Origin of the sequence: Pseudomonas sp. S30_BP2TU TE3576, assembly GCF_050436025.1 — a bacterium.
Classification (GTDB): domain Bacteria; phylum Pseudomonadota; class Gammaproteobacteria; order Pseudomonadales; family Pseudomonadaceae; genus Aquipseudomonas.
On the sequence record NZ_JBNDLK010000001.1, the window covers coordinates 402,448 to 628,868 of the forward strand.

At 60.0% G+C, this 226,421-nt stretch carries 211 protein-coding genes, 1 tRNA gene and 7 pseudogenes (2 of these 219 only partly in view); 124 read left to right on the forward strand and 95 right to left on the reverse strand.

What is annotated here, in order from left to right:
* Positions 1-362: the 5' portion of a DUF4946 domain-containing protein gene (locus ABIA48_RS01675; protein WP_429486775.1), read on the reverse strand. 157 nt of this gene lie to the left of the window's left edge; 362 of the gene's 519 nt are visible here — the first part of the coding sequence; it begins with the start codon at positions 360-362; its stop codon lies off the left edge, out of view.
* A 144-nt stretch (positions 363-506) separates the two neighbouring features.
* Between ABIA48_RS01675 and gloA the strand changes: the two genes are divergently transcribed.
* The gene (gene gloA / locus ABIA48_RS01680) at positions 507-1,028 is read left to right on the forward strand and encodes a lactoylglutathione lyase (protein WP_007985492.1); all 522 of its coding nucleotides are present in this window, start codon (positions 507-509) and stop codon (positions 1,026-1,028) included.
* A 176-nt stretch (positions 1,029-1,204) separates the two neighbouring features.
* On the opposite strand, the gene ahpF is transcribed toward gloA, so the two are convergent.
* From ahpF to ABIA48_RS01695, 3 genes are all read right to left on the reverse strand, one after another.
* Entirely contained in the window at positions 1,205-2,767 is a 1,563-nt protein-coding gene (gene ahpF / locus ABIA48_RS01685) for an alkyl hydroperoxide reductase subunit F (protein ID WP_429486777.1), read from the reverse strand.
* Positions 2,768-2,906: 139 nt separating this feature from the next.
* Positions 2,907-3,470: an alkyl hydroperoxide reductase subunit C gene (gene ahpC / locus ABIA48_RS01690; RefSeq protein ID WP_007975937.1), complete on the reverse strand. Its 564-nt coding sequence runs from the start codon at positions 3,468-3,470 to the stop codon at positions 2,907-2,909.
* A 173-nt stretch (positions 3,471-3,643) separates the two neighbouring features.
* A complete protein-coding gene (locus tag ABIA48_RS01695; RefSeq protein WP_429486779.1) occupies positions 3,644-4,582 on the reverse strand; it encodes a site-specific integrase in 939 nt (312 codons plus the stop codon).
* Between the two features lie 178 nt (positions 4,583-4,760).
* Here ABIA48_RS01695 and ABIA48_RS01700 point away from each other — a divergent pair, with 178 nt between their 5' ends.
* The gene (locus tag ABIA48_RS01700; protein ID WP_429486781.1) at positions 4,761-5,771 is read left to right on the forward strand and encodes a DNA-binding protein; all 1,011 of its coding nucleotides are present in this window, start codon (positions 4,761-4,763) and stop codon (positions 5,769-5,771) included.
* Here ABIA48_RS01700 and gorA read toward each other — a convergent pair.
* The 3 genes from gorA to galU all read right to left on the reverse strand — a co-directional run bounded on the left by gorA (position 5,768) and on the right by galU (position 9,927).
* The gene (gene gorA / locus ABIA48_RS01705; protein ID WP_429486783.1) at positions 5,768-7,126 is read right to left on the reverse strand and encodes a glutathione-disulfide reductase; all 1,359 of its coding nucleotides are present in this window, start codon (positions 7,124-7,126) and stop codon (positions 5,768-5,770) included. The genes ABIA48_RS01700 and gorA overlap by 4 nt on opposite strands.
* Before the next feature lie 107 nt (positions 7,127-7,233).
* Entirely contained in the window at positions 7,234-8,748 is a 1,515-nt protein-coding gene (locus ABIA48_RS01710) for an MFS transporter (protein ID WP_429486785.1), read from the reverse strand.
* A gap of 339 nt (positions 8,749-9,087) precedes the next feature.
* The gene (gene galU, locus ABIA48_RS01715) at positions 9,088-9,927 is read right to left on the reverse strand and encodes a UTP--glucose-1-phosphate uridylyltransferase GalU (RefSeq protein ID WP_007985503.1); all 840 of its coding nucleotides are present in this window, start codon (positions 9,925-9,927) and stop codon (positions 9,088-9,090) included.
* A gap of 290 nt (positions 9,928-10,217) precedes the next feature.
* On the opposite strand from galU, the gene ABIA48_RS01720 reads away from it, so the two are divergent.
* Positions 10,218-10,406: a hypothetical protein gene (locus ABIA48_RS01720; protein ID WP_007985505.1), complete on the forward strand. Its 189-nt coding sequence runs from the start codon at positions 10,218-10,220 to the stop codon at positions 10,404-10,406.
* A 137-nt stretch (positions 10,407-10,543) separates the two neighbouring features.
* The gene (locus tag ABIA48_RS01725; RefSeq protein ID WP_429492769.1) at positions 10,544-10,825 is read left to right on the forward strand and encodes a hypothetical protein; all 282 of its coding nucleotides are present in this window, start codon (positions 10,544-10,546) and stop codon (positions 10,823-10,825) included.
* Between the two features lie 11 nt (positions 10,826-10,836).
* Here the strand turns inward: ABIA48_RS01725 and ABIA48_RS01730 are convergent, their stop codons facing one another.
* Positions 10,837-11,067, reverse strand: coding sequence for a hypothetical protein (locus tag ABIA48_RS01730; protein ID WP_429486787.1), 231 nt, complete (start codon positions 11,065-11,067; stop codon positions 10,837-10,839).
* 72 nt (positions 11,068-11,139) lie between these two features.
* Positions 11,140-11,496, reverse strand: a complete 357-nt coding sequence (locus tag ABIA48_RS01735) for a hypothetical protein (protein ID WP_277528951.1) — start codon at positions 11,494-11,496, stop codon at positions 11,140-11,142.
* Positions 11,497-11,697: 201 nt separating this feature from the next.
* Between ABIA48_RS01735 and ABIA48_RS01740 the strand changes: the two genes are divergently transcribed.
* From ABIA48_RS01740 to ada, 5 genes are all read left to right on the forward strand, one after another.
* Positions 11,698-12,000 carry a DUF1883 domain-containing protein gene (locus tag ABIA48_RS01740; protein ID WP_007912251.1) on the forward strand — a complete coding sequence of 101 codons (303 nt, stop codon included), beginning with the start codon at positions 11,698-11,700 and terminating at the stop codon, positions 11,998-12,000.
* Between the two features lie 37 nt (positions 12,001-12,037).
* On the forward strand, positions 12,038-12,205 hold the full coding sequence (locus tag ABIA48_RS01745; RefSeq protein WP_007985513.1) for a hypothetical protein: 168 nt from the start codon (positions 12,038-12,040) through the stop codon (positions 12,203-12,205).
* Between the two features lie 117 nt (positions 12,206-12,322).
* Positions 12,323-13,027, forward strand: coding sequence for a 2OG-Fe(II) oxygenase (locus ABIA48_RS01750; protein ID WP_429486790.1), 705 nt, complete (start codon positions 12,323-12,325; stop codon positions 13,025-13,027).
* Positions 13,017-13,697, forward strand: coding sequence for a DNA oxidative demethylase AlkB (gene alkB, locus ABIA48_RS01755; RefSeq protein WP_429486792.1), 681 nt, complete (start codon positions 13,017-13,019; stop codon positions 13,695-13,697). Before ABIA48_RS01750 ends, alkB begins: the two co-directional genes overlap by 11 nt.
* An 87-nt stretch (positions 13,698-13,784) precedes the next feature.
* Positions 13,785-14,849, forward strand: coding sequence for a bifunctional DNA-binding transcriptional regulator/O6-methylguanine-DNA methyltransferase Ada (gene ada / locus ABIA48_RS01760; RefSeq protein ID WP_429486793.1), 1,065 nt, complete (start codon positions 13,785-13,787; stop codon positions 14,847-14,849).
* Here ada and ABIA48_RS01765 read toward each other — a convergent pair whose 3' ends face one another.
* On the reverse strand, positions 14,850-15,833 hold the full coding sequence (locus ABIA48_RS01765; RefSeq protein ID WP_429486795.1) for an MDR family oxidoreductase: 984 nt from the start codon (positions 15,831-15,833) through the stop codon (positions 14,850-14,852).
* 213 nt (positions 15,834-16,046) lie between these two features.
* On the opposite strand from ABIA48_RS01765, the gene ABIA48_RS01770 reads away from it, so the two are divergent.
* The 7 genes from ABIA48_RS01770 to ABIA48_RS01800 all read left to right on the forward strand — a co-directional run bounded on the left by ABIA48_RS01770 (position 16,047) and on the right by ABIA48_RS01800 (position 20,945).
* The gene (locus tag ABIA48_RS01770; protein ID WP_429486797.1) at positions 16,047-17,114 is read left to right on the forward strand and encodes an NAD(P)H-dependent flavin oxidoreductase; all 1,068 of its coding nucleotides are present in this window, start codon (positions 16,047-16,049) and stop codon (positions 17,112-17,114) included.
* 125 nt (positions 17,115-17,239) lie between these two features.
* On the forward strand, positions 17,240-18,007 hold the full coding sequence (modA, locus tag ABIA48_RS01775) for a molybdate ABC transporter substrate-binding protein (RefSeq protein WP_429486799.1): 768 nt from the start codon (positions 17,240-17,242) through the stop codon (positions 18,005-18,007).
* Positions 18,008-18,688, forward strand: coding sequence for a molybdate ABC transporter permease subunit (modB, locus tag ABIA48_RS01780; RefSeq protein ID WP_429486801.1), 681 nt, complete (start codon positions 18,008-18,010; stop codon positions 18,686-18,688).
* Positions 18,689-18,691: 3 nt separating this feature from the next.
* Positions 18,692-19,771: a molybdenum ABC transporter ATP-binding protein gene (modC, locus tag ABIA48_RS01785; protein WP_429486803.1), complete on the forward strand. Its 1,080-nt coding sequence runs from the start codon at positions 18,692-18,694 to the stop codon at positions 19,769-19,771.
* A gap of 102 nt (positions 19,772-19,873) precedes the next feature.
* A complete protein-coding gene (locus tag ABIA48_RS01790) occupies positions 19,874-20,095 on the forward strand; it encodes a hypothetical protein (protein WP_204928807.1) in 222 nt (73 codons plus the stop codon).
* A 130-nt stretch (positions 20,096-20,225) separates the two neighbouring features.
* The gene (locus tag ABIA48_RS01795; protein ID WP_057714650.1) at positions 20,226-20,456 is read left to right on the forward strand and encodes a hypothetical protein; all 231 of its coding nucleotides are present in this window, start codon (positions 20,226-20,228) and stop codon (positions 20,454-20,456) included.
* A gap of 204 nt (positions 20,457-20,660) precedes the next feature.
* Entirely contained in the window at positions 20,661-20,945 is a 285-nt protein-coding gene (locus ABIA48_RS01800) for a hypothetical protein (RefSeq protein ID WP_429486805.1), read from the forward strand.
* A 37-nt stretch (positions 20,946-20,982) separates the two neighbouring features.
* Here ABIA48_RS01800 and ABIA48_RS01805 read toward each other — a convergent pair.
* Positions 20,983-21,144: pseudogene (locus ABIA48_RS01805) on the reverse strand (TetR/AcrR family transcriptional regulator); the annotation flags it as partial.
* A gap of 45 nt (positions 21,145-21,189) precedes the next feature.
* On the opposite strand from ABIA48_RS01805, the pseudogene ABIA48_RS01810 reads away from it, so the two are divergent.
* Positions 21,190-21,279: pseudogene (locus ABIA48_RS01810) on the forward strand (NmrA family transcriptional regulator); the annotation flags it as partial.
* A 90-nt stretch (positions 21,280-21,369) separates the two neighbouring features.
* Positions 21,370-21,564: a hypothetical protein gene (locus ABIA48_RS01815; protein WP_310058909.1), complete on the forward strand. Its 195-nt coding sequence runs from the start codon at positions 21,370-21,372 to the stop codon at positions 21,562-21,564.
* Positions 21,565-21,780: 216 nt separating this feature from the next.
* On the opposite strand, the gene ABIA48_RS01820 is transcribed toward ABIA48_RS01815, so the two are convergent.
* Complete coding sequence (locus ABIA48_RS01820) at positions 21,781-23,004, reverse strand: patatin-like phospholipase family protein (protein ID WP_429486807.1); 1,224 nt, start codon at positions 23,002-23,004, stop codon at positions 21,781-21,783.
* 246 nt (positions 23,005-23,250) lie between these two features.
* On the reverse strand, positions 23,251-23,892 hold the full coding sequence (locus tag ABIA48_RS01825; RefSeq protein WP_429486809.1) for a TolC family protein: 642 nt from the start codon (positions 23,890-23,892) through the stop codon (positions 23,251-23,253).
* A 313-nt stretch (positions 23,893-24,205) separates the two neighbouring features.
* Here ABIA48_RS01825 and ABIA48_RS01830 point away from each other — a divergent pair, with 313 nt between their 5' ends.
* From ABIA48_RS01830 to ABIA48_RS01855, 6 genes are all read left to right on the forward strand, one after another.
* The gene (locus ABIA48_RS01830) at positions 24,206-24,982 is read left to right on the forward strand and encodes an ABC transporter substrate-binding protein (RefSeq protein ID WP_429486811.1); all 777 of its coding nucleotides are present in this window, start codon (positions 24,206-24,208) and stop codon (positions 24,980-24,982) included.
* Between the two features lie 92 nt (positions 24,983-25,074).
* Positions 25,075-25,764 carry an ABC transporter permease gene (locus ABIA48_RS01835; protein WP_429486813.1) on the forward strand — a complete coding sequence of 230 codons (690 nt, stop codon included), beginning with the start codon at positions 25,075-25,077 and terminating at the stop codon, positions 25,762-25,764.
* Between the two features lie 14 nt (positions 25,765-25,778).
* Positions 25,779-26,477, forward strand: coding sequence for an ABC transporter permease (locus ABIA48_RS01840; RefSeq protein ID WP_277536668.1), 699 nt, complete (start codon positions 25,779-25,781; stop codon positions 26,475-26,477).
* A gap of 8 nt (positions 26,478-26,485) precedes the next feature.
* Positions 26,486-27,598 (forward strand): succinylglutamate desuccinylase/aspartoacylase family protein, encoded by a 1,113-nt coding sequence (locus ABIA48_RS01845; RefSeq protein WP_429486815.1) that lies wholly within the window; start codon positions 26,486-26,488, stop codon positions 27,596-27,598.
* A gap of 18 nt (positions 27,599-27,616) precedes the next feature.
* Entirely contained in the window at positions 27,617-28,381 is a 765-nt protein-coding gene (locus ABIA48_RS01850) for an ABC transporter ATP-binding protein (protein ID WP_429486817.1), read from the forward strand.
* 263 nt (positions 28,382-28,644) lie between these two features.
* Complete coding sequence (locus ABIA48_RS01855; RefSeq protein ID WP_204928816.1) at positions 28,645-29,553, forward strand: MurR/RpiR family transcriptional regulator; 909 nt, start codon at positions 28,645-28,647, stop codon at positions 29,551-29,553.
* A 42-nt stretch (positions 29,554-29,595) separates the two neighbouring features.
* Here the strand turns inward: ABIA48_RS01855 and ABIA48_RS01860 are convergent, their stop codons facing one another.
* Positions 29,596-30,456 (reverse strand): LysR family transcriptional regulator, encoded by an 861-nt coding sequence (locus ABIA48_RS01860; protein ID WP_429486818.1) that lies wholly within the window; start codon positions 30,454-30,456, stop codon positions 29,596-29,598.
* A gap of 113 nt (positions 30,457-30,569) precedes the next feature.
* Here ABIA48_RS01860 and ABIA48_RS01865 point away from each other — a divergent pair, with 113 nt between their 5' ends.
* Positions 30,570-30,995: a VOC family protein gene (locus tag ABIA48_RS01865; protein ID WP_429486819.1), complete on the forward strand. Its 426-nt coding sequence runs from the start codon at positions 30,570-30,572 to the stop codon at positions 30,993-30,995.
* 119 nt (positions 30,996-31,114) lie between these two features.
* On the opposite strand, the gene ABIA48_RS01870 is transcribed toward ABIA48_RS01865, so the two are convergent.
* The 4 genes from ABIA48_RS01870 to ABIA48_RS01885 all read right to left on the reverse strand — a co-directional run bounded on the left by ABIA48_RS01870 (position 31,115) and on the right by ABIA48_RS01885 (position 35,003).
* Positions 31,115-31,696, reverse strand: a complete 582-nt coding sequence (locus ABIA48_RS01870) for a GGDEF domain-containing protein (RefSeq protein ID WP_429486820.1) — start codon at positions 31,694-31,696, stop codon at positions 31,115-31,117.
* A 74-nt stretch (positions 31,697-31,770) separates the two neighbouring features.
* Entirely contained in the window at positions 31,771-32,352 is a 582-nt protein-coding gene (locus ABIA48_RS01875; protein WP_429486821.1) for a hypothetical protein, read from the reverse strand.
* Between the two features lies 1 nt (position 32,353).
* Positions 32,354-34,522 carry a molybdopterin cofactor-binding domain-containing protein gene (locus ABIA48_RS01880; protein WP_429486822.1) on the reverse strand — a complete coding sequence of 723 codons (2,169 nt, stop codon included), beginning with the start codon at positions 34,520-34,522 and terminating at the stop codon, positions 32,354-32,356.
* Between the two features lie 25 nt (positions 34,523-34,547).
* Positions 34,548-35,003: a (2Fe-2S)-binding protein gene (locus ABIA48_RS01885; protein WP_429486823.1), complete on the reverse strand. Its 456-nt coding sequence runs from the start codon at positions 35,001-35,003 to the stop codon at positions 34,548-34,550.
* A gap of 323 nt (positions 35,004-35,326) precedes the next feature.
* Here ABIA48_RS01885 and ABIA48_RS01890 point away from each other — a divergent pair, with 323 nt between their 5' ends.
* Both ABIA48_RS01890 and ABIA48_RS01895 read left to right on the forward strand, forming a co-directional pair.
* Positions 35,327-35,830: a VOC family protein gene (locus tag ABIA48_RS01890; protein WP_429486824.1), complete on the forward strand. Its 504-nt coding sequence runs from the start codon at positions 35,327-35,329 to the stop codon at positions 35,828-35,830.
* Between the two features lie 33 nt (positions 35,831-35,863).
* The gene (locus ABIA48_RS01895; protein ID WP_429486825.1) at positions 35,864-36,697 is read left to right on the forward strand and encodes a helix-turn-helix domain-containing protein; all 834 of its coding nucleotides are present in this window, start codon (positions 35,864-35,866) and stop codon (positions 36,695-36,697) included.
* 223 nt (positions 36,698-36,920) lie between these two features.
* Here the strand turns inward: ABIA48_RS01895 and ABIA48_RS01900 are convergent, their stop codons facing one another.
* Positions 36,921-37,508 carry a LysE family translocator gene (locus tag ABIA48_RS01900; RefSeq protein ID WP_429486826.1) on the reverse strand — a complete coding sequence of 196 codons (588 nt, stop codon included), beginning with the start codon at positions 37,506-37,508 and terminating at the stop codon, positions 36,921-36,923.
* Between the two features lie 91 nt (positions 37,509-37,599).
* A complete protein-coding gene (locus ABIA48_RS01905; protein ID WP_429486827.1) occupies positions 37,600-38,931 on the reverse strand; it encodes a PLP-dependent aminotransferase family protein in 1,332 nt (443 codons plus the stop codon).
* An 89-nt stretch (positions 38,932-39,020) separates the two neighbouring features.
* Here ABIA48_RS01905 and ABIA48_RS01910 point away from each other — a divergent pair, with 89 nt between their 5' ends.
* From ABIA48_RS01910 to ABIA48_RS01930, 5 genes are all read left to right on the forward strand, one after another.
* Positions 39,021-39,917 (forward strand): DMT family transporter, encoded by an 897-nt coding sequence (locus tag ABIA48_RS01910; protein WP_429486828.1) that lies wholly within the window; start codon positions 39,021-39,023, stop codon positions 39,915-39,917.
* Positions 39,918-40,008: 91 nt separating this feature from the next.
* Positions 40,009-40,629, forward strand: coding sequence for a LysE family translocator (locus ABIA48_RS01915; RefSeq protein WP_429486829.1), 621 nt, complete (start codon positions 40,009-40,011; stop codon positions 40,627-40,629).
* 188 nt (positions 40,630-40,817) lie between these two features.
* A complete protein-coding gene (locus ABIA48_RS01920) occupies positions 40,818-41,900 on the forward strand; it encodes a bifunctional transcriptional activator/DNA repair enzyme AdaA (RefSeq protein ID WP_429486830.1) in 1,083 nt (360 codons plus the stop codon).
* 36 nt (positions 41,901-41,936) lie between these two features.
* Complete coding sequence (locus ABIA48_RS01925; protein ID WP_429486831.1) at positions 41,937-42,749, forward strand: isocitrate lyase/PEP mutase family protein; 813 nt, start codon at positions 41,937-41,939, stop codon at positions 42,747-42,749.
* A 4-nt stretch (positions 42,750-42,753) separates the two neighbouring features.
* Positions 42,754-43,371 carry a DNA-3-methyladenine glycosylase family protein gene (locus ABIA48_RS01930; RefSeq protein WP_429486832.1) on the forward strand — a complete coding sequence of 206 codons (618 nt, stop codon included), beginning with the start codon at positions 42,754-42,756 and terminating at the stop codon, positions 43,369-43,371.
* 115 nt (positions 43,372-43,486) lie between these two features.
* On the opposite strand, the gene ABIA48_RS01935 is transcribed toward ABIA48_RS01930, so the two are convergent.
* The 3 genes from ABIA48_RS01935 to ABIA48_RS01945 all read right to left on the reverse strand — a co-directional run bounded on the left by ABIA48_RS01935 (position 43,487) and on the right by ABIA48_RS01945 (position 46,681).
* Positions 43,487-44,584 carry an extracellular solute-binding protein gene (locus ABIA48_RS01935; RefSeq protein ID WP_429486833.1) on the reverse strand — a complete coding sequence of 366 codons (1,098 nt, stop codon included), beginning with the start codon at positions 44,582-44,584 and terminating at the stop codon, positions 43,487-43,489.
* A 2-nt stretch (positions 44,585-44,586) separates the two neighbouring features.
* Positions 44,587-45,696 carry an agmatine deiminase gene (gene aguA / locus ABIA48_RS01940; protein ID WP_008004605.1) on the reverse strand — a complete coding sequence of 370 codons (1,110 nt, stop codon included), beginning with the start codon at positions 45,694-45,696 and terminating at the stop codon, positions 44,587-44,589.
* 100 nt (positions 45,697-45,796) lie between these two features.
* A complete protein-coding gene (locus tag ABIA48_RS01945; protein WP_007982455.1) occupies positions 45,797-46,681 on the reverse strand; it encodes a LysR substrate-binding domain-containing protein in 885 nt (294 codons plus the stop codon).
* 267 nt (positions 46,682-46,948) lie between these two features.
* Between ABIA48_RS01945 and ABIA48_RS01950 the strand changes: the two genes are divergently transcribed.
* Positions 46,949-47,437: a GFA family protein gene (locus tag ABIA48_RS01950; RefSeq protein ID WP_429486834.1), complete on the forward strand. Its 489-nt coding sequence runs from the start codon at positions 46,949-46,951 to the stop codon at positions 47,435-47,437.
* 114 nt (positions 47,438-47,551) lie between these two features.
* Here the strand turns inward: ABIA48_RS01950 and ABIA48_RS01955 are convergent, their stop codons facing one another.
* On the reverse strand, positions 47,552-48,160 hold the full coding sequence (locus ABIA48_RS01955; RefSeq protein ID WP_429486835.1) for a tRNA-(ms[2]io[6]A)-hydroxylase: 609 nt from the start codon (positions 48,158-48,160) through the stop codon (positions 47,552-47,554).
* 163 nt (positions 48,161-48,323) lie between these two features.
* Between ABIA48_RS01955 and ABIA48_RS01960 the strand changes: the two genes are divergently transcribed.
* The gene (locus tag ABIA48_RS01960) at positions 48,324-49,187 is read left to right on the forward strand and encodes a universal stress protein (RefSeq protein WP_429486836.1); all 864 of its coding nucleotides are present in this window, start codon (positions 48,324-48,326) and stop codon (positions 49,185-49,187) included.
* Positions 49,188-49,298: 111 nt separating this feature from the next.
* Here the strand turns inward: ABIA48_RS01960 and ABIA48_RS01965 are convergent, their stop codons facing one another.
* Entirely contained in the window at positions 49,299-49,769 is a 471-nt protein-coding gene (locus ABIA48_RS01965; RefSeq protein ID WP_204928837.1) for a DUF1289 domain-containing protein, read from the reverse strand.
* Positions 49,770-50,226: 457 nt separating this feature from the next.
* On the opposite strand from ABIA48_RS01965, the gene acnB reads away from it, so the two are divergent.
* Positions 50,227-52,827, forward strand: coding sequence for a bifunctional aconitate hydratase 2/2-methylisocitrate dehydratase (acnB, locus tag ABIA48_RS01970; RefSeq protein WP_310059319.1), 2,601 nt, complete (start codon positions 50,227-50,229; stop codon positions 52,825-52,827).
* Positions 52,828-53,000: 173 nt separating this feature from the next.
* Here the strand turns inward: acnB and ABIA48_RS01975 are convergent, their stop codons facing one another.
* Together ABIA48_RS01975 and ABIA48_RS01980 are read right to left on the reverse strand one after the other, a co-directional pair.
* Entirely contained in the window at positions 53,001-54,653 is a 1,653-nt protein-coding gene (locus tag ABIA48_RS01975) for a SulP family inorganic anion transporter (RefSeq protein WP_429486837.1), read from the reverse strand.
* A gap of 94 nt (positions 54,654-54,747) precedes the next feature.
* Positions 54,748-56,028: a serine/threonine transporter gene (locus ABIA48_RS01980; RefSeq protein ID WP_429486838.1), complete on the reverse strand. Its 1,281-nt coding sequence runs from the start codon at positions 56,026-56,028 to the stop codon at positions 54,748-54,750.
* A 368-nt stretch (positions 56,029-56,396) separates the two neighbouring features.
* Here ABIA48_RS01980 and ABIA48_RS01985 point away from each other — a divergent pair, with 368 nt between their 5' ends.
* The 5 genes from ABIA48_RS01985 to ABIA48_RS02005 all read left to right on the forward strand — a co-directional run bounded on the left by ABIA48_RS01985 (position 56,397) and on the right by ABIA48_RS02005 (position 60,605).
* Positions 56,397-56,780 carry a tautomerase family protein gene (locus ABIA48_RS01985; RefSeq protein ID WP_429486839.1) on the forward strand — a complete coding sequence of 128 codons (384 nt, stop codon included), beginning with the start codon at positions 56,397-56,399 and terminating at the stop codon, positions 56,778-56,780.
* A gap of 29 nt (positions 56,781-56,809) precedes the next feature.
* Positions 56,810-57,424, forward strand: a complete 615-nt coding sequence (locus tag ABIA48_RS01990) for a TetR/AcrR family transcriptional regulator (protein WP_429486840.1) — start codon at positions 56,810-56,812, stop codon at positions 57,422-57,424.
* Between the two features lie 98 nt (positions 57,425-57,522).
* Entirely contained in the window at positions 57,523-58,488 is a 966-nt protein-coding gene (locus ABIA48_RS01995) for a 2-hydroxyacid dehydrogenase (protein WP_429486841.1), read from the forward strand.
* 144 nt (positions 58,489-58,632) lie between these two features.
* Positions 58,633-59,700: a phosphotransferase family protein gene (locus ABIA48_RS02000; RefSeq protein ID WP_429486842.1), complete on the forward strand. Its 1,068-nt coding sequence runs from the start codon at positions 58,633-58,635 to the stop codon at positions 59,698-59,700.
* A 137-nt stretch (positions 59,701-59,837) separates the two neighbouring features.
* A complete protein-coding gene (locus ABIA48_RS02005; RefSeq protein WP_007982532.1) occupies positions 59,838-60,605 on the forward strand; it encodes an SDR family oxidoreductase in 768 nt (255 codons plus the stop codon).
* Positions 60,606-60,878: 273 nt separating this feature from the next.
* Here the strand turns inward: ABIA48_RS02005 and ABIA48_RS02010 are convergent, their stop codons facing one another.
* Positions 60,879-63,464, reverse strand: a complete 2,586-nt coding sequence (locus ABIA48_RS02010; RefSeq protein ID WP_429486843.1) for a hypothetical protein — start codon at positions 63,462-63,464, stop codon at positions 60,879-60,881.
* Positions 63,465-64,381: 917 nt separating this feature from the next.
* The gene (locus tag ABIA48_RS02015) at positions 64,382-65,398 is read right to left on the reverse strand and encodes a hypothetical protein (protein ID WP_429486844.1); all 1,017 of its coding nucleotides are present in this window, start codon (positions 65,396-65,398) and stop codon (positions 64,382-64,384) included.
* Between the two features lie 140 nt (positions 65,399-65,538).
* On the opposite strand from ABIA48_RS02015, the pseudogene ABIA48_RS02020 reads away from it, so the two are divergent.
* Positions 65,539-65,894 (forward strand): annotated as a pseudogene (locus ABIA48_RS02020) (SDR family NAD(P)-dependent oxidoreductase).
* A gap of 179 nt (positions 65,895-66,073) precedes the next feature.
* Here the strand turns inward: ABIA48_RS02020 and ABIA48_RS02025 are convergent.
* Positions 66,074-68,329, reverse strand: coding sequence for a hypothetical protein (locus ABIA48_RS02025; RefSeq protein WP_429486845.1), 2,256 nt, complete (start codon positions 68,327-68,329; stop codon positions 66,074-66,076).
* Positions 68,330-68,843: 514 nt separating this feature from the next.
* Here ABIA48_RS02025 and ABIA48_RS02030 point away from each other — a divergent pair.
* Positions 68,844-69,116, forward strand: a pseudogene (locus ABIA48_RS02030) (REP-associated tyrosine transposase); the annotation flags it as partial.
* A gap of 114 nt (positions 69,117-69,230) precedes the next feature.
* Here ABIA48_RS02030 and ABIA48_RS02035 read toward each other — a convergent pair.
* Positions 69,231-70,511, reverse strand: coding sequence for a Zn-dependent hydrolase (locus ABIA48_RS02035; protein WP_429486846.1), 1,281 nt, complete (start codon positions 70,509-70,511; stop codon positions 69,231-69,233).
* A 140-nt stretch (positions 70,512-70,651) separates the two neighbouring features.
* Positions 70,652-72,136, reverse strand: coding sequence for an NCS1 family nucleobase:cation symporter-1 (locus tag ABIA48_RS02040; protein ID WP_429486847.1), 1,485 nt, complete (start codon positions 72,134-72,136; stop codon positions 70,652-70,654).
* Positions 72,137-72,677: 541 nt separating this feature from the next.
* On the opposite strand from ABIA48_RS02040, the gene hydA reads away from it, so the two are divergent.
* The 3 genes from hydA to preA all read left to right on the forward strand — a co-directional run bounded on the left by hydA (position 72,678) and on the right by preA (position 76,918).
* Positions 72,678-74,117: a dihydropyrimidinase gene (gene hydA, locus ABIA48_RS02045; RefSeq protein ID WP_429486848.1), complete on the forward strand. Its 1,440-nt coding sequence runs from the start codon at positions 72,678-72,680 to the stop codon at positions 74,115-74,117.
* A gap of 158 nt (positions 74,118-74,275) precedes the next feature.
* Positions 74,276-75,643 (forward strand): NAD(P)-dependent oxidoreductase, encoded by a 1,368-nt coding sequence (locus ABIA48_RS02050; RefSeq protein ID WP_429492772.1) that lies wholly within the window; start codon positions 74,276-74,278, stop codon positions 75,641-75,643.
* Positions 75,644-76,918, forward strand: a complete 1,275-nt coding sequence (preA, locus tag ABIA48_RS02055) for an NAD-dependent dihydropyrimidine dehydrogenase subunit PreA (RefSeq protein ID WP_429486849.1) — start codon at positions 75,644-75,646, stop codon at positions 76,916-76,918. It abuts the gene before it with no gap.
* 115 nt (positions 76,919-77,033) lie between these two features.
* Here the strand turns inward: preA and ABIA48_RS02060 are convergent, their stop codons facing one another.
* Positions 77,034-77,654, reverse strand: coding sequence for a TetR/AcrR family transcriptional regulator (locus tag ABIA48_RS02060; RefSeq protein WP_007988213.1), 621 nt, complete (start codon positions 77,652-77,654; stop codon positions 77,034-77,036).
* 132 nt (positions 77,655-77,786) lie between these two features.
* On the opposite strand from ABIA48_RS02060, the gene copC reads away from it, so the two are divergent.
* Both copC and copD read left to right on the forward strand, forming a co-directional pair.
* A complete protein-coding gene (copC, locus tag ABIA48_RS02065; RefSeq protein WP_429486850.1) occupies positions 77,787-78,152 on the forward strand; it encodes a copper homeostasis periplasmic binding protein CopC in 366 nt (121 codons plus the stop codon).
* Between the two features lie 3 nt (positions 78,153-78,155).
* Positions 78,156-79,013, forward strand: coding sequence for a copper homeostasis membrane protein CopD (gene copD / locus ABIA48_RS02070; protein WP_429486851.1), 858 nt, complete (start codon positions 78,156-78,158; stop codon positions 79,011-79,013).
* Between the two features lie 76 nt (positions 79,014-79,089).
* Here the strand turns inward: copD and ABIA48_RS02075 are convergent.
* From ABIA48_RS02075 to ABIA48_RS02140, 14 genes and pseudogenes are all read right to left on the reverse strand, one after another.
* Positions 79,090-80,827 (reverse strand): annotated as a pseudogene (locus ABIA48_RS02075) (PAS domain-containing hybrid sensor histidine kinase/response regulator).
* Positions 80,811-81,974 (reverse strand): alcohol dehydrogenase-like regulatory protein ErcA, encoded by a 1,164-nt coding sequence (gene ercA, locus ABIA48_RS02080; RefSeq protein ID WP_008003527.1) that lies wholly within the window; start codon positions 81,972-81,974, stop codon positions 80,811-80,813. The pseudogene ABIA48_RS02075 and the gene ercA overlap by 17 nt, the downstream one beginning before the upstream one ends.
* A 234-nt stretch (positions 81,975-82,208) precedes the next feature.
* Positions 82,209-83,351, reverse strand: a complete 1,143-nt coding sequence (gene pqqE / locus ABIA48_RS02085; protein WP_429486852.1) for a pyrroloquinoline quinone biosynthesis protein PqqE — start codon at positions 83,349-83,351, stop codon at positions 82,209-82,211.
* On the reverse strand, positions 83,329-83,601 hold the full coding sequence (gene pqqD / locus ABIA48_RS02090) for a pyrroloquinoline quinone biosynthesis peptide chaperone PqqD (protein WP_103393708.1): 273 nt from the start codon (positions 83,599-83,601) through the stop codon (positions 83,329-83,331). Before pqqD ends, pqqE begins: the two co-directional genes overlap by 23 nt.
* Entirely contained in the window at positions 83,598-84,350 is a 753-nt protein-coding gene (pqqC, locus tag ABIA48_RS02095) for a pyrroloquinoline-quinone synthase PqqC (protein WP_429486853.1), read from the reverse strand. The genes pqqD and pqqC overlap by 4 nt, the downstream gene beginning before the upstream one ends.
* A 123-nt stretch (positions 84,351-84,473) precedes the next feature.
* Positions 84,474-85,388 carry a pyrroloquinoline quinone biosynthesis protein PqqB gene (gene pqqB, locus ABIA48_RS02100; protein WP_429486854.1) on the reverse strand — a complete coding sequence of 305 codons (915 nt, stop codon included), beginning with the start codon at positions 85,386-85,388 and terminating at the stop codon, positions 84,474-84,476.
* Positions 85,389-85,443: 55 nt separating this feature from the next.
* Entirely contained in the window at positions 85,444-85,515 is a 72-nt protein-coding gene (gene pqqA / locus ABIA48_RS02105) for a pyrroloquinoline quinone precursor peptide PqqA (RefSeq protein ID WP_003253598.1), read from the reverse strand.
* 257 nt (positions 85,516-85,772) lie between these two features.
* Positions 85,773-87,293 carry an acetaldehyde dehydrogenase ExaC gene (exaC, locus tag ABIA48_RS02110; RefSeq protein ID WP_429486855.1) on the reverse strand — a complete coding sequence of 507 codons (1,521 nt, stop codon included), beginning with the start codon at positions 87,291-87,293 and terminating at the stop codon, positions 85,773-85,775.
* Positions 87,294-87,524: 231 nt separating this feature from the next.
* The gene (locus tag ABIA48_RS02115; RefSeq protein WP_429486856.1) at positions 87,525-89,300 is read right to left on the reverse strand and encodes a PQQ-dependent methanol/ethanol family dehydrogenase; all 1,776 of its coding nucleotides are present in this window, start codon (positions 89,298-89,300) and stop codon (positions 87,525-87,527) included.
* 275 nt (positions 89,301-89,575) lie between these two features.
* Entirely contained in the window at positions 89,576-90,514 is a 939-nt protein-coding gene (locus ABIA48_RS02120) for a quinoprotein relay system zinc metallohydrolase 1 (RefSeq protein ID WP_429486857.1), read from the reverse strand.
* A 16-nt stretch (positions 90,515-90,530) separates the two neighbouring features.
* On the reverse strand, positions 90,531-91,292 hold the full coding sequence (locus ABIA48_RS02125) for a quinoprotein dehydrogenase-associated SoxYZ-like carrier (RefSeq protein WP_277537339.1): 762 nt from the start codon (positions 91,290-91,292) through the stop codon (positions 90,531-90,533).
* Between the two features lie 10 nt (positions 91,293-91,302).
* Entirely contained in the window at positions 91,303-92,178 is an 876-nt protein-coding gene (locus ABIA48_RS02130; RefSeq protein ID WP_429486858.1) for a substrate-binding periplasmic protein, read from the reverse strand.
* 3 nt (positions 92,179-92,181) lie between these two features.
* Positions 92,182-92,643: a cytochrome c-550 PedF gene (gene pedF / locus ABIA48_RS02135; RefSeq protein WP_277537335.1), complete on the reverse strand. Its 462-nt coding sequence runs from the start codon at positions 92,641-92,643 to the stop codon at positions 92,182-92,184.
* Positions 92,644-92,699: 56 nt separating this feature from the next.
* Positions 92,700-92,864: a hypothetical protein gene (locus ABIA48_RS02140; RefSeq protein WP_429492966.1), complete on the reverse strand. Its 165-nt coding sequence runs from the start codon at positions 92,862-92,864 to the stop codon at positions 92,700-92,702.
* Between the two features lie 157 nt (positions 92,865-93,021).
* On the opposite strand from ABIA48_RS02140, the gene ABIA48_RS02145 reads away from it, so the two are divergent.
* The 6 genes from ABIA48_RS02145 to ABIA48_RS02170 all read left to right on the forward strand — a co-directional run bounded on the left by ABIA48_RS02145 (position 93,022) and on the right by ABIA48_RS02170 (position 98,218).
* Positions 93,022-94,206 (forward strand): ABC transporter substrate-binding protein, encoded by a 1,185-nt coding sequence (locus tag ABIA48_RS02145; protein ID WP_429486859.1) that lies wholly within the window; start codon positions 93,022-93,024, stop codon positions 94,204-94,206.
* 30 nt (positions 94,207-94,236) lie between these two features.
* Positions 94,237-95,196, forward strand: coding sequence for a YVTN family beta-propeller repeat protein (locus ABIA48_RS02150; protein WP_429486860.1), 960 nt, complete (start codon positions 94,237-94,239; stop codon positions 95,194-95,196).
* Positions 95,193-95,924, forward strand: coding sequence for an ABC transporter ATP-binding protein (locus ABIA48_RS02155; RefSeq protein WP_429486861.1), 732 nt, complete (start codon positions 95,193-95,195; stop codon positions 95,922-95,924). Before ABIA48_RS02150 ends, ABIA48_RS02155 begins: the two co-directional genes overlap by 4 nt.
* Positions 95,921-96,712 (forward strand): ABC transporter permease, encoded by a 792-nt coding sequence (locus tag ABIA48_RS02160; RefSeq protein WP_429486862.1) that lies wholly within the window; start codon positions 95,921-95,923, stop codon positions 96,710-96,712. Before ABIA48_RS02155 ends, ABIA48_RS02160 begins: the two co-directional genes overlap by 4 nt.
* Before the next feature lie 226 nt (positions 96,713-96,938).
* Positions 96,939-97,496 carry a PQQ-dependent catabolism-associated CXXCW motif protein gene (locus ABIA48_RS02165; protein ID WP_429486863.1) on the forward strand — a complete coding sequence of 186 codons (558 nt, stop codon included), beginning with the start codon at positions 96,939-96,941 and terminating at the stop codon, positions 97,494-97,496.
* Positions 97,497-97,552: 56 nt separating this feature from the next.
* On the forward strand, positions 97,553-98,218 hold the full coding sequence (locus ABIA48_RS02170; protein ID WP_007976602.1) for a response regulator transcription factor: 666 nt from the start codon (positions 97,553-97,555) through the stop codon (positions 98,216-98,218).
* Between the two features lie 112 nt (positions 98,219-98,330).
* On the opposite strand, the gene nahK is transcribed toward ABIA48_RS02170, so the two are convergent.
* The 4 genes from nahK to ABIA48_RS02190 form a co-directional block, all read right to left on the reverse strand.
* Complete coding sequence (gene nahK / locus ABIA48_RS02175) at positions 98,331-100,964, reverse strand: hybrid sensor histidine kinase/response regulator NahK/ErcS' (RefSeq protein ID WP_429486864.1); 2,634 nt, start codon at positions 100,962-100,964, stop codon at positions 98,331-98,333.
* Positions 100,894-102,057 carry a nitric oxide-sensing protein NosP gene (nosP, locus tag ABIA48_RS02180; protein ID WP_429486865.1) on the reverse strand — a complete coding sequence of 388 codons (1,164 nt, stop codon included), beginning with the start codon at positions 102,055-102,057 and terminating at the stop codon, positions 100,894-100,896. The genes nahK and nosP overlap by 71 nt, the downstream gene beginning before the upstream one ends.
* Before the next feature lie 274 nt (positions 102,058-102,331).
* Entirely contained in the window at positions 102,332-103,516 is a 1,185-nt protein-coding gene (locus ABIA48_RS02185) for a porin (RefSeq protein ID WP_429486866.1), read from the reverse strand.
* 209 nt (positions 103,517-103,725) lie between these two features.
* Positions 103,726-104,532, reverse strand: coding sequence for a sulfite exporter TauE/SafE family protein (locus ABIA48_RS02190; protein ID WP_429486867.1), 807 nt, complete (start codon positions 104,530-104,532; stop codon positions 103,726-103,728).
* 162 nt (positions 104,533-104,694) lie between these two features.
* On the opposite strand from ABIA48_RS02190, the gene ABIA48_RS02195 reads away from it, so the two are divergent.
* Complete coding sequence (locus ABIA48_RS02195) at positions 104,695-105,558, forward strand: MBL fold metallo-hydrolase (protein ID WP_429486868.1); 864 nt, start codon at positions 104,695-104,697, stop codon at positions 105,556-105,558.
* A 162-nt stretch (positions 105,559-105,720) separates the two neighbouring features.
* Here the strand turns inward: ABIA48_RS02195 and bkdR are convergent, their stop codons facing one another.
* Positions 105,721-106,209 carry a Bkd operon transcriptional regulator BkdR gene (bkdR, locus tag ABIA48_RS02200; RefSeq protein WP_007976593.1) on the reverse strand — a complete coding sequence of 163 codons (489 nt, stop codon included), beginning with the start codon at positions 106,207-106,209 and terminating at the stop codon, positions 105,721-105,723.
* A 185-nt stretch (positions 106,210-106,394) separates the two neighbouring features.
* Here bkdR and ABIA48_RS02205 point away from each other — a divergent pair, with 185 nt between their 5' ends.
* The 5 genes from ABIA48_RS02205 to ABIA48_RS02225 all read left to right on the forward strand — a co-directional run bounded on the left by ABIA48_RS02205 (position 106,395) and on the right by ABIA48_RS02225 (position 112,624).
* Complete coding sequence (locus ABIA48_RS02205) at positions 106,395-107,630, forward strand: 3-methyl-2-oxobutanoate dehydrogenase (2-methylpropanoyl-transferring) subunit alpha (protein ID WP_429486869.1); 1,236 nt, start codon at positions 106,395-106,397, stop codon at positions 107,628-107,630.
* A gap of 1 nt (position 107,631) precedes the next feature.
* Complete coding sequence (locus tag ABIA48_RS02210; protein ID WP_429486870.1) at positions 107,632-108,690, forward strand: alpha-ketoacid dehydrogenase subunit beta; 1,059 nt, start codon at positions 107,632-107,634, stop codon at positions 108,688-108,690.
* A complete protein-coding gene (locus tag ABIA48_RS02215; RefSeq protein ID WP_429486871.1) occupies positions 108,691-109,962 on the forward strand; it encodes a dihydrolipoamide acetyltransferase family protein in 1,272 nt (423 codons plus the stop codon).
* 17 nt (positions 109,963-109,979) lie between these two features.
* Positions 109,980-111,362: a dihydrolipoyl dehydrogenase gene (gene lpdA / locus ABIA48_RS02220; RefSeq protein WP_429486872.1), complete on the forward strand. Its 1,383-nt coding sequence runs from the start codon at positions 109,980-109,982 to the stop codon at positions 111,360-111,362.
* A 242-nt stretch (positions 111,363-111,604) separates the two neighbouring features.
* Positions 111,605-112,624: a branched-chain amino acid aminotransferase gene (locus ABIA48_RS02225; protein WP_429486873.1), complete on the forward strand. Its 1,020-nt coding sequence runs from the start codon at positions 111,605-111,607 to the stop codon at positions 112,622-112,624.
* A 266-nt stretch (positions 112,625-112,890) separates the two neighbouring features.
* Here ABIA48_RS02225 and ABIA48_RS02230 read toward each other — a convergent pair whose 3' ends face one another.
* Entirely contained in the window at positions 112,891-113,664 is a 774-nt protein-coding gene (locus ABIA48_RS02230; RefSeq protein ID WP_429486874.1) for an ArsR/SmtB family transcription factor, read from the reverse strand.
* Between the two features lie 78 nt (positions 113,665-113,742).
* On the opposite strand from ABIA48_RS02230, the gene ABIA48_RS02235 reads away from it, so the two are divergent.
* Complete coding sequence (locus ABIA48_RS02235) at positions 113,743-114,852, forward strand: cytochrome P450 (RefSeq protein WP_429486875.1); 1,110 nt, start codon at positions 113,743-113,745, stop codon at positions 114,850-114,852.
* A gap of 25 nt (positions 114,853-114,877) precedes the next feature.
* Here ABIA48_RS02235 and dmeF read toward each other — a convergent pair whose 3' ends face one another.
* The 5 genes and pseudogenes from dmeF to ABIA48_RS02260 form a co-directional block, all read right to left on the reverse strand.
* Positions 114,878-115,804, reverse strand: coding sequence for a CDF family Co(II)/Ni(II) efflux transporter DmeF (gene dmeF, locus ABIA48_RS02240; protein WP_429486876.1), 927 nt, complete (start codon positions 115,802-115,804; stop codon positions 114,878-114,880).
* 13 nt (positions 115,805-115,817) lie between these two features.
* On the reverse strand, positions 115,818-116,093 hold the full coding sequence (locus tag ABIA48_RS02245; RefSeq protein ID WP_429486877.1) for a metal/formaldehyde-sensitive transcriptional repressor: 276 nt from the start codon (positions 116,091-116,093) through the stop codon (positions 115,818-115,820).
* Between the two features lie 136 nt (positions 116,094-116,229).
* Positions 116,230-116,508, reverse strand: a pseudogene (locus tag ABIA48_RS02250) (MEKHLA domain-containing protein); the annotation flags it as partial.
* A 262-nt stretch (positions 116,509-116,770) separates the two neighbouring features.
* A complete protein-coding gene (locus ABIA48_RS02255; protein ID WP_429486878.1) occupies positions 116,771-116,929 on the reverse strand; it encodes a hypothetical protein in 159 nt (52 codons plus the stop codon).
* Between the two features lie 22 nt (positions 116,930-116,951).
* Positions 116,952-117,290, reverse strand: coding sequence for an FKBP-type peptidyl-prolyl cis-trans isomerase (locus ABIA48_RS02260; protein WP_429486879.1), 339 nt, complete (start codon positions 117,288-117,290; stop codon positions 116,952-116,954).
* Between the two features lie 409 nt (positions 117,291-117,699).
* Between ABIA48_RS02260 and ABIA48_RS02265 the strand changes: the two genes are divergently transcribed.
* The 3 genes from ABIA48_RS02265 (at position 117,700) to ABIA48_RS02275 (ending at position 120,598) form a co-directional block, all read left to right on the forward strand.
* Entirely contained in the window at positions 117,700-118,305 is a 606-nt protein-coding gene (locus ABIA48_RS02265) for a DJ-1/PfpI family protein (protein WP_429486880.1), read from the forward strand.
* A 185-nt stretch (positions 118,306-118,490) separates the two neighbouring features.
* Positions 118,491-119,795, forward strand: coding sequence for an MFS transporter (locus ABIA48_RS02270; protein WP_429486881.1), 1,305 nt, complete (start codon positions 118,491-118,493; stop codon positions 119,793-119,795).
* 26 nt (positions 119,796-119,821) lie between these two features.
* On the forward strand, positions 119,822-120,598 hold the full coding sequence (locus tag ABIA48_RS02275) for a substrate-binding domain-containing protein (RefSeq protein WP_310059329.1): 777 nt from the start codon (positions 119,822-119,824) through the stop codon (positions 120,596-120,598).
* Here ABIA48_RS02275 and ABIA48_RS02280 read toward each other — a convergent pair.
* Positions 120,588-121,502 carry a LysR family transcriptional regulator gene (locus tag ABIA48_RS02280; protein WP_429486882.1) on the reverse strand — a complete coding sequence of 305 codons (915 nt, stop codon included), beginning with the start codon at positions 121,500-121,502 and terminating at the stop codon, positions 120,588-120,590. The two genes, ABIA48_RS02275 and ABIA48_RS02280, sit on opposite strands and share 11 nt — an antisense overlap.
* A gap of 159 nt (positions 121,503-121,661) precedes the next feature.
* Between ABIA48_RS02280 and ABIA48_RS02285 the strand changes: the two genes are divergently transcribed.
* Together ABIA48_RS02285 and ABIA48_RS02290 are read left to right on the forward strand one after the other, a co-directional pair.
* The gene (locus tag ABIA48_RS02285; protein WP_429486883.1) at positions 121,662-123,470 is read left to right on the forward strand and encodes a monovalent cation:proton antiporter-2 (CPA2) family protein; all 1,809 of its coding nucleotides are present in this window, start codon (positions 121,662-121,664) and stop codon (positions 123,468-123,470) included.
* Between the two features lie 143 nt (positions 123,471-123,613).
* On the forward strand, positions 123,614-124,711 hold the full coding sequence (locus tag ABIA48_RS02290; protein ID WP_429486884.1) for a DNA alkylation repair protein: 1,098 nt from the start codon (positions 123,614-123,616) through the stop codon (positions 124,709-124,711).
* Between the two features lie 105 nt (positions 124,712-124,816).
* Here ABIA48_RS02290 and ABIA48_RS02295 read toward each other — a convergent pair whose 3' ends face one another.
* On the reverse strand, positions 124,817-125,707 hold the full coding sequence (locus ABIA48_RS02295) for a LysR family transcriptional regulator (RefSeq protein ID WP_429486885.1): 891 nt from the start codon (positions 125,705-125,707) through the stop codon (positions 124,817-124,819).
* 131 nt (positions 125,708-125,838) lie between these two features.
* Between ABIA48_RS02295 and ABIA48_RS02300 the strand changes: the two genes are divergently transcribed.
* Entirely contained in the window at positions 125,839-127,557 is a 1,719-nt protein-coding gene (locus ABIA48_RS02300) for a GMC family oxidoreductase (RefSeq protein WP_429486886.1), read from the forward strand.
* A gap of 85 nt (positions 127,558-127,642) precedes the next feature.
* Positions 127,643-129,265 (forward strand): MFS transporter, encoded by a 1,623-nt coding sequence (locus ABIA48_RS02305; RefSeq protein ID WP_429486887.1) that lies wholly within the window; start codon positions 127,643-127,645, stop codon positions 129,263-129,265.
* Between the two features lie 54 nt (positions 129,266-129,319).
* On the opposite strand, the gene ABIA48_RS02310 is transcribed toward ABIA48_RS02305, so the two are convergent.
* A complete protein-coding gene (locus tag ABIA48_RS02310) occupies positions 129,320-129,688 on the reverse strand; it encodes a DUF427 domain-containing protein (RefSeq protein WP_007991704.1) in 369 nt (122 codons plus the stop codon).
* A gap of 256 nt (positions 129,689-129,944) precedes the next feature.
* Here ABIA48_RS02310 and ABIA48_RS02315 point away from each other — a divergent pair, with 256 nt between their 5' ends.
* From ABIA48_RS02315 to ABIA48_RS02325, 3 genes are all read left to right on the forward strand, one after another.
* Positions 129,945-131,891 carry a DNA topoisomerase III gene (locus ABIA48_RS02315; protein WP_429486888.1) on the forward strand — a complete coding sequence of 649 codons (1,947 nt, stop codon included), beginning with the start codon at positions 129,945-129,947 and terminating at the stop codon, positions 131,889-131,891.
* 69 nt (positions 131,892-131,960) lie between these two features.
* Positions 131,961-132,464 carry a GNAT family N-acetyltransferase gene (locus ABIA48_RS02320; RefSeq protein WP_429486889.1) on the forward strand — a complete coding sequence of 168 codons (504 nt, stop codon included), beginning with the start codon at positions 131,961-131,963 and terminating at the stop codon, positions 132,462-132,464.
* A gap of 524 nt (positions 132,465-132,988) precedes the next feature.
* Positions 132,989-133,318, forward strand: a complete 330-nt coding sequence (locus ABIA48_RS02325; RefSeq protein ID WP_429486890.1) for a hypothetical protein — start codon at positions 132,989-132,991, stop codon at positions 133,316-133,318.
* 102 nt (positions 133,319-133,420) lie between these two features.
* Here ABIA48_RS02325 and cynR read toward each other — a convergent pair whose 3' ends face one another.
* Positions 133,421-134,302 (reverse strand): transcriptional regulator CynR, encoded by an 882-nt coding sequence (gene cynR / locus ABIA48_RS02330; RefSeq protein WP_429486891.1) that lies wholly within the window; start codon positions 134,300-134,302, stop codon positions 133,421-133,423.
* Between the two features lie 123 nt (positions 134,303-134,425).
* Between cynR and cynS the strand changes: the two genes are divergently transcribed.
* Both cynS and ABIA48_RS02340 read left to right on the forward strand, forming a co-directional pair.
* Complete coding sequence (gene cynS, locus ABIA48_RS02335) at positions 134,426-134,893, forward strand: cyanase (protein WP_007997334.1); 468 nt, start codon at positions 134,426-134,428, stop codon at positions 134,891-134,893.
* A gap of 61 nt (positions 134,894-134,954) precedes the next feature.
* Positions 134,955-135,614 carry a carbonic anhydrase gene (locus ABIA48_RS02340; RefSeq protein ID WP_008046959.1) on the forward strand — a complete coding sequence of 220 codons (660 nt, stop codon included), beginning with the start codon at positions 134,955-134,957 and terminating at the stop codon, positions 135,612-135,614.
* 61 nt (positions 135,615-135,675) lie between these two features.
* Here the strand turns inward: ABIA48_RS02340 and ABIA48_RS02345 are convergent, their stop codons facing one another.
* A complete protein-coding gene (locus ABIA48_RS02345) occupies positions 135,676-137,178 on the reverse strand; it encodes an aldehyde dehydrogenase family protein (protein ID WP_429486892.1) in 1,503 nt (500 codons plus the stop codon).
* A 368-nt stretch (positions 137,179-137,546) separates the two neighbouring features.
* Here ABIA48_RS02345 and ABIA48_RS02350 point away from each other — a divergent pair, with 368 nt between their 5' ends.
* Both ABIA48_RS02350 and ABIA48_RS02355 read left to right on the forward strand, forming a co-directional pair.
* Positions 137,547-138,053: an HvfX family Cu-binding RiPP maturation protein gene (locus ABIA48_RS02350; RefSeq protein WP_007991688.1), complete on the forward strand. Its 507-nt coding sequence runs from the start codon at positions 137,547-137,549 to the stop codon at positions 138,051-138,053.
* An 87-nt stretch (positions 138,054-138,140) separates the two neighbouring features.
* Complete coding sequence (locus tag ABIA48_RS02355) at positions 138,141-138,803, forward strand: glutathione S-transferase family protein (RefSeq protein WP_429486893.1); 663 nt, start codon at positions 138,141-138,143, stop codon at positions 138,801-138,803.
* A gap of 96 nt (positions 138,804-138,899) precedes the next feature.
* Here the strand turns inward: ABIA48_RS02355 and ABIA48_RS02360 are convergent.
* Positions 138,900-138,974: transfer RNA gene (locus tag ABIA48_RS02360), tRNA-Gln, on the reverse strand.
* 320 nt (positions 138,975-139,294) lie between these two features.
* Between ABIA48_RS02360 and ABIA48_RS02365 the strand changes: the two genes are divergently transcribed.
* Positions 139,295-139,723 carry a hypothetical protein gene (locus ABIA48_RS02365; RefSeq protein WP_429492773.1) on the forward strand — a complete coding sequence of 143 codons (429 nt, stop codon included), beginning with the start codon at positions 139,295-139,297 and terminating at the stop codon, positions 139,721-139,723.
* A 105-nt stretch (positions 139,724-139,828) separates the two neighbouring features.
* Here ABIA48_RS02365 and ABIA48_RS02370 read toward each other — a convergent pair whose 3' ends face one another.
* From ABIA48_RS02370 to ABIA48_RS02380, 3 genes are all read right to left on the reverse strand, one after another.
* Positions 139,829-141,817, reverse strand: coding sequence for a peptidase U32 family protein (locus tag ABIA48_RS02370; protein WP_429486894.1), 1,989 nt, complete (start codon positions 141,815-141,817; stop codon positions 139,829-139,831).
* Between the two features lie 392 nt (positions 141,818-142,209).
* Positions 142,210-142,590 carry a RidA family protein gene (locus tag ABIA48_RS02375; protein ID WP_007990543.1) on the reverse strand — a complete coding sequence of 127 codons (381 nt, stop codon included), beginning with the start codon at positions 142,588-142,590 and terminating at the stop codon, positions 142,210-142,212.
* Positions 142,591-142,666: 76 nt separating this feature from the next.
* Positions 142,667-143,461: a helix-turn-helix domain-containing protein gene (locus ABIA48_RS02380; protein ID WP_429486895.1), complete on the reverse strand. Its 795-nt coding sequence runs from the start codon at positions 143,459-143,461 to the stop codon at positions 142,667-142,669.
* Between the two features lie 187 nt (positions 143,462-143,648).
* Here ABIA48_RS02380 and ABIA48_RS02385 point away from each other — a divergent pair, with 187 nt between their 5' ends.
* From ABIA48_RS02385 to ABIA48_RS02405, 5 genes are all read left to right on the forward strand, one after another.
* A complete protein-coding gene (locus ABIA48_RS02385) occupies positions 143,649-145,295 on the forward strand; it encodes an APC family permease (RefSeq protein WP_429486896.1) in 1,647 nt (548 codons plus the stop codon).
* A gap of 39 nt (positions 145,296-145,334) precedes the next feature.
* The gene (locus ABIA48_RS02390; protein WP_429486897.1) at positions 145,335-146,261 is read left to right on the forward strand and encodes a 4-hydroxyproline epimerase; all 927 of its coding nucleotides are present in this window, start codon (positions 145,335-145,337) and stop codon (positions 146,259-146,261) included.
* A gap of 57 nt (positions 146,262-146,318) precedes the next feature.
* On the forward strand, positions 146,319-147,266 hold the full coding sequence (locus ABIA48_RS02395; RefSeq protein ID WP_057715248.1) for a dihydrodipicolinate synthase family protein: 948 nt from the start codon (positions 146,319-146,321) through the stop codon (positions 147,264-147,266).
* A gap of 106 nt (positions 147,267-147,372) precedes the next feature.
* On the forward strand, positions 147,373-148,950 hold the full coding sequence (locus ABIA48_RS02400) for an aldehyde dehydrogenase (NADP(+)) (RefSeq protein WP_429486898.1): 1,578 nt from the start codon (positions 147,373-147,375) through the stop codon (positions 148,948-148,950).
* A gap of 3 nt (positions 148,951-148,953) precedes the next feature.
* Positions 148,954-150,240 (forward strand): NAD(P)/FAD-dependent oxidoreductase, encoded by a 1,287-nt coding sequence (locus ABIA48_RS02405; RefSeq protein WP_429486899.1) that lies wholly within the window; start codon positions 148,954-148,956, stop codon positions 150,238-150,240.
* Between the two features lie 196 nt (positions 150,241-150,436).
* On the opposite strand, the gene ABIA48_RS02410 is transcribed toward ABIA48_RS02405, so the two are convergent.
* Positions 150,437-151,210 (reverse strand): AraC family transcriptional regulator, encoded by a 774-nt coding sequence (locus ABIA48_RS02410; protein ID WP_429486900.1) that lies wholly within the window; start codon positions 151,208-151,210, stop codon positions 150,437-150,439.
* A 134-nt stretch (positions 151,211-151,344) separates the two neighbouring features.
* On the opposite strand from ABIA48_RS02410, the gene ABIA48_RS02415 reads away from it, so the two are divergent.
* Positions 151,345-152,565, forward strand: coding sequence for an MFS transporter (locus tag ABIA48_RS02415; RefSeq protein ID WP_429486901.1), 1,221 nt, complete (start codon positions 151,345-151,347; stop codon positions 152,563-152,565).
* Positions 152,566-152,736: 171 nt separating this feature from the next.
* A complete protein-coding gene (locus ABIA48_RS02420; protein WP_429486902.1) occupies positions 152,737-153,561 on the forward strand; it encodes a response regulator transcription factor in 825 nt (274 codons plus the stop codon).
* Between the two features lie 142 nt (positions 153,562-153,703).
* On the opposite strand, the gene ABIA48_RS02425 is transcribed toward ABIA48_RS02420, so the two are convergent.
* On the reverse strand, positions 153,704-154,054 hold the full coding sequence (locus ABIA48_RS02425) for a DUF6124 family protein (RefSeq protein WP_429486903.1): 351 nt from the start codon (positions 154,052-154,054) through the stop codon (positions 153,704-153,706).
* A gap of 618 nt (positions 154,055-154,672) precedes the next feature.
* Between ABIA48_RS02425 and ABIA48_RS02430 the strand changes: the two genes are divergently transcribed.
* From ABIA48_RS02430 to ABIA48_RS02465, 8 genes are all read left to right on the forward strand, one after another.
* On the forward strand, positions 154,673-155,158 hold the full coding sequence (locus tag ABIA48_RS02430) for an antitoxin Xre/MbcA/ParS toxin-binding domain-containing protein (RefSeq protein ID WP_429486904.1): 486 nt from the start codon (positions 154,673-154,675) through the stop codon (positions 155,156-155,158).
* Positions 155,155-155,643: an RES family NAD+ phosphorylase gene (locus ABIA48_RS02435; RefSeq protein WP_429486905.1), complete on the forward strand. Its 489-nt coding sequence runs from the start codon at positions 155,155-155,157 to the stop codon at positions 155,641-155,643. The genes ABIA48_RS02430 and ABIA48_RS02435 overlap by 4 nt, the downstream gene beginning before the upstream one ends.
* 165 nt (positions 155,644-155,808) lie before the next feature.
* Positions 155,809-156,936, forward strand: coding sequence for an ABC transporter ATP-binding protein (locus ABIA48_RS02440; RefSeq protein ID WP_429486906.1), 1,128 nt, complete (start codon positions 155,809-155,811; stop codon positions 156,934-156,936).
* A gap of 39 nt (positions 156,937-156,975) precedes the next feature.
* Complete coding sequence (locus ABIA48_RS02445; protein WP_429486907.1) at positions 156,976-158,118, forward strand: ABC transporter substrate-binding protein; 1,143 nt, start codon at positions 156,976-156,978, stop codon at positions 158,116-158,118.
* Positions 158,119-158,149: 31 nt separating this feature from the next.
* A complete protein-coding gene (locus ABIA48_RS02450) occupies positions 158,150-159,067 on the forward strand; it encodes an ABC transporter permease (protein WP_429486908.1) in 918 nt (305 codons plus the stop codon).
* Position 159,068: 1 nt separating this feature from the next.
* Complete coding sequence (locus tag ABIA48_RS02455) at positions 159,069-159,896, forward strand: ABC transporter permease (protein ID WP_007990502.1); 828 nt, start codon at positions 159,069-159,071, stop codon at positions 159,894-159,896.
* Complete coding sequence (locus ABIA48_RS02460) at positions 159,889-161,361, forward strand: aldehyde dehydrogenase family protein (protein WP_429486909.1); 1,473 nt, start codon at positions 159,889-159,891, stop codon at positions 161,359-161,361. Before ABIA48_RS02455 ends, ABIA48_RS02460 begins: the two co-directional genes overlap by 8 nt.
* 353 nt (positions 161,362-161,714) lie before the next feature.
* A complete protein-coding gene (locus ABIA48_RS02465) occupies positions 161,715-162,482 on the forward strand; it encodes a metallophosphoesterase (RefSeq protein WP_429486910.1) in 768 nt (255 codons plus the stop codon).
* 13 nt (positions 162,483-162,495) lie between these two features.
* Here ABIA48_RS02465 and ABIA48_RS02470 read toward each other — a convergent pair whose 3' ends face one another.
* Positions 162,496-162,696, reverse strand: coding sequence for a YbdD/YjiX family protein (locus ABIA48_RS02470; RefSeq protein WP_008001923.1), 201 nt, complete (start codon positions 162,694-162,696; stop codon positions 162,496-162,498).
* A 199-nt stretch (positions 162,697-162,895) separates the two neighbouring features.
* Here ABIA48_RS02470 and ahr point away from each other — a divergent pair, with 199 nt between their 5' ends.
* Positions 162,896-163,927, forward strand: a complete 1,032-nt coding sequence (gene ahr / locus ABIA48_RS02475) for an NADPH-dependent aldehyde reductase Ahr (protein WP_429486911.1) — start codon at positions 162,896-162,898, stop codon at positions 163,925-163,927.
* 54 nt (positions 163,928-163,981) lie between these two features.
* On the opposite strand, the gene ABIA48_RS02480 is transcribed toward ahr, so the two are convergent.
* From ABIA48_RS02480 to ABIA48_RS02500, 5 genes are all read right to left on the reverse strand, one after another.
* Positions 163,982-165,523 (reverse strand): ArnT family glycosyltransferase, encoded by a 1,542-nt coding sequence (locus tag ABIA48_RS02480; protein WP_429486912.1) that lies wholly within the window; start codon positions 165,521-165,523, stop codon positions 163,982-163,984.
* A gap of 3 nt (positions 165,524-165,526) precedes the next feature.
* Positions 165,527-165,805 (reverse strand): lipid-A-disaccharide synthase N-terminal domain-containing protein, encoded by a 279-nt coding sequence (locus ABIA48_RS02485; protein WP_277537214.1) that lies wholly within the window; start codon positions 165,803-165,805, stop codon positions 165,527-165,529.
* Positions 165,802-166,542, reverse strand: coding sequence for a glycosyltransferase family 2 protein (locus ABIA48_RS02490; protein WP_429486913.1), 741 nt, complete (start codon positions 166,540-166,542; stop codon positions 165,802-165,804). Before ABIA48_RS02490 ends, ABIA48_RS02485 begins: the two co-directional genes overlap by 4 nt.
* Positions 166,543-166,592: 50 nt before the next feature.
* Positions 166,593-167,570 carry an NAD-dependent epimerase gene (locus ABIA48_RS02495; RefSeq protein WP_429486914.1) on the reverse strand — a complete coding sequence of 326 codons (978 nt, stop codon included), beginning with the start codon at positions 167,568-167,570 and terminating at the stop codon, positions 166,593-166,595.
* Positions 167,571-167,770: 200 nt separating this feature from the next.
* The gene (locus ABIA48_RS02500) at positions 167,771-168,391 is read right to left on the reverse strand and encodes a cell wall hydrolase (protein WP_429486915.1); all 621 of its coding nucleotides are present in this window, start codon (positions 168,389-168,391) and stop codon (positions 167,771-167,773) included.
* Between the two features lie 142 nt (positions 168,392-168,533).
* On the opposite strand from ABIA48_RS02500, the gene ABIA48_RS02505 reads away from it, so the two are divergent.
* Entirely contained in the window at positions 168,534-169,385 is an 852-nt protein-coding gene (locus tag ABIA48_RS02505) for a CAP domain-containing protein (RefSeq protein WP_429486916.1), read from the forward strand.
* A gap of 793 nt (positions 169,386-170,178) precedes the next feature.
* Here ABIA48_RS02505 and ABIA48_RS02510 read toward each other — a convergent pair.
* The 4 genes from ABIA48_RS02510 to ABIA48_RS02525 form a co-directional block, all read right to left on the reverse strand.
* Entirely contained in the window at positions 170,179-170,334 is a 156-nt protein-coding gene (locus ABIA48_RS02510; protein WP_007992893.1) for a DUF2474 domain-containing protein, read from the reverse strand.
* Positions 170,321-171,337: a cytochrome d ubiquinol oxidase subunit II gene (gene cydB, locus ABIA48_RS02515; protein ID WP_429486917.1), complete on the reverse strand. Its 1,017-nt coding sequence runs from the start codon at positions 171,335-171,337 to the stop codon at positions 170,321-170,323. The genes ABIA48_RS02510 and cydB overlap by 14 nt, the downstream gene beginning before the upstream one ends.
* Before the next feature lie 17 nt (positions 171,338-171,354).
* Positions 171,355-172,776 carry a cytochrome ubiquinol oxidase subunit I gene (locus ABIA48_RS02520; protein WP_429486918.1) on the reverse strand — a complete coding sequence of 474 codons (1,422 nt, stop codon included), beginning with the start codon at positions 172,774-172,776 and terminating at the stop codon, positions 171,355-171,357.
* A 137-nt stretch (positions 172,777-172,913) separates the two neighbouring features.
* Entirely contained in the window at positions 172,914-175,238 is a 2,325-nt protein-coding gene (locus ABIA48_RS02525) for an FdhF/YdeP family oxidoreductase (RefSeq protein ID WP_429486919.1), read from the reverse strand.
* 314 nt (positions 175,239-175,552) lie between these two features.
* Here ABIA48_RS02525 and moaA point away from each other — a divergent pair, with 314 nt between their 5' ends.
* Both moaA and ABIA48_RS02535 read left to right on the forward strand, forming a co-directional pair.
* Positions 175,553-176,551, forward strand: coding sequence for a GTP 3',8-cyclase MoaA (gene moaA, locus ABIA48_RS02530; RefSeq protein WP_429486920.1), 999 nt, complete (start codon positions 175,553-175,555; stop codon positions 176,549-176,551).
* Between the two features lie 5 nt (positions 176,552-176,556).
* Positions 176,557-177,456, forward strand: coding sequence for a bestrophin family protein (locus ABIA48_RS02535; RefSeq protein ID WP_429486921.1), 900 nt, complete (start codon positions 176,557-176,559; stop codon positions 177,454-177,456).
* 943 nt (positions 177,457-178,399) lie between these two features.
* Here the strand turns inward: ABIA48_RS02535 and ABIA48_RS02540 are convergent.
* Both ABIA48_RS02540 and moaB read right to left on the reverse strand, forming a co-directional pair.
* Positions 178,400-179,605, reverse strand: coding sequence for a molybdopterin molybdotransferase MoeA (locus tag ABIA48_RS02540; protein ID WP_429486922.1), 1,206 nt, complete (start codon positions 179,603-179,605; stop codon positions 178,400-178,402).
* A complete protein-coding gene (moaB, locus tag ABIA48_RS02545) occupies positions 179,602-180,141 on the reverse strand; it encodes a molybdenum cofactor biosynthesis protein B (protein ID WP_429486923.1) in 540 nt (179 codons plus the stop codon). The genes ABIA48_RS02540 and moaB overlap by 4 nt, the downstream gene beginning before the upstream one ends.
* 299 nt (positions 180,142-180,440) lie before the next feature.
* On the opposite strand from moaB, the gene ABIA48_RS02550 reads away from it, so the two are divergent.
* From ABIA48_RS02550 to ABIA48_RS02580, 7 genes are all read left to right on the forward strand, one after another.
* Positions 180,441-181,331 (forward strand): LysR family transcriptional regulator, encoded by an 891-nt coding sequence (locus tag ABIA48_RS02550; protein WP_007982109.1) that lies wholly within the window; start codon positions 180,441-180,443, stop codon positions 181,329-181,331.
* A 146-nt stretch (positions 181,332-181,477) separates the two neighbouring features.
* Positions 181,478-182,305, forward strand: a complete 828-nt coding sequence (fdhD, locus tag ABIA48_RS02555) for a formate dehydrogenase accessory sulfurtransferase FdhD (RefSeq protein WP_429486924.1) — start codon at positions 181,478-181,480, stop codon at positions 182,303-182,305.
* Positions 182,306-182,348: 43 nt separating this feature from the next.
* Positions 182,349-182,855, forward strand: a complete 507-nt coding sequence (moaC, locus tag ABIA48_RS02560; RefSeq protein ID WP_429486925.1) for a cyclic pyranopterin monophosphate synthase MoaC — start codon at positions 182,349-182,351, stop codon at positions 182,853-182,855.
* Complete coding sequence (moaD, locus tag ABIA48_RS02565; protein WP_429486926.1) at positions 182,852-183,103, forward strand: molybdopterin converting factor subunit 1; 252 nt, start codon at positions 182,852-182,854, stop codon at positions 183,101-183,103. The genes moaC and moaD overlap by 4 nt, the downstream gene beginning before the upstream one ends.
* Positions 183,104-183,106: 3 nt before the next feature.
* On the forward strand, positions 183,107-183,595 hold the full coding sequence (gene moaE / locus ABIA48_RS02570; RefSeq protein ID WP_429486927.1) for a molybdopterin synthase catalytic subunit MoaE: 489 nt from the start codon (positions 183,107-183,109) through the stop codon (positions 183,593-183,595).
* Positions 183,596-183,639: 44 nt separating this feature from the next.
* Positions 183,640-184,998: a chromate efflux transporter gene (gene chrA, locus ABIA48_RS02575; protein WP_429486928.1), complete on the forward strand. Its 1,359-nt coding sequence runs from the start codon at positions 183,640-183,642 to the stop codon at positions 184,996-184,998.
* Between the two features lie 460 nt (positions 184,999-185,458).
* On the forward strand, positions 185,459-186,742 hold the full coding sequence (locus ABIA48_RS02580; protein ID WP_310064515.1) for an NAD(P)/FAD-dependent oxidoreductase: 1,284 nt from the start codon (positions 185,459-185,461) through the stop codon (positions 186,740-186,742).
* A gap of 212 nt (positions 186,743-186,954) precedes the next feature.
* Here ABIA48_RS02580 and ABIA48_RS02585 read toward each other — a convergent pair whose 3' ends face one another.
* A complete protein-coding gene (locus tag ABIA48_RS02585; protein WP_429486929.1) occupies positions 186,955-187,737 on the reverse strand; it encodes a DeoR/GlpR family DNA-binding transcription regulator in 783 nt (260 codons plus the stop codon).
* A 460-nt stretch (positions 187,738-188,197) separates the two neighbouring features.
* Between ABIA48_RS02585 and speF the strand changes: the two genes are divergently transcribed.
* The gene (gene speF / locus ABIA48_RS02590) at positions 188,198-190,381 is read left to right on the forward strand and encodes an ornithine decarboxylase SpeF (RefSeq protein WP_429486930.1); all 2,184 of its coding nucleotides are present in this window, start codon (positions 188,198-188,200) and stop codon (positions 190,379-190,381) included.
* Between the two features lie 49 nt (positions 190,382-190,430).
* Here speF and ppk2 read toward each other — a convergent pair whose 3' ends face one another.
* Positions 190,431-191,249, reverse strand: a complete 819-nt coding sequence (ppk2, locus tag ABIA48_RS02595) for a polyphosphate kinase 2 (RefSeq protein WP_310064509.1) — start codon at positions 191,247-191,249, stop codon at positions 190,431-190,433.
* Positions 191,250-191,307: 58 nt separating this feature from the next.
* Positions 191,308-193,029, reverse strand: a complete 1,722-nt coding sequence (locus tag ABIA48_RS02600) for a SulP family inorganic anion transporter (RefSeq protein WP_429486931.1) — start codon at positions 193,027-193,029, stop codon at positions 191,308-191,310.
* Between the two features lie 321 nt (positions 193,030-193,350).
* Here ABIA48_RS02600 and ABIA48_RS02605 point away from each other — a divergent pair, with 321 nt between their 5' ends.
* A complete protein-coding gene (locus tag ABIA48_RS02605; RefSeq protein ID WP_429486932.1) occupies positions 193,351-193,803 on the forward strand; it encodes a hypothetical protein in 453 nt (150 codons plus the stop codon).
* A 289-nt stretch (positions 193,804-194,092) separates the two neighbouring features.
* Positions 194,093-194,526: pseudogene (locus ABIA48_RS02610) on the forward strand (AraC family transcriptional regulator); the annotation flags it as partial.
* Between the two features lie 233 nt (positions 194,527-194,759).
* On the opposite strand, the gene ABIA48_RS02615 reads toward ABIA48_RS02610, so the two are convergent.
* Both ABIA48_RS02615 and ABIA48_RS02620 read right to left on the reverse strand, forming a co-directional pair.
* Positions 194,760-195,248: a hypothetical protein gene (locus tag ABIA48_RS02615; protein WP_429486933.1), complete on the reverse strand. Its 489-nt coding sequence runs from the start codon at positions 195,246-195,248 to the stop codon at positions 194,760-194,762.
* Between the two features lie 98 nt (positions 195,249-195,346).
* On the reverse strand, positions 195,347-195,793 hold the full coding sequence (locus ABIA48_RS02620; RefSeq protein WP_429486934.1) for an anti-virulence regulator CigR family protein: 447 nt from the start codon (positions 195,791-195,793) through the stop codon (positions 195,347-195,349).
* 310 nt (positions 195,794-196,103) lie between these two features.
* Here ABIA48_RS02620 and ABIA48_RS02625 point away from each other — a divergent pair, with 310 nt between their 5' ends.
* Positions 196,104-196,340 (forward strand): hypothetical protein, encoded by a 237-nt coding sequence (locus ABIA48_RS02625; protein WP_007982133.1) that lies wholly within the window; start codon positions 196,104-196,106, stop codon positions 196,338-196,340.
* A 190-nt stretch (positions 196,341-196,530) separates the two neighbouring features.
* The gene (locus ABIA48_RS02630) at positions 196,531-197,268 is read left to right on the forward strand and encodes a hypothetical protein (RefSeq protein WP_429486935.1); all 738 of its coding nucleotides are present in this window, start codon (positions 196,531-196,533) and stop codon (positions 197,266-197,268) included.
* Positions 197,269-197,301: 33 nt separating this feature from the next.
* On the opposite strand, the gene ABIA48_RS02635 is transcribed toward ABIA48_RS02630, so the two are convergent.
* Positions 197,302-198,105, reverse strand: coding sequence for a hypothetical protein (locus ABIA48_RS02635; RefSeq protein WP_429486936.1), 804 nt, complete (start codon positions 198,103-198,105; stop codon positions 197,302-197,304).
* Between the two features lie 219 nt (positions 198,106-198,324).
* On the opposite strand from ABIA48_RS02635, the gene ABIA48_RS02640 reads away from it, so the two are divergent.
* Both ABIA48_RS02640 and ABIA48_RS02645 read left to right on the forward strand, forming a co-directional pair.
* Positions 198,325-198,585, forward strand: coding sequence for a hypothetical protein (locus tag ABIA48_RS02640; RefSeq protein WP_429486937.1), 261 nt, complete (start codon positions 198,325-198,327; stop codon positions 198,583-198,585).
* 209 nt (positions 198,586-198,794) lie between these two features.
* On the forward strand, positions 198,795-199,502 hold the full coding sequence (locus tag ABIA48_RS02645; protein ID WP_429486938.1) for a CatB-related O-acetyltransferase: 708 nt from the start codon (positions 198,795-198,797) through the stop codon (positions 199,500-199,502).
* A 125-nt stretch (positions 199,503-199,627) separates the two neighbouring features.
* On the opposite strand, the gene ABIA48_RS02650 is transcribed toward ABIA48_RS02645, so the two are convergent.
* The 4 genes from ABIA48_RS02650 to ABIA48_RS02665 form a co-directional block, all read right to left on the reverse strand.
* Positions 199,628-200,176 (reverse strand): cupin domain-containing protein, encoded by a 549-nt coding sequence (locus ABIA48_RS02650; protein WP_007975263.1) that lies wholly within the window; start codon positions 200,174-200,176, stop codon positions 199,628-199,630.
* A 334-nt stretch (positions 200,177-200,510) separates the two neighbouring features.
* Complete coding sequence (locus ABIA48_RS02655; protein ID WP_007982142.1) at positions 200,511-201,809, reverse strand: NAD(P)/FAD-dependent oxidoreductase; 1,299 nt, start codon at positions 201,807-201,809, stop codon at positions 200,511-200,513.
* A gap of 53 nt (positions 201,810-201,862) precedes the next feature.
* Positions 201,863-203,353 carry an aldehyde dehydrogenase gene (locus tag ABIA48_RS02660; RefSeq protein WP_429486939.1) on the reverse strand — a complete coding sequence of 497 codons (1,491 nt, stop codon included), beginning with the start codon at positions 203,351-203,353 and terminating at the stop codon, positions 201,863-201,865.
* Positions 203,354-203,547: 194 nt separating this feature from the next.
* A complete protein-coding gene (locus ABIA48_RS02665; RefSeq protein ID WP_429486940.1) occupies positions 203,548-204,924 on the reverse strand; it encodes a glutamine synthetase family protein in 1,377 nt (458 codons plus the stop codon).
* Positions 204,925-205,207: 283 nt separating this feature from the next.
* Between ABIA48_RS02665 and ABIA48_RS02670 the strand changes: the two genes are divergently transcribed.
* The 5 genes from ABIA48_RS02670 to ABIA48_RS02690 all read left to right on the forward strand — a co-directional run bounded on the left by ABIA48_RS02670 (position 205,208) and on the right by ABIA48_RS02690 (position 210,564).
* A complete protein-coding gene (locus tag ABIA48_RS02670) occupies positions 205,208-205,969 on the forward strand; it encodes a gamma-glutamyl-gamma-aminobutyrate hydrolase family protein (RefSeq protein WP_429486941.1) in 762 nt (253 codons plus the stop codon).
* A gap of 373 nt (positions 205,970-206,342) precedes the next feature.
* Positions 206,343-207,485 (forward strand): polyamine ABC transporter ATP-binding protein, encoded by a 1,143-nt coding sequence (gene potA, locus ABIA48_RS02675; RefSeq protein WP_007982155.1) that lies wholly within the window; start codon positions 206,343-206,345, stop codon positions 207,483-207,485.
* Positions 207,482-208,396 (forward strand): ABC transporter permease subunit, encoded by a 915-nt coding sequence (locus tag ABIA48_RS02680; protein ID WP_007982156.1) that lies wholly within the window; start codon positions 207,482-207,484, stop codon positions 208,394-208,396. The genes potA and ABIA48_RS02680 overlap by 4 nt, the downstream gene beginning before the upstream one ends.
* The gene (locus ABIA48_RS02685; RefSeq protein ID WP_429486942.1) at positions 208,393-209,271 is read left to right on the forward strand and encodes an ABC transporter permease subunit; all 879 of its coding nucleotides are present in this window, start codon (positions 208,393-208,395) and stop codon (positions 209,269-209,271) included. Before ABIA48_RS02680 ends, ABIA48_RS02685 begins: the two co-directional genes overlap by 4 nt.
* Before the next feature lie 195 nt (positions 209,272-209,466).
* Positions 209,467-210,564 carry a polyamine ABC transporter substrate-binding protein gene (locus ABIA48_RS02690; protein ID WP_429486943.1) on the forward strand — a complete coding sequence of 366 codons (1,098 nt, stop codon included), beginning with the start codon at positions 209,467-209,469 and terminating at the stop codon, positions 210,562-210,564.
* 268 nt (positions 210,565-210,832) lie between these two features.
* On the opposite strand, the gene thpR is transcribed toward ABIA48_RS02690, so the two are convergent.
* Positions 210,833-211,375, reverse strand: coding sequence for an RNA 2',3'-cyclic phosphodiesterase (thpR, locus tag ABIA48_RS02695; RefSeq protein WP_429486944.1), 543 nt, complete (start codon positions 211,373-211,375; stop codon positions 210,833-210,835).
* A gap of 122 nt (positions 211,376-211,497) precedes the next feature.
* Here thpR and ABIA48_RS02700 point away from each other — a divergent pair, with 122 nt between their 5' ends.
* Entirely contained in the window at positions 211,498-211,692 is a 195-nt protein-coding gene (locus tag ABIA48_RS02700; protein ID WP_046042414.1) for a hypothetical protein, read from the forward strand.
* Positions 211,693-211,706: 14 nt separating this feature from the next.
* On the opposite strand, the gene ABIA48_RS02705 is transcribed toward ABIA48_RS02700, so the two are convergent.
* Together ABIA48_RS02705 and ABIA48_RS02710 are read right to left on the reverse strand one after the other, a co-directional pair.
* Positions 211,707-212,060: a DUF1428 domain-containing protein gene (locus ABIA48_RS02705; RefSeq protein ID WP_277537087.1), complete on the reverse strand. Its 354-nt coding sequence runs from the start codon at positions 212,058-212,060 to the stop codon at positions 211,707-211,709.
* Between the two features lie 17 nt (positions 212,061-212,077).
* On the reverse strand, positions 212,078-213,142 hold the full coding sequence (locus ABIA48_RS02710) for a hypothetical protein (protein WP_429486945.1): 1,065 nt from the start codon (positions 213,140-213,142) through the stop codon (positions 212,078-212,080).
* Between the two features lie 389 nt (positions 213,143-213,531).
* On the opposite strand from ABIA48_RS02710, the gene ABIA48_RS02715 reads away from it, so the two are divergent.
* The 4 genes from ABIA48_RS02715 to ABIA48_RS02730 all read left to right on the forward strand — a co-directional run bounded on the left by ABIA48_RS02715 (position 213,532) and on the right by ABIA48_RS02730 (position 218,849).
* Positions 213,532-213,792 (forward strand): hypothetical protein, encoded by a 261-nt coding sequence (locus ABIA48_RS02715; protein ID WP_223457620.1) that lies wholly within the window; start codon positions 213,532-213,534, stop codon positions 213,790-213,792.
* A 194-nt stretch (positions 213,793-213,986) separates the two neighbouring features.
* On the forward strand, positions 213,987-217,427 hold the full coding sequence (tssI, locus tag ABIA48_RS02720; RefSeq protein ID WP_429486946.1) for a type VI secretion system tip protein TssI/VgrG: 3,441 nt from the start codon (positions 213,987-213,989) through the stop codon (positions 217,425-217,427).
* Entirely contained in the window at positions 217,420-218,109 is a 690-nt protein-coding gene (locus tag ABIA48_RS02725; RefSeq protein ID WP_429486947.1) for a DUF2931 family protein, read from the forward strand. The genes tssI and ABIA48_RS02725 overlap by 8 nt, the downstream gene beginning before the upstream one ends.
* Positions 218,110-218,159: 50 nt before the next feature.
* On the forward strand, positions 218,160-218,849 hold the full coding sequence (locus ABIA48_RS02730) for a DUF2931 family protein (protein WP_429486948.1): 690 nt from the start codon (positions 218,160-218,162) through the stop codon (positions 218,847-218,849).
* Positions 218,850-218,884: 35 nt separating this feature from the next.
* Here ABIA48_RS02730 and ABIA48_RS02735 read toward each other — a convergent pair whose 3' ends face one another.
* Entirely contained in the window at positions 218,885-219,121 is a 237-nt protein-coding gene (locus ABIA48_RS02735) for a hypothetical protein (RefSeq protein ID WP_007986442.1), read from the reverse strand.
* A 180-nt stretch (positions 219,122-219,301) separates the two neighbouring features.
* Here ABIA48_RS02735 and ABIA48_RS02740 point away from each other — a divergent pair, with 180 nt between their 5' ends.
* The 6 genes from ABIA48_RS02740 to yghX all read left to right on the forward strand — a co-directional run.
* Positions 219,302-221,065: an L-lactate permease gene (locus ABIA48_RS02740; protein ID WP_429486949.1), complete on the forward strand. Its 1,764-nt coding sequence runs from the start codon at positions 219,302-219,304 to the stop codon at positions 221,063-221,065.
* A gap of 214 nt (positions 221,066-221,279) precedes the next feature.
* Positions 221,280-222,779: a glycolate oxidase subunit GlcD gene (glcD, locus tag ABIA48_RS02745; RefSeq protein ID WP_429486950.1), complete on the forward strand. Its 1,500-nt coding sequence runs from the start codon at positions 221,280-221,282 to the stop codon at positions 222,777-222,779.
* Complete coding sequence (glcE, locus tag ABIA48_RS02750) at positions 222,779-223,843, forward strand: glycolate oxidase subunit GlcE (RefSeq protein WP_429486951.1); 1,065 nt, start codon at positions 222,779-222,781, stop codon at positions 223,841-223,843. The genes glcD and glcE overlap by 1 nt, the downstream gene beginning before the upstream one ends.
* A gap of 3 nt (positions 223,844-223,846) precedes the next feature.
* Positions 223,847-225,064 (forward strand): glycolate oxidase subunit GlcF, encoded by a 1,218-nt coding sequence (gene glcF, locus ABIA48_RS02755; RefSeq protein WP_429486952.1) that lies wholly within the window; start codon positions 223,847-223,849, stop codon positions 225,062-225,064.
* Positions 225,065-225,083: 19 nt separating this feature from the next.
* Positions 225,084-225,485 carry a heme-binding protein gene (locus tag ABIA48_RS02760; RefSeq protein WP_429486953.1) on the forward strand — a complete coding sequence of 134 codons (402 nt, stop codon included), beginning with the start codon at positions 225,084-225,086 and terminating at the stop codon, positions 225,483-225,485.
* 148 nt (positions 225,486-225,633) lie between these two features.
* Positions 225,634-226,421: the 5' portion of a YghX family hydrolase gene (gene yghX / locus ABIA48_RS02765; protein ID WP_429486954.1), read on the forward strand. 100 nt of this gene lie beyond the right edge of the window; only the first 788 of its 888 coding nucleotides appear in the window; its start codon is at positions 225,634-225,636; the stop codon falls past the right edge of the window.

Below are 226,421 nucleotides of genomic sequence, written 5' to 3' on the forward strand. Positions count from 1 at the left end.
CAGGTTGTTTCCAGCGCAGCCAATCGACTCAACGTAGTCGAATGTATTCGCGTGCAGACACTTTGATAGCCGCCCTGAAAGAAGTCTTTTTGTACTGACTTGCGCATCTCCAGCAATACGCCTTCAAGATTTACCTGATGATCACTTTGCACCTGACTCACGGTCAGCTCCATCACCATGACTGGCGAACCATTCTGATCATTTTTCACCGCCCGCTGGCGACTGACCCCCGACGTCGATTCAGGCACGGCTTCGATCTGCCAGCCTTCCGGCCAGTTCACCACTGGCGCATCGGCATGAGCTACACCCACCACCGAAAGCACGCTTAGCAGGATAAACAGCAATTTACAGAATTGAATCATTGCAATGGGCACTCACGGATTAAGCCGTAAAGTCTGGGCCCAGGCCGGCTGTCAGGCAATAGCCGACTGTTTGGGTTTGGTGATGTCCGAGCCCTTGCGTATCATTGTCACCATTCGTTAGCCCACATATTTCCTGGAGGGCCCATGAGCCTGCACGAATTGAACACCTTCCCCGGCGTCACCGCCCAACCGGACGCTGCTACACAGAAATTTGTCTTCAACCACACCATGCTGCGCGTCAAGGACATCACCAAGTCCCTGGATTTCTACACACGCATTCTGGGCTTTACGCTGGTTGAAAAACGCGACTTCCCGGAAGCCGAGTTCAGCCTGTATTTCCTGGCGCTGGTCGACAAAAACCAGATCCCGGCCGATGCTGCCGCGCGCACCGAGTGGATGAAATCGATCCCCGGCATTCTGGAACTGACCCACAACCACGGCACCGAGAACGATGCGGATTTCGCCTACCACAATGGCAACACCGACCCGCGCGGTTTCGGCCACATCTGCATCTCGGTGCCGGATATCGTCGCCGCCTGCGCGCGCTTTGAAGCACTGGGCTGCGATTTCCAGAAGCGCTTGAGCGACGGCCGCATGAAGAGCCTGGCCTTCATCAAGGACCCGGACGCCTACTGGGTCGAGATCATCCAGCCAGCTCCGCTCTAAGCCACACCGCAAATCCCCTTGTGGGAGCGGGCTTGCTCGCGAAGGCGTCGTATCATTCGACATTGAAGTGACTGACACTACGCCTTCGCGAGCAAGCCCGCTCCCACATTGGTAATGTGCAGGACACAAAAAACCCCATGATCACTCATGGGGTTTTGTGTTTTCAGCGCCGGGACTTATGCCGGGGCGGAAGTCCGGATCAAGTGATCGAAGGCACTGAGAGAGGCTTTGGCGCCCTCGCCCACCGCGATCACGATCTGCTTGTATGGCACAGTGGTCACGTCGCCGGCGGCGAACACACCCGGCACCGACGTTTCACCACGAGCGTCGACGATAATCTCGCCACGCGGTGACAGCTCGATCGTGCCTTTGAGCCAATCGGTGTTCGGCAGCAGACCGATCTGCACAAAGATCCCTTCCAGCTCCACGCTGCGCAATTCGTCACTCTGACGATCCTTGTAGCGCAGGCCGTTGACCTTCTGACCGTCGCCGGTGACTTCAGTGGTTTGTGCACTGGTGATCACAGTGACGTTCGGCAGGCTGTGCAACTTGCGCTGCAATACCGCATCGGCACGCAACTGCACATCGAACTCCAGCAGCGTGACATGCGACACGATACCCGCCAGGTCGATGGCCGCTTCGACGCCGGAGTTACCGCCGCCAATCACCGCCACGCGCTTGCCCTTGAACAGTGGGCCGTCGCAGTGCGGGCAGTACGCCACGCCTTTGTTGCGGTATTCCTGCTCGCCCGGGACATTCATTTCACGCCACCGTGCACCGGTCGCCAGAATTACGGTTTTGGCTTTCAACGATGCACCGCTGGCGAAGTGAATCTGGTGCAGCTCGCCATTTTTGCCGGGCACCAGTTTGTCGGCACGTTGCAGGTTCATGATGTCCACGTCGTATTGCTTGACGTGCTCTTCCAGGGCCACGGCCAGTTTCGGCCCTTCGGTTTCCTGCACCGAGATGAAGTTTTCGATGGCCATGGTGTCCAGCACCTGACCACCAAAACGCTCGGCCGCGACACCGGTGCGAATGCCTTTACGGGCCGCATAAATTGCCGCCGAAGCACCGGCCGGGCCACCGCCGACCACCAGCACATCAAAGGCTTCCTTGGCGCTGATTTTCTCGGCCTGGCGTTCGATGCCACTGGTGTCGATTTTGGCGAGGATTTCTTCCAGGCCCATGCGGCCCTGGCCGAAATTCACGCCGTTCAGATAAATGCTTGGCACGGCCATGATCTGGCGATCATCGACTTCGGCCTGGAACAGCGCGCCGTCGATGGCGACGTGGCGAATGTTCGGGTTCAGTACCGCCATCAGGTTCAGTGCCTGGACCACGTCCGGGCAGTTCTGGCAGGACAGCGAGAAATAGGTCTCGAAGTTGAACTCGCCTTTGAGCGAGCGAATCTGTTCGATCACTTCGACACTGGCTTTGGACGGATGACCGCCGACTTGCAACAAGGCCAGCACCAGCGAAGTGAATTCATGGCCCATCGGGATGCCGGCGAATCGCAGGCTGATATCGGCTCCTGGGCGATTGATCGAGAACGACGGCTTGCGTACATCATCGCCGTTGTCGAGCAAAGTAATCTGGGTGGAAAGACCGGCAACGTCTTTCAAGAGTTCGAGCATTTCCTGGGATTTCGCACCGTCGTCGAGGGAAGCAACGATCTCGATCGGCTGAGTGACCCGTTCCAGGTACGATTTCAACTGGGCTTTAAGATTGGTGTCCAACATACGGGCGATTTCCTTTTTGCTGTTTCATATAAAGCAGGCATAAAAAAACGCCCGAGCGAATCTCGCCCGGGCGTTTTTATTGGGCGGTGCAGCTTACCGAACAGGTGCGGAGCTCCGCCCTGATGAAGCGATCACAGGCTTAGATCTTGCCGACCAGATCCAGGGACGGCGCCAGAGTGGCCTCGCCTTCTTTCCACTTGGCAGGGCAAACCTGGCCAGGGTGAGCAGCGACGTACTGGGCAGCCTTGATTTTGCGCAGCAGCTCGGAAGCGTCACGGCCCACACCGCCATCGTTCAGTTCAACGATCTTGATCTGGCCTTCCGGGTTGATTACGAAGGTGCCACGGTCAGCCAGACCGGCTTCTTCGATCAGCACATCGAAGTTGCGGGAGATGGCGTGGGTCGGGTCGCCGATCATGGTGTACTGGATTTTGCCGATGGCTGGCGAAGTGTTGTGCCAGGCAGCGTGGGCAAAGTGGGTGTCGGTGGAAACGCTGTAGATCTCGACGCCCAGTTTCTGGAAGGCGTCGTAGTTGTCAGCCAGGTCTTCCAGCTCGGTCGGGCAGACGAAGGTGAAGTCGGCCGGGTAGAAGAACACCACAGACCACTTGCCTTTCAGGTCAGCGTCCGAGACTTTTACGAAGTCGCCATTTTTGAATGCATCAGCTTTGAACGGTTTAACTTGGCTGTTGATGATAGGCATCGTTGACTCTCCGTCAGGGGTTAAGAAGTTGATGGAGAGAACTTTACTCACTCGACGGACGGTTGGCTCATTGGCAAACCTCATGCTGCTGATTGGCTTTCGCTATTAGCGGACTGTATTAATAGAAGAAAACGGTATCCAGTATTTTTTGTAGCAGCTGGCGAAGCCAGCTGCTACGGATCGCGTGGATCCAGGGCGATGTGAGTCATGCCGAGGAACGGGCTGGCTTCGATGTAACGCATGGCTGACTTCATGTCCTTCCAGCCCACATAACTCATCAGGGACTTCAAATCCCAGCCACTCTGATGCGCCCAGGTCGCAAAACCGCGACGCAAGGAGTGACTGGTGTAAAGCTCGCCGGCGATCCCCGCACGCGCCAACGCTTGGCGCAATAATGGAATCACGCTATTGGCATGCAAGCCCTCCTCACCCAGATGCCCCCAGCGATCAATGCCGCGAAAAACCGGCCCACGCACCAGAGCGGCTTCGCTGATCCAGTCAATATAAGCCTGCACCGGACACAAGCGTTGCAAGGCCGGCGTCTGATACGTCTTGCCGAGGTTATCGCGATCACTCTTGCTGCGCGGCAGATAGAGGCTGATGCCGAAACCGGCACTTGCCTGCACATGCTCAACCTGTAGCCGACACAATTCGTCACTGCGAAAGCCGCGCCAAAAGCCCAGCAGGATCAACGCCATGTCGCGCCTGGCCCGCAGCAATCCCGGTCGGTCACCTTCGGCCCTGGCGGTTTGCACTTCCAGCTCCAGACAACTGACCACCTGTTCCAGATGCTTAAGCTGCAAGGGTTCGGCTTGTTTTTCCTGGGCCGGGTGCAACGCGCGTATGCCCTTGAACACCTTGCGCACCACCGGCGCCTTGGTGGGATCGGCAAAGCCCTGGCTGTTGTGCCACTGCGCCAATGCCGACAAACGCAGTTTCAGCGTATTGATCGACAACACGCCGGCATGGGCCACCAGATAGCGCGCCACGCTGTCGCCGGTGGCCGGCAGAAAACCGCCCCACGTGACTTCGAAGTGTTCGATGGCTGCCCGATAGCTGCGACGGGTGTTGTCGCGAGTCGCGGCCTGCAGGTAACGATCCAGCTCATTCATGGGGTCAACTCTTGAATTCATACCGCTTTGACGGGTCAAAAACCGGTACTTGGCGTATCACACGGGGTAATACCAGTATATCCCGTGTTAACTACATTCAGTATTTAACTTTATTGGTTGAATGGTACAATGTGTATTTACGTGGTACGTACCACATCACAGAAACACGGGAGAACTCATGGCACGCGGCGGTGTAAATAAAGCGGTGGTGCAAGCCGCCCGGTTGGCGATCCTCGCCCGTGGCGAAAACCCCAGCATCGATGCCGTACGGATCGAGATGGGTAATACCGGCTCGAAAACCACGATTCATCGCTATCTCAAAGAGCTCGATGACCGGGTCGATCCTGTCGAAGCACCGACGGAACCGATTGACGACGAGCTGATGGCGCTGGTGGCGCGGCTCGCGCAGAGACTCAAGGAACAGGCACAAGAACCCATCGACCAGGCGCGTGCGCAATACGAAGAACAACGCAAAGCGCTGGACAGCCAACTCGCCGAAGCGCAGGAGGCCAACAGCGAACTGCACCAGCAATACGAATTTCAAAGCCTGGCGCTGACCCAGGAGTCCGAGACCCTGCAAGAAACCCGCGCCATGCTGCAAACGGAACAAACCCGTAACGCCGGGCTGAACCAGGCGCTGGCCGATTTCGAATTGCGCTTGAAAGACAAGGACGAGCAGATTCGCTCCCTGGAAGAAAAACACCTGCACACTCGCGACGCACTGGAGCACTACCGCAATGCGGTCAAGGAACAGCGCGAACAGGAATTGAGTCGCCATGAAGGCCAGGTGCAACAACTACAGATGGAATTGCGTCAGGCACAACAAAGCGCGCTGGTACGTCAGGATGAAATCACCCAATTGCACCGTGACAATGAACGCTTGCTGACTGAAAACCGCGGCACGCTGCGAGAACTGAGCCTGCTGCAAGAGCAACTCAAGCAAAGCAACACCCGTCAGGATCAGCTGCTGGAACAGGCCACTCGCGTTGACAGCGAACGCACCCTCCTCCAGGAGCGCCTGCGCGTCGCCCTGCTGGAAAGTCAGGCACTCAAACAGAACGTCGATGAGCAGTCGCAGATCAACAAGTCACTGGAAATTGATTTAGCCAAGACCCGGACGGATCTGGAAGAACGCGTACGCCTGGCCGCGACCATTGCGGCAGCGGCAGACGCAGCGAAGGACGATTAACCGGCGACCGGCGTACGCATGGTGACGAACTCTTCGGCGGCCGTCGGGTGTACGCCGATGGTTTCGTCGAAGTGGCGCTTGGTGGCGCCGGCCTTCAAGGCAATCGCCAGGCCCTGGACGATTTCACCGGCATCCGGGCCGACCATGTGACAACCCAGCACCTTGTCGGTCTGGGCATCCACCACCAGCTTCATCAGCGTACGCTCCTGGCATTCCGTCAGCGTCAACTTCATCGGCCGGAAGCGGCTTTCGTAGATCACCACCTCGTGCCCGGCATTGCGCGCCTCATCTTCGGTCAAACCGACGGTACCAATGTTGGGCAGGCTGAACACCGCCGTCGGGATCATCTTGTAATCCACCGGACGATACTGCTCTGGCTTGAACAGGCGTCGCGCCACTGCCATGCCTTCAGCCAGGGCCACCGGTGTCAGTTGCACGCGACCGATCACATCACCAAGAGCCAGGATCGACGGCTCGGCGGTCTGGTACCGCTCATCCACCTCAACGAAGCCTTTCTTGTCGAGCTTGACCCCGGTGTTTTCCAGCCCGAGGTTATCCAGCATCGGGCGGCGGCCGGTGGCGTAGAACACGCAATCGGCTTCCAACTGGCGACCATCCTTGAGCGTGACTTTCAGGCTGCCATCGGCCTGCTTGTCGATACGCTCGATGTCTGCGTTGAACTGCAGATCCATACCGCGCCTGGTCAACTCTTCCTGCAAATGTTTGCGCACCGAAACGTCAAAGCCGCGCAGGAACAGTTCGCCGCGGTACAGCAGCGTGGTCTCGGCGCCCAGACCGTGGAAGATCCCGGCGAACTCGACCGCGATGTAGCCGCCGCCGACAACCAGCACACGCTTGGGCAACTCTTTGAGGAAGAACGCCTGGTTGGAACTGATGGCGTGTTCATGCCCAGGAATATCCGGAATCTGCGGCCAGCCACCGGTAGCGATCAGGATATTTTTGGCAGTAAAACGCTCGCCATTGATCTCGACCTGATGCGGATCGACGATCTTCGCGTGCCCCTCATGCAAGGTCACGCCACTGTTGACCAGCAAGTTGCGATAAATGCCATTGAGGCGATTGATCTCGCGGTCCTTATTGGCGATCAATGTCGCCCAGTCGAACTGCGCCTCATCCAGGCTCCAGCCAAAGCCGGAAGCCTGCTCGAAGTCATCGGCGAAGTGCGCACCGTAGACCAGCAATTTTTTCGGCACACAGCCGACGTTCACACAAGTCCCACCCAGGTAGCGGCTCTCGGCCACGGCCACTTTCGCGCCGAATCCGGCGGCAAATCGAGCAGCCCGCACACCGCCAGAACCGGCGCCAATCACATAAAGGTCAAAATCGTAGGCCATTGTCTATCTCCTCGGCAGGCCACCAGCATACCTGCGGACGGCCGCTGAGCAAGCATTGTGCTGAAATGCTCGGGCCGTGCGATGCGCGGCCCAATCTTCGTTTTCGATCAATATCCCGCTGCGGATTGCGTTTTCGGTGTCCGCAGAGTGCGCCAAGCAATCAAAATCGCCATGAGTGCCAAGCCGAACGTCACCCACGAAACCAAACCGATTCCACCTTCGAATGCCCTTCCCGCCTGCGCCATCAATTCCCTGGCTTGATCACCCGACAAGTCTGCCGCCACATGATAGGCGCCAGACAGCGTTTCACTCGCCAGCATCACCTGCACTTCGTTCAAGAACCCCGGAAGCTGCAATGCACCGCGATAGTAGGCGGTGACGACACCGCCGAGCACTGTCGTCCCCAAAACTACGCCCACTTCATAGGCCGTTTCACTAATGGCCGACGCAGCGCCCGCCTTTGCCGGTGGTGCGGCTGACAAAATCACATCATTGGACACCGTCGCGATCGCGCCCACGCCAATGTTCAGCAAGGCAAAAGCCACCACTAGAACGGTCAGGCTACTGCCCATGCTGGCGACCAGCAAAAACGCCGCTCCAGCAAACGCCATCAAAATCGGTATCAGCACATGCACCTGTAATCTCTGTGCGACTGGCACGACCGCCATCCCCACTACAATCGCCATGATCTGACCAGGAATCAATGCGAGGCTAGCACTCAAGGGCGACATCTGAAGAACGATCTGCAAGAACTGAGTGGTAAAGAATACGAAGCCGACGAGAAACGCGAGACTCATCAAATTGATCGCGACAGAGCCGCTAAAGGTGCCACTGCGGAACAGACTCAGGTCCATCAGCGGCACTGGCAGACGTAACTGTCGACACACAAACATCCAGCCCGCAACTGCGCCTACTGCAAATGCTGCCAGCGCCATCCAGTCGATACTATTACTGGCGCTGTGTTTAATGCCATAAACAATGGCACCAAGAGCTACCATCGATTGCAGGATGCTTATCGGATCCAACGGTCCTGAAGCATCTCGCCCGGATTCGGGCAATAACAGTGGCCCCAATACCAGCAGTGGCACCAACACGGGCACCGCCAACAGGAAAATCGATCCCCAACTGAAGAATTCCAGCAACACCCCGCCCACCAAAGGACCGATTGCCGAACCGACCGTCAACGTCGTTGCCCAGATCGCGACTGCCAGTCTGCGTTCTTCTCGGTCCTCGAACACCGAACGTATCAACGCCAGCGTCGAGGGCATCAGCATTGCACCGAAAACGCCCATACAAGCTCGCCCGGCAATCAGTTGCGTGGCGGTATCGGAATACGCGGTTAGCACCGACACAATGGCAAAACCCAGGGATCCGGCCAGCAACAACTTACGATGGCCGACTCGATCTCCCAAACTACCCATCGACACCAGCAACCCCGCCAATACCAGCGAATAAGCATCGATCATCCACAACTGCTGGCTAGCGCTCGGACGCAGGGCCTCGGCAATTTTTGGCAACGCGAATCCAAGTACCGTATTGTCAATTGTTACCAGCAGTACCGGTAGCATCAGTACGCTTAGAGCCAACCACCGTTTTAGGGTCACGCATCCTGTTAACGCCATTCACGAAACTCCATTTCCTCATAAACCCCCTGCGACTTTAAGCACGTCCTTGACGTGACATTAGTTACGCCGAGCAAGCCGGCTCTGGTATATCCCATTTAATACAGAGGTTTTTAGCCGCAACAATCATCGTTTGCCCCCACAATTAACAAATCAGGATTTTCTTTCGCAACGCCTACCGATGGATGTCAGGCGATACCTACCTTCTCGCTCCCCTGCGCAGTTGAGCCAGCACAAAAGCAAACGCCCCGAACAAGTCGGGGCGTTTGCCTGGGCCTTCATCTGTTTGTTGTTACACAACCTGAGAAGGTGAATTCAATACAAGCAGCTCAAGCGCTATCAATAAGCCTTGCCCGTCTTGTAGAAGTTCTCGAAGCAGAAGTTGGTCGCTTCGATGTAGCCTTCGGCGCCACCGCAGTCAAAACGCTTGCCCTTGAACTTGTACGCCATGACGCAGCCGTTCTGGGCCTGCTTCATCAGGGCGTCGGTGATCTGGATTTCACCGCCCTTGCCTGGCTCGGTTTGTTCGATCAGGTCGAAGATGTCCGGGGTCAGGATGTAGCGGCCGATGATGGCCAGGTTCGACGGTGCGTCTTCCGGCTTTGGTTTTTCAACCATGCTGTGTACGCGGTAGATATCGTCGCGGATCATCTCGCCAGCGATTACGCCGTACTTGTTGGTCTCTGCCGGATCGACTTCCTGGATGGCCACGATCGAGCAGCGGAACTGCTTGTACAGTTTGACCATCTGGGTCAGTACGCCGTCGCCTTCGAGGTTGACGCACAGGTCGTCCGCCAGTACCACGGCGAACGGCTCGTCACCGATCAGTGGGCGGCCGGTGAGGATCGCGTGGCCCAGGCCTTTCATTTCGGTCTGACGGGTGTAGGAGAACGAGCACTCGTCGAGCAGCTTGCGGATGCCGACCAGGTATTTTTCCTTGTCGGTGCCCTTGATCTGGTTTTCCAGCTCGTAGCTGATGTCGAAATGGTCTTCCAGGGCGCGCTTGCCGCGACCGGTGACGATGGAGATTTCGGTCAAGCCGGCATCCAGTGCTTCTTCGACGCCGTACTGGATCAGTGGCTTGTTCACCACCGGCAGCATTTCTTTGGGCATGGCTTTAGTCGCTGGCAGGAAGCGAGTACCGTAACCGGCTGCTGGGAACAAGCATTTCTTGATCATATAAGTCCTTGAAAGGGCTGTGTGTACGAGTTTCGGCGCAGTCTAATCAGGCGGCGTGCACCTTACAATGCCCCGCGCTGGCTAACCGATGCCAACATAGAGAAATATTCTTGGCGATAGTTCCCTGCGCGAGTGCGCAGGTCACTGCGCAACCTCTTATGCATAGCAGAGACTTGCGCGGTTGCACGGTGTTCAATGGCCCGGAACGACCCACCATACGCCCATCGGCACCCGTTGAGTGCATTTGGCGGTATCATGGCGCGATTGAACCAGACCAACGAGGCAAATAGATGTCGGCAGTAAAAAGCGTCAATGGATTCCTGATCAATCAGGAAAAAGACGGTCAATGGTGGGTGGCCAGTGTCGCCGGTGAAAATATCGCCGGGCCTTTCCCTTCCGAAGCCCTGGCAATCGAAGTGGCTTCGGTGCTGGAACTTGAGCACCCGGAACCCAAGCGACGCGGCAAGGACAAGAGCTGATCGACGTCCGCTTCTAAAAGCCCTGCCATTGCGCAGGGTTTTTTATGAATAAATGCAAATACGTGGCCTTTGGCTATAACCTTTTACCAGCAACGCTGTCTCAGCATGAGCCCACCCCCCCTGTCGACGACCACGCCATGAAAAAACTTTTGCCTCTGATCGCAATACTGGCCCTGAGTGGCTGCGCAACGTCGGAAGAAACCTACCTGGGTAACGGAGAGCAAGCTCTATCCATTAACTGCTCCGGTGAAGCCAATTCCTGGGCTGCATGCTACGAAAAGGCCGATGCGTCCTGCGCAGGCACCGGCTACAGAATTGTCGGAACCGATGGCACGCCCTCGCTCAATGAGAGCGAAAAGACCCTCGGCGCCGACATTGGCAACTACAAGAGCCGCAGCGTCGTGGTGATCTGCAAGTAAGGCGCCGCGCCCTACATATGGATTTCGGCGAATTTGATTCCAAGCCCGCGCACGGTATCGATCAGATCATCAAGGCGACTGAAGGACTCGACTTCATCATTGTCATCCACCAGAAAAAAGCTGCGCCCGGCGCTTTTTTTGAAAAACACGATCCATTCCCCCCGCTCCGCCGGATTCTGAATCACGTGTGTGGCAGAGATGAGCCCCTCTGCATGGCGCTCCCGGACCTGCTCTCGCTTCATATTCGACTCCAGAAATAACGATGCCGCCAAAGCAAGGCTTTGGCGGCATCGGTGCTGATTGTCGATAGTCTATCAGCCGGAAATGCACTCGTTGGCAGCATTCTGTACGTCCATTGGACGCACCGGGACATTGGACATGCTCTCGTGCAGCTTGATGCTGCTGCCGCCCGAGCGTTCTTCGATGTCGAATACGGCAGACGGCCCCGAGGAATACTTGAGTGGCACGATCACACGCAATCCATCCTTGTGCGGCTCGATCTGCAAGGCGCCACGGCTTTCGGCGAGCTTTTCGCTCAGACATTGCGCGTACTCATGGGGCTTCTTGCCAGAAATCACGTTCATCGTCGGCAGGGACTCGTTGATTTCCGAGACGTTCGCACAACCACTCATCGTCAATGCCATCGGCAACAACCACAAACCCCACTTCATACAAATCCTCCGATAAAGAGGCTCGGACAGCGCAGATGCGTTTTTTCTCCGAGACAAACTGCTTTATCGCTCATCAAACGTGAAATTAGCGTTCTTAATTGTCAAAGCGGCCGGATAATAAGGCGTTCGGGCTGATAAACTGCGCCAATCGCCCATGCTATCGTTTTGATTTTGTAGAAAAAGCCCTTCTGGAGGCGCCTCATGAAATTTATCCATCAGCGCGAGCACCTCAATGAAGACGACATTGTCGTCATTCAATGCTCCCAAATGTGCAACATCCGTTTGATGAACGACGCCAACTTCCGCAGCTTTAAAAATGGCGGCCGTCACACCTATCACGGCGGTGCATTCGACACGTTTCCGGCCCGCATCACCGCCCCTAGCACCGGTTTCTGGAACATCACGATCGATACCGTCAACCGCCGCGCTATCAGCGTGACGCGCAAGCCCACCCTGACGCACTCGATCAAAATCATTCGCCGTTCCAGCACGAAACTGAGCTGATCAGCACACCCGAAACACAAGACAGGCAGATACGACCGTGGCCCAAACGACCAAGTATGTCATCAAATACAAACTCAATGGCGAGCGCCGCTTCGAGTTTGCCCAGCTTGAAAACGGTACCGCAGAAGAAGCCAAAGCGGCTCTGGATGCCATTCATGGACAGGACGACGTCATCAGCGAAATCAGCGTCAGCAAAGCGCTGTAACGCGATCCGGAGCGACAATGGACGTCGGCTCCCACTCGCAATTCGAGCGCAAGCGCCGGAGTGCCTGTTTTATCGTTGCCTTCCAGACTGGCCACCTCAATAACCAGAGGATCGGCAATGAGCGAGCAATATCTGGACAGGCTGGACTGGCCCTGGCTGGAACAGCAACTTGATCAGGATGGCTGCGCCGTCATCCCGTCGCTGTTGAGCCACAAGGCTTGTGAGCAAGTCAGCGCCTTGTACCCCCGCGCCGAGTCTTTTCGCTCCCACGTAGTGATGGCTCGCCACGGGTTCGGCCGAGGCGAGTACAAGTATTTCAGCTACCCATTGCCGGAACTGGTGGCCCGCTTGCGCAACGCGCTCTACCCACGGCTGGTGCCCATCGCCAATCGTTGGCATGAACAGATGGGGTTGCCCAGCCGTTTTCCTGAGTCTCATCAAGCCTTCCTCGAACGTTGCCATGCCGCTGGTCAGAACCGTCCGACACCGTTATTGCTGCAGTATGGTCCGCAGGACTACAACTGCTTGCATCAGGATCTGTACGGTGAGCACGTTTTCCCACTGCAAGTCGCGATTCTGCTGTCAGACCCGGATAAAGACTTCACGGGCGGCGAATTTGTCCTGACAGAACAGCGCCCGCGAATGCAGTCACGCCCGATGGTCATCGGCCTGAAGAAAGGTGACGGGTTGATCTTTGCGGTCAGCCAGCGTCCGGTCAAAGGGACTCGCGGTTACTACCGCGTGACCCTGCGTCACGGCGTGAGTCGCCTGCACAGCGGCAAACGGCATACCCTTGGAATCATCTTTCACGATGCGTTATGAGCCCATGAATCCGCTGACTTTCGATCTGTTTGCCGATGCGGAGCCCGAGCAACAGACCAGGCGCGAGCAGATCGGCGAACAGTCATACGTGCTGCGAGGCTTCGCCCTACCCTGGCTGGAGCGCTTGCTGCCCGCCCTGGAGGCGGTGCTGGCGGCCGCGCCGTTTCGGCAGATGATCACGCCCGGCGGCTTCACCATGTCGGTAGCCCTGAGCAGTTGTGGCACAGTCGGCTGGACCACGGACCGCAGCGGTTATCGATACACCCTCGATGATCCACAAACCGGTCAGCCCTGGCCAACGATGCCCGAGGTTTTTCGTCAACTGGCACAAGCGGCGGCACTGGCAGCGGGTTTCACCGATTTTGTGCCGGACTCCTGCCTGATCAACCGCTACATCCCCGGGGCAAAAATGTCATTGCATCAAGATAAAGACGAACATTCCTACGCCGCCCCTATCGTTTCGGTATCGCTGGGTTTGCCGGCTATGTTCCTGTTCGGCGGCTTTAAACGCAGCGACAAAAGTCAACGCGTTCCCCTGCTGCATGGCGATATCGTGGTCTGGGGTGGTGTGGATCGCCTGCGTTATCACGGCGTGTTGCCGATCAAGGAGGGCCATCACCCGAGACTCGGTGACCAACGCATCAATTTCACGTTCCGTACCGCCGGATAAAGGCTTCGAATTTGACCGCAAGCGCCGGAGTGCGAGGGTATTGCCCCGTGGTTAAGGTGTAGTCAACCACTCAAAGGACATGACGCCATGACAACCCAATCGACCAAGATCACCATTGAAAACGATCCGCGCTGGGCCGCCGTTGTCGCGCGTGATCCCAAGGCTGACGGGCAGTTTGTCTATGCCGTGAAGACGACAGGCATTTACTGCAACCCCAGCAGTCTTGCGCGCTTGCCCAAACCACACAATGTCGAATTCTTCGATAGCGCCGAACAGGCCCAGGCCGCGGGGTATCGTCCCAGCAAGCGCGCGACAAAAGATCAGAGCGAACTCGCCGCGCAACATGCCGCGACGGTGGCCGCCGCTTGCCGCCAGATCGAAACCGCGGAATCGCTGCCGGCCCTCGGCGAATTGGCCGAGGTGGCAGGGTTGAGCAGCTTCCACTTCCATCGCGTGTTCAAAGCCGTCACCGGCCTGACGCCCAAGGGTTACGCCGACGCTCACCGCTCACGCAAGGTTCGCGAACGGCTGGCAGACGGCGGCTCGGTGACCGATGCCTTGTACGACGCCGGCTTCAACTCCAATAGCCGCTTTTATGAAGCGGCAGACCAACTGCTCGGGATGAAACCCGGGGACTACCGGGCGGCCGGTCAAAATAACGACATTCGCTTTGCCGTCGGTCAGTGTTCTCTGGGGGCGATCCTGGTGGCGCAGAGTGAGCGCGGAGTTTGCGCGATCCTGCTGGGCGATGATCCGCACCAACTGGTCTGTGATCTGCAAGACAAGTTCCGGCGCGCCAATTTGATTGGCGCCGATCAGGAGTTCGAAGCGTTGATAGCCAGGGTCGTCGGCTTTATTGAAGCCCCGGCGATTGGCCTGGACCTGCCATTGGACGTGCGTGGCACCGCATTTCAGGAACGGGTCTGGCAAGCGTTGCGGGAGATTCCTGTCGGCAGCACGGCGAGCTACGCCGATGTCGCGCTACGCATCGGTTCGCCGAAAGCCGTTCGCGCCGTGGCTCAAGCCTGCGGCGCGAACAGCCTGGCAGTCGCGATCCCGTGCCATCGCGTGGTGCGCAGCGACGGCAATCTGTCGGGCTATCGCTGGGGTGTCGAGCGCAAACGCCAGTTGCTGGAGCGCGAGTCGCAGTAATCAGCGATTCACATCCACCACCACCCGCCCGCGCAACTGCCCGGCAAGCAAGCGCGGCGCGGCGTCGATGGCTTCGCTCAAGCCGATTTCGTGACTGATCAGCGGCAACAGGTTGAAGTCCAGATCCTTGGCCAGTCGACTCCAGGCCTCCACGCGTTTGGCTTTGGGCTGGGTCACGCTGTTGATGCCGGCCAGGGTCACACCGCGCAAGATGAACGGTGCAACGGACGCGGGAAAGTCCATGCCTTGCGCCAAACCGCATGCCGCGACGGTGCCATTGGCCTTGGTGCTGGCGCAAGCATTGGCCAGGGTGTGGCTGCCGACCGAATCGATGACTGCCGCCCAACGCTCCTTGGCCAATGGCTTGCCTGGCTCGGACAATGTGGCACGGTCGATGATTTCGCCAGCGCCCAGTTGCTTCAGGTAGTCGTGCTCCGACGTACGTCCGGTGGACGCGACCACCCGGTAGCCGAGCTTGCTTAGCAACGCGATGGCAAAACTGCCGACGCCACCGTTGGCGCCGGTGACCAGGATTTCGCCCTGCTCAGGCGTCACACCGTTATGCTCCAAAGCCAGGATGCACAGCATGGCCGTATAACCCGCCGTACCGATGGCCATCGCCTGGGCGGCGGTGAATGCCTTGGGTAATGGAATCAGCCAGTCGCCGTTCAGGCGAGCCTTCTGCGCCAATCCGCCCCAATGCCCTTCACCCACGCCCCAGCCATTGAGCAGGACCTGATCACCGACCTTGTAGTCCGGATGCCCGCTGACTTCGACGACACCGGCCAGGTCAATGCCCGGCACCATCGGGAATTTGCGCACCACCGGACTGCTGCCGGTGATTGCCAGGCCATCCTTGAAATTCAGCGTGCTGTAGGCAACACGCACCGTGACATCGCCCTCGGGTAACTGATCGTCCTGGATCTCTTGCAGTGTGGCCCGGTAACCGCTGTCGTCTTTGTCGATCAAAATACCTTTGAACATTACGGCCTCTCAATGGAATCAGTCTGGTGGTGGTGCATTTGAAATAACACATGGCAACCGATTGTCGTACTCGACTTTAAGCCAATCAGCCAACGCATGGGGCGCTGAAGAAAGCCTGGCGGACTGAAATGACGACTGGCCTTGCGCCAGTCGTTGCGTTACAAATCCTGTTCTAGCGTCCCTGCCCGGATTCAACGTCGGAGAACACAGCACATGAACCAATGGCCAGATACCCGCATTCTTGACCTGCTCGGGATCGAGCTGCCGATCATTCAGGGGCCGATGGCCGGTGCCACAAACTCGGCCATGGTGATTGCAGCCTGCAATGCGGGTGGCCTGGGCTCGATGCCAGCGGCGATGCTCAGCACGGATCAACTGCGCGAAGAGCTGAAAACGATCCGCCAACACACCCAACGCCCGATCAACATCAATTTTTTCTGTCATCAAACTCCAGCCCCTGATGAGCAACGCGCGCAGGACTGGAAAAACCTGCTGCAACCCTACTACCAGGAACTTGGCGCCGATTTCGATGCGCCAACACCGGTGTCCAATCGGGCACCGTTTGATAACGCGGCCTGTGAAGTGGTCGAAGCGTTTCGCCCTGAAGTGGTGAGCTTTCACTTCGGCCTGCCGGAAAAATCCCTGCTCGACCGGGTCAAAGCCACCGGTGCGAAGGTGCTGTCCTCGGCCACCACCGTCGAAGAAGCCGTGTGGCTGGAGCAGCATGGTTGCGATGCAATCATCGCCATGGGCTACGAAGCCGGAGGCCATCGCGGGATGTTTCTCAGCGAAGACTTGAGCACCCAGGTGGGCACTTTCGCCCTGGTGCCGCAAGTCGTCGATGCGGTGAAAGTGCCCGTGATTGCCGCCGGCGGCATCGCTGACGCACGTGGCGTCGCCGCCGCCTTCATGCTGGGCGCTTCGGCGGTACAGGTGGGAACGGCGTACCTGTTCACGCCAGAGGCCAGGGTCAGCCCGTCCCATCACAAAGCGTTGCGTACCGCCAAGGAAAGCGAGACGGCCGTCACCAACGTGTTCACCGGTCGCCCGGCCCGGGGCATCCTTAATCGGGTGATGCGTGAACTGGGGCCCATGAGCGCCAAAGCCCCGGCCTTCCCCCTTGCCGGTGGCGCGCTGATGCCGTTGCGGGCCAAAGGTGAAGCAGACTTCAGCAATCTCTGGGCCAGTCAGGCCTTTACCCTCGGGGTCGAATTGACCACCGAGGCACTGACTAAAAAACTGGCTGAAGAAGGATTAGCAAGGCTGCTGGGTCGCCGCTGAGCATCACCTTCGTAAAAATTGTATACAATTTTTCGGCAATAGATTCCGTTGAAAGGCAACTCGCTATATATTTATGTACATAACGATTCACCCCCTGCTGCAATTGCCTTTAACGGAGCCGTTTCATGACCATTCGTGCCTCACGTTTTGCCCCTGCCTGCCTGGCAAGCCTGCTCGCCATATTCACTTTCGGCCCAGCCCAGGCGGACGAAGTCCAGGTGGCTGTCGCTGCCAACTTCACCGCGCCCATCCAGGCCATTGCCGCTGATTTCGAAAAAGACACCGGGCATAAACTGGTCACCTCTTTTGGCGCCACCGGCCAGTTCTACACCCAGATCAAAAACGGCGCGCCGTTCGAAGTGTTCCTCTCGGCAGACGACAGCACTCCGAAAAAACTTGAAACCGAAGGCGACACCGTCAAGGGTTCACGCTTTACCTACGCAGTCGGCACCCTGGCGCTGTGGTCGGCCAAAGAAGGTTATGTCGATGCCAAGGGCGATGTACTGAAAAAGAACCAATACCAGCACCTGTCCATCGCCAATCCGAAGGCCGCTCCTTATGGCCTGGCAGCTACCCAGGTCTTGGCCAAGGAAGGTCTGGCCGACAAGGTCAAAGACAAGATTGTCGAAGGCCAGAACATTACCCAGGCCTACCAATTCGTCTCCACCGGCAACGCCGAGCTGGGTTTTGTCGCCCTGTCGCAGATCTACAAGAACGGCAAGATCACCAGCGGTTCAGCCTGGATCGTTCCGGCCAGCCTGCACGACCCGATCAAACAAGACGCTGTGATTCTCAACAAGGGCAAGGACAACCCGGCCGCCAAGGCACTGGTTGACTACCTCAAGGGGCCGAAAGCGGCAGCTGTCATCAAGTCCTACGGTTACGAAATCTAAATGTCGCTATCGAGTGCCGATTTTTCCGCCATCTGGCTGACCCTGAAACTGGCGTCCCTGACGACCGTCATCCTGCTGATTGTCGGCACTCCGATTGCGTTATGGCTCTCGCGCACCCGCTCCTGGTTGCGCGGCCCGGTCGGGGCGATTGTCGCCCTGCCCCTGGTGCTGCCACCGACGGTGATTGGTTTTTATCTATTGCTGGCGCTCGGCCCTCACGGGTACATCGGCCAGCTCAGCCAGTCACTCGGCCTTGGCACCCTCACTTTCAGTTTTGCCGGGCTGGTCATCGGCTCGGTGTTGTATTCGATGCCGTTTGTCGTGCAACCGCTGCAAAACGCCTTTTCCGCGATTGGCACGCGCCCGCTCGAAGTGGCCGCGACACTGCGCGCCAATCCCTGGGACAGCTTTTTCAGCGTGACGCTGCCCCTGGCCCGCCCCGGTTTCATTACCGCGGCCGTACTCGGCTTCGCCCACACCGTCGGTGAGTTCGGCGTGGTGCTGATGATCGGTGGCAACATTCCCGAGAAGACCCGTGTGGTCTCAGTGCAGATCTACGATCACGTCGAAGCCATGGAGTACGCCCAGGCCCATTGGCTGGCCGGGGCGATGCTGGTGTTCTCGTTTGCCGTCCTGCTGGCGCTGTATTCCAGCCGTAAAACCAAAGCGGGCTGGAGCTGACCGATGATTCGAATGCGTCTGAAACTGGGTTATTCGGGCTTCGCCCTGAACGTCGACCTGCAGCTGCCGGGCCGCGGCGTCACTGCGCTTTACGGCCACTCCGGCTCGGGCAAGACCACTTGTCTGCGCTGCATCGCCGGCCTGGAGCGGGCCGGTCAAGGCTTTATCCAGGTCAACGATGAAGTCTGGCAAGACAGCGAAAACAAGATTTTCGTCGCACCGCACAAACGTGCGCTGGGCTACGTGTTCCAGGAAGCCAGCCTGTTCCCCCATCTGTCGGTACTGGCCAACCTGGAGTTCGGCCTCAAGCGCATCCCGAAGCCGCAACGTCGGGTCGACATGGCCCACGCCACCGAATTGCTGGGCATTCGCCATTTGCTCGACCGGCACCCACAACACCTTTCGGGTGGCGAGCGGCAGCGTGTCGGCATTGCCCGCGCTTTGCTCACCAGCCCGAAACTGTTGTTGATGGACGAGCCACTGGCCGCGCTGGATGCCCAGCGCAAAAGTGAAATCCTGCCCTACTTGCAACGACTGCACGACGAACTCGACATCCCGGTGCTGTACGTCAGCCACTCCCAGGATGAGGTCGCGCGGTTGGCCGACCATATCGTTTTACTCAGCAACGGCAAGGCACTGGCCAGCGGCCCGATCGGCCAGACCCTGGCCCGCCTCGACTTGCCTCTGGCCATGGGCGATGACGCCGGTGTGGTCATCGAAGGTCGCGTCAGCGCCTATGATGCCGACTATCAACTGCTGAGCCTGCAATTGCCCGACACCACCCTCAACATTCGTGTGCCGCATACCCCCATGGATGCGGGCCAGGCACTGCGCTGCAAAGTCCAGGCACGGGATGTGAGCCTGAGCCTGCACAGTACTGAGCAAAGCAGCATTCTCAATCGCCTGCCGGTCACGGTGGTCAGTGAAATGAGCGCCGATAACGCCGCTCACGTGCTGATTCGCCTGGACGCCGCAGGCACGCCGCTGCTTGCGCGGATCACGCGGTACTCACGCGATCAACTGAACGTCCACCGTGGCCAGCAACTCTGGGCGCAAATAAAGGCAGTAGCGGTGCTGGCGTAAATCCGTCGGCACGATTGCACCGACGAATTAACTTGCCTATTTTTTGCACGATCGCCAATGGCTTCTATAGTTGAACTGAACACGAATCCGCTGCGAGACGCCATGGAAGACATTTTCGTCGTGAAGCGTTGCAACAAGATCATCATCCATGGCCGCCGTGCGGGTGAACATGACCACCTGCCACCGCAAGCCGCGGTCTGGTATCGCATCGCCGATACCCGCACGCAAGGCTTTATCGGCGATGGCTACGATGTTGAAGAAGACGCCGTGCGTGTTTGCCGCCAGTTGAACGTTAAATCACAAGTGACAGCCCGACAAAGTTGACGGCCCGTCACCATTTTTCAACGGGTCTATACTGAAATGGCTGAAGGATCAGTAACCCTTTCGGCAGAAAGCTCGCTCCAGGCGGGCTTTTTGCTGCCACGATCAGGTTTCTTGAACGGAGGTGTCTCCCATGTCCGAAAAAGAGTCCATCACCACCCTTCTCACCTTGCTGGACTCGCGTCAGGCCCGCTTGGCCGCAGCCTGCAAGGAAATCGCCGACTGGGTCGATCATCAAGGCGGGCACCCCACTGCCCTCAGAATTCGTGATCGCCTGAACGACATCGAGAAGGACACACCGCTGATTCGGCACACGCTGTCGTCACTCAAACCTGTCGACCGCCCTCTGCCTCGGTTCAGATGATCCGTCACGGGTTTTCGCTGCGAGGACAGGCCTGATTGGCCGCATGACCGGTGACGTTGATGTCACCGGGTGTCTGGCTGCCCGATTGATTTTCACCCTCTCCCACGACCCGGCCTGATGCTGGGTTTTTTGTTGCCCAAAACCAATCGAACGTCACTGCTCACGTGGGGTCAACCGATCACACGTCACGAAGGAGACGTTCCGATGGTCACTCATTTCAAAGTCAGCGGGCACCTGGCCTGCGGTCACAACGGCAACAACCTCGTCTCCACCCGCGAACTCAATCGCGTGAAATGCAGGAGTTGCCGAAACACTGACGCATACAAAGAAGCACGCAAGACCGAACGCAACGCTGTCCGCCGCGCAGCACGCAAGGCCAAAGCCGCGTACACCGCCATTAACTGGCGTTCAGCCTGGACCGAGCGACTGACCACGATGGCCGGCCTGCAACGACTGCCGCGTGGCTTTGCCGGCCAACCCTTCGTTTAGTGAACTGAAACAGCCGCACAGCTTTTACTTACTGCGATTAGATGTCCCTGCACGCTGGCTCCATGACTTCGCGCAGGGACAGGCGCTTGAACGCCTTGACCCGTGCGCGCCCTTCCTCTGGCCTGCAAGTGACAGCCAACCGCATGGTCGTCTCGCCCAGGTGCCAAATCAAAAACGCGGATTCCCGAACCTGTTGCTCACCCAACCCGGACACACTGACCGGCTCTATGAATTGACCGCCCCCCGGGCACTGGGTCGGCCAGCGCGGGACTTCAGCGACTACGTGAAGCGCACGGCGGCTGCGGGCGTCTGGAAAAATGGAAGTCCGACGTAAAGCATTGGCGAGAACAGACTTCGTCGACTAGGGTTTTTGCGTGTCGAACTGCGCGCCTTAATTGGCAGGAGCCTGATCAAGGAGGAACCCATGTCATCCAATCGTAGTGCCGAACAAACCTACCGCCAGTGGTCCAGCCCGATCCTGTTGGAGCTCAAGGAGCGAGAGCATCAACTGAATCCGTCAGACCGCCAGGCCCTGGAAAACGTATTGCTGGAAAGAAGACTGATCGACACCGGTAACCCAACCGGCAACGATCGCCGCAAGGCAGACCCGGCGTCCTGAAAGCATCAGGCAACCACGGTCAAGACAGAAGTAATGGAGCAGAAACACACAAGGGTTTGCATCAGCGCTCGCTCGCAAACCCTTGACCTTGTCATTTCACCAACCGGATACCATCCTCCATCGCGAACCCTGTTCCCTGGTTGGATGCTGGCGACTCCGGGCATTTGTGCAGTCACCTCCTCGACTTGCGCCGTTCCCAGGCCTTTGGTGCACTGCTCATAGGGGTACCAGAGGACCAGGTCTCTCTCGCGTACTCTCGTTCGGTGGCGATTTATGCCACGGATAGCCCTTCGCGCTGAGTTGAAAAGCGTAATCGAATAAACGCCTCATGTACTCGCCATCGAATTTCTGATTGTGCGGAAAGTAGAAGTCGGAGCCAATGTACGCAAGATTGAAATCCGCTCCGTCCTGCTGCGCCATACGGTAAATTCGCTCCAGGTCGCTGATCCCCTGAGTTTGAATCAATGCACTGATGGCTCGACCGCCGATGCTCAATGTACGGCGTTTCGTCCCGGACCACTGTGGCTCCAGTGTCCCATTACGAATGACATAGAAATGACGTTCGAGTCGCAAAGGTGCTCCAGTGGCCCTGTTCAGCGCCATCTTGGTGCCAGGTGGATAAAGGAACACCTGAGTGATTACCCCTCCGTCCACGTGCATTTCCTGAAACTGTTTGCCGTCAACGTCTACATCAATCATGACGGGTGAGACTGCGCCGGGAATACTCATCGACGCGATCATGATGTTGCGGAAAAGGTCGAGCGCTCCCGGTGCTTTGCTAGAGGCAATAGTGCCCATGTTCCAGGTGACTGGCCGCCCTGAATCAAGGTCGGTTGTGCCGATCAGCAGGATTCGTCCTTTGGCGTACTCCGCCGCAATCGCCGCAAGAATCTCCGTAGTGACGTACTTTGTAATGAGCCGCGCCAGTGGCTTGCTGTCCGCTATACCATCGCTGGCAAGACGGGTTAGCACGTTTCGCGAACGAAAAACGTCTTTTGGACCGATGGCGTTGGCGATATACCGAATGACTTCGTCGTACTCGGATCCCAGGTAGGCGAACGGGGCGACCAGGGCGCCCGCGCTAATGCCCGTGACGACCTTGAACATGGGGCGAGTCCCATGCTTGGTCCACCCCGTAATGAGTCCCGCTGCGAATGTGCCGGCGTCACCGCCTCCCGAAACGGCCAGCATACTTGCCAGCGGCAGGATGTTGTTCGGTTTCCCAGCCCTGTCGAGAGCCTCGCTCTCGCGTTTGTTGCCCTCAATTGCATCCTGAATGAACAGCGTCAGGTCGTTGTCCAGCCAGTAGCGAGCATTGGGAATGCCTGGAATGACCGCTTGTTCCGTTAACGTTTGCGGCACAGCGTCACGGCGTGGCAAGCCCCCTTGCAGGAACATGTTCAGAGTTGAGGCGCCTGGTCTGAGCGGGAATGGTTTCAAAACGCCTCCTCCGGCCCCTGCAGTCGACAGCAAGTGCGCTCATCGCACCCGGGAAAGTCCTTACCCATGGTGCCCGAGATGACTACACGCCAGCCGACTGCGACATGTCATTCGAACGCCAGGCAGTTCATATTGCGCCCCTTTACATGATAAAAAAACTCATTAGCCGCGTGCTTCAGGTTCAATACGAAAGCCCTTGAAATCTCCAGGTTAAGGGGTGATTCAATCCAGGGCTTCAAGCGAGGCTCAATCTTCCTGCAATGCAATTGTTTTGCTGGAGTGATAGCCACCACCCAGCGCCTTGATCAGGGCAACTTCGCTTTCCAGCCGCTGCCCCTGCAACAAGGCAAGGCCGCTGTGCTCGCCAAGCAGTGGCAGATTCGACTCAAGCGCTGTAACCCTGTCGAGCAGACCGCGCTGGTAATGCGCCGTGGCACTGTCGCGATTGAAACGCATATTGCCGATGCGCGTTTGTTGCAACTGCTCCTGCGTTTCCAATGCCTGCTGCTTGCTACCGGCCACCGCGACATCGCGCACGGCATCCAGTACGGCCTGGTTGTACTGATACACCAGGCCATTGCTCAAGTTGCGGGCATTGGCCAGTTCGGCATTGAGACGACCTCCGTCGAAAACAGGCAGGGTCAGCCCCGGTATCAGGTTGATCTGCCGGCTGCCATGGGCCCACAAATCGCCCATGTGCAGGGCGTCGGCGCCGAAGAAGGCTTTGATATCGAAACTTGGATAGAAGTCCGCCTTGGCCGCGTCTATGTTCGAATAGGAAGCTTGCACCAGCCATCGCAAGGCCTGCAGGTCCGGTCGCCTTGCCAACAGTTCGTAACCCAGGCTATCGGGTACCCCATAAACATGCTCCGGTAACGCGTACCGCAACGACTGATTTTACGACTGCTTCGCAGCCGAACGCAGCCTCGCGGGCTCGGCAGCTGCTACAGATCGCATTACCGCTTGTCTGACTGACATTTCGCCCGATTGGCGCCAGATTTTGTTAGTAAATTCAGTGATATGGCTGCGGTTACCGTCCATCAGTGCGGTCTCTTGCCGCCCCATATTGATATGTTTTTTTTCAGTTTGTTGATTTATGAATATTTGTATGCCAATCATAGCCTCGTGAATCGGTCCACTTCGCCAGATCGGTTGGCAGTTTCCCGTATCACCCAAACACCCCATCCAAGGAGTCAACAACTTGAACAAGACAGAACTTCTAGGTGCTCTGGCACTGTGCGCCGCAAGCTTCCTGGCACACGCCGACGACGACAGCCTGCGTATCGGTATCGAAGCCGCCTACCCGCCCTTCTCCTTCAAGACGCCAGAGGGCAGTGTCAGTGGTTTCGACTACGACATTGGCAACGCGCTGTGCGAAGAGATGAAGATCAAATGCGAGTGGGTCATCCAGGAATTCGACGGCATGATCCCGTCGCTGAAGGTGCGCAAGATCGATGCGGTACTGTCGTCGATGTCGATCACTGAAGACCGCATGAAGTCGGTCGACTTCAGCAAAAAGTACTACCACACGCCGGGCAAGTTCGCGATGAAGGCCGGCAACGTGATCAACGACCCGCTGGTCGACCTCAAAGGCAAGAAACTCGGCGTGCAACGCTCCTCGACCTATGACCGTTTCGCCACCGAGCAACTTGAGAAAGCCGGCGTCGAAGTGGTGCGCTACGGATCACAAAATGAAGCCTTCCTTGACCTGGCTGCGGGTCGCCTGGACGCCACGCTCGCCGACATCGTCAACACCGATGAGAGCTTTATCAAAACACCGGCCGGTAAAGGTTTCGCGCTGGCAGGGCCGGACATCAACGACCCGAAATATTTCGGCAGAGGCGCCGGGATCGCGGTGCGTAAAGGCGACAGTGCGAACGTTGCACGCCTGAGTGCAGCGATTGACGCCATCCGCGCCAATGGCAAGTACCAGCAAGTGATGGCCAAGTACTTCGCGTTCGATATCTACGGCGAATAAACGCAGACCCGCAACCCTGGCGCCGGCTCTCCGCAGGCGCCGCTTTGGACTTGTCCCGTGCGCCTCGCGGCGCTCGTTTGAGGAACTTCATCATGCTTCACGGCTACGGATCGAGCATTCTCGATGGCGCCTGGCTGACCATTAACCTGGCCCTGACCTCCATGACCATGGCGATTGCCCTGGGTCTGATCGGCGCCGCCTTTCGTTTGTCGCCGTTTAAATGGCTGGCGGTACTGGGCGAAGGTTATACAACCCTGATTCGCGGTATTCCCGATCTGGTGCTGATTCTGCTGATCTTCTATGGCGGCCAGGATCTGGTGAACCGAGTTGCGCTCGCACTCGGCTACACCCGCTACATCGACATCAATCCCTTTATCGCCGGCGTCTGCACCATGGGCTTCATTTTCGGCGCCTATCTCTCGGAAACCTTTCGTGGCGCCTTTATGGCAATCCCTAAAGGTCAGGCAGAGGCCGGCGCGGCTTATGGCATGGGTGGCGCGCAAGTGTTCTGGCGGATTCTGGTGCCACAGATGATTCGTTTCGCCATTCCCGGGTTCACCAACAACTGGTTGGTGCTGACCAAATCCACTGCGTTGATCTCGGTGATCGGCTTGCAGGACATGATGTTCAAAGCCAAGAACGCCGCGGACGCCACCCATGAGCCATTTACGTTTTTCCTCGCGGTAGCGGCGCTTTATCTGATGCTGACCAGCCTGTCTTTGCTGGTGCTGCGCTATCTGGAAAAACACTACTCGGTCGGCATCAAAGCCGCCGAACTGTGATTGGGAGCAACCCCATGATTCTCGACTACAACCTGATCTGGGAAAACCTGCCGCTGTATTTCAGTGGCGCATGGGTGACCCTCAAAGTCCTGCTGACTTCCCTGGCCTTCGGCCTGGTGCTGGCGATTCCATTGGCGCTGATGCGAGTGTCCCGCTCACCGCTGATCAACGCCCCCGCCTGGCTCTACACCTACGTGATTCGCGGCACGCCGATGCTGGTGCAATTGTTCTTGATCTATTACGGCCTCGCGCAGTTCGAAGCGGTACGTGCAAGCGCGCTCTGGCCCTACCTGTCCAGCGCCACCTTTTGTGCCTGCCTGGCCTTTGCGATCAATACCAGCGCCTATAGCGCCGAACTCCTGGCCGGCAGCTTGAAGGCCACGCCTCACGGCGAGATCGAAGCGGCCCGGGCCATGGGCATGTCGCGCTTGACCCTGTATCGCCGCATTCTCCTGCCGTCGGCCTTGCGCCGGGCGCTGCCGCAGTACAGCAACGAAGTGCTGATGATGCTGCAAACCACCAGCCTGGCCTCGATCGTCACGCTGGTGGATATCACCGGAGCCGCGCGAACGGTCAGTTCGCGGTTCTATCTGCCGTTCGAGGCGTTCATCACTGCCGGCCTCATCTACCTGGCCCTGACCTTCATCCTGGTTCGTCTGTTCAAGCTGGCCGAGCGCCGCTGGCTGGCGTATCTGGCACCGCGCAAGCACTAAGGAATTTTATGAAGCACATTCAATACCTCTTGCCGTGGAGTGCCTCGGGCACTGAACGACACCTGTCGCTGTTTCGTTTTGGCAGCGGACCGCGCAAGGCATATATCCAGGCCTCCCTGCATGCCGACGAGCTGCCGGGGATGCGTGTCGCGGTCGAACTCAAGCGCCGTCTGCAAGAACTGGAAGAGCAAGGTCGCCTGAGCGGAGTGATTGAGCTGGTGCCGATGGCCAATCCGATTGGTATCGCACAGATGTTCCAGGGCACCCATCAGGGGCGCTTCGAGTTCTCCAGCGGCAAGAACTTCAATCGCGACTTCCCGGAACTCGCCGAAGCGGTGGTGCCGATGCTGGAAGGTCAACTGGGCGACGACAGCAGCACCAACATCGCGCTGATCCGCCGCGCCATGAGCGATGCCCTCGCCAACATACCGGCGCCTGCATCAGAACTCGATGGCTTGCGGCGCCTGTTGATGCAACATGCCTGTGATGCCGATGTGGTGCTGGACCTGCACTGCGACTTCGAGTCGATCATGCTGCTGTATGCCATGCCGCAAAACTGGCCACGCTTGCGCTCATTGGCCGCCCGCCTCGGCGCTGGCGTGGCCCTGCTGGCCGAGGCTGCGGGAGGCAATGCCTTCGATGAAGCCTGCGCAATTCCCTGGCTGCACCTGGCCGGGCACTTTCCTCAAGCCAATATTCCGCTGGCTTGCGTAGCCACCACGATCGAGTTGCGCGGCATGGCTGACACCGAACGCGAGCAGTGCATCGACAGCGCCGACGCCATTCTCGGCTATCTCGCCGAGCAAGGGATGATCAGCGGTGACTGGCCTGACGCGCCACCGAGCCGTTGTGAAGCGACACCGTTCGCCGGGGCGCAGTACGCCTATGCGCCGCACCCGGGGGTGGTGAGTTATCTGCAACCGTTGGGTGCCCACGTCAAGGTCGGAGATCCGCTGTTCGAAGTGATGGATCCGCTGACCGATCACCACAGCGTGGTGCATGCCAACACCGACGGCATTCTGTATGCCCGCGAACGCCTGCGCTTCGCCCAGCCCGGTTTGTGGTTGGCCAAAGTGGCCGGCAGTACCCCTATTCGCCAAGGCCGCTTGCTCAGCGACTGATTCCAGAGAGTTGAAACCATGTACAAACTTGAAATTCAGGATCTTCACAAAAGCTACGGTGCCCACGAAGTACTCAGGGGTGTGTCCCTGGAGGCTAAGGCCGGTGATGTCATCAGCATCATCGGTTCCAGCGGTTCTGGTAAAAGCACCTTCCTGCGTTGCATCAACCTGCTGGAGCAACCCAACGCCGGCAATATTGTCCTCAATGGCGAACAGCTCAAGCTGGTGACCAATAAACTCGGCGGGCTCAAGGCTGCCGAACCCAAGCAGCTGCAACGCATGCGTTCGCGGCTATCGATGGTGTTTCAGCACTTCAACCTCTGGTCGCACATGAGTGCGCTTGAAAACGTCATGGAAGCTCCGGTGCATGTGCTGGGCATGAATAAAAAAGAAGCCCTGGAAAAAGCCGGGCACTACCTGAACAAAGTCGGCGTGGCGCACCGTAAGGATGCCTTTCCTGCCCATATGTCGGGCGGCGAGCAGCAGCGAGTGGCGATTGCCCGTGCACTGGCCATGGAGCCGGAAGTGATGCTGTTCGATGAGCCGACTTCGGCACTCGACCCCGAGCTGGTCGGCGAAGTGCTTAAAGTCATGCAGGATCTGGCACTCGAAGGACGCACCATGGTGGTCGTGACCCACGAAATGGGTTTTGCCCGCGAGGTTTCCAATCAACTGGTGTTCCTGCACAAAGGGCAGGTCGAAGAGCGCGGCAATCCACGTGAAGTGCTGGTCAATCCGCAGTCCGAGCGTCTTCAGCAGTTTCTGGCCGGCAGCTTGAAATAACCCGCTCCGCAACCCGGCCCGTAACCCGGTCCGTAGCAGCTGGCGAAGCCTGCGTCCGGCTGCGCAGCAGTCGTGAAACCTGAGCGCACGGTATATCTGGCGCACCGCATTGGCTGATTTCACGACTGCTGCGCAGCCGAACGCCGGCTTCGCCAGCTGCTACAAGGTATGCGTTGTGGTTGAAATTGCTTGAGTGACCGGCCCCCGGCTTCGGATACACTCCAGCCAGCCCTCTTTAACCCTCAGGAAATGTTGAGCCGGATATGCCGACCCCCTCGAAAAACACCACGGTCTATGCCGCGCCGGTGATGCGCAAACTGACGGAAATCGTTTCCGACTTACCGCCGTCATTGCGCAAGGTGGCGGATTTTATCCTGCGTCATCCGCTAAAGGCCGCGACGCTGACTATCGAAGAAATGGCTCATGAAACGTCCACCTCGCCTGCTGCGGTGAATCGTTTGGCCAAGGCCCTGAACCTGGGGGGCTACACCGGCATGAAAGCCGAGCTGGTCGCGACGTTGCAGCAGATGGTGTCGCCGGTCGACAAACTGCGCAACGAACTGGCGCATCGTCCCGGTGGTGCATTTGGCCTGCATGAGCAAATCCAGAGCGCCAGCAGCAACCTCGCCTCGGCTGCGACCAACAACCATGCAGACACCTTCGAAGCTTTCGTCACTTGCCTGACCAAAGCGCGCAAAATCTACATCCTGGGCTTTGGCAACAGTGTCTACTTCGCCGGCCTCGCCGCCTCGACCCTGATGCCCTTCTGTGCGGACGCCACCGCCATCAGCATGGAGGGCGGAAACGAAAACGCCGCTTACCGTCTGGCCGCAATCACCGACCAGGACGTACTGCTGGCGATCTCCCTGCCGCGCTATTCCCTCGACACCTTGCAACTCGCACGTTTTGCCAATGAGCGCGGCGCCTCGGTGCTGGCAATCACCGACTCCCCCGCGTCGCCTCTCACCGGCATTGCCGAACACGTACTCTTTGCCCCCGCCGACCATCCGGTATTGACCAGCTCCAACATCGCCGTGCTCGCATTGATCGAAGGATTGGTGGCGGGTGTGATGGCGCGCAATAAAGAAGCCGTCAAGCTGGCGACCGAACTGACCGAAAGCGTAATGTCTTACCTGCTTATCCCGCCCAGCAGCAAATCTGCGAAAAAGTGATATCTCTTGGGGGCAATCGCGAGCAGGCTCGCCCCCACAAGGTCATCGTGCATTCAGGCACTGCGCAAACAACTGCTGAATCGGCTGTGTCCGCTGGCTATAGCGCTGCAACAGCACAATCTCCCGATAGAACGTCAGTTCGCCCAGCGGGATGATCCGCACCCCGGCCCCATGCTCAAGCCATAACCCGGCCTCCGGCAACAGGGAAATCCCCAGGCCGCATTCAACCATTTTGACAATGGCCTCCAGTTCATCCAGCTCCAGTGCCACCTGCACTTCTATCTGCCGTTCACGCAGAAACCGCGTCACCAGTCGCCCGCCGAACGAGTTGCGGTCATAGCGCACATGCGGGTGCTCGGCGAGCAGTAGTAACGGATCATCGCCATCCAGGTCCGTGGGTACGATCAACACGAACGGCTCCCGGCGAATCACTTGCGCGAACAGCTCCTTGGGCAACTCAAACGGCGGCTTGATCAGGATCGCCAGGTCCACTTCACCGGTGTCCACCTGACTCAGCAGGTTCAGTGACACACCGGGCACCAGCTTGGCTTCCAGCAAGGGAGCCTGTTGGCGCAGTCGCAACAGCGCCTGGGGCAGCAGGCCGGTCTGCGCGGTCGCAACCGCGCCGATCTTCAGTTCGCTACGGTACTCACTGACGTCGTCACTGACGGCCATGCGGCTGAAAGTTTCGAGCATTTCCCTGGCCATCGGCAACGCACGCTGCCCCGCCGCATTGAGCAGTGCCTGACGGCCGGTGCGATCGAAAAGACGGATGCCAAGGGCTTGTTCCAGGTTGCGAATCTGTGCGCTGACCGCCGATTGCGTCAGGCCGATATGCATGCCGGCCGCGGCGAAGGTGCCGTGGCGCGCCACGGCGACAAAGGTTTTCAGTTCTCGCAGCATATCGGCCTCGATTGATCGAAATAATTTGAGCTCGATGCAAAAATTATCGTCTTTCAATCAAAAAGCACAGGGCTAAACTCAACACACTCCCACCCGCCACCGAGGTTCTCCCGATGCAATTGTGCCCTTTTCACTTGGCTATTCCGGTCTACGACTTGCCTGCCGCCCGGCACTTTTATGGCGCGGTGTTTGGCCTTGAAGAAGGTCGTTCAAGCGATCATTGGGTGGACTTCAATTTTTTCGGCCATCAATTGGTCATACACCTGGCACCGAAAAACCCTGCGCAAGAAGCCGCGCACACCAATGCCGTTGATGGTCACGATGTGCCGGTGCCGCATTTTGGTGTGGTGCTCGGGATGGCAGAGTGGGAGGCGCTGGCCGAGCGGTTGAAGGCACTGGACACTCGCTTCGTGATCGAACCGGGAATCCGTTTTCAGGGGCTGGTGGGTGAACAGGCAACGATGTTTCTGTTTGATCCTTGCGGTAATGCGCTGGAGTTCAAGGCGTTCAAGGATATCGGGCAGTTGTTTGCCAAATAGGTGTTGTCTGTCAGGACGCCATCGCGAGCAAGCTCGCTCCCACAATGGCCGGCGTTGTTCACACAAAACCCTGTGGGAGCGGGCTTGCCCGCGAAGGCGCCCGCCAATACAGCACCGCCCTAACAGCTCATCACACGCTCGGCCTCACCCAGCAGATCCTCGATTGAATCATGAATAATGGGGTCATATTCAACCTGGACAACACTGAACCGAATGTCATAGCTGCGACGCGCCGTAGCGTTGCGCTCATCGAGAATCTCATTGAGCCGGACCTTGATCGCCTCAATCTCCACGACGCTGGAACCGGTCAGCAACGCCACGAACCGGTCGCCTTCGAGTCGGCCGACCACGTCGTTTTCACGAAAGCCGATACGCAGGACATCGGCGAATGTCTTCAGCGCATCGTCACCTTTGGCCCGGCCATACAGATAGCAGATGTGCTTGAATTCATCGAGGGTGAAGTACAGCAGCGTCGCCGGCGTCTCCAGTTCCCGGCAGGCGTCCAGCCCAAGCCGGGCCAGCGCGGTGAAGCCATGACGATTGGACAACAGCGTCAACTCATCCATGCTCGCCATTTGCACGCCCGCCAACTCTCGTTCGGCCTGGCGAGCCAGATCGCGAAGCCGTTCACGTTCTTGCTGTGGCGTGAGCAACGGGTTGGCGGATTGGCCCGATTTGCCCGCTTTTCCTGAGATCAACATCGTTCACCCCCTTGCTGGGTATGCACGTTAGAGTCGCCCTTGCCCACATTGACTCCCGGTTAGCGTACCGCTGGTCAGCTACCCGACACCGGGCACGGCCCTCCTGCATCGGCCCAGCGTTTGAACCGGGTGACGAAGATATCGTGTGGCACCGGCACCGGCGCGCGATTGCCGCCCGGGTTCCAGCCCCACAGCACCAGTTTGTCGTCGCTGACGTGTTTGATCAGCGCGGCGAAATCCCGATCGCCATTGCTGGAGCGGTCCTTGATCATCGCGCACAGCCGGTCGGCTGGCAGGCCGATCCAGGCCATCCGCTGCGCCGCCGGCGGCAGGCTCCAGTGCGGCGCACCGGGTGGCGCATGCGGACCGTAACTGGCCGGCGGGTTGCTTTGCGCATGGCACGTTGCACAGGGCAACCCGGCCGCGCCCTTGCCGTCCATGCCACGCACGACATTCATGGCGTGAGGCACTCCGGCATCGAATTGCAGCGGCGAATCACCGGGAATGTGGCAGTTCTGGCAACGCGGGCTCTGGAAGACTTTTTGCACGGTGTCGAACGCCTGCAAGGCCTCGCGGTCATCGGCGAACACGTGCGACGCGTAGGCTATAAGACAGATCAGAATCACCGTTCCAAGCAACCAATGATGCCGTTTCATCTCACACCCCCGACAGCTGCAACGGCAGCTCCCGCAGGCGCTGCCCGGTCAGGGCAAACACCGCATTGGCCACCGCCGGCGCCGTGGGTGGCACACCGGCTTCGCCGATACCGCCGGGTTTATCGCTGCTGGGCACGATATGCACTTCGACCACCGGCATTTCGTTGAGCCGCAACACCTGATAGTCGTGATAGTTGGACTGCACCACCTGCCCGCCCTTGATCGTCAGTTTGCTGTGCAAGGCGAAGCTGAGGCCAAAGGTGATGCACGATTCCATCTGCGCCGCGATGCTTTGCGGGTTGACCGCAATGCCGCAATCCACCGCGCACACCACTCGGTGCACACGGATGGCGAGGTTGTCCTGGGACACCTCGGCCACCTGAGCCACATAACTGCCAAACGACTCATGCACCGCCACCCCCAGCGCATGGCCATCCGGCAGCGGCGCCTTCCAGTTGGCCTTCTCCACTGCGAGGTTCAGCACACCGAGGTGGCGCGGATGGTCCTTGAGCAAGGTGCGTCGATAGTCCACCGGATCCTTGCCGGTCGCCATGGCCAGTTCATCGATCAGCGACTCCATGACAAACGCGGTGTGGGTGTGCCCCACCGAACGCAGCCACAACACGCTGATGCCGGTTTTCGGTGAGTGCAGTTCGATCTGGTGATTGGCCAGCCCTTCGATGTAGGGGCTGTCGGCCACGCCTTCGACTGAGGTCTTGTCAATCCCGTCCTTGACCATGGTCGCTTCCAGCGAGGTCCCGGCCATGATCGACTGTCCGACCATCACATGCTTCCAGGCCAGCGGCAGGCCATCGCCGCCCAGCCCGACACGCGCATGGTGCAGGAACGCCGAGCGGTAATAGCCGCCCCGGATGTCATCCTCCCGCGCCCATACGGTTTTCACCGGTGCGCCTGCCGCCTTGGCGACATACACCGCTTCGCTGACGAAATCCGACGTCGGATTGGCCCGTCGCCCGAAGCCGCCACCGAGAAACTCGGTATGGATCTCGACCTGTTCCGGCTTGAGCCCGGTGATTGTCCCGGCGACCATTTGGTCCAGGGTCTGGAACTGGGTGCCGGTCCAGATTTCACATTTGTCCTTGGTAATGCTCACCGTGCAGTTCAGCGGTTCCATCGGTGCGTGGGCCAGATAAGGCACGCTGTATTCGGCATCGATCGTCTTTGCCGCTTTCGCCAGCGCAGCCTGGGTATCGCCCGACTTGCCGGCATTCATGCCGGGGGTGGTGGCGAGCTTGCGGAAGTTTTCCAGTAGCGCCTGGCTGTCGAGCCCGGCATTCGGCCCTGGGTTCCACTCGATTTTCAGCGCGTCGCGCCCCAGCTTCGCCGCCCAATAATGATCGGCAATCACCGCAATGCCTGTCGGCACTTGCACGACTTTGTGCACACCCGGAATCGCCAGCGCTTCGGCGCCTTCAAAGGATTTGACGCTGCCGCCGAACACCGGCGAACGCGCGACCATGGCGGTCATCAGGCCGTCGAACTGGACGTCCATGCCGAATTTCGCCCGGCCGGTGATTTTCTCCGGTGTGTCCAGGCGCTTGGTGGGTTTGCCGATCAGCCGCCAGTCTTTCGCGTCCTTGAGTTTGATCGAAGCCGGGTCCGGCCGTGGCAATTGCCCCGCGTCATCGGCCAATTCGCCGTAGGTGGCACGGTGTTCGCCTGCGATGACCACGCCCGACTCGGTTTGTATGTCGGACGGCGCGACGTTGAAACGCTTGGCTGCGGCATCAATCAACATCATGCGCGCCGCCGCGCCGGCCTGACGATAGCGATCGAATTCCATCCAGGTCGACGTCGAGCCACCGGTGATCTGCATCCCGCCAAACCCGGGCATGCCGTAATCGGCGGCCGATGCCGGGGAATGCTCGACGCGGATCTTCGACCAGTCGGCGTCCAGTTCTTCGGCGATCAGCATGGTCAGGCCGGTCCAGATGCCCTGGCCCATTTCCGAGTGCCCCAGTAACACGGTGACGCTGTTGTCATTGCCAATGCGCAGGAAGGCGTTTGGCGCAAACACGTTGCCCTGGTTCTCCGCGCCCATGGCGAAACGGTGGGCACCGGGAATGACAAACGCGACCACCAGTCCACCGCCCAACACGGCACTGCCCTTGAGAAAACCGCGGCGCGATAACGCATTGATGCTGTTCATGGCGCAAGCTCCCTTCCTCCCGGCCTCAACCCAGCCCAGCGGCGCGTTTGACCGCCGCGCGAATCCGCGGGTAAGTGCCGCAACGGCAGATGTTGCCGGACAGTGCCTGATCGATATCGCTGTCGGTCGGTTTCGGAATCTTCGCCAGCAACGCTGCCGCCGACATGATCTGCCCGGACTGGCAGTAGCCACACTGGACCACGTCAAGTTCCGCCCAGGCCTGTTGGACCGGGTGCGAACCATCTGCGGACAAGCCTTCGATGGTGAGTATCTTTTGTCCATCGGCCACGGCCGTGGCCGGCGTGATACAGGCGCGCCGCGGAGCGCCGTCGACATGCACGGTGCAGGCCCCGCATTGGGCTATGCCACAGCCGAATTTGGTGCCGGTGAGGTGAGCGACATCGCGCAAGACCCAGAGCAGCGGCATGTCGGCGGGGACATCCAGCTCCTGATCCTGGCCATTGATGTTCAGGGTCAGCATGGCGCAGTTCCTCAGACTCACGGTGACCTGAAGGGGCGTCGCTGCGGCCATCTAAAGCCTGCGCGCGCCTCGGGCTATCCCTTCAGCTAAGCGCAAATTTGCCGGCAGGCCGTGGTGCATCGACCACCGGTCATGAAAAAGCCGCCTCGATGGGCAGCCATGGAAACGTTCGCCAGCACCTCGGCCTCACCACACAGGCGGTCTTTTTGACTACGTTTACGCAACACTGGGGCAAATTTGTCGATCTACGGTACGGCCAGAAGACCAGAGGCTGACTACGCTGAAAGTCCGGAACATGCGCAATCTGCAGAGGAGTTGGCACCATGCAACGCGTACAAAAACTCACGCCCTGCCTGTGGTTCGACGATCAGGCCGAAGCGGCGGCGAAATTCTATTGTTCGATCTTCGATCATTCGAAAATCACTGCCGTCACCTATTACGGCCACGCCGGTTTCGAGTTCCACGGCCGACCCGAAGGTTCGGTCATGACCGTCAGTTTCGAGCTCGACGGGCAGAGTTTCACCGGCCTCAACGGCGGGCCGATGTTCAAGTTCAGTGAGGCGGTTTCATTTCAGGTCAATTGCCTGACCCAGGAAGAGGTCGACCATTACTGGGGCAACCTGTCGGCCGGTGGTGCGCCCGAGGCCCAACAATGCGGTTGGCTCAAGGACAAGTTCGGGCTGTCGTGGCAGATCGTCCCCGTCGCGATGATGGACATGCTCAAAGACCCCGACACGAAAAAATCCCAACGGGCCATGGAGGCGATGATGCAGATGAAAAAACTCGATATTGCGACGTTGCAACGCGCCTTTGACGGCGAGAGCTAATACACTCAGGAGCTGACCTGCCGAGGAGTGAGCATGAAGCACGCCGTTGCCAAAAACGCCGACAAGGCCCCGCGCTTCTGGCGCGATGAAGCCCTGCCCTTCATCGAAGCCCGTTCCATCGCCGACGGGCGCGAAGTCTGTTACACCCGGCACGCCCACGAGCACTTTTCCATCGGGGCAATCACTGCCGGGCGCAGCACCTATCTCCACGAGCAGTCGGCATTCGAGGTCAGCGTCGGCACGGTCGTGCTGATGAACCCCGGCGACGTCCACGCCTGCAACCCGATCGAAGACCAACCCTGGTCGTACCTGATGCTGTACGTCGATACGCCGTGGCTGACCGATTTGCAGCATCAGCTCGGGTTCAGCGATGACGCGGCGTTTCGCCGCTTTTCGCTGCCCCATACACGGGACGCCCACCTGTTTGCCGGCCTCGCGGGCTTGTATGAGGTGTTGGTCGACCCGCAGCAAGATGTCTTGCGCAAACACAGTGTGGCTGTGGAGTTCTTTACCGACGTTCAGCTACGACTCAACCCGGTCGATCAGCCGCTGCGCGAACCCAACTTCAAGCTGGAGCGTGCTGCCGATTACATCCGCGAGCACTGCACGCAAACCCTGAAGCTCGAAGACATTTGCGAAGCGGCGCAACTGTCGCCGTCCTACTTGATTCGCGCATTCAAACAGCATTACGGCATGACGCCCCACGCGTTCCTGGTGAACCGGCGCATCCAGTTCGCCCAGGATCAATTGCGCAGCGGCAAACTGATTGCGGACGTGGCACTGGAAGCGGGGTTCGCCGATCAGGCGCATTTTCAACGGGCATTCAAACAGCACCTGGCGGCGACACCAGGGCAGTATCGGGGGTGAGGCAACGCAGTACCTCCTGGCAAAGATGCTCTTGAATCTGACTCTCCCCTGTGGCGAGGGGGCTTGTCGGACCGCCGCACCGCCCCGTTCGGCGGCGCAGCCGTCGTAAATCCTGCATGCAGTGTATGTCTGAAAGAACGTCGGGGGCCGCTTCGCAGCCCAACGGGGGCAAGCCCCCTCGCCACAAAGTGCTCCCTCGCCACAAAACCTGTAGTGGCTGCCATTACGGCAGCAACAGATACACCGCACTCACCACCAGCAGCAACGCCATGGCGCGATTGAACAGACGCATGCCGGCCGGGTTGTTCAGAAAGCCGCGCAGAAATGTCCCGGCATAAGCCCAGCAACCGACCGACGCATAGCAGATCACCAGATAAATCGCGGCGAATTGCCAAACCAGGCGTGCCTCGCCATCGGCGACAAACGCGCCCATGCCGGCCACGCAGGCCAGCCAGGCCTTCGGGTTGAGCCATTGCATGATGGCGCCATACAGCATCGACGGTACCCGGGCCGATTCCCCGGCTTGCACTTGGCCGTTGTCGGCCGCCAGCTTGAAGGCCATGTACAGAAGAAAGGCCACGCCCGCCCATTGCACCCCCTGCGTCAGCGCCGGCCACCGTTGCAACAACTCATGCAGACCCAGCCCCATCAGCACCAACAGCAAGACAAACCCCAGCGTGGCCCCGGCCACGTGACGCTGGCTGGCCCTGAAGCCGAACCGCGCACCGGAGCTCAACGCCACAATGTTGACCGGCCCCGGCGTGATGGAGGCGACCAGCGCAAACGCCGCCATGGATATCATCAGACTCATTGCACACCTTCTTCCATCGAGTTGAACAAGGTCCTCAAGGTAAAGAGCCGACCGGCTCGCGTATTGAAGAAAACTGCCCTGTCCGGCCTCGCTATGAGTAATAGCTCACGACGTTTTTCACTTTGGTCAGGGCAATGCGCAGCGAATCCATGTCCACCGAGCCCAACGCCAGGCGTATCGCGTGCGGTACATGAGTCGAAATCGCAAAGGGCTCGGCCGGCGACACCGACACCTGTTCGCGCATCAACGCCATGGCGATCTGGTCGGCCCGGGCGTCTTCCGCCAACGGTAGCCAGATGAAGTAGGAATTCGGGTGACCGATGGTCCTGAGCCCCGCCAACACCTCGCTGGCCAGGGCTTGCCGGGCCCGGGCGTCTGCCCTTTTTTGCTCTTCCAGCTGGCTGACAGTGCCATCGTCGAGCCAGGCCGTGGCGATGGCGGTCATCACGCCAGGGGTGTTCCAGGTGGTCGCCATGATGGTGCGCTCGAAGGCGGCGATCCATTGCGCGGGCGCAGCAATGAACCCTACGCGAAAGCCTGTGGCGACATTCTTCGACAGGCCGGACACGTACACCGTTCTCTCAGGCGCCAGTTCGGCCAGCGGTGGCGGTACGTTTTCGGCCAGGAACGCATAGGCGGCGTCCTCGATGATCGTCAGGTCATGCTGGCGCGCTATCGCCACCAGTTGCTCGCGCTGATCGGCGTCCATCACCCAGCCCAGCGGGTTATGCAAGGTTGGCATCGAGTAAACGGCCCGCACCGATCGGCTGCGGCAGAGTTTTGCCAGGACGGGCAGATCAGGCCCGGTATCCGTGACCGGAATGGGCAAGACTTCCAGATGCAGGGTTTCGGCCAGCGTCTTGAAACCGGGGTAGGTCAGCGCATCAGCGGCGATTACATCGCCGGGCTTGAGCAGCGTCATCATCGTCACCGCCAGGCCATGCTGGGCGCCGCTGACGATCAACACCTGTTCGGCCGGCACGTTCAGCCCGCGCTCAGCCAGATGACGCGCGACCGAGGCCCGCTCATGCAGGCGTCCGGCGTGGGGCTGATAGCGCAGGAGGGATTCCAGATCACCGGACAGCGCCAGTTGACGCAAGGCATTGCGCAGCAGGTCGGCCTGACCGGGCAATGACGGGTAGTTGAAGTTCAGGTCAATCATCCCCGCCGCCACCACGTGCTGCGAAATACCCTGCCCCGGCGGCAGCGAGGTCTCCCTGACAAAGGTCCCGCGACCGGTTTCGCCACTGACCAGGCCCATGCCCTCCAGCTCGGCATACACCCGGCTGGCGGTGACCAGTGCCAAACCGTGCTCGGTGGCCAGTTGGCGGTGAGTCGGCAGGCGCGTGCCGGGCGGCAAATGCCCGGAACGGATGTCAGCGGCAAAGGCATCCACCAACGTTTTGTAGCGGGATCGAGGCATGTCGAGATGTATCCATGACAATTTTTTGATTGTATCGATAGTCGCTCATACGATGAGTTTCGTGCAATCAGACAATGAGCGTGAGCCAAATGGAACGGACTTCGAACCTGCAAACCCGGACACTGGAAAACAGCACCAGCGGCTGGATCAACGGCCTGATCGGCGTGGTGATTTTCAGCGGCTCGCTGCCGGCGACACGGGTGGCGGTGCTGGAGTTCGACCCGGTGTTCCTGACGGTGGCGCGCGCCACCATCGCGGCGGTCCTGGCGCTGTGCCTGCTGGGGTTATTCAAGGAAAAACGCCCGGCGCGCCAGCAACTGATACCGCTGATCATCGTGGCCATGGGCGTGGTCATCGGGTTCCCCCTGTTGACCGCACTGGCGCTGCAGTACGTGACGTCCGCGCACTCCATCGTCTTCGTCGGCCTGTTGCCCCTGGCGACTGCGGTGTTTGGCGTACTGCGCGGCGGCGAACGGCCACGGGCGGCATTCTGGATTTTCTCGGTGCTGGGCAGCCTGCTGGTGGTCGGGTTTGCCTTGTCGCAAGGGCTGACCGCCTCCCCCCAAGGCGACATTCTGATGCTGCTGGCCATCCTCGCCTGCGGCCTGGGTTATGCCGAAGGCGCGAAGCTGTCGCGCACGCTCGGTGGCTGGCAGGTGATTTGCTGGGCGCTGGTGCTGTCGCTACCGGTCGTGGCGGTGCTCAGCTGGATGCGCATGCCGATTTCGTTCACCGACATCAGCACGCCAGCCTGGTTTAGCCTGGCCTACGTCTCGCTGTTCAGCATGCTGATCGGTTTCGTGTTCTGGTATCGCGGGCTGGCCCAGGGGGGCATCGCCGCCGTTGGGCAATTGCAGCTGCTTCAGCCATTTTTCGGGCTGACCCTGGCCGCCACCCTGCTGCATGAGCACGTCAGTGTCGGCATGCTGGCTGTCACCGTTGCCGTGATCCTCTGCGTTGCCGGGGCGAAAAAGTTCGCCAAATAATCCCTGGTACGGTGGTTTAGACCCATGACTGTATGGGTCTGACCAGCGGTGAACCGTGATAAAAATAGTGCTCTTGCTACAGGAGCCCACCATGGACCTCGCCACCCTCACCCTGTTTCTGCCGGCCTGCTTCGCCCTCAACATGGCACCCGGCCCCAACAACCTGCTGTCGGTCAGCAACTCGACCCGCTATGGCTACCGCACCGCGTGCGTAGCCGGCATCGGCCGGTTGCTGGCGTTCGCCGGGATGATTGCCCTCGCGTCGGCGGGGTTGGCGGTGGTGTTGCAAACCTCTGAACTGCTGTTCTACGCCATCAAGATCCTCGGCGCGGCCTACCTGTTCTATCTCGCCTGGCAATTGTGGCGCGCCGATCCCGGCGTCGAAAATCTGGTCACCACAGCCCCCGTGGGCACGCTGGCACTGGCCCGGCAGGAATTCCTGGTAGCGGCCGGCAACCCCAAGGCGATTCTGATTTTCACCGCGTTCCTGCCACAGTTCGTCGACTCGACCCACGCCATTGCGCCGCAGTTCGTGGTGTTGGGCGCGCTGTTTCTGGTGCTGGAGTGGATCGCGATTGGTGCCTATGCCTACATGGGCCTGCACATGCGCCGCTGGTTCGCCAGGCCGTCGGGCAAGCGGCTATTCAACCGCTGCTGTGCCGGGTTGCTGTCGGTGGCGGCCTCGGTGTTGCTGATGGCCCGCCGCACCTGAGGGCTTTGCACTTACTTAATGTGGGAGCGGGCTTGCTCGCGAAGGCGTCGTGTCAGTCACCTCAATGTCGAATGACACTACGCCTTCGCGAGCAAGCCCGCTCCCACAGGGTGAAATCAATTTCCAGTCCGGAATTCGCTGTCGATTTTCCGGTGGAGGTCGCCCATGCCGCGATCTATGCTGCGCCCATGAACCTACAAAAAACGCTGCTTCCGCCCCGTGCCGAGATGGTTCGCGCCATGCTCGAGCGAGACACCTCCTACGAGGGGGTGTTTTTCACGGCGGTCAAGACCACCGGAATTTTCTGCCGCCCCGGTTGCACTGCCCGCAGCCCGAAGCCGGAAAATGTCGAGTTCTTTGCCAACGCCGAACAATGCCTGGCGGCGGGTTATCGTGCCTGCCTGCGTTGCAAGCCGCTGGACACCGCCGCCAGCGCGCCGGACTGGGTGCAGAAACTGTTCAAGTCGGTAGACGCCGACCCGGAGCAGCGCTGGACCGACGCCCAACTACTGGCCGAAGGCATCGAGCCACTGAAACTGCGTCGCTGGTTCAAGCAGCATTTCGGCATGACCTTCCACGCCTGGCTGCGCGCCCGGCGCCTGGGCATGGCATTGGGCGGGATCAAACAGGGCGACTCCATCGACGCCGCCGCCTTCGATTCCGGCTACGAGTCCCTGAGCGGATTTCGCGATGCCTTTCAGAAGTCGTTTCACATCACCCCGGGACGCGCAGCCAACAGCGAGCCGCTGCTGTTCACGCGCCTGACCACGCCGCTGGGACCGATGATCGCCATGGCCGAACGGCGTGGGCTGGTGCTGCTGGAGTTTCTCGATCAGGCATCGCTGAACCCGGCGGTCGAAGCGCTGCAAAACCGTTTTGGTTATGCCGTGGCGCCGGGGCACAACCGGCATTTGCAGCAGATCGAAGAGCAACTGACTGCGTATTTCGCCGGCACGCTCACTGAGTTCAGCGTGGCCCTGCACATGCCCGGTAGTGAGTTCTCCCGTCAGGTCTGGGCCGAATTGGCGAAAATCCCCTACGGCCGGACCACCACCTACGGCGCCATCGCGGCGATTCTGGGCAAGCCCGGTGCCAGCCGGGCGGTGGGCCTGGCCAACGGGCATAACCGCTTATCGATTGTCGTGCCGTGCCACCGCGTGATCGGCGCCGACGGTTCGTTGACCGGCTACGCTGGAGGCCAGCCGCGCAAGGCGTTTCTGCTCAGGCTGGAAAACGCAGCGGTACAGCTTACTGAGCAATTGGCGTTCTGATCCCACCCACAGTTTTTTCATAAGGAAGGAAACTCGATGGACAGGCTCGACAATCAACTGCACCAACTGCATCACGAGGGTTTGCTGATTCTCACCAACGTCGCCGATGCCGCCGGGGCGCGGCTGGTGGAGCAATTGGGCAACAAGGCCGTGGCCACCAGCAGCGCGGCGGTGGCCTGGGTGCATGGTTACCCCGATGGCAACACCCTGCCCCTTGAGCGCCTGGTCTCGACAGTCGAGTCGATTGCCCGGGTCATTTCGGTGCCGCTGACCGTGGACATCGAGGCCGGTTATTCCGATGACCTGGAGCGGGTGGCACAAGTGGTTGACGCCGTGGTCGCCGCAGGCGCTGTCGGGATCAATATCGAGGACGGCTCCTCGCCGCCGGAGCTGCTGGTACGCAAGATTGAAACCGCCCGACAGGTGGCCGATCGCCGAAACGTGAACCTGTTTATCAATGCACGCACCGATGTCTACCTGCGGGGCCTGGTGCCTGCCGAAGATCGCGTCGCCGAAACCCTCAGGCGCGCTGCGCTGTATCAGGCGGCCGGTGCCAATGGCCTGTTTGCCGCGGGCGTTACCGCGGAGTACGAGATCAAGGCGCTGTGCCTGGGCACCTCGCTGCCGCTGAATGTGCTCGGGTTCCCGGGCCTGCCGTCGCCCGAAGCGCTTGAAGCACTTGGCGTACGCCGTCTGACCGCCGGTTCGGGCATCGCCGAATTCCTCTACGGCGCCATGGCCGGCATTGCCCAAAGCTTTCTGCAAACCGGCAAGTTCGATACCCACAATCTGAAGGCTTTCACCTATGGCGAAATCAACGCCCTGTTGACACCGTCCGGGAAAGCCTGAACCCATGTCCGACGGCTATCTGGCGGCCAGTGAGTTCCTGGCCGCCCTCGATGACGACTGGCGCCGCCACATCGACGCCACCGGCCCGTGCCTGCACCAGCCGCATGCGGCGCGTGATCCGTATGAGTCGCTGGTGCGGGCGATTGCCTATCAGCAACTGCACGCCAAGGCCGGCGATGCGATTGTCGGTCGGCTGCTGGCGCTGTTCGGTTCCGGCTCGTTTCCCCGGCCTGAACAGATCGTCGCGACCGATTTCGACCAACTGCGCAGTTGCGGGTTTTCCGCGAGCAAAATCACCACCATTCAAGGCATCGCCCAGGCATCGCTGGACGGCGTGGTGCCGGATTACGCCACGGCGCTGGCCATGGACGATGAAGCGCTGATCGAGCGTTTGATCACCTTGCGCGGTGTGGGGCGCTGGACCGTGGAGATGCTGCTGATCTACAGCCTGGAGCGCCCGGATATCCTGCCGGCCGACGACTTTGGCGTGCGTGAAGGGTATCGACGGCTCAAGGGGCTCCAGGTGCAGCCGACGCGCAAGCAGATGATCGAGATCGGATCGGCGTGGAGCCCTTATCGGACGGCAGCGGCCTGGTATTTGTGGCGGGTGCCCAACAAATAAACCGCGTTATCGTTCTTCGCGAGCAAGCCCGCTCCCACATTTGAAATGCAATCCCCTGTGGGAGCGGGCTTGCTCGCGAAGACGTCAGTCCAGTCAACACATCATCAAGGGCCAATCACAACCCCGACTTCAACCGACTGAACGCCCGGATCAAAGCCCGGTTGAACGCCTTGCCATTGTCATTCTTGCTGTACAGCGAAGCCCTGACCGCAGCCGGCGGATACGTCCCCGGATCATTGCGAATCGCCGGGTCGATCAAGTCGTCCGCCGCCGTGATCGCATTGGCGTAATGGATGCTGTCGGTGATCGGCGCGATCACTTCCGGGGTCATCAGGTAGTCCATCAAAGCCAGGCCGGCCTTCGGATGTGGCGCATCCCTGGGAATGACCATGGCATCGAACCAGATCAACGTGCCTTCCTTCGGAATGCGATATTTCAGTGAGTACGGTTTGTTCGCTGCCTCTGCCTGGCCCGCCGCGATGCCGACGTTGCCGTTCCACGACATCGCCACGCAGGTATTGCCGTTGGCCAGGTCGCTGATGTTCAGGTCGTTGTCGAAGTAGCGAATGTACGGACGAATCTTCGCCAGTTGCTGCTCGGCCAGCTTCAGGTCATCGAGGTTCTGGCGGTTGATGTCCAGGCCCATGTACTTCATGACCGCCGCAAACACTTCGTTGGGATCGTTGAGCAGGCTGACCCCGCAATCGGCGAATTTCGAGACCACGGCCGGATCGAAAAGCATCGCCCAACTGTCTGTCGGCGCGTCCGGCAGGCGCTGTTTGACAGCCTGCTCCTGATAGCCCACACCGGTGGTGCCCCAGGCGTAGATCCCGGCATAGCGGTTGCCCGGGTCGAACACCGCCATGTGCTGGCGGAACTCCTCGCCGACGCCGGCAAAGTGCGGCAGTTGCTGCTTGTCGACCGTCTGCACCGCGCCACTCTCGATGGCTCGCGACAGATGCTGCCCCGCCGTCAACACCAGATCGTAACCACTGCGGCCGGTCAACAGTTTGGTCTCGACGGTTTCCAGCGAATCGAAGTGGTCGGCCACCACATGGATGCCGGTTTTCGCCTCGAAGTTCTTCAAGGTGTCCGGGGCCAGGTACTCGCCCCAGATGTACAGATTGACCACTGGTCTGGCGGTATCGGCGGCCTGCACACACAGGGGTGCAAGCACCAGCAGTATTGCTTGAGTCAGTTTGTGCAGGCCCATGATCACACTCCTTTGCCAGCGTACTGCGGCATGGTGATGCACGCGACGTTGCCGCCACCGAGGAGGATTTCCCGGGAGTTTTCGATGCCGACGATGTTGTGTTCAGGGAACAGCTCGGCCAGGGTTGCCTGCGCCACTTTGTCGTTACGATCACCAAACAGCGGCACCACGATGGTTCTGTTGCCGGCGTAGTAGTTGATGTACGAAGCGCAGATTTTCGTCCCGGCCTGACGGGTGTGAGTACTGTCCTGCTGGTCCAGGCCTTCGGCTTCTTCGGCCGTCCACTCCAGCACATCCGGTTGCGGCAACTTGTGCACGATCAACTCGCGGCCCCGACTGTCGCGGGTGCTGCGCAGGATGTCGTAGGCCTCCTGATAGATTTCCCACTGCGGGTCATCGCGATTGTCGGTCCATTGCAACACCACTTCGCCAGGACGTACGAAGCACGCGAGGTCGTCGACATGACCATCGGTTTCGTCGAACTTGCAGCCCCGTGGCAGCCAGATGACTTGCTCGGCGCCGAGGTAGTCGGTCAGGCGGCGGGTGACTTCGTCCTTGCCCAGATGCTGGTTGCGGTTGCGGTTGAGCAAACACTGTTCGGTGGTCAGGATGCTGCCCTGGCCATCGCTCTGGATGCCGCCCAGCTCGGCAATCAACGGCGCGCGATAGCGGTCGAAGCGTTCGATTTCGAGGATTTTGCTAGCGATCTGGTCGTCCTTGTCCCACGGGTAGTAGAGGCCACCGTCGAGCCCGCCGTAAGCGTTGAATTCGAAGTCGACGCCGCGCACTTCGCCGCTCCGATCGTTGACCACAAAACACGGGCCGCTGTCGCGGAACCAGGTGTCGTTGCAGGTCATTTCCACCACGCGCACCTGCGGCGGCAACTGGCGACGGGCGGTGGCAAACTGTGCCGCCGAAGCGCACACGGTGACCGGCTCGCTCATGGAAATGGCAGTGACGATCTGCACCCAGACTTTCTGCGCCGGCTTGGCACCGTTGCGCCAGACGTCGGTGCGCTCCGGCCAGCCGAGCCAGCAACCGGACTTGGCCTCGAATTCGCCGGGCAGACGGAAACCGTCCTGTTTGGGAGTGGTGTCGAGCAAACGCGCCATGGTCAAACCTCTTCAGCAGGGATTGGAATGACCACAGGCTAAGGGCGTTGGCGACTGGCCCGCCAACGATGATTATTGCGGGATACTTGAATTGAACTCATCAATCGAGCAACTGATCGTTAAACCATTCCAGCATCTGCGCCACCGCCGGACGTTCCAGCCGCACCCGTTCGCACACCAGCGCATATTGGCCCAAAGCGGTCATGCTCGACGTAAATGGCCGTACCAGCCGACCGCTGAGCAAATCTTCCTGGGCCGTCAGGTTGTCCCCCATGGCCACGCCCTGCCCTTGCGCGGCCGCTTCGAGTGCCAGTCCGGCATGAGCAAAATACAGCTGCCGGTCGGGGCGCTGATCGCCGGCATGGCTGGTGAGCCACGCGGTCCAGGTCTTGCCGTCCTGGTCGTCGTGCAGCAGGCAATGGCGGACCAGATCTTTCGGAGTTTTCAGGGCGCCCTGGTTGAACAGGCCGGGGCTGCACACCGGGAAGAACTGCAACGCCGGCAGCGGCCTGACGAAATACGCGGTGCTGTCCACCGGGCCGGTGCCGTAGGTGATCGCCAGGTCGATGTCTTCGCCGGGTGCCGTGGCATCGATCGGCTGTTCGTACAGGTGCAAGGTGATGTGCGGATAGCGCGCGTAGAAATCCGTGAGACGGCTCATCAGCCACTTTTGCGCCAGCTCGGCGGTCACCGCCAGACGCAACACCGCCAGGGATGACGGATCACGCAGTTCGTCGCAGGCATCGCCAATCAGTTCGAACGCCTGCTGCAAACTCTGCATCAGGCGCCCGGCGGCCAGCGTCGGGCGAATCTGCCGCCCCTCGCGCACGAACAGCGACACACCCAATTGCTCTTCGAGCTGGCGGATCTGGTGGCTGACTGCGCTGTCGGTGACACACAGCTCGGCCGCCGCCCGACCGAAATGGGCGTGGCGGGCAGCGCATTCGAAGGTTCGCAGGGCTGCCAGGGAAGGTAATCGTCGCATCAGGTCGTGTCCCGGTTTCGAGGTGGACATGCTGACTTGGCCGTTGGTGGGCGTCCAGTGGGACCGCGTTATCGTTCTTCGCGAGCAAGCCCGCTCCCACAGGGGATTGCATTCCAACTGTGGGAGCGGGCTTGCTCGCGAAAGGGCCGGCCCATTCACCCCCCCTCCAAAACCCGGCGCATGTTGAACACTCAAACTGAAACCGGTGGCAACCGGCACCGACGGTCTAGGCTGTCTTGGATACGCTCAAGACAGCCGGAGGCACTTATGCAACTCGAAGGTTCCTGCCATTGCGGCGCGGTGTCGTTCAGTTTGACTAGCGCCCACCCCTATCCTTACCAGCGTTGCTACTGCTCGATCTGTCGCAAGACCCAAGGGGGTGGCGGTTATGCGATCAACCTCGGTGGTGATGCCGCCAGCCTGAAGGTGCGCGGGCGCAAGCATATTGCGATCTACCACGCACGGCTCAAGGACGAAGGTGACAAACGCGCCCACAGCAGCACGGCCGAGCGGCATTTCTGCTCGGTCTGCGGCTCGGGTTTATGGCTGTTCAGCCCGCAGTGGCCGGAATTGATTCACCCGTTTGCCTCGGCCATCGACACGCCGCTGCCGGTGCCGCCGGAGCACACACACCTAATGCTGGGTTCGAAGGCGCCGTGGGTTGAGGTCCAGGCGCAGCCAAGGGATAAACAGTTTGATGTGTACCCCGAAGAGTCCATCGCACAATGGCATGAACGCCTGGGTTTGAGCCGTTAGCTTTTGTGTTGCTGATGGCCCCTTCGCGAGCAAGCCCGCTCCCACAGGGGATTGCATTCCAACTGTGGGAGCGGGCTTGCTCGCGAAGGCGTCCGCAAAAACAACACCGAATAATCAGGCCGCAGCAGGCACACCGCTGTGAAAACGGAATTCCACGTCCCGCGACTCGATCAGTTCCTGCTCGGCGGCGCGGACCTTGTCGATCACCTGGGCGATGTCCTTGGCGTCGCCGTACTGGTAGGCCAGTTTCAGATAACCCTGGAAATGCCGGGCCTCGCTTTTGAGCAGACCGAAATAGAACTTGCCCAGCTCTTCGTCCAGGTGCGGCACCAGCGCTTCGAAACGCTCGCAACTGCGGGCCTCGATGAACGCCCCCACCACCAATGTGTCCACCAGTTTCACCGGTTCGTGACTGCGCACCACTTTGCGCAACCCCGACGCGTAGCGCCCGGCGGACAGCTGGCGCAGTTCGATCTTGCGGCGTTTCATCAGGCGCATGACCTGTTCGTGGTGCACCAGTTCTTCCCGGGCCAGACGCGACATCATGTTGATCAGATCGACGTGCGAATGATACTTGGCGATCAGGCTCAACGCGGTGCTGGCGGCCTTGAATTCGCAGTTCTTGTGGTCGATCAGCAGGGTTTCCTGATCGGCCAGCGCGGCCTGGATCCAGCCGTCAGGGGTGCGGCAACCAAGGAACTCGTGAATTTCGGGAAGGATCATGGGGCTCACGGAAAAATAGGTTCAAAACGAAGGGCGCCGATTATACCGGCCTGCCCGCAGACCACCAGTCGCCAACCGTTGATATGCATCAAGTCCCCGAATCGCCGGCAGCAACTATAGTTGTGCAACGCCGTGGTTTTTTTATTTTCAGGAGATCCCGCTCATGCAAGCCGTACGCAGCATTCTGGTGGTCATCGACCCCGAACACTCCGAAAGCCTGGCGCTGAAACGGGCCAAACTGATTGCCGGCGTGACCCAGGCGCAGTTGCACCTGCTGGTGTGCGACCCCAAGCATGATCACAGTGCCATGCTGGGGGTACTCAAGGCCGCATTACTTGCCGACGGCTACACCGTCACCACCGAGCAGGCCTGGAATCATAGCCTTCACGAAACCATCGTCGATGTGCAGCAGGCGGAAGGTTGCGGTCTGGTGATCAAGCAACACTTTCCCGACAGCGCACTGAAAAAGGCCCTGCTGACACCCGAGGACTGGAAATTGCTGCGCGAGTGCCCTTCCCCGGTGCTGCTGGTGAAAACCGCAGGTTCCTGGAAGGGCAAGGTGATTCTGGCGGCCATCGATGTCGGCAACTCCGACGACGAACATCGCCACCTGCACAACACCATCATCGATCACGGCTATGACATCGCCAGCCTGGCCAAAGCCGATTTGCACGTAGTCAGCGCCCATCCTTCACCGATGCTGTCAGCCGCAGACCCGACTTTTCAGCTCAGCGAAACCATCGAGGCGCGCTATCGCGAACAGTGCAAGGCGTTCCAGGCGGAATTCGACATCGACGATGAACACCTGCACATCGAGGAAGGCCCGGCGGATGTGCTGATTCCGTTCATGGTGCACAAGCTGCAGGCGGCAGTGACGGTGATCGGTACCGTGGCCCGTAGCGGGTTGTCAGGGGCGTTGATCGGCAATACCGCGGAAGTGGTGCTCGATTCGGTCGAGAGCGATGTGCTGGTGCTCAAACCGCAAGAGATCGAGGATCATCTGGAGGAGATAGCCGTCAAGCATTGAGATTTGTGGTGATTGAAAGGCCGTCTTCGCGAGCAAGCCCGCTCCCACAGAGGATTTATGAACGACGCAAGTCCCCTGTGGGAGCGGGCTTGCTCGCGAAGCTTTTAAAACTCAGCCTTCAAACGCATCCTTGAGAAACCCCGGCGCTATGTAGCGCTGATAATGCGCCTCGGAGAGCAGGAAAAACTCCCGATCAATGGCATCGCGCAGTTCCGGCAGGTTCCAGTCGCGAAACTCCGGCAGCAACACCATTCCGTAGGCCTCCAGGTTGTTGATCACCCGCGCGCCCCGGGCGATCAACTGATAGGCCCAGCAATATTCCGACTGATGGGGCACGAAACGGATCTTGCGTTGCTCCAGCTGCATTCTCAGCAATGCCGGATCGAAAATTTCCACCTTGGCGGCCATCACCTGCGACAGCAACTGCTCAAGACGCAGCCATACCGCGCGCTTTTCTTCCTCGTTGTAACCGTTCCAGTGGATCACTTCGTGGTGGAAACGCTTGCAGCCACGGCACACCAAGTCACCGTAAACAGTGGAGCAAAGGCCGACGCAGGGCGTCTTGATGGTCTGATTGGGCATAAGTAGGCAAAACGCGAAAAAGCAAAACAGGTCGGCATGTTAGCCCTTTGTCCGCCATTGATCACCCCTCAAAGTTCAGGGCCTGGGGTGAATCGGGGTTTGGCGACTGCCTCCACCAAAGTCCAATAAACACTGACTTACCTTTAATTTTTTTTTGCCGTAGAATCAGCCTGCCTTTTTAGGCGCCAATGTCCGTTAGAAGCTGTTTTCAAAGCGTCACGAGCACAGTCGTTCCTTCAGAGCGGTGTTGGCGAGGGGTTTTTCCAGCGGGGAAAAGCCCAACGCCAACCCTCATCAGCTCCCGTTCTGCAGGCGTAAAACTTTGAAAGCAGCTTCTGTAAGGAATTGTCGGTAATTCTGGCTAAGTGGCTCACAACGCCATGCAGCGCATGAGTACGGCAATTTCGGGATGAGCGTCCCGGACACCCATTTGGGACCACTGATGAGGGTAATAACTGTGCTTGAAGCCTACCGCAAACATATCGAAGAGCGCGCAGCACTGGGTATCGTTCCCCAGCCGCTAAACGCCGAACAAACTGCAGGCCTGGTCGAGCTGCTGAAAAATCCCCCGGCTGGCGAAGAAGCATTCCTCGTTGACCTGATCACCAATCGCGTTCCGCCAGGCGTGGACGAAGCTGCCTATGTAAAGGCCGGTTTCCTGTCTGCCATCGCCAAAGGCGAAGCCAAATCCCCCCTGATCGACAAGAAGCGCGCTGTTGAACTGCTTGGCACCATGCAGGGCGGCTACAACATCGTGACACTGGTCAACCTGCTGGACGACGCCGAACTGGCTCCAGTAGCTGCCGAAGAACTCAAGCACACCCTGCTGATGTTCGATGCCTTCCACGACGTCGCTGAAAAAGCCAAGAACGGTAACGTTCACGCCAAAGGCGTGCTGCAATCCTGGGCTGACGGCGAGTGGTTCGTGAAGCGCCCGACCCTGGCCGACAAGATCAGCCTGCGCGTGTTCAAGGTCACCGGCGAAACCAACACCGACGACCTGTCCCCTGCTCCTGATGCCTGGTCCCGTCCAGACATCCCGCTGCACGCCCTGGCCATGCTGAAAATGGCTCGCGACGGCATCGTGCCTGACGCACAAGGCGTCACCGGTCCGATGAAGCAGATCGAAGAAATGCGCAACGCCGGCTTCCCGATTGCCTACGTCGGCGACGTGGTCGGTACCGGTTCTTCGCGTAAATCGGCGACCAACTCCGTACTGTGGTTCTTCGGCGACGACGTTCCTTTTGTACCGAACAAGCGTGCCGGCGGTTTCTGCTTCGGCAGCAAGATCGCTCCGATCTTCTACAACACCATGGAAGATGCTGGCGCACTGCCAATCGAATTCGACGTTTCCAACATGCACATGGGCGACGTGATCGACCTGTACCCGCATGCTGGCAAAGTCTGCAAGCACGGCACCGACGAAGTCCTGACCACCTTCGAAATGAAGACCCCGGTCCTGCTGGACGAAGTTCGTGCCGGCGGCCGTATTCCGCTGATCATCGGCCGTGGCCTGACCGAGAAGGCTCGCACCGAGCTGGGTCTGCCACCTTCGACCCTGTTCAAGAAGCCTGAAGCACCGGCTGAAAGCACCAAGGGCTTCACCCTGGCGCAGAAAATGGTCGGCAAGGCTTGCGGCGTGACCGGCGTTCGTCCGGGCACCTACTGCGAACCGAAGATGACCACCGTAGGTTCCCAGGACACCACAGGTCCAATGACCCGTGACGAACTGAAAGACCTGGCGTGCCTGGGCTTCTCGACCGATCTGGTGATGCAGTCCTTCTGCCACACCGCGGCTTACCCCAAGCCGATCGACGTGACCACCCACCACACCCTGCCTGACTTCATCATGACTCGCGGCGGCGTTTCCCTGCGTCCGGGCGACGGCATCATCCACTCGTGGCTGAACCGCATGCTGCTGCCAGACACCGTCGGTACCGGTGGTGACTCCCACACCCGTTTCCCGATCGGCATCTCGTTCCCGGCCGGTTCCGGTCTGGTTGCGTTCGCCGCAGCCACTGGCGTCATGCCGCTGGACATGCCTGAGTCGATCCTGGTTCGCTTCAAAGGCGAACTGCAGCCAGGCGTCACCCTGCGTGACCTGGTTCACGCCATTCCTTACTACGCGATCCAGGCTGGCCTGTTGACCGTAGAGAAGAAAGGCAAGAAGAACGCCTTCTCCGGTCGCATCCTGGAGATCGAAGGTCTGCCTAAGCTGACCGTCGAGCAAGCGTTCGAACTGTCTGACGCCTCGGCTGAACGCTCGGCTGCCGGTTGCACCATCCAGCTGTCCAAAGAGTCGATTGCCGAATACCTGCAGTCCAACATCACCCTGCTGCGCTGGATGATCGGCGAAGGCTACGGCGATGCACGTACTCTGGAACGTCGCGCTCAAGCGATGGAAGCCTGGCTGGCCAACCCTGAGCTGCTGGAAGCGGACAAAGACGCGGAATACGCCGAAGTCATCGAGATCGACCTGGCCGACATCAAGGAGCCTGTGCTCTGCGCGCCGAACGACCCGGACGACGCTCGCCTGCTCTCCAGCGTTGCTGGCGAGAAGATCGACGAAGTGTTCATCGGTTCGTGCATGACCAACATCGGTCACTTCCGCGCTGCCGGCAAGTTGCTGGAGCAGGTCAAGGGTCAGCTGCCAACCCGTCTGTGGCTGTCGCCGCCGACCAAGATGGACGCTCACCAGCTGACCGAAGAAGGCTACTACGGCATCTACGGCAAGGCCGGTGCACGCATGGAAATGCCAGGCTGCTCGCTGTGCATGGGTAACCAGGCACGTGTAGAGCCGAACTCGACTGTTGTGTCGACTTCGACCCGTAACTTCCCGAACCGTCTGGGTGACGGCGCGAACGTCTACCTGGCTTCGGCTGAGCTGGCGTCCGTTGCTTCCATCCTGGGTCGCCTGCCGACCGTCGAGGAGTACATGGAATACGCTGGCAAGATCGACAGCATGGCGGCCGATGTCTACCGCTACCTGTCCTTCGACCAGATCGCCGAGTTCCGTGAAGCTGCTGCGAACGCCAACATCCCGGTCGTTCAAGCCTAACGTTACAAAGCAATGAAGAACGCCGCCCATCGTGAGATGGGCGGCGTTTTTTTATGCCTTCTGCTTCAGCCCCCTACCCCTGTGGGAGCGGGCTTGCTCGCGAAAGCGGTGTGTCAGTCCATACAAATACCGACTGACACTCCCTCTTCGCGAGCAAGCCCGCTCCCACACGGTTATGCGTTCGGCTTCAGGGCCTGCTGCACTGCGCCATCAACACTTAGCCCGCTCAGGATCACCCCGTTAGCCTGTACCTGCGGCAACGTCGCCAACGCCGTTTGTGCGTCGTCCTTGAGACGCGCCAGAATCAGGCACTGGCCTTCCTGATGCACCCGCACAAAAAACTCCTGCAACGCCTCGATGCTGGTGCCATCCAGATCGGGCGATTCTTCAAGACTGAGAATCACCGTATGAATCGGCGTTTGCGAATGCCGGATCAGACGCAAGGCGCCGCCAAGAATCCGCTCGACGTTGGCAAAGAACAACGCTTCACCCGGTCGCACAATCAATACGCCTGGCACTGTTTGCGCCGCAGGATGGCGTTGCAGGTCGACAAAATCGTGACCGCCATCAATGCGCCCGAGAATCTGGATATCCGCCGCCGACATCTGTTTGAGCATCAGCAACACACTGATCGCCACCGCCACCAGCAAGCCGTCCAGCACGCCCAACACCAGCACCGCGCCCACGGCGCAGATCACCAGCAAACGGTCTCGGCGCCAGATGAAATACCGTCCCAACGGTTGCAGGCTCAAGCCGCGCCCCAAGGCATGAATGACGATGGCAGCGAGGATCGGCTCCGGGGTCAGGGCGATATACGGCAGCACCGTCAGGACAATGAGCAACACCACCAGCGCCGCCACGATTCCGGCCAGACGTGAAGTGGCACCGGCAGCCTCATTGGCCGACGTCGCCGAATACCCCGCGCCCGCCGGCATGCCGTGGAACAGACCGGACAGCAGGTTGGAAGCACCCAGCGCCAGCAGGTCTCGGTTCGAGGCAACCCGGTCACCGTGCTTGAGTGCATAGGCACTGATCGAGCCGTAGGACTCGGCATACAGAATCATCACCATGGCGAACGCCAGCTCACCCAAACGCAGCCAGTCGGCAAACGGCAGCACCGGCAGCTTCGGCACCTCCAGGCTCAGGTCGATCAAGCCGATCAGCTTCACGCCATGGGCCGGCAGGTCCAGCCACTGCCCCGCCGCGATGCCGATCACCACCACCAGCAAACCGCCCGGCAGGTGCCGAAACCGTGCGAACAGCCACAGCAAGGCCAATGCCACGGCGCCGACCGTCGCTGCGGCCCAGTTCCATTGCGGTAGTTGTTCCAGCAATTGCGGCAGAAAACGCACCAGGTTGGCATCGGTCAAATGCACACCAACCACGCTGGCGATCTGCTTGAGAATGATGGTCAGCGCCAGGCCAAAGGCAAAGCCGCGCAGCACCGGTTTAGCAATGAACGACGTCACGCTGCCGAGTTTGAACAGCCCCGCCAGCAAGAAGAAAACCCCGGTTACCAGCACCAGCCCGACGGCCAGGGTCGAGCGAAGCTCTGGGTCGCCATTGGCCAGGGTCGCGGTGGCAGCGGCCAGCACGGCGGCTGACGATGAAGTGGCCGAGACAATGGCAAAACGGCTGGTACCGAACAGGCCGTAACACAGCAATCCGGCGAACAAGGCGATCACCCCGGCCTGGGGCGCCAGCGCGGCGATGCTTGAATAGGCGACCGCTTCAGGCAGCAGCAGGCCGGCAATCGACAAACCTGCCAGCAGGTCCTGCCAGCGGTTGGGTCGCTCAACGGGGTTTGGCGGTGAGGCGCTCGACAATCCGGTGTCTCCAGGCGAAAAAAAACCGCTGCACGTATCACGTGCAGCGGCCACTGTAGCTGTCAATCCGGCACTGCGCGAGCAGGCCGGTCGATCACGCGGTCAAGGAGTAGATCAACGCGGTAATCGCCACCAGGCCCACCGCCGTCACGAAGACGTTGGACGCCTGACCGCGATAGCGCGCCATCGCCGGCACCTTGCGGATGGCGTACATCGGCATCAGGAACAGGATCGCCGCGATCACCGGGCCACCGAGGGTTTCGATCATGCCCAGGATGCTCGGGTTCAGCGTGGCGACGATCCAGCACACCACCAGCATGAACGCGGCAGTCATACGGTCCAGGGTCTTGGCGGACGGACGCTTGCCGCTTTTGACGATCAGGCCCTTGAGACCTTCGCTGGCGCCGATATAGTGCCCCAGGAACGACTTGGAAATGGCCACGAAGGCAATCAACGGCGCCGCAAAGGCGATGGTCGGGTTGCTGAAATGGTTGGCCAGGTACGACAGGATCGACAGGTTCTGCGCCTTGGCTTCAGCCAGTTGCGCTGGCGACAGGGTCAACACGCAACTGAAGACGAAGAACAGCACCATCACCACCATCAGCAGGTGGGCACGGGACAGGATCTGCGAGCTGCGCTCCTCGGCGTGCGCCCCGTAGCGACGCTTCTGGTCCACGGCAAACGCCGAGATGATCGGCGAGTGGTTGAACGAGAACACCATCACCGGAATCGCCAGCCACATTGTGTGCAGCAATGCCGATGGTGCCGGCACGCTGCTGGCGGTGGTCAGGATGCCACCGTTCCAGTGCGGAACCAGATACACCGCCAGAAACAGCAGCGCGACGATGAACGGATAGACCATCAGACTCATGGCCTTGACGATCAATTGCTCACCGCAACGCACCACCGCCAGCAGGCCAAGGATCAGCACCAGCGACAGCACGGCGCGCGGTGGCGGCGTGATGTGCAGTTGATGCTCGAGGAAACTGCCCACGGTGTTGGTCAGGGCCACGCTGTAGATCAGCAGGATCGGGAAAATGGCGAGGAAGTACAGCAAGGTGATCAGCGCACCGGCCTTGATGCCGAAATGCTCTTCCACCACTTCGGTAATGTCGGCGCCTTCGCGACCGGAAAGCACGAAACGGGTCAGCCCGCGGTGTGCATAGAACGTCATCGGAAACGCCAGCAACGCCAGGATCAGCAGCGGCCAGAAACCGCCCAGGCCTGCGTTGATCGGCAAAAACAGTGTTCCTGCACCAATCGCCGTGCCAAACAGGCCCAGCATCCAGGTGGTGTCTTGGCGATTCCAGCTCGAGAGCGTCGCTGGTGTCGCTTCTACATAGCGTTTGTTGACGCTATTGGCCTGATCATTCATCCGGTGGGATCTCCACATTCCGGTCACTTGCCACCCGGCCAGGACGCGTCGGAATACCCGACAGGCGGCGCCTTGGCCGAAACAGGGGCGCGATTGTCCGGGATTAGTGAGCAGAAGCAAAGACTTAGGTGAGGAACGGTGGTACCAGATTGACGAGAGGACCTCTGTGGGAGCGGGCTTGCTCGCGAAAGCGGTGTGTCAGACACATCAATGCTGAATGTGCCGCCGTCTTCGCGAGCAAGCCCACTCCCACAAGGATTTGTGCGGTTTTCAGATCCTGTGCTTCATCGCAAGATGGCGTTTGCTACTTGATAAAGGTCTAGCGTCATGTATTTTTAACCGACCTGCATTCCTTCTGGAGTCTTCCCATGCCATTGGTTCGCGTCGACATCAAAAAACATCAGGACCCCACCCGCGCCAAACGCATTGGCCAACTGATCTACGCCGCCATGCACGACACCATTGGTGTGCCGCAGAACGATAATTTCCAGATACTTGCCGAACACGATGAGCAGCATTTCATCTTTGACCCCGGTTACCTGGGCATCAGCCGCACGGACCAACTGGTGGTGATCCAGATCACCATGAGCGAAGGACGAACCGTCGAGCAGAAAAAGCTCCTCTACAAAACCATTGCCGAAAGCCTTCATGCAGAACTCGCGGTGCGCCTGGAGGATGTTTTCATCAATCTGGTGGAAGTCAAAAAAGAGAACTGGTCGTTCGGCAACGGGATTGCCCAGTACGCCCTCTGATGTTCAACCTGTAGACCTGAAAGTGACCCATGCCCCGAGTTTCCCGCAAACAAGCCGACCTCAACCGCGAGACCATCGTCGATGCCGCCACGCGACTGTTTCGTGAACGCGGCCTGCACGGGATCAGTGTTGTCGATGTGATGGCCGCCGCGGGACTGACCCACGGCGGTTTCTACGGACACTTCGAATCCAGGGAAGCCCTGGCGCAAGAGGCCAGTGGCCGGGCTTTCGAGCAGGCCGCGCAACGCTGGCAGGCGCGGGTGGCCGACCATGACAGCAAGGACGCCGCCCACCGAGCCATAGTCGAAACGTACCTGTCCAGCGAAAGCCGGGACAATCCGGGCGACAGCTGCCCGGTGGTGGCCTTTGCCGGGGACATGTGCCACGAGGCTGCCGAGAGCGGTTTGCGGCAAACGTATTTGCAGGGCCTGAACAACCTGCTCGATTCCCTGGGTACGCTGCTGGACACAGAGGACGAAGCCAGCAAACGCCAACAGGCGCTGGTGCAGTACTCGATGATGTTCGGTGCGCTGATGCTGTCCCGGGCCACTCGCGGCGATCCGTTGTCGGATGAGTTTCTCGAAGCCGCCCGGGCTGTTCTCACTCCCACCGAAGCAAGCAATCTCAAGCCGTGCAATAAATGATCGCAGGCTGCGATCGCTGGAGGTTGCCAAACTATCCTGAAATCAGCAGTCTCAAGTGACGTTCGAGCCGATCTTTCGTTGCCCACAGGGAGCCAAGCATGCCTGTAACTGTTCTGGTACTGGTTGAAACCATCAATGATTACCTGCCCATCCTCGAACATCAGGGCTTTCACCTGATTCTGGCCCCGACACCCGCCGAGCGCGCCGAAGCCATCGCCGGGCATGCCGGGCAGATCGACGCCGTCCTTACCCGTGGCCCATTGGGTTTGTATGCCGATGAAATCGCCGCGCTGCCCAACCTCAAGATTATCTGCGTGATCGGCGCCGGTTACGAACACGTCGATCTGCAAGCCGCTGCCGACCGTGGCATCACCGTCACCAATGGCGCCGGAGTCAACGCTTCGTCCGTCGCCGACCATGCCATGGCGCTGCTGCTGTCGCTGGTGCGCGACGTACCCCGCTGTGATGCTGCCGTACGGCGCGGCGAGTGGCCAAAAATCATGCGCCCTTCCCTCGCCGGCAAACGCCTGGGCATTCTCGGTCTCGGTGCGGTCGGCATGGCCATCGCCAAACGCGCCGCCAATGGCTTCGACATGACGGTGAGTTACCACAACCGCCAGCATCGCAGCGATGTGCCCTACACGTTCTGCTCGACGCCAACCGAATTGGCGCGCGCGTCGGACTTCCTGATCGTCGCCACGCCCGGCGGCCTGGGCACCAGGCACCTGATCAATCGCCACGTGCTCGACGCGCTGGGCCCCGGTGGGTTTATCGTCAACATCGCCCGGGCCAGCGTGATTGTCACCGCCGACCTGATCGCCGCCCTGGAGCAACGCCGGATCGCCGGTGCCGCGCTGGATGTGTTCGACGCCGAACCAAAGGTACCGGATGTGCTCAAGACCCTGAACAACGTGATCCTCACGCCCCATGTCGCCGGGCTGTCCCCGGAAGCCACCCAAGGCACCGTCGAACTGGTGGGCAAGAACCTCGTGGCGTTTTTCTCCGGCCAACCGGTGCTCACGCCGATTGCCTTGCCGCCGGCCATGAGCCGGGTCGCTCATTGATGGCAATTCAAACAGCTGTATCAAAAACAATGATTGGCCGGCAACACGCTCACCTATAAGAGCCGATCGCGGTTGTGGGTGCGGGGTGTGCGCATTAGATTAGCCAATAGTTTCAGGCCTCCAGAATAAGCAGAAGGGATAAGCATGGCGCTTACTGACCAGTCCACCCGTATCCGCACCGGCGAAGAGCTCGATGCCAGCCTGATCGATCCGTACCTCAAGGCCCATATTCCGGGGCTCAACGGTTTGCCGAAGATCAGCCAGTTTCCGGGCGGCGCTTCAAACCTCACCTACTTGCTGGAATACCCCGAACAGGAATTCGTCCTGCGTCGCCCGCCCTTCGGCCACAAAGCCAAATCCGCCCACGACATGGGCCGTGAATTCCGCATCCTCAATCAACTGCGCGACGGATTTCCGTACTGCCCGAAAGCCTACGTGCACTGCACCGACGAATCGGTGATCGGTGCCGAGTTCTATGTCATGGAGCGGGTCAACGGCATCATCCTGCGCTCGGAACTGCCACCGGAGCTGGGCCTGGATTCGGCGAAAACCGAAGCCCTGTGCAAGAGTTTCATCGACAAGTTCGTCGAACTGCACCAGGTCGATTACAAAGCTTACGGCCTGGGCGACCTCGGCAAACCCGAAGGTTACGTGGCGCGGCAAATCAAAGGCTGGAGCGATCGCTACGAAAAAGCCCTGACCCCCGATGCGCCACAATGGGCAACGGTGAAAGCCTGGCTCAACGACAAGATGCCGGCCGACCATCCCACCGCCAGCATCGTGCACAACGACTATCGCTTCGACAACGTGATCCTCGACCCGAACAACCCGATGCAGATCATCGGCGTGCTCGATTGGGAGCTGACCACCCTCGGCGACCCGCTGATGGATCTGGGCAACACCCTCGCCTACTGGATCGAAGCCGAGGATCCGGCACCGGTGCAGATGATGCGCCGCCAGCCAAGCCACGCGCCGGGCATGCTGACCCGCCGCGAGTTCGTCGATTACTACGCCGAACGCTCGGGCATCCGCATCGACAATTTCGACTTCTACTACACCTACGGCCTGTTCCGCCTGGCCGGCATCGTGCAGCAGATCTACTACCGCTTCTACCATGGCCAGACCCAGGACAAACGCTTCGCGCAGTTCATTCACATGAACAAGCTGCTGGAGCAGATGAGCTTGCAGGTCATCCAGAAATCCAGCCTGTGACCGTACGCGATCCCTGTAGAAGCGAGCCTGCTCGCGAAGACCGTGAACGATAACGCGCAATGACTGGCCTCAACTGAACAGCGTTGGCCGCAACCCGGCATTTGACTCGATAACAAGACTTTTTATAAGGGAATCCCATGTCCAAGACTCAGTTGTTCGACCTCGACGGCAAGATCGCTTTCGTCTCCGGCGCCAGCCGTGGCATCGGTGAAGCCATCGCCAAACTGCTGGCCCAGCAAGGCGCCCATGTCATCGTCTCGAGCCGCAAACTCGACGGTTGCCAACACGTCGCCGACGCCATCATCGCCGCCGGCGGCAAAGCCACCGCCATCGCTTGCCACATCGGCGAAATGGACCAGATCAGCCAGGTTTTCGCCGGCATCAAGGAACAGTTCGGCCGCCTCGACATCCTGGTCAACAACGCCGCAACCAACCCACAGTTCTGCAACGTGCTGGATACCGACCTCAGCGCCTTCCAGAAAACCGTCGACGTCAACATCCGCGGCTATTTCTTCATGTCGGTGGAAGCCGGCAAACTGATGCGCGAAAACGGCGGCGGCAGCATCATCAACGTCGCCTCGATCAACGGCGTTTCGCCGGGGGTGTTCCAGGGCATCTACTCGGTGACCAAGGCGGCCGTGATCAACATGACCAAAGTGTTCGCTAAGGAATGTGCGCAGTTCGGGATTCGTTGTAATGCGTTGCTGCCAGGGTTGACCGACACCAAGTTTGCTTCGGCGCTGGTGAAGAATGAGGCGATTTTGAACACCGCGCTGCAACAGATTCCGTTGAAGCGGGTGGCGGACCCGAGTGAGATGGCGGGGGCGGTGTTGTATTTGGCGAGTGATGCTTCGAGTTATACGACTGGGGTTTCGTTGAATGTGGATGGTGGGTTTTTGTCCTGATTGGGTGGTTTGAATGGAACAAGGCGGTTGCTTGATCAATGCCTGAAAACAGCCATGGGGCGAACACATTGCTCCCCCATGGCTATACCGCGAAATTCTGACAACAACCGCAGAATCTGAGGCTGATGCGCAGGTTAACGGGACTGAATTACCTCACCGCGAAAACTCAGAATGTTTTGAATACGATTATTACTAACCGACTGCCTAGCGTTTTAGTTTCCAAGTTAATCCTGGATATCGAAAGGTACGCAAGTTTCGCCTCCACTATGCCAATCACTCCTTAACATCCACCAATACTTTCACCGAGTGCTTTACTCCTTCAAGTAGGACCTCAGCAGAAACTTCACGAACCCCTACTGTATTGTAGGAAATAACTGACGTCCCCGCGATACCTGAAGCATCCGTTGTAACTGTGACATCTGGACGTTCAGGCACAATAAACGTTACTGCTTTACCTACCAATGGGGAACCTTCCCACGTGACAAGGCGCACCACACATACAAACGGAAAATCTTTAATTGCCGTAACCAAAGTCGGAGGAAGGGGGTGGTCGGTACTGGAGTCTCTTATGAACCTAAAATTGACTGGGAAAGGAAATAGTCTGATATCCGGAATGGCAAGTACTCCCTGCTCATCACCGAGACTCAGCTTTAGATCAAACACACCAGACTTCTCCCGAGCACAAACGATGCCCCAACTGTGGTTTGTGGTTTCCTGATTACGGTGAGGTTCAGAATACACATCATTTAGTTCAAGGCCGGATTTCGGCACCCAGTTCAAGCGCAAAGGGGCACCAGCCAAAAAACCACCGCCTTTATAGCCAAGAGTCAACGTTTGTTCTTCCCCCCCCGCAAACGTTGCGCCGGTATCTGAAATAACTTTCCCATTGAGTAAAGGTGTTGCCTCATCAGCCAGGTTGCTCGATACCAACTTGCTGATCGCCAAGTTGATTGGCGTGGTCATGCCCTTGCCCGCCAGCGATAGCTGGAAGGTACCGCTTTTGGTTTTTCCGGACACCGACCAACTGTAGGTTGTTTGTTCACTGCCAAACCCCGGCGCACTCACCACATTGTCGACATCGAGACCGTCTTTGATGGTACAGGCCAGCGTGACCGGCAGACCGGCCAGTGGGCTACCCGATTTAGGAGTCAGTGTGACCGTTTGCGACTTATCCCGGATAAACCAATTGCCTCCGGCGGGGACGGCAACACCGCCAATTTTGACCTCAACCTCATCGGCCAGGTTGCTCGATAGCAACTTGTTGGCTGTTACGTTAACCGTGGTCATGCCCTGAGCAGTTAGCTGCAATTGAAAGATGCCGCTTTTGTTGTTCGCTCCGGTGACACGCCAGTTATGGGTTGTTTGAGGTACCTCGAATGCCGGTTCACTGCTCAAATCAGTCGGCAAAAGAGGACTGGTGGCCGTACGTGCCAGCGCTATCGGGTAACCGGCGATTGGGCTACCGGATTTGGGGATCAACTCAACGTCCTTAGCCTGCCCCCTGAAAAACACGCTACCACCGGAAGGAACGCTTTGCCCTCCGATCTTGACCTCGACCTCATCAGCCAGGTTGCTCGATACCAACTTGCTGATCGCCAAGTTAATTGGCGTGGTCATGCCCTTGCCTGCCAGCGATAGCTGAAAAGTGCCGCTTTTGGTTTTCCCCGTGACCGCCCAGCTATAGCTTGTTTGCTCACTGTCAAAGTCCGGTGCACTCACCACGTCAGCAACATCGAGACCGCTTTTGATGGTGCAGGCCAGCGTGACCGGCAGACCGGCCAGTGGGCTACCCGATTTAGGAGTCAGTGTGACCGTTTGCAACTTATCTCGGATAAACCAATTGCCTCCGGCGGGGACGGCGACGCCGTCAATTTTCACGTCTGCCTCATCGGCAAGGTTGTCCGACATCACCCTGCAATCAAGTTCCAAGGTGGGTGTCACGACCGTGGTCAGAAACACCAGCTTGAGCTGGCCACTTTTGGCCTCATCTTGCGTCAGCGTCCATTCAGCAACGCCAGTAATATCGTCCAGCGGGACGTCCTGACCGAACGCAGGATTAGCCTCGATGTTCAAACCGTCGGAATCGACTGCATTGACCTGGACCGCTTTTCCGGCGAACAAGGGCGCAGTCAACTTCACTTTGTTATCGGATTTGCCTCGTGGCAGCCAAATTGGCTGGTCCACTGGCACCCGTTTTCCGTTGATCTCTACTGTGGCGTCTTTCCAGGGACTCTCGGAAATAACGTTGATTTTAAAGTCGTGTGTTGTCTTGCTGTCGTCGTATTCGCTGTAAACACTGGCGGTAATGGTGTGTTCGCCCAGCCCGATGCCGGAAATAGATACGGTGCTCTTGCCGGTGCCCTCGGTGGGAACCGTCTGTACGAGTTCGCCGTCAAGCAACCATTTAACATCGACTGCCGCCAGCAATTTTCCTGAAATGTAAAACGAGCCAACGGTGATTTCAGCAACCACGGGTTCCCCCAACTGCGGAAAACCAGCAGGGGGTTTGCTACCCGCAATTACACGCCGATAGTCCCCCAGATGCAGGTCAATCCCGTAAGGCACGGCGGTGAATTCACTGCGCAGCCATAATTTGAGGTCTGCATCGGTGCCACTAGCCGGGCAGTGAATCTTGAATTCGGCACCCTCCGGCAGGAATGTCTGATACTCATCAGCCGCAGGAACAACGTCGATCGGGAGCATTTGCTCACCGTCGTCGTAGCGACTCACCTGTTGATTGGCCCAGGGGCTGTCGTCGGCAGGCATAACCTTGAGGATATGGTGTTGGTCGCCTGTGGCGCCGTGGCAGATGTACACGGGGCCGGTTTCCGCTAATTCGGCTTTGATTTCGATGGTCATGAGGTTGCCTCGATAGTCGGCACGGGTTGAACAATCTGTCGCTTGACTATCGGGAAAAGCCATTATTTGAACAACTGTCATAAATGACAGTTCATACAGAACTAATCGCTATAAAAACTTCACAACCATGAACAAACGTTAGCGAGGTTCGCTTTCCTGACGGATACGTTGCAGTCTGGCTGGCTTCGCGCACCCTTCTGAATCACGAAGCCTGAAATTGGCTAAAATTTTTTAATTGGAGCCCCAAGCGGACGCTTGGAGCTCCATTAACGCTTTGCAACTTACAGCTGCGGCGGACGCTAGATAATTTGTATCAACAATCGCGCCCAGGACCGTCGGCCCAGCGGTTCAGTCGTCGTCGCGATGATTTCAACCAGCCTTCCTGATTGCGCATAACTGACCATGCGATTAGGGGGCGCTCTTCCGTACAGCCGGCAAACGAAGGCGCGGTGGCGCGATCAGACCAGCGCTGAGCCTGTGGCAAATCGCACACACGTGCTTCGACGATGGAGCTATCCCGGGCTACTGTGTCATGTAACGCGTTGTGGTGGCGGCGGAGCGGCGGAAGGCGGCGGACTGGTGCAGCCGGCGAGGATCACCGCGTAGAGTACGAGCGACAGCGGTGTGAATATGCGTTTCCCAAGAGTTTTCATCGGTTGACCCGCGATAAGTGATCGAGACATTTTTTGTGACAACAGAACCGCCATGGGGCGAACACATTGCTCCCCCCATGGCCGTACCGCGAAATTCTGACAACAACCGCAGAATCTGAGGCTGATGCGCAGGCTAACGGGACTGAGCTACCTCACCGCGCAAACTCAGAATGCTTTGAATACGATTATTACTAACCGACAGCCTAGCGTTTTAGTTTCCAAGTTAATCCTGGATATCGAAAGGTGCGCAAGTTTTCGCCTCCACTATGCCAACCACTCCTTAACATCCACCAATACTTTCACCGACTGTTTTACTCCTTGTTCAAGCAGGACCTCAGCAGAAATCTCACGAACCCCTACTGTATTGTAGGAAATAAGTGACGTCCCCGCGACACCTGAAGCATTCGTTGTAACTGTGACATCTGGACGTTCAGGTACAATAAACGTTACTGCTTTACCTACCAATGGGGAACCTTCCCACGTGACAAGGCGCACCACACATACAAACGGAAAATCTTTAATTGCAGTAACCAAAGCCGGAGGAAGGGGGTGGTCGGTATTGGAGTCTCTTATGAACCTAAAATTGACTGGGGAGGGAAATAGTCTGTTATCCGGCATGGCAAGTACTCCCTGCTCATCACCGATACTCAGCTTCAGATCAAACACACCAGACTTCTCCCGAGCACAAACGATGCCCCAACTGTGGTTTGTGGTTTCCTGATTACGGTGAGGCTCAGAATACACATCATCTAGTTCAAGGCCGGATTTCGGTACCCAGTTCAAGCGCAAAGGGGCACCAGCCAAAAAACCACCGCCTTTATAGTCAAGAGTCAACCTTTGTTCTTCCCCCCCCACAAACATTGCGCCGGTACCTGGAATAACTTTCCCATTGAGTAAAGGTGTTGCCTCATCGGCCAGATTGCGCGAAATCACCAGACTTCGGTGCTCCCACGGCAGCACCACTTCCCTACTGAAGAAAACCAGAGTGATACGACCGCTCTTGCCAGCGTCCGGCGTAATCTTCCAATTGAATTTGCCATTGACGGGAGCAACCCACTTGCCAAATTTCGGCGATGCATCGATGTTCAAACCACCATTCTCAGGCAGCGCCAGGTTGAGCGCCCTGGCAATCGCGGATGGGACCTCCACCGTCACATCGTTCTCCTGCCCACGGAGCAATACAAGTTCCGCCCCCCATTCCACTGGCTTATTGTTGATCCACAACGTGGCTTGTTCCCAAGGACTTGGTACAGCGGTTACAGCTTCTAGTTTGGTGGTCATGACGACATTTTCCTTCTCAGCAGTGGACTTAAAAACAGTCCGCTAACTATCAGGAAAAATCGATATATCGGGAACTATCACAACTGACAGGTCAGCTAGAACAATGTGCGATAAAAACACCAGCAATGCTGATCAAAATCATGTCTGGATTGAGCTCGACGCTCGACTTCGGTTACAAGAACGCCTTCGTCTCCGGCACCAGCCGTGGCATCGGTGAAGTCATCGCCAAACTGCTGGCCCAGCAAGGCGCCCACGTGATCGTCTCCAGCCGTAAACTCGACGGCTGCCAACACGTCGCCAACGTCAACATCCGCGGCTACTTCTTCATGTCGGTGGAGGCCGGCAAACTGATGTGCGAAAACGGCGGCGGTCATCAACATGACCAAGGTGGTCGCCAAGGAATGAGATGGCGGGGGCTGTGCTGTATTTGGCGAGTAATGCTTCCAGTTATACGACTGGGGTCTTGTTGAATGTGGATGGTGGGTTTTTGTCCTGATTGGGTGATTTGCCCGAGACAAGGCAGCGAGTTAATCAATACCTGAAACAGCCATGGGCGAACACGTCGCTCGCCCATGGCTGTACCGCGAAATTCTGACAACAACCGCAAAATCTGAGGCTGATGCGCAGGCTAACGGAACTGACCCCTACCAGTCGGCTTACACCAATCATGCAGAACTAAATACTGGCATAACCTCTCACCCACATCTCTGCCACCGGCTCCCCTTCTGGAAATTGCGCCACAGCTACAATCTTTACGAGAGTATCCTGGCCGTCGGATTCTTTCCGTTCAACGTAAAACCGTGCTTCACCGTTAAGTTCAGTTTCCACAGTTTGATCCTTGAAATAAGTTTGCGATATAGTTACAGAGATACCTCCAAGCGGCGAACCATCTGGATTTTTAAGAACAGCCTTAGCAGAAAACAGAATCGTATTAACATCCACCAAATATTCTCTCGGGGGAACCGGCACAGGCTTTTCTTTCACCTCAAAAGTAAAATTAATGTCCAGATTTTTTTTAATACGGATAACCGGAGTATACAGCACCGCCTGCTCTTCCTCAGTCAACAACTTCAGCTTGAATGTTCCTATCTTATTCTCAGCAGCTGTAATCATCCATTCGTGATTGACTGTTTGCTCGAGCAAAGGTGGCTGGCTAGTTAGGTCACCAGGCACTAAACCCTCTTCAAAAATTACGTCCATGGCCAATTTAAGACCACGTATCAAATCCGGACTCTTGTAATCAAGAGTCATTTTTACCGTCCCACCTATGGGGATCTCTGCTCCGGTTAAGGGGATCTCAACTCCACCGAGCAAAACCGTCACCTCATCGGCCAAATTACCCGATATCAATTTGCTGATCGCTACAGTAATTGGCGTGGTCATGCCCTTGCCCGCCAGTGATAGCTGAAAGGTGCCGCTTTTGGTTTTCCCCGTGACCGCCCAGCTGTAGCTTGTTTGCTCACTGCCAAACGCCGGTGCACTCACCACGTTAGCAACGTCGAGACCGCTTTTGATGGCACAACTCAGCGTGACCGGCAGTCCGGCCAGTGGGCTGCCCGATTTCGGGGTCAACGTGACAGTCTGTGCCTTGTCCCGGAAAAACCAATTGCCCTCGGTGGGCACGGCGACGCCGCCAATTTTGACCTCAGCCTCATCGGCCAGGTTGCTCGATATCAACTTGCTGATCGCCAAGTTAATTGGCGTGGTCATGCCCTTGCCTGCCAGCGATAGCTGGAAGGTGCCGCTTTTGGTTTTTCCGGTCACCGACCAACTGTAGGTTGTTTGTTCACTGTCAAACGCCGGCACACTCACCACGTCGGCAGGATCAAGGCCGGTTTTGATGGCGCAACTCAACGTTACAGGTAGACCGGCCAGTGGGCTGCCCGATTTTGGGGTGAGCGTGACGGTTTGCGCCTTATCCCTATAAAACCAGTTGCCCCCGGCGGGGACTGCAACACCGTCAATCTTGACGTCAGTCTCATCCGCCAAATTGGCTGACAACACTGCACAGGGGACTTCCCAGGGTTGGGCAACATTGTTGCTCATCAACTTCAAAGTGATACGGCCACTTTTTGTACCACTCGCCGTAAGCGCCCAGCTTGCCTTAGCATCGGGTGTCGGTACCCACTCATCAAATGTCGGAGAGGCCTCAATATCCAAGTCGTCCAGATTAATCAAACCAAGAGAGACCTCTTTCCCGCTCAGGAATGGCGCTTCGACCGTCACATCATTCGCCTGCCCGCGAAACAAAAAAACACTTGGTGAATTCCAGGCTACACGCTCACCGTTGACCAGCAGCGTTGCCTGCTTCCAGGGGCTTTCCAGATACACGTTGAGCGTGAAGGTATGCTCCGAAGTGGTGTCGTCATACGGGCTGTGCACCTTGGCCGTAATCGTATGTTGCCCTTCTGAGGTAACTGTGTGGTCGAACTTGCCCCACCCCACATCTGTCGTTAGTACGGTTTTCACTTTTTCCCCGTCGAAGTACCAATCGACATCAATACCCGCCAGTGCCTTCCTTGTATAAAACGAACCGACCTGAATTTCCGCTGACACTTCATCGCCCACCACCGGCGCGCTGATCGGATCACGCGTGTTCAATATTTCTCGCCGATAATCACCCAACTTGAAAGGAAGTGGATAAGGCGCTGCAGTAAATTCACTTTGCACCTGAAGATTGAAATCGATGTCGGTGCCCTCATCCGGGCACTTGAGTCTCCACTCAGTCCCATCCGCCAAAAGCTTCTGATACTTACCGAACTCGGGCTCAGTGCTGATCGACGCTGTCTCTCCAGAAACAGGATTCAAGCTCAGCCCCTGATTGATCCACGGGCTATCCACGACCGCCGCGAATTTGAAGTCATGTTCAGCGCCATGGCAGATGTACATCGGTGCAGCCCCCATCACCCCGGAATTGCGGTTACCAGCCATAACGACCTCTCCCGATCATTGGAACAGTTTGGAAAACCGTGTGTTTTCACTATCTGAGAAACGCCGGGGAGCGGCTACTGTCAGAAATGACAGAGCGAAAGATCGTTCGGCGATAAAAACCGTCGGCCTGATATCAACTTTGACTCGATAAAGCACCCTGCAAAGCCGCGCCGTTCACCAGCGCAGCCGTCGCACGGACTTACTGCGTGACGCAGCGAGTCGTGGTGGTTAATCGGGTCACCTGCCCGTTTTCGCCCCGTACATCGCCCAGGACATCGGTTTTATCCATGGCCTGGCAGGTGCGTTCAGGAGGGGGTGGCGTGACGGTTGGAGGGGGTGGCGGACTGGCACAGCCGCCGAGAATCGCCGCACAGAATGCCAGCGACAAGGGTGAGGCAACGCGTTTCCCAAGAGTTTTCATCGGTTGACCCGCGATAAGTGATCGACACATTTTTGTGACAACAGAACCGACACGCAAAATCCACACACCTGGCACAAAAATAAAATCTGCGAGGTTGTCATGTCGGATCATCTGCATTGGTTGATGGAATTGAAGCGTGGCACGTTGGCCGAGCTGATGTGCCGAATCAAATCCAGTAGCAGCCGTTCGATCAATCTCATGCGCAGCGATCACGCTCGTCTTTGGCAGCGAGGGTATTACGACCGGGCATTACGTCGTGATGAAGACATCAAGGATGCGGCTCGGTACATCGTCATGAAGCCTTTGCAGGCGGGATTGGTGAAACGGGTGGGTGATTATCCTTTGTGGGATGCCATTTGGATTTGATAGGTCAAGATCAAAAGATCGCAGGCTGCGCCAGCTCCTACATTGACCGAGTACACCCCTTGCGGATGTACGCGTTTCCCGTAGGAGCTGGCGCAGCCTGCGATCTTTTGACTTTCAGGCTGCCGATTGACTGGCCACCGCCGCCGAAGCCGCCAGCATCGCCCGCAACAGCACCGCACACCCGGCCGCCAGGTCATCCGGCGCGGCGTTTTCGATTTCGTTGTGGCTGATGCCGCCTTCGCACGGCACGAAGATCATCCCGGCCGGGCCGAGTTCCGCGAGGAAGATCGCGTCGTGCCCTGCTCCGCTGACGATGTCCATGTGCGACAGGCCCAGGCCTTGGGCAGCGCCGCGCACGGCTTCGACGCAGCCCTTGTCGAAGTACAGCGGCGGGAAGTCGGCGGTTGGGGTGAGTTCGAAGGTCAGGCCGTGTTCGTCGCAGGTGGTTTCGATGACTTCGCGCACTTCGGCGATCATCGAATCCAGGCGCTCCGGTTCCAGGTGCCGGAAGTCCAGGGTCATGCGCACTTCGCCGGGGATGACATTGCGCGAGCCGGGATAGGCTTGCAGGCAACCGACGGTGCCGCAGGCATGGGGTTGATGGCTGAGGGCGGCGCGGTTGAGCGCACCGACGATCACCGCAGCGCCGACCAGGGCGTCCTTGCGCAGGTGCATCGGGGTCGGGCCGGCGTGGGCTTCGACGCCGCGCAACTTGAGGTCAAACCATTTCTGCCCGAGGGCGCCCATCACTACGCCAATGGTCTTGCGTTCGTCTTCCAGGATCGGGCCTTGCTCGATGTGGGCTTCGAAGTAGGCACCGACTTTGTGGCCGCTGACTTTACGCGGGCCGGCATAGCCAATGGCATTCAGTGCTTCACCCACAGTCACGCCATCGGCATCGACCTTGGCCAGAGTTTCTTCGAGGGTGAATTTTTCGGCGAACACGCCGGAGCCCATCATGCACGGGGCGAAGCGCGAGCCTTCTTCGTTGGTCCAGACCACTACTTCCAGTGGCGCTTCGGTTTCGATGTTCAGGTCATTGAGGGTGCGCAACACTTCGACGCCGGCCAACACACCGAAGCAGCCATCGAACTTGCCGCCCGTGGGCTGGGTGTCGATGTGGCTGCCGGTCATCACCGGCGGCAGGTCGGGATTGCGCCCGGGGCGGCGGGCGAAGATATTACCGACGGCGTCGATGCTGACGGTGCAGCCGGCCTCCTGACACCAGTTGACGAAGATGTCCCGGGCCTGGCGATCGAGATCGGTCAGGGCCAGGCGACACACGCCGCCCTTGACCGTGGCACCGAGTTTTGCCAGTTCCATGAGCGATTGCCACAGGCGGTCGCGGTTGATGTGCTGATGGCTGGACTGCAGAACGTCTACGGCCGCGTTCATGATGATCTCCTCAGGTTGTTCTTATGGACTTCTTCATGCAATTCGTTGGTGTTTGTGCCACCGCCTTCGCGAGCAAGCCCGCTCCCACATTTGGAACACATTCCCTGTGGGAGCGGGCTTGCTCGCGAAAGGGTCATCTCTCACACCGGAGATTTCGCGACTGATGGACTCGGCCGCATCGCACTCAACCCGTAATAAATCAGCCCCCCGAGGGCCGAGCCGGTGAACCAGCCATAGCTGTAGAACCAGCTGAAGGCATCGCTGCCCAGGGACAGCAGGGTCAACGCCACCGGCACCCCAAAGGCAATGAAACCGCTCCAGTTCCACGCCGGATAGACGTCATCGCGGTACAGGCCAGCAAGGTCCAGTTGCTGTTTCTTGATCAGGAAATAGTCCACCACCATGATCCCGGCAATCGGGCCCAGCAGGCTGGAATAGCCGAGTAACCAGTTCGAATACACCGTTTCCAGGCTCACATCGGAGACAATCAGGCCAAGCTTTTTCAGCAGTTCATGGGCCATCAATGCCAGCCCCACCAGCCCGGTAAGGATCACCGCTTTGGTGCGGTTGATCGCCTTGGGCGCGATGTTCTGGAAGTCGTTGGTGGGCGACACGATATTGGCCGCCGTGTTGGTCGACAACGTGGCGATGATGATCAGTGCCATGGCAATGGCCACCCAGAACGGACTCTGGATATGACCGATCAGGGTCACCGGGTCCGAAACCGTCACACCCACCAGTTTCACCGACGCGGCGGTCATCACCACGCCGAGGGACGCGAACAGGAACATGGTCAGCGGCAATCCGATGATCTGCCCGACAATCTGGTCCTTCTGGCTTTTTGCGTAGCGGCTGAAATCGGGGATGTTCAGGGACAACGTCGCCCAGAAGCCGACCATCGCCGTCAGTCCGGCGGCAAAGTAACTGGCTACGCTGGCACCTTCGGGACGTTTGGCGGGGATCGCCAGCAATTCCGTCATTGAGACGTTGGGCATCGCCCACACCAGCAAACCGGCGCCCACCGCCACCAGGAGCGGAGCCGAGAGGGTTTCCAGCCATTTGATCGACTCGGCGCCGCGAATCACCACCCACAGGTTCAGCACCCAGAACACCATGAAGCCGATAACCTCGCCCGTGCCGCCCAGGGATTTCCAGCCCTCGAACACCGAACCGAGGAACAGGTGAATCGCCAGTCCGCCGAACATGGTCTGGATGCCGAACCAGCCACACGCCACCAGGGCACGAATCAGGCACGGGATGTTGGAACCGAGCACGCCGAAGGACGAGCGCAGCAGCACCGGAAAGGGAATGCCGTACTTGGTGCCGGGAAAGGCGTTAAGTGTCAGGGGAATCAGCACGATGATGTTGGCAAACAGAATCGCCAGCAACGCTTCGCCAACCGTCAGGCCAAAGTACGCGGTCAGCACGCCACCGAGGGTGTAGGTCGGCACGCAGATCGCCATGCCCACCCATAACGCAGTGATATGCCATTTGTTCCAGTTGCGTTCGCGCACCTTGGTCGGTGCAATGTCGTGGTTGTAACGGGGACTGTCGAGGACATCGCTGCCGGCTTCCAACTCAAACAAGCCGTCGCGCTCGGTCACTTGCGATCTGATCTGTTGCATGGCCGCTCCACTGTTCTTTGAATTATTTTTTGCTCATCGGGGGCTGGCGGCATCAATTAACGTGCCGGGTGCCCCGCTTACGCATCGGGCAGTTCCATAAACACATTGCAACCAACTGATGTTTATCAGCTTTATTCACTGACTCGACTATTTGTCAGGCCACTCAGGCCGAATGCCAGGCAAGTTGTCCGGACAGTCAGGACTCAAACTGGTGCGTTGATCTTTTTTCAATGGCTGCGCATCAACCATAGACCATACTCAAACAGCTGATTTCACATAAGAAATCTTGACTATTTTTCGATCCTGTCAAGTGCGTCAAAATGGTGAGGTCGCTCACCATTTTGGTGATTCTTCTATTTAATCGTTAAATATCAATAAGTTAATAAAAGAATAAGCTTATAAAAAATATTCTTGCCGATTCGGATAACTGCAGCTAGCGTTTAATCCTGACAGCACTGACAGGAATACACCTGTTGACGCTGGCGTCATATAAAACATCTAGAGCCGGCACAAGCCGGTCATTGCCTGCGAGGAACTCGGAATGTCTCTGTTGATCCGTGGCGCCACCGTTATTACCCATGATGAAAGTTATCGCGCCGATGTGTATTGCGCAGACGGCGTGATCAAGGCCATCGGCGACAACCTCGACGTTCCCGCAAGTACCGAAGTACTCGACGGCAGCGGCCAATACCTGATGCCCGGCGGCATCGATCCACACACGCACATGCAACTGCCTTTCATGGGCACGGTGGCCAGCGAAGACTTCTACAGTGGCACGGCGGCGGGACTGGCCGGCGGCACCACGTCGATCATCGACTTCGTGATTCCCAATCCGCAGCAATCCTTGCTCGAAGCCTTTCATCAGTGGCGCGGCTGGGCCGAAAAGTCGGCGTCGGACTACGGTTTTCACGTTGCCATCACCTGGTGGAGCGAACAGGTCCGCGAGGAAATGGCCGAACTGGTTAACCAGCACGGCGTGAACAGCTTCAAGCATTTCATGGCCTACAAGAACGCGATCATGGCCGCCGATGACACCCTGGTGGCGAGTTTCGAACGCTGCCTGGAACTGGGCGCGGTGCCGACCGTTCACGCGGAAAACGGAGAACTGGTCTATCACCTGCAACGCAAGCTGATGGCCCAGGGCATCACCGGGCCGGAAGCGCACCCGCTGTCGCGGCCTTCACAGGTTGAAGGCGAAGCGGCGAGCCGGGCGATCCGCATCGCCGAAACCCTGGGTACGCCGCTGTACCTGGTCCATGTCTCGACCAAGGAAGCGCTGGACGAAATCACCTATGCCCGGGGCAAGGGCCAACCGGTTTACGGCGAGGTGCTGGCCGGGCACCTGTTGCTGGACGACAGCGTCTACCGCCATCCCGACTGGCAAACGGCAGCCGGTTATGTGATGAGCCCGCCTTTCCGCCCTCGCGGCCATCAGGAGGCGCTCTGGCATGGCCTGCAATCGGGGAATTTGCACACCACCGCCACCGACCATTGCTGCTTCTGCGCCGAGCAAAAAGCCGCGGGCCGTGACGACTTCAGCAAGATTCCCAACGGCACCGCTGGCATCGAAGACCGCATGGCGGTGTTGTGGGATGAAGGCGTGAACAGCGGACGCTTTTCGATGCAGCAGTTCGTCGCCCTTACGTCCACCAACACGGCGAAGATCTTCAACCTCTACCCACGCAAAGGCGCGATCCGCGTCGGTGCCGATGCCGATCTGGTGCTGTGGGACCCGCAAGGCACGCGGACCATTTCCGCCAAGACCCACCATCAGCAGGTGGACTTCAACATCTTCGAAGGCAAGACCGTGCGCGGCGTACCGAGCCATACCATCAGCCAGGGCCGCGTGGTCTGGGCCGATGGGGATTTGCGGGCCGAGCGTGGCGCCGGGCGCTACATCGAACGGCCGGCGTACCCCGCGGTGTTTGATTTGCTGAGCAAGCGGGCCGAGTTGAATCAGCCGGTCGCTGTGAAACGCTGAAAGCGGCCTGCGGCCTATCGCGAGCAAGCTCGCTCCCACAGGTTTTGTGAACACCCGAGATCCTGTGGGAGCGGGCTTGCTCGCGAAGAGGCCCGCCCAGACAACAAAAGAACATGCCCATCAGAGGCAATACCTCAAATAACCGTGAGGCCAACACCGTGATCAAGACCCTGGACCACCTCCCGCATCCCCATGAGAATGCGGCCGCCCTCGCCGGCCATTTCACCGATCTGGCGCCGCCGCTCAACGAACGCCAGGCCCGGCTCGAAGCCTCGCGCTGTCTGTATTGCTACGACGCGCCCTGCGTGAATGCGTGTCCGAGCGAGATCGACATTCCTTCGTTCATCCGCAACATCCAGCAAGACAACGTGCAAGGCGCAGCGCAGAAAATCCTCTCGGCCAACATCCTTGGCGGCAGTTGCGCCAGGGTTTGCCCGACGGAAATTCTTTGCCAGCAAGCCTGCGTGCGCAACAACGCTCACGAATGCGCGCCGGTCATGATCGGCCTGTTGCAACGCTATGCCGTGGACAATGCACATTTCAGCACTCACCCGTTCCAGCGCGCTGCCGCCACCGGCAAACGCATCGCCGTGGTCGGCGCGGGCCCGGCCGGTTTGTCCTGCGCCCACCGCAGTGCCATGCACGGGCACGACGTGGTTATCTTCGAGGCGAGGGAAAAAGCTGGCGGCCTCAACGAGTACGGGATCGCCAAATACAAACTGGTGGATGACTATGCGCAAAAGGAGCTTGAGTTCCTGTTGGAGATCGGCGGGATCGAAATCCGCCACGGGCAGAAACTCGGGCAAAACCTGACCCTCAGCGAACTGCATCAACAGTTCGATGCGGTGTTCCTCGGCCTCGGACTCAACGCCAGCAAGCAATTGGGCCTGGCCCACGAAGACGCCCCCGGCCTGCTCGCCGCCACCGACTACATCCGCGAACTGCGCCAGGCCGATGACTTGTCGCAGTTGCCATTGGCCGATCATTGCATCGTGCTTGGCGCGGGCAACACCGCTATCGACATGGCCGTGCAAATGGCCCGCCTCGGTGCCCACGACGTGAATCTGGTGTACCGGCGCGGTGCCGAAGACATGGGCGCCACCCATCACGAACAGGAGATCGCCAAGGCCAACCAGGTGCGGCTGATGACCTGGGCGCAACCCGAAGAAGTGCTGCTCGATGACCACGGCCGCGTGCGCGGCATGCGTTTCGCCCGCACCCATCTGGTCGAAGGTCGTCTGCAAACCACTGGCGAAACCTTCGAGCTGGTCGCCGACGCGATCTTCAAAGCCATCGGCCAGGCCTTCGACAGCAACGCCCTCGCCGATCCGCTGGCGCGTGAGCTCAAGCGGATCGGGGAGCGCATCGAAGTCGATGAACAGCTGCGCACCAGCATCCCCGGCGTGTATGCCGGCGGCGATTGCACCAGCCTCGATCAAGACCTCACCGTGCAAGCGGTGCAACACGGCAAGCGCGCCGCCGAGGCGATCAACGCTCAACTGATGCTCAACGTGGAGGCTGCGTAAATGGCCGATCTGTCGATTGTCTTCGCCGGCATCAAAGCCCCCAATCCATTCTGGCTGGCCTCCGCGCCACCGACCGACAAGGCCTACAACGTGGTCCGCGCCTTTGAGGCGGGCTGGGGCGGCGTGGTCTGGAAAACCCTGGGGGAAGACCCGGCGGCGGTGAACGTGTCGTCGCGCTACTCGGCGCACTTCGGGGCGAACAGGGAGGTGCTTGGTTTTAACAACATCGAGCTGATTACCGACCGCTCGCTGGAGATCAACCTGCGGGAAATCACCCAGGTCAAAAAAGACTGGCCGGACCGTGCGCTGATTGTGTCCTTGATGGTGCCCTGCGTCGAAGAGTCCTGGAAACACATCCTGCCGCTGGTGGAAGCCACTGGCGCCGACGGTATCGAGCTGAACTTCGGTTGCCCCCACGGCATGCCAGAACGGGGCATGGGCGCGGCGGTCGGCCAGGTGCCGGAATACGTGGAACAGGTCACCCGCTGGTGCAAGACGTATTGCTCGCTGCCGGTGATTGTCAAGCTCACGCCAAACATTACCGACATCCGTGTCGCCGCCCGTGCGGCCCACCGGGGCGGTGCCGATGCGGTGTCGTTGATCAACACCATCAACTCGATCACCAGCGTCAACCTCGAACGCATGGTCGCCAACCCCATGGTCGGCAGCCAGAGCACCCACGGCGGTTACTGCGGCTCGGCAGTCAAGCCGATTGCCTTGAACATGGTCGCCGAAATCGCCCGTGATCCGCAGACCCAGGGCCTGCCTATTAGCGGGATCGGCGGCATCGGCAACTGGCGCGACGCCGCGGAATTCATCGCCTTGGGCAGCGGCGCGGTGCAGGTGTGCACGGCGGCGATGCTGCATGGTTTCCGGATTGTCGAAGACATGAAGGACGGTTTGTCACGCTGGATGGACAGTCAGGGCTACGCCAGCGTCGCGGAATTTTCCGGGCGCGCGGTGGGCAACACCACGGACTGGAAGTACCTGGACATCAATTATCAGGTGATCGCGAAAATCGATCAGGAGGCCTGCATTGGCTGTGGTCGTTGCCATATCGCCTGCGAAGACACCTCGCACCAGGCGATTGCCAGCCTGAAAAAAGCCGATGGCACCCATGCCTATGAAGTGATCGACGAGGAATGCGTGGGCTGCAATTTGTGCCAGATCACCTGCCCGGTGCAGGACTGTATCGAGATGGTGCCGGTGGAGACTGGCAAGCCGTTCCTGGACTGGAATCATGATCCGAGGAATCCGTATCACGTCAGCCCTTGAAATCTGCGGCGCCTGATCTGGCGCCTTCGCGAGCAAGCCCGCTCCCACATTTGAAATGCATTCCAATGTGGGAGCGGGCTTGCTCGCGAAGAGGCCGGCACAGTCACCATAAACCTCAAGGCTCCAACCCGATCCCCCGCAAAATCACACTGGTCACCGTCTGCACCGCTCGCTCGAACTGCATGTCCGACAGCGGCTGATGGTCGTTGAGAATATTCACCTGGTGATCGAAGTCGGCGTAGTGCTGGGTCGAGGCCCAGATCATGTACAGCAGGCTCGAAGGCTCCACCGGCAGGATGCGTTTGTCGTCCACCCACTGGCGGATTTTCGCTTCCTTCATCTTGGCCCAGTCGTACAGGCTCGCGTCCAGCGCTGCGCCGAGGGTCGGTGCGCCGTGGATGATTTCGTTGGCCCAGACTTTCGAACCATACGGCCGGCTGCGGGAATGGTTCATCTTGGCGCGGATGTAGCTGCTGAGCACCACTCGCGGGTCATCGAACATCTCGAAACACAGCGCGTCCTGCTTCCAGACTTCCAGCAAGTCGAACAGCACGGCGCTGTACAGTTCGGTCTTGGTGCTGAAGTAGTAATGCAGATTGGAACGCGGCAGTTGCACTTCAGCGGCGATGTCGGCCATGGCGGTGCTGCCAAAACCCTTTTCAGCGAAGACCTTTTCCGCCCCCAGCAGAATTTTTTCGACGTTACTGCGACGAATCTCGATCTTGTGATTGCCCATGCCGATCCCCAACAACGTTGAGCAAGACTAGCATCCGCTCTGGACCGCGGCGACAGGGGAAAACGAAACTTCGTACAGCCGCTGTCGTAAAGCTAAACTCTGCGCACTTGGAAACGGCCTGAGGTGCCCACGATGCTGCTGAAGAAAACCCTGACCATCACCGCCCTGCTCGGCTCGCTGCTCGCCGCGTCTTCGGTGTTTGCCCACGCCCACCTGAAAAGTCAGACACCGGCCGCCAACAGCACCGTCACCACGGCAACGGAGTTGCGCCTGGAGTTCTCCGAAGGCGTCGAGGCCAGTTTCACCAAAGTCACGCTGACGAAGGATGGCGCACCGGTAGCGGTAAAAGCGCTGACCACCGAAGGCAGCGACAAAAAGACTCTGATCGTCACCCCGGCCGCGCCGTTGACGGCGGGTGCCTATAAAGTCGAGTGGCACGCTGTGTCGGTCGACACCCACAAAAGCGAAGGTGCCTACGCCTTCAAGGTTGGCCAGTAATTCATGGCGAGCGCCTTGGTGCTGTGCCGCTTCCTGCATTTCATCGTGGTGTTGATGCTGTTCGGGGCCTGGGTGTTCAGGCCTTGGCTTTCGAGTGGCGAAACTGCACTGGATCAGCGACTGGCACGGACTTCCCGTTGGCTGACCGTGCTGGCGCTGGCCAGCGGCGTGTGCTGGTTGCTGCTGATTACCGCGAGCATGGCCGGGGCCTGGGACGCGGCCTTCGATCCACCGACCCTGAACCTGGTACTGGGCAGTACCTTTTTCGGTCAGGTCTGGCGCTGGCATTTGCTGATCAACATGGTGTTGCTGGCGTTGCTGCTGACGCCCCTGCGCACCAGCCTTGTGCTGCGTCTGATCCTCAGCGGCCTGCTGGTGGCCACGCTGGCCCCGGTCGGCCACGGCGCGATGCTCGATGGCACCGCAGGACATCTGCTGATCCTCAATCAACTCATTCACTTGATCTGCGTGGGTGCCTGGCTCGGCGGCTTGATGCTGCTGGTGATGATTCTGCGAGAGCCCGCGGGGCATTCGATCCGCGTAATGTTGCGGCGTTTCAGTGGCGTCGGTTACGGGTTGGTCGCAGGGTTGCTGATCACGGGCCTGATCAATGTGCGGGTGCTCACCGGGGCATTCTGGCCAACGCCGCTGTTCACCGGCTTCGCCTTGATCCTGTTGATCAAGGCTGTGCTGGTGGCGGCGATGCTGGGCCTGGCGTTGTTCAATCGGCTGCGCATCGATGATTGCGAGCAGCGTCTGGCGACGTTGCGGGCCAGCGTGATGTTCGAATGGTTGTTGGGACTTGGCGCGGTGGCGGCGGTTTCATTGCTGGGCACCCTGCCGCCGATGATTTCCAGCTGACTCGCCCCATTCCCCTATGGGCGCGAGTCTTTGTGGCGAGGGGGCTTGTCGGAACCTGGCGCCAGCATCGGCCGCTTCAAGCAGAGGCCCCCAACAGTTGACTCAACACCGCTCGCAACTTGCCGGGTTTCACCGGTTTGTTCAGCAACGGTGCGTTGAGCCGCTGCAACGCACGCCGACAATGGTCGGTGCGGTCGGCAGTAATGATCACTGCGGGAATGTTCTGGTGGAAATGCTCGCGCAAATGTCGCACTACATCACAGCCAACCACCCCGTGATCGAGATGATAGTCCGCGAGAATCAGTTCCGGCGCCTGCCCGCGCAACGCCGCCAGTGCAGCCGCCTCATCGGTGGCGACCAGAACGTCGCAGCCCCACTGCCCGAGCAACGCGCTCATGCTTTCGAGAATGCTCACTTCGTTGTCGATCACCAGTAAACGGCGTCCCGGCAGCGGGTTGCCGGTGCCCGACTGTGGCACCGCCTGGCTCACGGGTAACGGTACCTCGTCGGATATCGGCACCTCGATGCTGAACATCGAACCCCCGCCCCGGCAACGAGTAAACGCCAATCTTGTAGCCCAGGATCTTGGCGATGCGCTCGACAATCGCCAGCCCCAGGCCCACGCCCTTGCGGTCGGCGGCGCGACCGACATCCAGTTGGTTGAACTCGAGAAAGATCGAATCGAGCCGGTCGGCGGCGATGCCACGCCCGGTGTCCCAGACCTCCAGACGCAACCTTTCGCCTCGACGCCTTGCCGCCAGCAGGATGCTGCCTTCATCGGTGTAGCGGCAGGCATTGCTGAGGAAATTGCGCAGGATCCGCGTCATCAGGCGCAAGTCGGTGCTGATGGCGTAATCGGCCATGTGCACCCGCAGGTTCAAGCCGGCCGCCTGCGCAACGGACTGGAACTCCGACACCAGTGGCCCCAGCAGTTCGTCGAGGCGGTACAGCGCGATGTCCGGCTTGACCGCGGCCTGATCGAGCCGGGAAATGTCGAGCAGATCCGTCAGCAGGTCTTCGGCCCCTTCCAGGGCCTGGTGAGTGCGCTCCACCAGTACCTGTTCGGTTTCCGGCAATTTGCGTTCGCGCAAGGTCGAAATCAGCAACCGCGCGGCGTTCAGCGGTTGCAGCAGGTCGTGGCTGGCGGCGGCGAGGTATTTGTCCTTGCTGTGATTGGCGGCCTCGGCGGCATCGCGGGCGTCGCGCAAGGCCTGGGCGATCTGTTTACGCTGGGTGATCTGCTGCTGAAGGTTGCGGTTGGCTTCGAGCAATTCATTGGTGCGCGCGACGACGCGCTGCTCGAGTTCGTCATTGAGTTGCTGCAGGCGTTGCTGGGCCAGTTTGCGCTCGGTGATATCGGACACAAACCCTTCCACCAGCCCTTCCTGGCCGGGCTTGAGCAGCAGGTTCATCAACACATCGAGGTGACTGCCGTCCTTGCGGCGCAAGCGGGTTTCATAGCCGTGCAGGCTGCGCTGGTGCCTGAGGATTTCGCCGATGTTTTCCAGCTCCTGCGCGCCGTCGACAAACAGGGTGCTGCCCAGATCGGTCAGGGAGAACAGCACCTCTTGCGGGTCCTGGTAGCCGAGCATGCGTGCCAGTGCCGGGTTGGCGGCGCGCATGCCATCGTGCAGGCTGGCCTGGAAGATTCCGTGAACCGCGTTTTCGAACAACCATTTGTAGCGGTTACGCTCGGCTTCCAGATCATCCAGGCGCGCGGCCAGTTCCGGATAATGACTCTTGCGGGCCGAATGGCTGCCTAATCCCAGCAGCCCGGCCAGGGCACGTTGTTGCTCGTCAGAGGGCTTCGCCATAGACGACCTCGACATCACGCTGGCTGGATTCGCGCGGGTTGGTCAGGATGCATGGATCGTGCATCGCATGCTGCGACAGGAACGGAATGTCCGAGGTCCTGACGCCATGCAAACCGAGGGTTTCGTGAAAGCCAATGGCGTGTTTGAGGGCGATCAGGTGTTCGACCAGACGCCCGCAAATCTGCCGGTGATTCAGGCCTCGGCAGTCGATGCCAAAAGTCTCGGCGATCACCTTGAAGCGCTCCGGTGCCGAGTTGTAATTGAAGGCCACCACGTGCTCGACGAGCACCGCGTTGCACAGGCCGTGGGGCAGATCGAGAAAGCCGCCGAGGCTGTGGGACATGGCATGCACGGCGCCCAGGATGGCGTTGGAAAACGCCAGCCCGGCCTGCATGCTGCCGAGCATGATCTTCTCGCGCAGGGCAATGTCGGTCGGGTTGGCGATCATTTGCACCAGGTTGCCATTGATCAGGCGCATCGCCTCCAGTGCGTGGGGGTCGGTCAGCGGCCCGTGGCCGGTGGACACGAAGGCTTCAATGGCATGCACCAACGCGTCGATGCCGGTACAGGCCGACAGGAACGGATCCATGCTCAGGGTGGTTTCCGGGTCGATCAGCGAAACGTCCGGCACCACGGCCTTGCTGACGATGGAGAACTTCATGCGTTCCTGCTGGTTGGAAATGATCACGAATTGCGAAACGTCGGCCGAGGTGCCGGCAGTGGTCGGAATCAGGATCAGCGGCGGGCTGGGCACGCGGATGGTGTCCACGCCTTCGAAATCGAGAATGCTGCGGCCATGGGCGACGACGATGCCGATACCTTTGCCGCAGTCCATCGGGCTGCCGCCACCGACGGCGACGATCACGTCGCAGTGGTTTTCCCGGTACAGCTCGGCACCGAGCATCACTTCTTCGACCCGCGGGTTGGGCGAGACATCACTGTAAAGGCAGTATTCGATGCCCAGGGCTTGCAGGCTGGCTTCGACGTCGGCGACCCAACCGGCGGCAATCACGCCGGGATCGCTGACCACCAGGACCTTGCGCGCGCCAAAGGTCTTGGCATAGTTGCCGACATTGTGCCGGCTACCGGCACCGAAGATGATTTCAGGCGAAACGAATTTACGCAGCTGGTTGAGACTCTGGCTCATTGGAAAGCCTGTTTTTATTGTTTTGGAAGGTACAAGCCACACTAAACCATCCAGCTGTGAATGCAATCAGACCAATGGGTAGCACTGCCTGGGGTGTATTTACATTCAAATTCACCGCAGCCCCCTGTGGGAGCGGGCTTGCTCGCGAAGAGGCCTTAACATTCAACATTTATATTGCCTGACCCACCGCTTTCGCGAGCAAGCCCGCTCCCACAAGGGATCCGTATCGCCAGACTAGCCGCGATAGATCAGTTGCGAAGCCTTCTCGTTGCGCAGCGTCAGGTGTTCGATCCCCAACCCCGGCGCCTCCGCTTCCTCGCGGGCCTTGAGGATCACGCCGTGGTGCGGGGACTTGCTGCACACCGGGTCGGCATTGCCGGCATCGCCGGTCAGCATGAAGGCCTGGCAACGGCAGCCTCCCAGGTCCTTGTGCTTTTCGTCGCAGGAGCGGCACGGCTCCTTCATCCAGTCATCGCCGCGAAAACGATTGAAGCCGAACGAGTCGTTCCAGATGTGCTCGATGCTGTGCTCGCGCACGTTGGGAAACTGTACCGGCAACTGCCGGGCGCTGTGGCAAGGCAATGCCGTGCCATCGGGAGTGATGTCCAGAAACAGGTTGGCCCAGCCGTTCATGCAGGTTTTGGGACGTTCCTCGTAGTAATCCGGGGTGACGAAGATCAACTTGCACGGGTGGCCCTGGGCTTCAAGGCGTTCGCGGTATTCGTTAGTGATGCGCTCGGCACGCTGCAATTGTTCGCGGGTGGGCAACAGGCCGACGCGGTTGAGTTCGGCCCAGCCATAGAACTGGCAGGTAGCCAATTCGACAAAATCCGCTTCCAGCTCCAGGCACAATTCGATGATCTGCGCGATCCGGTCGATGTTGTGCCGATGGGTGACGAAGTTCAGCACCATCGGATAGCCCTGGGCTTTCACCGCACGGGCCATGGCGAGTTTCTGAGCAAACGCCTTGCGCGAGCCGGCGAGCATGTTGTTCACCGCTTCGTCGGCAGCCTGGAAGCTGATCTGGATATGGTCCAGCCCGGCCACCTTGAAGTCGCGCACCTTCTGCTCGGTCAAGCCGATGCCGGAGGTAATGAGGTTGGTGTAATAGCCCATGTCCCGGGCGGCCTTGATCAGCTCGGCGAGGTCCTGGCGAACCAATGGCTCGCCACCGGAAAACCCCAGTTGCGCCGCGCCCATTTCCCGCGCCTGCTGGAACACCCGGATCCATTCGGCGGTGCTCAGTTCCTCTCCATGGCGGGCAAAATCCAATGGATTGGAGCAATAGGGGCACTGCAGCGGACAGCGGTAAGTCAGCTCGGCGAGCAACCACAACGGTGGTCCGGGCAGCGTCTCACTCGATCCAGAATTGCGCATGGGCCACCTCCAGAAACGCCAGCACGTCTTCGTCGATCCCCGGTACGCCGGGGAAATTCGCGCTCAATCGATCAATGATCGCCGCCACGCTGCGCTGGCCATCCACCAGGTCGAGAATCTGTCCGGCACTGGCATTGAGCTTGATCATGCCTTCGGGGTACAGCAGCACATGACAGTCCTGACGGGGCTCCCATTGCAGACGAAAACCGCGACGCAAGGCCGGTGACTGCTGGCGATCGATCAGGCTCACAGGGCGATCCCCCGGTGCCAGACATTGTCGCCGGTGACCGTGTGATACGGCGGACGCGCAAGTTCGTAGGCCATGCTCATGGCATCGAGCATGCTCCACAGCACGTCGAGCTTGAATTGCAGGATCTCCAACATGCGTTGCTGCCCCTCGGCCGTCACGTAGTGCGCCAAGGTGATACGCAAGCCATGTTCGACATCGCGCCGCGCCTGGCTCAGGCGCGTGCGGAAATAGTCGTAGCCGGCGACGTCGATCCACGGGTAATGGGTCGGCCAGGCGTCAAGTCGCGATTGATGGATCTGCGGGGCAAAGAGTTCCGTCAGCGAACTGCTGGCCGCTTCCTGCCAACAGGCGCGACGAGCGAAATTGACATAGGCGTCCACCGCGAAACGCACGCCAGGCAGCACCAGTTCCTGGGACAGGATCTGCTCGCGATCCAGGCCCACCGCCTCGCCCAGGCGTAGCCAGGCTTCGATACCGCCTTCACTACCGGGAACGCCATCGTGGTCGAGAATCCGTTGCAGCCACTCCCGGCGCACGTCGCGGTCCGGGCAGTTGGCGAGAATTGCGGCGTCTTTCAGCGGAATGTTGATCTGATAGTAAAAGCGATTGGCGACCCAGCCCTGGATCTGCTCACGGCTGGCGCGCCCGGCATACATGGCTTGGTGGAAGGGGTGGTGGATGTGGTAGTAGGCGCCCTTGGCGCGCAGGGCGGCTTCGAATTCGCTGGGGGACATGGGTGTGTCGGTCATTGCGGGTCTCCGGGGAGTCTTCGGTGTCTGTTCCGGCCTCTTCGCGGGCAAGCCCGCTCCCACAGGTTTTGTGGACACTGCCGAACTCTGTGGGAGCGGGCTTGCCCGCGAAGGGGCCCTCGGCTACAGCTCAATACTCATGCCGTCGTATGCCACTTCGATCCCCCGCCGCTCCAGCAGCGCCCGCTCGGCCGAGTCTTCATCGAGAATGGGATTGGTGTTGTTGATGTGGATCAGCACCTTGCGCTGGTGGTTGAAACCTTCCAGCACCTCAAGCATCCCGCCGGGACCGCTTTGCGGGAGGTGCCCCATTTCGCTGCCCAGGCTCTGGCCGACTTCGCAAATACGCATTTCGTCGTCGCGCCACAGGGTGCCGTCCAGCAACAGGCAATCTGCACGTTGCATCCAGCCCAGCACCTCATCATCGATTTGCCCAAGCCCCGGCGCATAAAACAGCGAGGCACCGTTGCGCAGGTCTTCAATGAACAGGCCAATGGTGTCGCCCGGTTGCGGGTTGCCGCGATTGGGCGAATACGGCGGCGCGTTGCTCACCAGGGGGATCGCACGAAACTGCAAATGCTCGCAGGCCGGGATGTTGAACGGTTGACGCTCAAGACCGACCGGTTGCCAGTACAGTCCGCCGTTCCAGTGTCCGAGCATGTTGAACAGTGGGAAACCGCTGCTCAGGTCCTGATGCACGCGCTCGGTGCACCACACGTCATGCGGGCAACCTTCACGCAGGCTGAGCAAACCGGTGCAATGGTCGATCTGGCTGTCCAGCAGCACGATGCCGGCGATGGCGCTGTCACGCAGGCGCCGCGCCGGTTGCAGTGGCGCAAAACTCTCGAGTTGCGCGCGAATGTCCGGTGAAGCGTTGCATAGCACCCACGCTACACCGTCGTCACTCAGGGCAATCGACGACTGCGTACGGCGCTGGGCCCGCAGGCTGCCATTGCGCACACCGGCGCACTGGCGACAGTTGCAGTTCCACTGCGGGAAACCACCGCCAGCGGCGGAGCCGAGTACGCGGATGTGCATGGCAGATGCTCCAGAAGGCAGGCCCGGCCAACGCATCGGCTGGCCGGGTGATCAATCAACGGTTGGCGAAATACATCGTCACTTCGAAGCCAATGCGCAGATCGGTAAACGCGGGTTTAGTCCACATGGGTCATTCCTCTTCTTGTGCCGGGTGATTCCGGTAGTGCCATTAATGCACGGGGCATCGGGTGCCCGAATGCTACTTTCGAAGGAGTTAGCGGGGTGATTTGGTAGGGGGTCTTGCGCAATTTTCCAGAACCCCACATACCCATGTGGGAGCGGGCTTGCTCGCGAAAGCGGTGTGCCAGTCAACATCTCTGCTGAATGACACTTCGCCTTCGCGAGCAAGCCCGCTCCCACAGGATATGCGTCGTGTTTAAGGAATCAGAAGAACCCCAGCGGATTGATGTCGTAGCTCACCAGCAGGTTTTTGGTCTGTTGATAATGATCGAGCATCATCTTGTGATTCTCCCGGCCAACGCCGGACTTCTTGTAGCCACCGAACGCGGCGTGCGCCGGGTACAGGTGGTAGCAGTTGGTCCACACGCGCCCGGCCTTGATCGCCCGGCCCATCCGGTAGGCGCGATTGATGTCGCGGGTCCACAGGCCGGCGCCGAGGCCGAACTCGCTGTCGTTGGCAATCGCCAGGGCTTCGGCTTCGTCCTTGAAGGTGGTGACACCCACCACCGGGCCGAAGATTTCTTCCTGGAACACGCGCATTTTGTTGTGGCCCTTGAGCAGGGTCGGCTGGATGTAATAACCGCTGGACAGGTCGCCCTCCAGGCGTTCGGCCGCGCCGCCGGTGAGCAGCTCGGCGCCCTCCTCCTGGGCAATGGTCAGGTACGAGAGGATCTTGTCGTACTGCTGCTCGGACGCCTGGGCGCCGACCATGGTCTCGGTGTCCAGCGGGTTGCCGCGCTTGATTTTGACGATCTTCTTCATCACCTCGGCCATGAACGGCTCGTAGATCGACTCCTGTACCAGCGCCCGGGACGGGCAGGTGCAGACTTCGCCCTGATTGAAGAACGCCAGCACCAGGCCTTCGGCGGCTTTTTCGATGAACGCCGGTTCAGCGTTCATGATGTCTTCGAAGAAAATGTTCGGCGACTTGCCGCCCAGCTCGACGGTGGACGGAATGATGTTCTCGGCGGCGCAATGCATGATGTGCGCGCCCACCGGGGTCGAACCGGTGAAGGCGATCTTGGCGATGCGCTTGCTGGTGGCCAGGGCCTCGCCGGCTTCGCGACCGAAGCCCTGGACGATGTTCAGCACGCCCGCTGGCAACAGGTCAGCGATCAGCTCGGCGAAGACCATGATCGACAGTGGCGTTTGCTCGGCAGGCTTGAGCACGATGCAGTTGCCGGCGGCGAGCGCCGGGGCGAGTTTCCAGGCGGCCATCAGCAGCGGGAAGTTCCACGGAATGATCTGCCCGACCACGCCCAGGGGCTCATGGAAGTGATAGGCAGTGGTCAGTTCGTTGATCTCGGCGGCGCCGCCTTCCTGGGCACGGATGCAACCGGCGAAGTAACGGAAGTGGTCGGCCGCCAGCGGCACGTCGGCGTTCAGAGTTTCGCGCACGGCTTTGCCGTTGTCCCAGGTTTCGGTGACGGCCAGAATCTCAAGGTTCTGCTCGATTCGATCGGCGATTTTCAGCAGTACCAGGGAGCGGTCCTGGGCCGAGGTCTTGCCCCAGGCATCGGCAGCGGCATGGGCGGCGTCCAGAGCCTTGTCGATGTCAGCGGCGCTGGAGCGCGGGAATTCGGCGATCACTTCACCGTTGACCGGTGAGGTGTTGGTGAAGTACTCGCCATTGATTGGTGCGACAAACTCGCCACCGATGAAGTTGCCGTAGCGCGGCTTGAAGGTAATGACGGCGCCTGGGGTTCCGGGTTGTGCGTAGATCATGATGGGCCTCTGTCTGGGTCGATGCCTGTCCTGCTGACAGGCGATGAGCCGATACTAGAGAGCCCCGCGTGCCAGACGAATGCATCGTTGGCAGGAGGGGCTCTCGTTATTTGGTCGTAGGTTTCACACAAATTAATGTGGGAGCGGGCTTGCTCGCGAAGGCGGAGTGTCAGGCGACATCGATGTCGAATGTGCCGGCCCCTTCGCGAGCAAGCCCGCTCCCACGAGGGATCAGTGCTTGGCCACCAGATCCTTGGGCAACTTGAACGTCCAGAGCATGCCGCCCTGGTTGAAGTCCTTCACCCGTTTGGCCACTTCGCCGCCCCACAATGGTACGGCGCCGCCCCAGCCGGAGAGCACCGAGACGTACTGCTCGCCGTCCATTTCCCAGGTCACGGGCGAGCCGAGCACACCGGAACCGGTCTGGAATTCCCAGACCTTTTCGCCGGTCTTGGCGTTGAACGCCTGCAGGAAGCCTTCGGGCGTGCCGGTGAACACCAGGTTGCCCTTGGTGGTCAGCACCCCGCCCCACAGCGGCGCGTAGTTCTTGTGGCGCCAGACTTCCTTGCCGGTTTTCGGATCGATAGCCCGCAGCACGCCGATGTAGTCTTCGTTCAATGGCTTGATGGTGAAGCCGGCGCCGAGGAACGCCGCGCCCTTCTTGTAGGCGATGCCTTCGTTCCAGATGTCCATGCCCCATTCGTTGGACGGCACATAGAACAACCCGGTGTCCCGGTTGTAGGCCATTGGCATCCAGTTTTTCGCGCCGAGGAACGCCGGCGCGACGAAGACCGAACTGCCCTTGACTTCCGAACCCGGAGCGCCGGGACGGCTGGCCTCGTTGTAGATCGGCCGGCCGTCCTTATCCAGGCCGGTGGCCCAGGTGATCTTGTCCACGAACGGGAAACCACGGATGAATTTGCCGTTGGTACGATCCAGCACGTAGAAGAAACCGTTACGGTCGGCAGTGGCCGCCGCCTTGATCTCCTTGCCGCCTTCGCTGTAGTTGAACGACACCAGCTCGTTCACGCCGTCGTAGTCCCAACCGTCGTGGGGCGTGCTCTGGAAGTGCCATTTGATGGTGCCGTCGTCCGGGTTGAGCGCCAGGCGCGACGAGGAGTAAAGGTTGTCGCCAGGGCGCAGGTGCGAGTTCCACGGTGCCGGGTTGCCGGTGCCGAACAGCAGCAGATTGGTTTCCGGATCGTAATAGCCACCAAGCCAAGGGGCCGCGCCGCCGGTTTTCCAGAGATCGCCCGGCCAGGTCTTGCCCGCCTCGCCGCCGGAGATGCCGTTTTCCACCGCTTTGCCGTCCTTGTAGACGTAGCCCATGTGACCTTCGACCGTTGGCCGGGTCCACAGCAGATCACCGTTTTTCGGGTCGTAGGCCTCGATCTTGCCCACCACGCCGAATTCGCCACCGGCCACGCCGGTAATCAGCTTGCCGTTAATTACCAACGGTGCAGCGCTGATCGAGTAGCCTTCCTTGTGGTCGGCGACTTTCTTGCTCCACACCACCTTGCCGGTGTCCTTGTTCAGCGCCACGAGCTTGGCGTCGAGGGTGCCGAAGATCACCAGGTCGCCATACAGCGCAACGCCACGGTTGATCACGTCGCAGCAAGGGCGGATGTCATCGGGCAGGCGCGCATCGTATTGCCAAAGTTTCTTGCCGGTGCGCGCATCCACGGCGAAGACCCGCGAGTAGGAACCGGTCATGTACATCACACCGTCCTTGACCATTGGCTGCGCTTGCTGACCACGCTGTTTTTCACCGCCGAAGGAAAACGCCCAGGCCGGGCGCAGCTCCTTGACGTTGTCGACGTTGAGAATATCCAGCGGGCTGTAGCGCTGCCCTTGAACCCCGAGGCCGTTGGTCACGACCTGTTCCGGGTTCTTCGGGTCCTGGAGAATGTCCTGGTCGGAAACCCCGGCCAATGCCTGGCCGGACAACAGCATGGCACTGAGCAGCAGGCTCAAGACGAAGGGCTGGCGACGTGCGGGTTGGGTCATGACGGCTTCCTCTGCGGACTTTTGTTATTTCCGGGAGATTTTCCCGGTCTGGTGCAGATTCTTGAGCGCCGCCGCCCTGGCAACAATTGCCCGCAATGAGGAGATTGCTAGTTCCTTGGTACAGGTTCGCAGGAGATGAGTAGCGGATTTCGTGCCCGACACAGCCCCCCTGTGGGAGCGGGCTTGCTCGCGAAGAGGCCGGCACATTCGACATCGATGTCGCCCGACACTCCGCCTTCGCGAGCAAGCCCGCTCCCACATTTGATCGGGGTGGGTCAGTTACTTGCGTTGGAATCCATCCGCGTCATCCGCTCGCGCTCGTAACGTGGGTACAGATGACTGACGCTGCGGATCAGTTCATAACGGCTCAGGTTGATCCCGGCGAAGCGTTCGGGGATGGGGCTGCGGATCATCTCGGCCATGTCGCTGCCATTGGCCGCGCCGTCGCGCATGAGCTGATCGAGCCAGGTCAGGTAATCGCGCATCTGCTCGAAGGGTTGTGGATCGCTCGCCACCGGCCCATGGCCCGGCACGACCAGCGTCCAGGGTAAACCCTGAAGGGTGGCGATATCCGCCAGCCATACCGACAGCCCTGGACTGTTGGGCGTGGTCAGCGCCCGTTGATAAAACACCAGGTCCCCGGCAAACAGCACGCCGGTTTGCTGGTCGAGAATAGCCAGATCCGCGCCCGTATGCCCACCCAGGCTCAGCAGACGCAAATCGTGATTCCCAAAACTTTTCACGCCGGGTGTCAGCGCCTGAGTCGGCAGCACCACTTCGGTGCCACGCATCCAGTCGCCGACCATCCGGTACATATTCTCGGCCATGGCATCGCCTTGCCGGTGCAACAGTTCGGTGGTGCCGGCCAAGGCGCCGATTGGCACGTCGGTGAAGGCTTGATTGCCCAGCACATGGTCCGGGTGGTGATGGGTCAGCAAGACCTCGATCACCGGCTTGTCGGTAGTGGCGGCAATGGCTTTGCGCATCGCTTCGCCGTAACGCCTGGACGGGCCGGTGTCGATCACCACCACACCGCGTTCAGTGACGATGAACGCGGTGTTGACGATGTTGCCGCCGTTGGCCTGGGCGAAATTATCGGTGCTGCCTTCCAGCAGCCAGGTGTCCTGGGCGATCTGCCGGGGCTTGAGTGAGTAGTCGAGATCGGCCACGGCCGGCAGACTGACGCTCAGCACCATCAGCAGTATCCAGCGCATGCCACGCTCCTTAAGGTCAGGGGATTGATGCATCAAATTCATTGCCACTGTTGTCCCGTAACAACAGGCGCGTTTGCCCTGCCCCTTCGATGTCGAAGGCCAGGTTGGGGTTTTCGCTGACGGCGGGAAACAGCTCCAACCGGGCCAGCACTTGATCGCTGCGGTCGCGCAGCTCGGCATGGTTGATGAAGAATTCCGGAATGCCGCTGACCATGCCGTTGTCCATAGGATGGGCCACCTGCAAACGCAAACGGCTGAACTCGCCCCGGGGATAGCGGCCGCCGAGCACTTCGCCGATGTGCTCCTCCCAGCCCGGCTGGCTGCGTACCACGCTCGGTGCGGTGCAGCCGCCACCCGCCGCGTCAATCAGGGTCGAACCGACATGCCACAATCCGTCGCGGGTCAACACCGCCGCACGCAAGGGCGTGGCCTGCTCGATGCGGATGCGCAACGACAGCCAGGGCAAAACGGAACTCAGCGGCTGGAAGTCGACAATTTTCGGCAGAGGGTTCAGCTCTGCCCACGCGAGGATTTTTACCACCTCACCGCTGAACGCCCGGGCATCGATTTCCAGCGGCACCTGCCGGGCATCTTCGGCAAACGGCGGCGCCAGCAACTTGACCCGATCATCGAAAACGAACGGCGCATTGCCAAGAAACTGCTTGTGATAGAACGTCCACATCACCGATGGCACCGGGTCTTTGCCAGGATCGATTTCGCCAGCCTGTGCCGCCAGGCTTAACCAGCAGGCCAACAGGCAAATCCCTCGCCACTTCATCGCCTTGCTCCTATTGATACATCTCGGGCACGTCGTAACGCAGGCCGTAATGGCCGTAGATGGTCTTCACCGCGCCCTCGCGGATCAGGCCTTCGAGCGCCTCTTCCACGGCATAGGCCAGTTGACGGTTGCTTTCGTGCACCGCCATGCCGATTTCCCAGAGCTGCTTGCCCATGTTCGGGTAGGCATTCTCCGCCAGTGCCACTTGCGGGTCGGCCGCTTCATGGACCTGCCAGTCGATTTCGCCGCGCATGGCCATCACCGCGTCGACCTCACCGGCTTTCATCGCGGCAAACGCCTGGGGCACGCCGGGATAGTGATGGGTCTTGCCGGCAAGCATGCCGTTGAACACCGAGGTCAGGTAGAACGACGGCACGCTGTCGACCTCGACACCAATCGGGTGCTGCTCGAACACCGCGACGCTGGCGACCTTGTCCAGCCGTCGGCGGTCATAGGCCACCTGCCATTGTTCGTTCTGGTACGGACCGAACATCACCACTTGGCCGTTGACCAGTTCACCGAGTTCGTTGCGCTTCTGCGCGTAGTCATGGTCGTAGGGCACGCGCATCATCAGGTCGGCCAGTTGCTGGTTGTGCAAGGCACTGGCACGCCAGATGTAGTCGCGCAGGTCGTCATCGAGCTTTTCCCCGGCCGGCGCCCAGATCAACGTCAGGCGCACGCCGAGCGCCTTGGCCAAGGCCTCGGCCAGCTCGACATCGACACCCTGGGGCTTGCCGGCGCTTTCAAAACTGTAGGGGGCGAAGTCCTTGTAGACCGCCACTTTCAGCTCCCCGGCGGCGATCATTTCGTCGTAGTTGCGAACCTGCGCCTGCGCCGGCTGGCAGCACAACCACAGAACGCTGATCAACACCGCGAGCAGGCGCATGGGTCACTCCTCGACGTGCACGGTGTCCAGATAAGTGCGCACCGCCCACAGCGCTTCCTGGCTCAGGTAGTCGGCCATCTTCGGCATGTAAACCCGACCGTCGCGCACCGCGCCATGGCGCACCCGTTCGGCGAACCATTCATCGCCCGCCTCACCGACATCGAGCATGCGCAAGTCGGGGGCGATCCCGCCGGACTTGGCTTCCAGACCATGACAGGCCGCGCAGTTCTGGGTATAAGCCGAAGCGCCGATTTCCACTGCTTTGTCATGTTCCGGGGCGGTGCGATAAGGGTTTACCGCGGCCCAGCCGTCGGCATCGAGTTGCACACCAGCCTCCTTGATTGGCGTCAGCCCCTTGGTTTCCACGGCCTGGGGTACCACGTTGCCGTGGGCCCACACGGAACCTGCGCTGATTAGACCGGCCAGCAGCCCGGTCACGAGCAAGGCGTTGCGTTTTGTTTTCATTGTTATGCCCTCACGATTGCACGCAAAACCTCTTGGCAGAGGCTATGGCAGCCATCTTAGAAAGCCCTGCGCACAGACCCCATGCTGCTTTGGTGGTCGCCACCTACTCCCTTGGTCGTAAGGCGATCGGTGGACACGGGACGCGGGCCCTGGAGCCGGTCGACGCCGATCAGAGTCAGGATCAGCAGAAACGGCAGCAGCAGTGCTTTGACGATACGCATGGTCAATCCCCTCCAGATCAGTGGCCGTGGTTATCCATGCTAGAACCGCGCCGTGTGTGGCGGGCTACTACCTTGGTACTGGCCCTTCGGTACTTTCTGCATATTTCCACTGCACCACGGGCTTCCTATGCTGGCGCTGACGGTCATGGAGAGCCTTATGCGCCAGCTTGCCCCTTACGCCCTGATCTACCTGCTGGCGATTGCCTGCGCTGCCGGCCTGGCCACCCAGAGCCAGGCCGCCGATGCGCCCTTGCAGGTGCGCATCGGCTACCTGGGTTATCGCCCCGACCCAGGTCCGCTGCTGTCGAACGTCATTCCCGAACCCGCCGATGCCGGGCTGCGCGGCGCTGAATTGGCGATCACCGACAGCAACAGCACCGGGCGTTTTCTCAATCACAGCTACAGCCTGGTCAGCACCAGCGTCGACAGCCCCGAAGCCTTGATCGAAGCGGCGAAGGCTCAGCACGAACAAGGTCTGCGCCTGTTTGTGGTGAACGTTCCTGCAGACAGCCTGCGCCAACTCAGTGCCGCGCTGCCCGACAGCCTGCTGTTCAACGCCGGCAGCCCGGACAACAACCTGCGCACCACCGATTGCCTGCCGAACGTGCTGCACACCTTGCCAAGCCGCGCGATGCTCGCCGATGCACTGGCACAATTTCTGGTGCTGCGCAAATGGCAGCGGGCGCTGCTGATTGTCGGGCCGACGCCCGACGATCAGGCCTATGCCGCCGCCCTGCGCCGCGCCGCCAAGCGTTTCGGTTTGCAACTGGTGGCGGAAAAAACCTGGAGCTTTGATAACGACCAACGCCGCAGCGCCCAGGCGGACATGCCGCTGTTCACCCAGACCGCCGAGTACGACGTGGTACTGGTGGCCGATGAGCGCGGCGACTTCGGTGAATATGTGCCCTACCAGACCTGGTACCCGCGCCCGGTCGCCGGCACCCAGGGCCTGACCCCGGTGGGCTGGCACAAAACCGTGGAAACCTACGGTGCCGCGCAACTGCAAAAACGCTTTGAAGCCCTGACCGGGCGCTGGATGAATGACCGCGACTTCGCGGCCTGGATGGCCGTGCGCAGTATCGCCAGCGCCGTGAGCAAATTGCGCCAGGCCGAGCCGATGGCGATCCGGACGCTTGAAATCAGTGACCAGTTGCCCCTCGACGGTTTCAAGGGTCGCAAGCTCAGCTACCGGCCGTGGAACGGCCAGTTACGCCAGCCGATTCCCATTGTCCAGCCCCGGGCGTTGGTCAGCACGTCACCCCAGGACGGCTTTCTGCACCCGTTCAACGAAATGGACAGTCTGGGTTACGACAAATCCGAGGTCAGTTGCCGCTTTCCCTGATCCGAACATCACAACAACAAGGAATCCGCCATGCGCCGCACCCTGCTCTCGTGCACCTTGCTGCTCGCCGCTGGCCATGCCGTTGCCAGCACTGCCTGGGTCTCCAACGAAAAGGACAACAGCCTGAGCCTGATCGACATGCAGACCCTGCAAGTCACCGACACCCTGCCCGTTGGTCAGCGCCCCCGCGGCCTGCTGCTGTCCCATGACAACAAGCTGTTGTACATCTGCGCCAGTGACTCGGACCGGGTCCAGGTGATGGACGTGGCCACGCGCAAGATCATCAAGGAATTACCCTCGGGCAAAGACCCTGAACAATTCGCCCTGCACCCGAACAATCGCTGGTTGTACGTCTCCAACGAAGACGATGCACTGGTCACCGTGATCGACAGCGAGACCTCCAAAGTACTCGGCCAGATCGACGTCGGTGTCGAGCCAGAAGGCATGGCCGTCAGCCCTGATGGCAAGTGGGCAGTCAACACCAGCGAAACCACCAACATGCTGCACTGGATCGACACCGGCACCCAGACCCTGGCCGAGAGCACCCTGGTGGATCAGCGCCCGCGCTTTGTCGAATTCTCCCCGGATGGTGCGCAACTCTGGGCCTCGGCGGAAATCGGCGGCACGGTGACCATTCTCGATGTCGCCAGCCGAAACGTGCTCAAGACCCTGAACTTCCAGATCAAGGGCGTACACCCGGACAAGGTCCAGCCGGTCGGCATCAAGCTCAGCGCCGACGGTAAATACGGCTTCGTCGCCCTCGGCCCGGCCAACCATGTGGCGGTGATCGATGCCAGGACCTTCGAAATTCTCGATTACCTGCTGGTGGGTCGACGGGTCTGGCAGATGGCGTTCACCCCGGATCAGAAACAGTTGCTGGCCACCAACGGCGTCAGCGGCGATGTCTCGGTGATCGATGTCGACAGTCTCAAGGTCAGTAAGTCGGTGAAGGTCGGGCGCTATCCCTGGGGCGTGGTGGTGACGCCATGAGCGCTCTTGAAGTCAGCGACCTGAGCTTTGCCTACGGTGCGCGAGAGGCCTTGCGCAAGGTCAGTTTCAGCCTGGAGCCCGGGCGTTTCGCCGCGCTGCTGGGACCTAACGGCGCGGGGAAATCGACCCTGATTGCCCTGCTGACCCGGCTCTATGATCTGCAACAAGGCGAGATCCGCGTCGGTGGCTGCTCATTGCGTAACGCGGCACGCCCGGCACTCAGGCAATTGGGCGTGGTGTTCCAGCAAAGTACGCTGGACCTGGACCTCAGCGTCGAGCAGAACCTGTGTTATCACGCGGCATTGCATGGCCTGTCCCGGCGCCAGACCGCCCTTCGGGTCGACGCCGAACTGGCCCGCCAGGCCCTGACCGAGCGCCGCCGCGAACGGGTGCGTGAACTCAATGGCGGCCATCGTCGCCGGGTGGAAATTGCCCGCGCCCTGTTGCATGAGCCACGCCTGTTGCTGCTCGATGAAGCCAGTGTCGGCCTCGACCCGGCGAGTCGCCTGGCGCTCAATCAGCACATACGCAGCCTGTGTCGCGAGGAATGCATCAGCGTGCTCTGGACCACCCACCTGCTCGACGAAGTGCAGCCCAGTGACAACTTGCTGATTCTTCATCATGGCCGGCTGGTCGCCAGCGGACAGGCGCAAGCCCTGAGCCTGGAACACGGCGGTGACCTCGGTTCGGCATTCACCCGCCTGACGACCACAGGAGCCATGCAATGACCGCTTACTGGCAATGCTTGCGCGGTATCGTGCTGCGCGAATGGTTGCGCTTTGTGCTGCAACGCACGCGGTTTCTCAGCGCCCTGGTGCGGCCGTTGCTGTGGCTGTTGGTGTTCGCGGCCGGTTTTCGCGCAGCGCTGGGGATCGCGATCATCGAGCCCTATGACACCTACATTCCCTATGAGGTCTACATCATTCCCGGGCTGGCCTGCATGATCCTGCTGTTCAACGGCATGCAGGGATCACTGTCGATGGTCTACGACCGCGAGATGGGCAGCATGCGCGTACTGCTGACCAGCCCCCTGCCACGCACCTTCGTGCTGTGCAGCAAGCTGCTGGCCACGTCACTGATCTCGTTGTTGCAGGTGTATGCGTTTCTGGCGATAGCCTGGGTTTACGGCGTGCGGCCACCCGCCATGGGTCTGTTGCTGGCGTTACCGGCGCTGCTGCTGGTGGCGTTGATGCTCAGCGCACTGGGCCTGTTGCTGTCGAACGCAATCCGCCAGCTGGAGAACTTTGCCGGGGTGATGAATTTCGTGATCTTCCCGCTGTTTTTCCTGTCATCGGCGCTGTATCCGCTATGGAAGATGCGCGAGGCCAGCGAGTGGCTGTATTGGCTGTGCGCGGTCAATCCGTTCACCCATGCGGTGGAGCTGGTGCGTTTTGCCCTGTATGAACGCTTCAATCCGCTGGCACTGGCGGTGTGCACGGGGTTGACGCTGCTGTTTGCGTTGCTCGCCGTACTGACCTTCAACCCGCAGCACGCGGCCTTGCGCAAAACCAACTGACAACGCAGGTCAACTGTGGGAGCGGGCTTGCTCGCGAAAGCGTTGTGTCAGTCAACTCATTTATTGAATGTGACGCCGCCTTCGCGAGCAAGCCCGCTCCCACAGGGGGATCTTCATTGAACAGGGTGAAATTACTACTTTAGTACTGGTTTCCCTGTCTATCGTCGCATTCCCAACGCCCCCCCGACTGGCATGTAATAGGTTCATAACTATAAGGACTGAACCCATGCCGCGTGCCCGACACTGTCTGCTGCGCCCTTCTTTCGCCGCCCTGTCGCTGTGCGTCGTACTCGGCGTTGCGCAGGCCGATTCCCCGCTCTTCTCAGTTGACGGCTATCGCATCGACCTGTATCGCAGCCCGACGCCGAAGCAGTTGCCGGGCGCGACCATCGTCGACACACCTGCCCTGCAATTACTGCTTGAGCAAAAGCCGCGTCCGCTGCTGATCGACGTCTACCGTCGCCAATGGCTGCAAGGGCAATTCATCGAAGACCAGCCCCATGAAAACCTGCCCGGAAGCCATTGGCTGGCCAATACCGGTGACGGTGAGCTGACGCCGCAATGGCAGGATTATTTCGCCGGCAACCTGAAAAAGCTGACCGCCGGTGACCCGATGCAACCGCTGGTCTTCTATTGCCGCGCCGACTGCTGGTTGAGCTGGAACGCGGTCAAACGCGCAGCCACCATGGGCTATAAGACCCTGTATTGGTATCGCGATGGCCTGGACGCCTGGCAAGCGGCCAGGCTGCCGGTTTCGCCGTCCAGACCCGAACCCTTTCCCTGAGCTTTACGCGTGCGTGTTGTTGCCACACCATAATCAAAATAATGAGGTGAAAGGCTATGTACAAAATTCTGATTGCCGACGATCACCCGCTGTTTCGCGAAGCCATTCACAACGTCATCAGCGACGGTTTTGCCGGCAGCGAAGTGATGGAAACCGCTGACCTGGACAGCGCCCTGGCGCTGACCCAGGAACACGATGACCTGGACCTGATCCTGCTCGACCTGAACATGCCCGGCATGCACGGGCTAAATGGCCTGATCAACCTGCGCAATGAAGCGCCGACCATTCCGGTGGTGATTGTCTCCGCCGAGCAGGACAAACAGATCGTGCTGCAAGCCATCACCTACGGCGCGGTGGGTTTCATCACCAAGTCTTCACCCCGTGCCCAGATGACCGATGCCATCCAACAGATTCTCAATGGCAATGTCTACCTGCCTCCGGACATCATCCGCACCGCCAAAAGCAGCACCCACCGGCGGATGAACGACACCCCGAGCTTCCCGCCCGAACTGCTCCAGGCCCTGACCCGCAAGCAACTGCAGGTGCTGGAACGCATGACCAAGGGCGAATCGAACAAGCAGATCGCCTACACCCTGGAAATCGCCGAGACCACGGTCAAGGCCCACGTCTCGGCGATCCTGCGCAAGCTCAACGTGCACAACCGGGTGCAGGCGATCCTGAGTGCCGGGGATATTGATTTCGGGTCTTATTTGCGGCGTTGAGCCAGCAAGACCGTGGCGCGCCCTTCGCGAGCAAGCCCGCTCCCACAGGTACATCGCTGTCCTTGTGGGAGCGGGCTTGCTCGCGAAGGGGCCGTCCCATGCTCCGAAGATTTCAAGGTCGGCCAAGCAAATGACTCATCGCCGTCTTCAGCTTCATCGGCCGCACCGGCTTGTGCATCAGGGTGTGGCCCAGTTCGCGGATCTGCTGCTTGAGTTCATTGCTGTAGTTGGCCGTGATCATCATCGCCGGGACCGGTGATGCGCGCCGGGCATTGATGCGCGCCACAGCGTCGACACCGTTCTGATCGTTGTCCAAGTGGTAATCGGCGATCAGCAAGTCGACCTCGGCGTGGTAGTTGTCCACTTGCCGCGCCAGGTCCTCCTCCGACAGCGCCGTCACCACCCGACACCCCCACCCTTCCAGCAAGGTGCGCATGCCGGCACAGATGGTCGCGTCGTTGTCCAGCACCCATATCCGTGCACCACGCAGACGCTCAAGCATCGGCTCGCTCATCTGCAATGTCGGCAGCGGTTTCGGCGCGGTGGTGCTCAACGGAACTTCGACCGAGAACATCGAGCCACGGCCCGGCCATGAACGCACATGAATACGATGCCCGAGGATGCCGGCAATTTTCTCGACAATCGCCAGGCCCAGGCCCAAACCGCGATCCTGATCCGGTCGCTGCACATCACCGCGCTTGAACTCCTGGAAAATCTCCTCCAGGCGATGCTCGGCAATGCCCATGCCGCTGTCCCAGACTTCGATCGTCAGGCACTGATGATGCCGCCGGCAACCGAGCACTACGCGACCACTGTAGGTATAGCGAATCGCATTGCTCAGCAGGTTGCGCAGAATCCGCGCCAGCAACTGGATGTCACTGCGCACCAGCGCCGAACAACCGATGAAGTGCAGTTGCAGGCCTTCACTGCGCGCCACCTGGGTGTATTCGGCGGCCAGGTTGTCCAGCAGTTCACTGAGGGCGAACGGTGCAATGTCGGCCTTGATCACCCCCGCATCGAGTTTGGAAATATCCACCAGGGTGCCCAGCAGGTTTTCTACGTCTTCCAGGGAATTGCTCACATTGCGCACCAGAATCTCGCTGGACATCGGCTCGCGCCGCTCCAGCAAGGCACTGGTAAACAGGCGCGCGGCATTCAACGGTTGCAGCAGGTCGTGGCTGACGGCGGCGAGGAACTTGGTTTTCGACAGGTTGGCCTGCTCGGCTTCCTGCTTGGCCTCGCGCAAGCGTGACTCGACCTGGCGACGCTCATCGATCTCACGCAGCAGTTGGTCGTTGAGGATGGTCAATTCCGCCGTGCGCTCGCGTACCCGCAACTCAAGGTTCTGATAAGCCTGATGCAGCGCCTCGGCGGTGCGGCGGCGTTCGGTGATGTCGCGGATCAGCACGAAGATCCCCACCACCTCGCCACTGGCCAGACGATTGGGCACATAGGAGCGCAACATGTAGCGTTCCTGGTTGTTGACGTTGGTTTCGGCAAACTCGAAGGTCACGCTCTCGCCGGCCAGTGCCCTGGCCACGTAGGACTCCAGCCGCTGGTAATGCTGTTCGCTGTGCACTTCGCGCAGACTCTGGCCAAGCATCACGCCCCGAGGCCAGCAGTACCACTCTTCGTAGACCTTGTTGGTGAACTCGTAGACCAGATCGGCATTGAGGTAGGCAATCAATGCCGGCACGTGATCGGTGATCAGACGAATCCAGTGTTCGCTTTCACTCAGCGCTTCGGCGTGCTGGTAGCGTTCGGTAATGTCGGTGAAGGTGTTGACGAAACCGCCGGTAGGCAACGGATGGGTGCGGATTTCCAGGACCCGGCCATCGTACAGGCGCTGCTCGCATTCCCTTACCGGTCGTCCGTTGCCATCGCGACTGGCCGGGGTCAGCAGGTTCAACTCGCTGTCGGCGATCACTTCGGCAAACGGGCGATGGGCCGCCACCGGCGCCAGACCGCTCAACTCAAGGAAGCGCCGGTTCCACAACTCCAGAATGCCCTCGGCGTTAACCATGGCCACCCCTTGGGACAAGTTGTCGACCGCCCGTTGCAACAGATGCGACTTTTGCGCCACCGCCTGCTCACGGCGTACGGTTTCGCTGACTTTGACGTCGGTAATGTCAGTGAACAGAATCACCCGCCCCCCTTCCTGGGTCGGCCGCTCGCTGACTTGCAACCAGCGCCCGTTCTGCAGGCGGTAAAGCAGGTTTTCGTCGGCATGCCCGCGTGGCTCCTCGGTGAACAGGCCGTTGTTCATCATCAGCCGCTTGACCTCGGTCAGGCGCATACCGGCGTTGATCCGCACCCGGCTGTTGCTCCAGAACGCCTTGAAGCGACTGTTGAACAGCACGATGCGCTGCTCGGCGTCGAACAGGACGAAGGCATCGGAAATGCTTTCGATGGCATCGATCAGGTGTTGATGCGCCGTTTCCGCGCGCAGGCGGGCTTCGCTGAGCAAATGATTACCGGCCTTGAGTTCGGCCATGGCCTGATTCAGGGCATCAGTGCGTTCGCGCACTTGCTCGGCCAGCACCACCGAATGCTGGAATGCCGCGTACGGATCGTTGCCGCGGGTCACCCCGGATTCGACCCGTTCGATCAGCGCGCCATTGATGCGCTGCAGTTTATGGTTTTCCAGGCGCAGGCTGACCAGTTCCGCCTGCAGCTCAGCGATGTCCGGGGGCACGACCACGGGCAATGGCAACGCCGGTGAAGGTCTGGTTGATGTGCATGCCATTGAACTGCTCTCCATAGGTGTTGAAACCCATCACCCGTTGCTCACGCAAAAACGTGCCGATCTGATCAAGACTGCCGTCGTCTTCGAGTTCCAGACGCCGCAGAAAACAGTCGCAACCGATGGTCAGCAGCAAATCCCCCAAACGCTCCTGCAAACCCTCGAACAGGCGCTGCAGGTTCGGCAGCATCGGGCCCGGAGTCATGGCGGTGAGGACGATGCCGTTTTCCACGGCGCAGTAGAAACTCAGGCTCAGGTCCGGATGCACCTGCTGGATGGCCCGCACGTAGTACTGCTGGTTGATCCGTACCGCCAACGGGTGCGCGGCAAAGACCCGGTGATCGAGCTCCGCCACCGGCACGCCGATGTGCCGGGCGTACTCGGCGGCGGCCGGCTCGGCGTTGAGTTCGAAGACCCGGCGCAAGGTGCTGTCGGCCCCGGTGACCACCAGCTTCTCGGTTCGGGGCAGCACGTGGTGAGTCGTGAACACTTCGAAATCCAGCCAGGTATTGACCAGCACCACCACGGCTGCGCCGCTGTGAAACTCGCCATCGAAGTACACATGGGTATGGGTCAGGTAGTTATCGTCGCCCGCCGAGCCGCCGAAATGCGGAATGTCGCCCAATGCCGCGCTCAAGGCCGCCAGGACCATTTCTTCGCGGCTGGACAGGCCATCGAGCAGGGTCAGGGCAAAGCTGTTGCCCTTGATCGGGGCCAGGGTGTTGCTGCGACAGCCACTGACCAGGCGCTCGACCATCTGCTGGGCGTCGATCAGGCTGAAGTGCTCCATTTCGTCGATCAACTCGATCGCGATGGAAAAGTGCCGATGATCGAAGCCCACCGCAGTGACGCAATTGCGCCCGTAGCCCAGCGGAGTGATTTCCCCGGCACTGGTGCAGCCCACCAGGCGAATGCCGCCGAAGCTTTGCTGCAAGGCCTGGCCCAGCGCCTGCAAGTCGTACTCGGCGGAACAGAAGAACAACACGAACCCCAGGTGTGGGTGCAACAACTGTCGTGCCAGTTCCTGCGCGACCTGCCAGGCATCGGTGGCCTGGGACATGGCACTGACGATACCTTCGTTCTGGACCGGCTGCATCGTCACCTCCCACAGGTGCGTGTGTATGAGGTACGAGTGTACGAAGCCTGCGAGGTGCGACGAATGCTACTTGGGTAGCGGGTAGCCGCTTCGATGGGATGAGACAGATAAAGCTCCCACACTAGTTTTGGTTATCCGCAGGTGTTGCGTACACCCGGTAACCCTGTGGGAGCGAGCTTGCTCGCGATGGGGCCATCACAGCCAACATCCATGTCGCCTGACACTCAGCCATCGCGAGCAAGCTCGCTCCCACAATTATCTGTATTCCAGCCTGCTACCAGGTCAGCACCGCACCCACTGCAAAGGTGTCGGTGTCTTCGTTCTGCTCGTCGGTGTCGTGGCCGTTGATTTCGAACTGGTTGTACTCGGCCACCAGCTTGAGGTTGTCGTTCACGTCATGGAACAGCGCGATGCCGCGGGTCTCGTAGTCCGCGCCGCTGCCGACCACGCCGTTGCCATCATCATTGGTCTTGCCGTAGGACAAGGCGAGACGGTTCTTGCCCAGTTTGTAGGAGCCCTGCAACAGATATCCGTCGCTGTCGACGTTACGCAGTGTCGGCTCGCCGGCATTGTTGGTGAAAAACGGGTTGATGCCCTTCGCCTGGAAACCGGACCCGGTGAGGGACAAACCGCCCATCTTCGCCTGCACACCGTAACCGACACCCTTGGAGGTGACGGTCTCAACCGTGGAGTCGGTGTTGTCCGAGGTCTGGTAGCTGCCGTTGACCCAGCTGTAGATTTTTGCCCCGGCCAGGTCGAACTGATAGGTGATTTCGCTCTCGGTACGCGGGTTTTCCTGATAAGCCTTACCCGTTGGGCTGCTGTCGTTGGTGTCCACCGGGTCCATGATGCCTACTGCCACGCGCAGACCGTCCAATACAGGGGTGCGATAGGTTATCTGCGAGGTCGGGAACGGGTACGGGTAACCGGTGCCGATGTTGCCGAACGACACCCCGCCGCCATCCACCAGCCCCAACGTATCGCTGACCTGACCGTAACCGGCGAGCATTTCGTCGAGCAGGATGTTGGAACGGGCGAACAGCCCGAAGTCTTTGCCGATCAGCACTTCGCCCCATTCCGGGTTGGCCACGGTGCCGAAGAACTGCCGCACATCGATGGCGGTGTCGGTGCCATTGGTTTGGCTGTCGTTGATGGTGACCCAGAACGAAGCGCGGGCACCGAGCTTGAGATCGTCTACCTGCTTGCCCATGTTGAACCCCAGGTAGTTGGGCAAAAAGCCCATCTTCACCCGTGACTGCCGACGGTCGAACTGTTCGCCGGCACGATCGACATCGCTGTTCACATAAAAGGCGTTGATGTAGCCGTCGGTGGAGAACGTGGTCTGGTCCTTGTCGTACAGCATGATATCCGCCTCGGCCACCGGGCTCAGGCCAAGGGCAGACAGGCTGGCGATGAAGACCGGCAGAAAACGATGCGTGAAGTTCTTATTGTTGTGCATGGCGCGCTCCGAAACGGGGGACTAAGTGTCGGAGGCGATTATCGAAACCTGACCGGCGGCGCCATACGCTGCCTTGGGGGTGGTTTTCAGGCGATTTGGAATGGCTGGCAGTGCATGACCACTACGGCGTAAGACCGCTTGTCGGCGAGGTTCGCAACTTAGGGTGTAGACCTGCGGACCCGACTGGCATCCACAGGACCCGGAACCGGCTAGGCATTGGCTTTGAACAGCATGTAAGCGGCGACCACGACGCAGACACTGGCAAACCCGACCTGCAACGCCCGCGCCGGCACCCGGGTGCAGAGCTTGCGGCCGATGATCATGCCGGCGATGCTGGCGCCAATAAAGGTGGCGCCAACACTGTCGATGCGCACGCCGGCATGGAGCGCGCCGATCACGCCGATGGCCGAAATCAGGCAGATCACCATCAGCGAGGTGGCGACGATTGCGCGCATCTGCACATCGGTCAATTGCTTGAAGGCCGGGACGATCAGGAAGCCGCCACCGACACCCAGCAACCCCGACACCACACCGGTCACTGCACCGAGGGCCGCGAGGGTCGCAGTGCATTTGGCGGTCCAGGAAAAGCGTCCAGTCTGTTGATCGAGCATGCAGTTTTTCTGGCCCCAGTTGGCATGGCCGTGATCGCTGGGCCCCTCATTCTTGCGCTCGCGGCGCAACATCCGCCCGGCCACCATGACCATCAGCAGGCTGAACAGGATCATCAGGATTTTTTCCGGCAACTGATGGGCGAAGTAGATACCCACCGGCGAAAACACCGCGCCGAGCGCTGCGATCAACAACGCCGCGCGGTAACGCACCAGGCCATGACGCAAACCATTGATGGCGCCGACCGCCGCCGCACTGCCCACCGCAAACAACGCCACCGGAGCGGCCTGAGTCATGCTCCAGCCCAACCCCAACACCAGGGCCGGCACCGCGAGAATTCCGCCACCCGCACCGGTCAGCCCCAACACCAACCCCATCACCACGCCAAACAGACTTGCCAGCAACATAAAACACTCGTGATCCGCGACTGAACTCCGGGAACGCCCGGTATCGATGGATGACAGGATAGAGCCCGCGCAGGATTTTTCATTAACTGAATGCAGGCGAAACTGGTCAGCGCAGGGAAAATGAATCTACCCTCAACGCTTATCCCGAAAGAATTGGCCACCATGCCTGCCCTGATTGAAGCTTTTTTTGACGACGCCTCGTCGACCTACAGTTACGTGATCTACGAAGACGATGACGGACAATGCGCGATTGTCGACGCGGTGCTTGATTACAATCCCGCTGCCGGCCGCACGGCCACCTCCCAGGCCGACAGGATCATTGCCTTTGTGCGCGAACACCGGTTGCAGGTGCAATGGCTGCTGGAAACCCATGCCCACGCCGATCATCTGTCCGCCGCGCCTTATCTGCGGCGCGAGCTGGGCGGCAAGATCGCTATCGGTCAGTCAATCTGCAAGGTCCAGGATGTGTTCAAGACCCTGTTCAACCTTGAGCCGCAGTTTCGCAGCGATGGCTCGCAGTTCGATCACCTGTTCGCCCCGGATGAATCCTTCAGCATCGGCAACCTCAAGGCCACCGCACTGCACGTACCCGGCCATACTCCGGCGGACATGGCGTACCTGATCGACGGCGATGTGATTCTGGTGGGCGATACGCTGTTCATGCCCGACGTCGGCACTGCGCGCTGCGACTTCCCCGGCGGCAATGCCAACCAGATGTTCGCCTCGATCCACAAACTGCTGGCCTTCCCCGCCAGCGTGCGCCTGTATGTCTGCCACGACTACCCGCCCGAGGGCCGCGAACCGCACTGCATGACCACCGTCGGTGAACAGCGCAAAGGCAACATCCACGTGCGCGACGGCATCGACGAAAATGCCTTCGTTGAAATGCGCACCAAGCGCGATGCCGGACTGGGCATGCCGACGCTGTTGCTGCCGGCAATTCAAGTGAATGTACGGGCGGGGAATTTGCCGCCGGCCGAGGACAATGGCGTGACTTACCTGAAAATCCCCCTGAACAAATTCTGACCCCGTAGCAGCTGTCGAGCACCGCGAGGCAGCGTTCGGCGACGAAGTCGACGCAAAACCTGCACCCGTGCTCGTTCAGGTAAACCGCGTTGGCTGGATGACGACGGCTTCGCCGCCGGACGCTGCCTCGCGGTGCTCGACAGCGGCTACAGGGGCTTGCGTTTAATTGCCCAGGGTCAGGCCATTGGCCGGCAATGGCAGCGCGGTTTTATAGCGGACTTGTTTAAGCGCGAAGCTCGAACGAATGTTCGCCACCCCCGGCACCTTGGTCAGAAAGTCCATCATGAAACGCTCCAGCGACTGGATGGTCGGCACCAGCACGCGGATCAGGTAGTCCGGATCGCCGGCCATCAGGTAGCACTCCATCACCTCGGGGCGATCGGAAATCGCCTCTTCGAAATGCTGCAACGCCTCCTCCACCTGCTTTTCCAGGCTGACGTGAATGAACACGTTCACATGCAGCCCCAGCAGGTCGGCGTCCAGCAGCGTCACTTGCTCGCGAATCACCCCCAATTCTTCCATGGCCTTGACCCGGTTGAAACACGGCGTCGGCGACAGGTTCACCGAGCGCGCCAGGTCGGCGTTAGTGATACGTGCATTCTCCTGAAGGCTGTTGAGAATGCCGATGTCAGTACGGTCCAGTTTGCGCATGAGACAAAACCACCAGTTTTTTATGTTTATGCAGATTTTTTATCTGCAAATGATCTTTAGCGCAACGAAACAGAGAGAAATATTCTTCTTGGGCGGGCCTATGATTGTTGTAGGACAAGATTTCATTTACCGAATGAAATCTGTCAGCTCACTACAAGAAATTCACAAGATCGAGCGTAGAAGCCATGACCCAAGCGTACGAACCGCTGCGCCTGCACGTCCCCGAACCCTCGGGCCGCCCAGGGTGCAAAACCGACTTCTCCTACCTGCACCTGACCGATGCCGGCACGGTGCGCAAACCTCCCATCGACGTTGAACCGGCCGACACGGCCGATCTGGCCCGTGGCCTGATCCGCGTGCTCGACGACCAGGGCAATGCCCTCGGCCCCTGGGCTGAAAACGTGCCGGTGGAGATCCTGCGCAAGGGCATGCGTGCCATGCTCAAGACCCGCATCTACGACAACCGCATGGTGGTCGCCCAGCGTCAGAAAAAAATGTCGTTCTACATGCAGAGCCTCGGCGAAGAAGCCATCGGCAGCGCCCAGGCCCTGGCCTTGAACATCGACGACATGTGCTTCCCGACCTACCGCCAGCAAAGCATCCTGATGGCCCGCGACGTACCGCTGGTCGACCTGATCTGCCAGTTGCTGTCCAATGAGCGCGATCCGCTCAAGGGCCGTCAGCTGCCAATCATGTACTCGGTCAAGGACGCCGGTTTCTTCACCATTTCCGGCAACCTCGCCACCCAGTTCATTCAGGGCGTGGGCTGGGGCATGGCCTCGGCAATCAAGGGCGACACCAAAATCGCCTCGGCCTGGATCGGCGACGGTGCCACCGCCGAGTCGGACTTCCACACGGCCCTGACGTTCGCCCACGTGTACCGTGCACCGGTGATCCTCAACGTGGTCAACAACCAGTGGGCTATTTCGACCTTCCAGGCGATTGCCGGTGGTGAAGCCACCACCTTCGCCGGTCGTGGCGTCGGTTGCGGCATTGCCTCCCTGCGGGTCGATGGCAACGACTTCGTCGCGGTCTATGCCGCCTCTGCCTGGGCCGCCGAACGTGCGCGCCGCGGCCTCGGCCCGACCATGATCGAATGGGTCACCTACCGCGCCGGCCCGCACTCGACCTCCGATGATCCATCGAAATACCGTCCTGCCGATGACTGGAGCCACTTCCCGTTGGGCGATCCGATCGCGCGCCTCAAGCAGCACCTGATCAAAACCGGTCACTGGTCCGAAGAGGAACACACCGCCGTCAGCGCCGAACTGGAAGCCGAAGTGATCGCCGCGCAAAAAGAAGCCGAACAGTACGGCACCCTCGCCGGCGGCCAGATTCCGAGCGCCGCGACCATGTTCGAAGACGTCTACAAAGAGATGCCGGAGCACTTGAAGCGCCAGCGTCAAGAGTTGGGGATCTGACATGAACGATCACAACAACAATATCGAGCTGGAAACCGCCATGACCACGACCACCATGACCATGATCCAGGCCCTGCGCTCGGCCATGGATGTGATGCTTGAACGCGATGACAACGTCGTGGTGTTCGGCCAGGACGTCGGCTACTTCGGCGGTGTGTTCCGCTGCACCGAAGGCCTGCAAGCCAAGTACGGCACCTCGCGGGTGTTCGACGCGCCGATCTCTGAAAGCGGTATCGTCGGCACCGCCGTGGGCATGGGCGCCTACGGTTTGCGCCCGGTGGTGGAGATCCAGTTCGCCGACTACGTCTACCCGGCCTACGATCAGATCATTTCCGAAGCCGCGCGCCTGCGTTACCGCTCGGCCGGCGAGTTCACCGCGCCGATGACCCTGCGCATGCCCTGCGGTGGCGGCATCTACGGCGGCCAGACCCACAGCCAAAGCATCGAGGCACTCTTCACTCAGGTATGCGGCCTGCGCACGGTCATGCCGTCCAACCCGTACGACGCCAAAGGCTTGCTGATCGCCTCCATCGAAAACGATGACCCGGTGATCTTCCTGGAGCCGAAACGCTTGTACAACGGCCCTTTCGACGGCCACCACGAGCGCCCGGTAACCCCTTGGTCGAAACACCCCGCCGCACAGGTTCCGGACGGTTACTACACCGTACCGCTGGACGTTGCCGCGATCGCCCGTCCGGGCAGGGACGTCACCGTGCTGACCTACGGCACCACCGTCTACGTGTCGCAAGTCGCCGCTGAAGAAACCGGCATCGATGCCGAAGTCATCGACCTGCGCAGCCTGTGGCCACTGGACCTGGAAACCATCACCAAGTCGGTGAAAAAGACCGGCCGCTGCGTGATCGTGCACGAAGCGACCCGTACCTGCGGTTTCGGCGCCGAACTGACGGCGCTGGTGCAGGAGCACTGCTTCCACTACCTGGAAGCGCCGATCGAACGCGTCACCGGTTGGGATACCCCTTATCCGCACGCGCAAGAGTGGGCGTATTTCCCAGGCCCGTCCCGAGTGGGCGCGGCGTTGAAACGGGTCATGGAGGTCTGAATGGGCACGCACGTTATTAAAATGCCGGACATTGGCGAAGGCATTGCAGAAGTTGAATTGTCGGTATGGCACGTCAAGGTCGGCGACATGGTCGTCGAGGATCAGGTGCTGGCCGATGTCATGACAGATAAAGCGATGGTGGATATTCCGTCGCCGGTGCATGGCAAGGTGATCGCTCTTGGCGGTCAGCCGGGCGAAGTCATGGCGGTCGGCAGCGTGCTGATCAGCATCGAAGTCGAAGGCGCGGGCAACGTTAAGGAATCGGCGCAACCGGCTCCCGTCAAAGAAGCCCCGGTGGCCGCACCCAAAGTTGAAACCGTGGTTGAAAGCAAACCGGTCGCAGCTCCGCGCCCGGCCGCCGTGTGCCAGGGCCCGTTGGTGGCCCGCGAAGCCGATGAACGCCCACTGGCCTCCCCGGCCGTGCGCAAGCATGCGCTGGACCTCGGCATTCAATTGCGTCTGGTGCGTGGCAGCGGCCCGGCCGGCCGCGTACTGCATGAAGATCTCGAGGCCTATCTGGCCCAGGGTCAGGCGAATGCTTCGGCGCCAGTCGCAGCCGCTTACGCTCAGCGCACTGATGAACAGCAGATCCCGGTGATCGGCATGCGCCGCAAGATTGCCCAGCGCATGCAGGACGCAACCCAGCGCGCCGCCCACTTCAGCTATGTCGAAGAAATCGACGTCACGGCTGTGGAAGAGCTGCGCGCGCACCTCAACGAAAAACACGGTGCGACCCGCGGCAAGCTGACGTTGTTGCCATTCCTGGTCCGTGCGCTGGTTGTCGCCCTGCGTGACTTCCCGCAGATCAACGCCCGTTATGACGACGAGGCACAGGTCATCACCCGCCTCGGCGCCGTGCATGTCGGTATTGCCACGCAAGCCGATATTGGCCTGATGGTGCCGGTGGTACGTCACGCCGAAGCCCGCAGCCTGTGGGACAGCGCGGCGGAAATTTCCCGTTTGGCCACCGCTGCACGCAACGGCAAGGCCAGCCGCGATGAACTGTCCGGGTCAAGCATCACCCTGACCAGCCTCGGCGCCTTGGGCGGCATCGTCAGCACGCCGGTGCTGAACCTGCCGGAAGTGGCGATTGTCGGCGTCAACAAGATCGTCGAGCGGCCAATGGTGATCAAAGGCCAGATCGTGATCCGCAAGATGATGAACCTCTCTAGCTCCTTCGATCACCGGGTGGTCGACGGCATGGACGCGGCGCAATTCATCCAGGCCCTTCGCGGCCTGCTCGAACAACCCGCAACGCTGTTTGTGGACTGATCTTTAGTGGAGCTTCGATGCAAACTTTGAACACTACGCTGCTGATCATCGGCGGCGGCCCTGGCGGCTATGTGACGGCGATCCGTGCCGGCCAGTTGGGCATCCCGAGCATTCTGGTGGAAGGCCAATCGCTGGGCGGTACCTGCCTGAACATTGGCTGCATTCCGTCCAAGGCACTGATCCATGTCGCCGAGCAATTCCACCAGACGCAACACCACAATCAGCATTCGGCCCTGGGCATCAGCGTTTCGGCGCCAACCCTGGACATCGGCAAGAGCGTGGAATGGAAGGACGGTATCGTCGATCGCCTGACCACCGGCGTCGCGGCGCTGCTGAAAAAGAACAAGGTTCAGGTCGTTCAGGGCTGGGCCAAGGTCATCGACGGCAAAACCGTGGAAGTCGGCGATACGCGCATCCAGTGCGAACACCTGGTGCTGGCCACCGGCTCCAAGAGCGTGAACCTGCCGATGCTGCCGATTGGCGGGCCGATCATTTCGTCCACCGAAGCCCTGGCACCGACTTCGGTACCGAAGCGCTTGATCGTGGTCGGCGGTGGTTACATCGGCCTGGAACTGGGTATTGCCTATCGCAAGCTCGGTGCCGAGGTCAGCGTGGTGGAAGCGCAGGAACGCATCCTGCCGGCCTACGACGCCGAACTGACCCAGCCTGTGCACGACGAATTGAAGAAACTCGGCGTGAAGCTTTACTTGAAACACAGCGTGCAAGGATTTGATTCGCAACAAAACACCTTGCAAGTTCTGGATCCGAACGGCGCGATTCTTGACCTGGAAACCGATCAAGTGCTGGTGGCCGTCGGTCGCAAGCCGAACACCCAGGGCTGGAACCTCGAAGCGCTGAACCTGGACATGAACGGTTCGTCGATCAAGATCGACAACCGCTGCCAAACCAGCATGCGCAACGTGTATGCCATCGGCGACCTGAGCGGCGAACCGATGCTCGCGCACCGGGCCATGGCCCAGGGCGAGATGGTTGCCGAACTGATCAGCGGTAAAACCCGTGAGTTCAACCCGACCGCCATCGCCGCCGTGTGCTTCACCGACCCGGAATTGGTGGTGGTCGGCAAGACCCCGGACGAAGCCAAGACCGCAGGTCTGGACTGCATCGTGTCGAGCTTCCCGTTCGCCGCCAATGGCCGGGCCATGACACTGGAGTCGAAAAGCGGCTTCGTGCGCGTGGTCGCCCGTCGCGACAATCATGTGATTGTCGGCTGGCAGGCGGTGGGCGTCGGCGTGTCGGAATTGTCCACGGCGTTTGCGCAGAGCCTGGAAATGGGCGCACGGCTGGAGGACATCGGCGGCACCATCCATGCGCATCCGACGCTGGGTGAGGCCGTGCAGGAAGCAGCGTTGCGTGCGCTGGGGCATGCGTTGCATCTGTGAGTCGGGGCGATTAATGGTGGCTGTAATGGCCTCTTCGCGAGCACGCCCGCTCCCACAGGGGAATGCATTCCAAATGTGGGAGCGGGCTTGCTCGCGAATTCTCAAGGTCAATGCGAATTATCTGCCGATCACCCGATAGTCTGGGCTGCGATTTAGCCCAAGAATGAAGTATTGTTGTCCCCATCCAAAAAACGTCAGAAGCCTTGAACCGTTTCGGCGGTTGTTAAGTGATAGAGGGTGTCATGGGTAACGAAAGCATTAATTGGGACAAGCTGGGTTTTGACTACATCAAGACCGACAAGCGCTATCTGTCGTACTGGCGCAATGGCGAGTGGGACAAAGGCACCCTGACCGAAGATAACGTGCTGCACATCAGCGAAGGCTCCACTGCTCTTCACTATGGCCAGCAATGCTTCGAAGGCATGAAGGCCTATCGCTGCAAGGACGGCTCGATCAACCTGTTCCGTCCGGACCAGAACGCCCTGCGCATGCAGCGCAGTTGCGCCCGCCTGCTGATGCCGCAGGTGGAAACCGAGCAGTTCATCGAAGCCTGTAAAGAAGTGGTCCGCGCCAACGAGCGTTTCATTCCGCCGTATGGCACTGGCGGCGCGCTTTACCTGCGCCCGTTCGTGATCGGCGTGGGTGACAACATCGGCGTGCGTACCGCTCCCGAGTTCATTTTCTCGATCTTTTGCATCCCGGTTGGCGCCTACTTCAAGGGCGGCCTGACCCCGCACAATTTCCTGATCTCCAGCTACGACCGCGCCGCGCCACAAGGCACCGGTGCCGCCAAGGTCGGTGGCAACTACGCCGCCAGCCTGATGCCGGGCTCCCAGGCCAAGAAGGCGCATTTCGCCGACTGCATCTACCTGGACCCATTGACCCATACCAAGATCGAGGAAGTCGGTTCGGCCAACTTCTTCGGGATCACCCACGACAACAAGTTCGTGACCCCGAACTCGCCATCGGTACTGCCGGGCATCACCCGTCTGTCGCTGATCGAACTGGCCAGGTCCCGCCTGGGTCTGGACGTGGTCGAAGGCGACGTGTTCATCGACAAGCTCGCCGACTTCAAGGAAGCCGGTGCTTGCGGTACTGCGGCGGTGATCACGCCGATTGGCGGCATCAACTACAACGACCACCTGCACGTGTTCCACAGCGAAACCGAAGTCGGCCCGATCACCCAGAAGCTCTACAAAGAGCTGACCGGCGTGCAAACCGGCGACATCGAAGCGCCAGCAGGCTGGATCGTCAAAGTCTGACCTGACGCCAGATACACAAAAGCCCCCCATCGGTCACCCTATGGGGGGCTTTTTTGTCTGGAACTCACCCTTGATAACACCAGCCCCCCTGTGGGAGTGGGCTTGCCCGCGAAGGGGCCGTCAGATTCCACATCATCATTGCCTGACACACCGCTTTCGCGAGCAAGCCCGCTCCCACAGGGGTTTTCAGTGTGCAATACCAGTGTGGGAGCGGGCTTGCTCGCGAAGGCAGTATGTCAGTCACCACAGAAACAACCGGAAAAATACTATTGATCGTTAACGGATACACCCGGCGTGGTCGAAGCTGCCGCAATTAGTGATCTTTTGCCGTTGCCTTCAACCAGCAGCGGCAACTCAACCCCGAACCGCCCCGCCATCTCCTTACGCCCCAACGCCGTCAGCCCCAACGCACGACTGTCCAGATCCTGCGTCACCCACTTGCGCTTGAGCGCCGTTTGCAACAACGCCGCCCCTAGCGATCCACCCAAGTGCGGCCGACGCATGCTCCAGTCCAGGCACGGGCAGGCAAAACGGCGGCGCAAGGTGCTCAAGTCCTGCACCTCGATCCCAAGCCCTTGAAACATTGCCGAACCACTGTCGCTCAAGCGATAGGCCTGTTCATCGGTTTCCTCAAGCCAGCCCGCTTCGAGCATCCGGTCATGCAACAGCACGGCCAGGGTTCCCGCCATGTGGTCGTAGCAGGTGCGGGCAAATTGCAGGCGATCCGGGGTACGCGACTGGAAGCTCGGCGCGCTGTTCTGGCCGATCACCATCAGCGCTTCCAGGGCCTGGGCCACACGTTTGTCCGCCAGGCTGTAATAGCGGTGACGTCCCTGGACGTGCAGCCGAATCAGCGCCAGCTCCTTGAGTTTGGCCAGATGGGCACTGGCGGTCGACGCGCTGACTTCGGCCACGGCCGCCAGTTCGGTGCTGGTGCGAGCGTGACCGTCCATCAGTGAGCAAAGGATTTTCGTCCGTGCAGGCTCCGCGATGGCTGCCGCCACTTGCGAGACACCGATGTCGTGTTGTTCTGCGCTCATATTTCGCTCCCGGACGAATCAACGCTCTTTCGGACTGGAGATAGTAGCAACACTTTCCAACAACAAAAGGCTGTGCCCATGGACCCGATCATCGCTGCGACCCATGCCGATCCTTATCCCTACTACGCACAACTGCGCGCCGAGGGCGGGCTGGTTTTCCATCCCGGGCTGAACATGTGGGTGGCCAGCAACGCCCATGCGGTGGCCGCCGTGCTGGCGCATCCCGATTGCCACGTTCGCCCCGCGCAGGAGCCAGTCCCCAAGGCGATTGCCGATGGCATGGCCGGCCAGGTGTTCGGTCAACTGATGCGTATGAATGAAGGTGAGCGCCAGCGTTGTCCACGGTCGGCGATTGCGCCGGGGCTGGAGTTGATCGATAGGCGGGAAGTCGAGGCCCTGGTCAGCGCCCGATTGATGACCGCGGATGCCGCTGGCCTGTACAACGCCATGTTTCGTGGGCCGGTGTGCGTGGTGGCGGCGTTGTTGGGTTTCACCCCGGCTCAAGGCCGCGCCATCAGCGAGTTGACGGCAGATTTCGTGGCCTGCCTGTCGCCCCTGAGTCGTCCGGCGCAACTGACTGCGGCCCATGCCGCCGCCGAACAATTGAGCGGTTACTGTGTCGAGCTTCTGGCCGACTCGGACAACCACAGCCTTCTGCTTGCGGGCATCCGCCAGCGCTTCGCGTCCGGTGCGCCGCAAACCCTGATCGCCAACCTGATCGGCCTTTTCTCCCAGACCTTCGAGGCCACTGCCGGTCTGATCGGCAATGCCGTGCTGGCATTGATTCAACACCCGTCGCTGCACAGCGAATCAACCCCTATCGAAGACCTGCTGGCCGAAGTGCAGCGCTTCGACCCGCCGGTACAAAACACCCGCCGCTTCGTCGCCGCCCCTTGCGAGATTGACGGAGTGAGGCTGAATGCCGCAGACGTGATTCTGGTGCTGCTGGCCTCAGCCAATCGCGACCCGCAGCTCAACGACAACCCCGACACCTTCCTGCTCGACCGCCCGAACCGGCGCAGCTTCACCTTTGGTGCGGGGCGCCATCAATGTCCGGGGCGATTGCTGGCGTTGAGCATTGCTGGCGCGACGCTCAAGCAGCTCCTAGCAATGGAGCCGGCACTGGACCAGCTGAAACGGGAATACCGCCCCTCCGCGAATGGACGGATTCCACTGTTCAGTGATTGACCGAAGGTTCAGTCGTGAATGCCGCTCAAGCCGTGCGGTACTCGACGGTCAGGTGAGACAACTCATGAACCGGCGCCAGGCGTTCGCGAATGGTGTCGGCGCTGACATTGGCCGCCGCCACAACGCTGACAATCGCGGCCCGCGCCTGAGGGCCGACCTGCCAGACATGCAGATCGCTGATGCGCACATCGCCCGACGACTCGAGCAGTTCACGAATCTCGTCGGCGACGTGTGTATCCGTGACATCAAGCAACACGGCGGCGCTGTCACGCATCAATCCAACAGCCCATTTCGCGATCACGATGGCGCCGACGATGCCCATCACCGGATCCAGCCACACCCATCCCAGATAGCGCCCTGCCAGCAATGCGGCAATCGCCAGCACCGAAGTCAAGGCGTCGGCCAGCACATGGACATAGGCCGAGCGCAGGTTGTTGTCGTGATGGTGATGATGGCCGTGGTCATGGCTGTGATCATGACCATGATGACCGTGGTCGCCCGCCAGCAAAAAGGCACTGGCAATGTTCACCGCCAGCCCCACCACCGCAATCACTGTCGCTTCGGTGAATGCCACTGTAGTTGGCTGAAACAGGCGAAAAACCGATTCCCCGGCTATGCCGATCGCTACCAGCCCCAGCACCATGGCCGAGGCAAAACCGGCGAGATCCCCGACCTTGCCGGTGCCGAAGCTGTAACGCACGTTGTTGGCATTGCGCCGTGCGAATCCATAGGCCGCCGCAGCGATGCCCAAGGCCCCGGCATGGGTGGCCATGTGAAAACCATCGGCCAGCAGCGCCATGGAACCGGTGATGTAACCGGCGGCAATTTCGCCAATCATCATCACAAACGTCAGCGCCACTACCCATAAGGTGCGACGGGCGTTTTCATCATGGGAAGCGCCGAGAAATACATGGTCGTGAGAAAAACGCGAAGCCTGCGGTATCAGTGCCATGGGATTCGGGCCTCTATTTGGCATAACGACGGATGGCCAGCAACAAGTCTTCCACGCCCTGTGCGCGTTCTTCGTCGCTGAGATCTGGATGCGCCACATGCTCGCGGGCGTGGGCGTCGATGAACTGGTCCAGCAGGCCATTGACCGCGCCCCGGATGGCGGCCACCAGATGCAGGGTCTTGGCGCAATCGGCATCGGATTCAAGCGCTCGCTCGACGGCCTCCACCTGGCCGGCAATCCGCTTCACCCGTTTGATCAAGTCATCTTTGTGTTCGTGAATGTGCGACATACGTATACCCCCTACCCCTATATGACGCCTATGGTCGCCGATAGAGCGGAGGCAAGCAAGGCACAACCAGATGATTGGTTGGTTTGGCGTGAAATCGATTTTCGCCGACCAGTTGCCCGCTAAACGTTTGGGTGCATCACTCCAACTGCCCAACCCGCCCCACATCCGGCCAGAACAAAGCCGCCTGCCCCTGACGACCTCCCATCGAATCCACCAACGTCCACACCTTGCCTTCATGAATCATGAAGGCATTACCTTTCCGATCGACCCGATAGCCACTGTAATCGTGAGCAATGCCATTGGCCGAGACCCGCTCCAGCAGGGACTGGCGCAGGGCGCGGTCCAGTGGTGAGGCGCTGAAGCGCGAGGGCATGCCCAGAAATTCCGAGCGCGGGCACTTGAAGCAAGCCAGTGCCTAATGCCAGTCAGTTAAGCAATTTCAGCCGCGACACCCTTTGTAGCAGCTGCCGAGCCCGCGAGGCTGCGTTCGGCTGCGAAGCAGTCGTAAAATCAGTCATTGCGGTACGTCAGGCAGACCGCGTCAGCTGGACTCACGACTGCTACGCAGCCGAACGCAGCCTCGCGGGCTCGGCAGCTGCTACAGATCGCATTAGCGCTTAACTGATAGGCATTAGGCCAGTGCCTGTTCATTGGCGTAGAAGAACAGAGGATCGTCTTCAGTGCCGTGGGCCAGCAGACGGCGCGTGGGTGTGCAACCAGTGCAGGCGTTCAAGTCTGGTCAGCGATTCCGGGGCGGACAGGTGTTCGCCGGTCCAGTGCCGATAAGACTCGTCGATTAACCCAATCACCGCGTCGTATTCATCGATCAGCAACATGCGCTCTCCCAGGCATACGCGGTCAATCATCCCGCGTCAGCACTTCCAGCAATTCAATTTCGAAGATCAGGTTCGAATTCGGCATGATCTTGCCCATGGTGCGTTCGCCATAAGCCAGATGCGCCGGCACCAGCAACTTGCGCTTGCCACCGACCCGCATGCCCATGATCCCCTGGTCCCAGCCCTTGATGACCCGCCCGGTGCCGATCACGCACTGAAAGGGTTTGCCACGGCTGTAGGAAGAATCGAATTCGCTCCCGTCCTCCAGCCAGCCACGGTACTGGGTGGTGATCAGCGCGCCTTTTACGGCGGCTTTTCCGTCACCCAGTTGAAGATCGATTACCTGAAGCTCGTCATTCATTGATTTCACTCGTATGCTCACCCGCCCTCAAGGGCCTGTCGGGCGCCGTTTTCCCAGATTTGCCCTCGATTGGCAACCATTGCCGCCTCCGCACACGGCATTCGAAGCTGTTTGCTGAACTAAAATAATCAACAATTAACCGTACGGTTCACCGCCCTGATGGCCATCCCCGAATGATCTTGCTCTGGACCAGTGTCATCCTTGGTTCAACAACGCTCACCCTGATCGTCGCGCTGGTCTGTCCCGACGAAACGATCCGCTGGCTGCGGGAAACCGGTGCGGGCACACAGCGAATAGCGCTTCGTGCCGGGCCGTGATACATGACTGTTATCATAAGAATGTTTCGAACTGTACCGGCAACACCGGGTTGCACCCGAGTAGGCTGCTCAAAAACCTATCGGAATTCGCCATGCACATCGCCATTCTGACCTTTGACGGTTTCAACGAACTGGACTCGCTGATCGCCTACGGCATGCTCAGCCGGGTTTCACTACTCGGGGACAAGGATTGGCGCGTAAGCATCGCGTCGCCGACGCCGCGGGTCACGTCGATGAATGGCTTGACCATCGACGCGCACATCGATCTCGCCGAGGCCTGTCAGGCGGATGCGGTGCTGGTGGGCAGTGGTCGCAAGACCCGGGAAGTGGCCGCAACCCCCGGGATCATGGCGCAACTGCAATTCGATCCAGCACGCCAACTGCTGGCGGCCCAGTGTTCCGGCACTTTCCTGCTGGCCAGACTCGGCCTGCTCGGGGATGCCCCCGCCTGCACCGATGCCATCAGCAAACCCTGGGTGCTGGAAGCCGGGGTCAATGTCGTCAATCAGGCGTTCCATGCCAACGGCAACATTGCCACCGCGGGTGGCTGCCTGGCGTCGCCGTATCTCGCGGCCTGGATCCTGGCCCGGTTGAAAGGCCGTGAAACCGCCCGGGAAGTGCTGAACAATTTTGCCCCGGTGGGTGAGAAGGATGAGTATGTGACCCGGGGGATGGCACATATCGAGGCGTTTATCTGATCGTTCAGCCATCCAGCCTGACGCAGGTACAGCCCTCTCCCTGGATGCATTGATCCACTTTGCACATCAATGCATGCCAACAATGCAATTAACATATCGATGCCCCTGCTCCACTATCCACCCCAATAAGAACCGTGCGCCGCGTCCTGTCGGCGCACGTCATAAAAGCGGTGGAGTACACGTCAATGACAGCATCAATCCAACGGCCCGCGACTGCCGGTCGCTCCCGGGCCAGTGCGATTTTCCGGGTCACCTCGGGCAACTTCCTCGAGCAGTTCGACTTCTTCCTTTTTGGCTTCTATGCCACGCAGATCGCTGCCGTGTTCTTTCCGGCAAGCAGCGAATTCGCCTCGCTGATGATGACCTTCGCGGTGTTCGGCGCAGGCTTTCTGATGCGTCCGTTGGGCGCGGTGGTGCTGGGTGCCTACATCGATGATGTGGGCCGACGCAAAGGGTTGATCGTGACCCTGTCGATCATGGCCAGCGGCACGATCCTGATTGTGCTGGTACCCGGTTACGAAACCATCGGTTTGTTCGCCCCGGCCCTGGTGCTGATCGGGCGGCTGCTGCAGGGCTTTTCCGCCGGTGCGGAACTGGGTGGCGTGTCGGTGTATCTCGCCGAAATCGCCACACCCGGCCACAAGGGCTTTTTCACCAGTTGGCAGTCAGGCAGCCAGCAAGTGGCGATCATCGTCGCCGCCGCGCTGGGTTACGCCTTGAACCAGTGGATGGCACCGAGTGCGATTGCCGAGTGGGGCTGGCGGATTCCGTTCTTCGTCGGCTGCATGATCGTGCCATTCATCTTTCTGCTGCGCCGCAACCTGGAAGAAACCGAAGAGTTCGCCACCCGTAAACACCGCCCGAACATGGGTGAGGTGTTCCGCACCCTGGGGCAAAACTGGCTGATCGTGTTCGCGGGCATGATGATGGTCGCCCTGACCACCACCGCGTTCTACCTGATCACGGTGTACGCGCCGACCTTCGGTAAAACCGTGTTGCACCTGAGCACGTCCGATGCGCTGCTGGTGACATTGCTGGTCGGCGTCTCGAATTTCATCTGGCTGCCGATTGGCGGCGCACTTTCGGACCGTATCGGTCGACGCCCGGTGTTGATCGCCATGGCCTTGCTGGCCATCGCCACCACCTACCCGATGCTGACCTTTCTGGTCAATGCGCCGAGCTTCATCCATATGCTGCTGGTGCTGTTGTGGCTGTCGTTCATTTATGGCCTGTACAACGGCGCGATGATCCCGGCGCTGACGGAAATCATGCCAGTGGAGGTTCGGGTGGCCGGTTTCTCCCTCGCTTATAGCCTGGCCACGGCCGTGTTCGGTGGGTTCACCCCGGCGATGTCGACCTTGCTGATCCAGTACACCGGCGACAAGGCTGCACCCGGTTACTGGATGAGTTTCGCAGCACTGTGCGCGCTGTGCGCGACGCTCTTGCTCTATCGCCGAGCCTCGAATCATCTGCAGCCGGTGGCATCGTGAACCAGCCTTTTATCGAGAACATGACCATGAAAAAACAGTTTGGTTTTGCCGCCCTCACGCTGGTGGCCACCCTGGTTTTGAGCGGCATTGCCCAAGCGGAAGAGATCCGCGTGATGACCTCCGGCGGCTTCACTGCGGCCTACAAGATCCTCGGCCCGAAGTTCACCGCCGCCACCGGTAACACCCTCGACACCGCACTGGGTCCATCCATGGGCAAGGCGCCAGAGGCGATTCCCAATCGCCTGGCTCGTGGTGAGCAAGCCGACGTGGTGATCATGGTCGGCTACGCGCTGGACGATCTGATCAAACAGGGCAAAGTCGATCCGGCTTCAAGAGTTGAACTGGCGGATTCACGCATTGGTCTGGTGGTGCGCGAAGGTACGCCGAAGCCGGATATCAGCAATGTCGAGGGCCTGAAAAAGACCCTGCTCGACGCGAAATCGGTGGCCTACTCAGACAGCGCCAGCGGCGTGTACATCGAGCAGCAGCTGTACAAACGCCTGGGGATCGAAGACCAGCTCAAGCGCAAATCGACGATGGTGCCGAAAGTCCCGGTGGGCTCGGTGGTTGCCACTGGCGATTATCAACTGGGCTTCCAGCAAGTCAGCGAATTGTTGCCAGTGCCGGGGGTGAGCTTCGTGGCGAAGATTCCGGAGTCAGTGCAATCGGTGACCCGGTTTGCCGCCGGCATCCCGGTAGGTGCCCAGCACCCGGCCGAAGCCAAAGCCTTGCTGGAATATATGGCCTCGGCCCAGGCTCAACCGGACGTGAAAGCGACCGGACTGGACTCGGTCAGTCGCTGACTGACGGCTGCAGGACTTTCATCTCCACCACCAGCCGTTCCAGCTCCAGTGCCGCCGGGGTCAGGGTTCGACCCCGGCGCTTGATCAGACCGACGCTGCGCATTACCTGCGGATGGGTCAATGGCACCCGCGTCAGGATCGGATGATCCGCTGCCGGCATCGCCATCAGCGGCACTGCCGCTACGCCCAACCCAGCCTCCACCAGTCCGATCATGGTGGTTACGTGCCGGGTTTCGCAGATGCTCGGCCGCTGCGGCACCACGCCGGTCAACGCCTGGTCCAGCAGAAAACGGTTGCCCGAGGTTTTATCCAGCGAGATGTAATCCTGCTGATAGAACTCGTCCCAGGTGACACTGCTTCGCCCCGCCAGCGGATGATCGCGTCGGCACGCTACGACATACCCCTCTTGCACCAAGGGCTCGAAATCCACTTCGGCTTCCAGCGTGCCCATGAAGCTCAGGCCAAAATCCGCTTCACCGTTGACCACCGCGCTCAACACCTCATGGGCGCTGGAGTCCAGCACCTTGACCTTGATCCGCGGAAACTGGCGGTGATAGTGCGCGATCACCCGTGGCATGAAGTAGTAAGCCGCCGAGGGTACACAGGCGACCGTGACGTGGCCGAGCCGGGTCGAAGCGACTTCGCTGATGCCCAGCAATGCCACGTCCAGATCGTCCAGCAGGCGCTCGACGCTGGGCATGAAACCGCGGCCGGCCTGGGTCAGGCTGACCTTGCGCGTAGTGCGTTCGAACAGCCGCACACCAAGGGCGTCTTCGAGTTTTTCGATGCGCCGGCTCAAGGCGGGCTGGGAAATACGCACCGTATCGGCGGCCTTGCGAAAGCTGCCCTGCTCGACCACGGCACGGAAGGCTTGCAGGTCATTGAGGTCGAAGTTGATCGCCATGGGGATTACTCGAGAGGGACCGTTGGATTGATCAGCAAACGCTATGAATGTAACTAATTAATGCAAATTGTAACATCTAAGCCCGAGCGTTTTGCTGACGCCGAAGGGCCCAGCCTTTATCCTTGTCACCCCCGCAGTACCGAGTTCTGGAGTTTTCCCATGCCCCATGAAGGCAACCTGCTACAAGCCGCTGTCGTGTTTCTGATGGCGGCCGTGCTCATCGTTCCATTGGCCAAGCGCCTGCAACTGGGGGCGGTTCTGGGCTACCTGTTTGCCGGGGTGATCATCGGCCCGTCGGTGCTGGGCCTGATCGGCAACCCGCAAAGTGTCGCGAACATTTCCGAACTCGGCGTGGTGTTGCTGCTGTTCATCATTGGCCTGGAACTGTCGCCGCGACGCTTGTGGGTGATGCGCAAATCAGTGTTCGGCGTGGGCCTGGCGCAAGTGTTGCTGACCGGCACGGTGATTGGTGTGGTGGCGTTGTGGCTGTTTGGCCAGCCGTTGAACACCGCGATCGTCCTCGGCCTGGGCCTGGCGCTGTCGTCCACGGCATTCGGCCTGCAAAGTCTGGCTGAACGCAAGGAACTGACCAGCCCCCACGGGCGGCTGGCGTTCGCGATTCTGTTGTTTCAGGACATCGCCGCGATCCCCTTGATCGCCATGGTGCCGCTGCTTGCCGGTGGCGATCACAGCACCACCGCCAGCGAAGACCTGAACTACGGCCTGCAGGTGTTGTTCAGCATTGCAGTGGTGGTGATCGGCGGGCGTTATCTGCTGCGGCCGGTGTTTCGCGTGGTGACCAAAACCGGCTTGCCAGAGGTCTCCACCGCCACGGCGTTGCTGGTGGTGATCGGCACAGCATGGCTGATGGAGCTGGCCGGTATTTCCATGGCCCTGGGTGCCTTCCTCGCCGGCCTGCTGCTGGCGGATTCCGAGTATCGCCATGAACTGGAAGCTCAGATCGAACCGTTCAAGGGCCTGTTGCTCGGGCTGTTTTTCATCAGCGTCGGCATGGGCGCGAACCTGAGCCTGTTGCTGAGCATGCCGGTCGCGGTGCTGGGCCTGACCCTGTTGCTGATCGCGATCAAACTGCCACTGCTGTTCATTGTCGGTCGATTGGGTGGGGGCTTGAACAAGGTCAGTGCGATCCGCCTGGGTATCGTGTTGGCGGCCGGTGGTGAATTTGCCTTTGTGGTGTTCAAGATCGGTCGCGATCACGGGCTGTTCGCGGCAGAACTGTATGACTTGCTGGTGCTGACCATCACCCTGTCCATGGCCGTGACGCCGCTGTTGCTGCTGCTTTGCGCACGGTTGGTCAGCCCGAAAGTGCAACCGGTGGAAGTGCCGGAGAAGTTCCGCGAAATCGATGCCGACGCGCCTCGAGTGGTGATCGCCGGCATGGGCCGCATGGGTCAGATCGTTGCGCGGATTTTGCGCGCGCAGAACATCAAGTTCGTGGCGCTAGACACATCGGTGGAAACCATCGAGCTGTCCCGCAGTTTTGGTGGCGTGCCGGTGTTCTATGGCGACCCGATGCGCCCGGAAATCCTCAGCGCGGCCAAAGTCGGGGACGCCGAATATTTCGTGATCGCCACCGACGACCCGGACACCAACATCAAGACCGCCGAGTTGGTGCACAAGCTCTATCCGCATATGAAAATCATCGCCCGCGCCCGTAACCGTCAGCATGTGCACCGCCTGATGGACCTCGGCGCTCATGCCGTGCGCGAAACTTTTCATTCGAGCCTGGAAATGAGCCGGCAAACCCTGATCGGGTTGGGATTGACCCATGCCCAGGCGGATGCGCGGATCAAACGCTTCAAGCAGCACGACGAAGAGGTGCTTGAAGCCCAGCATTCGGTATATGACGACGCGGTGAAGGTGATGCAGACGGCGCAGGAAGCGCGGGTTGAACTGGCGAAGTTGTTTGAGTCGGATCAATTGCAGGAGCAAGCGGGCAAGCATTGAGGTGACTGGAATGGCCTCTTCGCGAGCAAGCCCGCTCCCACATTGGATCTTTGTCGCGCACAAGCTCTTCTGTGGGAGCGGGCTTGCTCGCGAAGAACGATAACGCGGTGTGATGGATCAACAACAATTGCCAAGGAGCCACCATGGCTGACCAACCTGCCCCAGCCCTGAAGGAAATCTTCAACACCGAGCGCCTCCAGCACATCGCGGGCGAAATGACCGCGGTCTATCCGCCGTTCGAGGCCGAGCGCTTCCTGAAACTGGCCCAATCCGGCCTCGCGGATCTCAGCGTCATGCAGCGCATGGCCCGGGTCAGCGAGTGCCTGCACGCCGTGCTGCCCCTGGACTATGAGGCGTCGCTGCAGGTGCTGCGCGCCCTCGCCCCGCGCCTGAACAGCGGCTTCGTCAGCATGTGCCTGCCGCATTACGTCGCCAGTTATGGCGCCCATGCGTTCGATGTCTCGATGGACGCCTTGAAGTACTTCACTGCCTTCGGTTCCTCGGAGTTCGCGATCCGCCATTTCCTGCGCCGCGAGCTCGATCGCTCGTTGAAGTTGATGCATGCCTGGTCCCTGGATGACGACGAACACGTGCGGCGCCTCGCCAGCGAAGGTTGCCGACCACGCCTGCCCTGGTCGTTTCGCCTGGAGCCGGTGCAGGCTGATCCGCGTCTGGCCGCTGGTATCCTCGACAACCTCAAGGCAGACAGCAGCCTGTACGTGCGCAAGTCCGTGGCCAACCACCTCAACGACATCACCAAGGATCATCCCGAATGGGTGCTGGACCTGATCGAAGGCTGGTCGCTGGACAACAAGCACACCGCATGGATCGCCAGGCACGCGCTACGCAGCCTGATCAAACAGGGCAACCAGCGGGCACTGGCGATCATCGGCGCGGGCGGCAAGCCTGAAGTCGAGATCGTCGGGGTGAAAGTCGAACCGCCAGTGATTGGCCTGGGAGAAAAAATCACCCTGTCGTTTGCCGTCAAATCCACGATAGAAAGCAGCCAGCGCCTGGTGATCGACTACGCCATCGATTACGTCAAGGCCAACGGCAGCACATCGGCGAAGGTGTTCAAACTCAAGGCGCTGACGCTGCCCGGCAACGCCATCGAAGTCGTCAGCCGTGGTCAGCAGATCAAGGAGCTCACCACCCGCCGGCATTATGCGGGGCGCCATGCCGTGCACATCATGGTCAATGGCGAACGGTTGGCCAGCACGGCGTTCGAGATTCTTGCTTAAACCTCAAGATGGATATTGGATGTACCGCCGCCTTCGCGAGCAAGCCCGCTCCCACAGGAAGCCGCGTTCCGATGTGGGAGCGGGCTTGCTCGCGAAGGCGCCAGTTCAGGCAACGCCCAACAACAACCCCTGCTCCCGCTCACACATCTGCACCACGTAATCCCACAACACCCGCAGCCGCACGGATTTGTGCAGTTCACGGCGGGTGCTGATCCAGTAGCTGCGCTGGATGCTTTCGTCCGGCAGCAGCGGCACCAGGCCCGGGTCGGCACTGGCCATGTAGCACGGCAGCACGGCAATCCCCAGACCTGAGCGCGCAGCCTGCTGCTGGGCGATCACGCTGGTGCTGTGAAACACCACCTGCGGGTTGCGGCAGAAGCTATTGAGGAACATCAGTTCCTGGCTGAACAGCAGGTCGTCGACATAGCCGATCCAGGCGTGACGCCCCAGGTCTTCGCGGCTGTGCAGCGGCGGTGAGCGGTCGAGGTAGTCCTGGCTGGCGTAGAGCGCCAGGCGATAATCGGTGAGCTTGCGGGTAACCAGCATGTCGGCGGCCGGGCGTTCCAGGTGGATGCTGATTTCCGCCTCGCGGTTGAGGATGCTGACAAAACGCGGCACCGCCACCAGTTCCACCTCCAGCCCCGGATAGCGTTCGAACAAGCCGTTCATGCGACTGGCGAGGAACATGATGCCCAACCCTTCCGTCACCCCGACACGGATCTTGCCCAGCGGCGCGATGGACTGGGTGATTTCTTCCTGGGCCAGCAACGCCACGTTCTCCATCGTTTCGGCGTGTTTAAGCAACGCCTCGCCAGCCGGGGTCATCTCGTAACCCTGGGCATGCTGGACGAACAACGCCGTACCGAGGCTCTTTTCGATCGCCTCGATGTGTCGCGCCACGGTGGCATGAGTGGTGTTCAAGCGACGTGCAGCCGTGAGTAAACGCCCGCTGCGCTGCAATTCGAGAAAAAACCGCAAGTCATTCCAGTCGAACATGAATCGTCCTTGTTCTTTGCCGTTCGGGATGCTGTTTAAAAACGCACAGCAGCTGCGCAAAAACTAACATTCTTTTGACGAAAGCTAACAACTAGGATGACAGACAACAAGAACAACAAACGAGGTCAGGGATGCAGCCTTCCCTTGATGAATACGATTACATCGTGGTCGGGGCCGGGCCGGCCGGTTGCCTGTTGGCCAATCGACTGTCGGCCAGCCCGCACCATCGCGTGTTGCTGCTCGAAGCCGGCGGCCGCGACAACTATGCGTGGATTCACATTCCCGTGGGTTACCTGTTCTGCATCGGCAACCCGCGCACCGACTGGTGCTTCAAGACCGAGGCGCAACCGGGGCTGCAAGGTCGCGCCCTGAGCTACCCGCGCGGCAAGGTATTGGGCGGCTGCTCCTCCATCAACGGCATGATCTACATGCGCGGCCAGGCCGGTGACTACGACCGCTGGGCCGCCGACGGCAATCCTGGCTGGAGCTGGCAGGACGTGTTGCCACTGTTCAAGCAGAGTGAAAACCACTTTGCCGGCGCCGCCGAATTTCACGGTGCTGCGGGCGAATGGCGAGTCGAACGCCAGCGTCTGTCATGGCCGATTCTCGACGCCTTCCGCAGTGCTGCCGAACAAAGCGGCATCGCCAGCATCGATGACTTCAACCAGGGCGACAACGAAGGTTGCGGCTATTTCCAGGTCAATCAAAAGGCCGGCATCCGCTGGAACGCAGCCAAGGCGTTTCTCAAACCGATTCGCCAGCGTCCCAATCTAACCGTGCTGACCGGTGTCGAAGTCGACCGCGTGCTTTTGGAGAATGGCCGCGCCTCAGCAGTCAGTGCCCGTTGGCAAGGCCAGGCGAAAACCTTCAAGGCGCGCAAGGAGATCGTCCTCTGTGCCGGCTCGGTCGGTTCGCCAGGCATCCTGCAACGCTCCGGCATCGGCCCGCGTCCGCTGCTGGAACGACTGGGCATTGGCGTCGCTCATGAGCTTCCCGGTGTTGGCGGCAATTTGCAGGATCACCTGCAATTGCGGCTGATCTACAAGCTGGAAAATGCCCGCACCCTTAACCAGATTGCCGGCAGCCTGTGGGGCAAGCTGGGCATGGGCCTGCGCTACCTGTATGACCGCAGCGGCCCGCTGTCCATGGCGCCGAGTCAGCTTGGCGCGTTTGCCCGCTCCGGGCCGGAACAGACATCAGCGAACCTTGAATACCACGTGCAACCGCTGTCGCTGGAGCGCTTTGGCGAACCGCTGCATGCGTTCCCGGCGTTTACCGCATCGGTCTGCGACTTGCGTCCACAAAGCCGTGGCCGGGTGGAAATCCGCTCCGCCAATCCGCAAGAAGCGCCGCTGATCCAACCCAATTACCTGAGCCATCCGGAGGACTTGCGCGTCGCCGCCGATGCCATCCGCCTGACCCGCCGCATCGTCTCCGCGCCGGCCCTGCGCGCCTTCAATCCAGTGGAGTACCTGCCCGGCGACAGCCTGCAAAGCGAAGAACAACTGCACGAAGCCGCCGCGCGCATCGGCACCACGATTTTCCATCCGGTGGGCACCTGCCGCATGGGCAATGACGCCGACGCCGTGGTCGATGCGCAACTCAAGGTCCATGGCATTCCCGGTTTGCGCATTGCCGATGCCTCGATCATGCCGCGCATCACCTCGGGCAACACCTGCTCACCGACACTGATGATTGCCGAGAAGGCGGCACAGATGATCCTTAACTCCGCTGCAACCCCCCCCCCCTGTGGGAGCGGGCTTGCTCGCGAAAGCGGTGGATCATTCACATTAACGTTGAATGACACGACGCCTTCGCGAGCAAGCCCGCTCCCACAAGGATCGCATTAGATTCACGGACATCGAGCATTACCCCTGAAATGGAACACGCAACACCAGTGGAACAACAAAAACAATCACTGAGAGGGATACTGGTATGTCAGAGCACGTTCAATCCCTGGAAGCCGTGCGCAGCGCGGGCACCAGTCAGGAAACCCAGAAAGTCATCTTCGCCTCGTCCCTCGGGACGGTCTTCGAGTGGTACGACTTTTTCCTCTATGGCGCCCTCGCGGCGGTGATCAGCAAGCAGTTTTTCGCCGGGGTCAACGACACCACGGCGTTTATCTTTGCGCTGATGGCCTTCGCCGCCGGCTTCATCGTCCGGCCGTTCGGCGCGCTGGTGTTCGGCCGGTTGGGGGACATGATCGGACGCAAATACACCTTCCTCGCCACCATCATCCTCATGGGCCTGGCGACCTTCTGTGTCGGGCTGCTGCCGACCTACGCCAGCATCGGCATCGCCGCGCCGATCATCCTGGTGATGCTGCGCATGCTCCAGGGCCTGGCCCTGGGCGGTGAATATGGCGGTGCCGCGACCTATGTCGCCGAGCACGCGCCCATCGGCAAGCGAGGCTTCCACACCAGCTGGATTCAATCCACCGCGACCCTTGGCCTGTTGCTGTCGCTGCTGGTGGTGCTGGGCTGCCGTTACTTCACCGGCGATCAGTTCGAAGTCTGGGGCTGGCGCATTCCGTTCCTGTTTTCCATCGTGCTGCTGGGCATCTCCACCTGGATTCGCCTGAGCCTGCACGAGTCGCCGGCCTTCGTGAAAATGAAAGAGGAAGGCAAGCTGTGCAAACAGCCGATTCGCGACTCCTTCGGCAAATGGGAAAACCTCAAGGTGGTGTTGATTGCGCTATTCAGCATCAATGCCGGACAAGCGGTGACCTTCTACGCCGCGCAATTCTATGTGCTGTTCTTCCTCACCCAGTTCCTGAAAATGGACCCGGCCGTAGCCAACGGTCTGCTGATTGTCAGCGTGACCATTGGCGCCCCTTTCTTCATTTTCTTTGGCTGGCTATCGGACAAGGTCGGGCGTAAACCGGTGTTGATGATCGGCCTGCTGCTGGCCACCGCGCTGTACTTCCCGATCTTCAAAACCCTGGCCCACTATGCCAACCCGGCCATCGACCTGGCCAGCCGCCAGGCACCGATCACCGTGATGGCCGACCCGGCCACTTGCACTTTCCAGTTCGACCCGGTGGGAAAGGCGAAATTCGACAGCCCGTGCGACAAGGTCAAGACCTTCCTGGTCAAGCAGGGTTTGCCCTACCAGAGTGCCGTCGCACCGACGGGTAGCGACGTGCAGGTGAGCGTCGGTGACGTGAAGATCGAGGGTTTCGACGAAGCCTCCTTGCGCGGTGCCGTAACTCTCGCCGGCTACCCGCAAAAGGCGGACATGCAGCAGATCAACAAGCCGATGATCGTGGCGCTGATCGTCGCGCTGATCATCATCTCGGCCATGTGTTACGGCCCGCTGGCGGCGTTGATGGTCGAACTGTTCCCGACCCGCATCCGCTATACCTCGATGTCCCTGCCCTACCACATCGGCAACGGCTGGTTCGGCGGCTTCCTGCCGACGGTGTCGTTCGCCCTGGTGGTGTACACCGGGGACATCTTCTACGGGTTGTGGTATCCGGTGGTGATTACCGGGGTGAGCCTGGTGGTGGGGATGCTGTGCTTGCGTGAGACCCGAAACGTCGATCTCGACAAAAACTGAGGTCGTACCTGGCGACGAGGGAGCTGGCTCCCTCGTCGCGTCGACCAACCCCGATCAAACTTCGGCATCGAGCAGTTCAAACTTCACTTGATCCGGATAGAACGCCACGTACCCACGAATCTGTTCGACAGACACCTTGGGGTTCTCGTAACTCCACACCGCGTTGACACCTTCATGCCCCGGCACCTGCAAACTGAAATAACTGGCATCGCCCTTGTACGGGCAATAGCTGGTGTGGTCGGTGCGGGCGAAATATTTCTCGTCGATATCCTCTCGCGGCACGTAGTACACCGGCGGGTAATTGGCCTCCAGCAACACCAGAGCCCGCGCCGAGGCGGCCACCTGAATACCGTGAAACTTCACCAGCAGACAGCCAGGCTGCTCGGCGATGGTGATGACAGGGCTAGGACCGGAGCTTTTCATGGAATACGTTCCTCATGACGGTGATGGACCTGCAAATCGATTGTGGGAGCGTGGCTTGCCCGCGATGGGCTGCGCAGCAGCCCTAAAACCTGAGACCATGGTTTATCAGGTATAAACCAAGTTTCACCCTCGCGAAGGCTTCGCAGCCGAACGGGAGCGACACAACTAGCTGTACATCCATACAGATAAAGATTGCTCCATCGCCCATCACCCGCCATTCTGTGCATCTCTCGCACATTGATCGACGATGGTGGTTATGCGGCTGTACCTCTGTGAAAAACCTTCCCAGGCCAAAGACATTGCAGCCGTACTCGGCGCCAGACGCCGGGGCGATGGCTGTTGGCTGGGAACAGACGTCACGGTGACCTGGTGCATCGGCCATCTGCTGGAAACCGCACCACCGGATGCCTACGACGCGCGCTATAAGCGCTGGGTGCTGGCAGACCTGCCGATCATTCCCGAAAAGTGGAAAATGACCGTCAAACCGCGCACCGCCAGCCAGTACAAAGCGGTCAAGCGCCTGCTCGACGAAGCCAGCGAACTGATCATTGCCACGGACGCCGACCGTGAAGGCGAGATGATCGCCCGGGAGCTGGTGGAGCATTGCCGATATCGCGGGCCGATCCGCCGCCTCTGGTTGTCGGCGCTGGACGATGCGTCAATCCGCAAGGCCCTCGCGGCACTCAAACCGGGGAACGAAACCTTCAGCCTCTATCACTCGGCGCTGGGTCGCTCCCGGGCCGACTGGCTGATCGGCATGAACATGAGTCGGCTGTTCACCTTGCTGGGGCGCCAGTCTGGCTATCAGGGCGTGTTGCCGGTCGGCCGGGTGCAAACGCCGACCTTGCGCCTGGTGGTGGATCGCGATCGCAGCATTGCCGACTTTGTGCCCGTCCCCTATTGGGCCATCGATGTGCAACTGCTGCACAACGGCACCGCGTTCACGGCGCAATGGCGCGCGGCATCCGACGCTTGCGACGATCAGGACCGTTGCCTGAATCAGGCGCTGGCACAACAAGCGGCGGCCGCCATGAGCGGCGCGGCCAGTGCGCGAGTGATCAAACTGCGCACCGAGCGGATGCGCGAAGTGGCGCCGCTGCCGTTCGATCTGGGCACTCTGCAGGAGGTCTGTTCAAAGAAACTCGGCCTCGGCGCCCAGGAAACCCTCGACATCGCCCAGGCGCTGTACGAAACCCACAAAGTCATTACCTATCCGCGCAGTGATTGCGGTTACTTGCCCCTCAGTCAGCACAGCGAGGCGCCGAGTATTCTGGCGGCGCTGCGCCAGGCCGATCCGGCGTTGAACGCCTTGCACGATCACCTTGATCCACAACGGCGTTCACGGGCCTGGAATGATGCCAAGGTCAGTGCGCACCACGGCATCATCCCCACGGCTGCCGCGAAGAATCTCGACCGACTGGTGGGCAAACAGCGTGCGGTCTACACCCTGATCCGCGCGCGATACCTGGCGCAGTTCCTGCCCAATCACGAATACGACCGCACCCAGGCCGACTTCGATTGCGCAGGCCTTGCCCTGCGCGCTGTCGGCAAGCAGATCATCGAGCCGGGCTGGAAACGCGCCCTGCCCGAAGCACTGGCTCCGACCAAGGGCCGCGAAGCCCCGGCGCCGCAGACACTGCCGAACCTGGCCGAAGGCATCGACTGCGCAGTGGCGGGTGTGCAACTCAAGGACCTCTGGACCCAACCGCCGAAGCCGTTCACTGAAGGCGATCTGATCAAGGCCATGAAGAATGTCGCCAAACTGGTGGAAGACCCTCTGCTCAAGCAAAAGCTCAAGGACACCACTGGCATCGGCACCGAAGCGACCCGCGCTTCGATCATCCAGGGCCTGCTCGACCGTGGTTATCTGGTCAAGAACGGCAAGGCCCTGGCCGCCACGCCGGCTGCATTCAGCCTGATCGACGCCGTGCCACGGGCCATCGCCGATCCGGGCACGACGGCGATCTGGGAACAGGCCCTGGACATGGTGCAAAGCGGGGAAATGAGTCTGGAAGAATTCGTCACCAAACAGGCGGCGTGGATGAGCAAGCAAGTCAGTCGTTGCGCCGGATTGAGCCTGAGCATCAGCGGTCCACCGCCCAGCGGATCTGCCGCAGCCCCCTGGAAGAAAAAGCGCAAAGGCGCTCCGCGCAAACCAGCGAGTGGTACCCGGCGCAGGTCAAAACCGGCCAGCAATACTTAAACCCGCCACAGATCGTGCGACGCCGACCATAATCAACTGTGTCCCTTGGCCTATCAGGAGCCACTACGTATGTCTTCGATAGAATTGCACGCTGCCCAACGCGATGAGCTGGAAACCATCGAAAACCTGATGCAGTTCTACACCTACGACTTCAGCGAATGGCTGCCGCTAAAGCTGGGTGAATCCGGATTCTTCAACATCCTGCCCATGCCGGAGTACTGGCGACACCCGGCCACCCGACCTTTCCTGATCAAGGTCGATGGGGAACTGGCCGGGTTCGTGACCGTGGATAACCGGACTCAGCTTCCCGGTGCCGACTACAACATCGGCTATCTGTTTGTCAGTCGACGCTTTCGTGGCCGGGGTGTCGCGCGATTTGTCGTTTCCACCCTCTTGAGTCAATTCCCCGGTCAATGGCAGATTTTCCACATCGAGGCGAATCAGCCGGCGCGCCTGTTCTGGGCCACCGTGATGCCGGGGCTCGGCGTTGGCGTGTTCACCCTGCATCAGCAGCGGGTAGACGGTCATCCCTGCACTTTTTACCGCTTTGAGTGTCCGCCTTTGCCGTCCTGACCGGCACGCCCTCGCCTCCCACCGCTAATTCCGAACAGCTTTGTCCGACAATATGTAGTGACTGAAAATAATCACTACAAAACCGTTGACGCCTCCGTTTTGCCCTTGCATGATGCAGACGTCTCCCCGATCGGGAGTACAGGCAACACGTTTGAGCAAGCTCGTCTGACCGCCGAGCTGTTTTTCCCGGATACACGCTGCCCACAAGGCAGATTGAAGAAGCTGACCTGGCCTGAACGTCCAGTACAAGGGCGAGAAGTCTTGGCGAGCAATCCTCATGAAGCTTGTGGCCGACCCTGAAAATGTCGGCAGTGGCCTTAAGGTTTTCGCCGCTTCTCTTCGTTGTGACGCTATTGCGTAGCAGTTATTCAACACGACTACATGCAACAGACGCAGGACCCCGCCCAAATAAGGCGGTCGAACGCTGACGTCCTGGTTTCGGTGCCAGGGATCAACTAACCGATGGGCTACCTGTATTAGCGAATCAACTTTGAAAGATCACCAATTGGTCAAGGGGCTTTATGATGAATCTGAACAATCAACCAACTATCGATGAACTGGCTCGTATGTTCGCTGCAAAGAAAGACAGCCACGACAGCCACATTCTCTGGATCAGCAAGTCTGGCCAGGTACATATCGACTGCCTGTCGCCTCATGCCCATGAAGCAGAGTTCGACCAGAACAACCAGAACCTGCTTGCCCGACTGAAGATGTACCGTCGCGGCCAGGGCTATGTCGGCAAGAAAGCCGCAGCCGACAAGGACTTCATCGGTAGTGTTCTGCAAACCCTGAAACAGGCTTGGGCCTCGATGCAGAACCAGAATGAAGTTCGGGTGATTGACCGGTTCTACTAATTAAATGAGTCATCACTGACCATTGATAAACAGGGCCTGCTCCCAATAAGGAGCAGGCCTTTTTTATTCCCGTACAAAGATCAAATGTGGGAGTTGTAGTAGTCAAGAAAACCCCATTCCCAACACCAGATCCACAAATGCCAGTGACGCCGCACTGTGATAGTTATTCTTGCGCCGAAGCAACGCGGCCCCGCGTTCAGGCGCCGCCCCCGGCATGGACAGTTTGCGCAATGCCCGATCCTGAGTGGCGATGGGTTCCGGCAGGATGGTGGCGATGGCGCAATGACGGATGACTTCCAGCAGCGTGTTGACCGAGTTCACTTCAATCACCACTTTGGGCGTGATACACGCCTGCGCGAAAAACTCATCGATGCACGTGCGGGTGATGTAGTCCGGGGTCAGTAGGGCAAATTCAAGTTCAGCCACCTCTTCCCCGGACAGCGCATCCTGGCTTTCGTACAACGGATGTTCGCGCCCAACCATCAACCCCAGGGTTTCGGTGAAGGCCGGGATCGATTCGATGTCGGCGCTTCTCACCTGATCAAACGCAATCGCGACATCCAGCGAATCATCCGCCAGCCCGGCCTCGATCTCATCCATCGACAACTCGAAAATCTCCAGATGGATGTTCGGGTAGCGCACCACGTAGTCGCGTACCAGCGGCCCTACCAGATAGGCCATGAAGGTCGGCGTCATGGCCAGGCGCAAGGTCCCGCGGGACAAATCCTTCACGTCATGCAACGCACGCCTGCCCGCTTCCAGCTCCACCAATACCCGCCGCGCACATTCAATGTAAGCCTCTCCGGCATCGGTGGGCTTGACCGTGCGCGAGGTGCGGTCGAACAGGCTCACACCCAGGGACTCTTCCAGTTGCCGGATCTGCTGCGACAAAGTCGGCTGGGACACGTGCAGCACTTCGGCGGCGCGCGTGAAACCACCGTGATCGGCGACCGCCAGCAGATAACGCAAATGGCGTAGCAACATGGGACTCTCCATCTATAGGCAGTGCTTATGACTCGCATTGTATATCGGTCTTGGACGCTATGGGTCGATCGGCAGAAGATGGCCTCACACCCAAGCAACACCCCGTCCGATAGGAGAATCACCATGCAACAGTCCCATGCCTACAACGACCCAAGCCTGGCCCTGACCACTTCTGTCCTTGATGCCAAGGCGCGCAAAAACCTGTCGTGGCAGGACCTCGCCGACGGCACCGGATTGAGCCTGGCCTACGTCACCGCTGCCCTGCTCGGTCAACATCCGCTGCCGGAAACCGCCGCCAAAGTAGTAGGCGACAAACTCGAACTGGACGCCGACGCCGTGGCCCGGCTACAGATCATCCCGCTGCGCGGCAGCCTCTCGGGTGTGCCGACCGACCCGACCATTTACCGCTTCTACGAAATGATCCAGATCTACGGCACCACCCTCAAAGCCCTGGTTCATGAGCAGTTCGGCGACGGCATCATCAGCGCGATCAACTTCAAGCTCGACATGAAGAAAGTCGAAGATCCGGAAGGCGGCTCCCGCGCAGTCATCACACTCGACGGCAAGTTCCTGCCGCTGCGCCCTTTCTAAGTTGATATCGGCCCGCACTGCCGGTGCGGGCCAAACCCTACTCACCCATGAGGAAGCAATCATGAAAGCGCTCATCGACGGTTTTTTGAAGTTCCAGAAAGAAGCCTTTCCACAACGCACCGACCTGTTCAAACACCTGGCCACCACCCAACATCCAGGCACGCTGTTCATCACCTGTTCCGACAGCCGTGTAGTGCCGGAACTGCTGACCCAACAAGAGCCCGGTGAGCTGTTCGTGATCCGTAACGCCGGCAACATCGTGCCGTCCTACAGCCCGCATCCGGGTGGTGTATCGGCCACTGTCGAATATGCCGTCGCTGTACTCGGCGTGACCGACATCGTGATCTGCGGCCATTCGGACTGCGGCGCCATGACGGCGGTAGCCAAGTGCACCTGCATGGATCATCTGCCCGCCGTCAGCGGCTGGCTGCAACACGCCGAATCGGCAAAAGTGATCAACGAAGGCCGGCCACATGCCAGCGAAGCGGCCAAGGTCAGTTCGATGGTTCGGGAGAATGTCATCGCCCAACTGGCCAACATCCAGACGCACCCGAGTGTGCGACTGGCCCAGGAAAAAGGCCTGTTGAATCTGCATGGCTGGGTGTACGACATCGAGACCGGCTCGATCGATGCGCTGGATGCCGACAGCCGAAGCTTCGTGTCGCTGGTCGAGCATCCGGGCACTTGTGCCGTATCGGCCAAGGCGATCAAAGCCGCTTGATCAGAACTGCCGTTTGTTCAAAAAAGTGACCGCCCTTGCAGCGGTCACCGGTTCCGCTATCTCAGCGTTTGACGCCCAGATCGACCTGGGTCATGCGGCTACGGATGGTGAACACGCCATCCCCCGAGAGAATCGCACTGCGAGCGAACAGGCGCCCGCTCTCCCAGTTCGAAAGCCCCAACTCCGGCTTGTTCAGCGCGTACTGGCCATCGACCCAACGGGTAATGCCATTGCCGACAAAAGGCGCGTTGACCGCGTTGTAGAAGCGCTCCTGAGCCTCGGCACTTTCACTGATCAATGACACGGTGAATTGCGGACTGTAGCGATTGAACAAGGCAATGGCGCTGTCCAGGTCATCGACGATTTTCAGGCTGACTTCCGGGGTTTCTTCCCACTCCCATTCGCGGCCCAATTGATCTTCCGGCAACGGCTCAGCCTGCGCTTCGGTCTGATAGCCTTCGGCGCGATACACCTCGACTGTTGCAGCCAGCCAGTCTTGCGGCAGGTGCGACTCGCTGCCTTCGACGATGTGCAACTTACAACCCTGCCCCCTTTCGGTGCCGGCCTGCTTGAGCGCGTCGAGGAACAGCGGCACCAGTTCAGCGGCGCGGTCGCGGTGAATCAGGCAGACATTCAGGGTGTTGCAGACTTTGCGGTCCAGGGAGTTGCGCACCACGGCGGCAAAGCGCCGGGCATCCGCATCGGCGTTGGCGATCAGCCAGGCGCCACCGGTGCCGTGCAGGCTGACCGCCGTGCCGGCCTGCTGCGCGATGCTACCCAGTTGACTGACGGCGCGCCCCGAACCACGGGCCACCGCCAATGACAGGCGCCGATCAGCGAACATCGCCCAACCGGCGGCGTGGTTGACGCTTTCCACCAGCGACACCGCGCCAGCTGGCAATCCGGCATCGTTCAGTGCGGGATTCAACGCATGGGCAACAATCGCCTGGGCGGTGCCCAACGCATCACTGCCGATGCGCAACACCGCAGTGTTGCCGGTGCGCAATACACCGGCCGCGTCAGCAAACACATTCGGCCGGCCTTCGAAGACGAAGGCGACGATGCCCAATGGCGAGACCACTTGCTCGACCTTCCAGCCATCGTGCTCGACGCAGCTGACCACTTTGCCACGGCTGGCCGCTGCATCACGCCATGCGCGCAGGCCGGCGATCATGTCGCGACGCATGCGCTCATCGGCCAGCAACCGGGTGGTCGAGCGACCGCGCGCCTTGGCCCGTTCGATATCGGCCAGGTTGGCAGCTTCGATCAAGGCCCAGCACTCCGGGGTTTCCAGGCGTTGGGCAAACAGGTCGAAGAAGGCGCTGATCGCTTGGTCAGACACCGCCGACAGCGCAGTAAATGCCGCTTGGGCACGCTCGATCGCGACGTTGGCCGCTTGCTGGTCCGCCACGGGGATCAACAACAACTCGCCGCTGACCTGCTCCACCAGCAGGTGGTCACCGGGCTGGAAGCGTTCCGCCAGTTCGGGGCTGACGACAGTGACACGATTACCGGCGAAAGGGATTGGCGTGCCAGCGACTAGACGTTCGAGCGCAAGAGACATGAAGCGGTTACACCATGCAGAGGGCGGTCGGAAAATGTATAGCAATTTCTCCGGAGCGTCACGTTTCACACCGTGATCCCCTGTGGGAGCGGGCTTGCTCGCGAAAGCGGTGTGTCAGCCAGATTGATGTTGCCTGACACGCCGCTTTCGCGAGCAAGCCCGCTCCCACATTGGTTGTGCACTTACGTATCTCAGTGTATACAGCCCCGCCCCTGACACACGCCACACTCAAAACCCCGCCACAACGACACACCGCAGATACACCCCATTGCTGAAATACGCCTGTCGATTGGCCAAGCCGATCAAAGCGCTCAACCCGCGGGGCATGCCGTTGCCCCGCTTCCCTGACCTGAGAGAGAACAACGCCCATGAGCACCTTCATTTCTTCGGCCGTCAAAGGCCTGCACCTGAACCTCGACCGTGCCGGCGACTGGGTTGCGCCTCTGGCGTTGCGAGTGTTCCTGGCCTGGGAATTCTTCGAGTCCGGCCTGGAAAAATTCAACGGCCAGAACTGGTTCGTCGATATCCAGGAGCGTTTTCCGTTTCCGTTCGACCACGTTTCAGCGACGCTGAACTGGGAACTGTCGATGTGGGCCGAACTGATCTTCGCCATGACCTTGCTGGTGGGCCTGGGCACACGTTTTTCGGCGTTGAGCCTGATGGTGGTAACCCTCGTTGCAACCGCCGCCGTCCATTGGCCCGCCGACTGGCACACCCTGAGTGAACTTGCCCGAGGCTATGCCATCAGCAACAAGGGTTATGGCAACTTCAAGCTGCCTTTGATCTACCTTGTGGCCCTCACACCGCTGCTGCTGTCCGGTGGTGGCAAGCTCAGCATCGATGCGCTGTTGGCTCGTTTCTGCTGGCGTCGCTGAAACGAAAGCACCAGGACGGAGTTCCTCGCGCATTGGCGGATGGCGACCGATAATGAAGGGGTTTGCATCTCACCGAGGAATTGAAGGATGCCACTGACTCTTTATTTCCATCCGCTCTCGTCGTTCTGCCACAAAGCGCTGATCGCCCTTTATGAACTGGGAATCGAGTTTGAAAAAAGGATCATCGACCTGGGCAACGATGCTGACCGCGCCGAGCTTCAGGCGCTGTGGCCAATCGGCAAGTTTCCGGTGCTTCGCGATCACGCCCGCCAAAAAGATGTGCCGGAGTCGAGTGTGATCATTGAGTACCTGGACCGGCTTCATGCCGGCCAGACGCACCTGATTCCGGACGATTGGGAAACCGCGCTGGAAGTACGCCTGTGGGACCGTTTTTTCGACCTTCACGTCCAGGTGCCCATGCAGAAGATCGTCAGTGACCGCCTGAACGCCGCCAATGGCGACCTGTCTCGCGAACGCGCCGCATTGTTGACGGCGTACGGCATGCTTGAACGCCAGTTGGCCGCAAACACCTGGGCAGCCAGCCCGGCGTTCAGCATGGCCGATTGCGCCGCCGCCCCGGCGCTGTTCTATGCCAGCACCCTCGTGCCGTTTCCCGACGATCATCGCCACTTGTGCGCTTATTTCGACAGGTTGACCCTAAGACCTTCGGTCGAGCGGGTCATCGACGAGGCTAGACCCTATTTTTCCTGGTATCCGTTTGCCGAGGCCATTCCAGAACGGTTTCGGTAGTGGCACCAGCGCGATAGAGGAACGGGAGGCAAAAACAGCAAAATCCGGCGAATAACAAGGGCCGATAAAGTGTTATCTAATTGCATAGGAAGAAAATGGCAGGGGCGGCTGGATTCGAACCAACGCATGGCAGGATCAAAACCTGCTGCCTTACCGCTTGGCGACGCCCCTGTATCTGTTGCGATGAGTGCGTGGCACTCACTTTGTTGGTGGCAACAGGACCTGTTGCCGGCTTGCGCGATAGGCGCCGTAAGGGCCTGTGCACGAGTGGGCGGCAATTTACCAACTTTTGCCTCGCCTGGGAAGCCCCAATTAAACAATTTGTTTTTTTAAAACAAATGCTTAGTGTTGAACCGAATCTCGGCGAGTTGTCGGCACACGCTCAGCTGGATCAAGTCTGCTACGCTTTTCTTTCTCGAATGGAATCGGGGAGCGTTTGCGCAACCCCTTTCCCTTGCCATTTGAGGGCGCCAAATGTGAAAGGCAAATTTTTGGCTACCGCGGCAACCCTCTTGGTAGTCGGGACCGCGATTTTTGGGTTGAACGCTTGGGAACACATCCAGAGCCAGCGCCAGGAAGCGGTCTGCAGGGCCGCCCGGGAGCATCTCAATGGCCTGGAAACCCAGGCGCGAGCCTTGGCCTCCGGATTGACGGTCGAAGCCTATGCCGAAGCTGAAAAAGCCGAGGCCGGCCAATTGGTCCAGGCGCTCGATACCGCCAAAAACGAAGCCGAGGTCGATGCCGTCATCGACAAGCACGCCGCTGCCATTGAAGCGCAGATAACCGCCGAGGACGCAGAGGTCCAGTCCCGAGGCGATCAACCCTTCCTCGGCCAAGAGCTGAAAAAGCAACGCATCCCCACCGACGTCAAACAGGAATTCAAACGAGCTGAAAAAGCCGTCGCCGACACCTGTGGATAGTGTCGACCGCCAACTCCGGATTTGTCGCCAGCATCCAGACTTCAGCAAAAGCAGGTTTCAAGCTGAAACAGGTGAGCACGCCGTTGCGGCGCACTCACCGGCCACTCAGTGCGGCGCGCGCGGGATGGTCTTGAGCAGGTCTTCGGGGCTGATGTGCCCCACCACGCTGCCTGGTTGCGGCAGATCGAGGATGTGCCCCTTCATCTTGCCGATCACGTGCATCTCGCAAGGTTTGCAATCGAACTTCAACGTCAGCACTTCATCGCCGTGGATCAACTGCATCGGCGCGACTTTGGTGCGCACGCCGGTCACGCCCTTGGCCTGTTTCGGGCACAGGTTGAAGGAGAAACGCAGGCAGTGCTTGGTGATCATCACCGGCACTTCGCCGGTTTCTTCGTGGGCCTCGTAAGCCGCGTCGATCAGTTTGACGCCATGGCGGTGATAGAAGTCGCGTGCCTTCTGGTTGTAGACGTTGGCCAGGAACGACAGGTGCGACTCCGGGTATACCGGCGGTGGAGTGGTCTCGGCCTTGCGGCTGCCCCGTGGATGGGCGGCGATCCGCGCTTCGGTCAAGGCCTCAATCACCTCACGGCGCAAGGCCTTGAGTTGCGAGTTCGGGATGAAGTACGCCTGCGGCGCGTCCAGCTTGATGTCGATGGCGTGGTACTGGGTGGTACCCAGTTGGCCGAGCAGATCCTGCAATTGCTCCAGCGCCTGTTCCGGTTTGTTGGCGGCGCCGAACGGACCAGCCAGAGTGACGCTGGCGTTGATGCCTTCTTCGCTGGTAGCGGTCAATTCAAGCTGATCTTCACGCAGGCGAGCGACCCAGCGCAGGGCCACGCGGCGCTCGGCAGAGGTCTTTTGCAGCGCCTGTTGCCAGTTGTGATCGAGATTACGATTCAGCGGATGGTTGGGGCGCAGCTTGTACATCCCCTCCGGCATCTCATTGGGCTCGACGCGATAGCGATAACGCTTCTCGCCATCCTCCTCGAATTCGCCTTTCGGTTCGGCGATGTTGGCGCGGAAACCCACTACTTCCCGCTTGACCAGCACGTTGAGGCCGTCGCCGTTGGACAGCGGCTCGTGAGTCACGACCTGCATGTCGCGCTTGGCGACTTTCTCGACGACACCCACCGGCAGACCGGTGAAGGTCGGCGAGTCAAAGGCGCCGATATCGATCTTGCGGTCAGAGACGAAGTAATCGGTACTGCCACGGTGGAAGGTTTTTTCCGGGTCGGGCAGGAAGAAGTGCGCGGTACGGCCGCTGGAGGCACGGGCCAGGTCCGGACGGTCTTCGAGCACGGCGTCGAGGCGCTGGCGGTAGTAGGCGGTGATGTTTTTCACATAGCCCATGTCCTTGTAGCGGCCCTCGATCTTGAACGAGCGCACGCCAGCCTCGACCAGGGCGCGGATGTTGGCGCTCTGGTTGTTGTCCTTCATCGACAGCAAATGCTTTTCGTAAGCAATCACGCCACCCTTTTCGTCCTTGAGGGTGTACGGCAAACGGCAGGCCTGGGAGCAATCGCCACGGTTGGCGCTGCGCCCGGTGTGCGCGTGGGAAATGTTGCACTGGCCTGAAAACGCCACGCACAGCGCGCCATGGATAAAGAACTCGATGGCCGCGTCGGTTTCGTTGGCGATGGCGCGGATCTCTTGGAGATTCAGCTCGCGGGCCAGCACCAGTTGCGAAAAACCGGCCTGATCGAGGAACTTGGCCCGCTCCAGGGTTCGGATGTCAGTCTGGGTACTGGCGTGCAATTCGATCGGCGGAATGTCCAGCTCCATCACCCCCAGATCCTGGACGATCAGCGCATCGACGCCGGCATCGTACAACTGGTGGATCAGCTTGCGGGCTGGCTCCAGTTCGTTGTCATGCAGGATGGTATTGATGGTGGTGAAGATCCGCGCGTGATAACGACGGGCGAATTCCACCAGTTCGGCAATCTCGCTCACCTCGTTGCAGGCATTGTGGCGGGCGCCGAAGCTCGGGCCACCGATGTACACGGCATCGGCACCATGCAGGATAGCCTCGCGGGCGATGGTCACGTCGCGGGCGGGGCTGAGCAATTCCAGGTGATGTTTTGGCAAAGACATAATTTTTTTAGTCAGGCTTGTCACGGTCGAGGCGTGCATTGTAGCGGCGAAACGCCTGAGCGGCACCTCGTGCTGCCAGGTGGTGTTTCGGGTAGGCCTGACCTGCCTCAACCCCTGTGGGAGCGGGCTTGCTCGCGAAAGCGGTGGGTCAGTCAACACTTGTGCAAGCTGACACTCCGCTTTCGCGAGCAAGCCCGCTCCCACATTTGAGCGGCGTCGACCACAAATTCAGCCCACGACCAACTTCCCCCTGTGGGAGCGAGCTTGCTCGCGATAGCGGTGGGTCAGTCAACGCTTGTGCAAGCTGACACTCCGCTTTCGCGAGCAAGCCCGCTCCCACATTTGAGCGGCGTCGACCTCAGATGCACACAGGGATTTTTGTATCGCAGCGATCAGGCCTTGGCGGCCATCGCGGTCACTTCAACGCGCATGCCTTCTACCGCCAGGGACGCCACGCCAACGGCTGCGCGCACCGGCCATGGCTTGGCGAAGAAACGCTTGTAGACCTCATTGAACGCGGCACGGTCGGCCATGTCGGTGAGGTAGATGGTCAGGTGCATCACGCGGTCCATGGAGCTGCCGGCACGTTCCAGCGCGACCTTCAGCGCTTGCAGGGTGCATTCGCTTTGCAGGGTGATGTCGCCCAATTCAAGGCTGCCATCGGCACGGGTGGGGATCTGGGTAGAGACCAGCACACCGCCGAAACCGACGACGTCGGAGGAAATCGAATCCGCATCGGGATCGGGCGTAAAGGTCAGGTCGTGGTTTGCCATGGGAGCTCTCTTGCTTGAAGTGGTAAGGCGGGCGCCTTTTGCGCGGCCAGTTTACAGGGCCATTTCCGGCTCGTCGCTAATCCAGAGCGGACGGCTGTTCGTGACCGGTAGCCTGGCGGTACTGGCGCGGAGTGAAGCCGGTCAACGCCTTGAACTGCCGGGTGAAGGCGCTGTGGTCGGTATAGCCACATTGCAGGGCGACTTCGGTGATCGGCAGGTCGGTGTGGAGCAGTCGATGCGCGTGCTCCAGGCGAACCTTCTGGATCATCTGCCGTGGCGTCAGGTGAAACACGCGCTTGCAGTAGCGTTCCAGTTGCGCCACGGAAATGCCGGCGATGCGCGTCAACTCGCCGAGGGTGACGCGTTGGTTGAAATGCGCACGAATGTATTCGTCCACCGCCGCCAGGCGCTGGTACGCCGGGTGTGTGTCACTGGCCGATTGCAGGTCAACCGAGATACCCGCCAAACCGATGATTTCATTGCGGCGGTTATACAACGGTCGTTTATGGGTCAGGCACCAGCCAGGCTCACGGCTGCCGTACAAGTGCAACTCCAGCTGGTCTTCCAGAACCAGACCTTGCTCCAGCACTCGCCGGTCCTGCTCGGTGTAACCCGGCCCCAATTGCTCGGGAAACACCTCGGCGCTGGTTTTCCCCAGTAACGGTTTGAGTTGCTTCAAACCGCAGCGTTGCACCAGCGTGCGGTTGGCCATGACATAGCGCGCCTGCACATCCTTGATGAAGATCGCGGCATTCGGAATGACGTCCAGCATGGGCAGCAGCAGTGCTACGCCTGCCAGTAGTTGCTCGATGGTTTCGGGGCGACTCGAGTCGTCGCCCTGGCACAACAGCGCAAACGCATCCTCAGTCATGAACCGGCCCCTCGCAAAAATCAGACATTTCCCATTGTGCTGATTTCGTCATCGACACCCAAGGAAAACATCAATCGCGAGCAAGCCGCCAAGTTCACTCTATGGCCACCGCCCTCCTCGGTAAAACCGTGAAGGGCGATTTGAAGTGCACACCTGCCTATCCAATAACTCACAAGAAGGCGATGCCATGTCAGGCCAAGGCAAGTTCAAAAAACAACTTTCGTTAATAGACCTTACGTTTATCGGACTAGGGGCGATCTTCGGCTCCGGCTGGCTGTTCGCAGCCAGTCACGTTTCTGCCATCGCGGGGCCGGCGGGGATTTTTTCCTGGCTGCTGGGCGGTTTTGCGGTGCTGCTGCTGGGCATCGTTTACTGCGAACTCGGCGCGGCGCTGCCCCGTGCCGGCGGTGTGATTCGCTACCCGGTTTACTCCCACGGCCCGCTACTGGGTTACCTGATGGGTTTCATCACGCTGATCGCGTTTTCCAGTCTGGTGGCCATCGAGGTAGTCGCTGCGCGCCAGTACGCCGCTGCATGGTTTCCCGCATTGACCCAGGCCGGTTCCAGCAATCCAACGGCGATTGGCTGGCTGGTTCAATTCGGCCTGCTGTGCTTGTTCTTCATGCTCAACTACTACAGCGTGAAGACGTTCGCCAAGGCCAACAACTTGATCAGCCTGTTCAAGTTCATCGTGCCATTGCTGGTGATCGGTGTGCTGTTCACCTTCTTCAAACCGCAGAACTTCCAGTCCCAGGGCTTCATGCCGTTCGGGCTGTCAGGTGTCGAGATGGCGGTGTCCGCCGGTGGCATTATCTTCGCCTACCTGGGGCTGACACCGATCATCTCGGTAGCCAGCGAAGTGAAGAATCCGCAACGCACCATCCCCATTGCACTGATCCTCTCCGTGCTGCTTTCCACCGCGATCTATGTGTTGTTGCAAGTGGCGTTCCTCGGCGGCGTGCCCACCGAAATGCTCGCCAACGGTTGGGCCGGCGTCGCCAAGGAACTGGCCCTGCCCTACCGCGACATTGCCCTGGCATTGGGTGTGGGTTGGCTGGCGTATCTGGTGGTGGCCGACGCGGTGATCTCCCCCAGCGGTTGCGGCAACATCTACATGAACGCGACCCCGCGGGTGATCTACGGCTGGGCGCAGACCGGCACCTTCTTCAAAGTCTTCACCCGTATTGACGAAAAGTCCGGCATCCCGCGTCCGGCGCTGTGGCTGACCTTTGCCCTATCGGTGTTCTGGACCCTGCCCTTCCCTTCGTGGGAAGCCCTGATCAACGTGGTCTCCGCCGCGCTGGTGCTGAGCTACGCCGTTGCCCCGGTGTCGGTGGCTGCACTGCGCCGCAATGCGCCGGACATGCCGCGGCCGTTCAAGGTCAAGCGCATGGGCGTGCTCGGTCCACTGTCATTCATCATCGCCGCGCTGATCGTCTACTGGTCCGGCTGGAGCACCGTGTCCTGGCTGCTCGGCCTGCAAATCCTGATGTTCGTGATTTACCTGCTGTGCGGTCGATTCGTACCGACCCAACACCTGAGCCTGGCTCAACAAGTGCGCTCTTCGGCATGGCTGATCGGCTTCTATGCCGTGACCATCGTGCTGTCCTGGCTCGGCAGCTTCGGCGGTATGGGTGTACTCACCCATCCTTTTGACACCGTGGTCGTAGCGGCCTGTGCGATGGGCATCTACTACTGGGGCGCAGCTACCGGCGTGCCGGCGCATCTGATTCGCCTCGACGACGAGGATGCGGAAAGCGAAACCGAACCAGCCTATACCAACACGCTCGGCGGCCAACGCCCGATCGGCGCGGCGACCCAGACTTCACGCTGAGATTCAGGCCATCAACGTCTTCTTCGAATGGATAGATTCATGAAAAAAGTACAGGTGATTGACTCACACACCGGCGGCGAGCCGACTCGCCTGGTGATGTCGGGTTTGCCCCAGCTGGCTGGCCGGACCATGGCCGAGAAGCGCGACACCTTTCGCGAGCAGCATGACCAATGGCGTCGCGCCTGCCTGCTGGAGCCCCGTGGCAACGATGTGCTGGTGGGTGCGCTATATTGCGAACCGGTGTCGCCGGATGCCACCTGCGGCGTGATTTTCTTCAACAATGCCGGCTACCTCGGCATGTGCGGTCACGGCACCATCGGCCTGGTCAACTCGCTGCAGCACCTGGGTCACATCCAGCCCGGCGAGCACAAGATCGATACACCGGTCGGCCCGGTCAGCGCCACGCTGCATGAGGACGGCAACGTCACCCTGCGCAACGTGCCCGCCTACCGCTACCGCCAACAGGTGCCGGTCGAAGTGCCGGGACATGGCCGCGTGTACGGCGACATCGCTTGGGGCGGCAACTGGTTTTTCCTGGTGTCCGACCACGGTCAGGCGTTGCAGATGGACAACGTCGAGTTCCTCACCGAGTACACCTGGGCCATGCTCAAGGCCCTTGAGGCCCAGGGCATCCACGGTGAAGACGGCGCGCTGATCGACCACATCGAACTGTTTGCCGACGACGAAGTGGCCGACAGCCGCAACTTCGTCATGTGCCCCGGCAAGGCCTACGACCGCTCGCCCTGCGGCACCGGCACCAGCGCAAAACTGGCGTGCCTGGCGGCGGACGGAAAACTGGCCGCCGGTGAACGCTGGGTCCAGGCCAGCATCACCGCCAGCCAGTTCGTCGGCCGTTTCGAATGGGAAGGCGAACGCATCATCCCTTTCATCACTGGCCGCGCCTACATGACCGCCGACAGCACCTTGCTGATCGACGAGCAGGATCCCTTTGCGTGGGGCATTTGAGCCCCTCGCCTTTTCCCTAACCAGATCTGAATGAACGCTTGAAGGAGTGACAACAAAATGAGCGACAACATTTTCACTGGCTGCATCCCTGCCCTGATGACCCCATGCACCGCCGAGCGCAAGCCGGACTTTGACGCGCTGGTGGCCAAGGGTCGCGAGCTGATCGACATCGGCATGAGCGCAGTGGTGTATTGCGGCTCCATGGGCGACTGGCCGCTGCTGACCGAAGCCGAGCGTCAGGAAGGCGTAGCACGGCTGGTCGCTGCCGGCGTTCCGACCATCGTTGGTACCGGTGCCGTCAACAGCCGCGAAGCGGTTTCCCATGCGGCACACGCAGCCAAAGTCGGCGCCCATGGCTTGATGGTCATTCCTCGCGTGCTGTCTCGCGGCGCTTCGGCCACTGCGCAAAAAGCCCACTTCGCCGCGATCCTCAAAGCTGCCCCGGGATTGCCGGCGGTGATCTACAACAGTCCTTACTACGGCTTCGCCACCCGCGCCGACCTGTTCTTCGAACTGCGTCGCGAATACCCGAACCTGATCGGCTTCAAGGAGTTCGGCGGTGCTGCCGACCTGCGCTACGCGGCCGAGCACATCACCTCCAAGGACGATGACGTCACCCTCATGGTCGGTGTCGACACCCAGGTGGTCCACGGTTTCGTCAACTGCAACGCCACTGGTGCCATAACCGGCATCGGCAACGCACTGCCACGCGAGGTCCTGCGACTGGTGGCCCTGAGCAAACAAGCGGCCAAGGGCGATGCCAAGGCACGTCGCCAGGCCCGGGAGCTGGAGTCCGCACTGGCCGTGTTGTCGTCCTTCGATGAAGGCTGCGACCTGGTGCTCTATTACAAGCACTTGATGGTGCTCAATGGCGACAAGGAATACACCCTGCACTTCAACGAAACCGATGCGCTCAGCGATGCCCAGCGTCGTTACGCCGAGAACCAGTACGCGCTGTTCCGCCAGTGGTACGAGCAGTGGTCCGCCGAGCAGAACTTCGCCTGACATCCGGCCTGTACAGCGGCGTGCCAAGGTGCGCCGCTTTTATTTTCGCCCACGGCGGTATGGCGTTTTTTGCAAACGCCCCACCCTCTTTTTTTCAGGAAAGACCATGACTCTGACAGGCAACATGTTGATCGGCCAACAGGCCGTCGCCGGCAACCGCGAAGCGATCCGCGGCATTGATCCGGCCACTGATCTCCCCCTCGAACCGACCTATCACGGTGGCAGCGGTGAGCACGTCGAACAGGCCTGCGCCCTGGCGTGGAGTGCCCTGGACAGTTATCGCGCAACGACCCTGGACGCACGCGCCGAATTCCTCGAAACCATCGCCAGCGAAATCGAAGCCCTCGGCGATGATCTGATCGACCGCGCCGTGGCCGAGACTGGTCTGCCACGCCCGCGTATCCAGGGTGAACGCGGCCGCACCTGTCAGCAGCTGCGCACCTTTGCCCGCACCGTGCGTGCAGGCGAATGGCTGGATGTGCGGGTCGACAGCGCACTGCCGGAGCGTCAGCCCCAGCCCCGCCCGGACCTGCGTCAGCGTCAGGTGCCGCTCGGCCCGGTGGCGGTGTTCGGCGCAAGCAACTTTCCCCTGGCCTTCTCGGTCGCCGGCGGCGACACCGCGTCGGCGCTGGCCGCCGGTTGCCCGGTGATCGTCAAGGCCCATGGCGCACATCCCGGCACCAGTGAACTGGTGGGCCGGGCGCTGGCCCGAGCCGTCAAACAATGCGGGCTGCACACAGGCGTGTTTTCGCTGTTGTTCGGCTCCGGCCGCGAAGTGGGCATCGCCCTGGTCAGCGATCCGCGCATCAAGGCCGTGGGTTTCACCGGCTCGCGCAGCGGTGGCATCGCCCTGTGCAACGCAGCCCAGGCGCGTCCCGAGCCGATCCCTGTGTATGCGGAAATGAGCTCGATCAATCCGGTACTGCTGTTCCCCGCCGCATTGCAGTCGCGAGCCGAGACACTGGCGCAAGGCTTCGTCGCCTCCCTCACCCAAGGCGCTGGCCAATTCTGCACCAACCCAGGCCTGGTGATTGCCCGCCAAGGCCCGGCCCTTGAACGATTCATCCAAGAGGCCGCGCAATGCGTCCAGCGCAGCCCGGCGCAGACCATGCTCACTCCCGGCATATTCAATGCTTACGAGGCCGGCGTCGGCGCGCTGGTCGAACATGCCCATGCACACACAGTGGCCGCTGGTCTGAAGGGTGATACCCCGAACCAATGCCAGGCCCGCCTGTTCGTCACCCAAGCCAATGAGTTTCTCGCCGATCCGGCCTTGCAGGCAGAAGTATTTGGCGCCGCGTCACTGATCGTGCAATGCGCCAACGACGAGGAAATCCGTCAGGTCATCGAACACCTGGAAGGCCAACTGACCGCCACCCTGCACCTGGACGATACCGATGTGGAAAGCGCCAGGGCCTTGCTGCCGACCCTGGAGCGCAAGGCCGGGCGCCTGTTGGTCAATGGCTGGCCGACCGGCGTCGAGGTGTGCGATGCCATGGTCCATGGTGGCCCGTTCCCGGCGACTTCCGATGCGCGCAGCACCTCGGTCGGCACCGCCGCCATCCTGCGTTTCCTGCGCCCGGTCTGCTATCAGGACTTCCCGGACGCCTTGCTGCCGGCCGCGCTCAAACACAGCAATCCGTTGCAGTTGCGCCGCCTTCTAGACGGCCGGAGAGAAGCCTAGGACATGGCCAACTATTCCCCTTCCAATAACCCGCCCGCGGCGGCGGACGTTGCCGTAGTCGGTGCCGGGATCATCGGCGTCGCCAGCGCCCTGCGCCTGGCACGCCTGGGTCTGCGGGTGGTGGTCATCGACCAGCAGGAACCCGGCCGGGGCGCTTCGTTTGGCAATGCCGGGCACCTGGCAACCGAACAGGTGTTCCCCATCGCCGACCTGTCCATCCTCAAACGCCTGCCCGCCATGCTCATGGACCCGATGGGCCCGCTGCGCCTGGACTGGAAATACATGCCCCGGGCCCTGCCCTGGTTCGCACGCCTGTTGCTCAACCTGCGTCCGGCCCCGTTCCAGCGCACCGTGGCCGGCATCCGTGCGCTCAATGAAAGCAGCCTGGGTGCCTGGCACCGCTTGCTGCAGGCCATCGACCGTCCCGAATTGCTGAAAGAAGACGGTTCGTTGCTGGTGTTCGAACGCCCCGACTCGCAGCAGGTGATCGAGGCATTGCAGGCACGCATGCGCCAGCAGCAAGTGCCGGTCGACTTCTGGCAGGCCAAGGCTGTACGCGCAGCGGCTCCGCAGCTCAGCGAGCAGATCCGCGGTGGGTTGTTCTTCCCGCGCACCGGGCATTTCCTCGACCCCTTCCGGGTAGTCGGCGAACTGGTACACGCGGCCAAAAGCACTGGCGTGCAGTTCCTCAAACAGCGGGTCGAGGGCGGGCAGTTGAATGAAACCGGCGTGTCGTTGATCACCGATCAAGGCCGATTCAACAGCCGCCAGGTATTGATTGCCTGTGGTGCCCATTCAGCCAGGCTCACCGCCGCGTTGACCGGCAAGAAAGTCCCGCTGGACACCGAGCGCGGCTATCACTTGATGCTACCCCACGAGCACGAACGCTTGCCGTTTGCCGTCACCTCACTGGAGCGCAAGTTCATCATGACGCCGATGGCAGATGGGCTGCGCCTGGCCGGCACCGTCGAATTCGCCGGTCTTGAAAGTCCACCGACCATGGAGCGCGCCTGGCAGTTGCACCGCCTGAGCAAAGGCCTGTTCAAGCGTGAGCTGAGTGTTGAAGCAGCGACGCCATGGATGGGTTTCCGGCCCTCCTTGCCCGACTCCCTGCCGATCATCGACCGGGTGTGCGACGGCAAGGTCCTGCTCGCCTTCGGCCATCAGCACCTGGGGTTGACCCAGGCGGCGGTCACGGCGGAACTGATCGCGCAAATGGCCTCGCCCTTGACCGGCATCCAGCCTCACAGCCTGCCGGCGACTGCGCCGTACCGGCTCGATCGTTTCTGAGGACAACGACAGCAGGCACCGCAGACGTGGCGATCCTGTCGGCGTCCAACCGCATGCGCTGTTGCCGTTCGCGCAGATCTCCACGCGCATTGGGGGGCTCGACGGTGATTCTGGCGACGATACTGTTGCGGATTTTTGTTTGAAGTTGTGCCGGTGACCGAAGGGTGTTCGCTTGTGCAAGAGAACACCCTTTCCATCACTTGAAAAAATCACTCGGCGTCTTGCCGAACTGCTTCTTGAACATGGTCGTGAACGCGCTCGGGCTGTCGTATCCCAACTCCCCGGCGATGTCGATGATCTTCTCCCCGACCGCTATCCGTTCCAGCGCCAGCAGCAGGCGCGCTTGCTGGCGCCATTGGCCGAAGGTCATGCCGGTTTCCTTGCGGAACCTTCGCTGGATGGTTTTGGCGTCGAGGCTCAGCCGGGCGCTCCAGTCCGACAACGTCGACCCATCCCCGGGGTCATGCTGCAACGCGCTACAAATCTGGTTGATACCTTGATCGGTGGGCTGTGGCAGGTTCAATGGCAAGGTTGGCAGGATCGTCAATTCATCCAGAATCAGGCGCAGCACCCGGGCTTCCCGTGAATCCGGATCGCAGGAAAAGTCGAAATCGACCGAGACCTTGATCAGCTCACTCAGCAATGCGGACACACTCACCGCCCGGGTTTCAGCGGGCAGATCCAGGCTCGCGTCAGGGCGCACAAAAACGCTGCGCATCTTGATCGCTCCCACGCAGCGAATCGAGTGCACTTCCCCACTCGGCATCCAGATGCCACGGCTGGGTGGCACTGTCCATTGGCTGGTGGCGGCGTGCACCACCATCACGCCTTCGATGGCATAGATCAGTTGATGCTTTTCATGGGAGTGCGGCGGGATGAACCAGTTTTCCGGGTAGTCGGTCGCACTGCTGCGAACACTCCAGCCGCCCTGGTCGATCTCCGTAAGAAATGTCTGCAATGGCTTGATCATGACGCCCTTTTTGCGATAGCCCGCGCCCGAGTTGCGCGAGACGGGCGACTTTGTGGGCCATAGGATAATGCCGAACCCTGAAATTGGCTGCGCCTTGCGTTCGCAGTTCGCGTTATTTATCCGGAAGATCGCCCATGTCGACCACCACCCTCAGTTCACCGTCATCCACCGCTTCGGCGGCCAGCCAGGCCAGCCCCCTGGTCATGCGCGTCATCGGCGCCTGTGCGCTGGCGCACCTCATCAACGACTTGATCCAGGCCGTGCTGCCGTCGATCTACCCGATGCTCAAGGCCAGTTATGGTTTGAGCTTTACCCAGGTCGGCCTGATCACCCTGACCTTTCAGCTCACCGCCTCACTGCTGCAACCGTGGATCGGCTTCTACACCGACCGTCATCCCAAACCGTGGCTGCTACCGGCCGGCATGGTCTGCACCCTGATCGGTATCCTGATGCTGTCGATGGTTGGCAGTTTCCCGGCGATTCTCGTGGCCTCGGCACTGGTGGGCGTCGGTTCGTCGACCTTTCACCCGGAGACCTCGCGGGTGGCACGCCTGGCCTCGGGCGGTCGCTACGGTTTGGCGCAGTCGACCTTTCAGGTCGGCGGCAACGCCGGCAGCGCCTTCGGCCCCTTGCTGGCCGCTGCGATCATCATTCCCTATGGCCAGGGCAATGTCGCCTGGTTTGGCTTGTTCGCGGTGTTTGCCATCCTCGTTCAGTACGGCCTGAGCCGCTGGTATCGCAATCACCTGAACCTGTTCAAGCTCAAGCAAGGCAGCAAGGCCACCCACGGCCTGTCGAAACGGCGGGTGACGTTTGCCCTGGTGGTGCTGGCGCTGCTGGTATTCTCCAAATACTTCTACATGGCCAGCTTCACCAGTTACTTCACCTTCTACCTGATCGAGAAGTTCGACCTGTCGGTGGCCAGTTCGCAGCTGTACCTGTTCCTGTTCCTCGGTGCTGTCGCGGCGGGCACATTCTTTGGTGGCCCGATCGGCGACCGGATTGGCCGCAAGCAGGTGATCTGGTTCTCGATCCTCGGCGCCGCCCCCTTCACCCTCGCCTTGCCCTATGTCGACCTGTTCTGGACAGGTGTGTTGAGCATGATCATCGGCTTCATCCTCGCCTCGGCGTTCTCGGCCATTGTGGTCTTCGCCCAGGAGCTGGTGCCCGGCAACGTCGGCATGATCGCCGGGGTGTTCTTCGGCCTGATGTTTGGTTTCGGCGGGATCGGTGCTGCGCTGCTCGGGCATCTGGCGGATATTCATGGCATCGAGTACGTGTACACGCTGTGCTCATACCTGCCGTTGCTGGGAATTCTGACGATCCTGTTGCCTTCGACCCGGAGTGCTCACTGACGGATTCAGCCGATCACTTTTGCTACCAACCTTGTAGCACTCGGTAACACCTGGCCCTGTGGAGGTGCGTCTTTTCCTCGACGTGCCGCCACCCACCCCTCTGCATACGGGCAAACCCGCCATGGCGTACTTTGTGCATCCAAAGGCCATCCTCTTCTGCCTGTAGCCGCCATGCGCCCCAAGGAACTGAAACTCTGGACCACCGGAGTCGCCCACCTGCTCGACCTGCCTGCCGGGCATGCGCGGCTGTCGGGGTTGAGCCATTGGCTTCGGCAAATCTGCCCGGTCGATCATTTCGTGCTGTTCGTCTACGAAGGCAATCACCGGCCACTGGCGTTGTTCGATACGTTTTCGGCGGACAAGCGCGCGGTGTATGTCGACGACTACCAGTGCGGGCCTTACCTGCTCGACCCGTTCTACCTGGCCTGCACCCGTGGCCAGGCACCGGGACTGTGGCGTCTGCGCCAGTTCGCCCCCGACCATTTCTACCTTGGTGAATACTTCCTGACCTATTACCAGCAAACGGGGCTGGCCGAGGAAGTGGCTTTTTTCGTCGACCTCGGCAACGGCGCCACGGCGGTATTGTCGCTGATGCGCTCCAGTGCCAGTTGCGCCTTCAGCCGGGACGAAATGCAGCTCGTCGAGTGCGCGCAAGCGGTGGTCGAACAGGTCATAAATGAAGCCTGGCGCTTGTGCCAGGCCCAGCAACCGCGCCCGGCGCAAGACCTGGACTTCAAGATCCGCGAAGCCTTCGACCACTTCGGCGCGCACATCCTCACCGGGCGCGAGCAGGAAATCGTTCAACTGTTGCTGCGCGGCCACTCCAGCGCCTCGGTGGCCGAACAACTGAACATCAGCCCCGGCACGGTGAAGATTCACCGCAAGAACATCTACGCCAAGCTGGGGATTGGCAGCCAGTCGGAGTTGCTGGGGTTGTTTATTCGGGAGCTGACGGAGGATCCGTTACAGGCGCCCGGCCTCAAGTTGCAAGCCTGATACCTGTCGGCCAGCACAACACCCTGTGGGAGCGGGCTTGCTCGCGAAAGCGATATTCCAGTTGCCGTATCAGTTGCCTGACACACCGCTTTCGCGAGCAAGCCCGCTCCCACAGGTCTTTGTGTTGCCTGGATAGGTGTGGTTATTCAGGTGGATCGAGTTGATCCAGTGCCCGGTTTACGGCCAGTTCGCCCAGCATGATCACTTGCGCAATGCCCAACAGCGCATTGCGACTCGTCCCCTCCAGATGATCCACCAGATCGTTGGCCATGACATTGGCCGACGCCAGCGACTCACACGCATGCACCAGCAAGGTTTCGGTATTGAGTTCGGGATTGACGATGAACATCGTGCTGGGTTTGTGAGGGGTGGCCATGATGTGGGGGCCTAGGTTGAGGGCGCGCTCGACGGCTTCGTGGAGCTTGTTTGAATCGAGGCTTTCGGACGGGGATGCCGGATCGGTGTCCGGCGGGTTGGGTGTGATTTTGAACATAGTGAAACTCCTAGTTAGAAAGAGGAGCCTTCACCTCGCTACCAAACGAGGGGGTGGCGACCATACGCGGGTTGGTAGACCGGTAACTAGGACCCGGCGCTCCCGAAGGAGCCCTGCGCATGGCCACCATAAAACAGACGCCTGAAAAGGCCTGTCGACGGCAAAACCAATACGCCTAGTTACCGGGCTACCAAACCCGATCACTGTTTTTCAGTGACCAGCAAACGATAAGACCCGACCCCAAGACGCACAAGCCGGCGGATTCTGGCGTAGCTGTAGGCAATGACGCAAGGTGTTGTAGCTTGCGGGAAGTAACGCTGACGGCGCTTAAACACCGCACTCAAACAATGAAATTACACACTTCGTTGACGTTGAAAAACTCATGAAAACACAGGAAATATCTGACACGTTTTTAGGGTTGGCCGTCGGAAGTGCAAGGGTTAACGTTGCAACTCTAGGCAGGTACGAGCGATTGGCTCGCCTGGTGCTAGCGGGCATAGCTTCATGCATTCAGCGTGAAACGATTGCAGGAGCAATGCGCTAGTCGAGAAACCCAATTGCTCGACCTGCGACATATGGCGCTATGCTCACGTCAAATGTCGCATGGAGGTAATCGGTATGCCCGCCATCAAATCCAAAGAAAAAGCAGTCGTCGCGACGAAGACAAAACCTGTCAGCCGAAAGCCGACTGAGGTGCTGTTACAAGGACGTAAAGGTGATACGCGCATGTTAATCATCAAATACACACAGGAAGGTTTTGATCTGAACGACGTGAGGGAGATGCTTTCTGCCTCCGAACTGTATATGGAACACGGCCTTGTTGAGCGCATCACAGGGAAGTCCGTCAGGACAGTACAACGCTTGGCAAAGGAGACAAAACCGGTGCGACTAAACCAGCAGCAAAGCACAATCGCCTTTCAATACGCTCAGTCCCTGGAGCACGCCATCAACGTGTTCGGCAATTTGCAGTTGGCTGAGAACTGGCTGAAGAAACCCTGCAAGTTCCTGGAAGGTCATATCCCACTGGAACTGATCGATAACTCGCTGGGTTTTCAGGTGGTAGAGGACTATTTGACCCGGATTGAACACGGGGTTTATCAATGAATCCTTTGCCCTGGGATGGGAAGTGGCACGCGTGGCGCCTTGACCGCGAGGTCTTCAAGGACACGTGGAACAGCGGAATAGGTGCTCAGCAATCCGGTGGCCGGTGGAACCCTCCCGGTCGCCGGGTCATTTACGCTTCGGCCGACCCCGCTACTGCCATTTTGGAGGTTGCAACCCACACAGGCTTCGATACGCTCGATGCGGTGCCCCACGTGCTGACGTGTTTCGAGGTTCTGGATTCCAATGTCATCAAGGTTGTTCAGCCCGAAGATGTGCCGAACCCGAACTGGCTCATCCCGTCTGAGCTCTCGCCCAATCAGCAACACTATGCTGATGAGTTACTTTCCGAACATCCTTTTGTGCTTATCCCTTCTGCAGTTACCCGTCATTCATGGAACCTGCTGGTGAGCTGTGACTTGGCTGTGGATCGATTCAAGCTTGTATCGCAGGAGCGTTTTGGGCTGGACACTCGGTTACTCAAATAAATGTGAAGGTGAAGGTCGCCAGTCGCATCTGATCACGACGCCTCACACCTACTGAACACTTGCTCCACTCTCCTCCTATCCCCCAAGGGATATATACACCGCAAAACCCCGATTGCTAGTTTGGCCCCCGACGCACTGATTCATCACTGCAAGGGAGCCCGCCTCGTGAACAACAGCGTGAACGACAACCCGCCAAGCGATATCGAATTCTGCAATGTGGTCAAACGCTATGGCGAGGTGCAGGCCGTCAGCGGTCTGAATTTCGCGGTGCGGCGTGGCTCGTTTCATTCCTTCCTCGGCGGCTCGGGCTGTGGCAAGACCACTACCCTGCGCATGATCGCCGGCTTCGAGCAGCCCACCAGCGGTGAAGTTCGTCTGGCCGGCAAGAGCGTGGCCGGTGTGCCAGCCTTCGAGCGGCCGGTGAACATGGTGTTCCAGCATTACGCACTGTTCCCGCACCTGACCGTGGCGCAGAACATTGCCTACGGCCTGCGCTATCGCACACCGCGCCCGGACAAGAAACAACAACTGCGCATGGCCGATGAGGCGCTGGAAATGGTGCGTCTGAGCGGCTTCGGCCAACGCAAGCCGAGTGAACTGTCCGGCGGCCAGCAACAGCGCGTCGCCCTCGCCCGCGCCTTGGTCAACAAGCCGACGGTGTTGCTGCTCGACGAGCCACTGGCTGCGTTGGACCGCAAGCTGCGCAAGGAGATGCAATCGGAATTGCTGCGTTTGCAGCGCGAAGTCGGCATCACTTTCGTGCTGGTCACCCACGACCAGGAAGAAGCCCTGTCGATGAGCGACAGCATCAGCGTGATGCACAACGGTTCGATCATCCAGACCGCCACCCCGGAACAACTCTATGAAGCCCCGGCCAGCCGTTATGTGGCGGATTTTATCGGTGAGTCCAACCTGTTCGACGGCACCGTGCGCCAGCTCAATGGCAACTCGGTGGTGCTGCGTACCGAGCAAGGGCTGGAACTGACCAGTCCGCTGACGCCTACCGGTAAAGCCCTGAGCGCCAATGCCGCAGGTTGCATTGCGGTGCGCCCGGAGCTGATCAGCATCGCCGGCGCCCATGCCGAGATGAGCCGCGAAGTGAAGCTGCCGGGCTGTGTCGAAGACCGCATTTACCTGGGCAATTCCACCGAATACCGCGTGCGCACCCAGGCCTTCGGCGTGGTCTGCGTGCGGGTACCGCGCCAGCAGGATCACGGCGCCAATGCATTCGAACACGGCGCAGCGGTTCGCGTCGGCTGGGATCACGCCAATGGCCTGGCCATGGCGTTGTAAATCATCGATTCGTTTCATCAACCGGATGTGGAGCGTGTTATGGACCAGAAGACCTTTATCAAAACCCTGCGCAGCTGGCAGAACGGCTCGATCAGCCGCCGCGAGTTCCTTGGCCGCACCGGCCTCGGCATTGCCGCCGCCGTGGTCGCCACCAACATGCCCGGCCTGCTGACCGCAAGCGCCGAGGCGGCCGAGCAGGCCAAACTCGGTGATCGCCTGTCGCTGGCGACTTGGCCGAACTACCACAGCCAGGAAAACCTCGACGCCTTCGGCAAGACCACCGGCGCCCGCGTGTCGATGAGCGTGTTCGGTTCCAACGAAGAAATGCTCGCCAAATTGCAGGCCGGTGGCAGTGGCTGGGACGTGCTGGTGCCGACCAACTACACCATCAGCACCTACGTCGGGCTGGGATTGATTGAGCCCCTGGACCTGTCACGCATTCCCAACTTCGATGCCTCGGCGTTCCAGCAGAAATTCATGGCCCAGGGCACGGTGGACGGCAAGGTCTACGCGGTGCCGAAAAACTGGGGCACCACCGGCATGCTCTACGACACCGGCAAACTGAAAAACGGCCCGACCAGCTGGAAAGAATTCTGGGTCGCCGCCCAAGGCCCGGCCAGTGGCCGGACGATGGTCCACGACTACCAGCTGACCGCCATCGGCAATGCCCTGAAGAGTTTCGGCTACAGCTTCAACTCCCTGGACCCGAAAGAACTGGCCGATGCGGAAAAACTGCTGATCGAGGTCAAGCCGCATTTGTTCGCGATCAACTCCGACATTCAGCCGTCGATGCGCAGCGGCGATGCCTGGCTGGCGATGTCCTGGACTGGCGATGCTTCGCAACTGCACCGCGACAACGCGCAAATGCAGTTCGAACTGGGCAAGGAAGGAGGCGAGTTGTGGAGCGACTTCTTTGCAATTCCGAAAAGCTCGGAGCACAAGGACGCCGCCTACGCGTTCATCAACTACCTGCTCGATCCGCAGCACAACAAACTCGAGGTACTGAGCCACGGTTACCCGAGCGGCGACAAACGTGTCGACGCGCTGCTGCCTGTGGCGATGCTCGACGATCCGATCATGTACCCGGCCGCCGAGGCCCTGAGCCCGCTGGAGTTCGGTGCCGCCGCGACGCTGACCAGCCCGGCCCGCGCCGAACTGATGGCGCGTTTCAAGTCCGCCTGATCGCTTGACCATGGCCAATGAGGAGTCATCCATGAATGCCGCCGCCCACCCGCAAACGGTGCAGCCGGGCCATGCCCTGGCGGTCGAGGTTCGCCAACGGCGCAGCCTCGGCCGACGCATCACCCTGCTGATGCTCTTGCCTTCGACCCTGTGGTTCCTGCTGCTGTTGTTGATGCCGCTGGTGATCATCCTGGTCTTCAGTTTCGGCGAGCGCAGCGCCGTAGGCGGTTACGCCGGTGGCTTCACCCTGGCCAACTACCTGAACCTCGGCTCTCGCGGCGCGGCGTTCAGCAACACGCTGATGCTCGCACCGCTGGGCACCTTGGTGTGCCTGGTGGCGGCCTATCCGCTGGCGTACTTTCTGGCGGTCAAGGTCACCAGAAACCGCTCGCTGTTGCTGACCCTGGTGATCGTGCCGTTCTGGACCAGTTTCCTGATCCGCACCTACGCGTGGATTTTCATCCTCAGCGGCAAGGGTATCCCGGCAATGCTGGCCAGCCTGGGTCTCGAGGATGTGCGGCTGATCAACACGCCGTGGGCGGTGCTGATCGGCATCGTCTACGGCTACCTGCCGCTGATGGTGTTCCCGATCTACGTCAGCCTGGAAAAACTCGACAAGCGCCTGCTCGAAGCCTCGGCGGATTTGGGTGCCAGCGCCTTCGAAAGCTTGCGCCGCATCACCCTGCCGCTGTCTGCACCGGGAATCATCACCGGGGTGATGCTGGTGTTCATCCTGTTGATGGGCGAGTTCCTGATCCCGGCCATTCTCGGCGGCGGCAAGGTGTTCTTTGTCGGCAACGCGCTGGTCGACCTGTTCCTGCAATCACGCAACTGGCCGTTCGGCAGTGCGCTGGCCATGACGTTGGTGGCGATGATGCTGCTGATCATCGGCGTGTATCTGAAACTGGTGGCGCGCTACGGTGGTCGCCCTGCCGACGGAGGTTTGTGACATGTGGCTGCGCAGCTATTCGACTTCGCTATACCTGTTCCTCTACGCGCCGATTGCCTTGATCGTGCTGTTCAGCTTCAACGCCGGGCGCAGTGGCCTGGCGTTCCAGTGCTGCTCGGTGCAATGGTTCGGCACCGCGTTCGGCAACCCGTTCATCATGGAAGCCCTGGGCAACAGCGCGCTGATCGCGTTCAGTTCGGCGGTGATTGCCACGCTGTTCGGCACCCTCGCGGTGTTCGGCCTGCAACGTACCGGGCCCAAGGTGCGAATGCTGTTCGATGCGCTGACCTATTGCGCGATCATCGTGCCCGGCATCGTCATCGGCATCTCGACGCTGATTGCCTTCATCAGCCTGTTCGACCTGATCAACCCACTGCTGGCGAGCTGGCTGCCGACGGTGCCGAAGTTGAACATGGGGTTCTTCACTGTGATCGCCGCGCACTCGTTGTTTACCATGGCCCTGGTGATGGTGATCGTGCGCAGTCGCGTCGATTCGCTGGACAAGGCCTTGCTGGAAGCGTCGGCGGACCTGTACGCACCACCGATGGATACTTTCTGGCGGGTGACCCTGCCGCAGATCAGCCCGGCGATCATGGCCGGGTTCCTGCTGGCGTTCACCTTCAGCTTCGACGATTTTATCATCGCGTTCTTCGTCGCCGGTTCCGAAACGACGCTGCCGATCTACATCTTTTCCTCCATCCGCCGCGGCGTGACGCCAGAGATCAACGCGATTTCCACGGTGATCATCTGCGTGTCGCTGGCCCTGCTGTTCACTTCCCGCCATCTGCAAAACCGCCGCACCGGCGTCCAGGAGTCGCACCATGCGTGATCAGCTTTACATCAACGGCGAATGGGTCAGCCCGGATCTGGGCGGCTATCTGGATGTTATCGATCCGGCCACCGAACAAGCCTTCCACCGCGTGGCGGCGGGGACTGAAGAAGACGTCGACCACGCCGTGCGCGCGGCCAGGCGCGCCTTCGACAATGGCTGGGGCCAGACCGGCGGCGCCGATCGTGCGCAATGGCTGGAGGCGCTGGCCGATGAACTGGAATCCGGTAAACAGGCACTGTCCGAACTGGAAGTGCGCGACAACGGCAAACCTTTGCCTGAAGCGCAGTGGGACATCGGCGATGCCATCGGTTGCTTTCGTTACTACGCCGGACTGGCGCGCAATCTGGACCAGCAACAGGATCAGCCACTGGCCTTGCCGGATGAGCGTTTCCGTTGCCGTATCCGCCACGAGCCGATTGGCGTGGCCGGGCAGATCATCCCGTGGAACTACCCGCTGCTGATGGCCGCGTGGAAGGTCGCTCCAGCCTTGGCCGCCGGGGCCACGGTGGTGTTGAAACCGTCCGAGCTGACGCCGCTGACCGCTCTGGAACTCGCAGCCGCCGCCGACCGCATCGGCTTGCCGGCCGGGGTGTTGAACGTGATCACCGGCCTCGGCGCCGACGCCGGCAGCCCACTCACCGAGCATCCGGGCGTGGACAAACTGGCGTTCACCGGCAGCGTGCCCACCGGGGCGAAAATCATGTCGGCGGCGGCGCGTGACATCAAGAACATCAGCCTGGAACTGGGCGGCAAGTCTGCGTTCATCGTGTTCGATGACGCCGATATCGAAGCCGCCGTGGAGTGGATACTATTCGGGATTTTCTGGAACCAGGGCCAGGTGTGCAGCGCCACTTCGCGCTTGCTGGTGCAGGAAACCATCGCCCCGCGTCTGATCGAACGCTTGGTGGAAGAAACCCGCAAGATCAGCATCGGCCCCGGTATGCAGCCCGGGGTTCTTCTGGGTCCGCTGATCAGCCAGGGCCAATACGACAAGGTGCTCGGTTTCATCGACCAAGGCCTGGCCAGCGGCGCCCGTTTGCTCACCGGCGGACGGCGACCGGCGCACTTGCGCGAAGGTTACTTTGTCGAACCGGCGATTTTCGACGAGCCTGGCCACAGCAGCATTTTGTGGCGCGAAGAAGTGTTCGGCCCGGTGCTGTGCATCAAGCGCTTCAAGACCGAAGAGCAAGCCGTGCAAATGGCCAACGCCAGCCGCTTCGGCCTGGCCGCCGCCGTGATGAGCGCCGACTTGCAGCGCACCGCCCGGGTCGCCAACCAGTTGCGCGCCGGAATCGTCTGGGTCAACTGCTCGCAACCGACCTTCGTCGAAGCACCCTGGGGTGGCATGAAACACAGCGGCATCGGCCGGGAACTGGGCCAATGGGGGCTGCACAATTACCTGGAGGTCAAGCAGGTGACTGAGTACGTCAGTGACCAGCCTTGGGGTTGGTATTTGAAGTAAACGGGTCAACTGTGGGAGCGAGCTTGCTCGCGATAGCGGTGGGTCAGTCGACATCTGTGTTGAATGTGCCGGCCTCTTCGCGAGCAAGCCCGCTCCCACAGTTTTGATCGTCAGTGCACGCCCATCCCACGGCTGGCCACAACCCCTGTGGGAGCGGGCTTGCCCGCGAAGAGGCCGGCACATCCAGAAAACATGGCACCTGACACGCCGCCTTCGCGGGCAAGCCCGCACAATTATCTCTGCACCACACAATGACTGCACGTGTAATACCCGGTGCCCGGCAGGCTTGTGGCGACGGGCTCACAACGCGTAACTTGATTGACCTGCCCTGCAAGACACGCCGGAGTTGATCAATGCGCATTGCTTTGCTGTCCGACATGCATCTGTCCGTCAATACGATCCCGTTTCCCGACGTGGATGCCGATATTGTCGTGCTCGCCGGGGACATTGCCCGGCCGGCCAAGGCCATCGAGTGGGCTAAAGCGTGTCCGGTTCCACTGCTGTACGTGGCAGGCAATCACGAGTTCTACGGCAGTGACCTGATCTCCACCTACGAGCAGTTGAACCGCTTGGCGCAAGGCACGCAGATTCACGTGCTGGAACGTTCGGAATACGTCCACGACGGCGTGCGCTTTCTCGGTTGCACGTTGTGGTCTGACTATCGTCTTCTCGATAGCCCTGAGGATCGAGCGCTGGGCATCGATCTGGCGACCCAACTGATGCGTGACTTCAGCCACATCAAAATTGCCCCCGACTTTCCGGACCTGTTCACACCGGCCATTTCCCAGCTGGTTTTTCTACAGACGGTCGCCTGGCTGGAAGACTGCTTCACCCGCGACAGCAGCACGCCCACGGTGGTGGTCTCTCATTTCGCCCCGACACGGTCGAGCATCAGCCCGACTTTTGCCGGTTCGCCGATCAACTCAAGCTTTGTCTCGGACCTCGAAGCGCGGATCAAAGACTGGCAACCGGCACTTTGGCTGCATGGCCATACCCATGGCAGCTTTGATTATCGGGTAGGTAACACCCGGGTGGTCTGCAACCCCAGGGGCTATGCCAGGAATGGCATCAATGAAAATCCTGATTTCGATGATGCCTTCGTGATCGATCTGGAGTTATGAAGTAACTCTCGGGTCAACAACACCGCGTATTGCACTTGCCCCGGCCAAAACGCGCTTCCTGGCGCTCACGGAAAAACATCTCATAGCTCATGACTGGCTCGCCCGGACGGTTGCGGGCCATTTGTGCCACGTAGTTGTCGTACTCGGGAACGCCGACCATCAAGCGGGCGCTCTGGCTGAACAATCTGACGAACTGCTGCAGTTTGCGGAACATGGCTGATCTCTCTGTGAGCGTGGGACCTGGCCCATGAAACCGCGCTCATGTATCTGCAATGTGTCCACATCGAGCACATTTGTAGTTTCAAGTATCCAGGTTCACGCCCCATGGAGCACCAGCAACCCGCTACACTTTCCTCGCTCCGCCGCTGCATCCAAGCGGCCAAGACCCCTGACTTCTGATCTGGAGGTATCCCATGAGCGACAGCAGCGAACTCACCACCTTTACCGGCTGGGCCGCCACGGCAGCGGGCGCGCCACTGGAGCGCTACAGCTACGAGCCCGGCCCGTTGGGAAACGATGAAGTGGAAGTCGCCGTGGAGTATTGCGGCGTCTGTCACTCCGACCAGTCGCTGATCGACAACGATTGGGGCATCAGCCACTACCCGTTTATCCCCGGCCATGAGGTGGTCGGCCGTATCGTTCGGGTCGGCGCCCAGGTCCGCGGCCTGGAAATGGGCCAACGGGTGGGCATCGGTTGGTACAAGGGCAGTTGCATGCATTGCTCGTCGTGCATCGAAGGCTCCCATAACCTGTGTCGCACCGTGCAACCGACCATCATCGGCAGCAATGGCGGCTTTGCCGACCGCATTCGCTCGCACTGGGCCTGGGCCCTGCCGATCCCGGACGGGCTCGATCCGGCGATGGCCGGGCCGTTGTTCTGTGCCGGTTCGACCGTGTTCAACCCGCTGGTGGAGTTCGGCATCAAGCCCACTGACCGGGTCGGCGTGGTGGGCATCGGCGGCCTCGGTCACCTGGCGCTGCGCTTCCTCAACGCCTGGGGCTGCGAAGTCACCGCCTTCACCTCATCGCTGAGCAAGCAGGACGAAGCCAAGCGCCTGGGCGCACACAAAGTGGTCGCCTCGACCGACACGGCTGCGCTCAACGCCATTGCCGGCACCCTGGATTTTCTGCTGGTCACCGCCAACGCCAACCTCGACTGGACGGCCATGCTCGCCACCCTGCGCGGCAAAGGTCGCCTGCACTTTGTCGGCGTCGTGCCCGACGCCATTCCAGTGCACGTGTTCAACCTGATTCCCCAGCAAAAAGTCTTGTCCGCCTCACCGGTCGGCTCACCCGCCAATACCGCGACCATGCTGGAATTCTGCGCACGCCATCAGATCCTGCCGCAGGTCGAAATGTTTCCCATGAGCCGGATCAACGAAGCCATCGATCATTTACGCAGCGGCAAAGCGCGCTACCGCGTGGTGCTGGATGCCAGTCAATGACAGGAGACGAACGAAGAGAAAGGGCCGCTTATTCAAGCGGCCCCTTTTTTGCCCTCAGGGATTAGCCGCCTGCACTGGCATGTGTGGGTCATTCCAGGTGAACCGATAGGCTTTGCCGGGCTCTTGCGGGAGGCATTTGCCGTTGTCGGCATCCGCGCCCACGATCGACCAGTTCGCCCGGGAGTTCTCACCCAATTCACGGGCCGCTTCGGGTTTGAAGCACTGGTTCAATACGTCATCCGGCACCAAAGCGTAGGCCTTGGGGTGTTCGCGCAGATACAGCGCGGCCTTCTCGATGGTCGAATAGTCCATGCCGAAATGCACAATCGGCTGACGGGCGAACAACCAGTGCCCCTCCTCCCAGTTGACCAGCACCAGATCGGCTCCTTGGGTCATGGTCGCCGCCTGCGCCATCAGCACCTGATCAATGTTGGTGCCTTCCTTGATCGGTTCGATGAAACCACGGGCGAACCACAGCACAAACCAGGTCGCGACCAGTGCCGGGAACACCCGACGCAAACGCGGGTGCTTTTTGAACCAGCGCTTGAGCATCCACGGAATCAACGGCGCGGCGACCAGCACCAGCCCAGGCAGCGCCGGGTAGATGTACAACTTGCGCTTGCCGCTACTGATGCAGAAAAACAGCACCACCAGCACCACCCAACCGAGCACTACCAACACTCGCCCGTCGCGTTTTTGCAACTGACGGCGCCAGGCCGGTACCAGCCATGGCAGCACCAGCACCAACGGTAGCCAGTACTGCGGAATCACGTTGGTGAAGAAATACCAGAATGGTTCGCGGTGATGCCACGCCGCGGCATAACGGCCTGCGGTCTGGTGCAGGAGGATCTCCCGCGCATAGGCAATTTCGTCTGCCGAACCATGGAATGCAATGGACAAGGCCAGGGGTAACAACCAGATCGCAATCGCCGCGAGCATCACGGCAAACCCCAGCAACCACTTGCGTGCCTCGCCGGGCATGGCCACCACACCAGGCCAGTCCTTGCGCACCGCATAGGCGTAAGGAATCAGCAACAACGCCGGCAGAAAACCCACGCCTTTGGTGATCACGCCAATGCCCATGGCCGCGCAGCCCGCGTAAAACCAGCGCCACGCCGGGCCGACCAGCAGGTGTCGCGCCAGACCGTACAAGCCCAGGGAGGTGAACAGAATCAACAGGCTGTCGATCTGACCGGTGCGCAAAATGCTGTAGGTCTGGTACGTCGCCAGGTACAGCAGCGCGGCGTTGCGACCGGTACGCTGGGTCCACAAGCGACGGCCCAGGTCATAGACCATCGCCGTGACCGTGACCGCCGAAAACAGCCCCGGTATATAGAGGGCGATATTCGGCTTGCCGGTCAGCCAGGTGAAGAACGCCACCGCCCACATGAAAATCGGCGGCTTGTCGCCGTAGATCTCGGCGGCACGGTGCGGGATCAGCCACGAGCCATTTTGCAGCATCTCCAGTGCGACACCGAGGAAGCGCTCTTCGTCCACATTCTGTGCCTGGCGCAACCCCAGCCCCGCACCGATCAACAACAGGGCAAGCAGCATCAGGCCCAGGCATTCGACCCGTGGCGATATCGATCTACGCATGGTTTATTCCTTTACGCTTCTGCTTTTGGCAATCAATTGCAGGTTGCGAAAATAGACGATGGAGCCAAATGCCTGCCCGGCGATGAACACCGGGTCCTGGCGGTAAATGGCATACGCGAGCAACAGGGTGCTGCCGACGATGCTCAGGTACCAGAAGTTGGTCGGAATCACGCTGCGTTTCTTGTACTCGCTGTACAACCACTGCAGGACAAACCGCCCGGTAAAGGCAACCTGCCCCGCAAAGCCGACCAGCAGCCACAGGGTTTCACGAGTCAACATCATCCTTCGATCTCCTGGGCAATGGTGTTCAGCCGCGTGCGCTTGATCAGCCACCAGACACCGAACAAATCAAGAATCCCCACCAGCGCACGGTCGATGTTGCCGTATTTCGACACCCCGGCCGTGCGTGGCCGGTGATTGACCGGGTGCACGATCATGCGGCCGTTATGGCGCTGGATCAGGGCTGGAATATAGCGATGCATGTGGTCGAAGTACGGCAGGCGCAAGAACGCCGCACGCTCGATCAGCTTCAGGCCGCAACCGGTGTCCGGGGTGGCGTCCTTGAGCAGGCGGCGGCGCAGGTTGTTGGCGAAGCGCGAGGCGTAGCGTTTGCTCGCCGTGTCGCGACGGTTGACCCGATGCCCGGCGACCAGTTGCACATCGACCTTGCCCGGCTCGCCGCGCACCAGCGCCAGCATGCCGGGGATGTCCGCCGGGTCGTTCTGGCCGTCGCCGTCGAGGGTCGCCAGCCACGTGCCCCGCGCCTCACGGGCGGCGTGGTAGAGCGAGGTGCTCTGCCCCAGCGAACGCTCATGATGGAGGATGCGCAAGGTGTTCAAGCCGTCGTGACGGATCTGCCGCAGTTCATGCAGGGTCGCGTCGGTGCTGCCATCGTCGACCACGATGATTTCGTAAGACTCATCGGCCAGCGCCACGCGGATTTCCTCAAGCAATGGCCTGAGGTTGTTCGCTTCGTTTTTCGCGGGAATCAGTACGGATACAAAAATGTCTTGGCTCATGGGGTCTCTCTCGCCTTTTTTTGATTTTTTCGAGATCAGAGGCGAACGCTTCAAATCTGATAGAACTGCCGATACCACTTCACAAACTCTCCGACGCCGGTTTCGAGCGTCACCTGCGGGCTGAAGCCCACCCACTCGGCCAGTGCCGAAACATCGGCCCAGGTCTTGACCACGTCACCGGCCTGCATCGGCATGTAGTTACGTCGGGCCTGCAAGCCCAAGGCTGATTCCAGGCACTCGACGAAATCCAGCAACGCCACCGGCATCCCGCGACCAATGTTGAAGAGCCGGTTTACCCCGGCGGCGGCGCCTTCCGGCACCGGAGGTTTTGGGCGCAGTTGGGCGATGCCTTCGACAATGTCATCGACGTAGGTAAAGTCGCGCGACATCTGCCCCTGGTTGTAAATGTCGATGGGCAGGTCTTTGAGGATGGCGTCGGTAAACTTGAACAGCGCCATGTCCGGGCGGCCCCATGGACCGTAGACAGTAAAAAAGCGCAGGCCACTGGCTTTCAAGCCATATAGATGGCAATAACTTTCGGCCAGCAGTTCATTGGCGCGCTTGCTGGCGGCGTACAGCGAAACGGGATGTTCGACAGGATCCTCGACACTGAACGGCATTTTGCTGTTGGTGCCGTACACCGAACTGCTCGAGGCGTAGATCAGATGCTCGGGGCGATGGTGCCGACAGGCTTCCAGCACATTGAGGAAACCCACCAGGTTCGACTGTGCATAGACATCCGGATTGTCCAGCGAGTAGCGCACCCCGGCTTGAGCCGCCAGGTGCACCACCTCGGTAAAACCGTGCTCCCGGAACAAGCTCATCAGGGCCGGTTTGTCGACAATGTCCATTTTCTGGAAGCGAAAACCCGGCAAAGTCTCCAGCACCTTGAGGCGTGCGTGTTTGAGCTCGACATCGTAGTAGTCGTTGAGGTTGTCGATACCGACGACCTCCTGACCCTCGCGGCACAAACGCTGGACCGTATGAAAACCGATGAAACCGGCTGCACCGGTGACCAGAACGGTCATACGACGCACACCGGTAATTGCGCCGTGATCGGCGCGAGATTACTGATCCAGACACTTGTCAGCTTCATGTGTAGTTCCTGCTTATGGCGGTATTCGCGCAAGGTAAAGTTATGAAGCTTATAAAACAGAAACATTTCAGTTTCGATAACGCCTCACGCAACCTGAGTAAAAAAAACAATATTTGGCCGAATCCACCTCTACTACTTGGCCGATCCGTCATGTGGCTTGTAAAACCGGAACAAGCCGATGTCCACGGTCTTGATGTATTCCTTGGCCCAATCCGGCTTGACGGTACGATCATGGAAATACAGGGCACCCTGGGTACGATCCGGAAGTTCCTTGTTCAGGGCCTTGCGCGCGATCTCCTTGGCCATCGTGTAAGGCACCTCCTCCTGGACCGAATCGGATTTGCCGTCACACCACCAGGAGAACTGGCAACTCTTGGTTTCCGATCCCTGCTTGACCACTTTGCACACCGTGTCGGGAAAGCCCTCGTGGCCCAGGCGATTCATCACCACATTGGCCACCGCTTCCATATCGGCAGAATCCTTGCCCTTGGCTTCCCAGTAAATGGAGCGGGCCAGGCACGTGATCGCGTCGTCCAGCGGCGCGACGCCCGCCGGGTCAACGGCCTGGACTTCGGACGGGGTAATCGCTTCAGCCTTGGGCGCCGGTGCGGGGCTGTTGTTCTCGGCGGCTTTCTGTTCCAGCACCTCAGCCTTGTTCTCGGCCGCTTGCTGTTTTTGCTGTTGATCCGTAGCGGATACCGGGTCGGCCAGCAAAGTGAGGGCGAGGCAGGTGGCGATCCAGTCGACGCGCATGATCGATGTCACTCGGTGAGTGGTTCGACTCAGTGTAGTAGTGAAATGATTTCTCCCACCCCACTACACTCTGGATAAATCCGTTGTCCGGGATGGGTCAACTTCGCGCATCATGGGCGCAATCTGCTCAAGGGGGATTTTCATGGGTTTCATCTCATCCGCAATGCGTTTTGCCGGTTTGTCACTGGGCCTGTTATTTGCCGCCAACGCCGTGGCAGCGGACGAAGCGCAATTGATCGAATCGATCAACGTCTACCGCAGCCAACTGCAGCGTTGTGCCGGCCAAGTCTCATCGGAGCTGCCGCCGCTGTCGGCCGACCCGCGCCTGGTGCTGAGCGCACCGAGCATCGGTGATCTGCAGCAGGCCATGGCCACTGCCGGTTATCCCATGAAGAATGTGCAGGTCATCAGCCTGTCCGGGCCTCGCGATGCAGCCTCGGCGATGAAAGCGATTCAGGAGAGTTTTTGCCAGATCGTCCTCGACCCGCAATTCGTCGATGTCGGCGTCAGCCGCCAGGACCGGCAATGGCGCATCGTGGTCGCACGTCCGTTGTTAAGCGCACGACTGGGCGACTGGCAGACCGAGGGCCAGAAGCTGCTAATCGAACTCAACGCCGCCCGGGCCAAGCCGCGTCAATGCGGCACCCAGTCTTTCAATGCAACCGCACCGCTGGCCTGGAACGCCACGCTGGCCACTGCCGCCGAAGGCAATTCCCGCTCCATGGCCAACAAAAACTACTTTGATCACAAGGACCGCGATGGCCGCACGCCAGGCGACCGCGCGGAACTGGCCGGCTACGACTTCCAGCAGATCGGCGAAAACATCGCCGCCGGGCAAGACAGCGTACGCAAGGTGGTCGATGGCTGGCTGGCCAGCCCAGGCCATTGCGCCAACCTGATGAACCCGCAGTTCCGCGAGCTGGGCGCGGCGTATGCGACCGATCCGAAGAGCGATGCGGGGATTTACTGGACGGCGATGTTTGGCGCTCAGTAAGAACTGAACCTGACACGAGCAATGTGGCGAGGGGGCTTGTCGGATCGCCGCACCGTCCTGCTGCGCTAATGCCGATCAATCAGGCGAACCCAGACTCTACGCCTTCCTTGTAGCAGCTGCCGAAGGCGGCGTCCGGCTGCGCAGCAGTCGTAAACCCGGCTTGCACGATCTCTCTGTGGTACCGCGAACGCTGATTTTACGACTGCTGCGCAGCCGGACGCAGGCTACGCCAGCTGCTACCGATTGCGTTGTGGCTTAACTGATCGGCATTACCGGCAGTGGCCTAATGCCGATCAACTAGGCGACCCCAGACTCTACGCCTTCCTTGTAGCAGCTGCCGAAGGCGGCGTCCGGCTGCGCAGCAGTCGTAAATCCGGCTTGCACGATCTCTCTGAGGTACCGCGAACTCTGATTTTACGACTGCTGCGCAGCCGGACGCAGGCTGCGCCAGCTGCTACAGATTGTGTTGTGGCTTGACTGATCGGCATTACCGGCAGTGGCCTAATGCCGATCAACTAGGCGAACCCAGACTCTACGCCTTCCTTGTAGCAGCTGCCGAAGGCGGCGTCCGGCTGCGCAGCAGTCGTAAACCCGGCTTGCACGATCTCTCTGTGGTACCGCGAACGCTGATTTTACGACTGCTGCGCAGCCGGACGCAGGCTACGCCAGCTGCTACCGATTGCGTTGTGGCTTAACTGATCGGTATCAGCCTGCTGTGCAGTCCGGCGGGAGCAAGCTTCCTCGCCACAGGTGATTCATCGCTCCTGTTATTTCCGTGTTTTTGCAAGGTGCGTCAGTGCGAACTCATGCCGGCCGCGTGCATCAACATCCGCAACGCCCCCGCCACCACTCCCAACGCAACCACACTGCCCAGCCAGATCAACACCAGCCACCCAAGGCGCTTGTACCAAGGCGCCGGTGCTGGTTCACGGGAATCAATGGTAGCCATCGCCAATCCTCACTTTGCCGCGGAACACGTAGTAGCTCCAGACTGTGTACATCAGGATGATCGGCAATATGAACAGCGCCCCGATCAGGATGAACAACTGGCTGGTCGCCGGTGACGCCGCGGCCCACAGGCTGATCGACGGCGGCACGATGTTCGGCCAGATGCTGAACGCCAGGCCGATGTAGCCAAGGAACACCAGCATCAGGGTGAAGGCGAACGGCCAATGGGTGTGGCGTTGGCGCAGGGTCTTGAGCAAGCCGAACATCGCCAGCAAGGCCAGCACCGCAAGGCCACCGAATACCGCCAGGTGCGCATGGGCAAACCAGCGCGTGGCGATGTCCGGATGCAGGATTGGCGTCCACACACAGATCACACCGATCACCGCCAACAACAGCCAGGCCAGCGGACGGGTGAACAGGCGCATCCGCGATTCCAGCATGCCTTCGGTCTTGACCAGCAACCAGGTGCTGCCCAACAGCGCGTAGGCGATGATCAGACCGAAACCGCAGAACAATGGAAACGGCGCCAGCCAGTCCAGCGAACCACCGGCGAACTGCCGGTCGACCACCGGGATACCGGCAATGTAAGTGCCAATCACCACGCCCTGGGAGAACGTCGCCAGCAGCGATCCGCCGATGAACGCCATGTCCCAGACATGCCGCTTTTCAGGACTGGCCTTGAAACGAAACTCGAACGCCACACCGCGAAAGATCAAGCCGCACAACATCAGGATCAACGGCAGGTACAGCGCTTCCAGAATCACCGAATAGGCCAGCGGAAACGCGCCATACAGCGCCGCGCCACCCAGCACCAGCCAGGTCTCGTTGCCGTCCCAGACCGGTGCCACAGTGTTCATCATCACATCGCGCTCCTTCGCATCCGGGATCAGCGGAAACAGAATGCCCAACCCCAGGTCGAAGCCGTCCATGATCACGTACATCATCACGCCGAAGGCGATGATCACGCCCCAGATCAGCGATAAATCGATACCTTGAATACCCATGACTCAACTCCCTTCCTTCAATTGACGCGGGCGTCGGTTTCGAGGATTTCGGCGTCGGCGGACAGCGGCCGGCGCGGTGTGATGACCTGATCGGCATGCCCCGCAGGCGCATGCTCGTGATGGGGTTTCGGCCCCTTGGCCACCAGTTTCATCATGTAGCCGATACCCACCGTGAACACCGAGAAATAGATCACCACGAACAGCGCCAACGAGATGCTCAACTGCGTGACGCTGTGATTGGACGCAGCATTCGCGGTACGTTGCAGGCCATACACCACCCATGGTTGGCGCCCCACCTCCGTGGTGATCCAGCCGGCAAGCATGGCGATCAGGCCGCTTGGGCCCATCCACAACATCAGGCGCAGGAACCAGCGGTTGCGGTAAATGGCACCACTGCGACGCAGGGCCAGGCCGAGCACGCCGGCCAGCACCATCAACATGCCCAGCCCGGCCATGACGCGGAAGCTCCAGAAAATAATCGTCGCGTTGGGGCGATCCTCTTTCGGGAAGCTCTTGAGCGCCGGGATCTGCTTGTCGAGGCTATGGGTCAGGATCAGGCTGCCCAGGTAGGGAATTTCGATGGCGTATTTGGTTTTCTCGGCCTGCATGTCGGGGATGCCGAACAGCACCAGCGGCGTCGCTTCGCTCCCGTTGTTTTCCCAGTGCCCTTCAATCGCGGCGATTTTCGCCGGTTGATGCTCCAGGGTGTTCAAGCCGTGGGCGTCACCGACCACGGCCTGGATCGGGCAGACGATCAACGCCATCCACAACGCCATCGACAGCATCTTGCGCACTTGCCGGGTGTCGTTGCCGCGCAGCAGGTGCCACGCCGCCGACGAGCCAACAAAGAACGCCGTGGCCACGAACGCGGCAATCGCCATGTGCGCCAGGCGGTACGGGAACGACGGGTTGAACACGATGGCCAGCCAGTCCAGTGGCATCACGCGACCGTCGACGATCTCGAAGCCCTGGGGTGTTTGCATCCAGCTGTTGGAGGCAAGAATCCAGAAGGTCGAAATCAAGGTGCCGATGGCGACCATGACCGTCGAGAAGAAGTGCAAGCCGCGCCCTACCCGGTTCCAGCCGAACAGCATGACCCCGAGGAAACCGGCTTCGAGGAAGAACGCCGTGAGCACTTCATAGGTCAGCAACGGTCCGGTGATGCTGCCGGCGAAGTCGGAGAAGCGGCTCCAGTTGGTGCCGAACTCGTAGGCCATGACCAGCCCCGAGACCACACCCATGCCGAAGTTGACGGCGAAGATTTTCGACCAGAAATGGTAGAGATCGCGGTAGGTGTCGTTGTGGGTCTTCAGCCAAAGCCCTTCGAGCACCGCCAGAAAACTGGCCAGCCCGATGGTGATGGCGGGAAAGATGATGTGGAACGAAACCGTGAACGCGAATTGCATCCGCGCCAGGTCCAGTGCCTCCAGGTTAAACATGTCGATATCCTCATCGCGGATTTAAAACTGTGGGAGCGAGCTTGCTCGCGATGAGGCCGGCACCTGCAACATCAATGGCGCCTGGCACCCTGCAATCGCGAGCAAGCTTGCTCCCACAAAGTCTTCAGTGATTGGCACTACGCAGCGGAAGTCGAAATCAGGCTGCTGGCCCTGGCCTGCTCCAGCCGGATGGCGACGAACTTGGAAGTCGGGGTGAAGGTACGGTCACCGTAACTTTCCAGCGGCACCAGCGGATTGGTCTCCGGGTAGTACGCCGCCGCCTGACCGGCCGGAATGTCATAGGCGATCAAGGTGAAACCGCTGACCCGACGCTCGCGCTCGTCATCCCACAGCGCCACCAGGTCGACCTTCTGCCCCGGTTCGAAACCCAGCCGACGAATGTCTTGCTCGTTGGCGAACACCACGTCGCGCATGCCGTAGACCCCGCGATAGCGGTCATCCAGGCCGTACAGCGTGGTGTTGTACTGATCGTGGGAGCGCATGGTCTGCAGGATCAGGTGCGGCTTGACCGCCAGGTTGCGCACACCTTCGCTGATCAGATGCTGCGGCAGCACGCTCGGGGTGAACTGGGCTTTACCGCTGGCGGTTTTCCAGATGCGTCTGGCCGCGTCGTTGGGCATGTGGAAACCGCCCGGGTGCAGCAAGCGTCGATTGAAATCTTCGAAGCCGGGAATGGTGTCGGCAATCATGTTGCGGATGCGGCCGTAGTCACCGATGGCCCAGTTCCAGTCGATCGGGTGCTTGCCCAGTGTCGCGGCGGCGATGCCGGCGATGATCGCCGGTTCCGACATCAGGTGTTTCGACTTGGGTTTCAGTTGGCCGTGGGAGATGTGGATCATGCTGAAAGTGTCTTCCACGGTGACGCCTTGCGGCCCTTCGGCCTGGATGTCAATGTCGGTGCGGCCCAGGCACGGCAGGATCAACGCTTCACGGCCGGTGACCAGATGGCTGCGGTTAAGCTTGGTGGCGATGTGCACAGTGAGGTCGCATTTACGCAACGCAGCGTGGGTGCGCGGGGTGTCGGGGGTGGCCTGGGCAAAGTTGCCGCCCAGGGCGATAAACACTTTCGAACGCCCCTGCTCCATCGCGCCGATCGCCATCACGGTATTGTGGCCATGCTCACGTGGCGGCTTGAAGGAAAAACGTTTTTCCAGGGCATCGAGCAACTCGGTGGGCGCCAGCTCGTTGATGCCCATAGTGCGGTCGCCCTGCACGTTACTGTGACCGCGAACCGGTGACAGGCCCGCACCCGGACGGCCGACATTGCCGCGCAGCAACATCAGGTTGATGACTTCCTGCAGCATCGGCACCGAGTGCGTGTGCTGGGTCAGGCCCATCGCCCAGCACATGATCACCCGTTTGGCCCGGGCGTACATACGGGCGGCGAGTTCGATATCAGCCAAAGACATGCCCGACTGCTGCTCGATGTGCTCCCAACTGGTGGCGTCGACTTCGCCCAGGTAGGCCCCCATTCCCGAGGTGTGTTCGGCGATGAACGCATGGTCGAACACCGGTTCACCGCCGCTGACCTGTGCTTCGCGCTCCCACTGCAACAGGAACTTGACCATGCCGCGCATGACCGCCATGTCACCGCCGAGTGCCGGGCGGAAGTACGCGGTGTTGGTCGGCTCGGAGCCGTTCATGAGCATTTCGATCGGGTGCTGTGGATGCTGGAAACGCTCCAGTCCGCGCTCCTTGAGTGGGTTGATGCAGATCACCTGGGCTCCGCGCTTGACCGCTTCACGCAACGGTTCGAGCATCCGCGGGTGGTTGGTGCCGGGGTTCTGGCCGATGACGAAGATCGCGTCGGCATGCTCCAGGTCGTCAAACACCACGGTGCCTTTGCCCACGCCGAGGCTTTCGATCATGCTCACCGCGCTGGCTTCGTGGCACATGTTCGAGCAGTCGGGAAAGTTGTTGGTACCGTAGGCCCGGACGAACAACTGATAGAGAAACGCCGCCTCGTTGCTGGCCCGGCCCGAGGTATAGAACTCGGCCTGGTCCGGCGATTCCAGCGCATTGAGATGCCGGGCGATCGTCGCGAATGCTTCGTCCCAGGTGGTTTCCACGTAGCGATCGGTGGCAGAGTCATAGCGCATCGGGTGAGTCAGGCGGCCCTGATACTCCAGCCAGTAATCGCTCTGTTCGGCCAGTGCCGAGACGCTGTATTTGTTGAAGAACGCCGGGTCGACCAAACGGCCCGTGGCTTCCCAGTTAACCGCCTTGGCGCCGTTTTCGCAGAACTTGACCATGCCGTTTTCCGGCGACTCGCCCCAGGCGCAACCGGGGCAGTCGAAGCCGCCGTTCTGGTTGGTCTTGAGCATGGCGCGAATATTCTTCAGCGCGTTTTCACTGCCCAGCCAGTTCCTGGTAACAGCAATCAGTGCACCCCAACCGGCGGCGGCACCTTTGTAGGGTTTGTAGCGGTCGACTTGAGACATGGTACTTCTCCGTGACCTGATTCAGGCCATTGATCGTTTGACGGAGAAAAGCATATGAACAGGGATTAATTATTGTCTAATCGCTATTTACGACCACATTATCGAAACGCTCTATCACTGGTTTTTATCTTTGATTTTCAATTACTTAAAATCACTTAAAGCCCTTTAAACCACAAAAAAAAGTTCATCATCGAGCCGGTCGATCATCCGGTTATTAATAGTGATTGGACGCCCGTTAAAGTTGCTCTTAGCCTGCGCTCAACAAATCCGTTAATGACGGAAATCTCATACAAGAAGCGTCAAGCGAGGGTGTCATGTCAGAACGAGTCTTGATCGATGGCTTCTCCCGGCGCGTGGACTATCTGCGGATGTCGGTCACCGACCGCTGCGATTTCCGTTGCGTGTATTGCATGGCCGAGGACATGCAGTTTCTACCCCGGCAACGGGTGCTGACCCTGGAAGAGATTTATCAACTGGCACAAAGCTTCGTGGCGCTGGGCACCCGCAAGATCCGCCTGACCGGGGGCGAGCCGCTGATCCGTCCGGGCGTGGTGCAACTGTGCGAGAAGATCGCCGCCCTGCCCGGCCTGCGTGAACTGTGCATGACCACCAACGGTTCGCAGTTGGCCAAACTGGCCGGGCCGTTGTTCGAGGCCGGAGTCAAGCGCCTCAATATCAGCCTCGACTGCCTGGACCCGCAACGTTTTCGCGAACTGACCCGCACCGGTGACCTGGCGCAGGTCATCAAAGGCATCGACGCGGCCAACCAGGCGGGATTTCGCAACACCAAGCTCAATTGCGTGGTGATGAAGGGTCGCAACGACCATGAGATCAATGATCTGGTGAGCTTCGCCATCGACCGCAACCTCGACATCTCCTTCATCGAGGAAATGCCGTTGGGCACCATCGACGAGCACAGCCGCGCCGAATCGTTTTTCGCAAGCGCCCAGGTCCGCGAACGCATCGCCGAACGCTACACTTTGATTGATTCCGCCGAGTCGACCCAGGGTCCGTCGCGCTACTGGCGCCTGGCCGAGGCGCCACAGATTCGCCTGGGGTTCATCTCACCCCACAGCCACAATTTTTGCGGCACCTGCAATCGGGTGCGGCTGACCGTGGAAGGACGCCTGCTGCTGTGCCTGGGCAATGAGCACTCGGCGGATCTCAAGGCAGTCTTGCGCAGCCACCCCGGACAGCCCGAGCGCCTGGAAAAAGCCATTATCGAGGCGATGAAACTCAAGCCTTATCGGCACAACTTCGAAGTGAACGACGATGTTCAGGTCGTTCGCTTCATGAACATGACGGGCGGCTGAAACCCATGATCGTGAGACCCAAACCCAACCTGATCGGCGTGCTGACGTCCCTCAAGGGTTCGATCGCCAAGCGTATTGCCTGGCGCAGCCTGATGGTGACGTTGCTCGCCTCGGCCATCGTGCTCATTGAAACCTTGCATCCCAGCTACTTTTCCAAGGTCAGTGCAACGCCCTTCACGCTGCTGGGTTTGTCGTTGTCGATCTTCATGAGCTTTCGCAACAACGCCTGCTACGACCGCTGGTATGAAGCGCGCAAGGCGTGGGGCGATGTGATCGTGGAAATCCGTTCGATGATTCGTGAAACCCTGGTAATCAAGGACACAGCTGAACGACACACGATCCTCAGCAACCTGTGCGGCTTCGCCCATGCCCTCAACGCGCGGCTGCGCCGGGAAAACGAAATCGCCGCCAGTGGCGACTGGCTGCACCCGATGCCCAAGGGCGACACCACGGACATCAGCGGGCAAATCCTGATGCAGGTCGGTCAGCAGTGCTCGGCACTCAATGAGTCCGGGGCGATCAACGACTGGCGCTACACGCTCATGGCCAACCATCTGGCCAGCCTGACCCACGCCCAAGCGGTCTGTGAACGGATCAAACACACTCCGCTACCCTTCCCCTACACCCTGTTGCTGCATCGCACCATCTACCTGTTCTGCATCCTTTTGCCGTTTGCCATGGCCGAACCCCTGGGCTGGCTGACACCGATTTTCACTGCGATTGTCAGCTACACCTTTTTCGGCCTGGATGCGATTGCCGACGAACTGGAAGACCCATTCGGCCGCGACGAAAACGACCTGCCCACCGACGCCATCGTGCGCAACATCGAACGCGATGTGCTGTCTGCCCTGGGCGTGACGGAACTGCCGCCACAACTGGAGCCGGTGGATTTCGTGCTGAACTGACACTAAAGAAACACACAGAACCTGTGGGAGCGGGCTTGCTCGCGAAAGCGGTGGGTCAGGCAATATCTTTGTTGGATGGGCCGGCCTCTTCGCGAGCAAGCCCGCTCCCACAAGGGATTGTGGCCGGCCGTGGGATTGGCGTTCACTGAAGATCAAAACGGTGGGAGCGGGCTTGCTCGCGAAAGCGGTGGGTCAGGCAACATCTCTGTTGGATGTGCCGGCCTCTTCGCGAGCAAGCCCGCTCCCACAAGGGATTGTGGTCGGCCGTGGGATTGGCGTTCACTGAAGATCAAAACTGTGGGAGCGGGCTTGCTCGCGAAGGCGTCAGGTCAATCGACATCTCTGTTGGATGTGCCGGCCTCTTCGCGGGCAAGCCCGCTCCCACAAGGGATTGTGGCCGGCCGTGGGATTGGCGCTCGCTGAAGATCAAAACGGTGGGAGCGGGCTTGCTCGCGAAGGCGTCAGGTCAATCGACATCTCTGTTGGATGTACCGGCCTCTTCGCGAGCAAGCCCGCTCCCACAAGGGATTGTGGCCGGCCGAGGGATTGGCGTTCACTGAAGATCAAAACGGTGGGAGCGGGCTTGCTCGCGAAGGCGTCAGGTCAATCGACATCTCTGTTGGATGTGCCGACCTCTTCGCGGGCAAGCCCGCTCCCACAAGGGATTGTGGCCGGCCGAGGGATTGGCGTTCACTGAAGATCAAAACGGTGGGAGCGGGCTTGCTCGCGAAGGCGTCAGGTCAATCGACATCTCGGTTGGATGTACCGGCCTCTTCGCGGGCAAGCCCGCTCCCACAAGGGATTGTGGCCGGCCGTGGGATTGGCGTTCACTGAAGATCAAAACGGTGGGAGCGGGCTTGCTCGCGAAGGCGTCAGGTCAATCGACATCTCTGTTGGATGTGCCGGCCTCTTCGCGAGCAAGCCCGCTCCCACAGAGTCAGTGTCAGAACAGTTCGCTGAAGGGTATGAACCGCGCCGTGTCGCCCACTTCCAGGGTGCAGCCTTCCGGCACTTCCACCAGCCCATCGGCCCAGGATGCGCCCAGCAACACGCCCGAGCTCTGGTTCGGATAGAGCACCGCCCGACCGGCTTGGAGTTTCGCCCGCAGGTACTCGCGGCGACTCCCGGGTTTGGGCCAGGCAAAGCCGAGCCTGACCGGGAAACTCAACGGCTCGACGTCTTCCACGCCCTGAATCCGCAACAGATAAACCCGGGCCAACAGGCCGAAAGTCACCAATGCCGATGTCGGATTACCCGGCAGGCCAATCACCGGCACGCGGCCGAAGTGGCCCACGGTCAATGGCTTTCCGGGTTTGATCGAGAGCTTCCACAGCAACGGTTTGCCGCACTCGCGCAGTACCTGGCCGAGGCAGTCGGCGTCACCGGCGGACACACCGCCAGTGGTGAGTATCAGGTCAGCCGCGTGTTGCAACTGTTCGAGTTCAAGCCGCGTCTGCCGTGGCTCATCGGGAAGAATGCCGGCATCGATGACCTCGCAACCCAACGCATTCAACCAATGGCTCAACAATGTACGGTTGCTGTTGTAGATGCTGCCGGGCTTGAGGGGATTGCCCGGCTCGACCAGTTCATCGCCGGTCGACAACAACGCCACACGTGGTCGCCGTACCACCTGCACATGGGTGCAGCCCTGCGCCGCCGCGACCGCCAATTCGAACGGACCGAGGCGCTTGCCGGCATGCAGCAGCACATCGCCGACGCGGTTTTCCTGGCCTTGCGGGCGGATGTTACTGCCGGCGCTCAGTGGCTGCTTGAAGCAGATACGTCCGTCATCCAGTACCTGCGTGTTCTCCTGCATCTCCACGCAGTCGGCACCCGGTGGAACAGGAGCGCCGGTGAAGATGCGCGCGCAGGTTCCCGGTGCCAGGGCTTCGGGGGCGTGACCGGCAAACACCTGTTGCGACACGGCCAGCGGTTCCCCGTCCCAACCCTCGACATTCAGGGCATAACCATCCATGGCGCTGTTCGGCCACGGCGGCAGATCGAGAGTCGCCACCAGGTCATTGGCCAGTACCCGTTGCCTGGCGGCACTGAGCGGCAGCGCTTCACTGTCTTCAATCCACCGCGCCTCGGCCATTGTCAGCAGACGGTCGATGGCCTCCTCCACCGGCATCAAGGGTGATCGACTCATCCCCGCGTCCCGCAGGCTTGCACAGGCTTGAGGTGCGGCACGAAATTGCAGGGCCGGTGGCGAGCGTCGAGTTGTTCGGCGAGGATGCCTTCCCATGCGGTGCGGCAGGCGCCCGTGGAACCCGGCAGGCAGCAGACCAGCGTGCCATTGGCCAGCCCGGCCAGTGCCCGGCTCTGCACCGTCGAGGTGCCTATGTCGAGGATCGAAATCGCCCGGAACAGTTCTCCGAAGCCATCGATCTGTTTGTCCAGCAAACTGGCGACTGCCTCGGGTGTGCTGTCGCGACCGGTAAACCCGGTACCGCCAGTGATCAGCACCACCTGAATGCCGTCGTCGGCAATCCAGTTCGCCACCTGCGCGCGGATCTTGTAGAGGTCATCCTTGAGCAGGTTGCGCTCGCTCAGGGTATGGCCGGCTTCCAGCAAACGACTGACGAGTAATTGGCCGGAGGTGTCATTGGCATATTCACGGGTATCGCTAACGGTCAGCACGGCAATATTCAAGGGTATAAACAACGCATCCGGTTTGACGCTCATGGGATTCTCCGGCAGGCATGAATTAAATAGCTAACTTAAATAACTTCCCGAGACTAAGGTGCGCCAACAATCGTTGTCTAATCACTCTAACCAACCAGACTATCGAGCCGCTCTATCAATATAAAAAGCCAGAATTTACTCTCGACGATAGAGCCCATCGATTACCCCTTAAACAACAGTGATTGGACGCACACCAAAGACAATGAGATCGTCCACACCTCACGTTTTCCGCCTCGCCTTGTGTCTTGCGCACCTGAGTCAATACTTAACCCTTCACTCCCTCGCCAGCAGGTGCCGTCATGGACATCAAACAACTCAAGTTCCTGATCGCCCTGGAACAGACCCGCCACTTTGGCCAGGCTGCCGCGCGCTGCCACATCACCCAGCCCACGCTGTCGATGCGCCTGCGCAACCTGGAGGATGAACTGGACCTGGTGCTGGTCACCCGGGGCCAGCGCTTCGAGGGTTTTACCCAGGCTGGCGAACGCGTACTGGCGTGGGCCAGAACCCTGCTGGCCGCCCACGACGGGCTCTTCGCCGAGGCCGCCGCGTGCCGGGGCCAGCTCGTCGGTAACTTGCGCCTGGGGCTGGTGCCGCTCAGCAGCTTCAACCCCGTCACCTACATTCAGGGCCTGTCCCGCAGCTTTCCCGAGCTCAAGTACAGCCTGTCTTCCTTGAGTTCCGACCAGATCATCGAAGGCCTTGGCAACAATCAACTGGATCTGGGCGTGTGCTACCTCGATCACGTCAACCCGAGCTATTTCGAGTTTTTCGAGATCGGCGAGACCCGCGTCGGCCTGCTGTACGACACCCGCCACTTCCATTTCGACGGCACGCAAATGAGCTGGGAGGACGCCGCCGAACTGCCGCTGGGGATGCTCAGCAACGGCATGCACTACCGCAAATCCATCGACCTGAGTTTTCGCAGCCGCGGACTGGACCCGCAGCCGATCCTGGAAAGCGATTCGACCTACCAGTTGCTGCAGGCCATCCACGAAGGTTTCTGCTGCGCGATCATGCCGCTCGACAGCGGCCTGGAAGAACCCATCGAACACCTGTCGTTTATCGAATTGCCGGATGCCAGCGTACTCGCGCCCCTGGGCCTGGTGATGCGCAAGACCGAACCGCGCTCGGCGATTGCCGAGAAGTGTTTCGCCGAAGCACGAACTTTATTCAGTCGGACTAACTGATCAGCTTTCGGTTTTATATAAAACCGATACGGACATGTTTGGCCAGCCTGATAGACATCACCAATCGGCATATCGGAACAAGCGATTGGACGCTCTGGAAAGTTACCCGTAGCCTGAACTCAATTCAGCGCTTCGAGGTTCTTTTCATGTTGTGCCAAGTTGATCAAGCCGATGTTCGAAGCGATACCAACGCCCCCGCACCCAAACCGCTGAGCGTGAACTTTCGCGAATACGACAACGCCGCGACAGTCTGTCAGGCAGCGCTGGCCGCCGAGATCGCACTGGCAATCACCTACAACGGCTTGAGTCAGGCCGTGATGATGGTCTCGCCGGGCAACCTGGAAGATTTCATCCGAGGCTTCAGCGTCAGCAACGACATCGTTGAGGACCAGAACGAAATCTACGACCTGCGCCTGACCCGCTTCGAGCAGGCCGTTCAAGCAGATGTGCAGATCTCCAGCCGCGCGTTCTGGGCACTGAAGAACCATCGTCGGCAGATGGCGGGTACCAGTGGCTGCGGCCTGTGCGGAGTGGAAGCGCTGGAACAGGCCCTGCCGAAACTGGACGTTCTCGACCCGGTTGCCCTGCCGTCCGCCGAGCATTTCATCGACATTCGCAGCCGCATCGAACAGGCACAACAAATGGCCCGCAGCAGCGGCGCCCTGCATGCAGCGCTGTACTTCGACAGCCAAGGCAACGCGCAGATCTGCCGCGAAGACATTGGCCGCCACAACGCGCTGGACAAGTTGATCGGCGCCCTGCAACACGCCGGCATCGACAGCCGCAGCGGCTTCACCGTAGTCACCAGCCGTTGCAGCCTGGAACTGATCCACAAAGCCGTCAGGGCCAGGCTCGGCACGCTGGTCAGCCTGTCGGCGCCCACCGCCCTGACCGTGCAATGGGCGATCAAGCATCGCCTCAACCTGATTCACGTCCCCCACCGTAACGCACCACGCATTTACAGCCCGGCATGATGCCTTCACCTGATCACCGCGCTGGCAAGCGCAGGAACTTCTCATGACAGACATTTCAAACGCATCGCCCAATGGCCTGACCCACCTCGACAGCCAGGGTCGCGCCAACATGGTCGATGTCAGCGAAAAACCCCCAACGCAGCGTGAAGCCCAAGCCCAGGCCTGGGTGCGGATGCGTCCGGAAACCCTGAAGCTGATTCAAAGCGACGGCCACCCCAAAGGCGACGTATTTGCCGTGGCGCGGATCGCTGGAATCATGGCGGCGAAAAAAGCCCATGAGCTGATCCCGCTGTGCCACACCCTGCTGCTCAGTTCGATCCACGTCGAACTCAAGGCCTGCACACCGGACAGCGTGAAAATCCTCGGCACCTGCCGCGTCGAGGGCCAGACCGGGGTCGAGCTCGAAGCCCTCACCGCCGTCAGTGTGGCGGCCTTGACCCTCTACGACATGTGCAAGGCCGTGGACCGCGGCATGGTCATCGATGACATCCGCCTGCTGAGCAAACAAGGTGGCCGCTCCGGTCATTTCAAGTTCGAGGACGCACAATGATCCTGATCAATTACTTCGCCCGTTACCGCGAGCAGCTCAACCTGGGCGGTGAAAAACTGCCCCTGACCGACAGCCTCAGGACCATCGAAGACGTGCGCCGCTTGCTGATGGCTCGCGGCGAGTTGTGGAGCCAGGTGCTCGGTGAAAAAAACCTGATGTGCGCGCTGAATCAGGAGCTGTGCCATCCGGACCGGGTGATCGAAGACTATGACGAGATCGCCTTTTTCCCACCGGTCACCGGGGGTTGAGGCATGACGGTTCGGGTCCAGCGTGAAGTGTTCGACGTCGGCCGGCTGATCGCCAGCCTGCGGGCGAACGATCCGGGCGTGGGTGCCGTGGTCAACTTCGTCGGCTACGTGCGCGACATCAATCAGGGTGAGACGGTCACCGGGTTGTTTCTGGAGCACTACCCGGGCATGACCGAACGCTCGCTGCAAACAATCATCGACAACGCCAAGGCCCGATGGCCACTGCGGGGCGTAGAGATCGTGCATCGGATCGGCCCGTTGTCGATCAGCGAGCCGATCGTGTTTGTCGGCGTCAGCAGCCAGCATCGTCAAGCCGCTTTCGAAGCCTGTGCGTTCATCATGGACTACCTGAAAACCAGCGCACCGTTCTGGAAGCGCGAAGACGGGGCGTCCGGCACACATTGGGTCGACGCCCGTGACAGCGACCGATCAGCCGTCGAGCGCTGGGCAGATACGCAGCCTCATGCGGCTATGCAACGCGCTCCGGCGTAGCTACAGTCATTGGCTCAAAGGTCCTCTGCACAAGGAATTTCCGCTTGAGCCCCACGCCCTCCCCGGTCACCGAACAGGTTGTGCCGCAGCCCCGGTCTATCAGTCTGCACGAAGCCTTTTTGTTCTGGCTCAAGCTTGGCTTCATCAGTTTTGGCGGGCCGGCGGGGCAGATTTCGATCATGCATCAGGAACTGGTCGAGCGCCGGCGCTGGATCTCCGAGCGGCGCTTTCTGCACGCCCTCAACTACTGCATGTTACTGCCCGGGCCTGAGGCTCAGCAGTTGGCGACTTACATCGGCTGGCTCATGCACCGGACCTGGGGCGGTGTGATCGCTGGCGGGCTGTTTGTATTGCCGTCGTTGTTCATCCTGATTGCGCTGTCGTGGGTTTACATCGCCTTTGGCGAAGTGCCTGTGGTCGCCGGACTGTTTTACGGGATCAAGCCTGCAGTCACGGCCATCGTGGTGCAGGCAGCTCACCGGATCGGCTCGCGGGCGCTGAAGAATGGCTGGTTATGGGGCATCGCCGCCGCGTCCTTCGTGGCCATCTTCGTGCTCAACATGCCGTTTCCGCTGATCGTGCTCGGCGCGGCGGTCATCGGATTTTTCGGCGGACGACTGGCGCCGGAAAAATTCAGGGCCGGTGGCCACAGCGCGGCGAAAAAATCCTTCGGCCCGGCAGTGATCGACGATGACACCCCAACCCCTGAACACGCCCGTTTCAGTGGCTTTAAACTGGCGCGTCTGGCCGTTATCGGCGCCATTTTGTGGGCACTGCCCATGGCCATGCTCGCCGCGTTGTTTGGCTGGGAAGGCACGCTGACCCAGATGGCCTGGTTCTTTACCAAGGCTGCGCTGCTGACCTTTGGCGGTGCCTATGCCGTGCTGCCGTATGTGTATCAAGGCGCGGTCGGCCATTTTGGATGGCTGACACCGACGCAGATGATCGACGGCCTGGCACTCGGTGAAACCACCCCCGGACCGTTGATCATGGTCGTCGCCTTCGTCGGTTTTATCGGTGCCTACGTGCATCAGGTCTTCGGCCCGGATCAGGCCTTTGTCGCCGGCGCCGTTGCCGCCACGCTGGTGACCTGGTTCACCTTCCTGCCTTCGTTCCTGTTCATCCTCGCCGGCGGACCGCTGGTGGAGTCGACGCACAACGAACTCACATTCACCGCACCGCTGACGGCCATTACGGCCGCCGTGGTTGGCGTGATTCTCAATCTGGCCTGTTTCTTTGGCTACCACGTGCTTTGGCCCAAAGGCTTCGAAGGACCACTGGACTGGCCGTCGCTGCTGATCGCCATGGCGGCGGGCATTGCCTTGCTGCGGTTCAAGCGCGGAGTGATCGAGGTCTTGACCGGCTGCGGATTGATCGGCCTGGTTGTGCACCTGATGTTCTGAATCAAACATTTACACGCGTCACAATCCTCCCTAGTATCCAGCCATCCCCGGATGGCTTGCCTTGCACGCCACCGACGATTTCCGCCGCTGGAAACCTGCGCCATGCGTACTTTGCCGTCAGAACAGCACCTGCTGAACCTCTCGATCCAGGCCACCGCGCTGCTGGCCGCGGACGGCATCGCATGAAGCGCATCGTCAACCTGCCCATGGCCCTGCGCCGTTCAAAATTGCGTCACTCCGCACGTCCGCCGGATAGCGCCCTGCTCGCCTGATTGGCGAGCCCCTTCCTTACACGCTCAGCCATACACAGAACCTGTGGGAGCGGGCTTGCTCGCGAAGAGGCCCGCATATTCAGCATTTGTGGTGACTGACACTCCGCTTTCGCGAGCAAGCCCGCTCCCACAATGACTGCGCTCGCCTGACCGGCATTGGATTCTCCCAATTTTGCCTGGACACTGACATGACTCAACGTTGCAATTCCTACTACACCGCTACCCTCAACCAGGACACCGATTACCCGACGCTGCAAGGCCGGCACAAGGTTGACGTGGTGATCATCGGCGGCGGCTTCACCGGCGTTGCCACAGCCGTCGAGCTGGCGGAAAAAGGCCTGAAGGTCGCCATCGTCGAAAGCCACAAGATCGGCTGGGGCGCCACTGGACGCAACGGCGGCCAGGTCACCGGCAGCCTGTCGGGCGATGAAGCCATGCGCAAACAGATGCGCCGCACCCTTGGCGACGAGGTCGACGACTTCATCTGGAACCTGCGCTGGCGCGGGCACCAGATCATCCGGCAGCGCGTGGAAAAGTACGGCATCGCCTGCGACCTCAAGCACGGTCACCTGCACGCCGCCTACAAACCCGCGCACATGGACGGCTTGCGCAAGGATTACGACGAGGCAGTACGCCGTGGCATGGGTGACGAGGTCAGCCTGCTCGACCGCAGCCAGGTACGCGACCTGCTGCAAAGCGACCTCTACCACGGCGCGATCAAGAACACCCGCAACATGCACCTGCACCCGCTCAACCTGTGCATCGGTGAGGCTCGCGCCGCCGAAAGCCTGGGTGCGTTGATCTTCGAAAACAGCGAAGTGCTGGAGATCATCCATGGAGACACGCCTGGAGTACGCACCGCCTACGGGCACATCGACGCCAATCAGGTGCTGCTGGCCGGCGACGTCTACCACAAGCTGGAACCGGGCAAACTCAAGGGCAAGATTTTCCCGGCCATGGGCGGCATCGTCACCACCGCGCCGCTGGGCGACCTGGCCAAACAGATCAACCCCGAAGACCTGGCGGTCTACGACTGCCGCTTCGTGCTCGACTACTACCGCCTCACCGCTGACGGTCGCCTGTTGTTCGGTGGCGGCGCCAACTACAGCGGCAAGGATTCGCGTGACATCGCCGCCGAACTGCGCCCCTGCATCGAGCAGACTTTCCCGGCACTCAAAGGCGTGGCCATCGATTACCAGTGGAGCTGCGCGATGGGTATCGTGATCAACCGCATCCCGCAACTGGGCAAGCTGTCGGACAACGTCTGGTATTGCCAGGGCTACTCCGGCCACGGCATCGCCACCACTCACATCATGGGCGAAATCATGGGCCGGGCGATCACAGGGCAGTTGGAGCAGTTCGACACCTTCGCCGCCTGCCAGCACATCCGTGTGCCGATGGGCGACCTGCTCGGCAACCCGATGCTCGCTGCCGGCATGTGGTATTACCAGATGCTTGAGCGCCTGCGCTGAGCCATTGGCTGCACATCCGGCATTGATGTTGTTTGTGCTGGCCTCTTCGCGGGCAAGCCCGCTCCCACAGGGATTGATGTCGACCACAAAAATCAAGACCGGCACACACCCCTTGTGGGAGCGGGCTTGCTCGCGAAAGCGGTGCGTCATTCAGCGGTGATGTCGGCTGAAAGTACGCTTTCGCGAGCAAGCCCGCTCCCACAAAGACCCACTCAGGCCTGCACCACTTCGATCCCCAACGACCGGTAGTCCTCGACATTGCCTGACGCTACATGCTGCTCGGTGATCAGCGTGTGCACACGGTTGCAAGGCGCGACGACAAAGGGTTCCACTGCGCCCAGTTTGTCCGCCGTGGTGACGGCAATCACGAGGGAGGCGCAGTCGAGCATCGCCTGTTTCACCGGCACTTCATCAAAATGCAGTGAGCTGAGTCCCACCTGCGGGTGAATCGCGCACACCCCGGTAAACAGCAGATCAGCCTTGATGCCCGCCAGCAGCCGCAGGGTTTCGTGGCCACTGGCCGACATTGTTGCCGGGTTGAGCTGACCGCCGGCGAGAATCACCTTGATGCCTTTGTACTCAGACAGGGTGATGGCGGTCATCGGCGACGCGGTGACCGCGGTAATGGCGATGTCCGCCGGCAGCGAACGAGCGATCTGCAAGGTGGTGGTACCGGAATCGAACACCACGATCTGACCGTCCTGCACCCGTCGCGCCGCCAGTTGCGCCAGGTGGGTTTTCACCTCGTCGGTTTCGCTGATCCGGGTGAAATAGTCCTTGCCCGTGTCTTTGGGCCGCGGCAATGCCCCGCCGTGAACTCGCTGCACCAAGCCGGCACTGGCCAGTTCCGCCAGGTCGCGACGGATGGTGTCTTCGGACACCGCGAAATGCTGGCTCAACTCCGAGGCCATGACCTTGCCGTCGCGTTCGAGGATCAACAATATTTTTTGCCGGCGGACAGACGGAAGTTCGGCAGCAGAATGGATGTCGTGCATGTTTTTGCTCGTTTGTGCGTGTCTTGTGCGAAAAGCTGCGTGTTTGTGCGAGGTTAGCCAAAGCACGGGGCAAACACAAACGGGCGGCCGGGCAAACGCCCCCAAGTATCATTTTTTTCGATCTTTCAAATCATTACGCCGAATTTTTTATTTTCCTGTGACCTGTTCAAGATGGCGCCGTCAATCATGTTTTGGATGGAAACCCTCATGAATATCAATTTTGCTTTTGCGTGCATGATCGTGGTCTCGTTTACGATCGCACTGGTTCACGCTTGATCCATGGGTCGTCAGGCACCTGGTGACAAGATGTGCAAGGTCGCAGCAAAAGGCCTGACAGATCAGGAATATGCTCTATAAACAGTGGTGACACGATTTCCGATCAGGAGAACTGGAAGGCTCCTTCGGAAGTTGATCTCTAAAAAGCCGTGGGCAATTGAGTGCCCGCCAGGAGACACCACCGATGAAAGCTCTGAAAATCGCCGCCAGTGATGGCACATCCGAATGTTTTCTGAACGCCCGTGAGGTGGTTCCACTCAGCCAAACCGACTTTACCGACGTCGCCGTGGCCGTGGTGTCGGTCAATGATGTGTTGGCCGGAGCCCTCGACGCCATTCAGCGCACCGGTTTTGATATTCCGATTTTCCTGGTGCCCTCCCCCGGCACCAGCACCCGCCCCCGAGAAGTCTACAAACACCTGAACGACGTGCTGCTGCAAGTGAACGGCATCTTCGACCTGTCGCCCAGCAACGTCGAATACCATGGCAACCAGCTGGAAACAGCCGCCAAAGCCTATGAAGAAAGCCTGTTGCCGCCGTTCTTCGATGCGCTCAAACACTACACCGAGTCAGCCAACGCGACCTTCGCCTGCCCGGGCCACCAGGGCGGCCAGTTCTTTCGCAAGCACCCGGCCGGCCGGCAGTTTTTCGATTTCTTCGGCGAGACGCTGTTTCGCGCCGACATGTGCAACGCCGACGTCAAACTCGGTGACCTGCTGATCCACGAAGGCCCGGCACTGCTGGCGCAAAAACACGCGGCGCAAGTGTTCAACGCCGACAAAACCTACTTCGTGCTCAACGGCACCTCGGCGTCGAACAAGGTGGTGACCAACGCCCTGTTAACCCCGGGCGACCTGGTGCTGTTCGACCGCAACAATCACAAGTCCAACCACCAGGGCGCACTCCTGCAGGCCGGGGCCACGCCGGTCTATCTGGAAACCGCGCGCAATCCCTATGGTTTCATCGGCGGCATCGACGCCCACTGTTTCGAAGAAGACTACCTGCGCGAACTGATTGCCGAAGTCGCCCCGGACAAGGCCCAGCTGCCACGCCCCTTTCGCCTGGCGATCATTCAACTGGGTACCTATGACGGCACCATCTACAACGCCCGGCAAGTGGTCGAGCGCATCGGCAAGCTGTGTGACTACATCCTGTTCGATTCGGCGTGGGTCGGTTACGAACAGTTCATCCCGATGATGAAGGACTGCTCGCCCATGTTACTGGACCTGGACGAGAACGACCCCGGGATCTTCGTCACCCAATCAGTACATAAACAGCAGGCCGGTTTTTCCCAGGCCTCCCAAGTGCACAAGAAAGACCGGCACATCAAAGGCCAGGCCCGCTATTGCAACCATCATCGGCTCAACAACGCGTTCATGGCCCAGGCCTCCACCAGCCCGTTCTACCCGCTGTTCGCCTCGCTGGATGTGAATGCGCGCATCCACTCAGGCCGCAGCGGCCTGCGTCTGTGGGAAGACTGCGTGAAGTTCGGGATTGAAGCGCGCAAGTTGATTCTCGAAGCCTGCACCATGATCCGCCCATTCGTGCCATACACCATTGAAGGGCGCGCGTGGGAAGACTATCCAACAGAAGAAATTGCCAATGACATCCGCTTCTTCGAGTTCCATCCGAAGGATCGCTGGCACGCCTTTGCCGGCTACGCCGAGAAGCAGTACTTCATCGACCCGTGCAAGTTGCTGTTCACCACGCCGGGCATCGATCCGGTCGATGGCAGCTACACCGATTTCGGCATTCATGCCGGCATCCTGGCCAATTTTCTGCGCGAGAACGGCATTGTTCCGGAAAAGTGTGACCTGAACTCCATCCTGTTCCTGCTCACCCCGGCCGAAGACTGGGCGAAGATGACCCACCTGGCCGCGCAAATCGCCCGTTTCGAACGCTTCATCAGCGATGACGCCCCCATGAGCCGGGTGCTGCCGGCCATCTACGCGCAACATCAGGAGCGCTACCGCAACTACACCATTCGCCAGCTCTGCCAGGAAATGCACGACCTTTACCGTCACCACAACGTGCAGCAATTGCAGAAGGACATGTTCCGCAAGGAACACTTCCCGAAAAAGGCCATGAACCCGCAACAGGCGCAAATCGAATACATCCGTGGCAACGTCGAACTGGTGGCGCTGGCCGACGCCGATGGTCGCATTGCGGCCGAAGGCGCGTTGCCCTATCCGCCGGGTGTGTTGTGCGTAGTACCGGGTGAAATCTGGGGTGGCGCGGTGTTGAAGTACTTCCTGGCGCTGGAAGAAGGCATCAACCGTTTGCCCGGCTTCACACCGGAACTGCAGGGCGTGTACCTGAAGCACGAAGGCGGTCGCACCCGGGCGTATGGGTACGTGATCAAGGCCTGATGACATGCAGCAGGAGCCGGCCCGGGCTGGCTCCTGCCCAAAGCCTCGATCAGAATTTTTCCGGAATGAACTTGAACGGATAGTTCGGATCCCGATAGTTACCGGGACTTTGGCGCTTGGGCAGTTTAACTTTTGCCCGCGGTACATCCTCGTAAGGAATGCTGTTCAGCACATCGCTGATGATGTTCAGACGTGCCCGGCGCTTGTCATTCGAGTTGGCGACCCGCCAAGGGGCGAATTCGGTGTCGGTGGCCTCGAACATATCGTCCCGGGCCCGGGAGTAGTCGTACCAGCGGTTATAGGACTTGAGGTCCATGGGCGACAGCTTCCAGATCTTGCGCCCGTCGGTGATACGCGCCTTGAGGCGTCGGGTCTGTTCCTCCGGGCTCACTTCAAGCCAGTACTTGATCAGGATGATTCCCGATTCGACCAGTGCATGCTCGACTCGCGGCACCACGGCGAGAAACGCGCGCACCTGCTCGTCGCTGCAAAACCCCATGACCCGCTCGACACCGGCGCGGTTGTACCAGCTGCGATCGAAGATCACCACTTCACCGGCCGCCGGCATGTGCGGCAGATAACGTTGCACATACATCTGGCTTTTTTCCCGCTCGGTCGGCGCCGGCAACGCTATCACCCGGAACACCCGCGGACTGACCCGTTCGGTCAGTGCCTTGATGGTCCCGCCCTTGCCGGCGCCATCACGGCCCTCAAAGACGATGCAGACCTTGGCGCCCGAGTGCTGCACCCACTCCTGCAGCTTGACCATCTCGACATGCAGCCGCGCCAGCTCCTCGAGATAAACCTTGTTCTTGAGCTTGCCGCTTTCAACCGGTTTGCTTTTCGTCGCAACCTTCTTCTTTGCCATGCCCGTTACCTCCTTCAATGCGTCACACAGCGTCCGGAGTGCTCCCGGCCGCGTTTATTCAGCGTCGACTTTGCTGGTAATGTTCCACCGCCAGTTCCAGGTTCAAGAACATCCGCGCCTCGCCCAACGTATGGCCCAATGGGGCCTTGATGACCATGTCCCATACGCCCGGGCTCATGCCTACCAGCCACAGCGAAATGCCTTTTTCCCGCAGCCGCTGTTCCGCCCCCGTGAGCATTTTCAGGGCGGTGTACTCCAGGTCGAACACGCTGCGCAGGTCCAGAATCACCACGGCGGGCCTTGCGTGCTCGATCAGGGGGTGCATCTTCATGCCGATGCGCTGGGCGTTGGCGAAAAAAATCCGGCCTTCAGGCCGAAGCAACAACAGCCCGTCAAATTGTTCGTCGTCGACGTGTTCGGCGGACTGCGGCCGGTACACATTGGTGCCAGGCTTGCGCCCGAGGATGTGCACCGGTGGGTCCGAGACTTGATAGGCCAGCGCCAGCAACGAAACCACGATCGCCACGACGATCCCCTGCAGCGTGCCCAACAGCATCACGCCGATCATGGCCACCACGGCCCAGGCAAATTCAGTGCGACGAACCGACAGGATCTCGCGAAATTCCGCCGGTTCGATCAGGCCCACCGAATACACAATCACCACGGCAGCGAGCGTGGCGTTGGGCATCAGGCCAATGAGCGGTGCCAACAGCAGGCAAGTGCCCAATGCCAATGCGGCGGTGACTAGTGCGGCCAGTTGCGAACGAGCGCCGGCCAGGCGGTTCACCGCCGTTTGGGTGGTCCCGCCACCCGCGACCATGGCCCCGAGAAACGCCCCGCCGATGTTGGCAACGCCTGTGGCCAGCAGCTCCCGATTCGGCTGTGGTACAGGCTCGTCACTGCGGGCGAAAGCGCGCCCCGCCGCGATGGTTTCGGTGAAACTCATCAGCGCGATGCCCATCGCCGAAGGCCACAGGGTTTCGGCCAGCGACCATAGCGGCAAGGTTAGTGCGGGCAATCCGACCGGCACCACGCCGACGGCGGACACACCAAAGCGTTCCAGGCCAAACAGGCTCATGCCGATGATGCCAAGCGCCACTGCAATCAACGGTGCGGGCAGTCGCGGTGTAAATCGCTTCATGCCGACCAGTAGCAAGACCATGAACACGCCGACCGCCACGGTCGGTAGCGAGGCGTGACCGATGCTCTGAAAGGTGGCCAGCAGATTGTGCAGGAAGCCGCCTTTGTCAATGTGAGTGCCCAACAGCTTGGGTAACTGGTCGAGCACGATGACCACGCCGATGCCGGCCTTGAAACCCACCAGCACCGGCTCGGAAATAAAGTTGGCGACGAAGCCCAGGCGCAGCAAACCCGCGACGATCAGGATCGCACCCACCATCAGGGCCAGCGTGGCGGAACCCGCCAGTAAAGTCGCCGCATCGCCATCGGGGCTGATCTGGCCCAACGCGGAGCCGGCGAGAATGGCCAGGGTGGTCGTGGTGCTGACACTGAGCGGGCGCGAGGTGCCGAGCACGGCGTAAATCACCATCGGCACCAGCACCGTGTACAGCCCGACCTGCACCGGCAAGCCGGCAATGGTGGCGTACGCCAGCGCCTTGGGAATGACCACGGCCGCTGCCGTCAGCCCGGCGACCACATCGCCTCGCAACCAGTCTGGCCGGTAACTGCCGAGCCATTGCGGGATCAACAGGCTGCGCACGTTACCCCGCTGCGGAGTACCTGGAATCCGCTCTTGCGGATGGCTGCCTTGTTGATTCATCAGTCACTCCAGTCGCCAATCGTCCATGCGGATGATGAGTGGGCTCAACTGACCGCACAATCCTTTAACTGCATGCGTAACCATAGCCAACCTTCATCGGCATCGAAGCACGTGTGCCCGCAGGCAATCCACGCCGCCGCGACCAGTTACAAATGTAGCCGGTTTACACAGCTACGCCGCCAAATGGCTGGCGAAAGAGACAGACGCCCCACCATCACCGCTCAAAAATAGAAAGCCTTATATGGACGACGTCACGAAGGCGATAAATGCGCTATACCCGCTAACTCCCCCATTGCAGTTCTTCAACTCAGGAGTTTGGCAATGAATCTCAAAATCTCAGTGGCAGCACTCATCGTGACGGCAAGCCTTTTCGGCTGCGCCACTTCATCGAACCACGGCGTGAACGTAACGTTGGTCGCCACCCGGCAAAACGCCGGTCAGATCGGCACCGTCACGTTGACAGGCTATGACCAGAAAACCGGGCTCAGTTTCTTCGTCAGCGGTGTTCCAACCGGGGTTATCCTGCCCTTGCGTCTTTACTCCTTCATCTATAAAGGCAGTTGCCAGCAACCCGGGGCAGTTGCCTACGCGATGAACGACACCGTCAACACCGAACGCCAACCCATACGCGGCTGGACGTTTTCCAGAACCGCACCTGTCCCGCTGCAAACTCTGCTTGCCGGCGAATATTCGGTGGTCGTGCGAACAGCTTCGACCGATGGCAACGTCGATATTTTTTGCGGGGATATCAAGCCAGGAGAGCCGGTGAAATAGCCACGGCCATTCCAGGTCAGCCCACGCTCCGGTACCGCTCGTGCCACCGGTTGTTCGTACGAGCGGTGGCGTCGGGTGAGTACAAATGGGTCCAGCGACGGCACTGGCAAAAGCCCCGGTCACAAACCTGTCATTACTCACTGATAACGTCCTGACGCTTTTGCGAACCGCACCCGCTCGATCTCCGATCGCCCGTTCCCTGTACCAGGGCTTTGCCCATCCGCTCAAGGTGACACTTCAGGTGTACTCAAGCACGACGCGCAAAAAAATCATCATCAGGTCCAACGACATGAGCTGCGACGACTTTGGCGCGTTGTTCTCAAACCTGTTCGGCAACCTCTATTCCGACTCTCCGCCTTCAACCACGTCACCGAGTCGGTCGGTTTCGCGCAGATCGGCCTGGCGATCGACAAGGCTGAGGTCCGTTCGGCGCGCTTTGTCGATAACCACGCACAGCACGGAATATCGATCAGCCGTCAGCTGATCACCGAGCGTCTGTCAATGCTGCCGGGCAAACCTATCTTGCGGAAGGTGCATTTCGAGCCGGTGGTGGATCTGAATGCATCGGCCTTGCAGGACATCCGGGCGTTGATTGAACTGGCCACGGGCAGCGAGTTCGACCTGCTGATCAACACCGGTTCGCTGATGCCTTCGCGGCTGCGCGAAATGCTGGTCGATGCGGTACTGGAAGCCTGGCCGCACAACTTCACCGAAGCCCTTCAGACGTGAAAAAGGGCCTGCGAACACGGCCAATTAAGGATCTGTGGGAGCGGGCTTGCTCGCGAAAGCTGAGGGTCAGCCACCCTCGTCGTCGGCTGTGAGTCCGTCTTCGCGAGCAAGCCCGCTCCCACCATTGACCGCTGTCGAACACCAATCCCGTGTACATTCCAGTTGCAAAAAACCCGCCTTTCAGCGGGTTTTTGGCTTTTCTGAAACTGATGTCTACAACCGCGAACTCAATGCGTTTTTTTCGAGGTCGACAGTCCGGCTTTACTCAAGCCCTTGGTGTTGTGATCACCTGGCGTCGAGGCCGAAATAGCCCTGGCCTTGGAGATGCCACGAGTATCCTTGGAATGGGCAATGCCTGAGGTCGTGGTGCCATGACCGTTATCATCATTGCGCTCACTACCGAAATGGTTCCCGCTGATGCCATGGTCGCGCACGGATTTGCCGGCATGGTCGCTGTCCAGCCCGTTGCCGCGGCCGTTACTGCCGGAGTGGCCTGTACCGGCGTGTCCGCCACCCATACCGCCGCCGTGGCCTGCGCCGTTTCCACCGCCATTGCCGCCACCGTTTCCACCGCCGCCGTTTCCGCCACCGCCACCGCCACCGTCCTTCGCGTATGCGGAACCCATGATCGACAGGCCATCAGGGAGTAACGGGGCGGCTGCAAGCATCATGGCGCATGACATTACAGCAACGAGACTCTTGTTTTTAAAAAGCATGATTGCTTCCATAGGTGGTTGATATCGCGTGACGTATGACGCGATATCCCCCGGACAGTTCACGCTCGACGACAGACGGCAAGGCTGCCATCCACACGTTAATCAAAAGCACCGTCAAGAATTTCATAAACGAGCCCGGTGGCCAGCGCAACCAGGATCAAATCCGTGCCGACTTGCTGCCATTCGTAGCCATCATAATGGGGCAGCCTGCCGACCAGTCGGCCATCGAGTTTTTTGGCGATGCCGGGTGGAAGCGGCTTGCCTCGGGCAAGGTTCTTTTGAATACCTGGTGGTAAAGCAGGCCCGGGGGTCCAGTAGCCCGTATTCACGCCAATGATCTCGAGCACGCTACCCCGGTTGATGCTCGGGCCATTGCTCCAGTCCCCGCCGCCGGAATTCTTGTTTTTGTTGCCATGACTACCCTGGTTGCCATGGTTGGCCTTCCCGTTGCCCTGGCCGTTACCTGGGTCAGCCAGCGCCGTCACCGAGCCGCTGATCAGGGTCAAACAGGTGATTGCTGCAATCAATGATCGAGGCTTGTACATGAGTCGTTCCTTCGTGGTGGGGGAGGTTCTCTGAAATTTAGACGCTATTGACGCGCCAACGCAGACCATTGCGGCGATTCGCGGGTTTATCGAGAAGTGACGCCGCAACCTTCTTCAATGTTAATCCACGTTTGATACGTCGCAGATACTTAAATGCGTGGTGCTGTTTCCCGGTTGTTACCTCAGCGCCGCAGTTGTCACTTCTGCGCCGCCGAACTGGCCAATAGAGTATGGCCGTCGGTGTGGAACAGGGTCGTCGACTTGTCGGCCCGCGCCGACACCGATCCCCCCATCACGGAAGAGGTGAATCATGAGTTTCGTCAAAGTTGAAAAAAACCAGAGCAGCGCCCCGTCGGAAGCCGACATGAAAAAAGCCATGGTCGAGTCGGGCGGCAAGCCGGGTGAGGTCACCGGGACCAATGCCGCCCGCACCCTGACCTACACCGGTGTGGTCAATCACACGGTGTACGAGAACAAGCTGATCGAGATCGCCAAGGGCAAACGCACCAGCTGGAACTTCGTCTGGGCCGATGCCAAGGCCGCCTGAGGTCAAGGCGGGGCGGCCGATCGGCTGCCCCGCTGACTCAACCCCTGATACACCCCCGATACCCGCTTGTAACACCAAGACACTTAGCCGCCCTGCCCCTCGCCCCTAGAGTGAAGCCGTCAATGGACTGCAGCGCCAGGCGCCAGCAGCCCTTTGTTTGCCCAACACACCACCAAGGAAGAGGGAAACCATGAGCAAATCAATCGCTGTCAGCCAAAAGAGCCTGCAGCTTCACAATGATGTGCAAGAAGCCGTCAAGTCGATCATGGGTGCAACGCAACTGAAGACAGCGGACTACAACAAGGTGTTGAGGTCCACCCTGGCGGCCGTACAAAAAGTCGTCACCATCGAAATCGCCCCCAGCGACCTGTCCACGCTGAAAAATTCCGGCTACAAGCTGTGCTTTGCCAAGAAAGTGGGCACCGAAGACTACAACGTAGTCTGGCAGTCCTACGATGCGTATTTGAGCAACAACGAATTCAGCTGGACCCCGCAATATCAGCTGTTCGCCTCCAACGTGTTCAAGGAAAACGTACAAGTCAAAGTCTCGACCAACATCGTCAACATTGGCTTGGGGCAAACCTCGACACTCGATAAAAACGGCCTGCTGAGCTCGGCGATCACGGGAGGTCCTGATGTTTCCTTCACCTTCGTGAACAACTACGCGCCGATCCACCCGGGGGTCAACCAGTTGTCCACCGGCATTGATGGCAATCAGGTCAGTACGCCAATCTACGTGGCCGTAAACCAGGTCGTCACCGGCAATACCGTGCTGACGCCGGTGGAAACCATCCTCGTGTGGTTCGAACAGAACGTACAGACCAGCACCATGTTCAGTACCTCACGCTCCAAGGCGATCGAAATCGACCTGACGTTCGATAACACCGCAGGTCGCCTTTACGAAGGCGGTCAGTGGAAAACCGTGTAACCGTCATGCCTGGGCAACCTTGCGGTTGCCCTTTCACTCCTCTTTGCCCGCCGTGGAGAAGTAACCCGTCAGCGAGCGACAGATCGACTGCGCGAGGTCCTCCTGGGTGGCGATGCCATAGGGTCGATCACGATCGAACTGCGCCGACCAGCGAATCCGCCCCTGCGCCACATCCACCAGGCGCAATGACGCTCGCACCCGCGAAGGCTCGACCCGCACGCTGCCCTCCAGGCAGTAGCTGTAACGCCCGCCACGCTTGAAGTCCGGTACCGGCTCGCTGTTGCGTGCCACCCGCATCAATACATGATTGGTCCCGGTCTGCGCCTGCTCGAACGAATCGAACAGTCGGCAGCTCAACTCCTCGCACAAGCCCCGGGTAAAGTCATCGCCATCGCGGGTGAGGCAGGTAAACGGCTGGATCTGGACCACGGGATGGCGAGTGCCAACGCCCTTGGGCCGCAGCCGCTGATAGGTCACGCGATAACACCCGGGTGGAATGCTCAAGCGCACCGGGTCCTGCTGGCCGTTGCCGGCGTAATGCGCTGCGAGCTTGCGCCGCAAGCGCCCCACCTGCACTCGCACCACAGGATCGTCGCCCGTGCAATACACTGTCGGGTCACGACGAAACACCGCGATGCCGATGGCGTGTTCGGTCAGCGGCGTATTACAAGCCTGAAGGTCGTGCTCGACCAGAAAGCGCAACAGACTGCCCATGCGCCTGGATTTGGCAAACAACGGGCTGGCCAGCAACAGCGCCAGCACCCGCTCGATTTCTTCCCGATCGAGCGGCACGGGAACCCCCGCCGCAGTCGAATCGGCCATGCTGTTGATCACCATCGCCTGCCTCCGTGCAGGTTGCCGACAGGAATGGATGTCGCACTCCGTGATTACCTTTGCAGCGTGAGCAGGAATGGAGCTCGGGCACTGCAACGACCAAGCGTAGCAGCCGTGTTGATATCGGCAGGCAATTGCGATGGTAGCAACCCGCCATCCGACGAACGTTCAATCTTGACGTCTGGAAAATTTGTAGGAATTGTCCCTTTGTGGCGAGGGAGCTTGCTCCCGCTAGGTTGCGAAGCGGCCCTAGTCCTTTGCACCCCGTTTCCTAAGACACACCGCAGTGCCCGGTTTTACGGCGGCAGAGCCGCCGAACGCCTCAACGCCGTCCTGCAATACCTCAACCTCATGGCCTGCACCAGCCTCCCCGACTACGCCGAAAACGACATCAACACCGTCACCAACATTTCGCGAATTCTGCTGCAGGATGTGTTTGGGCTGATTGAGCAACGGGGGATTGAGGTGCCGAAGAAGCAGTGACATTTTTCAAGCGCAAAAAACCTGCATTTCTGCGGGTTTTCAATGGCCACCGTTCAGTTGGCTACAGCAGCCATCAGCAGACTGAGATGCACAAAAGCGGTTTTTGAAAAACGTCTAAAAAATTCATCTCACCGGCCGATTCATTTAGACTCGGCCGTTGGCCCATGGGGCCAGGCCATGCCCTATAACGGATATCCAAGACGCTTTTCATGAAGAAAATAATCAGTTATTTGCGAAATAGTTACTGGAAAAGATGGATTCGCAAACACAAATGCAAAGTGGCGGGCGGTGTATTGTCACTGCACAAAAGATCGACACTGACCATTGAAGAAGGCGTGACGCTTGGGCATGTGGTCATAGAGTCAAAAAAGCTGGAAATCGGTGCGCATACTTATATCCGCAGTGACTGCGTCCTATCGGCGGTCTCCTCCATTGGCAGGTTTTGCTCCATTGGCAGCAGCTGCTTTATCGGTCAACAAAAGAGCTCGCATCCGTTGGACTGGCTCAGTTCACATCCCTTTCAATATACCGACACTGCGCTGGTTTACGACCCGGAGGTTGCGGATATCACGATTGGGCATGACGTCTGGATCGGCCATAGCGCGATGATCCTGGAAGGTGTGAGCATAGGCACCGGCGCTGTCATCGCCACCCGCGCCCTGGTTGCCCATGACGTGCCACCGTACGCCATTGTTGCCGGCACCCCGGCAAAAGTCGTCAAGTATCGGCACACACCCGAGTTGATTGAGGCGCTGATCAACAGCAAGTGGTGGGAGGTTGATATCGAGGTACTCAAGACATTACCGCTCAATGATCCGCAAGCCACTTTGTCTTTGTTGGCCACCCTGCAGAAACAAACGCGCGCCGACTACCAACAGATCGAGATAACCCGCAAAGGGTGCAGTGTTTCGTCTTGAGCAGCGGGAATGACCAACGCTGCACTTCAAGATGCCTGGCTGTAACCAGATTCGAATAAAAAAACCCGCATCAGATGCGGGTTTGAACGGCTGCTTCCTGATGAACCCTGCCCGCAAAGCGGTTATCAGAAGTTCGCCGGCGTGTTCGCGCTGATAATTTCCGCTTCATCCGCCCCGATATTGCGAAACCGGTGCGGCAAGGTCGTCGGGAAGTAATAGCCATCCCCGGCATTCAGCACACTCACTTGCCCATCCACGGTCAATTCAACCGTGCCACGGGTCACCAACCCGCACTCCTCGCCTTCGGAATGCACGATCGGCTCTTCTCCGGAACTGGCACCCGGCGCGTATTGTTCGCGCAGCAGGCGCATCTGCCGGCTTGGCACGGACGCACCGATCAGCAGCAGGCGCAAGCCATGGCGGCCGAGGTCGGGCTGTTCGTTGGCGCGGAAGACGTATTGGTGTTCGCGGGGTGGCTGATCGAAGGTGAAGAAGTCGGCCAGGGACATGGGGATGCCCTCCAGCAGCTTCTTCAGCGAACTGACGGAAGGACTGACTCGATTCTGTTCGATCAGGGAGATGGTGGCATTGGTGACGCCGCTACGCCGGGCCAGCTCGCGCTGGGACAGTTTGTAGCTTTCGCGTACTAATTTGAGTCGTGAGCCCGTGTCCATGACAGCCTTATGTGCGTACTACTTAAGGGTAATGGGGGTGGAGAGCAGGCGCGGATCACGCCGTTTTCCGGTCCCGGAAACGTGAAAGGCGGCTATTAAATCACGTTTGTTGGTAATGCTCAGCAGGTTCGATAAACGGCAGAAAAAATAGCCGTTTGCCATGAAGTCGCACAACCTGTGGGAGCGGGCTTGCTCGCGAAAGCGGTGTGTCAGGCGACATCTATTTTGGCTGATATGGCCTCTTCGCGAGCAAGCCCGCTCCCACAGGGGACAGCGGTGTTTCAGATAAAAAACCGGCGGCACCCTTTTGGAGATGCCGCCGGCGAGGTAAAGCTTAGATGCCGAAACGGTCGCGCAGCGAGTAGTACACGGCGCCCAGGGCGGTCAGCGGTGCCGAGAAGGTGCGCCCGCCGATCATTGGCATGTGCGGCAAGGAGGCAAATGCGTCGAAACGCTCGGCGTCGCCGCGGATCATTTCCGAGATCAGTTTGCCGGCCAGGTGCGAGCAGGTGACGCCGTGTCCGCTGTAGCCCTGCATGTAGTAGGCGTTTTTCTCGATACGGCCGAATTGCGGCATGCGCGACATGGTCAACAGGAAGTTGCCGGTCCAGCGGTAGTCAATCTTCACGTCCTTGAGTTGCGGGAAGGTCTTGAGGATTTTCGGGCGGATCAGTTGTTCGATGTCGTCCGGCTCGCGCGCGCCGTAGACCACGCCACCACCGTACAGCAGGCGGTTGTCGGCGGTCAGGCGGTAGTAGTCGAGCAGGTAGTTGCAGTCTTCGACGCAGTAGTTGTTCTTGATCAGGCTGCGGGCCTGTTTTTCCGACAACGGTTCGGTGACGACGATCTGCGAACCGCACGGCATGCTCTTGCTGGTCACGCGGTTGTCCAGGCCCTGCGGCAGGTAGGCGTTGCCGGCGATCAGCAGGTACTTGGCCTTCACCACGCCTTTTGCAGTGCGCACGGTGATTGGCTCGCCGTAGCTGATTTCCACTGCCGCCGATTGCTCGTAGATCTTGCCGCCCAGGCCGATGATCGCCGAAGCCTCACCGAGTGCCAGGTTCAGCGGGTGAATGTGGCCGCCCTGCATGTCCAGCAGGCCACCAACGTAGGCGTCGGAGCCCACCTCACGCTTGATGTCAGCTTCGCCGAGCAGTGTCAGGTTCTTGTTGCCGTAGCGCTCCCAGCTCTTCTTCTGCTCGGCCAGGCCTTTGAGTTGCTTCTTGTTCATCGCCGCGAAGATGCCGCCGGGACGGTAATCGCACTGGATGTCGTAGTGCTGTATGCGCTGACGGATGATGTCGGCGCCTTCGAAAATCATGCTGCCGAGGACTTCGGCGGTCTTGTCGCCATAGCGCTCTTCGATGACATCGACATCGCGGCTGTAGGAGTTGACCAGTTGGCCGCCGTTGCGACCGCTGGCACCGAAGCCGACTTTGGCCGCTTCGAGTACGGTCACGCTGTAGCCCGCTTCGGCGAGGAACAGGGCCGAGGACAGGCCGGTGTAGCCGGCGCCGATCACGCAGACGTCGCAGTCCACCGCCCCTTCCAGCACCGGGAAATCGCCGGTGAAGTTGCGGGTGGCGGCGTAGTAGCTGTTTACATGCGTTTGTTTCACAGAGCTTTGTTTCATAGGTTTCTCCGATGGCCACCGGCAACGTGCCGGCGACCGCCGTTTAAAAGGTGTTAGAGCTTGATCCAGGTCGCTTTGAGTTCGGTGTACTTGTCGAACGCGTGCAGCGATTTGTCCCGACCGTTACCCGACTGCTTGAACCCGCCGAACGGCGCGGTCATGTCGCCACCGTCGTACTGGTTGACCCAGACGCTGCCGGCACGCAAACCACGGGCGAAGGTGTGGGCCTTGCTCAGGTTGCTGGTCCACACGCCTGCGGCCAGGCCGAAGATGCTGTCGTTGGCAATCGCCAGAGCTTCATCGAAGGTGTCGAAGGTGATGACCGACAGCACCGGGCCGAAGATTTCTTCCCGGGCGATGGTCATGGCATTGGTCACGCCGTCGAAAATCGCCGGTTCCACGTACAGGCCACCGGTGTCTTCGAGGGTGCGAGTACCGCCCGCGATCAGTTCGGCGCCCTGCTCCTTACCGATGCCGATGTAGCGCAACACGTTGTCCAGTTGACGCTGGTCGACAACCGCGCCGACCGTCGTCGCAGGGTCGAGCGCGTGGCCCGGCTTCCAGGCTTGCAGGGCTTCCACCAACAATGGAATGAACTGCTCGCGGATCGAACGCTCCACCAGCAGACGCGAGCCGGCGGTGCAGACTTCGCCCTGGTTGAAGGCGATGCCACTGGCCGCTGCCTGCGCTGCCGCACGCAAATCCGGCGCGTCGGCGAACACCACGTTCGGGCTCTTGCCCCCCGCTTCGGCCCAAACGCGTTTCATGTTGCTTTGCCCGGCGTAGATCATCAGCTGCTTGGCAATCACCGTGGAGCCGGTGAAGGCCAGCACGTCGACGTCCATGTGCAGCGCCAGCGCCTTGCCGACGGTGTGACCGTAGCCCGGCAGGACGTTGAACACGCCTTTCGGGATGCCGGCGTCCAGTGCCAGCTGCGCGATGCGGATCGCGGTCAGCGGCGACTTTTCCGAAGGCTTGAGGATGAACGAGTTGCCCATTGCCAGGGCCGGGGCGAATTTCCAGCTGGCCATGATCAGTGGGAAGTTCCACGGCACGATGGCCGCGACCACGCCGGCCGCTTCGCGGGTCACCAGGCCCAGTTGATCGTGGGGCGTGGCGGCGACTTCGTCGTAGATCTTGTCGATGGCTTCGGCGGTCCAGCGGATCGCATTGGCGGTCGCCGGAATGTCGATGCTCATGGAGTCGCTGATCGGTTTGCCCATGTCGAGGGTTTCGAGCAGGGCCAGCTCTTCCTGGTTCGCCAGGATCAGGTCGGCGAAACGGATCAGGACGCGCTTGCGCTCAGCCGGGGCCAGGTTGGCCCAGACGCCGGATTCGAACGTGCGACGTGCGACGGCGACCGCTTCGTTGGCGTCAGCTTCGTCGGTGCTGGCGACGTTCGCCAGGAAACGACCATCCACGGGGCTTAAGCATTCGAACGTCGCGCCACTGGCGGCCGCGCAGTATTGGCCGTCAATGAATGCGCGACCTTCGATTGTTAGGGACTGGAAGCGTTGCTCCCAGTCGCTGCGAGAAATTGTCATGGTTGTGACTCGACGCAGGGGAATGAGTAGTCGTCGGACTGAATTGAAATGCAATCCCATGTGGGAGCGGGCTTGCTCGCGAAGGCGGAGTATCAGGCGACATCAGTGTTGACTGATCCACCGCTTTCGCGAGCAAGCCCGCTCCCACATTTAATTGGCGGTGTACTCAAGGAGTGCGCACACCGCTCTGGCCATCAAACGGTGTGCAAGTACCAGTTGTACTCAAGGTCGGAGATGGAGTTCTCGAACTCGGCCAGCTCGCTTTCCTTGCACGCCACGAACACGTCGATGTACATCGGGTCGATGTATTTGGCCATGACTTCGCTGTCGTCCAGCTCGCGCAGTGCATCGCGCAGGTTGTTCGGCAGGCTTTGCTCGTTCTGCTCGTAGCTGTTGCCTTCCACCGGGGCGCCCGGCTCGATCTGGTTGGTCAGACCGTGGTGAATACCGGCCAGTACCGACGCCATCAACAGGTACGGGTTGGCATCGGCGCCAGCCACGCGGTGTTCGATGCGCACGGCGTCTGGCGAACCGGTCGGAACACGTACCGCCACGGTGCGGTTGTCGATGCCCCAGCTCGGCGAGTTCGGCACATAGAACTGTGCACCGAAACGACGGTACGAGTTGACGTTCGGGCAGAGGAACGCCATCTGCGCCGGCAGGGTCTCGAGCACACCGCCGATCGCGTGTCGCAGCGCGGCGTTCTGCTCGGGATCCTCGCTGGCAAAGATGTTGTTGCCTTCCTTGTCGAGAATCGAAATGTGCACGTGCAGACCGTTGCCCGCCTGGCCCGGATACGGCTTGGCCATGAAGGTGGTGTCCATCTCGTGGTCGTAGGCGATGTTCTTCACCAGACGCTTGAGCAGAACGGCGTAGTCGCAGGCCTTGATCGGGTCAGCCACGTGATGCAGGTTGACTTCGAATTGTGCCGGGGCACTTTCCTTGACGATGGCGTCAGCCGGGATGCCCTGCTCCTTCGCGCCTTCGAGGATGTCTTGCAGGCAGTCGACGTATTCGTCGAGGTCGTCGATCAGGTACACCTGGGTCGACATCGGACGCTTGCCGGATACCGGCGAACGTGGCGATTGCGGACGACCGTTCACGTTGTCCTGGTCGATCAGGTAGAACTCCAGTTCGAACGCGGCGCAGATAGTCAGGCCCATGTCGTCGAACTTGCGCACAACATTAGCCAGCACTTCACGCGGGTCGGCGAAAAATGGCTCGCCTTCCAGTTCGTGCATGGTCATCAGCAGTTGCGCGGTCGGGCGCTTCTGCCAGGGTTCGATGCTCAGGGTACCCGGGATTGGGTAGCAGATCCGGTCGGAGTCGCCGATGTCCAGACCCAGGCCGGTGCTTTCCACCGTGGAGCCATTGATGTCCAGAGCAAACAGAGACGCCGGCAGGTTGATGCCTTTCTCGTAAACCTTATGAAGACTGGTGCGCTCGATGCGCTTGCCGCGCACCACACCGTTCATATCCGCAATCAGAAGGTCGACGTACAAAACCTCAGGATGTTTCTTAAGGAATGCGTTTGCTTCGTTGAGTTGAACGGCACGCAGAGGGACCGACATGATGCACCTATTTTTTACTGTTAATTATTATGTTCACCGCCCTTTCACGAGCCCAGTCAATCCGAAAGGCAAAGTGAAGTCAATAGCGAACACCTGGCCTTTCAACGTTTATTTTCGGGCCTCTCAGAAGGACAAGAGTGCCAGATACGCCCTCAAACACGCGTAAACCCTGAAGATCGGACGCGCGGCGTTTAGAATTTTTTACATGAGAGTTGTTAATTAAAATCAACAAGGCTAAGCTCCGGAAAAGCTCGTTCAAGTGTGAAACTTCGAGGTGATAAAAATGGCATTCAAGCCATTGATCGGCGTTACTGCGTGCGTCAAACAGATTGGCCTGCACCCCTACCACATCAGCGGTGACAAGTACTTGCGTGCTGTCAGTGTTGCGGCGTTGGGGCTGCCTGTCGTTATTCCTTCTTTGGCTGAACTGACCGAAATCGATGACCTGCTACCGCAGCTCGACGGTCTGTTGCTGACCGGCTCGCCGTCGAACGTGGAACCCTTCCACTATCAAGGCCCCGACAGCGCTCCCGGCACGGAACACGATCCCCAGCGGGATCGCACCACCCTTCCCCTGATCCGTGCTGCCATCGCGGCTGGCGTTCCGGTGCTCGGCATCTGCCGCGGTTTTCAGGAGATGAACGTGGCGTTCGGTGGCAGCCTGCATCAGAAAGTCCATGAACTGCCTGGCTTCCTTGATCACCGTGAAGCCAGCCACCCGGACCTGGCCGTGCAATATGCGCCGGCCCATGCGGTGAACGTGCAGCCTGGCGGTGTGTTCGAAGCGCTGGACCTGCCTGCGGTGTTCCAGGTCAATTCGATTCACAGCCAGGGCATCGACCGCCTCGCACCCGGCCTGCGCGCCGAAGCCGTCGCGCCCGATGGCCTGATCGAGGCGATCTCCGTCGAGCACAGCCCGGCATTTGCCCTCGGCGTGCAATGGCACCCGGAATGGCAGGTCCTGAACAACCCTCCCTATTTGAGTATTTTCCAGGCGTTCGGCGAAGCCTGCCGACAACGGGCGGCACTGCGTCACTCGCGCTGACGACCTGAAACCTGATTCGATCAATTAACGGCCCACCGCGAGCGGGCAGGTGCTTTTGCGTGCCCCGCTCGCGAAAACAACAAACTGCGATAACAACAAGTACGACCCAGGCAGCCAGGACGGCGGCGCCGAATTAACCCGAGCCAGAGTGCAATGCCGGTCAGCCAGATGCAGTCCCCCTGTGGGAGCGGGCTTGCTCGCGAAGGCGGCGACACAGTCAACACAGATGTCGCCTGACACACCGCTTTCGCGAGCAAGCCCGCTCCCACAGGGGCCTGCGTTGAACTGACGGAAATCATCTGATCCGGGTTTGCAATCCACTATTAAGCCGGGCCGTGTTGGCCTGGCGACTGAAACCTGTTGGGAGTTTCACATGGCAAACGCCTCCAGCATTTACAGGAAGGCTATTGAAGGTCACCAGGCACCGAAAAAGGTGTTGGTGAAAGTCGATCGCGTCACCAAGAAATTCGACGAAACCACAGCCGTGGACGATGTGTCCCTGGAAATCCACCAGGGCGAAATCTTTGCCCTGCTCGGTGGTTCCGGCTCCGGCAAATCGACCCTGCTGCGCATGCTCGCCGGTTTCGAGCGCCCGACCGAAGGCCGGATTCTGCTCGACGGTGTCGACATCACCGACATGCCGCCGTACGAACGACCGATCAACATGATGTTCCAGTCTTACGCGCTGTTCCCGCACATGACCGTGGCGCAGAACATCGCCTTCGGCCTCAAGCAGGACCGTTTGCCAGCCGCCGAAATCGAGGCCCGCGTGCAGGAAATGCTGCGCCTGGTGCACATGACTCAATACGCCAAGCGCAAGCCGCATCAATTGTCTGGCGGCCAGCGCCAGCGTGTGGCCCTGGCCCGCTCCCTGGCCAAGCGTCCGAAGCTGCTGCTGCTCGATGAACCGATGGGCGCACTGGATAAAAAGCTGCGCTCGCAAATGCAGCTTGAGTTGGTGGAAATCATCGAACGCGTTGGCGTGACCTGCGTGATGGTGACCCACGACCAGGAAGAGGCCATGACCATGGCCCAGCGCATTGCAATCATGCACCTGGGCTGGATTGCCCAGATCGGTAGCCCGGTCGACATCTATGAAGCACCGGTCAGCCGCATGGTCTGCGAATTCATCGGCAACGTGAACGCTTTCGACGGCACCGTGGTTGAAGACCTGGAAGGTCACGCGATCATCCACAGCCCGGACCTGGAGCAGAAGATCTACGTCGGTCACGGCGTCAGCACCTCGGTGCAGGACAAGTCGATCACCTACGCGATCCGTCCGGAAAAACTGTTGGTCAGCACCGTCAAGCCGGACAACCGCTACAACTGGTCCAGCGGCAAGGTGCATGACATTGCCTACCTCGGCGGTCACTCGGTGTTCTACGTCGAGCTGCCTGGCGGCAAGATCGTCCAGTCGTTCATGGCCAACGCCGAACGCCGTGGTGCGCGTCCGACCTGGGACGATCAGGTCTACGTGTGGTGGGAAGACGACAGCGGCGTGGTGCTGCGCGCATGAAAACCTTCAATCAGCAATTTCTGAGACTGGTCCCCAGCGGGCGCAAGTTCGTCATCGGGATTCCTTTCATCTGGCTGTTCCTGTTCTTCATGTTGCCGTTCTTCCTGGTGATGAAGATCAGCTTCTCGGAAGCAGCCCTGGCCATTCCGCCTTACTCGGAGATCTACACCTACGCCGAGCAGAAATTCCAACTGTTGCTGAACATCGGCAACTACACCTTGCTGGGCCAGGACGAGCTGTACCTCTCGGCCTATCTCGGTTCGTTGAAGGTCGCGCTGTTCAGCACCCTGATGTGCCTGGTGATCGGTTTTCCGATGGCCTACGCCATTACCAAGGCCAGCAAGGAAGCGCAGAACGTGCTGATGCTGCTGATCATGATGCCGACCTGGACCGCGATCCTGATCCGCGTTTACGCGTGGATGGGCATCCTCAGCAACAACGGTCTGCTCAACGCGTTCCTGATGTGGACCGGGCTGACGTCGGCACCGATCGAGATCCTCAACACCAACACCGCTGTTTATATCGGCGTGGTGTATGCGTACCTGCCGTTCATGGTGTTGCCGCTGTACGCCAATCTGGTCAAGCATGACCAGAGCCTGCTGGAAGCGGCGTCGGACCTGGGTTCGAGCACCTTCAACAGCTTCTGGAAAATCACCGTGCCTTTGGCCAAGAACGGCATCATCGCCGGCTGCATGCTGGTGTTCATTCCGGTGGTCGGTGAGTTCGTGATTCCGGAACTGCTGGGCGGCCCGGAAACCCTGATGATCGGCCGTGTGTTGTGGCAAGAGTTCTTCAACAACCGCGACTGGCCTGTGGCGTCTGCTCTGGCGGTGGTGATGCTGTTGATCCTGATTGTGCCGATTCTGCTGTTCAACCGCAGCCAGGCCAAAGAGATGGAGGCACGGGGATGAAACGCTTCGGATTTTCAAAGTTCATGCTGATTTTCGGCCTGTCGTTTATCTACCTGCCGATGCTGATCCTGGTGATCTACTCGTTCAACGCCTCGAAACTGGTAACGGTGTGGGGCGGCTGGTCGATCAAGTGGTACGTCGGCCTGCTCGACAACAGCCAACTGATGGGCTCGGTGGTGCGTTCGCTGGAAATCGCCTGCTACACGGCGGTGGCGGCGGTGGCACTGGGCACACTGGCGGCGTTCGTCCTGACGCGCATCACGCGCTTCAAGGGCCGCACGCTGTTCGGTGGCCTGGTCACCGCGCCGCTGGTGATGCCTGAGGTGATCACCGGTCTGTCGCTGTTGCTGCTGTTCGTGGCCATGGCGCAGATGATCGGCTGGCCGCAGGAACGCGGCATCGTCACCATCTGGATCGCCCACACCACGTTCTGTGCGGCCTATGTGGCGGTGGTGGTTTCGGCACGCTTGCGCGAGCTGGACCTGTCCATCGAAGAAGCAGCCATGGACCTCGGTGCGAAACCGTGGAAGGTGTTCTTCCTGATCACCATTCCGATGATCGCGCCGTCACTGGCGGCCGGCGGCATGATGTCGTTCGCCCTGTCGCTGGATGACCTGGTGCTGGCGAGCTTCGTGTCCGGTCCGGGGTCCACGACCCTGCCGATGGAAGTGTTCTCGGCGGTACGTCTGGGCGTGAAGCCCGAGATCAACGCCGTGGCCAGCCTGATCCTGCTCGCGGTGTCGATCGTGACCTTCATGGTCTGGTACTTCAGCCGCCGTGCCGAAGCCACCCGTAAACGCGCGATCCAGGAAGCCATGGACCAGACCGCCAGCGAATCCTGGCAGCAACCACAACGTGCGGCAGCCACTGCCTGATACTTTGTGGCGAGGGGGCTTGCCCCCGTTGGGTCGCGAAGCGGCCCAAAAACCTGCGATCGAGGCGTATCAGGTATACCGATTTCACAGGTTTTACGACTGCTGCGCAGCCGAACGGGGGCAAGCCCCCTCGCCACAAAAGCTCGCTCGCCACAGATTTTGTGTTTTGAATAAAAAAGAAATGGAGTTGTACCGATGAAAATGTTTGGCAGAACTCTGCTGACACTGTCCTTATTGGGCGCGATCGCCACTGGCGCCCAGGCCAATGACAAGGTTCTGCGCGTCTACAACTGGTCTGATTACATTGGCCCGGACACCGTCAAGAAGTTCGAAGACGAGACCGGCATCCAAGTGACCTACGATGTGTTCGACAGCAACGAAACCCTCGAGGCGCGCCTGCTGGCGGGTAAATCCGGCTACGACATCGTCGTGCCGTCCAACAGCTTCCTGGCCAAGCAGATCAAGGCCGGTGTCTACCAGACGCTGGACAAATCAAAGCTGACGAACTGGAAAAACCTCAACCCGGTGCTGCTGAAAAACGCCTCCGCGAGCGATCCCGATAACGCCCACGCCATCCCGTACATGTGGGGCTCGATCGGCATCGGTTTCAACCCGGCCAAGGTCAAGGAAGTGCTCGGCGCCAACGCCCCGACCAACTCCTGGGACCTGCTGTTCAAACTGGAAAACGCCGAGAAGCTCAAAGCCTGCGGCATCAGTTTCCTCGATTCGCCCACAGAAATGCTGCCGACCGCCCTGCACTACCTGGGCTACCCGGTGAACGATCAGGACAAACAGCACATCGCCGAAGCCGAGGCGCTGTTCATGAAGATTCGCCCGAACGTGGCGTACTTCCATTCGTCGAAATACATCTCGGACCTGGCCAACGGCAACATCTGCGTGGCCGTCGGTTACTCCGGCGACGTGCTGCAGGCCAAGGCCCGCGCCCAGGAAGCCGGGGACAAGGTGAGGATCGACTACAGCATTCCGAAAGAAGGCGCCGCCAGTTTCTACGACATGCTCGCGATACCGCGCGATGCCGCCAACGTCGAAAACGCTTACCTGTTCATGAACTTCCTGATGCGTCCGGACGTGATTGCCGACATCACCAACAACATCGGCTACAGCAACGCCAACGCGGCGGCCACGCCATTGGTCGATGAAGCGATCCGCAACGATCCGGGTTCCTACCCGTCGGAAGCGGTGATGGCGACGTTGTATGCCGTACCGGACCAGCCGATTGCCGTTCAGCGGATCATGACCCGTGGCTGGACCAAGGTGAAGTTGGGTCAGTAGTTCACTCAATTAATCTGCTGAGCCTGACATTGCCATCGCGAGCAAGCTCGCTCCCACAGTGGTTCGTGGTGAACCACTGATGTGTGAACGACGCGCCCCCCTTGTGGGAGCGAGCTTGCTCGCGATGAGGCCCTGACATCCAACACAAATTTCAGCTGTCCCTTTTTCCGTTCATGCAGCGCCTTACCACCGCTGCCTCTCCTGCAGTAGAACGGCCTCACCTGGCTCCCTCGGCTCAGGTGAAGTTTGGCGCCCTCGGGCGCCTTTTTTATTGGGGATCAATCAAAGGCCATTCAGCCAGCGCCCGATAGCGTCCCTTGTGGGATTCGAACAGGGTGAACCGGTCAGCCCGCAGGAAGAACCCGGGCGGCGTAGCGGACTCCGGCACCGGCGCCCGAAAATCCCGCGCCAGGGTCAGGTGCGGACGGTATTCCCTTGGTGCTTCCTGCGGACCAAACGGCAACATCGCCTGCTCCAGGTCATACACCAATCGCAGCAACACCGGGGGCGCCTGCTCCGGCGCGAGCACCAACACCCCTGCCCTGCGCCACACGTCCAGCCGGTCCAGCACCACCGTCAAGCGCTCGCCGGGTTTGCGAATGGATGCCGCAGCGGTGCAGATGTCGGCGATCTGCGCCACACCCACCGCCCCTAAAAACTTCAGCGTCAGGTGAAAGTTTTCCGCCGGCACCGGCCGTCCGTTGCGCAATTGCAGCGCACTGCGCCACTGGGCGATGTCCCGGCGCTGGGCCGGAGCGCAGTTCAGCGCAAAGAACAGGCGCTTGAACGGCTCGCGGGATTCGTCATTCATGCCGCACACCTCTTGGGAAGACTGCCTGAGTGTACTCAACACCCGCTTGCCGGCCAGCGCATTTCTGGCACTGTCCGGCATGCACGTTATAGTTTTAGCATCCCGAAAAACCGGAGGGGGCCATGCGACAGATCATCAGCAAAGAGCCATGGTGGGCCAGCCCGCCCGAGCCCGGCCAGGATGAACTCAAACTGGAATGGGGCTGGCTGGTGCATTACAGCGAAGGTGAGCCGCGCTTCGAGTTCATCCGCGAGCGGCCGACGGACGACGAGATCCGGCAGCGCAAGAGTTGCAGGATCACCCCGACGCCGGAGTGATCCCGCGTCCGGCGTCAGGCCTGGAGGAGTATTTCGAACCCGCCGTAGACCATGCGCTGGCCGTCGAAGGGCATCGGATTGACGTCCGGCTTCATGCGCGGGTCCTGCATCATCTTGTCCATTCCGGCATTGCGGGTGGCCTTGTCCGGCCAGACGATCCAGCCAAAGGCAACGGTTTCGCCCTCCTTGAGCTTCACCGACATTGGAAACGAGGTGACCTTGCCTTCCGGGACATCCTCGCCCCAGCATTCGACCACGCTCAAGGCACCGTTTTCCTTGAAGACCAAGGCAGCGACTTTGGCGTGCCTGATGTATTGCTCACGGTTGGCGGTGGGTACGGCAGCGATGAATCCATCGACGTAAGACATGCGTTTTTCTCCTTGGGTCATGGGGTGTGCTGCAGGTTAGTCGGTTGCGCTGGCGTCCGATCGACAGTGCCGGCGCTCAAACCGACCGGCGGTTGTGCGCTGCCGCCCAGGCTGCCTTCGATCTGCGCCGCCATGTACAGCGTGCAGGCCATGACGCCGCTGGTCGGGCTCTGCACCAGTTGGGTCCATGCCTTGTCGAAGGTATTGCCCAGGCTACGGCGAATCAGCGCCTCGCTATCGGGCCGGTCAAAGGCCTGGATGAATGCGCGAATGCCAGCCACCCCTAGCGTGATCAAGCCACCGGCCAGTTTCCCGGTCGCTGCGGCCACGGCGCTTGCGGCCCCGCGCGGGGCCATCTCGGCTTCCATTCGCCGGCTGGCGCGCCTGGCCACCGGCGCCATCGCGGTGTCGGTCGAGCCCACCCCCTTGTCGCCACCGGCCTTATGGACTTTATCGATCAGCGCGGCGAAAGCCGGCAAGGAGTTCAGCGGTTCGGTGTGCAGGACCTGGTACAACGAGGCGTCCCTCGTCGGCGGAGGCCCGAGGGCGATGGCCGGGACTTTCTGGATGCGCCCGTTGAGTTGGGCCATCGGCACGCCGTGGCGGTTGGAGATTTTCTGCAGCTCTTCCTTGAGGATGTCGACATAGAACGCCGCTGTCAGGCCGAGAATCGCATCGGGATCGACTTCCACGGCCGCCGGGGCCAGGACCTTCTCCTGATAGGCTTCGAGCAGGTACGCCGCCAGGCGTTTTTCCACGGCGTCCTGCTCACCCTTGGCGCTGATGGTGTACCAGCTGACCTTCATCGACAGCCATTCCTGGGTCCAGTAACTGCTGAACCACGGAATGAAATTCTGTTCGGTCAATTCATAGACCCGTGTGCGCCAGTAATCCATGGCACCGCGGGCGTAGATTCTGGCCTGCTCGGTGGCAGCCTGCGACGCGGTGACGATCTCCCGGTCCACTTGTTGCCAGGTGCTGGCAGGAATGATGACCGGTGCCACTTCCACCGGCGCGCGCACAGGCGTGGCACACCCCGCCAACACCACCAGCACGGCAATGATCAGCGAACGCAGATTCAAGATCGCGATTTCCTGCAGTGTGCACCGGGCGAAATGCCCAGCACTCGAAAACCATGATTCAAGTATAGGCCGCGGTGCCCCTGAGGCCGCCTTCGCGGGCAAGCCCGCTCCCACAGAAAACGCGGTTGGCCACGGAACTGTGGGAGCGGGCTTGCCCGCGAAGGGGCCAGAGCAGACAGCACAAAATCCACCATCACTGGCATCGATATTCACCATCGCCGCGATTGCCTTCCGCTTGATAGCCGTCAGCGTAGGATCAATCCCAAGCCAACACGAAACCCCGAATCGGAGGGGAGCATCATGCTGATCCATTTGCTGACCTGCCTGGCCCTGACGGCGTTCACATTGGGCGTGTTTGCCTGGTGTGTCTTGAGCGAGGAGCAAACATCATGATTCACACTGTCACCCTCGCCGTGCGTTTTCCGGTGTTCGGCAATAATTTCTACGCGCAGAAATTCGAGTCACGTAAAGAGTTGACTCTGCTGTTCGACGAGAAGTTCGAGGCGTTGTTGATCCCGGCAGCCGATCATCACTTCAGCAATGAAGTGGTCGGGCTCAATGATCAATTTCGCTTTTTGAACGACGTGCTGGTCGAGCATCTGCTGGATGTCGAACTGGCAAAAGGCTCGGCCCGTTCGTTCGGGTTTTGAGCCTTCGCCAGGGTCATGAGGTTTTGTAACTGCATTTTAGGAAGCGTCTGACATCAATTCATTGGCGGTCTTGTTAGCGTTGCACTGAACCCGGCTCCGGGGCGTTTGTTGTGATCGGGTCACGGATGACCTTTTTACAAGTCTTGCACCAACGTCCTGGAGCCTGTGCCACGTCTCAAGACAAGGAACACTGGATGTTCGACGCAAACGCCAATGCTCGATTCAACCTCACCATCGATCACTTCGAAAAAACGCTTCAGGTCCTCTCCTTCACCGGCGATGAATGCATCAGCCAACCCTATGCCTTTGACCTGGATCTCGTCAGCGACCGCCCCGTCCCTGACCTGGAAAGCCTGTTGCACCGACAGGCTTATCTCTCGTTCAGCGACAACGGCCAAGGCATTCACGGGCAGATCCAGCGTATTGAACAGAGTGCCCATGGCTGGCGCCTGAGCCGTTATCGCGTGACGCTGCGACCCCAGTTGTCTTATCTGGCGCACCGCATCAACCAGCGTATTTTCCAGCAACTGGCCGTCCCGCAGATCATCACGCAATTACTCAAAGAGCACGGCATTCTCGGCGACCGTTGCCAGTTCCAGCTCGGCCGTACCTATCCCAAGCGCGAGTATTGCGTGCAATACAAGGAATCCGACCTGCGGTTCATCCAGCGCCTGTGCCATGAAGAAGGCCTGCATTACCACTTCCGCCACAGCCGCGACCGCCATGTCCTGGTGTTCGGTGATGACCAGACCGTTTTCCCTCGACTCGAACAACCCATCCCCTACCACCCCGCCAGCGGCATGGTCGCCGAAGGACCGGTGATCAACCGCTTCGCCCTGTGTTTCGAGGCCCGGACCAGCCGCACCGCAAGGCGCGACTACGATTTTGAAAAATCCGGCATCCGGCTGGAGTCCGAGCATCGGCCGCCGGTCGAAAAGGCTCAACCGGACCTGGAGGATTACCAGTTCCCCGGCGATTTCAAACAGGGTGACCGAGGCACGATTCTGGCGCGACACGCGCTGGAACGACATCGGGTCGACTACTGCCAGGTCGAGGGCGACAGCGATCAGCCATCCCTGGTCAGCGGGCACTTTTTGACGATGTCCGAGCATCCGTGCCCGGAGTGGAACGATCTGTGGCTGTTGAACCGCATTCACCACCGGGGGTGGCAACCCCAGGTCCTTGAAGAACACGCCGGCCATGACGCCATTAAACCCCCGGATGGCTTCACCCAGGGTTATCGCAACACCTTTTGGGTAACCCCCTGGGATGTGTGTTACCGCTCGAAAGAGGTGTATGAAAAACCCGCGCTGGGCAGTCAGACCGCGGTGGTCACCGGTCCCAAAGGCGAAGAGATCTACTGCGACCGCCATGGCCGGGTCAAGGTCCAGTTCCATTGGGACCGCGAAGGTCGCCACGACGACAAAAGCAGCTGCTGGCTGCGTGTTGCCTCGAACAGTGCCGGCGACCGCCATGGCAGCGTGACCCTGCCCCGGGTGGGCATGGAGGTCAGGGTCAGCTTCCTCCACGGCGACCCCGACCAGCCGGTCATCAGCGGTTGCTTTGCCAACAGCGCCCACCCCACCCCCTACGAACTGCCCGAGCACAAGACCCGCAGCGTGTTTCGCTCACGCAGTTCGCCGGGCGGTCGCGGCTTCAACGAACTGCACCTGGAAGACCGTGCCGGCCAGGAGTTGATCTACCTGCGCGCCCAGCGCGACATGGAACACAAAGTCGAACACGACAGCCGCCTCGAAGTGGGCAACGAACGCCGGGAAACCATCAAGGGCGACAGCATCTCGGTGCTGGGCGCGGAAGAACATCGCACCGTCAGCGGCGACCGCAAGGTCCGGCTGGATGCCGGCGATTACCTCCACGTTGGTGAAAGCAGCCATACCCGTGTCGAGCAGACACTGGTACTCGACGCGCAGAACATTCACATCAAGGCCGGTGCGAACATAACGCTCGAGGCCGGCGCCAGCCTGACCTTGAAGGACGGCAATCATCACTTCGTGATCGGACCGGGTGGCCTCTTCAGCAGCACTGAGGTCGTGGTCGGTGGTGCGCCGGTGACAGGAGCAGCGGTCCGTACGCTGATGCCGGGACTGCTGCCGGGGTTGTTGACACCCACGGTTCCACCTGTGGACGAGTGCCCCGCTCCCCTGACGTCACAGGATGAGCTGGAGGAAGAGGAAGAAGAAGTCGAGATCGAGGGCATTACCCTGCGAATCGGCGTGTTTTTTGACGGCACCGGGAACAACCGCGCCAACAGCGAAAAAGTCGCGGGGTGTTATGCCAGGGATGTGGGGCTGGAGGATCAGGCTGAGGATATTCGCCAGTTCTGCGCGTATCACGGGTATGACGGCAAGGGTGGTGCGCCGGATAATAGTTATGGGAATGACAGTAGTAATGTGGCGCGGTTGTATGACCTTTATAAGGATGACAGCGACAGGCAGCTGGAGGCAGAAGAGACATTCGCGTCCCTCCGGATTTACCTGGAAGGTATTGGCACCAGCAGTGGTGAAAAGGACTCCCTTTACTCGCAAGCGACTGGGGTTGGGGCTTTCGGCGTGCTGGCTCGGGTTGAGCAAAGTCCTGCACTCATCTTTGAACGAATCGAGCGATTCGAACGGTTTAATCCGGACCGTAAAGTCGAGCGTATCGAATTCGATGTCTTCGGTTTCAGTCGGGGGGCTGCGGCCGCCCGGCACTTTGCAAATGAAGCTACAAAAGGTGAGCGGAGCCCGTTGGCGATGCTGTTGCCCGCTGAGTCACCTTTGTTTGAGGAGGAGTTTGACTGGCGTGCAAACACCGATGTCACTATCAATTTTATCGGCCTCTTCGACACTGTCGCCGGTGTGGCGGATATTGGTGCTGGTGACTTCAGCGTCCACGACGCCAACAACCCAGGCGTCAATTTGTACCTGGCGCCGACCCTAGCCAAAAAAATCGTCCACTTAGTGGCCAGCGATGAACTCCGCCACAACTTTTCCCTCAACAGCGCTGGCAAGGCAGACATCAAGTTGCCGGGGGTGCATTCGGACCTTGGCGGCGGCTATCTGCCACGTGCCACAGAAAAAGTGCTACTGAGTAAACCCCGGCGTAGCGAGGTGGGCCTTCATGTGCAAGCGACGCAAACCGCCAGTTACTTCACGACGCAGACGCAACTGGAACGAATCCATGGACTGACCTGGTACAGCCTGCCGCTACGGATACGCACCTGGGAGCGGGAATATGCGACCCGGGGAAAAGATAAATACGAGTGGAAACACGTGTACACCGCCGTCAGTTGTGAGCGCGAAGTGCGCAACGACCTGGCCTTGATTTACCTGCGCATCATGCGCGAATTGGCGGCCAAGCATGGTGTACCTTTCAGGCTGATTGACGAAGAAGATCGGAAGTATGCGCTGCCGGATGAACTGCAACCCATTGCCAAAAAGTTGATGGCTTATGCCCTCGGTGAAGCGCACACAACAGGCTTGAATACGGATGAATACGTTTTGCTTCATCAACGCTACATCCACCAGTCAGCTAACTGGAATGCAGCCAGAGGGTTTAACTCGAGCGATCTGAACATCGTGTTTATCAATCGCCCCACCGACGACCATAAGCGTGTGGTGCATCCGAATGCTTAAACCCTCAGTGATTCCTAGAACTGCGATGACGGGCTTACTCGTACTGCTGCTGACGAGCTGCGCGCTGGCCGAGCGTCGTTCATTCCCCTATGAGGCCTGGTCGCTTAACTTCTTTGGCCGTCCCTATATGGAAGCCTGGATCGAAACGGCCGACGTGGTCGATATTGACGGTTACGTATTCCGCGGTGCCGGCAGCGGCGGCGTTTCTACGGGGTATCCAACCGCTTTCAGTAAGGGAGTACCGACTGTGTTCAAAGGCAAGCCTAGCGGCTGGCCAAAGGACCCCGGGGGAAGTGGCAGGCGTGTTTTAGGGGCCGAGCTTCCCCGTCTGGTCTACGTTCGCTGGCAATCTATGGCCGAACCACAAACCTACGAGGCTTACATCGAAATTCCCGAGTCGGCTCGCACCATCATGCGCAAGGGAGAGCAAGGCTATTGTGGAGCATCCGGTAAATGGATCACGGACTATAGAAAACTTCTGGTAGTGGGTCTCGCCCCAGGTGGCATTGCCAAAGTGTGGGTGGCTGGCCCTTGCCTGCATGCAATAGAAGTCACCCGCGTACAAGGCACGATCAATCCCGAAGGCCCCTATGGCGGCCATTCAAGCGGAAAGCATCGCCCGCTGACTGAAGAGTCCAAAGCCTACATCGACAAATTCGGCATTCCCTATGGATCCTGGTAACCATGAGGAAACCCAATCCACCGATAACCATAAGCGGGTGGTGCATCCGAATGCTTAAACCTTCAGTGATGCCTAGAACTGCAATAACGGGCTTACTCGTACTGCTGCTGACGAGCTGCGCGTTGGCTGAACGACGTTCATTTCCCTATGAAGCCTGGTCCCTTAATTTCCTGGGCCGCCCCTATATGGAAATCTGGATCGAAACGGCAGATGTCGTCGATATTGACGACAACGTGTTCCGTGGTGCGGGTAGTGGAATAGTCTCTACTGGTTATCCCGGTGCGTTCAGTAAGGGCATACCAAAAGAATTCAAGGGCAAACCGAGAGGGTGGCCCGAAAATCCTGCGGGAAGTGGTCGGCGCGTTTGGGGGGCCGATCTTCCCCGGCTGGTCTACGTTCGCTGGCAATCCATGGCCGAACCACAAACCTACGAGGCCTACATCGAGATTCCCGAGTCGGCTCGCACGATGATGCGTAGCGGAGAACAGGCGTTCTGTCGTGCAGACAGTAAATGGATAACGGATTACCGAAACCTACTGGTCGTAGGGTTGGCTCCGGGAGGTATCGCAAAAGTATGGATCAGAGGGCCTTGCCTCTCGGCCATTGAACTCACCCGCGTGCAAGGCACGATCAATCCCGAAGGCCCCTATGGCGGCCATTCAAGTGGCAAGCATCGACCGCTGACAGAAGAGTCCAAAGCCTACATCGACAAATTCGGCATTCCCTACGGGTCCTGGTAACTCGCAACATCGCCGGGGCTTTTTCCCAACGCCGCTCATAACGATCGCTGGCTGTTGCCAATCCCCTTCGCAATATCGATCCCCCAATCCATTGCCGCTTCCATGTCCATCATGTGCGGCCGTGGATCATGGTTTTCATTGATGACGCTGCCGTCCGGACGATAGACACCGATGAACATGCCCAACGAACCGTCTTTCAATATCTCGGCTTTGACTTTGATATTGCATCCGTTCGATAGCGTTTCCTTGTGCTCCAGATGGCGCTCGGTCATGACTGCATTCCTCCCCTGACTGGATTCAAACCCTACTGGCCATGCTAGCTCAGCCCCCTGAAATGCGCTGGCCGGTTGGACCGAAGGCCTGGCCTGACAGCGGCGCAATGCCACCTATACTGAAAACCACCTCCCCAACAAGGGGTCTGCACGTCCAACAATAAAAAGCAGAGGTGGAACATGGTCTGGCAGCAAGTCTACGATCCGTTCGGTAATCCGGTGCTTTCAACCCTCATGGCTGCCGTACCGGTGGTGGTGATGCTGGCATCCCTGGCGTTCTTTCATGTCAAGGCGCATCTGGCGGCATTGCTCGCTCTCGCTTCGGCCTTGTTGATCGCCATTTTCGCCTTCGGCATGCCGGCGAACATGGCTGGTACGGCAGCGTTGTTCGGGGCGGCCAACGGCCTGCTGCCGATTGGCTGGATTGTGTTGAACATTATCTTCCTGCATCGCCTGACCACCGAGAACGGCTCGTTCAAGGTGTTGCAAGACTCCCTGGCGCGCATCACCGATGACCGGCGCCTGCAATTACTGCTGATCGCCTTCTGTTTCGGTGCGTTTTTCGAAGGCGCGGCCGGCTTCGGTACGCCGGTGGCGGTGACCGGGGCGATTCTGATCGGGCTGGGTTTTTCGCCGCTGGCCGCTTCGGGGCTGGCGCTGATTGCCAACACTGCCCCCGTGGCGTTCGGCGCCCTCGGCACGCCGATCATCACTCTGGCCAAGGTCACCGGGCTGGATGAAATGGAGCTGTCGATGATGGTCGGCCGGCAGTTGCCTTTCTTCTCGGTGCTGGTGCCGTTCTGGCTGATCTGGGCTTTTGCCGGCTGGCGCAAGATGCTGGAAATCTGGCCGGCGATCCTGGTGGCCGGGGTCAGTTTTGCCGTGCCGCAGTTCCTGGTGTCCAACTATCACGGGCCGATGCTGGTGGATGTGATCGCCGCGCTGATTTCCATGGCCTGCCTGACCGGTTTCCTCAGGGTGTGGAAACCGGCCACCGTGCACACTTCCGCCGCCCTGTCCGGCCGGGTCGACAACTCGAAGATCGACGCCGAGCACGACGAAAAGCCTGTACCGACTGCAACCTTCGCCAATGAGGCGAAACCGGCAGTGATGCGGGCGTGGATGCCGTGGATCATCCTCACGGTCTTCGTGTTCATCTGGGGCACCCAGGGCTTCAAAAACACTTTCGACACCCGCCCTGCCATCGACCCGCAAACCAGTGCAGCCAAGCTCGATCCCCAGGGCAAACCGCTGCGCGAGGCGAACCCGCTGTTCGCGCCGGTCCTGATCTTTACCACGCTGCATTTGCAAGTCGAGAAAGTCCCGCCCGTGGTGCCGGCGCCGAAAACCGAAGAAGCGGTGTACAAGTTCACCTGGTTCACCGCCACCGGCAGCGGCATTTTGCTGGCGGCGATTGTCGGCGGCTTGCTGATGGGCTACTCGATCCCGCAATTGATTCGCCAGTACCTGCGAACCCTGTGGGTGGTGCGCTACTCGCTGATCACCATTGCGGCGATGCTCGCGTTGGGCTTCCTCACGCGCTATTCGGGGCTGGACGCCACCATGGGCCTGGCCTTCGCCGCGACGGGTATTTTCTATCCGATGTTCGGTACCCTGCTCGGCTGGCTCGGCGTGGCGTTGACCGGTTCGGACACAGCGTCCAACGTGCTGTTCGGTGGCCTGCAACGGGTGACATCCGAGCAGTTGGGCATGAGTCCGGTATTGATGGCTGCGGCCAACAGCTCCGGCGGGGTCATGGGCAAAATGGTCGACGCCCAGTCGATCGTGGTCGCGTCCACCGCCACCCGCTGGTACGGCCATGAAGGGGAAATCCTGCGTTACGTGTTCTTCCACTCGGTTGTGCTGGCGATTCTGGTCGGTGGCCTGGTGACGTTGCAGGCCTATGTCGCGCCGTTCAGCCACATGGTGGTGGGCGGACATTAAATCGAACTGTGGGAGCGGGCTTGCTCGCGAAGGCGGTGTGTCAGACGGCAATGTCTTCGACTGACACGCCCTCTTCGCGAGCAAGCCCGCTCCCACATTGGCGAGTGTTTTTTATTGAATGAATGGTACGTCGAGCAGACAACGATCCCATGGACAGCTGAGCCTGACGGGCTAATGATGAAGGTCAGTGGCCTCCAGCGAGAATCGTGATCCCATGAACATTCTCTACGATGAACGCGTTGACGGCGCCTTGCCCGATGTCGACAAACTGGCGCTGTTGCACGCCCTGCAAAGCCGGTTGCCGGACCTGGAAATCCTGCATCAGCAGGAGGAGCTCAGGCCCTACGAATGCGATGGACTGTCGGCCTATCGCACCACCCCGATGCTGGTGGTGCTGCCCCGGCACGTTGACGAAGTGCAAGGCGTGCTGCGCCTCTGTCATGAGTTGCGCGTTCCCGTTGTGGCCCGAGGCGCGGGCACCGGGTTGTCCGGCGGTGCGCTGCCCCTGGAGAAAGGCGTGTTGCTGGTGATGGCGCGCTTCAATAACATCCTGAATATCGACCCCGCCGCCCGTACTGCACGGGTTCAGCCCGGTGTGCGCAATCTGGCGATTTCCCAGGCGGCGGCACCGTTCGGCCTGTACTACGCGCCGGATCCGTCCTCGCAAATCGCCTGTTCCATCGGTGGCAACGTCGCGGAAAATGCCGGTGGCGTGCACTGCCTGAAGTACGGCCTGACCGTACACAACGTGCTGAAGGTCGACATCCTCACTGTCGACGGCGAGCATTTGAGCCTGGGTTCCAACGCCCTCGACGCCCCCGGTTTCGACCTGCTGGCGCTGTTCACCGGCTCCGAAGGCCTGCTCGGGGTGATCACCGAGGTCACGGTCAAGCTGCTGCCCAAGCCCCAGACCGCCAAAGTGTTGCTGGCGGCGTTCGATTCCGTGGAGAAAGCCGGGCGCGCCGTCGGCGACATCATTGCCGCCGGCATCATCCCCGGTGGCCTGGAGATGATGGACAACCTGGCCATCCGCGCCGCCGAGGACTTCATCCACGCCGGTTATCCGGTGGATGCGCAAGCCATTCTGCTGTGTGAACTCGATGGTGTCGAAGCCGATGTCGTTGATGACTGCGACCGGGTGCGCCAGGTGCTGCAACAGGCCGGCGCGATTGAATTGCGTCAGGCGAAGGACGAAGCCGAACGCGTGCTTTTCTGGGCCGGGCGCAAGAATGCCTTCCCGGCGGTGGGCCGCCTCTCGCCGGACTACTACTGCATGGACGGCACCATCCCCCGGCGTCAACTGCCCGGCGTACTGCACGCCATCGCCGAGCTCTCTAACGAATATGGCCTGCGGGTGGCCAACGTGTTCCACGCCGGCGACGGCAACATGCATCCACTGATTCTGTTCGATGCCAATCAACCCGGTGAACTCGATCGCGCCGAAGCCCTGGGTGGCAAGATTCTGGAGTTGTGCGTGAAAGTCGGCGGCAGCATCACCGGTGAACATGGTGTGGGCCGCGAGAAGATCAACCAGATGTGCGCGCAGTTCAACAGCGATGAGCTGACCCTGTTCCACGCGATCAAAGCCGCCTTCGACCCGAGCGGCCTGCTCAACCCCGGCAAGAACATTCCGACCCTGCACCGCTGCGCCGAGTTCGGTGCCATGCACATACATGGCGGTCAATTGCCCTTCCCTGAGCTGGAGCGTTTCTGATGCGCAGCCCTGAAGATTTCGATGACAGCCAGTCACTGCTGGAACAAGTCAATCAGGCGCTGGAAAACGCCACGCCGTTGCGCATCCAGGGTTCCAACAGCAAAGCCTTTCTCGGCCGCACCACGGCCGGGGAAATTCTCGACACCCGCTCGCACCGCGGCATCGTCAGTTACGACCCGACCGAACTGGTGGTCACCGCCCGTTGCGGCACGCTGTTGTCGCAGCTGGCGCAGGTGCTGGACGCCGCGCAACAGATGCTGCCCTGCGAGCCACCGTCCTTTGGCGACGGCGCTACCGTCGGCGGCATGATTGCCTGCGGGTTGTCCGGGCCTCGGCGCCCGTGGGCCGGGTCGGTGCGCGATTTCGTTCTCGGCACGCGGGTCATCACAGGGCAAGGCAAGCTGTTGCGCTTCGGTGGCGAGGTGATGAAAAACGTCGCCGGCTACGACCTGTCGCGTCTGATGACCGGCAGTTATGGCTGCCTTGGGCTGATCACCGAAGTCTCCCTCAAAGTACTGCCAAAACCCCGAAAGGCCTTGAGCATCAGCCTGGAAATGGACCCTGAACGCGCCTTGCAGCACCTGGCGGAGTGGGGCCAGCAGCCGCTGCCGATCAGCGCGGCCTGCCACAACGGCACACGCCTGCACCTGCGCCTTGAAGGCGGTGAAGGCTCGGTGGCGGCGGCCCATGAGCGCCTCGGTGGCGAACGGCTGGACGCTTCCTGGTGGGACGATCTCAACGAACAACGCTTGAGTTTCTTCGATGAAGACCAGCCGCTTTGGCGCCTGTCACTGCCGCACAACACGCCGTCCCTGTCGCTGCCGGGTCGCCAGTTGATTGACTGGGGTGGCGCCCAGCGCTGGTTGAAATCCGATGCCGACGCGGCGTTCATCCGCAAGGTCGTCGACGAGGTCGGCGGCCATGTCACCTGCTTCAGCCACGGCTTGACCGACACCCCTTTCCAGCCATTGCCTGCGGCCCTGATGCGTTATCACTGCAACCTGAAACAACAACTCGATCCACGGGGCATCTTCAACCCTGGACGCCTGTACGCGGAGCTTTGAACCATGCAGACGACCTTGAGCGAAAGCGCCAGCCAATTGCCTCGTGCCGCAGAAGCCGAAAGCATTCTGCGCACCTGCGTGCACTGCGGGTTCTGCAACGCCACATGCCCGACCTACCAATTGCTCGGCGATGAACTGGACGGACCACGGGGCCGCATCTATCTGATCAAGCAAGTGCTGGAAGGCAACGAAGTCACGCAAAAAACCCAACAGCACCTGGACCGCTGCCTGTCATGCCGCAACTGTGAAACCACCTGCCCGTCGGGCGTCGATTACCACAACCTGCTGGACATCGGTCGGGCGGTGGTCGATGCGGCGGTGCCGCGCCCGCTCGGGCAGCGCCTGTTGCGCGAGGGGTTGCGTCAGACCGTGCCGCATCCCGAGGTGTTCAAGGGCTTGATCAATAGCGGTCAGGTGTTCCGCGCCCTGCTGCCCGACACCCTGCAAAGCAAATTGCCGCGCAGTGCACTCCCGGCCAAGCCGCGGCCCATGGTCCACCGTGAGCGACAGGTACTGATGCTCGAAGGTTGCGTGCAACCAAGCCTGTCACCCAACACCAATGCCGCTGCGGCGCGGGTGCTGGACCGACTGGGGATCAGCGTCATCGCGACCCGCGAAGCCGGTTGCTGCGGCGCCGTGGACTACCACCTGGACGCCCAGGCCGTCGGCCTCGATCGTGCCCGACGCAACATCGACGCGTGGTGGCCGGGCATCGAAAAAGGCGCCGAAGCGATTGTGCAGACTGCCAGTGGTTGCGGCGCCTTCATCAAGGACTACGGCCATCTGCTCGCCAGCGACCCGGTCTATGCCGACAAAGCGAAAAAGGTCAGTGCGCTGGCCCGGGATCTGGTGGAAGTGTTGCGCGATGAACCGCTGGAAAAGCTCGGCATCCATGCCTCGCAGCGCGTGGCATTCCATTGTCCCTGCACCTTGCAACACGGACAGAAACTCGGCGGTGCCGTGGAAGCGCTGCTGACCAGGTTCGGTTTCACCCTGACGTCCGTACCCGATGGGCACCTGTGCTGCGGTTCGGCGGGCACCTATTCGCTGACTCAACCCGAACTGTCGCGGCAACTGCGAGACAACAAGCTCAACGCCCTGGAAAGTGGCCATCCCGAGGTCATTGTCACGGCCAACATCGGCTGCCAGTCACACCTCGACGGCGCAGGCCGAACCCCGGTGCGGCACTGGATCGAACTGGTCGAAGCCGCCTTGCCTTAATTGAACGCTGGAGACGCCCATGAACCGCAAAGCCGTCCTGAGCCAGACCGAAGTCGGCCAGATCCTCACCGCCGCCCGCGCCGAAGCACAGGCCAACCAATGGGCCGTGACCATCGTGGTAGTCGATGACGGCGGCCACCCGCTGGCCCTCGAACGCCTCGACGGCTGCGCGCCCGGCAGTGCGTATATCGCCACCGAAAAGGCGCGCACCTCGGCCCTCGGGCGGCGCGATTCGAAAAGCTATGAGGACATGGTCAATGGTGGGCGCTACGCTTTTCTGTCAGCACCGTTGCTGACCTCGCTGGAGGGTGGCGTGCCGATCATTGTCGATGGCCAGGTGATCGGCGCTGTCGGCGTGTCGGGTGTCAAGGCCGAGCAGGATGCGCAGGTGGCCAAGGCCGGGGCGCAGTGCCTGAAATAAGCTTTTGGCATCACCTTTCCCCCTGTGGGAGCGGGATTGCTCGCGAAGACGGCGGCACATCCGACATCCATGTATCTGACACACCGCATTCGCGAGCAAGCCCGCTCCCACAGGGTCAGTGTTAGACCCGCCGAGAGGAGTTGCACCCATGACCCGCTTAACTGCCAAAGACTTCGCCCCGGAACTGCTGGAGCTGTACGACTACTACGCCCACGGCAAAATTGATCGCCGGGAGTTTCTCGATCGTGCAGCGTTGTTTACCTTCGCAGGATTGACAGCTGGCGCCCTGCTCGCGGCGCTAAGCCCCAACTATGCGCTGGCCGAGCAGGTCGAGTTCACCGATCCGGACATTGTTCCCGAGTACATCACCTACCCGTCGCCCAAGGGCCATGGCCAGGTTCGTGGTTATCTGGTGCGCCCGGCCAAGGCCACCGGCAAGGTGCCGGCGGTGGTGGTCGTGCACGAGAACCGCGGACTCAACCCGTACATCGAAGACGTGGCCCGGCGTTTGGCCAAGGCCGGTTTCATCGCCCTCGCCCCGGATGGCCTGACCTCTGTCGGCGGTTACCCCGGCAATGACGACAAGGGCCGCGAGCTTCAGGCCACGGTCGACCCGGAAAAGCTGATGAACGATTTTTTCGCCGCTGTCGAGTGGATGATGAAATACCCAGCCGCCACTGGAAAAGTCGGCATCACCGGGTTCTGCTACGGCGGTGGCGTGACCAATGCAGCCGCCGTGGCCTATCCAGAACTGGGTGCCGCCGTGTCGTTTTATGGCCGTCAGCCAACGGCCGAGGAAGTGCCGCGGATCAAGGCACCGGTGATGCTGCACTACGGCGAACTGGATACGCGGATCAACGAAGGCTGGCCGGCCTACGAGAAAGCGTTGAAGGCCGCGGGCAAGACGTATGAGGCCTACATTTATCCGGGCTGCAA

Bases quoted from the DNA above. Each gene is read 5' to 3' on its own strand.
- gloA (WP_007985492.1), top strand. From the start codon at position 507: ATGAGCCTGCACGAATTGAACACCTTCCCCGGCGTCACCGCCCAACCG.
- ahpF (WP_429486777.1), bottom strand. From the start codon at position 2,767: ATGTTGGACACCAATCTTAAAGCCCAGTTGAAATCGTACCTGGAACGG.
- ahpC (WP_007975937.1), bottom strand. From the start codon at position 3,470: ATGCCTATCATCAACAGCCAAGTTAAACCGTTCAAAGCTGATGCATTC.
- ABIA48_RS01695 (WP_429486779.1), bottom strand. From the start codon at position 4,582: ATGAATGAGCTGGATCGTTACCTGCAGGCCGCGACTCGCGACAACACC.
- ABIA48_RS01700 (WP_429486781.1), top strand. From the start codon at position 4,761: ATGGCACGCGGCGGTGTAAATAAAGCGGTGGTGCAAGCCGCCCGGTTG.
- gorA (WP_429486783.1), bottom strand. From the start codon at position 7,126: ATGGCCTACGATTTTGACCTTTATGTGATTGGCGCCGGTTCTGGCGGT.
- ABIA48_RS01710 (WP_429486785.1), bottom strand. From the start codon at position 8,748: ATGGCGTTAACAGGATGCGTGACCCTAAAACGGTGGTTGGCTCTAAGC.
- galU (WP_007985503.1), bottom strand. From the start codon at position 9,927: ATGATCAAGAAATGCTTGTTCCCAGCAGCCGGTTACGGTACTCGCTTC.
- ABIA48_RS01720 (WP_007985505.1), top strand. From the start codon at position 10,218: ATGTCGGCAGTAAAAAGCGTCAATGGATTCCTGATCAATCAGGAAAAA.
- ABIA48_RS01725 (WP_429492769.1), top strand. From the start codon at position 10,544: ATGAAAAAACTTTTGCCTCTGATCGCAATACTGGCCCTGAGTGGCTGC.
- ABIA48_RS01730 (WP_429486787.1), bottom strand. From the start codon at position 11,067: ATGAAGCGAGAGCAGGTCCGGGAGCGCCATGCAGAGGGGCTCATCTCT.
- ABIA48_RS01735 (WP_277528951.1), bottom strand. From the start codon at position 11,496: ATGAAGTGGGGTTTGTGGTTGTTGCCGATGGCATTGACGATGAGTGGT.
- ABIA48_RS01740 (WP_007912251.1), top strand. From the start codon at position 11,698: ATGAAATTTATCCATCAGCGCGAGCACCTCAATGAAGACGACATTGTC.
- ABIA48_RS01750 (WP_429486790.1), top strand. From the start codon at position 12,323: ATGAGCGAGCAATATCTGGACAGGCTGGACTGGCCCTGGCTGGAACAG.
- alkB (WP_429486792.1), top strand. From the start codon at position 13,017: ATGCGTTATGAGCCCATGAATCCGCTGACTTTCGATCTGTTTGCCGAT.
- ada (WP_429486793.1), top strand. From the start codon at position 13,785: ATGACAACCCAATCGACCAAGATCACCATTGAAAACGATCCGCGCTGG.
- ABIA48_RS01765 (WP_429486795.1), bottom strand. From the start codon at position 15,833: ATGTTCAAAGGTATTTTGATCGACAAAGACGACAGCGGTTACCGGGCC.
- ABIA48_RS01770 (WP_429486797.1), top strand. From the start codon at position 16,047: ATGAACCAATGGCCAGATACCCGCATTCTTGACCTGCTCGGGATCGAG.
- modA (WP_429486799.1), top strand. From the start codon at position 17,240: ATGACCATTCGTGCCTCACGTTTTGCCCCTGCCTGCCTGGCAAGCCTG.
- modB (WP_429486801.1), top strand. From the start codon at position 18,008: ATGTCGCTATCGAGTGCCGATTTTTCCGCCATCTGGCTGACCCTGAAA.
- modC (WP_429486803.1), top strand. From the start codon at position 18,692: ATGATTCGAATGCGTCTGAAACTGGGTTATTCGGGCTTCGCCCTGAAC.
- ABIA48_RS01790 (WP_204928807.1), top strand. From the start codon at position 19,874: ATGGAAGACATTTTCGTCGTGAAGCGTTGCAACAAGATCATCATCCAT.
- ABIA48_RS01795 (WP_057714650.1), top strand. From the start codon at position 20,226: ATGTCCGAAAAAGAGTCCATCACCACCCTTCTCACCTTGCTGGACTCG.
- ABIA48_RS01800 (WP_429486805.1), top strand. From the start codon at position 20,661: ATGGTCACTCATTTCAAAGTCAGCGGGCACCTGGCCTGCGGTCACAAC.
- ABIA48_RS01815 (WP_310058909.1), top strand. From the start codon at position 21,370: ATGTCATCCAATCGTAGTGCCGAACAAACCTACCGCCAGTGGTCCAGC.
- ABIA48_RS01835 (WP_429486813.1), top strand. From the start codon at position 25,075: ATGCTTCACGGCTACGGATCGAGCATTCTCGATGGCGCCTGGCTGACC.
- ABIA48_RS01840 (WP_277536668.1), top strand. From the start codon at position 25,779: ATGATTCTCGACTACAACCTGATCTGGGAAAACCTGCCGCTGTATTTC.
- ABIA48_RS01845 (WP_429486815.1), top strand. From the start codon at position 26,486: ATGAAGCACATTCAATACCTCTTGCCGTGGAGTGCCTCGGGCACTGAA.
- ABIA48_RS01850 (WP_429486817.1), top strand. From the start codon at position 27,617: ATGTACAAACTTGAAATTCAGGATCTTCACAAAAGCTACGGTGCCCAC.
- ABIA48_RS01855 (WP_204928816.1), top strand. From the start codon at position 28,645: ATGCCGACCCCCTCGAAAAACACCACGGTCTATGCCGCGCCGGTGATG.
- ABIA48_RS01860 (WP_429486818.1), bottom strand. From the start codon at position 30,456: ATGCTGCGAGAACTGAAAACCTTTGTCGCCGTGGCGCGCCACGGCACC.
- ABIA48_RS01865 (WP_429486819.1), top strand. From the start codon at position 30,570: ATGCAATTGTGCCCTTTTCACTTGGCTATTCCGGTCTACGACTTGCCT.
- ABIA48_RS01870 (WP_429486820.1), bottom strand. From the start codon at position 31,696: ATGTTGATCTCAGGAAAAGCGGGCAAATCGGGCCAATCCGCCAACCCG.
- ABIA48_RS01875 (WP_429486821.1), bottom strand. From the start codon at position 32,352: ATGAAACGGCATCATTGGTTGCTTGGAACGGTGATTCTGATCTGTCTT.
- ABIA48_RS01880 (WP_429486822.1), bottom strand. From the start codon at position 34,522: ATGAACAGCATCAATGCGTTATCGCGCCGCGGTTTTCTCAAGGGCAGT.
- ABIA48_RS01885 (WP_429486823.1), bottom strand. From the start codon at position 35,003: ATGCTGACCCTGAACATCAATGGCCAGGATCAGGAGCTGGATGTCCCC.
- ABIA48_RS01890 (WP_429486824.1), top strand. From the start codon at position 35,327: ATGCAACGCGTACAAAAACTCACGCCCTGCCTGTGGTTCGACGATCAG.
- ABIA48_RS01895 (WP_429486825.1), top strand. From the start codon at position 35,864: ATGAAGCACGCCGTTGCCAAAAACGCCGACAAGGCCCCGCGCTTCTGG.
- ABIA48_RS01900 (WP_429486826.1), bottom strand. From the start codon at position 37,508: ATGAGTCTGATGATATCCATGGCGGCGTTTGCGCTGGTCGCCTCCATC.
- ABIA48_RS01905 (WP_429486827.1), bottom strand. From the start codon at position 38,931: ATGCCTCGATCCCGCTACAAAACGTTGGTGGATGCCTTTGCCGCTGAC.
- ABIA48_RS01910 (WP_429486828.1), top strand. From the start codon at position 39,021: ATGGAACGGACTTCGAACCTGCAAACCCGGACACTGGAAAACAGCACC.
- ABIA48_RS01915 (WP_429486829.1), top strand. From the start codon at position 40,009: ATGGACCTCGCCACCCTCACCCTGTTTCTGCCGGCCTGCTTCGCCCTC.
- ABIA48_RS01920 (WP_429486830.1), top strand. From the start codon at position 40,818: ATGAACCTACAAAAAACGCTGCTTCCGCCCCGTGCCGAGATGGTTCGC.
- ABIA48_RS01925 (WP_429486831.1), top strand. From the start codon at position 41,937: ATGGACAGGCTCGACAATCAACTGCACCAACTGCATCACGAGGGTTTG.
- ABIA48_RS01930 (WP_429486832.1), top strand. From the start codon at position 42,754: ATGTCCGACGGCTATCTGGCGGCCAGTGAGTTCCTGGCCGCCCTCGAT.
- ABIA48_RS01935 (WP_429486833.1), bottom strand. From the start codon at position 44,584: ATGGGCCTGCACAAACTGACTCAAGCAATACTGCTGGTGCTTGCACCC.
- aguA (WP_008004605.1), bottom strand. From the start codon at position 45,696: ATGGCGCGTTTGCTCGACACCACTCCCAAACAGGACGGTTTCCGTCTG.
- ABIA48_RS01945 (WP_007982455.1), bottom strand. From the start codon at position 46,681: ATGCGACGATTACCTTCCCTGGCAGCCCTGCGAACCTTCGAATGCGCT.
- ABIA48_RS01950 (WP_429486834.1), top strand. From the start codon at position 46,949: ATGCAACTCGAAGGTTCCTGCCATTGCGGCGCGGTGTCGTTCAGTTTG.
- ABIA48_RS01955 (WP_429486835.1), bottom strand. From the start codon at position 48,160: ATGATCCTTCCCGAAATTCACGAGTTCCTTGGTTGCCGCACCCCTGAC.
- ABIA48_RS01960 (WP_429486836.1), top strand. From the start codon at position 48,324: ATGCAAGCCGTACGCAGCATTCTGGTGGTCATCGACCCCGAACACTCC.
- ABIA48_RS01965 (WP_204928837.1), bottom strand. From the start codon at position 49,769: ATGCCCAATCAGACCATCAAGACGCCCTGCGTCGGCCTTTGCTCCACT.
- ABIA48_RS01980 (WP_429486838.1), bottom strand. From the start codon at position 56,028: ATGAATGATCAGGCCAATAGCGTCAACAAACGCTATGTAGAAGCGACA.
- ABIA48_RS01985 (WP_429486839.1), top strand. From the start codon at position 56,397: ATGCCATTGGTTCGCGTCGACATCAAAAAACATCAGGACCCCACCCGC.
- ABIA48_RS01990 (WP_429486840.1), top strand. From the start codon at position 56,810: ATGCCCCGAGTTTCCCGCAAACAAGCCGACCTCAACCGCGAGACCATC.
- ABIA48_RS01995 (WP_429486841.1), top strand. From the start codon at position 57,523: ATGCCTGTAACTGTTCTGGTACTGGTTGAAACCATCAATGATTACCTG.
- ABIA48_RS02000 (WP_429486842.1), top strand. From the start codon at position 58,633: ATGGCGCTTACTGACCAGTCCACCCGTATCCGCACCGGCGAAGAGCTC.
- ABIA48_RS02005 (WP_007982532.1), top strand. From the start codon at position 59,838: ATGTCCAAGACTCAGTTGTTCGACCTCGACGGCAAGATCGCTTTCGTC.
- ABIA48_RS02010 (WP_429486843.1), bottom strand. From the start codon at position 63,464: ATGACCATCGAAATCAAAGCCGAATTAGCGGAAACCGGCCCCGTGTAC.
- ABIA48_RS02015 (WP_429486844.1), bottom strand. From the start codon at position 65,398: ATGACCACCAAACTAGAAGCTGTAACCGCTGTACCAAGTCCTTGGGAA.
- ABIA48_RS02025 (WP_429486845.1), bottom strand. From the start codon at position 68,329: ATGGCTGGTAACCGCAATTCCGGGGTGATGGGGGCTGCACCGATGTAC.
- ABIA48_RS02035 (WP_429486846.1), bottom strand. From the start codon at position 70,511: ATGAACGCGGCCGTAGACGTTCTGCAGTCCAGCCATCAGCACATCAAC.
- ABIA48_RS02040 (WP_429486847.1), bottom strand. From the start codon at position 72,136: ATGCAACAGATCAGATCGCAAGTGACCGAGCGCGACGGCTTGTTTGAG.
- hydA (WP_429486848.1), top strand. From the start codon at position 72,678: ATGTCTCTGTTGATCCGTGGCGCCACCGTTATTACCCATGATGAAAGT.
- preA (WP_429486849.1), top strand. From the start codon at position 75,644: ATGGCCGATCTGTCGATTGTCTTCGCCGGCATCAAAGCCCCCAATCCA.
- ABIA48_RS02060 (WP_007988213.1), bottom strand. From the start codon at position 77,654: ATGGGCAATCACAAGATCGAGATTCGTCGCAGTAACGTCGAAAAAATT.
- copC (WP_429486850.1), top strand. From the start codon at position 77,787: ATGCTGCTGAAGAAAACCCTGACCATCACCGCCCTGCTCGGCTCGCTG.
- copD (WP_429486851.1), top strand. From the start codon at position 78,156: ATGGCGAGCGCCTTGGTGCTGTGCCGCTTCCTGCATTTCATCGTGGTG.
- ercA (WP_008003527.1), bottom strand. From the start codon at position 81,974: ATGAGCCAGAGTCTCAACCAGCTGCGTAAATTCGTTTCGCCTGAAATC.
- pqqE (WP_429486852.1), bottom strand. From the start codon at position 83,351: ATGCGCAATTCTGGATCGAGTGAGACGCTGCCCGGACCACCGTTGTGG.
- pqqC (WP_429486853.1), bottom strand. From the start codon at position 84,350: ATGACCGACACACCCATGTCCCCCAGCGAATTCGAAGCCGCCCTGCGC.
- pqqB (WP_429486854.1), bottom strand. From the start codon at position 85,388: ATGCACATCCGCGTACTCGGCTCCGCCGCTGGCGGTGGTTTCCCGCAG.
- exaC (WP_429486855.1), bottom strand. From the start codon at position 87,293: ATGATCTACGCACAACCCGGAACCCCAGGCGCCGTCATTACCTTCAAG.
- ABIA48_RS02115 (WP_429486856.1), bottom strand. From the start codon at position 89,300: ATGACCCAACCCGCACGTCGCCAGCCCTTCGTCTTGAGCCTGCTGCTC.
- ABIA48_RS02120 (WP_429486857.1), bottom strand. From the start codon at position 90,514: ATGCGCTGGATACTGCTGATGGTGCTGAGCGTCAGTCTGCCGGCCGTG.
- ABIA48_RS02125 (WP_277537339.1), bottom strand. From the start codon at position 91,292: ATGAAGTGGCGAGGGATTTGCCTGTTGGCCTGCTGGTTAAGCCTGGCG.
- ABIA48_RS02130 (WP_429486858.1), bottom strand. From the start codon at position 92,178: ATGCGCCTGCTCGCGGTGTTGATCAGCGTTCTGTGGTTGTGCTGCCAG.
- pedF (WP_277537335.1), bottom strand. From the start codon at position 92,643: ATGAAAACAAAACGCAACGCCTTGCTCGTGACCGGGCTGCTGGCCGGT.
- ABIA48_RS02140 (WP_429492966.1), bottom strand. From the start codon at position 92,864: ATGCGTATCGTCAAAGCACTGCTGCTGCCGTTTCTGCTGATCCTGACT.
- ABIA48_RS02145 (WP_429486859.1), top strand. From the start codon at position 93,022: ATGCGCCAGCTTGCCCCTTACGCCCTGATCTACCTGCTGGCGATTGCC.
- ABIA48_RS02150 (WP_429486860.1), top strand. From the start codon at position 94,237: ATGCGCCGCACCCTGCTCTCGTGCACCTTGCTGCTCGCCGCTGGCCAT.
- ABIA48_RS02155 (WP_429486861.1), top strand. From the start codon at position 95,193: ATGAGCGCTCTTGAAGTCAGCGACCTGAGCTTTGCCTACGGTGCGCGA.
- ABIA48_RS02160 (WP_429486862.1), top strand. From the start codon at position 95,921: ATGACCGCTTACTGGCAATGCTTGCGCGGTATCGTGCTGCGCGAATGG.
- ABIA48_RS02165 (WP_429486863.1), top strand. From the start codon at position 96,939: ATGCCGCGTGCCCGACACTGTCTGCTGCGCCCTTCTTTCGCCGCCCTG.
- ABIA48_RS02170 (WP_007976602.1), top strand. From the start codon at position 97,553: ATGTACAAAATTCTGATTGCCGACGATCACCCGCTGTTTCGCGAAGCC.
- nahK (WP_429486864.1), bottom strand. From the start codon at position 100,964: ATGGCATGCACATCAACCAGACCTTCACCGGCGTTGCCATTGCCCGTG.
- nosP (WP_429486865.1), bottom strand. From the start codon at position 102,057: ATGCAGCCGGTCCAGAACGAAGGTATCGTCAGTGCCATGTCCCAGGCC.
- ABIA48_RS02185 (WP_429486866.1), bottom strand. From the start codon at position 103,516: ATGCACAACAATAAGAACTTCACGCATCGTTTTCTGCCGGTCTTCATC.
- ABIA48_RS02190 (WP_429486867.1), bottom strand. From the start codon at position 104,532: ATGTTGCTGGCAAGTCTGTTTGGCGTGGTGATGGGGTTGGTGTTGGGG.
- ABIA48_RS02195 (WP_429486868.1), top strand. From the start codon at position 104,695: ATGCCTGCCCTGATTGAAGCTTTTTTTGACGACGCCTCGTCGACCTAC.
- bkdR (WP_007976593.1), bottom strand. From the start codon at position 106,209: ATGCGCAAACTGGACCGTACTGACATCGGCATTCTCAACAGCCTTCAG.
- ABIA48_RS02205 (WP_429486869.1), top strand. From the start codon at position 106,395: ATGACCCAAGCGTACGAACCGCTGCGCCTGCACGTCCCCGAACCCTCG.
- ABIA48_RS02210 (WP_429486870.1), top strand. From the start codon at position 107,632: ATGAACGATCACAACAACAATATCGAGCTGGAAACCGCCATGACCACG.
- ABIA48_RS02215 (WP_429486871.1), top strand. From the start codon at position 108,691: ATGGGCACGCACGTTATTAAAATGCCGGACATTGGCGAAGGCATTGCA.
- lpdA (WP_429486872.1), top strand. From the start codon at position 109,980: ATGCAAACTTTGAACACTACGCTGCTGATCATCGGCGGCGGCCCTGGC.
- ABIA48_RS02225 (WP_429486873.1), top strand. From the start codon at position 111,605: ATGGGTAACGAAAGCATTAATTGGGACAAGCTGGGTTTTGACTACATC.
- ABIA48_RS02230 (WP_429486874.1), bottom strand. From the start codon at position 113,664: ATGAGCGCAGAACAACACGACATCGGTGTCTCGCAAGTGGCGGCAGCC.
- ABIA48_RS02235 (WP_429486875.1), top strand. From the start codon at position 113,743: ATGGACCCGATCATCGCTGCGACCCATGCCGATCCTTATCCCTACTAC.
- dmeF (WP_429486876.1), bottom strand. From the start codon at position 115,804: ATGGCACTGATACCGCAGGCTTCGCGTTTTTCTCACGACCATGTATTT.
- ABIA48_RS02245 (WP_429486877.1), bottom strand. From the start codon at position 116,093: ATGTCGCACATTCACGAACACAAAGATGACTTGATCAAACGGGTGAAG.
- ABIA48_RS02255 (WP_429486878.1), bottom strand. From the start codon at position 116,929: ATGTTGCTGATCGATGAATACGACGCGGTGATTGGGTTAATCGACGAG.
- ABIA48_RS02260 (WP_429486879.1), bottom strand. From the start codon at position 117,290: ATGAATGACGAGCTTCAGGTAATCGATCTTCAACTGGGTGACGGAAAA.
- ABIA48_RS02265 (WP_429486880.1), top strand. From the start codon at position 117,700: ATGCACATCGCCATTCTGACCTTTGACGGTTTCAACGAACTGGACTCG.
- ABIA48_RS02270 (WP_429486881.1), top strand. From the start codon at position 118,491: ATGACAGCATCAATCCAACGGCCCGCGACTGCCGGTCGCTCCCGGGCC.
- ABIA48_RS02275 (WP_310059329.1), top strand. From the start codon at position 119,822: ATGAAAAAACAGTTTGGTTTTGCCGCCCTCACGCTGGTGGCCACCCTG.
- ABIA48_RS02280 (WP_429486882.1), bottom strand. From the start codon at position 121,502: ATGGCGATCAACTTCGACCTCAATGACCTGCAAGCCTTCCGTGCCGTG.
- ABIA48_RS02285 (WP_429486883.1), top strand. From the start codon at position 121,662: ATGCCCCATGAAGGCAACCTGCTACAAGCCGCTGTCGTGTTTCTGATG.
- ABIA48_RS02290 (WP_429486884.1), top strand. From the start codon at position 123,614: ATGGCTGACCAACCTGCCCCAGCCCTGAAGGAAATCTTCAACACCGAG.
- ABIA48_RS02295 (WP_429486885.1), bottom strand. From the start codon at position 125,707: ATGTTCGACTGGAATGACTTGCGGTTTTTTCTCGAATTGCAGCGCAGC.
- ABIA48_RS02300 (WP_429486886.1), top strand. From the start codon at position 125,839: ATGCAGCCTTCCCTTGATGAATACGATTACATCGTGGTCGGGGCCGGG.
- ABIA48_RS02305 (WP_429486887.1), top strand. From the start codon at position 127,643: ATGTCAGAGCACGTTCAATCCCTGGAAGCCGTGCGCAGCGCGGGCACC.
- ABIA48_RS02310 (WP_007991704.1), bottom strand. From the start codon at position 129,688: ATGAAAAGCTCCGGTCCTAGCCCTGTCATCACCATCGCCGAGCAGCCT.
- ABIA48_RS02315 (WP_429486888.1), top strand. From the start codon at position 129,945: ATGCGGCTGTACCTCTGTGAAAAACCTTCCCAGGCCAAAGACATTGCA.
- ABIA48_RS02320 (WP_429486889.1), top strand. From the start codon at position 131,961: ATGTCTTCGATAGAATTGCACGCTGCCCAACGCGATGAGCTGGAAACC.
- ABIA48_RS02325 (WP_429486890.1), top strand. From the start codon at position 132,989: ATGAATCTGAACAATCAACCAACTATCGATGAACTGGCTCGTATGTTC.
- cynR (WP_429486891.1), bottom strand. From the start codon at position 134,302: ATGTTGCTACGCCATTTGCGTTATCTGCTGGCGGTCGCCGATCACGGT.
- cynS (WP_007997334.1), top strand. From the start codon at position 134,426: ATGCAACAGTCCCATGCCTACAACGACCCAAGCCTGGCCCTGACCACT.
- ABIA48_RS02340 (WP_008046959.1), top strand. From the start codon at position 134,955: ATGAAAGCGCTCATCGACGGTTTTTTGAAGTTCCAGAAAGAAGCCTTT.
- ABIA48_RS02345 (WP_429486892.1), bottom strand. From the start codon at position 137,178: ATGTCTCTTGCGCTCGAACGTCTAGTCGCTGGCACGCCAATCCCTTTC.
- ABIA48_RS02350 (WP_007991688.1), top strand. From the start codon at position 137,547: ATGAGCACCTTCATTTCTTCGGCCGTCAAAGGCCTGCACCTGAACCTC.
- ABIA48_RS02355 (WP_429486893.1), top strand. From the start codon at position 138,141: ATGCCACTGACTCTTTATTTCCATCCGCTCTCGTCGTTCTGCCACAAA.
- ABIA48_RS02370 (WP_429486894.1), bottom strand. From the start codon at position 141,817: ATGTCTTTGCCAAAACATCACCTGGAATTGCTCAGCCCCGCCCGCGAC.
- ABIA48_RS02375 (WP_007990543.1), bottom strand. From the start codon at position 142,590: ATGGCAAACCACGACCTGACCTTTACGCCCGATCCCGATGCGGATTCG.
- ABIA48_RS02380 (WP_429486895.1), bottom strand. From the start codon at position 143,461: ATGACTGAGGATGCGTTTGCGCTGTTGTGCCAGGGCGACGACTCGAGT.
- ABIA48_RS02385 (WP_429486896.1), top strand. From the start codon at position 143,649: ATGTCAGGCCAAGGCAAGTTCAAAAAACAACTTTCGTTAATAGACCTT.
- ABIA48_RS02390 (WP_429486897.1), top strand. From the start codon at position 145,335: ATGAAAAAAGTACAGGTGATTGACTCACACACCGGCGGCGAGCCGACT.
- ABIA48_RS02395 (WP_057715248.1), top strand. From the start codon at position 146,319: ATGAGCGACAACATTTTCACTGGCTGCATCCCTGCCCTGATGACCCCA.
- ABIA48_RS02400 (WP_429486898.1), top strand. From the start codon at position 147,373: ATGACTCTGACAGGCAACATGTTGATCGGCCAACAGGCCGTCGCCGGC.
- ABIA48_RS02405 (WP_429486899.1), top strand. From the start codon at position 148,954: ATGGCCAACTATTCCCCTTCCAATAACCCGCCCGCGGCGGCGGACGTT.
- ABIA48_RS02410 (WP_429486900.1), bottom strand. From the start codon at position 151,210: ATGATCAAGCCATTGCAGACATTTCTTACGGAGATCGACCAGGGCGGC.
- ABIA48_RS02415 (WP_429486901.1), top strand. From the start codon at position 151,345: ATGTCGACCACCACCCTCAGTTCACCGTCATCCACCGCTTCGGCGGCC.
- ABIA48_RS02420 (WP_429486902.1), top strand. From the start codon at position 152,737: ATGCGCCCCAAGGAACTGAAACTCTGGACCACCGGAGTCGCCCACCTG.
- ABIA48_RS02425 (WP_429486903.1), bottom strand. From the start codon at position 154,054: ATGTTCAAAATCACACCCAACCCGCCGGACACCGATCCGGCATCCCCG.
- ABIA48_RS02430 (WP_429486904.1), top strand. From the start codon at position 154,673: ATGCCCGCCATCAAATCCAAAGAAAAAGCAGTCGTCGCGACGAAGACA.
- ABIA48_RS02435 (WP_429486905.1), top strand. From the start codon at position 155,155: ATGAATCCTTTGCCCTGGGATGGGAAGTGGCACGCGTGGCGCCTTGAC.
- ABIA48_RS02445 (WP_429486907.1), top strand. From the start codon at position 156,976: ATGGACCAGAAGACCTTTATCAAAACCCTGCGCAGCTGGCAGAACGGC.
- ABIA48_RS02450 (WP_429486908.1), top strand. From the start codon at position 158,150: ATGAATGCCGCCGCCCACCCGCAAACGGTGCAGCCGGGCCATGCCCTG.
- ABIA48_RS02455 (WP_007990502.1), top strand. From the start codon at position 159,069: ATGTGGCTGCGCAGCTATTCGACTTCGCTATACCTGTTCCTCTACGCG.
- ABIA48_RS02460 (WP_429486909.1), top strand. From the start codon at position 159,889: ATGCGTGATCAGCTTTACATCAACGGCGAATGGGTCAGCCCGGATCTG.
- ABIA48_RS02465 (WP_429486910.1), top strand. From the start codon at position 161,715: ATGCGCATTGCTTTGCTGTCCGACATGCATCTGTCCGTCAATACGATC.
- ABIA48_RS02470 (WP_008001923.1), bottom strand. From the start codon at position 162,696: ATGTTCCGCAAACTGCAGCAGTTCGTCAGATTGTTCAGCCAGAGCGCC.
- ahr (WP_429486911.1), top strand. From the start codon at position 162,896: ATGAGCGACAGCAGCGAACTCACCACCTTTACCGGCTGGGCCGCCACG.
- ABIA48_RS02480 (WP_429486912.1), bottom strand. From the start codon at position 165,523: ATGCGTAGATCGATATCGCCACGGGTCGAATGCCTGGGCCTGATGCTG.
- ABIA48_RS02485 (WP_277537214.1), bottom strand. From the start codon at position 165,805: ATGATGTTGACTCGTGAAACCCTGTGGCTGCTGGTCGGCTTTGCGGGG.
- ABIA48_RS02490 (WP_429486913.1), bottom strand. From the start codon at position 166,542: ATGAGCCAAGACATTTTTGTATCCGTACTGATTCCCGCGAAAAACGAA.
- ABIA48_RS02495 (WP_429486914.1), bottom strand. From the start codon at position 167,570: ATGACCGTTCTGGTCACCGGTGCAGCCGGTTTCATCGGTTTTCATACG.
- ABIA48_RS02500 (WP_429486915.1), bottom strand. From the start codon at position 168,391: ATGCGCGTCGACTGGATCGCCACCTGCCTCGCCCTCACTTTGCTGGCC.
- ABIA48_RS02505 (WP_429486916.1), top strand. From the start codon at position 168,534: ATGGGTTTCATCTCATCCGCAATGCGTTTTGCCGGTTTGTCACTGGGC.
- ABIA48_RS02510 (WP_007992893.1), bottom strand. From the start codon at position 170,334: ATGGCTACCATTGATTCCCGTGAACCAGCACCGGCGCCTTGGTACAAG.
- cydB (WP_429486917.1), bottom strand. From the start codon at position 171,337: ATGGGTATTCAAGGTATCGATTTATCGCTGATCTGGGGCGTGATCATC.
- ABIA48_RS02520 (WP_429486918.1), bottom strand. From the start codon at position 172,776: ATGTTTAACCTGGAGGCACTGGACCTGGCGCGGATGCAATTCGCGTTC.
- ABIA48_RS02525 (WP_429486919.1), bottom strand. From the start codon at position 175,238: ATGTCTCAAGTCGACCGCTACAAACCCTACAAAGGTGCCGCCGCCGGT.
- moaA (WP_429486920.1), top strand. From the start codon at position 175,553: ATGTCAGAACGAGTCTTGATCGATGGCTTCTCCCGGCGCGTGGACTAT.
- ABIA48_RS02535 (WP_429486921.1), top strand. From the start codon at position 176,557: ATGATCGTGAGACCCAAACCCAACCTGATCGGCGTGCTGACGTCCCTC.
- ABIA48_RS02540 (WP_429486922.1), bottom strand. From the start codon at position 179,605: ATGAGTCGATCACCCTTGATGCCGGTGGAGGAGGCCATCGACCGTCTG.
- moaB (WP_429486923.1), bottom strand. From the start codon at position 180,141: ATGAGCGTCAAACCGGATGCGTTGTTTATACCCTTGAATATTGCCGTG.
- ABIA48_RS02550 (WP_007982109.1), top strand. From the start codon at position 180,441: ATGGACATCAAACAACTCAAGTTCCTGATCGCCCTGGAACAGACCCGC.
- fdhD (WP_429486924.1), top strand. From the start codon at position 181,478: ATGTTGTGCCAAGTTGATCAAGCCGATGTTCGAAGCGATACCAACGCC.
- moaC (WP_429486925.1), top strand. From the start codon at position 182,349: ATGACAGACATTTCAAACGCATCGCCCAATGGCCTGACCCACCTCGAC.
- moaD (WP_429486926.1), top strand. From the start codon at position 182,852: ATGATCCTGATCAATTACTTCGCCCGTTACCGCGAGCAGCTCAACCTG.
- moaE (WP_429486927.1), top strand. From the start codon at position 183,107: ATGACGGTTCGGGTCCAGCGTGAAGTGTTCGACGTCGGCCGGCTGATC.
- ABIA48_RS02580 (WP_310064515.1), top strand. From the start codon at position 185,459: ATGACTCAACGTTGCAATTCCTACTACACCGCTACCCTCAACCAGGAC.
- ABIA48_RS02585 (WP_429486929.1), bottom strand. From the start codon at position 187,737: ATGCACGACATCCATTCTGCTGCCGAACTTCCGTCTGTCCGCCGGCAA.
- speF (WP_429486930.1), top strand. From the start codon at position 188,198: ATGAAAGCTCTGAAAATCGCCGCCAGTGATGGCACATCCGAATGTTTT.
- ppk2 (WP_310064509.1), bottom strand. From the start codon at position 191,249: ATGGCAAAGAAGAAGGTTGCGACGAAAAGCAAACCGGTTGAAAGCGGC.
- ABIA48_RS02600 (WP_429486931.1), bottom strand. From the start codon at position 193,029: ATGAATCAACAAGGCAGCCATCCGCAAGAGCGGATTCCAGGTACTCCG.
- ABIA48_RS02605 (WP_429486932.1), top strand. From the start codon at position 193,351: ATGAATCTCAAAATCTCAGTGGCAGCACTCATCGTGACGGCAAGCCTT.
- ABIA48_RS02615 (WP_429486933.1), bottom strand. From the start codon at position 195,248: ATGCTTTTTAAAAACAAGAGTCTCGTTGCTGTAATGTCATGCGCCATG.
- ABIA48_RS02620 (WP_429486934.1), bottom strand. From the start codon at position 195,793: ATGTACAAGCCTCGATCATTGATTGCAGCAATCACCTGTTTGACCCTG.
- ABIA48_RS02625 (WP_007982133.1), top strand. From the start codon at position 196,104: ATGAGTTTCGTCAAAGTTGAAAAAAACCAGAGCAGCGCCCCGTCGGAA.
- ABIA48_RS02630 (WP_429486935.1), top strand. From the start codon at position 196,531: ATGAGCAAATCAATCGCTGTCAGCCAAAAGAGCCTGCAGCTTCACAAT.
- ABIA48_RS02635 (WP_429486936.1), bottom strand. From the start codon at position 198,105: ATGGTGATCAACAGCATGGCCGATTCGACTGCGGCGGGGGTTCCCGTG.
- ABIA48_RS02645 (WP_429486938.1), top strand. From the start codon at position 198,795: ATGAAGAAAATAATCAGTTATTTGCGAAATAGTTACTGGAAAAGATGG.
- ABIA48_RS02650 (WP_007975263.1), bottom strand. From the start codon at position 200,176: ATGGACACGGGCTCACGACTCAAATTAGTACGCGAAAGCTACAAACTG.
- ABIA48_RS02655 (WP_007982142.1), bottom strand. From the start codon at position 201,809: ATGAAACAAAGCTCTGTGAAACAAACGCATGTAAACAGCTACTACGCC.
- ABIA48_RS02660 (WP_429486939.1), bottom strand. From the start codon at position 203,353: ATGACAATTTCTCGCAGCGACTGGGAGCAACGCTTCCAGTCCCTAACA.
- ABIA48_RS02665 (WP_429486940.1), bottom strand. From the start codon at position 204,924: ATGTCGGTCCCTCTGCGTGCCGTTCAACTCAACGAAGCAAACGCATTC.
- ABIA48_RS02670 (WP_429486941.1), top strand. From the start codon at position 205,208: ATGGCATTCAAGCCATTGATCGGCGTTACTGCGTGCGTCAAACAGATT.
- potA (WP_007982155.1), top strand. From the start codon at position 206,343: ATGGCAAACGCCTCCAGCATTTACAGGAAGGCTATTGAAGGTCACCAG.
- ABIA48_RS02680 (WP_007982156.1), top strand. From the start codon at position 207,482: ATGAAAACCTTCAATCAGCAATTTCTGAGACTGGTCCCCAGCGGGCGC.
- ABIA48_RS02685 (WP_429486942.1), top strand. From the start codon at position 208,393: ATGAAACGCTTCGGATTTTCAAAGTTCATGCTGATTTTCGGCCTGTCG.
- ABIA48_RS02690 (WP_429486943.1), top strand. From the start codon at position 209,467: ATGAAAATGTTTGGCAGAACTCTGCTGACACTGTCCTTATTGGGCGCG.
- thpR (WP_429486944.1), bottom strand. From the start codon at position 211,375: ATGAATGACGAATCCCGCGAGCCGTTCAAGCGCCTGTTCTTTGCGCTG.
- ABIA48_RS02700 (WP_046042414.1), top strand. From the start codon at position 211,498: ATGCGACAGATCATCAGCAAAGAGCCATGGTGGGCCAGCCCGCCCGAG.
- ABIA48_RS02705 (WP_277537087.1), bottom strand. From the start codon at position 212,060: ATGTCTTACGTCGATGGATTCATCGCTGCCGTACCCACCGCCAACCGT.
- ABIA48_RS02715 (WP_223457620.1), top strand. From the start codon at position 213,532: ATGATTCACACTGTCACCCTCGCCGTGCGTTTTCCGGTGTTCGGCAAT.
- tssI (WP_429486946.1), top strand. From the start codon at position 213,987: ATGTTCGACGCAAACGCCAATGCTCGATTCAACCTCACCATCGATCAC.
- ABIA48_RS02725 (WP_429486947.1), top strand. From the start codon at position 217,420: ATGCTTAAACCCTCAGTGATTCCTAGAACTGCGATGACGGGCTTACTC.
- ABIA48_RS02730 (WP_429486948.1), top strand. From the start codon at position 218,160: ATGCTTAAACCTTCAGTGATGCCTAGAACTGCAATAACGGGCTTACTC.
- ABIA48_RS02735 (WP_007986442.1), bottom strand. From the start codon at position 219,121: ATGACCGAGCGCCATCTGGAGCACAAGGAAACGCTATCGAACGGATGC.
- ABIA48_RS02740 (WP_429486949.1), top strand. From the start codon at position 219,302: ATGGTCTGGCAGCAAGTCTACGATCCGTTCGGTAATCCGGTGCTTTCA.
- glcD (WP_429486950.1), top strand. From the start codon at position 221,280: ATGAACATTCTCTACGATGAACGCGTTGACGGCGCCTTGCCCGATGTC.
- glcE (WP_429486951.1), top strand. From the start codon at position 222,779: ATGCGCAGCCCTGAAGATTTCGATGACAGCCAGTCACTGCTGGAACAA.
- glcF (WP_429486952.1), top strand. From the start codon at position 223,847: ATGCAGACGACCTTGAGCGAAAGCGCCAGCCAATTGCCTCGTGCCGCA.
- ABIA48_RS02760 (WP_429486953.1), top strand. From the start codon at position 225,084: ATGAACCGCAAAGCCGTCCTGAGCCAGACCGAAGTCGGCCAGATCCTC.